The organism is Jannaschia rubra (assembly GCF_001403735.1).
Classification (GTDB): Bacteria; Pseudomonadota; Alphaproteobacteria; order Rhodobacterales; family Rhodobacteraceae; genus Jannaschia; species Jannaschia rubra.
On sequence record NZ_CXPG01000012.1, the window covers coordinates 55600 to 276734 of the forward strand.

The following is a 221135-nucleotide window of genomic DNA, read 5'->3' on the forward strand; positions in this document are numbered from 1 at the left end:
ATGAGCTCGCGGATCGAGTTCTCGCCGATCTCGGGGTCGCGCCCCTCCATCGCCGCCAGCGCCGATCCCTTCACCACCGGGATGTCGTCGCCCGGATAGTCGTAGCTCGACAGAAGCTCCCGGATCTCCATCTCGACAAGCTCCAGAAGCTCCTCGTCGTCAACCTGGTCGACCTTGTTCATGTAGACGACCATCGTCGGGATGCCGACCTGGCGGCCCAGCAGGATGTGCTCGCGCGTCTGCGGCATCGGGCCGTCGGCCGCGTTCACAACCAGGATCGCGCCGTCCATCTGCGCCGCACCCGTGATCATGTTCTTGACGTAGTCCGCGTGGCCGGGGCAATCGACGTGCGCATAGTGCCGCGCATCCGTCTCGTACTCCACATGCGCCGTCGAGATCGTGATCCCCCGAGCCTTCTCCTCCGGCGCGCCGTCGATCTGGTCGTAGGCCTTGAAATCGCCGAAGTACTTCGTGATCGCCGCCGTCAGCGTCGTCTTGCCATGGTCAACGTGACCGATCGTCCCGATGTTCACATGCGGTTTCGTGCGTTCGAACTTTGCCTTCGCCATGATGGGCCCCTGACTTGTGAGGGGACCGCGACGGCCCCCCGGAATTGCATCGCGCGCCGTCTAGCGTCGCTGGGGAGGCTTGGCAAGACCGGCCCTCGATTACTCCTTCGGCACGGACGGCTTGGGCCGGGCGGGCAGGCCGAACCATTCGGGATTGCGCAAGAGCCACGATTGCACCTTCTTGACCATGTTGCGCGACAGCGTGACGAGCTGTTCGTCCGCATCCTTCACCAGCCCCGACCCGACGAGCAGCGTATCCGCACCTTCGAAGGTCGTGATCTGCTCGGGCCCCGCCAGCTTCTTCTGGGGGTCCGCGGACCACAGGTTGGCCGAGACCACCATGATCGACTTCGGCGTCAGCACGACCGGGATCCCCGGAGGGGCCAGCGCATAGCCGTCGATGTTGATGGCGATGACATAGCCCTTGCCGCCCCGGTAGCGGCCGAAACGCCTTTCGACCTCGGCAGCCATCACCTCCTTCAGCTTCTCGGGCGTCGTGCTGCGGGAGGGAGGGATCTTCTTGGCATTCTCCGAGACGACGACGGTGAAGGCCAGTTCGAAGTCACCCATCGGAGGCAGATCCTCGCCCAGCGGATCGGGCACGGCGCAGGCGGACAGGCCCCCGGTCGCGGCCAGCGTCAGCCCCGCGAAGGTGCGTCGGTTCATCGTCGTGGTCATTCCCGTCCCCCGTTTTGTTTCCGGGGTTGCTAGCCATGCGATGACCGTCTGGCAATGTTCAACCGAAGCACCGTGTGCCGACCCGGATCAGGCGAAGCGGTTGTCCCGCGGAAAGCCGCGCGGCGCCATCCGCCCGGCCTGCGCCCGCGATCCGACCCATTCCGTCAGGTCCGTCTCGTGCCGGGTGCGTCCTGCGGGGTCAGACCATTTCAGCCCATCCGCCAGCGTGATGACCGCAACGTCCGACAGCCCGCCATCCTTGAACTTCTGCAACCGGACACCCTTGCCGCGCGGCATCTCGGGCAGGTCGGCAAGCGGGAACACCAGCATCTTGCGGTTGTCACCGATGCAGGCAACGTGATCGCCCTCGGCCACCACCGGCCGCAGCGCCGCAACCCCCGGACGGACGTTCAACACCTGCTTGCCGGCACGGCGCAGGGCGATCAATTCGTCCTCCGGCGCCACGAAGCCATCCCCCGCGCTCGACGCCAGCAGCAGCCTGCGGCCCGGCTGGTGGATCAGGATGTCGACGATCGCGGTCTCGTTCGGCAGGTCGATCATCAGGCGCAGCGGCTCGCCCATGCCGCGTCCGCCGGGCAGCGTGCTGGCCTGCAAGGTGAACGCCCGGCCGTCGCTGCCCCAGACGATCAGACGGTCCGTCGTCTCTGCGTGGAACATGAAGGCGGCGCCATCGCCGTCCTTGAACCTGATCTCCTTGTCGAGAGGTTGATGCCCCGACAACGCGCGGATCCATCCCATCTTCGAACAGACGACGGTGATCGGCTCCCGCTCGATCATGGCTTCCAGCGGCACCTCCGCGACCTCGACCGCCTCGGCGAAGTCGCTCCGGCGCCGGCCCAGGTCGGTAGCCTTTCCGAACTGCCGGCGCATCTCGCGCAGCTCGTCCGCGATGGTCTTCCATTGGACGTCGTCGCTTTCGAGCAGGTCGTGCAACCCGGCACGCTCCGCCATCAGCGCGTCGCGTTCGCGCAGCAGCGCAAGCTCCTCCAACCGGCGCAGGGCGCGCAGACGCATGTTGAGGATCGCCTCGGCCTGTACTTCGGTCAGCGTGGGCTGACGGTCCGTCGGCAGGGGCGAGCGATAGTCGTCCTCATCCTTCGCGCGCGCATGGCCATCCCCCCATGGCTCATGCATCAGCGCCTCCTTCGGCGCTTCGTCATAGCGGATGATGTCGATCACCCGGTCGAGGTTCAGATAGGCGATGATGAAGCCTTCGAGCACCTCCAGCCGGTGGTCGATCTTCTCCATCCGGTGCCGGGAGCGGCGCAGCAGCACGTCGCGGCGGTGGTTCAGGAACGCCTGCAACACCTCGCGCAGGCCGCAGACGCGGGGCGTGACGCCGTCGATCAGGACGTTCATGTTCAGGCTGAACCGCGTCTCCAGCTCCGACTGACGGAACAGCGTTCCCATCAGCACGTCCGGGTCCACGTTGCGCGACCGCGGCTCCAGAACGATGCGGATGTCATCGGCGCTCTCGTCGCGCACATCGGCCAGGATAGGCACCTTCTTGAGCTGGATCAGCTCGGCCAGCCTCTCGATCAGCTTGCCCTTCTGCACCTGATAGGGAATCTCGGTGACGACGATCTGCCACTGCCCCTTGCCCATATCCTCCACCTCGTGACGCGCTCGAAGGCGGAAGGCCCCGCGTCCCGTGCGGTAGGTCTCCAGGATCGACTCGCGCGGCTCGACGATGATGCCGCCGGTCGGAAAATCGGGGCCGGGAATGTGCTCAACCAGCGTCTCGTCGCGCGCATTGGGCGATTTGATCAGGTGCAGGCAGGCCGCGATCAACTCATCCAGGTTATGGGGCGGGATGTTGGTGGCCATGCCGACCGCGATGCCCGACGACCCGTTGGCCAGAAGGTTCGGATACGCCGCCGGCAGGACCACCGGTTCCCGTAGCGTCCCGTCATAGTTGTCGCGAAAATCGACGGCATCCTCGTCCAGCCCGGCCAGAAGCGCCTCGGCCGCGGCGGTCATCCGCGCCTCGGTGTACCGGGCGGCGGCCGGGTTGTCGCCGTCGATGTTGCCGAAGTTGCCCTGTCCGTCCACCAGTGGATAACGGACGTTGAAATCCTGCGCGAGACGGGCCATCGCGTCGTAGATCGCCGCGTCACCATGGGGGTGATAGTTCCCCATCACGTCGCCGGAAATCTTGGCCGACTTGCGGAACCCGCCCGTCGAGGACAGCCGCAGTTCCCGCATCGCATAGAGGATGCGCCGGTGAACCGGCTTCAGTCCGTCGCGGGCATCCGGAAGCGCGCGATGCATGATCGTGGACAGCGCATAGGTCAGGTAACGCTCGCCGATGGCACGGCTCAGCGGCTCGGAAACCGTGCCCTGGGGCCGGTCCCCTTTCATGTCGTGGCTGTCGTTCATGGCGGCGATCTATCCAGCCGGTCCCCCGCGCACAAGCGCGCGCATTAACGAAAGGATCACATTTGCACACTATGGCAGCGGTGCATCGCATGTTAATCTGATGCGCGAGCCGGGGAACCGCTGCCACGGGATCATCGTTCGCACTATTGGAAAGACGCCCATTCGTCCCGAGGGGGGACCCGAAATGTTCAAGCTGACCTTTATCCTGGCCGTGGCACTCTATGGCGGTTTCGTCGTCTGGGGCCAGGCGCCGGAACAGGACGTGCAGATCGCCGTCGACCGCCCGGCCGAGGTTCCCGTCTCCACTTCGGGTTCAGAGTTCGACCGCCCGGTGATCCTGGCATCCACGGATTCGACCGGCGCCGCCGTGACCCGCACGGCCGTCACTGAAACCATCGTGCCGGATGCGTCCCTGATCGCGGCATCCGCCCCCGCTCCCGGTGACGTCCTGGCCGAGCCGCGCCGCATCGGAGAACCCACCGTCGTCAGCCTGCTGACCCCGGAAAGCCGGCCCGCGACATCCGAGGCCGTGGCCGATACCGTCGGGATGCTGCGCGTCTCCGGCAGCCGTGTGAACATGCGGTCGGGTCCGTCGACCTCGGATGCGGTCGTGGACAGCCTCGCCGGTGGCACCTTGGCCGAGCCGTTGGGCGAACCCGTCGACGGCTGGATCCGCATCCGCGACGTGGCCACGGGGGCGACCGGATACATGTCGGCGCAGTTCCTCGACCCGGCCTGAGCCACGCTCTCGCGCCCGGTTTTCATCGCGCCGAACGGCTGCTAACGCGGGCGCATGACGCGTTCGATCCTCATCACCGGCTGTTCGACCGGCATTGGCCACCATGCGGCCCACGCGCTTTCGGCGCGCGGGTGGCAAGTGTTCGCGGCCTGCCGCAAGGCCGAAGATTGCGACAGGTTGCGGTCCGAGGGGTTGCTCTCGCCCCGCATCGACTACGAGGAGCCCAACACCATCGCCTCCGGCCTGACCGAGGTTCTGGAGGTCACCGGCGGCCGGCTCGACGCGCTGTTCAACAACGGTGCCTATGCCATTCCCGGCCTGGTCGAGGATTTGCCCACCGACGCCCTCCGCACCATCTTCGAGGCCAACTTCTTCGGCTGGCACGATCTGACGCGACGATGCCTGCCCGTCATGCGGGCTCAGGGGCATGGCCGCATCGTCCAGAACTCCAGCGTGCTCGGCTTCGCCGCCGCCCCATGGCGCGGCGCCTACAACGCCAGCAAGTTCGCCCTGGAGGGATTGACCGACACCCTGCGAATGGAGCTTCGCGGCACCGGGATCGCGGCCATCCTGATCGAGCCGGGCCCGATCACGTCGCGGTTCCGCGCCAACGCCCGCGACCAGTTCGAGAAATGGATCGACTGGAAGTCCTCCGCCCGGCGCGCCGATTACGAGAGGCTGATGGACCGTCTCTACAGTAACGCCACGGGCCGCTTCGAACGCGGACCGGAGGCCGTGACGCGTGCCCTGATCCACGCCGTCGAATCCTCCCGCCCCCGTGCACGGTACCGCGTAACGGTACCGACCACCCTTGCCATGGCGATGAAGCGCGCGCTGACGACCAAGGCCGCGGACCGCGTCGTCTCGAATTCCTGAACCGATGGCTTAGGTTCACATCGAACATTCAAGAAGGACCGCCGATGCGTGATGATCCCCTGTTCTATGTCGTGGCCGCCGCCTGTGTGGTGGTCCTGCTGATCCTCCTCACCGGGATCGGCGGCTTCGCCAAGGGCGGCGACTTCAACCGCAAACATGCGAACCGGATCATGCGCCTGCGTATCCTTGCGCAATTCGTCGCGGTGGTGTTGCTTGTGGGCTTCGTCTGGCTCCGCTCGAAAGGCTGACACGATGGTCGTACTCTCGAAGATCTATACCCGCACCGGCGACGGCGGCACCACGGCGCTCGGCGACGGATCGCGCGTCGCCAAGACCGACCCGCGGGTCGAGGCTTACGGCACGGTGGACGAAGCCAATTCGACCATCGGTCTCGCTCGACAGCATGCTCAGGGCGAGATGGACGACCGGCTGTCCATGATCCAGAATGACCTGTTCGACCTCGGCGCCGACCTCTGTCGTCCCGGCGTCGCCCGCGACAAGGAGGCGGAGCACCCCCCCTTGCGCGTCGCCGCGGCACAGGTCGACCGGCTCGAAGCGGAAATCGACGCCATGAACGAGGCGCTGGAACCCCTGCGGAGCTTCGTTCTTCCCGGCGGCAGCGCGCTTGCCGCGCATCTGCACCTCTGCCGGACCGTGACGCGACGCGCCGAACGGCTTGCGGTGGATCTTGCGGCAGGCGGCGACGTGAACGACGCGGCGGTGAAATACCTCAATCGCCTGTCGGACTGGTTCTTCGTCGCCTCGCGCATCGCCAATGACGACGGCCGCGGCGATGTCCTGTGGGTGCCCGGAGCCAACCGCGAATGACGCGGCCGTTGGACGGTGCGTCACGGCGCCGCCCGACCGCACATTCGGCCTGTCGCGGGCAAGCCCGATCCAGTAACAACACCTCAGCAAATCAGGGAGGAAATCCGAAATGAAAGTCCTCGTGCCCGTCAAGCGGGTCATCGATTACAACGTCAAGGTCCGCGTCAAGGCCGACGGATCGGGCGTCGATCTGGCCAACGTCAAGATGTCCATGAACCCGTTCGACGAAATCGCCGTCGAGGAAGCCATCCGCCTGAAGGAGGCCGGCAAGGCAGAGGAGGTCGTGGCCGTGTCGATCGGCGTCAAGCAGAGCCAGGAGACGCTGCGCACCGCCCTCGCCATGGGTGCGGACCGCGCCATCCTGATCGTGGCGACGGACGACGTGCACCAGGATATCGAGCCGCTGGCCGTGGCCAAGCTGCTCAAGGCGGTGATTGACGAAGAGAAGCCCGATCTGGTTCTCGCGGGAAAGCAGGCCATCGACAACGACATGAACGCAACCGGCCAGATGCTTTCGGCGCTGCTCGGCTGGTCGCAGGCGACTTTCGCCTCCGAAGTGTCGATCGAGGGGGATCATGCCGTCGTCACGCGTGAGGTCGATGGCGGCCTGCAGACGATCAAGGTCGCCATGCCCGCCATCGTGACGGTCGACCTGCGCCTGAACGAGCCGCGCTATGCATCGCTGCCCAACATCATGAAGGCCAAGAAGAAGCCGCTCGATGAAAAGACGCCCGCGGACTACGGCGTCGACGCCTCTGCGCGTCTCGAAATCGTCAAGACCGCCGAGCCCGAGGCGCGCAAGGCCGGCGAGATGGTGAAATCAGTCGATGAACTCGTGTCGAAACTCAAGGAAGCGGGGGCTGTCTGATGGCTGTTCTTCTGATTGGCGAAGTCACCAACGGTGAGCTGAACCTGGATGCGACCGGCAAGGCGCTGACGGCGGCGCGGCAACTGGGCGATGTCACGATCCTCTGCGCCGGTGCTTCTGCCGCCGATGCCGGGGCCGCCGCCGCGAAGCTTGAAGGCGTGACGAAGGTGCTCGTGGCTGAGGACCCATCGCTGGGCCATCGGCTCGCCGAACCGACCGCCGCGCTGGTCGTCGGGCTCGCGGGCGACTACAGCCACATCCTCGCGCCGTCGACGACGGACGCAAAGAACGTGATGCCGCGGATCGCCGCCCTTCTGGACGTGATGATCCTGTCCGACGTGACCGCCATCGTCGATGCCGACACGTTCGAGCGCCCGATCTATGCCGGAAACGCGGTGCAGACGGTTCGGACGGCGGACGCGACCAAGGTCCTGACGATCCGCACGTCCACATTCGATGTGACGGGCGAAGGCGGCGACGCCCCTGTCGAGACCATCGCAGCGGCCGAGAACCCTGGTCTGTCGGAGTGGATCGAGGACAAGGTGGCCGAGAGCGACCGTCCCGAACTCACCTCCGCCGGGATCGTGGTGTCGGGCGGACGCGGCGTCGGGTCGGAGGATGACTTCGCCATGATCGAGAAGCTGGCCGACAAGCTGGGCGCCGCCGTGGGTGCGTCCCGTGCGGCGGTCGACTCGGGCTATGCGCCGAACGATTGGCAGGTGGGCCAGACCGGCAAGGTCGTGGCACCCGACCTTTACATCGCGGTCGGCATCTCAGGGGCGATCCAGCACCTGGCCGGGATGAAGGATTCCAAGATCATCGTCGCCATCAACAAGGATGAGGAAGCACCCATCTTCCAGGTCGCCGATTACGGCCTCGTCGCCGACCTGTTCACGGCAGTGCCGGAACTGATCGAGAAGATCTGATCGCTGCATCTGCGGGTATCAAACGCGGCTCCGGAATACCGGGACCGCGTATTTCGTATCGGATCACGCCGGACCTCAGGCCGCCAACCCGCCCGACTTGCGAACCATCTTGGCGAGCGCTTCGGCCACATGGTCGTGGGCGGCCGGCGTCATCGCATGCAAGGCAACGGCGCGTTCCGTCTCTGGAAAGATCATCCGGTCCAGATGCGTCTCGCCCGTCAGGTCCGAGATGTCGCAGTGGACCACCTTGTCGATCAACCCTTCCAATTCCTGCAGCATGTCGACCGTCACGAAGGGCGGCTCCGAGCCGAGGCCGCGGTCCGTCCCATCCTCGATCCAGAGCATGATGCGCCGGCCCGGCACGCGCGACAGCAGCAGACGCATCCGCGCGACCCAGGCCACCGATAGCTCCTCGCGAAGGATGACGAAACGTTCCGGGCAGGTCTTCTGCAAGGTGATGAGCATGTGCCGCGTAAAGGTGAAGTCGCTGAAATCCACCTCGCGGTAGAGGCTGTTCATCAGGGCCGATTGCCGCAGAAACCGGTCGTTGCGCCGCGGATGCACCGTATAATAACGGTTCGACATGTTCTGGGCGCCCATCGCCTGAACCACGACGGCTTCGGCACCGGTGATGACGCGCATCAGGTCGTCGTCGAGGACGAAGGCGTCGACCCCCCCGTTCATCACTCCCAGATTGACCACCCGCCGCCCGGTTCGTTCGGCCAGCTGGTCCGTGAGTGGATCCTCGACGTACTTGCCATAGATCTCGGACCCGCCAACGACGACGGTATATGGTCGGTCGAGCGACACGCGCGGGCCGCGGAACACCGTCCGCGACGCCCCGTATCGACACGGATAGTAATCCAGCCCTGTCTTCCGCCCTTCGAAACTCATGTCCGGCCCGCCCGATTCGTCTATCTCCAGCGACACTCGCAGCCTTGGCTTACCGAAGGGTTGACCCCTGCATTCGCGGTGAATTGTCCCGATGCACGCGCCTTGCCCCGCCCCGCGCCCCTGCTATGGTCGCCTCGCACAGGCAGGAGAGCGGCATGGACATCGGCAGCATCGGCATCGTGGGCGCAGGTCAGATGGGCAACGGCATTGCCCATGTCTGCGCGCTCGCCGGATATGACGTGGTGCTTACCGACGTAAGCGACGATGCGCTGCAAAAGGCCGTCGCCCTGATCGAGAGCAACCTCGATCGACAGGTCAGCCGCGACAAGGTCTCGCAGGCCGATCGCGACGGCGCGCTGGACCGCATCCGCACCACCATGACGCTGACCGACCTCGGCGCCTGCGACCTCATCATCGAGGCCGCGACCGAGCGTGAGGACGTCAAACACGCGATCTTCAAGGAGTTGCTTCCGTCCCTGCGCCCCGAGACGATCCTGACCTCCAACACCTCGTCCATCTCGATCACGCGACTGGCCAGCCGGACCGACCGTCCCGAAAAATTCATGGGCTTCCATTTCATGAATCCGGTCCCCGTCATGCAACTGGTCGAACTGATCCGCGGCATCGCCACGGACGAGGCCACCTATCGGGCCTGCCAGACGGTCGTCGAACGGCTGGAGAAGCAGGCGGCAACGGCCGAGGATTTTCCCGCCTTCATCGTCAACAGGATCCTGATGCCGATGATAAACGAGGCGGTCTATGTGCTCTACGAAGGCGTGGGCACCGTGACATCGATCGACACCTCGTTGAAGCTGGGCGCGAACCATCCCATGGGCCCGCTGGAACTGGCGGATTTCATCGGGCTCGATACCTGCCTTGCCATCATGAACGTGCTGCATGACGGGCTGGCCGACACGAAATACCGCCCCTGCCCCCTCCTGACGAAATACGTCGAGGCGGGATGGCTGGGGCGCAAGACGCAGCGCGGCTTCTACGACTATCGCGGCGAAGGCGACCCCGTCCCGACACGTTGACCGGGCCGCGGCCCGCTACATCCCTTCGCCGAAGAAATCTCCGATCAGGTCGGCCAGCGCCTGCATCAGCGGCTCCGCCTCCGGGCCGGTCGTCTCGACGTCGATCTTCGTCCCCCGAGCGGCCGCGAGCATCAGAAGGCCCATGATGGAATCGCCCGCCGCCTGCAGGCCGTCGCGGCGCACGGTCGCCGCGGCATCGAACCGTTCGACCGTTTCCGCAAATTTGGCCGACGCCCGTGCGTGCAGCCCTTTTTCGTTCACGATTTCAAGCGTGCGCGTCGCCATGACACCCCCAGAACTGCACTGCGATCAGACCGATGGCCCCGGCGCGATGTCCATGTAGCGCGTCCCCGCCTCCTTCGCCAAGGCCAGCGCCTCGTGCAGCGGTTTTTCGCGGCTGCGTGCCAGCTTGATCAAGGCGGGCAGGTTGGCACCGTAGAAGATCATGCGATCCGACGTGGTACAGGCGCCCATGGACAGGTTCGAGGGCGACCCGCCGAAGATGTCGGTCACGATCACGACGCCATCGCCCACGTCGACTGCGTCCGCCGCTTCCCTGATCTCGGAGGCCTTGCCGGGCCGGTCGCAGGCTGCCGCGACCGATATGGCGCACAGCCCGTCCTGCGGGCCGATCACATGCTCGACGGCCCGACGATATTCTTCCGCCAGCCCCCCATGGGCGACGATGACGATGCCGATCATGCCGCGCCTTCCCCGTGGCCCGTTCCCCCCGGGCCTGCAGAAATCGGCACTGCGTCGCGCCGATCGATTTCCCGATGACGAATAGACACCTGCCAGCCCTGTTCGGCAAGGGCGGCAGCCAGCATTTCGGTGACGGCCACCGACCTGTGGCGGCCGCCGGTGCAGCCGAAACCGATGGCCAGATGCGCGCGCCCCTCCTCGCGGTAGGCCGGAAGCAGCGATGTGACCAGGCCCTGCATCCGGGCGTAGAAATCCGGGAAGCGGGGGTCGGCGGTCACATGATCGCGCACTGCCGGGTCCCGCCCCGTCCCGCCGCGCAATGCCGGCACCCAATGGGGGTTCGCCAGAAACCGGACGTCGAAAACCATGTCCAGCCCGCGCGGCACGCCGCGCTTGTAGCTGAAGGACTGGACCGAGACCGCAAGGCGCCGCGCATCGCCGCCGAACCAGTGCAGGACTTCGTCCTTCAGGTCGTGGACCGTCAAAGCCGTGGTGTCGATGACCACGTCGGCCTGGTCCGCAACGGGGCCGATGATCGACAACTCGCGGTCGATGCCGGTCTCGGTATCCTCCACGGGTGCGAGCGGATGGCGGCGCCGTGTCTCCGAAAAGCGCGCGAGGAGGGTGTCACGGTCACAATCCAGATAGAGCAGACGCGCCGTCTGCGCCGGGTCCGCGCGGAGCCGGGCGACGAGCGACAGCAGGGCATCCACGCTGAAGTCGCGGTTCCGGATATCGACACCCAAAGCCAGCGGCCGGTCGACCCCGGCCTCGAGCAGGCGCGCGGTCAGCGACAGCGGCAGGTTGTCGATCACCTCATAGCCCGCATCCTCCAGCACGCGGATAGCCGTCGTCCGCCCGGCGCCCGAGGGGCCGGTCACGAGGATGAGGTCGATGGGATCCGCGGTCTGCGTCATGGAAAGGTCGTCCTAACGCGTGCGATATATGCCGAAGCCGTGGCTTTTATAGGGCGCCGAGCTGCCGGTCGCTGAAAGGTGATGCAAGGTCATCGCCCGCGCAGCCACAGCATCGCCTTAGGTGCCAGGTCGGGCGCGGGCGGGTGACGCAGCAACGGCAGCACGTGACCGGCCAGGTCCAGATGCTCCGCCTCCGGCAGCCGTCCGGTTCCGGGACCAAGGAACAGGACAGCGGCGAGGGGGGTGGGAACGGCCGTGTCGACCCGTACGATTCCCAAGCCGCGCAACTCCATCTCCGGCGCGGAGCCTTCGGGACGCATGGCCAGGATTTCCCCGCCCCGCCCGTCGAGCAGGGTCAGGTCATCGGAAATCAGCGTGGCCCCGAGGCAGATCATCTGCGCCGCCACCCCGGATTTCCCCGACCCGGACGCGCCGAGCAACAGCAAGCCCTTGCCTCCCACGGCGATCGACGTGCCATGAATACAGAAACGTCCGTCACCGGTGGGCGACGGACGGGGGAGGTCGGGGAGCGGGTCCATGGCCTGCCGTCAGACCGGCAGACCGACCACGAAGCGCGCCCCGAGCGGTTCGGAGGTGATGTCGGCATCGGTGGGGCGGATGTTCTCCGCCCAGATGACCCCGCCGTGCGCCTCGACGATCTGCTTCGATATGGCGAGGCCGAGGCCGGAGTGGTTGCCGAACTGCTTTTCGGGCCGTTCCGAGTAGAAGCGGTTGAAGACCTTGGTCAGGGCGGCCTCGGGGATGCCTGGGCCGGTATCCTCGACCACCACGAGAACGCGATTGTCGCGCCGCCGCATCCAGACGCGGACGGCATCGCCATCCTCGCAGAAGGACAGGGCGTTCGTGATCAGGTTGACGAAGACCTGCGCCAGCCGCGCCTCCAGCCCCATGGTGACGATGGGCTCCTTCGGCAGGTCGGTGATGAATTCGATGTCCTCCGCTTCCGCCTGCTGTCCGTGATAGACGGCAAGATTGGAGATCATCTTGACCAGATCGAACGGCTCCTCTTCCTCCTTCACGAGCTCCGAGTCGAGCCGGGACGCGTTGGAGATGTCGGAGACCAGCCGGTCCAGGCGCCGTACGTCATGCTCGATCACCTCAAGAAGGCGGCCGCGCTGCTCGTCGTTCTTGGCGAGGCGCATGGTGCCCACTGCCGACCGGAGCGAGGCGAGGGGATTCTTGATCTCATGCGCGACGTCTGCGGCGAACTGCTCGTTGGAGTCGATGCGGTCGTACAACGCCGCGACCATCCCCCTGAGGGCGCCCGACAGGCGCCCGATTTCGTCGGGGCGCGCCGTCAGATCCGGAATTCGGATGCGCTGCGGCGACATCTTGCGCGCATGCCTGTCGCGGCCGAGCTCGGCCGCCGCCGACAGGTCGGACAAGGGGTTGGCGATCGTGGATGCGAGGACGAGGCTTAACCCGATCGATACCAGAAGGGCGATGACGAACATCTGCAGAAGCTGCTCGCGTTCGGCCCGGACCAGTGCGTCGATCTCGCCCGCGCGCGTGGTCACCGTGATCGTGCCGATGGGAGCGGCGGCGGTCGCGATGGGCGTGGCCACGGTGAATAGCCGTCCGTCCTCGCCGTTGTAGCCCCGGATCGCGGTGCCACCGGGGGCGGTTTCCGCGATGAGGGCCTGTGCCATGTCGAGCGGATTGGGCGAGGCACCCTGTGTCCGATGGAAGACGGCCGACAGAACCTCCCAGATGCCGTTCAGCGCCGCGGTGATGATGGTCGTCTTGCCACCGCTTTCCGCCAGACCGTCCACTTCGAGGATGGAAGCGTTGCCGATGGCCTTGGCGACCAGCGCGCCGTACGTATCGAAGACATGCACTTCGACGCCCTGCGGCAACTCGATCCCTTCCAGCAGGGTGGGAACGTCCACGCCGTCACCCGCGCCCAGCGATACCGGCAGACCCTGCGGCAGCGACGCCTGGAACACGTCGGCGATCAGACGCGCCTCCGTCACGAGACCACGCTCGCGCTGGACCAGCAGGCTGTCGCGCGACGGGTTCATGAACATCACCCCGGCCACCAGCATCAGGATGGCAAGCAGGTTGAACAGGATGATCTTCCGCGCCAGCGGCGAACGGTCGAGGGAGAACAAGCCGCGTCGGGCGCGTACGTCGCCCAACTCGGTCTCCGCAACGCTCGCGGGCCGTTCCCAATCCTCGCCCAGCAGGACCTCGCCGTCGCGGATCTCACCGGCTTTGCGACCGAACCTGCGCCGCCTGGGCGCATCGGGCGCCATGTCCATCTCGGTCACGGAAGCCATTCCAGCGCGGCCTATTCTTCGTTGTAGCGGTAACCGATGCCGTAGAGTGTCTCGATTGCCGAAAAGTCCGGGTCCGCCGAACGCATCTTCTTGCGCAGACGCTTGATGTGGCTGTCGATCGTGCGGTCGTCGACATAGACCTGATCGTCATAGGCCACGTCCATCAGCTGGTCGCGCGACTTGACGAAGCCGGGGCGTTGCGCAAGCGCCTGCAACAGCAGGAACTCGGTCACGGTCAGGGTGACGTCGCGACCCTTCCATTTCACCGCATGGCGCAGCGGGTCCATGGAGAGCTCGCCCCGCTGCATGATCTGCGTGTCCTCGGGGGCTTCCGTCTCGTCGGAGGCGATGGCCTCCTGCCGCCGCAGGATGGCGCGAATACGCTCCACCAGAAGGCGCTGGCTGAAGGGCTTGCGCACGTAGTCGTCGGCGCCCATCCGCAAACCCAGCACCTCGTCGATCTCATCGTCCTTCGACGTGAGGAAGATCACCGGAACCGACGACTTCTGGCGGACGCGCTGCAGCAGGTCCATTCCGTCCATGCGCGGCATCTTGATGTCGAAGACGCCGAGGTCGGGCATCTGCTTTGAAAAGGCGTCCAGGGCGCTTTGACCATCGTTGTAGATTTCGACCTCGAAGCCTTCGGCCTCCAAAGTCATGGAAACGGACGTCAGGATGTTCCTGTCGTCGTCGACGAGCGCGATCCGCGACATGTCAATATCCTTGTGGTTGCCTGTTATACTGTCGTTTTTTCGACAACGTCTCCGAGAAAGGGCCCCAAGATCAACACAATTCGCGATCCGGGTGATTCGCCTCTCCGACTGTGACCTCCATGCAATTAAGGGAGGGTTAAGGCCATGTCGCGTTTTCGCCACATGATTGCGCTAGCGGAACGGCATGGTGGCGCTAACTGCCCCTGCCGCGCGGAGGCACCGGATGGTAGCCTGCGCGCGGGGGACGACGCCGGCACGGCGTTCGGGATCCCGCAGACAGGAGCCAGACCCATGACCCATCGCGTGAACCCCGAGCACACGCTCGAAGCCCAAGGCATCACCGGATTGGGTCGGGTGTACTACAACCTGACGGAACCGGCGATCATCCAGGAGGCCCTGACCCGCGGCGAGGGCACGCTGGGCCAGGGCGGCGCGCTTCTGGTGACGACGGGCAAATTCACCGGCCGGTCGCCCAAGGACAAGCACGTTGTCCGGTCCGCCGCGACCGAACACACGATCTGGTGGGACAACAACGCCCCCATGACGCCGGAGGCCTACGGCCGGCTCCGCTCCGACATGCTGGCGCACATGAAGGGGCGCGACTATTTCGTGCAGGACCTGTTCGGCGGCGCCGACCCGGCGCACCGGCTGGACGTGCGGGTCGTCACCGAACTCGCCTGGCACAGCCTGTTCATCCGCCACATGCTGCGGCGCCCGGATGCGGACGAACTGGCGCATTTCGTGCCCGAATACACGGTCATCAACTGCCCCACCTTCAAGGCCGACCCCCAACGGCACGGCTGCCGCTCCGACGTGGTCATCGCGCTGAACCTCGACGCGGGCGAGATCCTGATCGGCGGCACCGAATACGCGGGCGAGAACAAGAAATCCGTCTTCACCCTCCTCAACTACATCCTGCCGGACAAAGGCGTCATGCCGATGCATTGCTCGGCCAACCACGCCCTCGGCCGGCCCACCGACGCGGCAGTGTTCTTCGGCCTGTCGGGCACGGGCAAGACCACGCTCTCGGCCTCGCCGGACCGCACGCTGATCGGCGACGACGAACACGGCTGGTCGGACCGGGGCATCTTCAACTTCGAGGGCGGCTGCTACGCAAAGACCATCAACCTCTCGGCCGAGGCCGAGCCCGAGATCCACGCGACCACCACCCGCTTCGCCACGGTGATCGAGAACATGGTCTTCGACCCCGACACGCTGGAACTCGACTTCACCGACGACAGCATCACGGCCAACATGCGCGCGGCCTATCCGCTCGAGTACATCTCGAACGCCAGTCCCTCCGCGCTTGGCGGGCATCCGAAGAACGTGGTGATGCTGACCTGCGACGCCTTCGGGGTGCTGCCGCCCATCGCACGGCTGACGCCGGCGCAGGCGATGTATCACTTCCTGTCGGGCTTCACCTCCAAGGTGGCCGGCACCGAGCGCGGCGTGACCGAGCCCGAACCCACCTTCTCGACCTGCTTCGGCGCGCCCTTCATGCCCCGCCGGCCGGAGGTCTACGGCAACCTCCTGCGCGACAAGATCGCGCGGCACGGGTCCGACTGCTGGCTCGTCAACACCGGCTGGACCGGCGGCGCCCACGGGACCGGCAGCCGCATGCCGATCAAGGCGACGCGCAACCTGCTGTCGGCGGCCCTCGGCGGGTCGCTGTCGCGGGGCGAGTTCCGCCGCGATCCGAACTTCGGCTTCGACGTTCCTGTCCATTGCGAAGGGGTGGCCGACCTCCTCCTCGATCCGCGCCGCACCTGGGCGGACAAGGACGCATACGACGCCCAGGCGCGCCGCCTGGTGGACATGTTCGCCGACAACTTCCAGAGGTACGTCGATCACATCGACGAGGACGTGAAGGCTTGCGCCATCGGCTGACATTCGCGGGGTTTCTCGCCCTGCTCGCCTGCGCGACCCCCGTGGCCGCGCAGGTCCGGCTGGTCGAGGCGGGCATCGTCTGCCCGGCCGCCGAGGAAGGCCAACTCATCGCGGCCCCCGGCACCCTCGCCGGCTTCATCCGCAGAATCGACGACATGGGCTTCGACATGCCGGGCCGCGTCGTGCCCGCGGTGTCGGGCGTCGCCTTCGGCATCCGGACCGAACTCAAGGGCGACGGGCCGCTCGACGTGCGCATGGTCACGCGCCACCCGCCGATGGGCGCCGACGGCATGACGGAACAGGTTCACGAGGTGACGCTTCTACCGAATGTGTCGAACCTGCGCGTCTATCGTTTCGACTTCGGCTATGAGATGGTTCCCGGTGCGTGGACCCTTGCGGTTGAGGCGGGGGGCGCCACCCTGCTGTCAGTGGATTTCGAGGTCACCGATGCGCCAGATCCGCGCCTTGCCGACATCTGCGGCCATCTTCTGCAAAGCTGAAGGAACTCCATGATCCTGAGCCGCGCCTTTCTGTCGCTCCTTCTGCTGTCGCCCGTTCCGGCGGCGGCCCAGGTCCGGCTGGTCGGCGCGGGGATCGTCTGCCCGCGCGAATCCCGCGGCGAACTGGTTCCCGCGCCCGGGACGGAAGCGGGTCACATCCGCCGGATCGAGGAGGGGCTGATCTTCGACCTGCCCGACCGGATCGTCCCCACGATGGACGACCTGAGCTTCGGCTTCCGCACGGCGCTGAAGCCCGGCACGCCCACCCAGACCGTGACCGTGGTCGTGACCCATCCCCCCATGGGGCCGCGCGGCGTGGAACGGGAAGAATGGACCGACGTGATCGAGCCGGGCACCCAGAGCCTCAACCTTTTCACCTTCGAAGAAGACTACGAGAAGGTCCCCGGACCCTGGACGTTCGCCATCGAACTGGACGGCGTGCCCCTGGTCGAGGTGCCTTTCGAGGTGACCGAGGCCGACGGACGCGGCCGCATCGAGCAGGTCTGCTTCCAGTTCCTGAGCTAACCCATGAGCCCCTTGCGGATCAGGTTCACCCCGGCCACCACCAAAACGATCAGCGTGGCCCGACGGAACACCGCCGCGTCCATCCTGTCCTGAAGCCGGAAACCGATGACCATGCCGGCCAGCGCCGCCGGCAACAACCCCGCCGAAAACCAGACCGTCTCCTGGTTCAGGATGCCCGACCGCAGATGCGCGAGGAAAAGGACGATGGACCCGGCGCCATAGATCACCCCCTGTACCACCATCTGCCGCGATTTCGGCGTGTCGATCGCCATGAGATACAGCACCGTCGTCGGGCCCCAGGTCCCGGCCAGACCGCCGAGGGCGCCCGAAACAAGGCCGATCCCCCATTCCGCTGCGGACCGGCGGGACGGCGGGACATGCAGGCGAAAGCCGCTCAGTTGCAGAAGCGACAGGCCCACCACCGGCACGCCGAGGATCAGATAGAAGGCATCGCGCGGGATCGTGGTGACCAGTTGCGCGGTGAGGAAGATCGACGCCATCACGATCGCCAGGTACCGCCAATGCAGCCGAGCGGCCTGGATGGCCGCGATCCGCCCCTGCCGGAACACCTGCACCCCGTTCGACACCAGCACCGAGACAAGGATACCGGCCAGCGCCAGCCGGGGGTCGAGAAAGCTCGACAGCCCCGATATCATGATGAGCGGCAGCGCGAACCCGATGGCGCCCTTGACCACCCCCGCGAACAGCGAGATGCCCAGTGCAAGGGCCCAGGCAGTTGGGGTCAGGCTTTCCATCGCAACTGGATAGGCTTCGTCGACGGCAGCCGCTAGCCCTGAGCAAAAGTCATAATATTGGCTTGAACACCCCCTCCTGCGGAATTAAGTTTCGCTGCAACTGCAAAATGAACGGACAGGAGCCCCCATGCCCCATGACGGCCAGACCATGCCCGACGACCGCGGCGCCGAGGCTCTCCTCCTGCCCGACCTTCTGGACCTGACGGCGCAAGCCTCGAGCACGCTCGACGCGTTTCTCGACCGGGCAAGGGCCTCCGTCGCGTCCCGCGTGACCGCGAACGGCCGCCTCGATCCCGACCTGATGGAGCGGGAACAGGCCGCGACCCACGGGCTCGCCTGGCTGGCCACCTATGCGCAGGCCCTGCGCCAGATGCAGGCCTGGGCCGAACGCCTGACGGATGCCGGCACCTTCGGCGAGATCGAGGCGCTGATCCACCAGATCGCCTTCGGCGAATACCTCTGGCAGGTCTACGGCGGCCTGCCGATGTCGCAGGGCGAAATCCTGCGCCCCCAGGACATGGGCCTGACGCAGGACGACCAGCGCGATCTGATGGCGCCTGCCGTGATGACGCTCTGCGATCGGGGCAACACCCCCGAGGCCCGCGCGCGGCTGGTCGAGCTGATGCGCGACCGGACGGCCAATGCCACCTTCGGCGCCACCGGCCTCGACGATGAACTCGAAATGATCCGCGACCAGTTCCGCCGCTGGTCCGACGACAAGGTCGCGCCCCACGCCCACGGCTGGCACCTGCGCGACGAGTTGATCCCGATGGCGGTCATCGACGAGATGGCCGAACTGGGCGTCTTCGGCCTGACCATCCCGGAGGAATACGGCGGCCTCGGGCTGCCAAAGGCGGCCATGTGCGTCGTCTCCGAAGAACTGTCGCGCGGCTATATCGGCGTGGGCTCCCTCGGCACACGGTCCGAAATCGCGGCCGAATTGATCCTGGGCGGCGGCACCGACGAGCAGAAGGCGAAATGGCTGCCCCGCCTCGCCTCGGGCGAAACGCTGCCCACCGCCGTCTTCACCGAACCCAACACGGGCTCCGACCTCGGCTCGCTCCGCACGCGGGCGCTGCCCGACGGCGACGATTGGCGCGTGACCGGCAACAAGACCTGGATCACCCATGCCGCGCGGACGCATATGATGACGCTGCTCGCCCGGACCGATCCTGACACGTCGAACTACGCCGGCCTGTCGATGTTCCTTGCCGAAAAGACGCCGGGCACGGACGCTGACCCCTTCCCGACCGACGGCATGACCGGGGGCGAGATCGAGGTGCTGGGCTACCGCGGCATGAAGGAATACGAACTCGCCTTCGACGGTTTCCACGTCGCGGGCGAGAACCTTCTGGGCGGCGTGACGGGTCAGGGCTTCAAGCAGTTGATGCAGACCTTCGAGTCGGCCCGCATCCAGACCGCCGCCCGCGCCATCGGCGTGGCGCAGGCCGCGCTCGACGCCGCGCTGGCCTATGCCGAGACGCGGCAGCAGTTCGGCAAGCCGCTGATCGCCTTCCCCCGCGTCTCCGACAAGCTCGCCATGATGGCGGTAGAGATCATGGTGACGCGGCAGCTCACCTATTTCTCGGCCGCCGAAAAGGACGACGGCCGCCGGTGCGACCTGGAGGCCGGGATGGCCAAGCTCCTCGGCGCCCGCACTGCCTGGGCCGCCGCCGACAACGGGCTGCAGATCCACGGCGGCAACGGCTTCGCGCTGGAATACCCGATCAGCCGCCTTCTCTGCGACGCTCGCATCCTGAACATCTTCGAGGGCGCGGCCGAGATCCAGGCCCAGGTCATCGCCCGCCGCCTGCTCGGCTGACCCCTTCCGCCCGGCGCCGGGACGGGGCAGAAGCGTGCCATGAAACGCGCGCTTCTCCTCCTGTCGCTGCTCGCAGCCTGTCGGGGCGACGAGACCATATCGGGCTATGCCGACCCGGCAACCGTCTGGCGCCTGACCGAACTCGACGGCGCGCCTTTCGATGCGCGCGCCACCCTGACGTTTCCCGCGCGGGGCAAGGTCGCGGGTCAGGCGCCCTGCAACACCTTCACGGCCGCGCAGGGCGTCCCGCTGCCCTGGATCGAAATCCGCGACATCGCGTCGACGCGCATGGCCTGTCCCGACCTCGCGCAGGAAATCCGTTTCCTCGACGCCCTCCGCGCCATGACCCTCGCCGAAGTGGTGGGCGATGTGCTGATCCTCGGCACCGACGAGGGGCATGCGATGGTGTTCCGCGCCGAACCGCGCGCCCCGCGCTAGACCTCCGCCCGCAGCGCCGCCAACAGCCGTTCCCGCGCCGGCGGCACGGGCCTGTCGCCGAAGGACGGCGCGACCTTCTGCTTCAGGAAGAACCCGGTCAGCTCCAGCGCCGCCACCACGCCGGCAATCGACGGCGCCCCCCCGACCAGCATCTCCGGCAGCGGCAGAAGGCGTGCGGCCCAGTCGCCTGCGCCCGACCGGCTGACCGCGCGGCCCGTACGTGGGCTGACGAAGGCCAAATCGTTCGCCCCACCCGACACCGCGCAGGCCGACAGGTCCAGCCGGAAGCCCGCGATGGCCAGCAGTTCCACCTCCCAGCCGACGTAGTCGGTAAGCCATCCCTCACCGTCCACGATGGCGTCGCACAGCGTCTCGGTCCGCGCCTGGAACGCCCCCATCGTCTCCCGCTCCGGCAGGACGAAGGAGCAGAGCGCGCAGACCGAGGTGAGCGCGGACAACCGCAGTGCGTCCGACAGGACCGCCGCCGCGCGGGAGCGTTTCAACTCCACCGACCAGCCGCCCATGTGGCTCTCCAGCCGTGCGCGCCAAGCGGCGTCGAGCTGGTTTCCGGGCTGCAGCATCGGCGCCTTGCGCCGGGACGTGCCGCCATGGACGATGCCCAGGTGGCGCCCGTGCTCGCGGGTGAACAATTCCAGGATGACCGAGGTTTCGCCATGCGGCCGCGCGGCGAGGACGATGCCTTCGTCGCGCCATTCCATCAGGCCAGCCCCTCCTGATCCAGCAGATGCCGCCCCTGCCTGTCCTCGACCTCCAGCACCCAGAGGTCGGGATCGAAGCCCCGTTGCCGGACGATGGCCGCGTCGCACTCGGCCTCCGCCCCTTCGGTCAGCACGACCCAGGCGCGCTCTCCGGTCATCAGATCGAAGCTGCGCTGGAACACCCGCGCCTGCCCGTCGAGCGTGTTGAGCTTGACCAGAACCGCGCCCCCCGTGTCGTCGCCGTGGCGCACCACGAAGCAGGGAATGTCATGCAACTCCAGCCGCTTGCGATAGGCCGAGACCCAGAAGGACGCCGTCAGCCTGCTCAAGAACCGCCATCCTTGAAGTCGAGCCCCATGGCATCGAACCGCTCCGCCTCCTCCAGCCAGTCGGGGCGGACCACGACGCGCAGGAACAGATGGACGCGGTGCCCGAGGAAGGCCTCCATCTCCTGCCGGGCGGCCTGCCCCACGGCCTTCGCCGTCTCGCCCTTGCGGCCCAGCACGATGCCCTTGTGTCCGTCGCGGATGACATAGATCACCTGGTCGATGCGGACCGAGCCGTCAGCGCGATCCTCCCATTTCTCGGTCTCGACCGTCATCTGATAGGGCAGCTCCTGATGCAGCCGCAGGGTCAGCTTCTCGCGCGTGATCTCGGCCGCGATCTGGCGCAATGGCAGGTCCGCGATCTGGTCCTCGGGGTATAGCCAAGGCCCCTCCGGCACCCGTGCGGCCAGATCGGCGCGCAGGTCGTCGACGCCGTGCCCCCGCTCCGCCGAAATCAGGAAGGTCGCATCGAAGGGGAACCGCGCGTTCATCTTCTCGGTCAACTTCAGCAGCACCTCGGCCCGCACCCGGTCGATCTTGTTGATGGCCAAGAGCACGGGCTGCCCCTCCACCCGCCGGTCCTCCAGCGCGCTCAGGATGGCCTCGACCCCCTCGGACAACCCCCGGTGCGCCTCGATCAGCAGGACGACGACATCCGCATCCGCCGCTCCGGTCCAGGCGGCGGCCACCATCGCCCGGTCCAGCCGCCGCTTCGGCCGGAACAGACCCGGCGTATCGACGAAGACCAGTTGCGACGCGCCTTCCATCGCCACGCCCCGAATGCGCGCCCGCGTCGTCTGAACCTTGTGCGTCACGATCGACACCTTCGCCCCCACCATCCGGTTGAGCAGCGTCGATTTGCCCGCGTTCGGCTCTCCGATCAGGGCGACGAACCCCGCGCGTGTCACTTCGTCAGCCATCGCCTACCTCCGTCAGCAGGGCCCGCGCCGCCGCCTGTTCCGCCGCACGCTTCGACGTAGCCTCGCCACCCGCGGTCCGGCCGTCCTCCAGCCGCGCGGTGATGACGAACATCGGCGCATGGTCCGGCCCCGTCCGCCCCGTCACCTCATAGACCGGCGGCTGCATTCCCCGCGCCTGTGCCCATTCCTGCAACGTCGTCTTCGGGTCGCGGGCATCGGCCTCGACCGTACGGATGCGGTCGCCCCAAAGCCGCAGGATCATCTCACGCGCGGCCTCCAGCCCTGCGTCCAGATAGACGGCGGCGATCAAGGCCTCCATCGCGTCGCCCAGCAGCGCCATCTTGCGCCGCCCGCCCGTCACCTGCTCCGACTTGCCGAGCTTCAGCACCGACCCGATGTCGACGGCGCGGGCCACGTCGGCGCAGGTCTCCTTGCGGACCAGGGCATTGTAGCGCGGCGCAAGCTGCCCCTCGACGGCGGCGCGGTCGCCCTCCATCAGGACCTGCGCGATCACCAGCCCCAACACACGGTCGCCCAGGAACTCCAGCCGCTGGTTGTCGGGCCGCGTGTCCGACGAGATCGAGCTGTGCGTCATCGCCCGCACCAGAAGGTCGGGCCGGGCGAAACGGTGCCCGATCCGGTGCTCGAACTCGGCCAGGTCACGCGACAGCTTCACACGATCTTCTCGAAGAAACGGTCCATCCGCCAGGTCCAGAAATACAGCATCCGGCTCCCGGCGGAGGAGAAGACCACCCGGTCCGCGCGGCCGATCAGGTTCTCGAAGGGTACGAAGCCCACGCCGCCGATGGAGCGCGGAAAGCGGCTGTCGCGGGAATTGTCGCGGTTGTCACCCATGAAGAAATACTGCCCCTCGGGCACGGTGAAGGCCGGCGTGTCATCCACGCTCGTCGTCTCGATGTTCAGGATGTGGTGGGGCTCGTCGGTGCCGGGCAACGTCTCCTCGAACCGCTCCTTCACGCAGCGTCCGCCCAGACCCACGGTCCCCGCATCGTTGGCGCAGCGCGGCGTCAGGCGCTGCGGGCCCTGCGGTTCGTTCACCTCGACGAAATCCTCGATCGGCTCGACCTTGGCGGCCACCCCGTTGATGTGGACGACCCCGTCCTTCATCTGCACCGTGTCGCCCGGCAGGCCGACCAGGCGCTTGATGAAGTCGGTGCCGTTGACGGGGTGGCGGAACACGATCACGTCGCCACGCTCGGGCTGCGAGCCGAAGATGCGACCCGAGATCGGGCACAGGGAGAACGGGCAGGAATGGCGCGAATAGCCATAGGCCATCTTGTTGACGAACAGGAAATCGCCGATCAGCAGCGTGTCCTTCATCGACCCCGACGGAATCCAGAACGGCTGGAAGAACAGCGTGCGGAAGATGCCCGCGATGAGCAGCGCCCAGAAGACGGTCTTCACCGTCTCGAACAACCCGTCCTTCTTTTCGGCCTTCGACGCCATGCTATCCGTCCTCGCTAGATGTGGGTTCCCCTGCCCCCTGCCCCGGCGGCTGTCAACCGGCGGGTGGGCAGGTCAGGCGAAGGGCCGCGCCTCGATCACGACATAGGCATGGGCCCAGGGGTGATCGTCGGTCAGCGACACGTGGATGATGGCCTCGTGGCCCTCGGGCGTCATCCGTGCCAGCCGCTCCTCGGCCCAGCCGGTGACGGTCATCACGGGCTGGCCGGTGTGCAGGTTGGCTACCGCCATGTCCTTCCAGGCGATCCCCATGCGAAGCCCGGTGCCCAACGCCTTGGAACAGGCTTCCTTGGCCGCCCACCGCTTGGCATAGGTCGCGGCCTCGCCCTGTCGGCTCGCGGCCCTGCGCTGCTCGCGCTCGGTGAAGACGCGGTTGCGGAAGCGGTCGCCGAACCGGTCGAGAACGCCCTGCACCCGCTCGATGTTGGCCAGGTCCGTGCCGATCCCCAGGATCACGCCGCGGGCCCGCCACTCATGCAAGGCCCCGCGCCGCGTCCATCAGCCGCCGCATCTCGGCCATGGCGTCGGGCAGGCCGCGGAACACCGCCTCGCCGATCAGGAAATGCCCGATGTTCAGCTCGACCGCCTGCGGGATGGCGGCCAGCGGCCCCACGCTGTCGTAGGTGATGCCGTGGCCCAGATGCACCTCCAGCCCCAGTCCGTCGGCCAGCGCCGCCGCGACCTTCAGGCGCGACAGCTCCTCCTCGGCGACGGCGCCCCGCCCCTCGGCCACCGCGTCGCAATATCGCCCGGTGTGCAACTCGACCACCGCCGCGCCCACCGTCGCCGCCGCCTCGACCTGCAGCGGATCGGGCGCCACGAACAGCGACACGCGCGCGCCCATCCGAGCCAGCGGCGCGATGTAGTCGGCCAGCCGCACCGCGTCGCCCGCCACGTCCAGCCCGCCCTCGGTCGTCCGCTCCTCGCGCCGCTCGGGCACCAGGCAGACGGCATGGGGCCGGACCTCGGTGGCGATGCGCGCCATCTCGGTCGTCGCGGCCATCTCGAAGTTCAGCGGGATGGCCACTGCCTTGCGGATGGCGGCCATGTCCGCGTCGCGGATATGGCGGCGATCCTCGCGCAGGTGGGCGGTGATGCCGTCGGCGCCCGTCGCCTCGGCCATCCGGGCGGCGCGGACGGGGTCGGGGTTGTCGCCGCCCCGCGCGTTGCGGATCGTGGCGACGTGGTCGATGTTGATGCCCAGCCTAAGCCTGTCCATGTCCCTGCTCCTTCGCCCTCGTCTCCGCCGCCCGTTCTGCGGCCTTGCGCCGGATGTCGTCCAGCTTCTTCTTCAGTACCCTGCGCCGCCGCTTCTGATACGCCTCGATCAGCGGCAGGCAGAGCGTATAGGCCGCCATGCCCGTGACGATGCCGGGAAAGATGCCGCCGACGAGCCACGGCAGGAACACGTCGTTCCAGAAGATCGCCGTCGCCGTCCAGTCAACGGGCGCACCCGAAAGGCTGTTCCAGCTGTTCCAGAACAGGTCCTTGCCCGCCCGCAGGAACTTGCCGAAGATGTTCTCGTCCACCGCGCCGCGCATTTCGGTACCCAGCATCCAGTGGCCGAGGTTCAGCGACACGACCGCGATGGGCACATAAGTCAGCGGATTGCCGAAGAACGTGCCCAGCAGCGCCGCCATCACATTGCCGCGCAGCACGAAGGCGAGCCCGGCGGCGACGAAGAAATGCAGCCCGTAGAAGGGTGTGAAGGTCGTGAACACGCCCGCCAGGATGCCGCGACTGATCTTGCGGGGGGTGTCGGGCAGGCGCCGCAGCCGGTGCTTGACATAGACGGCGGCGCGGCCCCAGCCGCCCTTGGGCCAGACCGCCTGATAGGCCATCTGCCAGAAGGGCAACCTGTCGCGCCGCTTGAACATCGCGCCCCTTCCCGGTCAGGCCGTGCGCGCCACGGGCGGCGCGTGGCCCTCCCCGCCGTCGCGGTGACGCAGGATCTGCGCGACGTCGTCGTCGGCATCGACCGTCATGACCAGCCCGTGCAGGTGATCGCTGTCGCGAACGTCCACGTCGATCAGCACGCGGAAGAAGTCGGGCTTGCGGTCGATGAACCGCAGGTCCGAGATATTGGCGTTCTGCTCCGCGATCAGGGTGCAGATGCGCCCCAGCACCCCCGGCGCGTTCGAGATCGTCAGGTCCAGCGTCACCGCGTTGCGGGCCGCGTGATGGCCCGGCGTCCAGCGCAGGTCGATCCAGCGGTCGGTCTGGTCCTCGAATTCGGCCAGGCGGGGGCAATCGATGGCGTGGACGACGACCCCGTGGCCGCGGTTGGTGATGCCCAGGATCCGCTCGCCCGGCACCGGCTGGCAACAGGGCGCGCGGTCGTAGTGCGCCTTGGGGTCCAGCCCCACGATGGCCCGCTCGGGCGACACGTCGGGCGCGGGCGGTGCCTGCGCGATTTCGGGATAGAGCGTGGCAACTACCACCCGCGCGCTGATCTCCGACGCGCCGATGGCCGCCAGCAGATCCTCGTCCGTCTCGTAGCCAAGGGCCTTGGCCGCCGTCTCCAGCGCCTTGTCGGTCGCCCGCTTGCCCATCTGCGCGAAGGCCGCGCGCGCCAGTTCCCGCCCCAGACGCCCATGGCCCAGCCGCCGTTCCGCCTTCAGCGCGCGGCGGATGGCGGACTTGGCGCGTCCCGTGGTGGCGATGTCGATCCAGCTCGCCTGCGGCGTCTGCGCCTCGGCGGTGACGATATCGACCGACTGCCCGTTCCGCAGCCGCGTCCACAGCGGCACGCGCATCCCGTCGACCTTGGCGGCCACGGTCCGGTGCCCGATCCGGGTGTGGATGGCATAGGCGAAATCGATGGGCGTCGCCCCCTTGGGCAGCTTGATCACGTCGCCCTTGGGCGTGAAGCAGAACACCTGGTCGGTGTACATCTCGAGCTTCACCGCCTCCAGGAATTCGGCGTGGTCCGCGGCCTCGTCGAAGCGTTCGGTCATCGACCGCAGCCATTCCGCCGGGTCGACGGCAAAGCGGTTCTCGGCCCGCACCCCGTCGCGATACGACCAATGCGCGGCGACGCCACGCTCCGCGACCTCATGCATCTCGCGCGTGCGGATCTGCACCTCGACGCGCTTTCCGTCGCGCCCCGACACCGTGGTGTGGATCGACCGGTATCCGTTCGACTTGGGCTGGCTGATGTAGTCCTTGAACCGCCCCGGCACCGACCGCCAGCGCTGGTGGATCACCCCCAGCGCGCGATAGCAGTCGGCCTCCGTCTCGACGATGATGCGGAACCCGTAGATGTCTGACAGGCGGGAGAACCCGATCTCCTTCTCCTCCATCTTGCGCCAGATGCTGAAGGGGCGCTTGGCGCGGCCCACGACGCTCGCCTCGATCCCGGCCTTCTCCAGCTCGATCTCGATATCGTCGGTGATGCGCCGGATGACGTCGCCCGACTCGCGTTGCAGCGTGACGAAGCGGCGCAGGATGGAGTTGCGCGCCTCGGGGTTCAGCACCGCGAAGGCCAGGTCCTCCAGCTCCTCCCGCATCCACTGCATCCCCATGCGCCCGGCCAGCGGCGCATAGATCTCCATCGTCTCATGCGCCTTCTGCGCCTGCTTGTGCGGCACCATGTGGCGGATGGTCCGCATGTTGTGCAGCCGGTCCGTCAGCTTGACCAGGATGACCCGCAGGTCCTTGGACATCGCCATGAACAGCTTGCGGAAGTTCTCGGCCTGCTTCGTCTCGGAGGAGGTGAGTTCCAGGTTGGTCAGCTTGGTGACGCCGTCCACCATCTCGGCGATCTCATGGCCGAAGCGGCGCTCGATCTCGGCATAGGTGGACCGCGTGTCCTCGATCGTGTCGTGCAGCAGCGCGGTCACGATGGTCGCATCGTCCAGCCGCTGCTCGGTCAGCAGGCCGGCGACCTCGACCGGATGACTGAAATACGATTCGCCCGACCGGCGCACCTGCCCCTCGTGCATCTCGGCACCGTAGGCATAGGCGTCGCGGATCAGGTCGGCGTCTGTTCGGGGATTGTAGGCGCGCACCAGCGCGATCAGGTCCTCGACCTCGATCATGTCGGGCGCGCCTTTCCTCGGATCAGGGCTGGCCTTGCGCCTCCATCAGCGCACGCAGCAGTTTTTCCTCCGACATGTCGTCCTGCGTCGGCATGTCCTTCTCGACGCCCATAAGCAGGGCCATCGAGTCCTCCTCCGGCTCGTCCACCTCGATCTGGGTCTGGTTCGACTCGATCAGGCGTTCGCGCAGGGCCTCGGCCGACTGCGTCTCCTCCGCGATCTCGCGCAGGGCGACGACGGGGTTCTTGTCGTTGTCGCGGTCGACGGTCACCGGGCTGCCGGTCGCGATCTCACGCGCGCGGTGCGCGGCGAGCATCACCAGCTCGAACCGGTTGGGAACCTTGTCGACGCAATCTTCGACTGTCACGCGGGCCATGAGTCGCACCTCTGTCAGGGGTCGGAGAGGCGTATCTACGCGCGCGTTTTTCCATTGACAACCCCGTGTTTGCCCCGAACGGGAACGCAGCCCCTGCGCGCCGCGACCGGCAGGGCCCGCGCCATCGCCCGGACCGTCCGCCCGGTCAGCGGATGCCGCCAGTCCGGCGCGACCTCGACCAGCGGCAGCAGGACGAAGGCCCGGTCCTGCATCCTCGGGTGCGGAAGGACCAATCCCTCCGGCGCGATGCGCGCCTGCGCTGCCGGCGCCAGATCCATCCAGTTCCGCACCAATGCCACGTCGGGCCGGACCAGCCCCCCCGACGCCAGCAGGTCGAGGTCCAGCACCCGTGCGCCCCACCGTGCCCGTCGCACGCGCCCCGCCCGCGCCTCGATCCCGTGCAGCGCCTCCAGCAATGCGCTCGGCGCCATCGGGCACCACAAGACCACGGCCGCGTTGGCGAAATCCGGTCCCGCGCCGGGTGGCCAGGCCGGCGTGCGCCAGATCCGCGACCTCCGCACGACGCGTCCCGGCAACTCGGCACAGGCGCGCGTCAGCCGACGGGCATTCGCCGCGAAGGACACGCCCGAATTCGCGCCCAGCGCGACGAGGTGTAGCGTCATTGCGGGCCCGGATATTGTTGCGCCATGATGAATTCCATATATGTGTCATTTGCCAAGCAGAAGCCGCCCGTGATCCTGCCTCTCGCGGAGCGCGCCGGTCCAAGGGAATTTGACATATGTTCTATCGCGACGAGCGTCTTGCGCTCTTTATCGACGGCGCCAACCTCTACGCCGCCGCCCGCGCCCTGTCGTTTGACATCGACTACAAGCTGCTGCGTCAGGAGTTCGTCCGGCGCGGCAAGTTGCTGCGTGCGTTCTATTACACCGCCCTTCTCGACACCGAGGAATATTCGCCCATCCGGCCGCTGGTGGATTGGCTGCAGTACAACGGCTTCACCATGGTCACGAAGCCCGCGAGGGAGTTCACCGACAGTCAGGGCCGCCGCAAGATCAAGGGCAACATGGACATCGACCTCGCGGTTCACGCGATGGAGACCGCCGCCCACGTCGATCACATCGTGCTGTTCACCGGTGACGGCGACTATCGCCCGCTCGTCGAGGCGTTGCAGCGTCAGGGCGTGCGCGTCTCGGTCTGCTCGACCATCCGCAGCCAGCCGCCGATGATCGCCGACGACCTGCGCCGCCAGGCCGACAACTTCATCGAACTGGACGAATTGCGCGACGTCATCGGCCGCCCGCCCCGCGAACGCAACGAGGACCGCACCGGCTATACCGTGCCGCCGTCGTCCGTCGACCAGGGCGCGCCCTCGCGCGACTGACCCGCTCAGGGGCGGGGCGGCCGCGCCCGGAACGACGGCAGCCGCCAGCCATAGCGGATCGACCCGCCCCGCAGCAGGAACGTCACCCCGGTGCAGGCCGCCAGCGGAACCAGGCCGGGCGCCACAGCCTCGCGTGCAACGATCGCCGCCCCCGCACCCGCCAGCGCGGCGGTGACGTAAAGCTCCCCCTGCTTCAGGACCAGCGGCACCTCGCCCACCACGACGTCGCGCAGCAGGCCGCCGAAGCAGCCCGTGACCACCCCCATCACCACCTGCACCCAGACCGGATGCCCCGACGCGGCGGCCACGGCCACGCCCGCGGCGACCGCGACCGACAGGGCCACGGCGTCCAGCCAGATGATGACCGCCATCCGCGACGCCAGCAGGTAATGCGTGAAGAACACCGCGATGGCCGCCCCCGCGGCGACCGCCACCGGCAGGGGGTCGGCCACCCAGAACACCGGCGTCCGCCCCAGCAGCAGGTCGCGCACGGTCCCGCCGCCCACCGCCGTCAGGCAGGCCACGAAGATGAACCCGATGGGGTCGAGCTGCGCCCGCGCCGCCACCAGCGCGCCCGTGACCGCGAAGACCAGCGCCGCGCCCAGGTCGAACCCGGCGCCGAAAGTCACTTTCCCGTGCCCTTGAACGGCGCCATGCCTGCGCGGGCCAACTCGTCCGCGCGTTCGTTCTTGGGGTGGCCCGCATGGCCCTTGACCCATTTCCACGTCACCGAATGGCGCGCCTGCGCGGCGTCGAGCCGCTTCCACAGGTCCTCGTTCTTCACCGGCTTTCGCGTGGAGGTCTTCCAGCCGTTGCGCTTCCACCCGTGCAGCCAGGCGGTGATGCCGCCCTTCACATAGGCGCTGTCTGTCACGACGGTCAGGGTGGAGGGCCGCTCCAGCGCCTCCAGCGCGTTGATCGCGGCCAGAAGCTCCATGCGGTTGTTCGTCGTGTCGGCCTCTCCGCCCTTCAGCTCCCGCTCCCGCAGGACGGCGCCGTCCTTCGACGCGACCAGCAGCGCGCCCCAGCCCCCCGGCCCCGGGTTGCCGGAACAGGCGCCGTCGGTATAGGCGACAAGCTCCATCAGAAGGCCACGGGAACCAGACAGGCCACGACACCCGCCGTCAGGATCAGCCGCAGCTTCATCCACCAGGCGGGCGCCAGCCCCTGCCGCCAGAACAGCCAGTCGAGGCCCAGCAGCCCCACGAACCCCGCCATGAGCGCGATGGCCGCCGACACCGGCCCCCCGCCCACCATGAAGAACGCCCAGAGCGCGGGCAGCACCGACAGGGCATAGCCCGTCGTCTCGACCGGGCCTTCGGCGCGTGTGGCAAAGCCCCAGAGCACCCCCGACATGAAGGCAAGGATCACGCTGCCGTAGAATAGGCCCACATATGGCCCCACGAATCGCGGCCCCACCGTCGCCATGGTCAGCGCCTGCGCCCCCTCCGACCACATCGTGACCACGCCCCAGGCGAAGGGCAGAAGGCCGGCAAGACCGAGGATCAGGGCGGAGAAGGGGATGCGCGGCTGGAACATGGCCGCCAGATGCCACGACGCCCCGCCGCGGGGAACCCGAAAGTTGCCCCTCAGGCGCGTTCCAGCGCCAGCCGTCCCGCCAGCGCCGCGAAGACCGCCGCGAACCCGCGGTTGAGCCAGGCCATCGCCCGCTCGCTCGCCAGCAGGCGGTCGCGGAACAGCCCCGCGAACAGGCCGTAACGACGAAGACGGCGAAGGTCATGGCCATGAACACCGCGCCCAGCGCCGCCATCTCGGTCGTGGCCGTCGCCGGATCGCCCGAGAGGAACGGCGGCAGCAGCGCCAGGAAAAAGATCGACAGCTTGGGATTCAGCACGTTGATGAGCGTCCCGCACCAGCCCACGCGGACCAGCGACCCCGTTCCCCGGTCCGCCCGCACGGCCAGGGCGCCGGTCTGGCGCAGCGCGCCCCACGCCATCCAGAGCAGATAGGCCACACCCGCGAACCGCACGATGTTGAACAGCAGCGCCGACGCATGGAGCACCGCCGCCACGCCCAGGATCGCGGCCAGAAGCGCCGGCACGATGCCGAAGGTGCAGCCGAGCGCCGCGGCCAGTGCCGCCCGCCTTCCGCGGCCGAGCCCCATGGCCAGCGTATAGACGACCCCGGTGCCCGGCGCGATGACGACGACGAAGGCCGTCAGAAGGAACTGGAGCGTGATCATGCCCCGCAGTCTGCCCGCATCCGCCCCATCCGGCAAGCACGGAAACGCGGCCAATTTCCGTTAAAATACCGTTAATTAACAATCACTTAAAAGACCGCGCGAGAAAACCCAACCCCTTGACCCCCTTGCCTGAATCGCCCGATTGCCAGTTGGCAATCGCGGCTCAGGCGGGTTGCCGCAACACGCGAGGAACCTTGAACTCGACGTTCTCCTCGGCCGTAACCACCATCTCGACCGTCACGTCATAGCGGTCGCGGAAGGCGTCCACGACCTCATCGATCAGCACTTCGGGCGCGCTCGCCCCCGCGGTGATGCCGACCGACCGGATGCCGTCCAGCGCGCGCCAGTCGATGTCGTCCGCCCGCTGCACGAGCTGCGCATAGGCGCACCCCGCCCGCGCCCCGACCTCGACCAGACGGCGGGAGTTCGACGAATTGGGCGCCCCGACCACCAGGATCGCGTCGCAGTCGGGCGCCATCGCCTTCACCGCCTCCTGCCGGTTGGTGGTGGCATAGCAGATGTCTTCCTTGTGCGGCCCGACGATGGCCGGGAACCGCGCCTTCAGCGCCGCGACGATGTCGGCGGTGTCGTCCACCGACAGCGTGGTCTGGGTGATGAAGGCCAGGCGCTCGGGGTCGCGCGGCATGAGGTCGGCCACGCCGTCGGCCGTCTCGACCAGCAGCACCTCGCCCGGCGGAAGCTGGCCCATGGTGCCGATGGTCTCGGGATGGCCGGCATGGCCGATCATCACCATCTGCAACCCGTTCTCGTGGTGCCGCGCCGCCTCGATGTGGACCTTGCTCACCAGCGGGCAGGTCGCGTCGACATAGATCATCTCGCGCGCCGCGGCTTCCGCCGGAACGGCGCGGGGCACGCCGTGGGCCGAGAAGATCACCGGGCGGTCCGGCGGACATTCGTCCAGCTCCTCGACGAAAACGGCGCCCTTGTCGCGCAATCCGTCCACGACGAAGCGGTTGTGCACGATCTCATGGCGCACATAGACAGGCCCGCCCCATTTCTCGATCGCCATCTCGACGATCTTGATGGCGCGGTCCACGCCCGCGCAGAACCCGCGCGGCGCGGCCAGATAGAGGGTCAGGGGCGGCCTGGTCATCGAAGTTCTCCTTCACGGCACCGACCTAGGGACACAGGCCCCCCGCGTCCAGTGCGGGTCTCACCGGCGCCAGTGCGTCGGTACGATGGCCAGCGCGCCGACCGATGCGAGGATGGCGTTCAGCCCCGGCGCACGGAACCCCAGCCCGAACATCAGCGTGACGAAATAGAACACGAAGGCCCCGCCCACGCAGATTACGATGCTCTGGACATAGCCGTTGCGGGTGAAGCCCATCCGCTCCGACGCGACGCCGACGATGCCCGCGATCACGACCGTTCCGATCAGGGTGGGAAACATCTCAGCCCTCCAGGGGGTCGCCGGGCGCCAGACGCGCGCCGTTGCGGAAATCCGCCCCGCTTATGGCACCCTTCCCGGCCGGTTGCACCTCCATGAGGTCCACCGCGCCGTTGCCCGCCGCCACGACCAGCCCCGGCCGGTCCAGCACCGTGCCCGGCGTCCCCTCCCCCTCCGTCGCGCGCGCGCGCAGCAGCTTGATCCGCGCGCCGTCGCGTTCGATCCAGGCGCCGGGAAAGGGCGAAAGGCCGTTGATGTGGCGCGCCAGCGTCTCCGCGCCCCAGGTCAGGTCGGCGCGCGCCTCGGCCTTGTCGATCTTGGCGGCATGGGTGACGCCCTCGGCGGACTGCGACACGGGCGACAGGCGGTCGATCTGCGCGACGGCCCGCACGGCCAGCCGCGCACCCATCTGCGACAGGCGGTCGTGCAGGTCCCCCGTGGTGTCGGTCGGCCCGATGGCCGTCTCGTCGCGCAAAAGCACGGGGCCGGTATCCAGCCCCGCCTCCATCGCCATGATGCAGACGCCGGTGCGCGCGTCGCCGGCCATGATCGCCCGGTGGATCGGCGCCGCCCCGCGCCATCGCGGCAGGAGCGAGGCGTGGACGTTGATGCAGCCGTGGACCGGCGCGTCCAGCACCGCCTGCGGCAGGATCAGGCCATAGGCCACGACCACGGCGATCTCGGCGCCGAGGTCGGCGAAGGCCGCCTGTTCGTCGGGCCGCTTCAGCGTTGCGGGCGTCCGCACCGTCAGGCCCAGCGCCTCGGCCCGCGCCTGCACCGGCGACAGGCGGTCCTTCTTGCCGCGCCCCGCCGGGCGGGGCGGCTGGGAATAGACGGCGACGATCTCGTGCCCGGCCAGGGCCAGCGCGTCCAGGACCGGCACCGCGAAATCGGGCGTCCCCATGAAGATCACGCGCATTTGCGGGCCTTTCGCAGCAGCATGTCGCGCTTCGTGCGCGACAGGCGGTCGACATACATCCGGCCGTCCAGATGGTCGATCTGATGCTGGACCGAGGTGGCGCGCAGCAGGACGAAGTCCTCCTCCCGCGCCGCGCCGTCTTCATCCAGATACGCCACCGTCACCGCTCGCGGCCGCCGGATGCGCGCCGACACGCCCGGCAGGTTGGGAGAGGCTTCGTCGTGCTCGCGCATCTCCGCGCTCGCATGGAGGATCACGGGGTTGGCCAGCCGCGTGACGCCGCGCCCGTCGCCCGCGTCGACCACCGCCAGACGGCGCATGATGCCCAGTTGCGGCGCGGCGAGGCCCACGCCGGGCATGGCGTGCATCGCCTCGACCATCTCGTTCCAGATGGCGCGGACGCCATCGTCCACTGCATCCACCGGCGCGGCGGGGGTCTTCAGACGGGGGTCGGGCCAGCGCAGGAACGCACGGTGGGTCATTCCGCCACCTCCGGCAGGTCGAGGATCAGCACGCCGTCCAGATGGTCGATCTCATGGCACAGACAGGCGGCGGCGAAACCGTCGAACGTCTCGCGCCGCCGTCCCTCGGGCGCGTCGAAGGCCACGGTCACGCGCGCGGGGCGGGCGATGCGGCGGGGCGTGTCCGGGATGCTGAGGCAGCCTTCGGTGTTCACCTGCCGCCCCTCGCGCGCCACGACCTGCGGGTTCACGAAGACGCGCGGGTCGGGCAGGCCCTCCTTCCAGCCGGTGTCCATCACGATGAGCCGCAGTGCCACGCCCACCTGCGGCGCGGCGAGGCCCCGCCCCGGCGCGGCATACATCGTGTCGAGCATGTCGCGCGCCAACACGACGCAATCGCCCGTCACGGGGTCGCAGACCCCCCGCAGCACGGGATCGGGATGCAGGACGACGAGCCGGATCACCGCGGCGTGCCCGCGTCACCCACGCGCCATCTCGCGCTTGAGCTTGACCATCTTGCGGGTGATCATCTGGCGGCGCATCGGGCCGATGTGGTCGATGAACAGGATGCCGTTCAGGTGGTCGATCTCGTGCTGGACGCAGGTGGACCAGAGCCCCTCCATGTCCTCCGTCCGCTCGGCCCCGGTCTCGTCGATCCAGCGCACGGTGACTTCGGCGGGGCGCGTGACCTCGGCGTATTGCTCGGGGATCGACAGGCAGCCTTCCTCGTAGGTGCTGCTGCGGTCGCCGGCGGCGATCACCTCGGGGTTGAACATCACCAGCGGGCGGGGCGGGGCGCCTTCCTCCTTGACGCAGTCGAGGACGATCAGGCGTTCCAGCACCCCGACCTGCGGCGCGGCCAGGCCGATGCCCGGCGCGTCGTACATCGTCTCGAGCATGTCGCGGGCCAGCGCGAGGCGGGTGTCCGACAGGTCGTCCACGGCGGCGGCCACCTGCTTGAGGCGCGGATCGGGGTGAATGAGGATCGGGCGTTTCATCGCGGACGATCTAGTCGGGCGGCAGGCGCCTTGCAACCGGCGGCGCACCGCGTAGGGTCGCCCCACATCCGAGGAGACACGACATGAACGCCGACCCCCGTTTCGACCAGATCATCGACCGCCGTGGGACGCATTGCACCAAGTGGGACATGATGCAGGCCGCCTATGGCGTGCCGGCGGACGAAGGGCTGGCGATGTGGGTGGCCGACATGGACTTCCGCCCGCCGCAATGCGTGCTCGACGCGGTGCAGGCGCAGGTGGACCACGGGATCATCGGCTACTACGGCGACGACAGGCCCTATCTGGACGCGATCCGGTGGTGGATGAAGACGCGCCACGGCTGGTCGGTGGATGCGGGCGCCGTCTTCACGACGCACGGGCTGGTGAACGGGACGGCGATGTGCGTCGACACCTGGACCGCGCCGGGCGACGGGGTGGTGCTGTTCACGCCCGTCTACCACGCCTTCGCGCGCGTCATCAAAGCCGCCGGGCGCCGCGTGATCGAATGCGAGCTGGCCTTCGACGGCACGACCTATTCCACCGACTTCGACGCCTGGGACGCCCAGGTCGAGGGGTCGGGCGCGAAGATGATGATCCTCTGCTCGCCCCACAACCCCAACGGCCGCGTCTGGACGCGCGAGGAGCTGGAAGGATACGCCGCCTTCGCAAGACGCCACGACCTGATCCTGGTCAGCGACGAGATCCATCACGACCTGGTCTATCCTGGCCAGACCCACATCCCGATGGCGAACATCGACGGCATCGACGACCGGCTGGTGATGATGACGGCCACGACCAAGACGTTCAACATCGCCGGCTGCCATTCGGGCAACGTGATCGTGCCCGACGACAGGCTGCGGGCGCAGTTCGCGGCACGGATGGCGGCGATGGGGATGTCGCCCAATTCCTTTGGCCTGTTCATGGCGACGGCGGCCTATTCGCCCGAGGGGGCGGCCTGGGTGGACGACCTCATGGTCTATCTCGACGGCAACCGCCGCGTGTTCGATACGGGCATCGATGCCATTCCCGGGGTGCGGTCGGTGCCGTTGCAGGCGACCTATCTGTCCTGGGTGGATTTCGCGGACACCGGCATGCCGCGGGATGAGTTCACCCGCCGGGTCGAGCAGGACGCCCGCATCGCCGCCAACCACGGCACCACCTTCGGCAAGGGGGGCGAGTCGTTCCTGCGGTTCAACCTCGCCACCCCGCGCAGCAACGTCGAAGCGGCGGTGGAGCGGATGCAGAAGGCCTTCGCCGATTTGCAATGAAGGGGGGATGGTACCACCGCCCCGGCTCGAACGGGGGACCTCCTGATCCACAATCAGGCGCTCTAACCAACTGAGCTACGGCGGCACTCGGGGCGCGTTTAGCGCCCGTGCGCGCGGCGCGCAAGTCGGTCGTCCCCGGATTCGGGGAGAAAGCGCCCCTCTGTCGGCCTTGCGCGGTGCGTGGGCGGGGGCTAGACGATCCGCATGGGTATCAACGACCAGTCCGACGCCGAGGCGAACCTGCAGATCGCGCCGACCGATCAGGGGATGGTGCGTCTTTTCGTCGAGAGCAACGGCGTCGAGATCCCCATGGATTTCGCGCCTGAGGACGCGCTGGAGATCGCCGAGGAAATCCGCGCCGCCGCCATGATGATCGGCACGCGCAAGCCCTGACCCCGTCAGGCGATGGACATGGGATCCCGCAGCACCTGAAGCCGCATCGCCGCCGCCCGCGCGAAGCGCAGCGTCAGCGCCTTGCGGCGTGCGGGGGCGAGGGGCGTCGCCTCGGGCATCCGCACGATGTCGGCGCCGAACGGATCGGCCAGGATCAGCCCCGTGTCGGGCGGCAGAAGATCGACCGGAAAGGCGGCGTCCACGGCCCAGAAGTAGCGGTCGGACCATTCGAGGTATCCCTGCCACTTGCAGTCGGAGGCGAAGTCGGCGCGGCTCGACTTGCATTCCACGATCCAGACCTCGCCCCTGGGACCCATCGCCATGACGTCCACGCGCTTGCCGCGTTCGGGCGAGAACTCCTCCAGGCACATGAAGTCGCGGTCGCGCAGGTGGCGGGCCACGCCGCGGGCGAGAAGCTGTCCGGGGGTGAGGGATGGGCTGTCGCTGGTCATCGCGCGGTCTGTGAATGAAAGGTGAACAAAAGTCCAGAGGCCGGGGTCTTGCCCGATGCATCGCCGACGCCTATCTGGGTCGAAGCGGTGCTTCTGTGCTTCCCGTCACCTGGGACATAATTCCAGTGGCCTTAAGCAATTCCGAGGGAGCTGGCTCTGATGCGGCCCTGGTCGCGTTACCTGGCGCCCACCTGTATATACAGGTCCTCGGGAATACATGTTCCGACGGTTGCCACGGTTCGCCGCAGGGCCCGGCCCCACAAGGGTCGGGCCCGCCTATTTCCAGAACGCCTCCAGCATTTCGGCCAACGCGGGCGCGTCGGTCATCGGGATCATGTGCCCCTGCCCCAGCCGCCGGATGCGCGCGCCGGCGAGACGGTCGGCGAGGCCCTTCGCGATGGCATCGGTGATGGCGGGCGGGTCCGTCCGCGTCACGATGAGGACGGGCGGCGGCGCGGCGGGCAGGCGCGACAGCAGGCCGTCCGCGTCGCCGGTGATGCCCGGTCCGCTGGCCGCGACCAGGTGGATGCGGTCGCGGATGGCGACGCGCTGGCGTTCGGGCATGGCGTCCCAGCCGCGCCCATCGCCCCACATGGCGGTGAAGCCGCGCGCCGCGTCGTCGCGTGCGCCCCGCGCCAGGTCGGCGTGGAACGGCGCGGTGCGGTCGCGTTCCGCCGCCTGAAGGGCGGGCGGGGCGGCGGCGAACATCACCGGCTCGATCAGGGTGAGGCTGCGGACACGGGCCGGATGGTCGGCCAGCAGGCGCAGGGCGAGACAGCCGCCGAAGCTGTGGCCCACGACGTCGAACCGCCCTGCGGGGGCCGCCGCCATGGCGAGGTCCAGCGCCTGATCCATGAAGTCGCCGCCGTCCCAGTCGGGCGCGCGCCCGTGGCCTGGCAGGTCGGGACAGGCGAGCCGCGCGTGGGGCAGCGCCGCCGCGACCCCGCGCCACGCCGCCCCGGAAGCCAGCATGCAGTGCAGCGCGAGGACGTCCCTCATGCCGAAAGGAACGCGTCCAGATCGTCGATCCGGTCCTGGCCCCAGAACCGCTCGCCCCCGGCGATGAAGAAGGGCGCCCCGAAGACGCCCGCCTGCACCGCCTGTTCGAGGTTGCGGGCGTATGTTTCCGCCCCCTCCATCATGCCGGCGTTGACCAGCGCGCGGTCGAACCCCGCGGCCCCGAGGCAGTCGGCGATGACCTCGTCCTGCGAGATGTCGCGCTCCTCGGCCCAGCAGGCGCGGGTGAGGCCCGCGACGAGCGCGGCGATGTCGCCCGAGCCGTCGCGCGCGGCGGCGATGATGGCATAGGACGAGGGGGCGGGGTTCACCGGCCAATGCGCCGGGCGGACGTTGATCGGCATCCCGAGCTTGTCGGCGGTGCGGCGCAACTCGATCAGGCGGTATTCCTTGCGGCTGTCGTGGCGGTCGGCGGGGGCGGTGCCGCCGGTGCGCGCGAAAAGCGCGAGGATGTCGAGCGGGCGATAGGTCAGCGTGGCCCCGTGGCGCGCCGCCACCTCGGCCGGGCGGGTGCCGGCGAGATAGGTGTAGGGCGAGATCGTGGCGAAGTAATAGTCGATGTTCATGGTCGGACCCCGGCGGATGGCTGCTGCCCCACCGGCGTAGCGGCCCCGCGGCACGGGCGCAACGGATCGCGGCGGACGGGCCAAGGCGCTTCCCCCGGGGGCGGGCACGGTGCTACGCCCCCCGCATCGCCCGAGACGATTCGCGAGGACCCCGATGCCCAGCCCCGATCCCAAGATCATCTCAGGCAATGCGAACAGATCGCTCGCCAAGGCCATCACCCGGCGGATGTCGATGCACCGGGGCGTGCGGACCAACCTGGTGGACGCGCGCGTCGAGCGGTTCAACGATCAGGAGATCTTCGTCGAGGTCTTCGAGAACGTGCGCGGCGAGGACATGTTCATCGTCCAGTCGACGTCGAACCCGGCGAACGACAACCTGATGGAACTGCTCATCATCTCGGACGCGCTGCGCCGGTCGTCGGCCAGCCGCATCACCGCCGTGATTCCTTATTTCGGCTATGCCCGGCAGGATCGCCGCACCAAGGCACGCACCCCGATCAGCGCCAAGCTGGTCGCCAACCTGATCGCCAATTCCGGCATCGAGCGGGTGCTGACGATGGACCTGCACGCCGCGCAGATCCAGGGGTTCTTCGACATCCCGGTGGACAACCTCTATGCCTCGCCCATCTTCGCGCTGGACATCATGCACCATTTCAGGGGGCAGATGGACGACGTGATGATCGTCTCGCCCGACGTGGGCGGCGTGGCCCGCGCGCGGGAGCTGGCGCAGCGGATCGACGCGCCCCTTTCGATCGTCGACAAGCGGCGCGAAAAGGCGGGCGAAGTGTCCGAGATGACCATCATCGGCGACGTCGCGGGCAAGAAGGTCATCATCGTGGACGACATCTGCGACACCGCCGGGACGCTGTGCAAGGCGGCCGAGGTGCTGGCCGAGGCGGGCGCGACCGAGGTTCACGCCTATATCACCCACGGCGTCCTGTCGGGCCCTGCGGTCGAGCGGATCACCAACTCGCGCCTCAAATCGCTGGTCATCACCGATTCCATCGAGCCGCCGCAGCCGGTGCAGGACTGCGCCAACATCCGCATCGTGCCCATCGCGCCCATGCTGACGCAGGCGATCCTGAACATCTGGAACGGCACCTCAGTCTCGTCGCTGTTCGACACCGCGACGCTGGAGCCGATCTACGAGCCGCTCTATCCCGGTCTGGCCTTCGCCTGACGGCGGCGGGCCGGCGATGGAGCGTTTCGAGATCTTCCTGACGTGCCCCCCGGGGCTGGAGCCCGCGCTGGCGGAGGAGGCCGCGGCGGCCGGCTTCGACGCGCCCTGCGCGGTGCCGGGCGGGGTGACGGTCGAAGGCGGCTGGCCCGAGGTCTGGCGCGCGAACCTGGTGCTGCGGGGGGCCACACGGGTGCTGGCGCGGATCGGGGAGTTCCGGGCGTTTCACCTCGCCCAGCTCGACAAGAGGGCGCGGAAGTTTCCCTGGGGCGAGGTGCTGCGGACGGATGTGCCGGTGCGCGTCGAGGTGGCGACGAACCGGAAGTCGAAGATCTATCACGCGGGTGCCGCGCAGCAGCGGATCGAGACCGCGCTGACCGAAGGCGCGGGGATTGCGGTGGCCGCCGATGCGCCCGTCACGCTGCGCGCGCGGATCGACGACAACCTCGTGGTGCTGTCGGTCGATACCTCGGGCGGAAGCCTGCACAAGCGCGGCCACAAGGAAGCCGTGGGCCGCGCCCCCCTGCGCGAGACCATGGCCGCGCTGTTCCTGCGGCAATGCCGGTTCGACGGGTCGGAGCCGGTGCTGGACCCGATGTGCGGATCGGGCACCTTCGTCATCGAGGCGGCGGAGATCGCGGCCGGGTTGATGCCGGGCCGCGACCGGGCCTTCGCCTTCGAGCGGCTGACGACGTTCGACGCGGAAGCCTGGGCCGCGATGCGGGCGGCGGCCCCCCGCCCCCTGCCCGACCTGCGGTTCCACGGGTCCGACCGCGACGCGGGCGCCTTCGGTGCCGCGCGCGCCAATGCCGAGCGCGCGGGCGTGGGCGCGCTGGTCGAGTTCCGCAAATGCGCGATCAGCGACATCGCGCGGCCCGCGGGGCCGCCGGGGCTGGTCATCGTGAACCCGCCCTATGGCACGCGGGTAGGCGCGAAGAAGCCGCTCTACGGTCTGCACGGCGCATTGGGGCAGGTGCTGCGGGAGCGGTTCGGCGGCTGGCGCGTGGGCCTGATCACGACGGAGGCCGATCTGGCCAAGGCGACCGGCCTGCCATGGCTGCCCCCCGGCCCGCCGGTCCCGCACGGGGGCCTGCGGGTGAAGCTCTGGCGGACGAACCCCCTGCGGTAACGCCGCCCTGCGTGACAAAGTCACCGACACCGGAAAGCCCCCTGCGCTAGGACCGTTCGACCACGTCCCCCCGAGCCGCAGGAGAGCGCCATGACCTATCCCATCGACATGTCGGTCCACCCCGACGTCTCGGCCCATTTCGACGAGGCCACCAATACCATCAGCTGTATCGTCAAGGATCCGGCGAGCGACCATTGCGCCGTCGTCGACAGCGTCATGGACATCGACTATGCCGCCGGGCGCATCACCTATGACCATGCCGACCGCCTGATCGCCGAGATCGAGGCGCGCGGCCTGACGCTGGACTGGATCATCGAGACCCATGTCCACGCCGACCACCTGAGCGCCGCGCCCTACATCCAGGAGCGGCTGGGCGGTCGGATCGGCGTGGGCGAGAAGATCATGGTGGTGCAGGAGACCTTCGGCAAGATCTTCAACGAGGGCACCGAGTTCCAGCGCGACGGCAGCCAGTTCGACGCGCTGTTCAAGGATGGAGACACCTACAAGGTGGGCGAGATGGCGTGCTTCGCGATCTACACCCCCGGCCACACCCCTGCCTGCATGGTGCATGTCATGGGCGACGCGGCTTTCGTGGGCGACACGCTGTTCATGCCCGACGGCGGCTCGGCGCGGGCGGATTTTCCCGGCGGCGATGCGGGCGAGCTTTACGACAGCATCCAGAAGGTGCTGGCCCTGCCCGACGAGATGCGGCTGTTCATGTGCCACGACTACGGCCCCGACGGGCGCGACATCGCCTGGGAAACGACGGTGGCCGAGGAAAGGGCCCACAACATCCATGTGGGCGGCGGCAAGACGCGGGAGGAGTTCATCCGCTTCCGCACCGATCGCGACGCGACGCTGGCAATGCCGAAGCTCATCATTCCGTCGCTTCAGGTGAACATGCGGGCGGGCGAACTGCCGCGCGACGCGGACGGCCGGCCGATGCTGAAGGTGCCGGTGAACGGTCTCTGAGCGAAGGATGAAAAACGCCATGGCCATCGAGCCGAGCAAGATATCGCCACGACTGTCCGTGGCAGGCCAGATCGCGGCGGAGGACGTCGCGGACCTGAAGGCGCGGGGCTTCCGGTCCATCGTCTGCAACCGGCCCGACGGCGAGGGCGCGGACCAGCCGACCTTCGCCGAGATCGCGCAGGCGGCCGGGGCGCAGGGGATCGAGGTGCGGAACATTCCTGTCGCGGGCGGCAAGGTCAGCGACGCCGACGCGGCCGCCTTCGGCGCGGCGCTCGACGAGTTGCCCGGCCCGGTGCTGGCCTATTGCCGCAGCGGCACGCGGTCGGCGACGCTCTGGTCGCTGAGCCAGGCCGACCGGCTGTCGCCGGCCGAGATCCTGGGTGCGACCAAGGCTGCGGGCTATGACATGAATGGCGTCGTCCGCCGCATCGCCAACGGCGGCCGCACGCCCACCGACGCGCCCGACGCGAGCCATGACATCGTGATCGTGGGCGGAGGCGCGGCGGGCATCGCCGTCGCCGCGAGCCTGACGGCCCGGCGCCGCGACCTCGACATCGCGATCATCGACCCGGCCGATGTGCACTACTACCAGCCCGGCTGGACCATGGTCGGCGGCGGCATCTTCGACCCGCAGGAGACCGCCAAGACCATGGCCGGGCTGATCCCCCACGGCGTCCGCTGGATCAAGGCCGCCGTCGCCGCCTTCGAGCCCGATCAGGACGCCGTCATCCTGGACGGCTGCCGGGTGGTAAAATACCGGCGGCTGATCGTCTGCCCGGGCCTCAAGCTCGACTGGGGGCGGGTCGAGGGGCTGATCGACACCCTGGGGCGCAACGGCGTCACCTCGAACTACCGCTACGACCTGGCACCCTATACCTGGAAGCTGGTGCAGGAGATGCGCGGCGGGCGCGCGATCTTCACCCAGCCGCCCATGCCGATCAAATGCGCGGGCGCGCCGCAGAAGGCGATGTACCTGTCCTGCGATGCCTGGTCGCGGCGCGGCGTGCTGGCCGACATCGACGTGCAGTTCAGCACCGCCGGCGGCGTGCTGTTCGGGGTGAAGGAATACGTCCCGGCCCTGATGGAGTATGTCGGGAAATACGGCGTCGGCCTCAACTTCTTCCACAACCTCGTGTCGGTGGACGGCCCGGCCAAGACCGCGGTCTTCGAGGTGAAGGCGCCCGACGCGGAGGTCCGCCGCATCGAGGTCGAGTTCGACATGATGCACGTCTGCCCGCCGCAGGCCGCGCCCGACTTCATCCGCGTCTCGCCGCTCGCCGACGCGGACGGTTGGGTCGACGTGGACCAGGCGACGCTGCGGCACCGGACGCATGACAACGTCTGGTCGCTGGGCGACGTGATGAACGCCCCCAACGCCAAGACCGCCGCCGCGGCGCGCGTGCAGGCCCCGACCGTGGCCGAGAACGTGATCGCCGACATCGACGGCAAGTCCGCCGTCGCGCAATACAACGGCTACGGCTCCTGCCCGCTGACGGTGGAGCGGGGCAAGATCGTGCTGGCGGAGTTCGGATACGGCGGCAAGCTGCTGCCCAGCTTTCCCAGGGCGCTGATCGACGGCACCCGTCCGTCGCGGGCGGCCTGGCTGCTGAAGGAACGGATCCTGCCGCCGATCTATTGGAAGGCGATGCTGCGGGGGCGCGAGTGGATGGCCAAACCCGAGCAGACCGACGCCCCGAGCAACTGAAGAAGCTGCAAGATGACCCGGATCGCCAGATATTTCCCCATCCTGACCTGGGGTCGCAGCTACGGCCGCGACACGTTTTCGGACGACCTGCTGGCGGCCGTGATCGTGACGATCATGCTGATCCCGCAATCCCTGGCCTATGCCCTCCTGGCGGGGATGCCGCCGGAGGCGGGGCTCTACGCGTCGATCGTTCCGATCCTGCTCTATGCGGTGTTCGGCACCAGCCGCGCGCTGGCCGTGGGGCCGGTTGCCATCGTGTCGCTGATGACGGCCGCCGCGCTGGGCCAGGTGGCCGAGCAGGGGACCGTGGGCTATGCCACCGCCGCGCTGACGCTCGCGGCGCTGTCGGGGGCCATCCTGCTGGCGATGGGGCTGTTCCGGCTGGGGTTTCTGGCGAACTTCCTGTCGCATCCGGTGATCGCGGGGTTCATCACCGCCTCGGGCATCATCATCGCCCTGGGGCAGCTGCGGCACATCCTGGGCATCGGCGGTGGCGGGGATACGGTGGTGGAGCTGCTGGAGGGGCTGGCGCGGAACCTGACGCAGACGAACCTGCCCACGCTCGTCATCGGCGCGGGGGCGACCGCCTTCCTGTTCTGGGTGCGCCGAGGGCTGAAGCCGATGCTGCGCCGCATGGGCCTCGGGCCACGGCTGGCCGATGTGGCGACCAAGGCCGGGCCGGTCGCGGCGGTGGTGGCGACGACGCTGGCCGTCTGGCTGCTGGACCTGACGGCGCGGGGCGTGGCGGTGGTGGGCGCGGTGCCGCAAAGCCTGCCGCCCCTGACCCTGCCCGACCTGTCGCCGGGCCTGATCGGGCAGCTGGCCCTGCCGGCGCTGCTCATCTCGGTCATCGGTTTCGTCGAGTCCATCTCGGTCGCGCAGACGCTGGCCGCGAAAAAGCGCGAGCGCGTGAACCCCGATCAGGAACTGATCGGGCTGGGCGCCGCGAACCTGGGCGCGGCCTTCACGGGCGGGTTTCCGGTGACGGGGGGCTTCTCGCGGTCGGTCGTCAACTTCGACGCGGGCGCGCGCACCCCGGCGGCGGGGGCCTATACGGCGGCCGGGCTCGCCATCGCGGCGCTGGCGCTGACGCCGCTGATCCATTTCCTGCCCACGGCCACGCTGGCCGCCACGATCATCGTCGCGGTGCTGAGCCTAGTCGACTTCGACATCCTGCGGCGTAGCTGGGCCTATTCGCGCGCCGATTTCACCGCCGTCGCGGCGACCATGGCGGTGACGCTGATCTTCGGGGTCGAGGCGGGCGTGTCGAGCGGCGTGGCCGTGTCGATCCTGCTTTACCTGTTCCGCACGTCGCGCCCCCATATCGCCGAGGTGGGCCGCGTGCCCGGCACCGAGCATTTCCGCAACATCCATCGGCACGCGGTCGAGACCGACCCCAGCATCGTCACCCTGCGCGTCGACGAGAGCCTGTATTTCGCCAACGCCCGGTTCCTGGAGGATCACATCCTCGACCGCGTGGCAGGCGACGAGGCGCTGCGCCATGTCATCCTGCAATGCACCGCGATCAATGAGATCGACCTGAGCGCGCTGGAGTCGCTGGAGGCGATCAACCGGCGCCTGGACGAGATGGGCACGAAGCTGCACCTGTCCGAGGTCAAGGGCCCGGTCATGGACCGTTTGAAGCGCGCGCATTTCCTCGATGACCTCACCGGGCAGGTCTTCCTGTCGCAACACGCCGCCGTATGCGCCCTGAGCGCCGCCGACGAGCCGCCCGCCCGATCCATCGCCTGAAGAAGGAGTGTCCACCATGCTGCCCGTCACACCCACCGATTTCACCCCCTGGCTGTCGCTGGGCGGCGGCGTTCTGATCGGGCTGTCCGCCGTCATGGTCATGGCGCTGTTCGGCCGGATCGCCGGGATCGTCGGCATCACCGCAGGCGCCGTCGCGCAGGGCGACCGGGGCTGGCGGATCGCCTTCATCGGCGGGCTGCTGGCCGCGCCGCTGGTCTGGCTGCTGGCCACCGGCGCCGCGCCGGTCCAGACCGTCAGCGACAATCTGGGCGGGATGGCGCTGGCCGGGCTGCTGGTCGGGGTGGGCACCTCGCTCGGGTCGGGGTGCACATCGGGGCACGGCGTCTGCGGCCTCGCGCGCCTGTCGGGCCGCTCGCTCGCCGCGGTCGTCACCTTCATGGTCTTCGCCGCGCTGGCGGTCTTCGTCCTGCGCCATCTGGTCGGGGGGGCAGTCTGATGCGGGTGCTGTTCGGTTTCGTCTCGGGCCTCGTCTTCGGGCTGGGCCTCATCCTTTCGGGCATGGGAAACCCGGCCAAGGTCTTGAACTTCCTCGACGTCTTCGGCGCCTGGGACCCGAGCCTCGCCTTCGTGATGGGGGGCGCGGCGCTGACGGCCTTCCTGGGCTACCGGCTGGCCTGGCGGCGTGAGCGGCCGGTGCTGATGGCGGATTTCGACATCCCGTCGGCCACGCGGATCGACCTGCCGCTTCTGTCCGGCGCGGCGGTCTTCGGCGTGGGCTGGGGCATCGGCGGCTTCTGCCCCGGCCCCGCCTGGACCGCCCTGCCCCTCGCGGCACCCGGCACGCTGATCTTCGTGCCTGCCATGCTGATCGGCGTTTTCGCGGGGCGGTGGCTCAAGTCGGCATCGGCTAAGAAGGCCGTGGCCTGACGCTTACGCCGACGTCCGCGGCGAGGGAGACGGGATTCCAGGGGAGGATCGTCGGATGCCGTGCGAAAGCGGTTCTCGCTCAGGGTGGTGGCCTTCTCGATCAGGCGCTGCTTGCGTTCGATGCCTGCGGGACCGTGGGTTCCGGGCGTAGCCAGGTGTTCCATCATGTCGCGCGGTGAGGCCGAGACGGGGTTTTTTCTACCTCCAGCGCGATGATCGGGGCTTCGAAAGAACGAGCGGCGTAGCACCCCGATATCCAAATAGGCACCCGGCCCGGCATGTTCCAAGCGCGTTCCCTCGTGCCCTCCGGACAGGCGGTTGGGCGGGTGAGAATAGAGTTGAAACCGGAGCCAAGCCGGAATTCGTCACCTGCCTGGATGTTCACCACCTCTCCGCGGTGTCGTCGGTCGGGCCGATCTGCTCCCTCGCCGAAGACGATCCGCCGGGGCGTCCGCGCACCGGAATCGAACAGGGCCTGAAGATGGGACATCCGCGTCTCGGGCGACTCAGGGACGAGAGCGGATGACGAAGTGCTTCGTCGTCGTCTCGACGACTTCCCAATAGCCACGGAACCCGTCGGGAATGAGAAAGCTGTCGCCGGCGTGGAAGTCCCGCGCAGTGCCGTTGTCGGAGATGAGGCGGCAGTGGCCCGCGAGGATCACGCAGAATTCCTCCCGCCCCTCGAAGGCACGCCATTTTCCCGGCGTACTCGTCCAGGTGCCGGCGGTCAGGCCGTCGTTGTCGTGGAACACATGGGTCACGTGCTCCGGATCTCCCGAGATCACACGGTCCGGCAGATCGCGCAGCCGGCGTTCCCGCGTCTGCGCAGGGGGGCCGGAGAAGTCGATGACGTGGTTCATGGCGTAGTCAAGCTCCCAGTATCTTGATGCCGACCAGGATGAAGGCCCCGATGAAGGCCGTTTCGGCCACGATAAGGACGATGGCCTGACCGCCGACGTCGAACATCGTGCGGAGCGAGGTTTTCATGCCCACGGCCGCGATCGCGATCAGCAGGGCCCAGCGGCTCAGGTCACCCATGAAGTTCGAGACGGCCGCGGGGATCAGACCGATCGAGTTGATCGCCGCGAAGGCGAGGAAACAGAGCACGAAAAACGGCACCAATGGGGGGCGCTTCGTCCCGGGATCGGCGTTCTCGACGAAATGACGAATGCCGAGCGACAGGACCAGGACGACCGGGGCCAGCATGGCGACGCGGATCAGCTTGACGAGCGTGGCCGTCTCGCCCGTCTGTTCGGACACGGAGAAGCCGGCCCCGACCACCTGCGCCACATCGTGGATGGTGCCGCCCAGGAATACGCCGCTGGAAAGGTCGTCGAGATCGAAAGCCTGCGCGATCAGCGGATAGGCGACCATTGCGATCGTGCTGAGCATGGTGACGGCCAGAACCGTGAAAATCAGGTTCCGCTCGGACTGCTCATTTCGCGGCAGGACGGCCGCGATTGCCATCGCCGCCGACGCGCCGCAGATCGCAACCGATCCGCCGGTCAGCAGCGCAAAGCGCCATCCGCGCCCGAGCAGCTTGGCCCCGAACCAGCCGAACAGAATGGTCAGGATGACCCCCGCCACGACCAGCCCGATCAGGTCGAGACCCAGCCCCATGAGAAGTTCGACGCTGATCCGTGCGCCGAGCAATCCGACGCCGATCCGAAGGACGGTGCGGGAGGTAAAGGCGATGCCTTCGACGCAGCGTCCCTCCTCGGCGAGGAAGTGGAATGCGATCCCCAGCAGAAGGGCCATGAGCATCGCCGGCACACCGTAATGATCCGAAAGGAACGCGGCCGAAACGGCGATCAGCACGGAAACGAAGAAGCCGGGCGCGAGGGACGACAGGAAGGCGCGGACGTCCGCACCCGATTTGTCGAACAGTGAAAAGGATAGCGCCATCTGAAATGCCCTGACTGTCGGCGTGAGGATCACGCGAACCCCGAACCGGGTAGCGGTCCGAGGCGGAAAAGGGGGCCGGCGTCTCCACCGGCCCCGTTCGATCAGCTGACCTGCTGGGGACGCATGTCGGCCTTGTCGATGCCGGCCACGGAAACCGGCTTCTTCATGGCGTCGCGGCGGAATGGCTCGCCCAGTTCCTGGTTGAGCACGACCTCGATGAATGTCGTGATGCCATCCTCCATCTGCTCCTTCACCGCGGTGCGCAGGGCCTCGGTCAGCTCTTCCATCCCGGTCACCTGCACGCCCTTCAGGCCGCAGCCTTCGGCGACCTTGGCGTAGTTCACGCCCTTGTTCAGCTCGGTGCCGACGAAGTTGTCGTCAAACCAGAGGGTCGTGTTCCGCTTTTCGGCCCCCCACTGGTAGTTCCGGAAGATGACCATGGTGATCGCCGGCCAGTCGCCGCGACCGCAGGCGGTCATCTCGTTCATCGAAATGCCGAAGGCGCCGTCGCCCGCAAAGCCGATCACCGGCACGTCGGGGCAGCCGATCTTGGCCCCCAGGATCGCGGGAAGACCGTATCCGCACGGGCCGAACAAGCCCGGTGCCAGATACTTCCGGCCCTTCTCGAAGCCCGGATAGGCGTTGCCGATGGCGCAGTTGTTGCCGATATCCGAGCTGATGATCGCATCGTCCGGCATGGCCGACATGATCGCACGCCAGGCTTGCCGCGGAGACATGCGGTCGGGCTCGCGCTCGCGGGCACGCTCGTTCCAGTCGACGCCTTCGTCGGTATCGTCCTCATGGTCCATCGAGCTGAGTTCCTGCGCCCAGCGGGATTTCGTCTGTCCGATCAGGTCGCGTCGCTCCTGCCGCCCGGCGTCGCCCGCATCGTCGGACAGATGCGCGAGGATGCCCTCGGCCACCTTCTTCGCATCGCCCTGGATCGCGACGTCGACCTTCTTGGTCAGGCCGATCCGGTCGGAATTGATATCGACCTGAATGATCTTGGCGTCCTTGGGCCAGTAGTCGATCCCGTACCCTGGCAAGGTCGAGAACGGGTTGAGGCGGTTGCCAAGGGCCAGAACCACGTCGGCCTTCTCGATCAACTGCATCGCAGCCTTGGAGCCGTTGTAGCCCAGCGGCCCGACGGCCAGCGGATGCGAGGCCGGGAAAGCGTCGTTGTGCTGATAGTTGCACGCCACCGGCGCATCCAGCCGTTCGGCGAGTTCGCGGCTCGCATCGATCGCGCCCGAGAGGATGACGCCCGCACCGTTCAGGATCACCGGGAACTTGGCCTCGCTCAGCAGCTTTGCAGCCGCCTTCACCGCATCCTGGCCGCCGGCGGGACGCTCCAGCCGGATGATCTGCGGCATCTCGATATCGATCACCTGGGTCCAGTAGTCGCGCGGGATGTTCATCTGCGCCGGGGCCGACAGGCGCCAGGCGTTCTCGATCACGCGGTTGAGGACCTCGGCGATCCGCGAGGGGTCGCGCAGCTCCTCCTGGTAGGCCACGCAGTCCTTGAAGAGCGCCATCTGCTCCATTTCCTGGAAGCCGCCCTGGCCGATCGACTTGTTGGCGGCCTGCGGCGTGACCAGAAGAAGCGGGGTGTGGTTCCAATAGGCGGTCTTGATGGGCGTGACGAAGTTCGTGATGCCGGGGCCGTTCTGGGCGATCGCCATGCTCATCTTGCCGGTGGCACGGGTATAACCATCCGCGATCATGCCGCCCGACGTCTCGTGCGCGCAGTCCCAGAAGGTGATGCCGGCATCCGGAAACAGGTCGGAAATCGGCATCATGGCCGAACCGATGATGCCGAAAGCATGCTCGATTCCGTGCATCTGCAGAACCTTGATGAAGGCTTCTTCAGTCGTCATTTTCATGTCGTATGTCCTTTTCCATTCAACATCTGACCGGACGGGTCAGGCTTTTCTGACTTCATCGTTGAACCAGTACCATCGGTACATCATCTGCTGCCCCAGCCGGCGGAACGGCGTCAGGACGCCATGGCTCGGCAGCTCGGAGGTGAAGATCGGCAGATCGAGATCCTTGCCTTCGCCGGCGACCATCTGCGCCATGCGCCGACCGGCCTGCGCGGAGTACATCACCCCGTTGCCGCCGTAGCCCATCGCATAGAAGATCGACTCGGACCGATCGGGCTGGAAGATGCGCGGCATCATGTCGTGGCTGACATCGACCCAACCCCACCAGGAGTAGTCGAGATCGATCCCCTCGAGCGCCGGGAACTTGCGCGCCAGGCCGGTACGAAGCAGGTCCAGATGCTTCGGGTTCTCCGCATCCTTCCCGGTGATCGCGCTTCGCCCTCCGATCTGCACCCGGTCGTCGGGAAGGAAGCGGTAATAGTGGCGCAGCGTCCGCGTGTCGGTGAGCGGCGATTTCGTCTGGAAGCCGCAGGCCTCCTTCTCGGCCGCGTCGAGCGGGCGGGTCACCATGGAGTTCGACAGGATCGGCATCAGCCTGTGGCTGGTGCGCTTGTCGAGGCCCGGCGGCGTATACCCGGCCGTTGCCAGGGCCACCGACCTGGCGCGCACGATCCCGCCGGGCGTGGTGAGGTGATACACGCCGTTGCGGTTCTTCCAGCCCAGAACGGGGCTGCCGGGATGGATCGTCGCGCCGGCCTTGCGGGCCAGCTTCATGTATCCGAAGGCCAGCTTGGCGGCATGGATGCAGACACCGTCCGGCTCCCACATGGCCCCGCCGGCTTCCTGATCCTTCACATGCTGTTCATGCAGTTCTTCGCGCGTGAACATCCTGGCGCGATAGCCGAACATGTTGTTCAGAAGGTCGCATTCCTGTTTCAGCTTCGGAAGCACGCCGGGCTTGTGGGCGATGTAGTAGTGCCCGCCTTCCTGAGGGTCGCAATCCACTTCGTCCGATGCGATCAATTCGCGAAAGACATCGAAACCCTCCATGATCTCGGCATGGAGCTTCTTCGCGGTGTCCTCGCCCCAGCGCTGGACCCACTGCGAGCGCTTGAGCCGCCCCGCCGAGAACTGAGCCTGCCCGCCGTTCCGGGTCGAGCATCCCCAGGCCACCGTATTCGCCTCCAGCACCGCGGTCCGCAGACCGTGGTCGCGCGCTGCATGAATCGCACAGGACAACCCGGTATAGCCCGACCCGATGATGGCCAGATCGACGTCTATGTCGTCCGAGATGGGGCCGTCATCTTCGGGCGGTGCCCCGGCCGTACCGATCCAGTAGGTCGGTGCATAGTCGCGGTTGTGACCGGGACCGCGGTCCACGATCGGGTCGTATTTCGGATCGTAGCTGGCCTTGGGCCAATGTTTGGGACGATAGGGCATGACAAATTCCCGATGATGGGTGACGCTCAGGCTTTGAAGGGAGGACGTGCTTTGCGAAGCGCCTGCTTCACGACGATCTTGCCGTCGCGAAGCGTGAAGAGATCCGCCCCTTCGGCTTCGACGCGCATGCCATCGGCCCCGGTGCCCGAGAACGTCCATTCCGAAACGGCACGGTTGCCATGAACGAAATGGCTGTGGTGATCCCAATGCGCGTCAGACATTCCGCCCCAGACCGCCGAGAAAGCCTTGGCGATATCTTCGGCCCCTTCGATCCGGGTGCCGTAGGCTTCGCTTCCGCCGACGGTGTAGAACACCGCGTCATCGGCGAAATGTTTCATCACGCCATCGATGTCGTGGCGATTGAAGGCATCGAACGTGTCCGACAGGTCCTGCGCGGTGAGCGAGGAAGTCATGGCAATTCTCCTGTAGTGAATTCAGACGGTTATGGCGTCTTTGGGTGAGGGACGATGAGGGTCGGGATGTTCGAGCGGCGCAGGACGCGCTTCGAGACGGTTCCAAGGAAGGTATGCGTGAAAGCGTGATCGTGCGCGCCCATGACGATCATGTCGCAGCCGAGTTCCTTTGCACGGCGCAGGATCACATCGGCCGGATTCCCTTCGATGACCTCCATCGAGGTGATCCGGTCCCGGACATGCTTGTCCTCCGCCTCGACCGCGTCCCAGAATTCGTCCTGCCGCTGGTTCAGAACCTGCTTTTGCATGTCCGCCCGCCGTTCGAGCGCCTGTTTGCGCGTACTCGAATTCAGGACGAACATTTCCAGCGTGACGCGCGCATCGTCCGAAAGCGGCTCGATCACATGCAGGACGTGGATCTCGGCGTTCGTCATCCGCGCCAATTCCGCAGCGTAGCACATCGCGAACTTCATGCTCGGCGACAGGCTCGTCGCGAAGAGAATGTTTGTGATCGAGACTTTCATGGCAGGATACCTCTTGCGGTCTAATAGCCAAACAGGCGTGGCAACCAGAGCGAGAGCTCCGGGAAGAACGCGATGACGAAGATGGCGATGGTGTTGACGGCCGCGAAGGGCAGCGCGCGAAGGGAGATCTCCTCGATCGAGATATTCGAGATCCCTGATGCGATGAACAGGTTCTCCCCCAATGGCGGGGTCTGGAACCCGATGCCGAGGGTGCAGATCATCACCACGCCGAAATGGATAGGATCGATACCGACGCTGTAGGCGACGGGCAGCATCACGGGCACCAGGATCAGAATGGCCGCCAGCGTCTCCATGAACATTCCGACAAAGAGCAGGAACACGATCAGAAGGCCCCAGATGAAGTAGATGTTGTCCGTAAGCGACAGCATCCCATCGGCGATGATCGCGGGGATCCGGTTCTCCACCAGCAGACGACCGAACACCGTCGCAGTGAACAGGATCAGCAGCACGCGTCCGGTCAGCCAGGTCGTCGTCTCCAGAGACCGGTTGAGCGATTCCCATGTGAGTTCGCGGTATATGAACGCGCCGACAACGAGCGTGTAGAAGATCGCGATGATCGCGGCCTCGGTCGGTGTGAAGAAGCCCGTGTAGATCCCGCCCAGGATGACGACCGGCGCCATGAGCGCGAAGAACCCCCGGTACAGTTCGCAGAAGATCTGACGTGCGGACCAGCCGTCCGCGGATCCCGTGTAGCCTCGCTTCTTGCTCATGAAGTAGTTCAGGATGAGAAGGCTGCCCGCGATGATGAAGGCCGGAATGAAGCCCGCGATGAAGAGCTTGGAGATCGAGACGGTCTGGAAGGTGCCGAACTTTTCGACGGCTTCCGGCGGAGCCGGCATGCCGAGGGCGGCGATGCCGAAGATGACCATCGGGATCGACGGGGGAATGACGATCCCCAGGCCACCCGCCGATGCGGTGACGGCCGAAGCATAGCCCCTGTCATAGCCGCGCTGGATCATCGCGGGGATCATCAACATGCCCACCGCGGCCGTCGTCGCCGGCCCGGAGCCGGAGATCGCGCCGAAAAAGAGACACGCCATCACCGTCGCGGCCGAGATACCGCCCGTGAAGGGACCCGCGAAACTTTCGGCCACGTTGATCAGGCGTCTCGATATTCCCGCGGCTTCCATGAGTGCGCCAGCCAGGATGAAAGCCGGAAGCGCCATCAGCGGAAATGAGGCGACCGAGGTGAAGGCGATCTGGACGATCTTGATCGGGTTGTCGCCAAGATAGATGATCGAGAGCAGCGATGCGACACCGAGTGCCACCGTGATCGGCGCCCCGATGAGCAGCAGCGCGATGAACGAGCCGAACAGGACGGAGACGATTGAAACTTCCATGATCTCTCCTCAGCCCACGCGACCATTCGGGTCGTCGTGGCCGCGCTGCATTTCATCGCGGATTTCGTCCAGGTCGATCTTGTCGGGATCGGTGACATCTTCGCCGACGACGATCCTGCGATAATTCACCTGAAGAATGCGGATCGTCATGAGCGTGAAGGCGATCGGCAAAGCGATGTAGACATAGCTCAGATGGAACCCCATCGTCTGCGACGACTGGAACCGGTTCATGCGGTTGAATATGAAGTCGATCGCCAGATAGATGAAATAGACGTTGAAACTGATCCAGAAGAGATCGGCGAAGGCCTCGATGTATCGGACGACCTTGGCCGGCAGCATCCTGAACTGAAACGTCACGCGGTTATGGGCGCCCATCTTCGCAGCATGGCTTGCGCCGAAGAAGACGAACCATACGAACATGTAGACCGAGAGTTCCTCGATCCAGGAAATGGAAAACCCGAAGACCTCGCGGGCAACGATCTGAGTGAAGAGAAGGCAGACGAAAGTCAGAAGCAGTGCCCGGCTGACAAAGCTCTCGATGTTGTTCACAACGTACCAGAAACCACGCATCGCATCCCCCCCAAGATGTCGGGAGGCGCGCAAGGCACGCCCCTCCCGGTTTCCATCAGATCATTCGACCGGATCGCGTCCCAGAATGGCCAGGACTTCGTTCATCTTCTCGATGCCGCCGATGCTGTCGTAGAACTGGGGCCAGACGGCCTCCGTGGCGAGGCTGATGAATTCCTCCTCGTTGTTGGCCGGCTGGGTGATTTCCATGCCGCCTTCAGTGGTGAGACGCTCCTTGATGGCCTCCTCTTGATCGCGCAGGAACTGGGCCGACACCAGCGTCGCCTCCTTGCCGGCCTCGATCAACATCTGCTGGTCCTCCTCGGAAAGGTCCTGAAAGACCTGCTCCGAGATCACCAGCGGCTCGAGCGAGAAGATGTACCGGATGTCCGTGATATAGGTCTGGACCTCGTCGAACTTCATCGCGTTGATGGTCAGATACGGATTGTCCTGCCCGTCCACGACGCCCTGCTGAAGCGCGGCGAAAGTCTCGGCCCAGGCCATCGGCGTCGGGTTGACGCCCCAGGCGTTGTAGGTCGCGATCATGATCTCGTTCTTCGGGACCCGGATGACCAACCCCTGAAGGTCTTCCACCGTCTCGACCGGCCGAACCGAGTTCGTCAGGCGGCGGAACCCCGTGTAGCTCCATCCAAGGATCCGGACACCGGCATCCTCGATCGTGTTCGCCGTCAACTCATCGCCGATAGCGCCCTGGGTCAGCGTCTCCGCCTCCTCCAGGCTCAGGATCACGTAGGGCAGCGTCAGGATGCCGACGGTGGGCGAGAACGGCGTGACGTTGTTGATCGCGAGGATCGACATGTCGAGCGTGCCCATGGCCGCTTCGTTCACCGTATCCTGCTCCGACCCGAGCTGGCCGTTCAGAAACAGATCCCCGGTATGCGCACCGCCGGACTTCTCCTCCAAGGCAGCGACGAAAGCCTTGCCAAGCGCTTCCTGCGCCGATCCGGCGCTGTCCCCGAGCGCGATCTTGAAGTTCTTCGCGTTGACGGCTCCGGTCGTCAAAAGCAGTGCAGCCGCGGCGCTGACTGCAAACGAGCCCAATCGAGTCCTGATGTTCATGTAAACCTCCCAGTTTAGTTTTGTGTCCACGCAAGTGTCCGGTGCCGTCGGCAAAACGGACGCTACGTAACTCTTAACGGTGTTAACGGATGGTTCGGGTCGAGCCTTAGGGCCACTTTAGACTTTGACTTAGACCAGATCGCAGGCGACGATCCTCTTTATGGCCAGCACGCGGATCCCCGCCGAGATCTTCTTTCTCGACCGAAACTCGCCGAGATCCTTGCAGGCGCAGATCCGGGAAGTCGTGGTAGGCTCGATCCTTTCGGGATTGATCCACACCGGCGCGCGGATGCCCTCCTCGCGTGGCCTGGCGAGACATCTCGGGATCGCACGAATGACCGTCACGCTGGCTTATCAGGAGCTTGTGGCGCAGGGCTATCTGAACGCCAAGGATCGGAGCGCCTATGTCGTGGCCGAGGTCGAGTCGGACCAGCTCGCCCGGAGCGCCGATGCATCGGCGAAGCCTGCCGGCACGGTCGACTGGAGCACCTTTCTAGCCCAGCCCCTCCGTGATCGCCGCGCGATCCGCAAGAGGACCGACTGGCGCAAGTTCAGGTATCCCTTCCTATACGGTCAGCTCGATACCAGGCTCTTCGATCGCAGGGCCTGGCGCGAATGCCTGCATCAGGCGACGGGTCACAGGGACTTCGACGACATGGCCGGGGATTTCGTCTCGGCGGACGATCCTCTGCTCGTCACCTACATCCGGACGCGCACCCTGCCGCGTCGCGGGATATCGGCGACTTCCGACGAGATCCTGGTGACTGTCGGTGCGCAGAACGCTCTCTGGCTCGTCGTCGAACTGCTGAGCAGGGGTCCGACGCCGCTCAGGGCGGTCTGCGAGAACCCGGGCTACCCCGATACGATCCACGCGCTGCGGTGGTGCGGCGCCGACGTCACGACGGTCGAGGTGGATGACAATGGCCTGCCACCACAGGACATCCCGCCGGGAACGCGCGCGGTTTTCGTCACCCCGAGCCACCAATCCCCGACCGGCGTCACGATGAGGACGACGCGACGCAAGGATCTCCTCCAGAAGGCGGCACGTGAGGACTTTGTGATCGTCGAAGACGACTATGACGCCGAAATGAGCTTTCTGGCGGCCCCGGGTCCGGCGCTCAAGTCATATGACCGCGCAGGCAGGGTGCTCTATGTCGGAAGCTTTTCGAAGGTGATGTTTCCGGGTCTGCGCCTGGGGTATCTCGTCGGTCCGGCAGAGATCATCGCGGAGGCCCGCGAACTGGCGTCCATGATCCTGCGCCATCCTCCGGGGCACTTGCAGCGCGCCGCCGCCTATTTTCTCTCGCTGGGTCACTATGATCGGCAGATACGGAACATGCGGTCGACCTACGCCGCGCGGCAGGCCGCGCTTCGGGCGGCCCTGGCCGGCACCAGCCTGAGCATCGTGGAGACGAACGTGTCCGGTGGCTCCTGTCTCTGGGTGCGGGGACCCGACGGGCTCGATTCCGACAGGCTGGCCAGGGCCCTGATCGAAGACAGCGTGCTGATCGAACCCGGTGGCCCGTTTTTCCACGGATCGGACGGGCCCACGGAATGGTTCCGGCTGGGCTATTCTTCGATCGAGCAGGATCGCATCGCCCCTGGGGTCGCCCTCATCGAAGAGAGGATCCAGGCGATGATGACCCGAGGGATAGGCCATTGAGGACTCTGTTGCCCGAAGCCTGTCCGGGATTCACATTGCGAGTCCGGTGTCATGGCCGGGTCGCATGTCCGAGCCTGTGCCGACCCGCTGCCGCACCCTGAACCGGCCGCTGACGAAGATCCGGATAGGCACCTGATTCCAGCGGCGACCTGCCCTTTCTTGCGTCAGGATGGCCCGCGAGGAGGCCCTCCCTTATTGCGTAGCCGATCGAGCGGTTCCCACCCCGTCAATGCCCCCCTGCCCGGACAGGGGGCCCATCATCACGCCGGCCGGCACCCAGCAGCCGCCCCTTCGGAACTATGAAATCACGATCATCGGGTCGTTGCATTGCTCTCCCATCTTCTTGAACGTCGCAGCCGCTCGGCCCCGGTCGCGTCCGATCCGCTCAGCAACGTGGACAGCCCGTAGCCCCGGCCAGCCCCATGCCGTCCGAAAGCCGCCGGAACAGGCTCCGCAACGCGCCAACCCCACCGACCGATGCCCTGTTGATACAAACAGGCTTCTTGCCCGACGACAGATCACCATTCATCGACGTATCGGTCCTGAACTGATTCCTTCGACGCAGACCATCCGTCGTTCCGGAACGATCCTCGCGGGGGTTGCCACCGCTCCGTTCTCAGCCGCCGTCGCGGGCGAGCGCGCCGATGCGGTGCACGCCGCGCGTGACGACACGGTGCACGTCCATCAGGTGCCGCTCCATCTCGCCCGCGGCGCCCGCCATGTCGCGCGCCGCGATGGTGTCGAACAGGCGCGCGTGCTGGTCGCCGAAGCGGGTCATGACCTCGGGCGAATGGCTTTCCTCCCGCACCATGCCCCAGGACGCCAGCTTGCGGACAGTGCGGATCGAATCGTAGACCTGCAGGAACAGCGGGTTCCGCGACGCGACGGCGATGCGGTAGTGGAACGCCTCGTCCGCCCGCTCATAGGCCGCGCGGTCCTTCAGGTCGCGGGTCGCGTCCGTCAGTTGCCGCAGCCGGTCCAGCTCCTCGTCGGTCGCACGGCTCGCGGCCAGCGCGGCCAGTGCCGGCTCGATCTCCAGCCGCACTTCCATGATGTCCTGCGGCGTCACCTCGCGCGCCAGCCGGTCCAGCCGCCCGCCCGACGTGACGGTGGGCGGCGCGGCGAAGGTGCCCTTGCCCTGCCTGCGATAGATGAGGCCCCCCGCCTCCAGCGCGTCGAGCGCGATCCGCAGCCGTGCGCGGCTCACGTCGAAGCGGGTCGACAACTCCCGCTCGGACGGCAGGCGGCCGTCGGTCAGGATGTCCCCCGCCGTGATGGCCCGCGCCAGGCGGGCGGCAAGCTCGTCCTCCCACCGCGCGACGCTCATGCCGAAACCGATGCGAACAGGTCGACGAACATGCGCCCCGAGGTGATGAGCAGGAACACCCCGAAGCTCAGCCGCAGGGCCCGGCGGGGGATGCGGTGCGCCAGCGCGACGCCGACGCGGGCGAAGGTCACGGTCAGCGGTATGATGATCGCCGCCGCGACCAGGTTCACATAACCCACCGAAAACGGTGGCAGACCGGCGGTTCCCAGCCCCGTGACCATGTAGGTGATGGCCCCCGGCAGTCCGATGATGAACCCGATGGCCGCCGACGTGCCCACCGCCCGGCGGATGTCGTAACCGAGGAAGTTCAGAAGCGGCACGCAGACGGTGCCGCCGCCGATGCCCATCATGGCCGAAATCGCTCCGGCCAACACCCCCAGCCCCGCCCAGACCGGGCGTGAAAAGCTGCGCGGCGCGTCGGTGCCCCCGCCCCCGCGCAGGATCATGTCCCCCGCCACCAGCAGCGCCACCGTGGCAAAGACCGCGATCAGCGCGAACCCCGAAACCAGCCCCCCGAGGATGCCACCCGCGACGACCCCGATCAGGATGGACGGCCCCCAGAGCCGCAACAGGCCCACGTCGATGGCCCCCTTGCGCCAATGCCCCAGCGCCGAACTGAGCGAGGTGAACACGATGGTCGCAAGCGACGTGCCCACCGCCACCTGCATCACCAGCGCCGGGTCCATCGCCGTGATCGACAGTGCGAAGTAGAGCGCGGGCACGATCACGATGCCCCCGCCGACCCCCAGAAGCCCGGCCAGCACGCCGCCCGCGATGCCCGCCGCGACCGCAGGCCCGGCGATCGTCCACAGCAGGTCGGCCGCGACGCCGTCCATGCCTCAGACCCCGCCCGGCCGGGCCAGCGACCGGCTTGCGCGCCCTGCCTCGCGGCGGCGGCGTTCGTCGGCGACGATGGCCGCATCGATGGGCGCGCGGTCTGTCGCGCCCGAGAAATCCTCCTCCGTCGGCAAGGCATCCACCAGATGCAGATACCGCTCCGCCGCGACGTCGAGCAATCGGTCCAGCTCCGACAACGGGTCGCCGTGGTCGTCCACCCGCAGGTCTAGATGGGCATAGGCCTGCCCCCGGTGGACCTTCAGCCCCGCCGCCTGTCGCCCACGGCGGTCGCCGCCCGCCGCCTCGCCCGCGCGCATGGCGGCCAGCAGTCGATGCGGCAGGTCCAGATCGTTCCGGTCGGCGAACGTCTCGAACGTCGCGTCGATCACCGCCTGCCCCACCAGCATATTGCCCGCGACCGAATGGTCCCCGCCGGTGCGATGCCCGGCCCAGTCAACGCAATCCGCGCCGGTATGCGCCGCGATCCGCCCCGTGGCATCCATCATGTGACATTGGCGGATCGCCTGCCCCCCGTCGCGCGCCACGAAGTCGGCCAGCACTTCGCCGGCCATCTCGCCCGCCTCCAGCCGCCGCAGCCCCTCGACCCCCCAGAGCGGGTTGACGAAGGCCTGCGTGGCCACCGCCGTGCGCGGCCCGACGTGGGGCACCAGCGCGCCGCAGGCAAAGAAGCGCGAGGCGACGGCCACGCCGATCTCGCCCGTGCGCCCGTCGCGGCCGATGATGGAATACGTCACCTCAGCGCCCCACCGCATAGGCCTGCATCAGGCGCGGCGTCGCCGCCGCCGACAGCACGCCATCCGCCTGCCGAAGCGCCGCCGTCAGGCGCCCGACGGTCCAGGGTTCGGCCACCGTGACCCTGTGCCCCCGCGCGCGCAGCCCGTCGATGGTGCCCGGGGTCACGTTCGGCTCGACCATCATCTCGCCCGTGGCGACCGCGCGGGGAAAGAACGACCCCTGGAAGTGCATCGAATGGAACAGCGGCGCGTCCATCCCCTGCTGCAGGTCCAGCCCGTGATGGACGAAGCGCAGGAACCATACCAGTTGCCACTGGTCCTGCTGGTCGCCGCCCGGTGTCCCGAAGACAAGCCGCGCGCCGTCCTTCTCGGCCAGTGTCGGCGTCAGCGTCGTGCGCGGCCGGCGTCCGGGCGCCAGCGACGTGGGCAGCCCCTCCTCCAGCCAGAACATCTGCGCCCGGCTGTTGAGCGGGAACCCCAGCCCCGGAATGATCGGGTTCGACTGAAGCCACCCGCCCGAAGGCGTGGCCGAGACGCAGTTGCCCCAGCGGTCGATCACGTCCAGATGCACCGTGTCGCCCTTGCGGTCGGTCAAATGCGCCATCGTCGGCTCCTGCGCGCCGACCTGCGCCACCTGGAAGTCGCGTGCCGCGCGGGCGACGTAGGCATCGGCCAGATGCTCGAACCCCGGCACCCGGCCGGGCCGCTGCTCCATCGATGCGTCCCGCCCGATCAGCGCCGCGCGGTCGGCGTTGTAGGCATCCGACAGCAGGTGCTCCGTGGGCACCTCGCTGTGGTCGGGGTCGCCATAATAGGCTTCGCGGTCGGCATAGGCCAACTTGATCGCCTCGATCACCGTGTGCACGAACTCCTCGCCCATCGGGTCCATCGCGGCCAGGTCGAAGTGCTTCAGGATCGCCAGCGCCTGCAACAGCACCGGCCCCTGCCCCCACGGTCCCGTCTTGTGAACGGTCCAGCCGTGGTAGTCATAGCTCAGCGGTGCCTCGAACGACGCGCGCCACCCGGCCATGTCCTCGGGCGCCAGAACACCCCTGTTCCGACGCTCCGACACGTCGTGAACCTCGGCGTCCTTCAGATAGTCGAAGATCGCTTGGGCCACGAACCCCTCGGCCCACTCGGACCGCGCCGCGTCGATCTGCGCAACCCGGTCCCCGCCCGCAGCCTCGCCCGCTTGGGTCAAACGGTCGTAGGTATCGGCGACACCCGGATTGCGGAACAAAGCGTGTGCCTCGGGCGCGGCACCCTCGGGCGTCCAGACCTCGGCGGAACTGGGCCATTCGTCGGCGAAATATCTGGCCAGCCCGGAAATCGTGTCGGCCACGCGCGGCAGCATCGGATGACCGTGCCGCGCATAGAAGACGGCAGGCTCCAGCGCCTCGCGCAGGGTGATCGTTCCATGGTCCCGCAGCATCAGCATCCAGCCGTCGAAGGCGCCGGGCACCACCGTGGACAGAAGCCCCGACCCGGGGATGAGCTCCAGCCCCAGCCCCCGGTAATGCTCGATCGTGGCCGCGGCGGGCGCGGGCCCCTGCGCCGCGATCACGCCATTGCCGGTCTTCACGCTGTGGAAGATCGCCGGAAGGTCGCCCGCCGGCCCGTTCAGATGCGGCTCGACCACTTGCAGCACCAGCCCCGTGGCCACCGCCGCGTCAAAGGCGTTGCCGCCCTTTTCCAGCACCGACATGCCGACGGAGGAGGCGATCCAGTGGGTCGAGGTGACGACCCCGAAGGTGCCGCGGATCTCGGGGCGGGTGGTGAAAGCGGTCATGCGGTTCTCCGACAGGTCATTGTTCGCGCGGGTCCAGCGCATCGCGCAGCCCGTCGCCCAGAAGGTTGAACCCCAGCACCACGAGGAAGATCGCGACACCGGGCCAGAGCGCCATCCACGGCGCCTGATTGAGGAAGTTCTTGGCCGTGTTCAGCATCGACCCCCAGCTCGGCGCCGGCGGCTGCTGCCCCAGCCCCAGGAACGACAGCGAGGCCTCCGCGATGATCGCGGTCGCGATGGTCAGCGTGGCCTGCACCAGGACAGGCGGCAGGATGTTGGGCAGGATGTAGCGCGTCAGGATCTTGCGCGTCGGCAACCCGATGGCCCGCGCCCCGTCGACGTAATCTTCCGCCGCGACCGACAGGACCTGTCCGCGCGTCAGGCGGATGAACAGCGGCGTGGCCGAGATGCCGATGGCGATCATCGCATTGGTCAGCGACGGCCCGAGGAACGCCGCCAGCGCAATCGCCAGGATCAGGAACGGCGCGGCCAGCAGCGCCTCGGTGCAGCGCGAGATCACCGCATCCGTCCAGCCGCCGAAATACCCCGCGACGATACCGAAGGGCACGCCCAGCGCGACCGCGATCAGCACCGACACCACACCCGCCAGCAGCGAGGCCTGCGCGCCCCAGATCATGCGCGACAGGACATCGCGGCCGATCTCGTCGGTGCCCAGCCAGTGTGCCGCCGACGGCGCCTGCCGGACCGCGCCCCAATCGGTCGCAGCCGGATCGGGAATGGGCAGGACAGGCGCCAGGATCGCCATGCCGACGAAGAACGCCACGAGAACCCCGCCCAGCATGGCGCTGCGATGGCTGCGGAACTTCTTCCAGACGCGGCTTTCGGGCTTCCGGTCCAGAACGGGATCGCGCGCGCTTATGGCATCGGCGGTGACGGGGGTGGCGGCCCGGCTCATGTCTGGCTCCTCAGTCGCGGGTTGAGCAGGACATAGGCGACATCCGCCAGCAGGTTCATCACGATGAACCCCACCGCCGTCACCAGCACGATCCCCTGCACCACGGCGTAGTCGCGGTTGAACACCGCATCGACGACCAGCTTGCCGAAGCCCGGAATGGTGAAGATCTGCTCGGTCAGCACCGCCCCCGCGATCAACTCGCCGAACAGCAGCGCCGACAGCGTGACGATGGGCGTCAGCGCGTTGCGGAACGCGTGTTTCAGGATGACCCGCCGCTCGCTCAGACCCTTGGCGCGCGCGGTGCGCACGTAATCCGACGTCAGCACCGTCAGCATGGCCGAGCGCGTATGCCGCATCAGCGTCGCCGCCAACGCCGTGCCCAGCACGAAGGCAGGCATCAGCATCACCTGAACCGACCGCCACGGATCGTCGGCAAAGGGCACGTATCCCGAGGCCGGCAACAACTGCCATTTCACCGACACCAGCAATATCAGCATGATGCCCAGCCAGAAGTTCGGGATCGACAGGCCCGACAACGCCACCACGTTCGCCACGTAATCCGTCACCGTGCCCTTGCGGACCGCCGACAGGATGCCCGCCGGAATGCCGATACCCATGGCGAAGATCATTGCCATCGTGGCCAGCTGGATCGTCACCGGCAGCTTTTCCCCGATCAGCTCCAGCACCGGCTGGTTGGTCCGCAGCGACATCCCCAGATCGCCCCGCACCGCGTTGCCGACCCAATGCGCGTATTGCACCGGGATCGGGTCGTTCAGGCGGTACTTCTCGCGCAGGAAGGCGATGACCTCGGGGTCCCGCTCCTCGCCCGCCATGGCGAGAACCGGATCGCCCGGCAGCAGCTTTTGCAGCGAGAAGACGAAGACCGAGATCAGCAGGATCGTCGGGATCGCGATCAGGATACGGCGCAGGATGAAGGACAGCATGGCGGCTCCGCAGGATGCGGGCCGCGCGGACATGCGCCGCGCGGCCCCCGGACGATCAGTCCGCGTTCAGGGTGACGCCTTCCAGCCGGATCATCCCGTCGGGATAGGGCACGAAGCCCTCGACCGACTTGTCCAGCCCGGTGATCCAGGTGTCGTGATAGAGGTACACGATGGGCGCCTCCTCCTGCAGGATCGCGCGCGCCTGGTCGTAGAGCGCCTTGCGCTCGCCCTCGTCCGCGAGGGTCCGCGCCTCGTTCAGCAGGCGGTCCACCTCCTCGTTGGAATAGCCTGCATCGTTCAGACCCGCGCCCGTGGTGACGAACTGATGGATGTTGCCGTCAGGGTCGATCCGGCCGGACCAGCCGACCTGGCTCGCCGTGAAGTCGCCCGCCGTCTGGTCGTTCAGCATGGTGGCGAACTCCTTGGAGGTCAGCGACACGTCGATCCCCGCTTCCGACGCCATCGACTGGATCACCTGCATCAGCTGCAGGTTCTCGGGCCGGTTGGGCACCTGCACCTCCAGCGCGACGCCGTCGCCGTATCCTGCCTCCTCCAGCAGGGCGCGCGCCGCCTCCACGTCGCGCTCGGGCAGCGGATAATCGGCGTCGTACCAGGGCGAGGTATCCGGGAAGGGCTGGTTGCCCGGCCGGAAGTTGCCGTCGAACACGACCTGATTGATGATGTCCCGCCCGATGGCCAGGCTCAACGCCCGCCGAAGGCGCGCGTCGTTGCCCCAGGGGTTGTCGCCCTTGTCGCCGTTGCCCACGTTGAACGTGATCCCCTGATATCCCAGCGACACCGCCTGTTCGATGTCGATGCTGTCCGACCCCTCCAGCTGCTTCAGGTCGGTGGCCGCGACGCGGTTGGCGATGTCGATGTCGCCCGATTGCAGGTTCGCCAGCCGCACCGTCGTATCCGTGATCGGCAGATAGGTGACGCTGTCGAGCGCGATCTCGTCCGCGTTCCAGTAGTCGTCGAACTTCTCCAGGACGATCCGGTCCTGCGCGACGCGCTCCTTGAACTTGAAGGGCCCGGAACAGACCGGATTCGCGCCGAAATCGGCCCCCGCCGCCTCGGCCGCGTCGGGCGACACCATCATGCCGGCACGGTCGGCCAGCTGCGCCAGAACCGTCGCGTCCGGCTCCTTCAGGTCGATGCGGATCTCGTGGTCGCCCAGCACCTCCGTCCCCGCGACCGACGCCAGCTCCGACTTGCGGCGGCTTTCTTCCAGCGTCAGGCTCCGGTCGATGTTGCGCGCCACCGCTTCGGCGTCGAACGGCGTCCCGTCATGGAACGTCACGCCCTCGCGCAGCTTCATGGTGATCGACGTGTTGTCGTCCGAAAAGCTCCACTCCGTCGCCAGTTGCGGCACGATCTTCAGATCGGGCGTCACGTCCACCAGCTTGTCGCAGAGCGCCGTATAGACGATGCGCCCCACGAAGGTGCGCGACTGGTCGGGGTCGAGCACGTCGGGGTCGGACTCCAGCCCGATCCGCAGGTCCTGCGCCTGCGCGCCCAGCGCCGTGGCGCCCAGCAGGGCGGCGGCGAGTGTCATGTGTCGAAGGGTCATGTCGTATCTCCCATGTTGGATTGTCGGGCCGCTTTCCCGCGGCTTCGGTGTTGGCCGCCCCCGATGGGGGACGGCAATGGGTCAGTCGGGTCCGGCGCGAGGCCGCACCTCCCGCCCGGCCAGCGCATCGGCATAGAGCGCGAACCGCTCCGCCGCGGCGGCGGGCCGGGCCGCCCCGCCGCGCGCGACGACGGCCGGTGTCTCGGCCGCGATCTCCTCGAAGAAATGGCAGGCCGCGCGGTGCCCGTCGCCCGCCTCGCGCAACGCCGGCACCTCCGTCTCGCACCGCTCGCGCGCGAAGGGACAGCGGGTGTGGAACCGGCATCCGGGCGGCGGGTCGATGGGGCTGGGCATCTCGCCCACAAGCTCGATCTGGGTGCGCTCCAGCCCGTGTTCCGCCTCCGGGATCGCGGACAGAAGCGCCATCGTATAGGGGTGGCGCGGGGCGGCGAAGATGGCGTCGCATGGCCCCTCCTCGACGACGCCGCCCAGATACATCACGGCCACCCGGTCGCTCATGTGCCGGATCACCGCCAGGTCGTGCGCGATGATGACCAGCGTCAGCCCCAGGTCGTCGCGCAGGTCGGCCAGCAGGTTGATGACCTGCGCCTGAACGCTCACGTCCAGCGCCGACACCGGCTCATCCCCGATGATGAGCTTGGGCCCCGACGCCAGCGCCCGTGCGATCCCGATGCGCTGCCGTTGCCCGCCCGAGAACTCGTGCGGATAGCGGTCGGCGTGTTCGGGGCGCAGCCCCACTTGCTCCAGCAACTCCGCCACCTTCGCGCGGCGGTCCTTCGCGGACAGGTCGGGGGCGTGGGTCTCGATGGGTTCTCCCACGATCCGGCCCACGCTCATGCGCGGGTTCAGCGACGAGAACGGATCCTGAAAGATGAACTGCATGTCCCGGCGCAGCGCCGACAGCTCGGCCCCGCGCAGCCCCTCGATCCGCCGCCCCTCGAACGACATTTCGCCCGCCGTGGGGTCGATCAGCCGCATCAGCATCCGCGCCAGCGTCGATTTCCCGCAGCCCGATTCACCCACGATGGCCAGCGTCTCGCCCCGCCGCACCGACAGCGACACATCCTCGACCGCGCGCAGGGTGTCGGGCCTGCGGAACATCGTGCCGCCCACCTTGAAGTGCCGCGTCAGGCCGGTGGCCTCCAGGATGACCTCGCTCATGCCGACCGCTCCAGCATCGTCTCCAGCGGCGCGAAATGACACAGCGCGCGATGCCCCGCGCCGAACTCCCGCTCGGGCGGGTCCGTGGCGCAGACGGGTCGCGCGAACGGGCAGCGGGTCGAGAACCGGCATCCGTCCGGCATGGTCTGCGGCGTGGGCACCGTGCCGGGCACCGTGGTCAGACGCTGGCGCGGCCCCGACAGACGCGGCACCGAGGACATCAGCCCGATGGTATAGGGATGCTGTGGGTCGTTGAAGATGCGCTCCACCGGCCCCGCTTCGACGATGGTGCCGGCATACATCACCGCCACGTCCGTCGCGATCTCGGCCACGACGCCCAGATCGTGCGTGATCATGATGGTGGCCATCCCCGTCTCGGCCTGAAGGTCGCGGATCAGGTCCAGGATTTGCGCCTGGATCGTGACGTCGAGCGCCGTCGTCGGCTCATCCGCGATCAGAAGCGCGGGGTCGTTGACCAGCGCCATGGCGATCATCACCCGCTGGCGCATCCCGCCCGACAACTGATGCGGATATTCGTTCAGCCGTTCCTCGGGCGCAGGGATGCCCACCTTGCGCAGCATGGCGACCGCGCGTTCGCGCGCCTCGGCCGGCGTGGCGCCCGAATGGGCCATGACGGCCTCCGCGATCTGGTCTCCGATGCGGAACGCGGGGTTGAGCGAGGTCATCGGCTCCTGAAAGATCATCGCCATCGACGCCCCGCGCAGCGACCGCAACCGCGCCTGATCGCCAAGATCCAAGGGTTCCCCGCAGAACCGCACATCGGCCGCGCCGATCTCGACCGCCGTGGGCGGCAGCAGCCCCATCAACGCCAGCGACGCGACGCTTTTCCCGCAGCCCGACTCGCCCACGATGCACAGCGTCTCGCCCGACCGCACCGAATACCGCAGCCCGCTCAGCAGATCGCGGTCGAACCCCCTGAACCGCAGGCTCAGGTCGCGCACATCCAGAACGGGGGCGGCGGCGTCGGGCTCAACCAATGTCTCAACCATTTGCATATTGGTTGCACGGTGGCCGAGCCGTCCGCCTCCGTCAAGCGTTTCCCCGACCCTTCGGCGGTGTTTTCTTCGGTGCGCCTCAGTTTCAGTCCGCGGTCACGTCATGATCGTAAAGCCACGCATATCCCCGCATCGGCGCGCTTGGGTTCACCCGGTCGGCCAGCCGCAGCGCCGCGTGACCCGCCGCGCGCCGCAACCCGGTCAGGTGGTAGTTCCGAGCATTGCCCGCCGCCGCCGCCAGGGCCCGCGTGACGCGCGGCCGCCGCGCGCGTTCCCAGCCGGCGGGGTCATCCAGCGACGCGGCCAGCGTCCAGGCATCCTCCAGCCCCAGGTTCGCACCCTGCGCCAGGAACGGCAGCGTCGGATGCGCCGCATCCCCGATCGCGGTGCAGGCCCCCCGCGTCCATCGCGGCGTCGCCCCGTGGTCCATCAGGCCCCAGAGGTTCACCCGCTCCACCCGGTCCAGCACGTCGCGGATGGGCCGCGCGAACCCGGCAAAGGCCCGGCGCAGGTTCGCGGGGTCGTCGTCCTGCGACCAGCCCTCCGCCACCCACGCCGTCCGTTCCTCGACCGCCACGATGTTGAGGGCGCGCCCGTCGCGCAGCGGATAACACACCAGATGCCGCCCCGGCCCGACATGCACCTGCGCCTCGGCCGGCCAGTCGTCCACCGGCACGATGGCGCGCCAGGCGACCTGTCCCGTGAACCGCGCGGGATGGTCCGGCGCGACAAAGGCCCGCGACGCCCCCCGCACGCCGTCGGCACCCACCAGCCGGCGAAACGCGATCCGCCTGCCGCCCTCCAGCCGCATCGCCGCGTCCTCGACCGCTGTCACGGGCGTGTCCAGACGGACGGGAATGTCCAGATCGCCCGCCCGCGCGGCCAGCGCCCCGATCAGGTCGGCCCGGTGGATCAGGCGGAACCCGGCGCCCAGCGGCATGCGGATCAGCCGCGCCCCCGAAGGGCCGTCGATCAGGTGAACCGCCTGGCTGTCGACCCCCGGCACCGACACGCCCAGCGCGTCCAGCACCCGTCCGCCATTCGGCGCGATCTGCAACCCCGCGCCCACCTCGGTCAGCGCGGGGGCCTGCTCGACCACCTCGACCGACAGGCCCCGCTGCGCGCAGGCGATGGCGCAGGCCAGCCCCGCGATCCCCGCGCCCAGGACGGTGACGTCGGGCGCGGCGTCGCGCGATGGATCAGTCGTCGCGATGGACCTTCTCGCGCCGCTCGTGCCGCTCCTGCGCCTCCACCGTCATGGTGGCGATGGGCCGCGCGTCCAGCCGCTTGAGAGAGATCGGATCGCCCGTCACCTCGCAATAGCCGTATTCCCCCTCGTCGATCCGCCGCAGCGCCGCGTCGATCTTGGAAATCAGCTTGCGCTGCCGGTCCCGCGTCCGCAGCTCCAGCGAGCGGTCGGTCTCCTCCGACGCGCGGTCGGCGATGTCGGGGATGGACCGGGCCGCCTGCTGCAGCCCCTCGATGGTCCGCTCTGTCTCCTCGATCAGGTCGTTCTTCCAGGCCTGAAGTTTGCGGCGGAAATACTCCATCTGCCGCTCGTTCATGAAGGGCTCGTCTTCGGCGGGGGTGTAATCGGCGGGTACGATGGTTTCGGCGTTCATGTGGTTGCTCCCTCACGCCGGCCTGCGGCTTTGTGTCGGATGCCCGAAAACGGTGCCGCCGGCCGGTATTTCTGCGGCGCGCTTACAGGACGCTTCAGGGGTTGTCACGCCCTTGCCGGCGCTGGTTGCGCTAGCGGCGGCGACTGTTACCCTGCCGCCCGATTCAGGCGGAATAATGGACATCGCGATGCGTTTCGACGGCACCGACAGCTATGTGGCAACCGACGACCTGCGGGTCGCGGTGAACGCCGCCATCACCCTCGAACGGCCGCTTCTAGTCAAGGGAGAGCCGGGGACCGGCAAGACCGAACTCGCCCGGCAGGTCGCCGCCGCCCTGGGGGTGCCGATGCTCGAATGGTCGGTGAAATCGACCACCCGCGCGCAGCAGGGGCTTTACGAATACGACGCCGTCTCCCGCCTGCGCGACAGCCAGCTCGGCGACGCGCGCGTCCACGACATTTCGAACTACATCCGCCGCGGCAAGCTCTGGCAGGCGTTCGAGGCCGGCGAGCGCGTCGTCCTCCTGATCGACGAGATCGACAAGGCCGACATCGAGTTTCCGAACGACCTGTTGCAGGAACTCGACCGGATGGAGTTTCATGTCTACGAGACCGGAGAGACCGTCCGCGCCGCGCACCGGCCCATCGTCATCATCACCTCCAACAACGAGAAGGAGCTCCCCGACGCTTTCCTGCGTCGCTGCTTCTTTCACTATATCCGCTTCCCCGACGCCGAGACGCTGGCGAAAATCGTCGAGGTCCACCACCCCGGCATCAAGCCCGCCCTGCTGACCGCCGCGCTGACGCAGTTCTTCGCGCTGCGCGACCAGCAAGGCCTCAAGAAGAAGCCCTCCACCTCCGAGATGCTCGACTGGCTCAAGCTCCTCCTGGCCGAGGATCTTAATGCCGAAGACCTGCGCGCCGATCCCGGCACCGCGCTGCCCCGCCTGCACGGCGCGCTTCTCAAGAACGAACAGGACGTGCACCTGTTCGAACGGCTCGCCTTCATGGCGCGCGGGGGCCGCTGACGGGCGTGCGCGCCGGCCTCGACGTCGCAGGGGCTGGTCCCCCGCCCCAATCCGGCCACATTACCCGCCTAGCGTCACGACAAAGCACGAAGATGCGGACGGGCAGACATGGCATACGAAACGATCGACCTGCGGGCCGTGACGGCCTGCGACCGCGCGGCGCGCTCCGCCTGATGCTGCGCCCCCTCGCCGCCTTCGCCGTCATGGCGCTCGCCGCCTGCGCGCCCCAGGGCACCGCGCCGCAGGCCAGCCGCGCGACCGTGGCCGGCGTGATCGACGCGCTGCCGCCCGCGCGGCGCTTCGCCGGGCCGCCCGCCATGGCCGTGCCGGTGCAATCGAACGCGCAGGTGGCGCGCGACTTCATGTCGCTGACGTTCCAGCTCGAAACCGGGCGGCAGCTTCCGGTCTTCACCCGCTACGAAGGCCCGATCACCGTCTCGGTGGAGAACGCCAGCGGCGCGCCCCTGCCGCCCTCGCTGCAACCGGACCTCGACGACCTGCTGGCGCGCCTGCGGTCCGAGGCGGGCATCGACATCGCCCGTGCCGGACCGGGCGAGATGGGGTCGATCACCGTGTCGGCCGTGCCCCGCGCCGCGCTGCAACGCCATGTCCCCGGCGCCGCCTGTTTCGTCGTTCCGCGCGTGACGGGCTGGCAGGAATACCTCTCCAGGCGCTTCGGTCCGGCGATCGACTGGACGACCCTGACCACGCGCACCCGCGCCAGCGTCTTCCTGCCCGCCGACGTCAGCCCGCAGGAGATCCGCGACTGCCTGCACGAGGAGATCGGTCAGGCGATCGGCCCCCTGAACGATCTCTATCGCCTGCCCTGGTCGGCCTTCAACGACGACAACATGCACGTCGTCCTGACGCCATACGACATGCTGCTGCTGCGCGCGACCTACGACCCCGCGCTCGCCTCCGGCATGACGCGGGAACAGGTCGCGGCGGCGCTTCCGGGCATCCTCGCCCGCATCAATCCGCGCGGCCGTACCCCCGACCGCGGCGCCGTGCCGGAGGCGACCACCGCCTGGACCGCCGCGCTGCAGGGCGCGCTCGACCCCCGCGGGTCCGATGCCTCCCGATTGGCGCAGGCCCGCAGCGCCGTGGCGCTGGCGCAGGCGGCGGGCTGGGGCGACGAACGGCTGGCCTATTCGCAACTGGCGCTGGGGCGCGCGGCGCTGTCGCTCGACGGCGACCTGGCGCTTGCGGCCTTCCTTCAGGCACATACGCTCTATCGGCGGATGACGGGCCGCGACAGCATCCATTCCGCGCAGGTCGGGTTGCAACTCGCGGCCTTCGCCCTCTCGACGGGGCAGGTGGACATGGCGCTCGACATCCTCGACGGCGCCATTCCCGCCGCCGATGCCGCGCAGAACGCCTCGCTCCTCGCCACGCTCCTCCTGTTGCGGGCCGAGGCTGCGCGGATGACCGGCGCCGATGCCGACGCCGCCCTCATCCGACGCGAGGGGCTGGCCTGGGGTCGCTACGCCTGGGGCGACCGCATCCTCGCCATCCGCGCGGCCGAGGTTGCGGGCCTGCGCCCCGCGGCGTAAGCAGCGCCCATGTTGCCGCTCGTCACCGCCATCCTGGGCGCCGTATTCGGTGCCCTCACCGCCCGCCGCCGCAAGGGCAACGGGTTCGACATGGCGCAATGGGCCGCGGTCTGGGCGATCATCGGGGGGCTTCTGGGCCTTCTCGCCCTGATCGTGCTGGCCCGGCTCTAGGTGTTCCTGCCCTTCTTCGACGCCCTTCGGCGCGCGGGCGTCCCCGTCTCGCTGCGCGAACACCTGGCCTTCCTCGACGGCATGGCGGCAGGCATCGTCACCTTCGATGTCGACGGCTTCTACTATCTCGCCCGCACCGCGCTGGTGAAGGACGAACGCCACATCGACCGCTTCGACCGGGCCTTCGCCCAGGCCTTCGGCGGACTCGAATCCCTCTCGACGCAGGACGTGCTGAACGCCCTCGACCTGCCCGCCGACTGGCTGGAGAAACAGGCCGAGAAGCACCTCACCCCCGAGGAACGCGCCGAGGTCGAGGCGCTCGGCGGCTTCGACAGGCTGATGCAGACGCTGCGCGAGCGGCTGAAGGAACAGCAGGGCCGCCACCAGGGCGGCTCGAAATGGATCGGCACGGCCGGCACCTCGCCCTTCGGCGCCTACGGCTACAACCCCGAGGGCGTCCGCATCGGCCAGGACGAAAGCCGCCACCGGCGCGCCGTCAAGGTCTGGGACAGGCGCGAGTTCCGCAACCTCGACGACGACGTCGAGCTGGGCACGCGCAACATCAAGGTGGCCCTCAAGCGCCTGCGCGCCTGGGCCCGCGACGGCGCGGCGGAGGAGTTGGACCTCGACGGCACGATCCGCTCCACCGCGCGGGCGGGCTACCTCGACGTGCGGACCCGGCCCGAGCGGCGCAACGCGGTGAAGGTGCTCCTCTTTCTCGACGTCGGCGGCAGCATGGACCCCCACGTCCGCGTGGTGGAGGAGCTGTTCTCCGCCGCCCGGGCCGAGTTCCGCACGCTGGAGCATTTCTACTTCCACAACTGCCTTTACGAAGGCGTCTGGAAGGACAACCGCCGCCGCTGGGACGCCGTGACCCCCACCACCGAGGTGCTCAACACCTACGGCCCCGACTATCGCGCGATCTTCGTGGGCGACGCCGCCATGTCCCCCTATGAGATCGCCTATGCCGGCGGCGCCAACGAACACTGGAATGCCGAGGCCGGGCAGGTCTGGCTGACCCGCGCGCGCGAGAAATGGGCCTCGAACCTCTGGATCAACCCCCTGCCGCGCAACCAGTGGGGCCACACCCATTCCGTCGCCATGATCCGCGAGATCTTCGAGGACCGCATGGTTCCCATGACGCTCGACGGGCTGACGCGGGGCATGAAGCTGCTGACCCGCTAGGCGTCCGGGCGCAGCGGCTCCGCATCCACGCGGGGCGTGTTCAGGTTGCCGGGCCGCACGCCGTCCAACAGATCGTCGTCGAGCGACTTGCCGTGCAGGACGCTCACGTCGCCCGTCGTCTCCAGCACCACGGCGCGCACCTCCGTTAGGTGAAGCACGTTCGCCTCGCGCAGCTTGGCCGACAGTTCCGACCGGGTGATATGGGCGCTCGCCATGTTCCCCTCCAGTACCTTGCCGTCCTTCATCAACAGGATCGGGTTGTTGTCGGTCAGTTCCTGCACCGCCGACCAGCGTTCGCGCATCAGGCCGATCACCCATTGCACCGCGAACAGCGACGCCATCGCCATCAGCCCGTGCCACAGCGCCGTGTCGGGGTTCAGCACCGTTCCCGCCAGCACCGACCCGAAGGACACCGTGACCGCGAAGTCATAGGACGACATCTTGGAAAACGCGCGCAGCCCCGCCAGCCGCACGCAGAGGATCATGAACGGCACCATGACCGCCGCGTCGATCAGATGTGTGGCCCAGCCCGGCATCGTCGGTCCTCCCTCGTTGCAGGCCAACGGGTCGCGGGCGATGCCTGTTCCCTTCCCCGGGCCCCGCCCCCATATTCATAGCCATGATAAAGCTGCCCATCCTCCTTCTCGCCATCGGCTACGGCCTCGTGATGTGGCTGTTCTCGGCATGGCGGCTGAAGCGCCAGATGGACGCGACCTCCACCCCTCTGTCCGACCCGGGGCTGGAGGCCGAGATGGCGCGCATGGCCGACGTCCTCGACCTCGACCGCATCCGCGTGAACGTGCACGAGGTGGAGCCTGTGAACGGCCTCGCCGCCCCCGACGGCCGCATCTTCATCACCCGCGGCTTCCTGCGGAAATACCAGTCGGGCGAGGTGACGGCCGCGGAACTCGCCAGCGTCGTCGCGCATGAACTGGGGCACGTGGCCCTTGGTCATTCGCGGCGGCGGCTGATCGACTTCTCGGGGCAGAACGCGATCCGCGTGGTGCTGATGGGCGTCCTGGGTCGCTTCATCCCGGGCATCGGCCCGCTGATCGCCAACGCCGTGGCAAGCGTGATTACCGCGCGCCTGTCCCGGCAGGACGAATACGAGGCCGACGCCTACGCCAGCGCCCTTCTTGTCAAGGCGGGCATCGGCACCGGGCCGCAGAAGTCCATGTTCACCAAGCTCGGGCGCCTTACCGGCGCAGGCGGGCAAGGCACGCCCGCCTGGCTCCTCAGCCATCCCCGCACCGAGGAACGCATCGCCGCGATCGAGGCGAACGAGGCGCGCTGGAAGCTCCCCGCCGATTAACCGACGCTTAACCGCTCCACCCGATACCCTGTCTTGCGCGCAACGGAGGCGATTCGCGGATGTGACGGTCCGCGGACCCGCCCCCATCACCGGAAAGATGGGCTGTCTGGCCCGCCGGCACCAACCTTCGGGGGCGACCCCGGGGGTCAGACGACCCCCCGCCCCCGGGGGGCAACCATCCGTTCTTCGGAACGCGGCCGATTTCCGGCTTCTTTACCCACCCGAGACCGACCGCCCCGGTCGCCCCCCTGACGCCGCCCCACTGGACGGCGCGCGGCGGCCGGGGCATGACCTGTGGCATGGCACATGCGACACCCGACATCCTCTGCATCGGTTCGGTCCTCTGGGACATCATCGGCCGGTCCTCCGTCCACATGGAACGCGGCTCCGACGTGGGCGGGCGCATCACCCGGCTGCCGGGGGGCGTCGCGCTCAACATCGCCATGGCGGCGCGCGCCTACGGCATGACGCCCGCGCTCCTGTCAGTCGTCGGCCGGGACGAGGAGGGCGACACCCTCGTCGCCGCACTCGACCGCCTGAACCTCATCACCGACACGCTCTACCGCTCCGAGGACCTGCCCACCGACGTCTACATGGCCGTCGAGGGCGCGAACGGCCTCATCGCCGCCATCGCCGACGCCCATTCGCTGGAACGTGTGGGCGACAAGATCCTCGCCCCCCTCGACGGCCCGCTGCGGGGCTTCGCCGGGCCGATCGCGCTCGACGGGAACCTCACGCGCGACCTGCTGGCGCGCATCGCGGGCGACGACCGCTTCGCCGGCGCCGACCTGCGCGTGGCGCCCGCCTCGCCGGGCAAGGCCGACCGGCTGATGCCCTTCCTCACCCACGCCTCCACCACGCTCTACGTCAACCTGGAGGAAGCGGGCCTCCTCCTCCATGCGCCGCAGCCCGACGCGCCCACGGCGGCGCAGGCGCTCCGCGCGCGGGGGCTGCACCGGGCGGTCGTCACCGACGGGCCCCGCCGCGCCGCCTGCGCCCATTCCGGCGGCATCGTCGCGCGCGACCCCCGGCCGGTGATGGTGACGCGCGTGACCGGCGCGGGCGACACCTTCATGGCCGCCCACATCGCGGCCGAGGTGGCGGGCGCGGGTCCGCAGGCCGCGCTCGACCGCGCGCTCGACGCGGCGGCGACCTATGTGTCGGGCGATACCTATTGACACCCCAAGGCGCTCCGCTTGTCCCGGCGTCGCGCGGCGACTATGTCGAAGCGAACCTGACGGGACCTGATCCATGAACCTTGGCGATGAAACGCCCCCGCGCCACAGCCGGCCCCGCCCGTTCGCGCGCCTGCGCAACAGCTTCCTCACCGGCCTCATCGTCATCGCGCCCATCGGCCTCACGTTCTGGCTGATCTGGTCGGTCATCGGCTGGATCGACAGCTGGGTCCTGCCCTTCGTCCCGGTCGCCTATCGCCCCGACATCCTGCTTCTGCGGCACTTCGACATCGACCTCGACATCCGGGGCATCGGGGTGGCGTTCTTCCTCGTCTTCACGCTGCTGGTGGGCTGGGCCGCCAAGGGGCTCATCGGCCGGTCGATCCTGCGCTATGCGGAAAACCTGGTGCAGACCATGCCGATCGTGCGGTCGGTCTACGGCGGCCTCAAGCAGATCGCCGAGACCATCCTCGCGCAGGACCAGTCGTCCTTCGAGCAGGCCTGCCTCGTGGAATACCCGCGCCGGGGCATCTGGGCCATCGGCTTCGTCTCGACCGCCGCGCGGGGCGAGATCGCGCGCCGGGCGGAGTCTCCGATGCTCTCGGTCTTTCTGCCCACCACGCCGAACCCCACCTCGGGGTTCCTGCTGTTCGTTCCCGCCGACGACGTGGTGATGCTCGACATGTCGGTCGAGGATGCGGCCAAGCTCGTGATCTCGGCAGGCCTCGTCTATCCGAACGGCAAGGGCCAGGGCGATCCCATCCCCGATCTCGCGCCCCCGGCCTAGGTCGCCGACGGGCGGCGGTATTCGCCGTCGTGGATGCCGGCCAGCCGATCCTGAAGGTCCTGCGGCAGCATGGCGGGGTCCACGATCACCTTGCCGTCGTGGGCCGAGACGATCTGCTCCGGCCCGATCTCCACGTCGCCGTAGCCTTCGAAATAGACGGTCAGAAGCCGGGGCGTCACCTCGCGGACGGCGCCGATGCCGACCTCGCCCTCGGCGGCGAAGACCTCGTCCTCGGTCTGGATCTCGGATAGGGGCATGGTCTCTCTCCTGATTGTCTCGCGCCTAAGATGACACGCGACGCCCCCGCGTCCAGCCCCGCCGTTCAGTCGAGCGCCGCGACCCGCGCGGCGAAATCGTCGCCCCGCCGCTCGAAGTTGTCGTATTGGTCGAAGCTCGCCGCAGCCGGGGCCAGCAGGACCGTCTCGCCCGGCCGCGCGTCCTCGGCCGCGCGCGCCACGGCGGTCGCCATGTCGGTGCAGACCTCGGCCTCCACCCCCGGCCCCAGCGCCAGCGCGAAGGCCTGCGCCTCGCGCCCGATGACATAGGCGCGGACCACGCGGCCCAGATGGGGGTGCAGGTCGCCCAGGCCCCCCTCCTTCTGCAACCCGCCGCAGATCCAGCGGATGCGGTCGAAGGCCTGCAACGCCTGCGCGGCGGCATCGACGTTGGTCGCCTTGCTGTCGTTGACGAAAACCACGCCACCCCTCTCGGCCACGCGCTGGCTGCGGTGCGGCAGGCCGGGATAGCTCCGCAACCCCGCCTCGATGTCGCGCGGCCCCAGGCCCAGCGCGCGCGCCGCGGCCCAGGCGGCGCAGGCGTTCTGATGGTTGTGCCGCCCCGGCAAGCCCGGCACGTCGCGCAGGTCGACCGACGCGATCTGGCGCCCCTTGCGCGTCTCGGCCAGCCAGCCCTTGCGCGCCGTCACCCGCCAGCCCGGCCCGTCCAGCCGCCCGGTCGACACGCGGATCACCCGGTCGTCGCCCGGCGCCTCCTGCATCTGATTGGCGAGGAACCGGCCCTCGTCCTCGTCCACGCCGATCACGGCACGGTCCGGCCCGCCTTCGGCGAACAACCGGCGCTTGGCGGCGAAATACCCGCCCTCGCCCGCGTGGCGGTCCAGATGGTCGGGCGACAGGTTGGTGAAGACGGCGATGTCCGGCGTCAGGCTGCGCGCAAGCTCGGTCTGATAGCTGCTCAGCTCCAGCACTACCACGTCGTCCGCCCCCATGGGGTCGAGGTCCAGCACCCCGCGCCCGATGTTGCCCGCCAGATGCGCGGACCGCCCCGCCTGCGTCAGGATGTGGTGGAGCAGCGCCGAGGTTGTCGACTTGCCGTTCGACCCGGTGATGCACACGGTGCGCGGCGCGTCCTCGCCCAGGGAACGGAAGAACAGGCCGATGTCGTTGTCCACGGCCACTCCCGCATCCCAGGCCGCGCGGATCGCAGGATGCGGCGCGGGGTAAAGGTGCGGGATCCCCGGCGACGTCACCAGTACGACAACGTCGTCCAGCGCGCCGGGCCCGGTCGGGTCGCGCACCTCGAACCCTTCGGCCGCCGCCGCCTCGCGGGCCGCCGCGCCGTCGTCCCAGACGATGACCAGCGCGCCGCCCGCGCGCAGGGCCCGCGCCGCCGTCAGCCCCGACCGCCCAAGGCCCAGGACCGCGACCCCGGCCCCCTCGTAGCCCCGGACGGGGATCATTCGCGCACCGCCATCTCGCGCCCCATCTGCCGCAGGACCTCCCACGCGGACGACGCCTCCACCGGCGCCCCCGGACCCTCGCGATACCCCTGCACCACCGGCACCGCCATGATGGCTAGTCCCACTGCCACGGCCACCGCCCCCCAGCGCGCGGCGCGGGTGCCGAGGGTGAGGGGGTGTTGGCGTTCAGGCATCGGGCGCCTCCGCCGCTGCGCGCAGGCGCAGCGTCTGCAATGCGCGGCCGGCATCGGCCTCGGGCACGAGGATGTGGTCGTGGCGATGCCCCGCCACGACGTTGCAGGCGATGCCTGCCTCCGCCAACGCCGTCGCCGCGGCCGCCGTCAGCCCGACGCCGTCCAGCGCGGAGTTCACAGTCAGCGTGAGCCATGCCATCGGCATCGTCACGTCCAGACCCGCATCCAGCGCCACGTCGACCGGCAGGAGGAGCGACATCCCCTCGTCCTCCCGCACGGTCGCCAGCGCCTCTCGCGCGAGCGACGGATCGTCCGACGTGGCGAAGACGAAGGTGCCGGAGCGACGGCGCGGGGCCATCCCGGCGATCATGTCAGAGGTGCCGCGAACCGCCATCACCGCACCTTCAACGTCGCCAGCCCGATCAGCGCCAGGATCAGGGCGATGATCCAGAAGCGGATGACGACCTGCGGTTCGGCCCAGCCCTTCTTCTCGAAGTGGTGGTGGATCGGGGCCATGAGGAAGACGCGTTTTCCGGTGCGCTTGAAATAGAGGACCTGGATGATGACCGACAGCGCCTCGACCACGAACAGGCCGCCGATGATGGCCCAGACCAGTTCGTGCTTGGTGGCCACCGCGATGGTGCCCAGTGCGCCGCCCAGCGCCAGCGACCCGGTGTCGCCCATGAAGACGGCCGCCGGCGGCGCGTTGTACCACAGGAAGCCCAAACCCCCGCCGATCAGGCCGGCGGCGAAGATCAGCAATTCCCCGGTGCCGGGGACGTAGTGCACCTCGAGATAGTCGGTGAAGTCGGTCCGTCCCACGGCATAGGCGATGACCCCCAGCGTGCCCGCCGCGATCATCACCGGCATGATCGCCAGCCCGTCCAGACCGTCGGTCAGGTTGACCGCATTGGCCGACCCCACGATCACGATCATCACGAAGGGGATGTAGAAATATCCCATGTTGAGCAGCACGTTCTTGAAGAAGGGAAAGGCCAGCTGCGCTTCGAGCCCCTGCGGCTGCACCCAGAGGATCACCCCCCCCGCGACCGCGGCGATCACGAACCCCAGCAGCAGGCGCACGCGGCCCGGGACGCCCTTGTGGTTGCCCGCGCTGATCTTGGCATAGTCGTCGACGAAGCCGATGGCCCCGAAGCTGATGGTGACGCCCAGCACCAGCCAGACGTAGGGGTTGTCGAGCCGCCCGAACAGAAGCGTCGCCACCGTCACCGCACCCAGGATCAGCACGCCGCCCATGGTGGGAGTGCCGGCCTTGGCGAAATGCGTCTCGGGCCCGTCGGAGCGGATCGGCTGCCCCCGGCCCTGGCTGCGGCGCAGCAGGTTGATGAGCGGCGGCCCGAACAGGAAGCCGAAGATCAGCGCGGTGAAGAACGCCCCCCCCGCCCGGACCGTAATGTAGGAAAACAGGTTGAAGACGTCGCCGCCGTCGGACAGTTTCGAGAGCCAGTAGAGCATTTGCGTTCCTATTCCGTCCGCCCGTTCGTCCCAAGGGCCCGCAGCCCCTCGACCAGCGTGGCCATCTTCATCGACAACGATCCCTTGACCAGCACCGCGTCGCCCGGCCGCACCATGTGCCGCAGATGGGGGGTCATGGCGGGCGCGTCTTCGGCGTGATGCCCGCGCCGGTCGGCGGGCAAGGCATCGTGCAGCGCGCGGGCCAGCGGCCCGACGGTATGCACGGTGTCGATGGCCTCCATTGCCGGATGCGCGGCCAGCGCGCGGTGCAGGTCGGGCGCCGTCGGCCCGAGTTCCTTCATGTCGCCGAGGACGGCGATGCGGCGCGCACGGCGCGGCACCGTGGTCGCCGCCAGCAGGTCGAGCGCGGCCCCCACCGAGGCGGGGTTCGCGTTGTAGGCATCGTCGATCAGGTCCACCGGTGCGCGGTCGGGGTCGAGCGTCACGGCTTGGCGCCGCCCGCGCCCCTCCGGCGGGCTCCACCCGCCCAGGGCCAGCGCCGCGCGCCCCACGTCGCCGCCCGCCGCATGGACAGCCGCCAGCACCGCCAGCGCGTTCATCGCAAAATGCGCGCCGGGGGCACCGACTCGGAACATGATCGGCCCCATGGGCGTCTCGGCGGAACAGACGGTGCAGCCATCGCCCGGCACCGCGCCGGTCAGGCGCCAGTCGGCGCCCGCGCCCTGACCGAAGGACAGCGTGCCGCGCTCGGCCAGGATGTCCGAGACGTCGAGGTCCGCGTTCCAGATCGCCGTGCCGCCGGGGCGCAGGCCCCCGAAGATCGCGGCCTTCTCGCGCGCGATGCCGGGCAGGCCGTCGGGGAAAGCCTCGAGGTGCACGGCCGCGACGGTCGTGACCATGGCCACGTCGGGGGCGGCCTGCGCGGCCAGGGGTGCGATCTCGCCGGGATGGTTCATCCCGATCTCGACCACGGCGAAGGCCGCATCGGGCGGAATGGCCGCCAGCGTCAGCGGCACGCCCCAATGGTTGTTGTAGGACTTGATCGCCGCGTGGGTCGGCCCCTGCGCGGACAGGACGTGGCGCAGCATCTCCTTGGTCGAGGTCTTGCCGACGCTGCCCGTGACCGCGATCACGCGGGCCGTCGTGCGCGCACGGCCTGCGCGGCCCAGCGCTTCCAGCGCGGTCTGCACGTCGTCCACGATCAGGAGCGGCGCGTCGGCGCAGCCTTCGGGCACATGGTCCACCAGCGCCGCGCCGGCGCCTGCGTCCAGCGCCGCGCGAACGAAATCGTGGCCGTCGCGGGCGGCGCGCAGGGCCACGAACATCTGGCCCGCCCCGATGGCGCGGCTGTCGATGCCGAGGCCGGTGACGGACCAGTCGCCCTGCGCCCGGCCCCCCATCGCCGCGGCGGCGTCGCTGGCGGACCAGAGCGTCATGCCTCGCGCCCTTCGAGGGCCGCGACCGACATCGACGCCTGCTCCACATCGTCGAAGGGCAGGATCATGTCGCCAACGACCTGACCGCTCTCGTGTCCCTTGCCCATCACCAGCAGCGCGTCGCCCGGCTGCAGCAGGCCCGCCCCGCGCAGGATGGCCTCGGCCCGGTCGCCGATCTCGATGGCGTCGGGCGCGCCCTGCAGGACGGCGGCGCGGATCGTGGCCGGGTCTTCGGTGCGGGGGTTGTCGTCGGTGACGATCACCACGTCGGCATGGTCCCGCGCCGCCTGGCCCATCAGGGCGCGTTTGCCCCGGTCGCGGTCGCCGCCCGCGCCCACGATGGCGACGATGCGGCCCATGACGTGCGGGCGCAGCGCCCGGAGCGCGGTGGCCACGGCGTCGGGCGTATGGGCGTAATCGACGAAGACCGCCGCCCCCCCGTCGCGGGTCGCGGCAAGCTGCATCCGGCCGCGCACGCCCGCAAGACGCGGCAGGGCGGCGAAGACGGCCTCCGGGTCCTCTCCCCCGCCGATGACGAGGCCGGCGGCCAGCAGGGCGTTCGCCGCCTGGAACCCGCCGATCAGGTCGAGGCGCGCGGTATGGCTGCGCCCCTGCCAGCGGAACAGCACGTCCTGCCCGGTCGCGTCGAACCGCTGGCCTGTCAGTTGCAGGCGCGCGGCATCGTTCCGGCCGACGCCGATCACCTCCTGCCCGCGGCTTTCGCAGGCGGCGGCGAGGTCGGGGCCGCGCGGGTCGTCGAGGTTCACGACCGCGATTCCGTCGCCCGGCAGCAGGCGGTCGAACAGCCCGGCCTTGGCGTCGAAATAGGCCTCCATCGTGCCATGATAGTCGAGATGGTCCTGCGTCAGGTTGGTGAAGCCCGCCGCGGCCAGGCGCACCGCCTCCAGCCGCCGCTGGTCGAGCCCGTGGGACGACGCCTCCATCGCCGCATGGGTGACGCCGAAGGCCGCCATCTCGGCCAGCAGGGCGTGCAGGGCTATGGGTTCCGGCGTGGTATGGCCGGCGGGGGCGTGAAACGCGCCTTCGACGCCCGTGGTGCCGATGTTGGCGGCGGTCAGTCCCAGCGCCTCCCACAGCTGGCGGGCGAAGGTGGCGACGCTGGTCTTGCCGTTGGTGCCGGTGACGGCGACCATGATCTCGGGCTGGGCGCCGGCCCAGAGCGCGGCGGCAAAGGCCAGCGCGGCGCGCGCGTCCTCGACCACCACGACGGGGGCGCCGGGGGGCAGCATCGCGGCGCCCGCCGGATCGGTCAGCACCGCCGCGGCACCACGGTCCAGCGCATCGGCGGCAAACCGCGCGCCGTGGGTCGCGGTGCCGGGAAGCGCCGCGAACAGGTCGCCGGGCCGCACCCGCCGGTTGTCGACGGCAAGGCCCGTCACGCAGGGGTCGGAGACCGGGGCCCCCGAGCCGCGCAGGCCCAGTTCGGAGAGTTTCTTCTGCATCGCCTTCACCGCATTCTGCCGCCGCAGGGTCGCGCCCGCCCTAGCGCGCAGCGCCGGTCGCGTCCATCGCCCGCCGTCAGTTGTCCGCCCCGGCCCGTGTCAGATAGGCCCCGAAGCTGTCGGCCGCCGGGTCGAAGTCGGGGCGCAAACCCAGGAGCGGCGCGATGCGGCGCACCGCCTCGGAGGCCACCGGAACGGCGGTCCAGCCGGCGGTCCGACGCTCCTCCCCCGCGGCCTGGATGCTCGGTTCGTCGAGCGAGACGACGAGGACATACTCCGGGTCTTGGGCAGGGAAGACGCCCGCGAAGGTGGTGATGACCTTGTCGCGATAGTAGCCGCCCGTCGGGCTGGGCTTGTCGGCGGTGCCGGTCTTGCCCGCGATCTGGTAGCCCTCCACCTCGGCCAGCGAGGCGGTGCCGCGCGTCACCACCTGCCGCAGCATGTGCCGCGCCTCGGCCGAGACGCGCTCCGACACGATGCGGGGGCCGGGTTCGGGCGGGGCGGCGCGCGCGAGCAGCGTGGGCGTGACCCGTGTGCCGCCGTTCAGGAGGGACGCATAGGCCGTCGCCAGATGCAGCGGCGAGGCAGAGAGACCGTGGCCATAGCTGATCGTCATGGTCGAGATGTCGGGCCAGCGGGCGGGCACCAGCGGCCGCGCGCCGGGCGCTTCGGTCAGCTCCACCGGGGTGGCCTCGAAGAAGCCGAGCGAGCGCAGGAACGCCTGCTGGCGGGTGCCGCCGATGTCGAGCGCCATGCGCGCCGTGCCGATGTTGGACGATTTGACGATGACATCCGTCACCGAAAGCTGGTTGCCGTAGTTGTGGAAGTCGCGGATGCGGAAGCGCCCCTGACGCAGCGGCCCGCGCGTGTCGATCATCGTGCCGGCGTTGGTCAGCCCCAGTTCCAGCGACTGCGCGGCGGCGAAGATCTTGAAGGTGGAGCCGAGTTCGTAGACGCCCTGCACCGCACGGTTGAACAGCGGATCGTCGCCCCGGTCGCCCTGCGTCAGGACCTGCGGCCGGTCGTTCGGGTCGAAGTCGGGCAGCGAGGCCATCGACACGATCTCGCCCGTGTGGATGTCCATCAGGATGGCGGCCGCGCCCTTGGCGTTCATCAGCTTCATGCCCGAGAGCAGCACCCGCTCCATCGCGGTCTGCACCGAGAGGTCGACGGACAGGCGCAGGGGCGCGCCCTCGCGGGCCGGGTCGCCAAGGTAGTCGTCGAACACCGCCTCGACCCCGGCGACGCCCTTGATCTCGGCCGCGCGCACGTCCTGTTCGCCGTAGCGCGCGCCGCCGAGGACGTGGCTGGCCAGCGGGCCGTTGGGATAGACGCGCATCTCGCGCTGGCCGAACAGCAGCCCCGGCTCGCCCAGGTCGTGGATCGCCTGCTGCTGCTCGGGCGAGATGTTTCCCTTGAGCCAGAAGAACTTGGACCCCGACTTGAAGCGGCGCTTCCAGGTCTCGGGGTTCATGTCGGGAAAGACGCGGGCCAGACCTTCGGCGGCGGCGTCCGAATCGACCATCAGATGCGGCTGGGCATAGAGCGCGGTGGCCGTGACGTTGGTGGCGAGCACGCGGCCCTGCCGGTCGATGATGTCCGCGCGTTCCGACACGATGCCGGCCCCGGCGAGGCCGCCGGTCGCAGGCTCCCGCGCCTCCGACGCCGAGATGGCGCCCATCTTGAGGCCGACGGCGGCGAAGCCCACGAGAAAGCAGGCGGCGGTGAACTTGAGGCGGCGTTCGGCGCGCAGGCGCAGCTTTTCGGGATTGGCGCGCGGCGCCGCCGGGGCCGCGTCGCGGGGGCGCGGCACGGTGGGGGTGACGGGGCGGAAGGGGTCGATGGCATGGGTGCGGCGACGGCGGAAGATCATGGCAACTGCTCCCCGTCGTCGGCCAGCGTGGGCGGGGCGATGACGCGCGATTCGGCCTCGGCGCCGAAGACGTGGTTCATGATGATGACGTCGCCGATCTGACGCTCCAGCACCTTGCCCGCGATGCGGTTGCGGGGCGGCTCGGGCGGCGGCGGCGGCGCGAAGCTGACCTGATCGGCCAGCGCGAAGTGGTCGGGCGCGAGGGGGACGAGGCCCAGGCTCTCGAAGTTCATCTCGGCCAGTTCGTGCAGGCGGTCGGGACGGTTGAGATAGGCCCATTCGGCCTTGAGCATCGACAGTTCCTGATGGCGGGCGCCGATGGTTCGTTCCAGCCGGGCGACGGCGCGTTCCGTCGCACGGGTGCGGTAGCCTTCGTCGTAGGCCCAGAAGGCCAGTGCCACGACGAGGCAGATCGACAGGGCGTAGAAGACGGTCCGCATCCGCTATCCCTCCAGCGTGACGGGGTCGGGCAGACCCAGGGTGCGGCGGTCCACCGGGCCGGCGGGCGCGTCGGTGCGGCGGGCGAGGCGCAGGCGGGCGGAGCGGGCGCGGGGATTCGCGGCGACCTCGGCCTCGGCGGGCGAGATGGCCCTGTGGGTAACGGTGAAGGCCGGGTCGCGGGTTTCGCGCGCGGGCGCATGGCGGCTGCCGCCGCCGCCGGTGTCGGCACGGTCGGCGAGGAAGCGTTTGACAGCGCGGTCCTCGGTCGAGTGGAAGGTGACGACGGCGAGCCAGCCGCCGGGGCGCAGCGCGCGTTCGGCGGCCTGAAGGCCCCCGACGAGTTCGCCGAATTCGTCGTTCACCGCGATGCGGATGGCCTGAAAGCTGCGCGTCGCGGGATGGCTTTGCCCCGGTTTCTGGCGCGGCAGGTTGGCGGCGACCGTGCCGGCGAGGTCGAGAGTGGTGGCGAAAGGCGCCTGTGCGCGACGGCGGACGATGGCGCGGGCAATGCGGCGGGCGGCGCGCTCCTCTCCGTAGCGGTGCAGGATGTCGGCCAGCGCGGCCTCCTCCAGCGTGTTCACGAGGTCGGCGGCGGTCGGGCCGCTGTCGCCCATCCGCATGTCGAGGGGGCCGTCGCGCATGAAGCTGAACCCCCGGTCGGGCACGTCGAGCTGCATCGAGCTGACGCCGAGGTCCAGCACAACGCCATCCACGCCGTCGGACGCGGGCGTCACCGCGTCCATGTTGGAAAACACGTCCTTCACCAGGATGACCCGCCCGTCCGCATATTCCCCTGCCCAGTCCTGCGCCATGCGGTGGGCCAGCGGATCGCGGTCGAGACCGATCACCCGGTCCGCGCCCGCCTCCAGAAGCCCCCGGGTGTATCCCCCGGCGCCCATGGTCCCATCCAACCACAAGCCCCTGACGGGGGCCACGTTTTCGAGGATCGGGGCCAGAAGAACGGGAACGTGTGGCGCGGCGGACTCAGTCACGGGCCCACCTCATTCCGGGGCACGGCGCTTCTTGGGCAGGAGCGAGGTGATCGGCATGCCTTCGGGCAGCTCGGAGAGGACCTGGCCCAGGCGGCTGGTCGCGGAAGTGGGGGCGTCGGGCGAATGGATGCGGAAGGTCTTGCCCTTGCCGCCGAAGACCGCCGCGTCGGTGATGCCGATGCGGTCGCGCAGCGCGGCGTTCAGGATCAGGCGGCCGCTGTCGTCGATGGTGACGGTGTCGGCGTTGAGGTAGAAATAATCCTCCAGCGCCTCGCGGGCGGGGTCGCCCTCGTCCATGTCGTCGATCATCTCGCCCATCTCAATGGCGCCCTGCATGGTGTAGATGGTGTAGTAGGGCACGCGGTCGTCGCCGAAACAGAGAACCATGCGGGGGTTCGTTCCGGCTTCGCGCGCGGGATCGCAGGCGTCGAGGACGCGGCGGAAGTCGGCGGGGATCGAGACCCTGCCCTTCGCGTCCACCTTGTGGGTGCTGGTGCCTCGGAAGCGCTGCTCCAAACCCGGTTTCCTGACTTTCGGACGCGCGGTGCGGCCGGTTTCGATTGCCGTCCCCCGGAACGGAAACGGGCGGATCGGGTGTCTGCCAATACCCGATCCGCCCTATGTTCCCGTCGCAGCGATCCCGTCATGTCGGGGGCTGTTTCGGGCGTCCTTGTCGCGCGGTCACCTGGGGGGATGCTGCTCGCTGCGCGCTTCGGACCTTCTTCATCCAGAGACGTCTTGTGGGGGGTGCCTGTATGTAACCTGCCTTCGTTTTAGGGGTCTGAGGTCTGCGCCTCTTGCCTCCCCGTGCTCTGTAGAAACTTGATGCCACGTCCACGGCGGTATGAGAAGCCACTTTGTGACACTCCATCCCACTTTTGTTATCCACAGGATGTGGGTAAGGCTGTGAGTTAAGGTATTTCACACAACATGTTGTGTACTGAGCAATATTTCAGACGATTTCTAGCTGCGTTTATTTCGGAGGTTTTCCGCCCGCTGGCACCAATCGTGACCCAAAGCCCACAGGCCGGGGCGGCAACGGCCACCGCGGCTTTTCCGGGTTTACAGGTCGAGAATCGGCCGATCCGAGACGATTGGCAAGCCGAACCCCTTGATTCAAAGGGTCGCAGGCTCGTCAGCGGAATTTTGCGAATCGGAAGCGGTGCGTGGCAGGGCGATTCTCGCCTGCCGTGTGGCATCCGGACCCGTGCCCGGACCCATGCGGTGGCATGAAATGCCGCGGAGTGGGGTCAGGCCCGGCCCGCGGCCACCAGATCGCGCGCGATGCGGGCATAGGCGTCGGCCATCGGCCCTTCGCCCGCCGCGACCGGCGTGCCCGCATCGCCGCCGAGCCGGGTGTCGAGGTCGATGGGCAGCGCGCCGAGGAACGGCAGGCCCAGCTTGCCCGCCTCGGCCCGGACGCCGCCGTGGCCGAAGATATGCGCTTCAAACCCGCAATTGGGACAGTGGAAGGTGGACATGTTCTCGATCAGGCCCAGCACCGGCGTCTTGAGCGTGGTGAACATGTCGAGCGCCTTGCGCGCATCGAGGAGCGCCACGTCCTGCGGGGTGCTGACGACGATGGCGCCGTCCACATGCGTCTTGGAGCAGAGCGTGAGCTGCACGTCACCGGTGCCCGGCGGCAGGTCGACGATCAGCACGTCGAGATCCTGACCGCCGGTGTGATGGGTCCAGACCACCTGCCCCAGCATCTGCTGGAGCGCGCCCATGAGCATGGGGCCGCGCCAGATGACGGCCTTGTCCTCCGCCAGCATGAGGCCGATGGACATGACGGTGACGCCATGGGCCTGCAACGGGTGGATCGTCTTGCCGTCGGGCGAGGCGGGGCGCTTGCTGAGGCCCATCATGCGCGGTTGGCTGGGGCCGTGGATGTCGGCATCGAGAAGGCCCACGCGCCGCCCCTGTCGCGCCAGCGCCACGGCGAGATTCGAGCTGACGGTGGATTTGCCCACGCCACCCTTGCCGGAAGCGATGGCAAGCACGCGGCGGACGCCCGGCACGGCGGTGGGCCCGGCCTGCGGCTTGGGGTGGCCGCCGATCTTGAGCGCGGGGGGCGCCTGTTCGGCGGTGAGCACGGCCTGCACCCGCGCGACGCCGGGAAGGGCCGCGACGGCGGCTTCGGCAGCGGCGCGCATCGGCTCCATCACGCGGGCGATCTCGACGGAGGGCGCCTCGATCACGAAGCGGACGTCGCCGCCGTCGATGACCAGCGCGCGCACCATGTCGGCGCCGATCAGGTCGCGGCCGTCCGGGATGCGGATGGCCGAGAGCGCGTGCTTCACGTCTTCGCGGTCGATGGTCATCGGATGCTCCCCCTCGGGTGGTCGGGGTCTAGGTGGACCTGCGGGCAGGGGATGGCAAGACCAGCGCCGCCGCGACGAGGGTGCCGCCGAGGCCCGACCAGAGCAGGACGGTGGAAAGGCCGAAGACGCCCGCGAGCAGGCCGATGGCGCCGGACCCCAGGGCCACCGCACCGATGCCCACGACGACCCAGAGCGACATGACGCGGCCGCGCAGGTGGTCGGACAGATCCTCCTGCACCGCGGCCTGAAGGCCCACGCCGCAGAAGGTCGAGGCGAAGCCCAGCACCGCCGTCCAGACCAGGGCCGCGTGCCAGGACGACGACAGGCCGAGGCAGGCGAGCGACGCGATGCCACCCAGAAGGACCGCGCGCGTGACCGGCGGGATGCCCCCCTGCCCCGCGCCTGCCGTCTTGGCCAGAGCGGCGGCGAGCGCGCCCGCCCCGGCGGCGGCGGTCAGAAGGCCCAGACCCGCCGCGCCCTTGTCGTGGACGCCCTCGGCCATGACGGGCAGGAGTTCGAGGTAGCCGCGCACCAGCACCGCGATGGCCGCCGTCAGCACCATGGCGTGACGCGCGACAGGAGTGGCGGCGAGATAGCGCAGCCCCTCGCCGATGCCCTGCATCAGCCCCGCGCGCGGCGCGGCAGGCAGGGGGCGCGGGTCCATCCAGCGGATCGCGGCGAGCATCGGCAGGTAGAGCGCGGCCGAGAGCCAGAGCGTCGTCACCGCGCCGAAGGCCGCGATCATCACGCCGGTCAGCACCGGGCCGACCATCCGCCCCATGTTGAAGTTGAGCGCCGAGAGCGCGACGACGTTCGGGACATCGGCGCGCGGCACGAGGCGCGGACCGAGCGACATGCGGACGGGATGATGCGCCGCAGTGATGAGGCCCACGGTGAAGGCCACCGCCGCAAGCCCCCAGCGGCCCAGCCCCGGCCCGCCCGCGACGAGCGCGGCCACCGCAAGCACCGCCGCCATGGAACCCGAGGTCATCATCAGCGCGCGACGGATGTCGGCGCGGTCGACCAGCACGCCGAAGACCGGCCCGGCGAAGATCGTGGGCAGAAGGCCGAGCGCCGCGATGAAGCCGACGAAGGCGGCGGAATGGGACACGTCCCACGCGAGCCAGCCCAGCGTCACCCGCTGCGCCCAGAGCGCCTGCACGACGGGGACGGCGGCGAAGAAATAGGCACGGAATCCGGAGTGGCTGAGGGCGCTCATCGGCCAAAGCTAGGCGCGGCGCGCGAAAGGGCCAACGAACGCGACGTCATCCATGCAGATGCTGCATAGCGGCATTGAGACAACCGGCCGTTGTGCAACTGCGGCGTTAGCGCCATCTATCACTCAACGAAACGGCGAAACGGCAATGGGGCCGTGACCCGATCAGAGGCAGAAAGCCTCTGGAACCAGAGGAACGAAAAACATGGCAAGCACCTTCTACGGCAACACTGCAACCTCCGCCACCCTGCGCGACCGAGTTGCGGCACGTCTCGACACCGCGCGTATCGGTCTCGGCAACTGGCGGACCTATCGCCGGACGCTGAACGAACTGTCGGCGCTGTCGAACCGCGACCTGGCCGATCTGGGCCTGAGCCGGTCGATGATCCGCGCGATCGCGTTGGAAGCGGCCTACGGCAAGTAAGAGATACCTGCAGTGCCCGGTCCTCCCCCGGGCATTGCGGGGACGCGGCGGCGATCTCCTCCCTGATCCGTCCGCCGCACCACATTCCCGGCCCTTTCCTCCCATCGGGCCGGGGACCGGTCCGGACCTCTCCTCCTCCCTTGAGGGCCGGACATCGTGAAGGAACCGGCGGCATCCTTTCCTCCCATCGGATGTCGTCGGGGCCTTTCACGGACAGATACGGAACCTTCGCCGCAGTGCGGCGTTCGGAACCGGAACTTCGACGGCGGGCGTCTCCTCCCGATTGGCCCGTCGCCCGAAGCCGGACGCTGCCCGACCTCCCTCGCGGCTGGCGTTCGACGCAGAAACGGCGGTGCCCATCCTCCCATGGGCGCCGCCGTTTTTTTGCGTCAGATGTCTGCGGCCCAGTCGATCGCCTCCGGGGCCGAGCCGAATGGAAAGATGCGGATGTCGAGCGTCGGGACGATCGGATCGAGACGCTCGAAGATGTAGCCGAGCCATGTCTTGTCCGTCAGGACGGCCAGGCGGCGGAACTGCATCAGGTTGCCCAGCAGCCCGAGCTCATGCCGGATGTCGGCCGCGACCGCATCGCGCGAAGCATCATTGAACCCCTCGAAATCGACGACCGCGCCGATGCTGCGCTGGCTTTTGAGCAGGCCGTCCAGATCGGCGTAGATCGCGTCGATGTCGGCGCGGTCGAGATCGCCCGACAGCCGGATCGCCCAGACGTTTTCGGGCGCGTCCAGTTTTTCGTACATCGCGGGTCTCCTGTGATTGGGTGCGGCGTCAGAACGGCACGTCGCCCGCCTGATCGGCGGGGACGAGGAAGCGGCCGACGAGTTTCTTCACGCCGGCCTTGTCGAAGGAGACCTCGAGCTTGTCGCCCTCCACCCCCGTCACCTCGCCGTAGCCGAACTTCTGGTGGAACACGCGGTCGCCTTCGGTGAAGGCGCTGACGGCGGTGGCGTCGATCGTCAGGTTCTTGGCCTCGGACGGCTGGCGCATGGGGCGGGTGGCGTTGGATTGGAGCCGCCGCCAGCCGGGGGAATTGTAGACGTCGGCGCGGGCGGCCTTGTCCTGCAGGTTGGATTCGACGCCGCCCGACATGGCGGCCTGCTGTGCTGCGGCCATGCCGGTCGCGCCGAAGCCGCCGCCGTAGAGGCCGGGCGGGGTCAGCACCTCGACGTGTTCGGTGGGCAATTCGTCGATGAAGCGCGACGGCAGGGCGGATTGCCACTGGCCGTAGAGGCGGCGGTTGGCCGCGAAGCTGATGGTGCAGATTTCCTCGGCCCGGGTGATGCCGACGTAAGCGAGGCGGCGTTCCTCCTCCAGCCCCTTCATGCCGCTTTCGTCCATCGAGCGCTGCGACGGGAACAGCCCGTCCTCCCACCCCGGCAGGAAGACGACCGGAAACTCCAGCCCCTTGGCGGCGTGGAGCGTCATCAGCGTGATCTGGGGTTCGGACTGCGACTGCTCGTTGTCCATGATGAGGCTGACGTGTTCGAGGAAACCCTGCAGGTTCTCGAACCCTTCCAGCGCCTTGACCAGTTCCTTGAGGTTTTCGAGCCGGCCCGGCGCCTCGGGCGTCTTTTCGTTTTGCCAGAAGGTCGTGTAGCCGGATTCGTCGAGGATTTCCTCGGCCAGCCGGATGTGGTCACGCCCGTCGAGCAGTTCCGCCCGCCAGCGCGCCAGACCATCGACCAGTTCGGCCAGCGCCTTGCCGCCCTTGCCGCCGATGGTCTTCGTGCGCACGCAGAGCCGCGCGCCCTCGACCAGCGACACGCCGTTCGACCGGGCCATGACCTGGATCGTCTGCTGCGCCTTGTCGCCGAGGCCCCGTTTGGGGGTGTTCACGATCCGCTCGAACGCGAGGTCGTCGTCGGGGCTGACGACGAGGCGGAAGTAGGCCATGGCGTCGCGAATCTCGAGCCGTTCGTAGAAGCGCGGGCCGCCGATCACGCGGTAAGGCAGGCCGATGGTGAGGAAGCGATCCTCGAAGGCGCGCATCTGGTGGGCGGCGCGGACGAGGATGGCCATGCTGTCGAGCGGGATCCGGTCGAGACCGCGGGTGCCGCGTTGCAGCGATTCCGCCTCCTCGCCGATCCAGCGGGCCTCCTCGTCGCCGTCCCAGTGGCCGATGAGGCGGACCTTCTCGCCCTCCTCTGCTTTCGTCCAGAGGGTCTTGCCGAGGCGGCCCTTGTTGCCCGCGATGACGGCGGAAGCGGCGGCGAGGATGTGGGGGGTGGAGCGGTAGTTCTGTTCCAGGCGGATGATCTGCGCGCCCTCGAAATCCTTTTCGAAGCGTAGGATGTTGCCGACCTCGGCGCCGCGCCAGCCGTAGATGGACTGGTCGTCGTCGCCCACGCAGCAGATGTTGCGGTGCCCGCCGGCCAGCAGGCGCAGCCAGAGGTACTGGGCGACGTTGGTGTCCTGGTATTCGTCCACGAGGATGTAGCGGAACCAGCGGCGGTATTGTGCGAGCACGTCGTCGTGGGTCTGGAAAATATGGATGACGTGCAGCAGCAGGTCGCCGAAATCGACGGCGTTCAGCGTGAGCAGCCGGTCCTGATAGGCGCGGTAGAGCGCGACGCCGTGGCCATCGAAGGCGCCGGCCTCGTTCGCGGGCACCTTGTCGGGCGTCCAGGCGCGGTTCTTCCAGTGATCGATGATCCCGGCCAGCATCCGGGGCGGCCAGCGCTTTTCGTCGATGTCGGCGGCCTGGATGAGCTGCTTCAGCAGGCGGTTCTGGTCGTCGGTATCGAGGATGGTGAAGTTCGAGCGCAGGTGAAGGTCGCGCGCCTCGCCCCCGACGCTCACCTTGCGGCCGACGAGTTCGGCGTGGCGGCGCAGAAGCTTGACGCAGACCGAATGGAAGGTGCCGAGCCAGGGCATCCCCTCCGCCGCCTGGCCCATCATGCGACCGAGGCGGTCCTTCATCTCGCGCGCGGCCTTGTTGGTGAAGGTGACCGCGAGGATCTCGTTCGGGCGGGCCTTGCCCTGCGCCATCAGGTGCGCGATGCGGGCCGTCAGGGCGCGGGTTTTGCCGGTGCCTGCCCCCGCGAGCATCAGAACCGGACCGTCGAGCGTCTGCACCGCCTGCAATTGCGCGGGATTGAGCCCGTCGAGATAGGGCGCCGGGCGCGCGGCCATGGCGCGGGCGGACAGGCTGGGGGCCTCGAAGGCGTCGGAATCGGTGCTATCGGTCATGGCTGCAAGGTAAGGCGGCAGCCGCGCCAAGGGAACCCCGCGTTCGCGCTATGTTCCCAAGGGTGCGAAAAAGGGCCGGGCCGCCACCAGGACGGCCCGGCGGGAACGCGTCAGCCGTCGCGGTCCATCATCATCTGCCGCTCGCCGGAGAACATGTTGTATTCGTCCTCGTCGAGCAGGTCGTTGTCGTCGGCATCGAAGCGATCGAAGTCGGCTTCGTAGAACTCGTCCTCCGAAATGTCGCCGCTGGCATCGATGTCGTAGGTGTCGGACCCGACCATCTCCTCCATGCCTTCACGGCCGGCGTCGAACTCGTCCGTCGTCACCATTCCGTCGCCATCCGCATCGTAGCCGGTGAAGCCCGCGCTCATGTCGCCGTCGCGGTACTCCTGCATGCTGAGCATGCCATCGCCGTCGGCGTCGTAGTCGGTCATCATCTTCATGTCGTCCTGCGCCAGCACGGGGCCGGCGGTCATCAGGATCGCTGTCGTAAGTGCAAGTGTCTTGCGCATGTCGTCTCTCCCTTTGTTTGCAGGTATGGGGAAACGTCCACCGCGGGCTGCGGTTCCCGCCGGAAACGGTTGCCGCATCGCAGCACGGCCGCTACCACTTCGGTCAACCGACGGGAGAGGCGAAGAATGGCCGAGTTCAGCAAGATCCTCATCGCGAACCGGGGCGAAATCGCCATCCGCGTGATGCGTGCCGCCAACGAGATGGGCAAGAAGACCGTCGCCGTCTATGCCGAGGAGGACAAATTGTCGCTCCACCGGTTCAAGGCCGACGAAGCCTATCGCGTGGGCGAGGGGCTGGGGCCGGTCGCGGCCTATCTGTCCATCCCCGAAATCATCCGCGTGGCGCGGGCGTCGGGGGCCGATGCGATCCACCCCGGATACGGCCTTCTGTCGGAGAACCCGGAATTCGTCGACGCCTGCACCGCCGCGGGCATCGCCTTCATCGGGCCCCGCGCCGAGACCATGCGGGCCCTGGGCGACAAGGCGTCGGCGCGGCAGGTGGCCATCGCAGCGGGGGTGCCGGTCATTCCGGCGACGGACGTTCTGGGCGACGACATGGCGGAAATCCGCAGGCAGGCGGAGGAGGTCGGCTATCCGCTGATGCTGAAGGCGTCCTGGGGCGGCGGGGGTCGGGGGATGCGGCCCATCGCGTCCGAGGAGGAGCTGGAGGAGAAGGTGCTGGAAGGCCGGCGCGAGGCGGAGGCCGCCTTCGGCAACGGCGAGGGATATCTGGAGCGGATGATCCCCCGCGCGCGCCACGTCGAGGTGCAGATCCTGGGCGACCGGCAGGGCAACATCTATCACCTGTACGAGCGGGACTGCTCCGTCCAGCGGCGCAACCAGAAGGTCGTGGAGCGGGCACCCGCCCCGTACCTTTCGGAAGCGCAGCGGGAACACATCTGTTCGCTGGGCAAGAAGATCTGCGAGCACGTGCAGTACGAATGCGCCGGCACCGTCGAGTTCCTGATGGACATGGATACCGGCGAGTTCTTCTTCATAGAGGTGAACCCCCGCGTGCAGGTCGAGCACACCGTCACCGAGGAGGTGACCGGCATCGACATCGTGCGCGCCCAGATCCTGATCGCGGAGGGCAAGTCGCTGATGGAGGCGACGGGGGTCGCGTCGCAATACGACGTCACGCTGGACGGCCACGCGGTGCAGTGCCGGGTCACGACCGAGGACCCGCAGAACAACTTCATCCCCGATTACGGCCGCATCACCACCTATCGGTCTGCGACGGGCATGGGCATCCGGCTGGACGGGGGCACGGCCTATTCGGGCGCGGTCATCACGCGGTATTACGACAGCCTGCTGACCAAGGTGACGGCCTGGGCGCGCACGCCGGAGGCCGCGATCAAGCGGATGGACCGGGCGCTCCGCGAGTTCCGCATCCGGGGCGTCAGCACCAACATCCCCTTCGTCATCAACCTGCTGCGGCACCCGAAGTTCCTGTCCTACGAGTATTCCACGCGCTTCATCGACGAGACGCCGGAGCTGTTCGACTTTCCCGTGCAGCGCGACCGGGCGACGCGCATCCTGACCTATGTGGCCGACATCTCGGTCAACGGGCACCCGGAGACGGAGGGTCGCCCCCGCCCCGCCGCCGACATCCGCGTGCCGCGCGCGCCCGACCTGATGGCGGATGTGCCGCCCGATGGGACGAAGCAGATCCTGGAGGCGAAGGGGCCGAAGGGGCTGGCCGACTGGATGCTGGGCCAGAGGCGGCTGCTGCTGACGGACACGACGATGCGCGACGGGCACCAGTCGCTGCTGGCGACGCGGATGCGGTCGATCGACATGGTACGCGCGGCGCCCGCCTATGCCGCGAACCTGCCGGAATTATTCAGCGTGGAATGCTGGGGCGGCGCCACCTTCGACGTGGCGTATCGGTTCCTGCAGGAGTGTCCGTGGCAACGGCTACGCGACCTGCGCGCGGCGATGCCGAACCTGCTGACGCAGATGCTGCTGCGGGCGTCGAACGGAGTGGGATACACCAACTATCCCGACAACGTGGTCCAGAGCTTCGTGCGGCAGGCCGCGGAGACGGGGATCGACGTGTTCCGCGTGTTCGACAGCCTCAACTGGGTCGAGAACATGCGCGTGGCCATGGATGCGGTGATCGACACCGGCCGCGTCTGCGAGGGGACACTGTGCTATACCGGCGACCTGCTGGACCCGGACCGCGCGAAATACGACCTGAAGTACTACGTCGGCATGGCCCGCGCGCTGGAGGATGCGGGGGCGCATGTGCTGGGCGTCAAGGACATGGCGGGGCTGCTGAAGCCCGCGGCGGCGCGCGCCCTGTTCGGCGCGTTGAAGGAGGAGGTGGGCATCCCCATCCACTTCCACACCCACGACACCGCCGGCATCGCCTGCGCCACCGTCCTTGCCGCGAGCGAGGCAGGCGTGGACGCGGCGGACGTGGCGATGGACGCGTTCTCGGGCAACACCTCGCAGGCGACCTTCGGCACGATCCTGGCCGCGCTGAAGGACGATCCGCGCGATCCGGGTCTGGACGAGGGCGCGGTGCGGCGGATGTCGGACTACTGGGAAGCCGTCCGCGCGCAGTACCTGGCCTTCGAAAGCGGGATGCAGGCGCCGTCGTCGGAGGTCTATCTGCACGAGATGCCGGGCGGGCAGTTCACCAACCTCAAGGCACAGGCGCGCAGCATGGGGCTGGAGGACCGCTGGCACGAGGTGGCGCAGATGTATGCCGACGTGAACCGCATGTTCGGCGACATCGTGAAGGTCACGCCGTCGTCCAAGGTGGTGGGCGACATGGCGTTGATGATGGTCGCGCAGGGTCTGACGGTGGAGCAGGTGACGGACCCCGACACCGACATCAGCTTTCCGGATTCGGTGATCGACATGATGAAGGGCAACCTGGGGCAGCCGCCGGGCGGATGGCCGAAAGCGTTGCAGAAGAAGGTCCTGAAGGGTGAGCCGCCGCTGACCGACCGGCCAGGCAAGCACCTGCCGCCGGTCGACCTGGAGGCGGTGCGCGCGGAGCTTTCTGCGCGGCTGGAGCAGGAGATCGACGACGAGGATCTGAACGGATACCTGATGTATCCCAAGGTCTTCACCGATTACGCCGAGCGGCACGCCGTCTATGGCCCGGTGCGCGCCCTGCCCACGCCCGTGTTCTTCTACGGGATGCAGTCGGGCGACGAGACCCATGCCGAGATCGACCCCGGCAAGACGCTGGAGATCCGCTGCGTCGCCCGCGGCGAGACCAACCCCGACGGCGAGGTGCGGGTATTCTTCGAGCTGAACGGCCAGCCGCGGACCATTCGCGTGGCCGACCGGAGCGTGATGGCCGCGGCGGCCCGGATGCCCAAGGCCACGCCGGGAAACCCGGACCATGTGGGCGCGCCCATGCCCGGCGTGGTCGCGTCGGTCGCGGTGACGGAGGGGGCGAAGGTCCGCAAGGGCGACCTGCTGCTGACCATCGAGGCGATGAAGATGGAGACGGGCCTGCACGCCGACCGCGACGCGACGGTCGCCGCCGTGCATGTGGCACCGGGTGCGCAGATCGACGCGAAGGATCTGCTGGTCGAATTGGGCTGACGGCGGGGGCGTTGCCGTGAATTGTACCGGAATGGCCGCAATCCGGACACGGAAACTGCGCGGGAAGGTCGGGAGCAGACATTAACCCTTCCGCAACATGTCCTGACACCGAGCATCTGCCATGCCCCTGCCCCTTGCCCCCCTTCGCCGCTTTCTGCGTGGGACCGACGGCGCGATCACCGTCGAATACGTCGTCCTGGCCGCCGGGATCACGGGCCTGTCCATCGGGGCCTACGGCGCGGTGACGGACGGGCTGGGTGCGCTGGCCGGCACGGTCGAAGGCGAGATCAACGGCACCGCGTCCGATGGAACCGTCGGCAAGACCTATATCGAAGGTTTCCGCAGTGGCGCGGACGGCTGGAGCGGTGCGGAGGCGACCGACATGATGGGCATCGGCGAGGTGCTGGGACCCATTGGCGGATCGGGCGGCGCGCCCACCGTGTCGCGGGATTTCGTCACCGATCCGGATGCGGCCAAGGCGACGTTCCAGTTCGACCTCTATGCGATGGACAGCCTGGACCGGGAATCGGGCGTCATCTACATCGACGGCAAGGAAGTGGGCCGCGTGACCCGCAATCACCTGAAGGGCACGACCTTCACCCCGGCGGAGGGCTTGGCGGAGCGTGGCATCATCGTGCGGGCCGAGATTGTCGACGACGACATCCAGCTGGGCGGATCGACGTCGTGGCGCGATGCGCTATCGGTCATCAGCATCAGCGTGAAGGACCCGGGCGACACTGTGAACTTCGGCTTCGGGTCCACCGCGGACCAGGGGGTCGGGGACGAAAGCTTCGCCATCGACAATTTCGTGGCGACGGGGCTTCGGGATCTTTGAGAGATTCGGGCCGGAATGGGGCGGTGCGATTGCGCGACAGGGGGTCTGGGCACATTGCGGGTGGCCAAGGTACAGCTTGCGGAAACGGAGCCGTCCTTTGTGTCGAATTGTTCGCCGAGACCGGCCTCGCCGCCGCAATCCGGCCCCGAAATCTCCGCCGATTTGCCTGGGAGAAAGGCTAAAACTGGACCTAACCCGAATTAGACCCGAGTTTTTGCCATGCGTCCGAACCTTGCGATCCTGAAGACATTCCTCCGCGATACCTGCGGGGCGGTGACTGTCGAGTACGTGATCCTCGCCGCCGCCGTCACGGGCATGGGCATCGCCTCGACCGACGTGATCCGCAACGGTATGGGCACGCTCGCCGGGACCGTCGACGGAGAATTGCGCGGAACCTCGACCGACGAAGTGGTCGGCCTGAGCTATGCCGACAGCTTCGACAACGGCGCGAACGGTTGGTCGGGTGCGATCGCCAGCGAGATGGAAGGCGTCGGCCACGTCCTGGGGCCCATCGGCGGGTCCGGCGGGCAGCCCAGCGTGTCGCGCACCTTCGACATCGACCCCAACGCGTCCAAGGCGACGTTCGAGTTCGACCTGCTGGCCATGGACAGCCTCGATAAGGAATCCGGCATCATCTACATCGGCGGGATCGAGGTCGGAAAGGTTACGGGAGACCACGGAACGCCGACCTTCACCGCCGCCGAAGGGCTGCCCGATGGGGTCATCATCCGCGCGACGACGCTCGACAAGGATGTGCAGCTTGGCGGCAGCGACCGCTATAACGACTCGATCACGGGCATCCAGATCTCCGTGGCGCAGGACAAGGATGCACCGCTGGGGCAGCTCACCTTCGGCTTCGGGTCGACGGCGAACCAGCACACCGACGACGAGAGCTTCGCAATCGACAACTTCCGTGCGACGGGACTGCGCGACCCAAACAAGTCCTGACGCGGTGCAGCCTTGTGGGGCGTCAGGCTGACGACGGGGTCCGTCCTTCGGGGGCGGACCCCGTTTCGCATGGGGGGAGAAATCCTTCGGATTTACACGTCGGAGAGCCGTTTTTTCGCTTGCGGAGCGACGGCGCTTTTCCTATCTGACCTTCACCGAAGAGGGCGGGCGTAGCTCAGGGGTAGAGCATAACCTTGCCAAGGTTAGGGTCGGGCGTTCGAATCGCCTCGCCCGCTCCAATTCGGAACAGAGAAAGACCCCCGGCCAGACGGCCGGGGGTCTTTCTGTTTTCGCCCTGTGCCTGTGGGTCAGGCGACGAGAAGCTGCGTCAGAGGCGTGCGGGACATGGGTCGGGCCGCAGGGCCATAGGCATCGGGATCGGCCCGCAGGTCGGGGCGCGCGGCGAACAGACGTTCGCGGGCGGTGGCCTCAACCCCTTTGAGACCGTAGGCGCCGGGCAGGAAGGTCTCGACCTCCGCCCCTTCAGCGAAGATGTGGTGACAGGGCGTCAGCAGGTGGAAATAGGCCACGAGACCCGGCGCCTCGGCCCGGATCCCTATGCCGTCGATCAGAGACAGGGCGGGGACGAGCACCTCCTCCTCACCGAACAGGACCTGGGCCTGCCAACCGCGCAGCAGCATCCGGTGCTGGGGCGAGACGCGCGGCGGCCGGTCGTTGCCGACGGTGCCCGCGTCGCCCGACAGGAGGTCGTCGCCGGAGCCGGCGAAGACCGTGTCGTTCCCCGCACCCGCGTCGATGTTGTCGGCATCGCCGTCGCTGGCGGTCACGTCGAAGTCAATGTCCGACAGGTGGATCGCCTGCTGCGTCGGGCTGCCGTTGTCGTAGGTGATGACGATGCGATCCACCGGACCGGCAATCGTCACCCTAACAGCGCCGTCCTGCTGGTCGGGTTTGTCGTAGTTGATCCGCGCGGTGATGGTGTTGCCCTTGGCGGAATCGTGGCCGAGCACGTCGAGATCGACCGCGACCTCGTTTGCGTCGACGTCATAGGCGCGGACCGTCACGATGTCCTGGAAGTCGTTGGCGCGGTCCTTCACGCCGTCGATGTCGTTGATGACGAAAAGGACGTTGTGGACCTCGGCGGAAGCGTCGGCGGCGCTTTCGAAGGTAAGGGTCGAGTCGGTGGCGTTGCCGTTTACAAAGAGCTTGGCGGAGGACTGTGTGGAAATGTTGCTGTCCCCGGGCGCATAGAAGGCGCCTTCCTTGGTCGAGGTGTCGGCGGCGAAAGTGGCGCCTGACGCCAGGTCGGTCGTGACCGAGACCTGAATGCCGCCGTGGGTCTGCGTGGCGCCGCCCGCCAGGTTCTGGTTGTCGGCGTATTGCGACCAGCGGAACGTCTGCTGCGTCGTGGCCGCGGTGTACTGGTCGTTCGCGTCGACGCGGTTGCCGTTCGGATCGCCGCCATAGCCGCGGTCGATCAGGTCGTCGCCCGAGATGCCCAAGACGATGCCTTCGTTGACGTCGCCGCAGCGGAACGCAACGCCCTCGCCCGCGGTGACGGAGGGGTCGTAGTCCATCGTCTCGTAGGTGCGGCCCCGCGCCAGCGGCGAGGAGGCGAGGGTCAGGCGCGCGGCGCGGTCGTTCACGCTGAACTGGACGACGCGGATGGTCCCGTCGGTGACGGTGTCGCGGATGAGCCAGGAGTCGTCGGACTCCACGTTGGTGCCGGAGGCCGAGAAGCTGCCGATGGTGACGTCGGCCGTCGCCGTCTCTCCGGCCTATTCGTCAGCCAGGTATCCGCGCCCGCGTCCGTCACGCGGGTCGTTCCTGTCGCGTCCGCGGGGCCGGTCCAGACGGACTGCTTGCCTTCCGTCCGCGTCGGGATGGAGCCCGGATTGACGGCATAAAGGCGGAATCGTGGGTGGGCGGATCCTTGGTCTTGGGGCGCAGGGAATTGCCGATCCCGGACGAGTTGCAGAGAAACGGGACGAAAGAGGGGCCGCTCCGTGGCGGCTGGGCAACGTTTCGGGTGATGATGCCCCATGCCCGACGCCCTTCCCCGCCGCGCCGTTGCGCGGTAAGGGAGCGCGACCGAAGCCACCGGGGGACGCTTGGATGCGCCAAGCCACGATCAGCCGCAAGACCGCCGAGACCGACATCTCGGTCACCGTCGATCTGGACGGGACCGGAACCTACGACAACCACACCGGCGTCGGGTTCTTCGATCACATGCTGGATCAGCTGTCGCGGCACGCGCTGATCGACCTGACGGTCCGGTGCGACGGTGACCTGCATATCGACGACCACCACACGGTCGAGGATGTCGGCATCGCGCTGGGTCAGGCTCTGAACGAGGCCATGGGCGACAAACGGGGCATCCGCCGCTACGGGGCTTGCCTGCTGCCGATGGACGATGCGCTGGTGCGGGCCGCGCTCGACCTGTCGGGGCGCCCCTGGCTGAGCTGGGAGGTCGCGATGACCGCGCCGCAGATCAAGGGTTTCGACACGGAGCTGGTGCGGGAGTTCTTCCAGGCCCTTGCCGTGCATGGCGGCATCACGCTGCATGTCGATACGCTTCGCGGCATCAATTCGCACCACATCGCGGAGGCGGCGTTCAAGGCGGTCGCGCGATCCCTGCGCGACGCGCTCGAGGTCGATCCACGCAAGGCGGATGCCATTCCGTCCACCAAGGGCAGTCTGTAAGCCTGTGCTGACGGTTCTGGTCGACTACGACAGCGGCAACCTTCATTCCGCGCAAAAGGCGTTCGAGAGGATGGCCCGAGAGACCGACGCAGGGCGGATCCTCGTATCGTCGCGGCCGGAGGATGTGGCCCGTGCCGACCGGATCGTCCTGCCAGGTGACGGAGCCTTTCCGGCATGCCGGCGCGGCCTGCAGTCTTTCGACGGGCTTGAGGAGGCGCTGCTGGAGGCGGTGGGGCCGCGCGCCCGGCCGTTCCTGGGTATTTGCGTCGGGATGCAGATGCTGGCCAGCGTCGGGCATGAGCACGAGGACATCGCGGGGTTCGACCTGATCCCCGGCGCGATCGAGCGGATCGTGCCGTCGGACACGCGGCTGAAGGTGCCCCATATGGGTTGGAACGACCTGATCGTCACCGGCGCACATCCGGTGCTGGCGGATATCGCGACGGGCGACCACGCCTATTTCGTCCATTCCTATCAGATGGCGGTGGACCGACCGGTCGATCGTCTGGCGCATGTGGACTACGGCGGCGAGGTGACGGCGATCGTCGCGCGCGGCACCGTCATCGGCACGCAGTTCCACCCCGAAAAGAGCCAGCGGACCGGCCTCCGCCTGATCGGCAACTTCCTGTCCTGGAAGCCCTAGCCCCGGCGTCAGGACGACGGCTCGTCCATCGGGATGTCCTCGCCGAAGATGATGTCCTCCGGCACGGGCTCCATCGGCGGGGCGTCGAAGCTCACGTGGGTCAGGTCGGAGGCGAGAACGGTCGAGATGTTCCCCGAGGCCGCGCCGACCCCCTGCCCCGTGACCCCAAAGGTCGCCAGGGCAAGGCCGACGCCAGCCGCCATGAGGATGACCATTTCCACTGTCGCCGTCCCCCTGTCGTCCTGTGCCAGAGCGATGCCCCGCTTGAAAACATGCATGTCCGGTTCCCTTCCTGCGACGCGCGCAATGCCGCGCGACGGGCGGGGAAGACGATGCGGAGCGTACGGCGACTGGGCGGGATCGGGGCCGAAAGACGACCTTTGCCACGAATTCGATTACAATTTTCTACGCCCCCGGACGGAACGCCCGGGGGACGCCCAGGATCAGCGGATCTTGACCCAGTTCTGGCGGGCGCAGATCAGCCCCCCGGCGATGCATCCCCGCAGCGCCATCTGATTGCCGTCGAGAGCGATCTTGCCCAGATAGACCTTGTCGTTCGACGGCCGCCAGACGCGACCCTCATAGGCGCCGCCGCCACGGGGCACCATCTGCTGCACGATCTGGCGGCCGAGGTTCGGCGACTGGTACTCTCCGGCGGTGTTGAAGGTCCGGCTGATGGTGCCGCAGAAGGCTTGGCCGCAGGGCGCGATGGTGACATGGGCATAGGAGCCGTCGTCGACCTGCGTCTGCCAGACGCCTTCGATCGGATCGGCCATCGCCATCCCGGCCAGGCCCGTGGCCGCCAGCAGCGTCAGGAAAAATCGTTTCATCGGTGTCCTCCCTAAAGACTGGCGGAAGGGTGACGCGCGGTCCGGCGATCTGGCAAGACTGACGTTTCGGCATGGGCTTCACCCTCGCCCCGGTTTGCGGCAGAACCGGCATGACGCAGACGACCCGAGGTGCCGCCATGATCCTCTATCCCGCCATCGACCTGAAGGACGGTCAGGCCGTCCGCCTGCTGCACGGCGAGATGTCGTCGGCCACGGTCTTCAGCGACGATCCGGCGGCGCAGGCGCGCGCGTTTCAGGAAGCGGGCTGCGAATGGGTGCATCTGGTCGACCTGAACGGGGCGTTCGCGGGCACGCCCGTCAACGCGGCGGCGGTCGAGGCGATCCTGGCCGCGCTGGACGTGCCAGCGCAACTGGGCGGCGGCATCCGCGACATGGAGACGATCGAGAGCTGGCTGTCGCGGGGGCTGGCGCGCGTGATCCTGGGCACGGTCGCGGTCGAGACGCCGTCGCTGGTGCGCGAGGCGGCCCATGCGTTCCCCGGCCAGATCGCCGTGGGGATCGACGCGCGCAAGGGGCGCGTGGCGACGCGCGGCTGGGCGGAGGAGACCGACGTGACCGCCACGGAACTGGCCCACCGGTTCGAGGACGCGGGCGTGGCGGCCATCATCTATACCGACATCGACCGCGACGGCGCCATGGGCGGGCCCAACATCGAGGCGACGGACGCGCTGGCGCGTGCGGTGTCGGTGCCGGTGATCGCCAGCGGCGGCGTGTCGTCGCTCGACGATCTTCGGGCGTTGAAGGCGCGGGGCACCATCGCGGGCGCGATCACGGGGCGCGCGCTCTACGATGGGGCGATCGACCTGAAGGCGGCGCTGGCGGCCTTGCGCTAGCCGCTATTCGACCGCCTTGCCGGTCAGGGTCTGCAATGCCCCCTTCATCTTTTCGACGTAGTCCGCGTCGTCGGGGATGGTCAGGTCGTCGAACATGTCGTCCATTTCGGGCCAGAGGACCTGGGTCTGCCCTTCGTCGTCGTAGACCAGTACCCGCAAAGGCAGCATGACGCCGGCGCGCAGATCGTCCTGCATCGCCCGGGTGCCGAGTTGCGGATTGCCGAAGATCAGAAGCTGCGCAGCGGGCAGCTCCATGTCCACCGAGGCCGCCCCTTCGGCGTGATCGACGCGCGCGAAGACGGTCGCCCCCGCGCCTTCGACGGCGGCGACGAGCGCATCCATGGTGTCCGCCACAGGCTTGTCCGAAGGGATCGACTGGAAATCGGCGGCGAGGACGGGGCTGGCGAGCGCCACGGCTGCGGTGGCGGCAAGGATGGTGCGGAACATGGGTGTCTCCTGTTTGCGGCTGTGGGAAACAGACGGACGGAGGGGCCGGTTCGTTCCGTCACAGCTCCGGCCCGGCAGGTTCCCGCCGGCTGGACGCGCCCCTTGCCACCTCGCGCAAAGCCCGCCAAACCGCATTCATGCTCAAGACTCGCATCATTCCCTGCCTCGATGTGGCCGATGGCCGCGTGGTCAAGGGCGTCAACTTCGTCGACCTGATCGACGCGGGCGACCCGGTGGAATCGGCCCGCGCCTATGACGCGGCGGGCGCGGACGAGCTTTGCTTCCTCGACATCCATGCGACGCATGAAAACCGTGGCACGATGTACGATCTCGCGACCCGGACGGCGGAGGCATGCTTCATGCCCCTGACCATCGGCGGCGGGGTGCGGACGGTGGACGACGTGCGGAACCTGCTTCTGGCGGGGGCCGACAAGGTCAGCTTCAACTCCGCCGCCGTAGCCGATCCCGATGTCCTGTCCCGCGCGGCCGACCGCTTCGGCAGCCAGTGCATCGTCTGCGCCATCGACGCGCGGACGGTGGAGGCCGGTCGATGGGAGATTTTTACCCACGGGGGGCGTCGCGCCACCGGCATCGACGCGGTGGAGTTCGCGCGATTGGCGGCGGAGCGGGGCGCGGGCGAGATCCTGCTGACGTCGATGGATCGCGACGGCACGAAGGCGGGGTTCAACCTCGCCCTGACGCGCGCCGTGTCCGATGCGGTGCCGGTGCCCGTCATCGCGTCGGGCGGTGTGGGAACGCTGGATCATCTGGTCGAGGGTGTGACCGAAGGCGGCGCATCGGCCGTGCTCGCCGCGTCGATCTTCCATTTCGGCACCTACACGATTGCCGAGGCCAAGGCTCATATGGCCGCGGCCGGCATCCCGATGCGATTGGAGTGACGATGGCCGACCGACACAGCATCGACCGCCTGTGGGAAACCATCGAGGCCCGGCGCGACGCCGACCCCGAGACGAGCTGGACCGCGCGGCTGTTGTCGCTGGGGCCGGAAAAATGCGCCACAAAGTTCGGCGAGGAAGCCATCGAGGCGGTGATCGAGGCGGTAAAGGGTGATTCGGAGGCTCTGGCGCGGGAGGGGGCGGATGTTCTCTATCATTTCTGCATCATGCTCGCCGCAGGGGGCGTCACGCTGGACGACGTGATGCGGGAGCTTGACCGAAGGGAAGGCACATCCGGGCTGGTCGAGAAGGCATCGCGCGGCGGGTAAGGCCCCTGCTGCAGTGCAATGTACTCTGACATCCTCATGTCGAGCCGTGGCAGGGCTCGTCCCGGCCGCGACGGCGGGAACCTGCAAACCGGCTTTCGATGAAAATGCCGCAAGACGACGCATCCGGTGCGGAACCGACACGCCGCCCTGCGGGTTGCCGCAATGACCAACCTGCAAACAGGTCACCGCGACAACATCAGGAGAATAAGATGAAAACGCTTTTCGCGTCTACCGCCATCGCGGTCTGCCTTGGACTGCCCGCCCTTGCCCAGACCGTAGTGGACAGCCCCTTCGTCGGGTCGATCGACACCCAGGCGCTGCGGGCATCGGACCTGATGGGCGCGCGGCTCTATGTGACGGAGGTGGAGGCCGACCCGTTCGGCGGTCTTCAGGACGACTGGAACGACGTGGGCGAGATTTCCGACATCATCGTCGGTGCCTCCGGCGGGATCGACGCCGTGCTGGCTGACATCGGAGGCTTCCTCGGTCTGGGTGAGCGGACCGTGGCCGTGAACATGGACGATCTGCAGTTCGTGTCTGACGGTGCCGAGGCGGACGAGTATTTCATCGTCCTGCAGGGCACCCAGGCTCAGCTTGAAGCAGCGCCCGAGTTCGACGACAGCTTCGAGCGGGGACGCCTCGGGCTGGAACGCGTGGATGCTCCGGCCGCTACGGTCGACGGGACTATCGTCGCAGGAACGACCACGGCCATGTCGGCCGCTCCCATGATCGAGCGGGAGGGCTATGCCCTGATCGAGCGTGACGCCCTGACGGCGGACGACGTGACCGGCGCCACCGTCTATGGCGTGGGCGACGATATCATCGGCGAAATCGGCGACCTCATCATGTCGGATGGCGGCCAAGTGGATCGCGCGATCGTCGATGTGGGCGGGTTCCTCGGCCTGGGCGAGAAGCACGTGGAGTTGCCCTTCGACAGCCTGAGCGTCATGCGCGGCGACGGCGATGTGCGCGTCTACATCGACGCCACGCAGGAGCAGCTCGAAGCCTTGCCCGAATACGAAGGGTGACCGCTCGCTCCGCCTGAAATCGGGCCCGTCGCACCCTGCGGCGGGCCCTTTCATGCGTCAGAGGCGGGCGCTGACGATGCCGGTGTTGAACCCGCCCATCCTGAGTTCCCCGAACAGGCGTTGATATTCGATCTTGGGGCAGCGGTCCTGGATGATGGTCACGCCCGCCGCATCGCACATCGCCTCAGCCTCCGGGCTGACGATGCCGATCTGAAGCCAGACGCAGGACAGGCCGGGCAGACGGCGCAGCCCTTCCTCGACGATGGGGGGCACGGCCTCGGGCCTGCGGAAGATGTCGAGCATGTCGACCGGCCCGGCGATGTCAGCCAGGCCCGCGACGACGGTTTCCCCGAACAGGACCGACCCGGCGTGGCCCGGATTGACGGGGATCACCCGAACCCCCTTTCGCGACAGATAGCGGCCAACGTAGTTGCTGGGCCGCACCGGATTGGGCGACACGCCCACGCAGGCGATCGTCTTGGTGCGGGTCAGCACGTCACGCAGCAGGGTGTCGGACGGAGTCGTGGTCATGCGCCGACCAGACGACAAAAAAAGGCCCGCGGCAAGAATGACGCGGGCCAAGGTGTGGAACGAGGGACAGTGAACAGAAGAGCGAGAGTTCCAACTCGCCTTCCTCAGACATGTAGGTAACGGTCGGGCGGAAAAGAAGTTCCCCTCACGAAGACGTTTTTCCCGCGTGAGCCTGGCGTCAGTCGAAAATGTCCTCGATCTCGTCCACGACATCCTCGATCAGGCGGCGCAGGAAGCCCTTGGACTTCTTCTTGCGCCCTTTTCCCGGTTTGGGCATGGGCCGCGGCACGGCGCCCGCGGGATGATCCGCCACCGCGCGTGCCTGCGCGGGACGCAGCGGCTTCATCGCCGTCAGGGGCGCACCGCAGGAGCCGCAGGCCAGCGCATGGTTCCGCACGCAGAGCGTCGTCCGCCGGCCGCAATAGCAGCAAGTGGCGATCCGCTCAGGCATTCCGCCCGTCCTGCAGCGCATAGAGCGCGACGGCGGCCGCGTTCGAGACGTTGAGCGACCCGAACGGCCCGGCCGGGTCGATCCGCACGATATTGTCGCAGAGCGCGCGCGTCCGGTCGCGCAGGCCCGGACCTTCGGCGCCCAGCACGATGGCGGTGGGCGTGGCGGTCAGGGCGGACGCGGCCTGCGACAGGGTGTCGGTCCCGTCGCCGTCCAATCCGATCAGCGTGTAGCCCAGCCCCTTCAGCCGCTCCATCGCGTCGCCGAGGTTGCCCACGCGCAGATAGGGCTGCCGCTCCAGCGCGCCCGAAGCCGTCTTGGCCAGCGCCCCGGTTTCGGGTGCGGAGTGGCGCGTGGGGGCGATGACGGCGCGGGCGCCGAACACTTCAGCCGACCGCAGGATGGCGCCTGCGTTGTGCGGGTCGGTCACGCGGTCGAGCAGTACCAGTAGCGGCGCTCCGCCCCCCGGCCGCGCAAGGTCGTCGAGCTTGCCCCAGTCGAGCGGCCTGACCTCCAGCGCGGCGCCCTGATGCACCGACCCGGGATCGAGAGGCGCGGAGAACTTGCGCGGGTCCACGATTTCGGGCGTCATGCCGGATGCCGGCACCACCTCGCCCAGCCGGTCGGCGGCATTCTTCGTCAGCACCAGCCGCAACCGGTCGCGCATCGGGTTCTGCAGCGCATCGCGCACCGCATGCAGGCCGAACAGCCAGACGGTCTCGCGCGCGGCGGCGCGGCGGTCCTGCTCCTTGGCCACGACCCATTTCGGCTTTTGCGCCATGTCACATCCCCGATGGTTCGTCCCGCTTATCGCGCGACGCGGCGGGGGTCACAACACCGCTTGACCCCACCCGGCCCCTTGGCTATCCGAGCCCCGTTGGGCGACAGGCCGCAAGGTGTGGCAGGGGACTGTAACTCCCTCGCGGAGACGCACGCCAGGTTCGATTCCTGGGTCGCCCACCACCGGCTCCTCCGCAAGGGAGATGCCGAAGGTTCCGTTGCACCGGCAAAGCGGCAGTCGCTTCGCAGAAGCGACGAGAGCTCTTTCTTCAAGTCATTTCGCCTTGAATGAGCCACCGGCTCTTCCGCAAGGAAGATGCCGAAGGCCCAGCAGCAGCGGCAGAGCGGCAGTCGCCGCCCCTCCCTCAGACATCCATCCCGGTCAACACATGCGCCAGGGCCGCGCCGTGCATGTCGCGGTCGCGTGCGCTGCCCTGCACCTGGGGGCGCGGCAAGCTCAGCTTGACGACATGCAGGTCGGGCAGGTCGAAGCGCCTCATCTCGGCCGCGCCCAGCCGCGTGGCGAAGGTTTCGGTCGGGATGGCCGCGACGCGGGCATAGGTGTCGGCCTCGCAGAAGATGTCCACCGTCATCCAGAACGGCCCGGCGTTCTTGGACCTGACGCGTGCCAGCGTGCCCAGTTCAGACATCCAGAACCTCCAGCCGGAACCCGTCCATCGGATCGTCGAGCGTGAGGACGTGATGCAGGACGAATTCGTATTGCGGCCCGAGGTCGATTTCCGGCGGGGAGAAGGGGAAGGCGAAGGTGGGCATCGGCTCCTCCGCCGTCAGGGGGTGGTGGAGGAGCAGCGGGTTCACCGTTTTGGCCACCTCGCGCGCGACGCCGGCGTCGGGGGCGATGACCTGCGCCATGACGCCGATCTCGTTCGGGGTGGCGGTGCCGGGCTCCAGCGCGCCGAGCGTCGCGTCGAGACCGATGCGGCGAAGCTCCAGGTCGTAGGGCACGTCGCCCATCCGGTCGGAAACCTTGGCTCGCGCCCGCGCCTCCAGCGAGGCGCACCAGTCGTCGATCTGCGCGACATACCGGGGGTCGCGCACCAGGACGAGCGACATGACCCCCTGCCCCGCGACGCGCGCGGCCTCCAGCTTGACGGTATGGGGCGCAATGACCCATTCGCTGCCCTCCACCCGGACGGAGCGGTCGTCGAGCGCGGCATAGGTCGCGGCCGACACGTCGAGGTGGCCGCCCGGTTCGTGCAACACGATGGGATCGGAGTTCTCATAGAGCAGATGCGCGGCGACGGTGCGGGGCGTGGCGCGCGACGCCTGCGACATCGGCGTGACGGTGAAGCCCGTGTCGTCGAAGACGATCTCGATCGTGCCGGTGTCGGGGTGCGTGCAGCAGAGCGCCCCGCATTCCCCCACCTTGGCCCCGTGCCATGCCGCGCCGGGGTGGCATCCGCGCGCCAACGGCAGGGCGGCGAGGATCGCCGTGTCGGTGGTGCGGCCGCAGATCACGATATCGGCCCCCGTGGCCAAGGCCGCCTGTACCTGCTCGGCCCCCGCCAGCGCCACGATGTTGGTGCAGGTCAGCATGTCCTCCCGCGCGACGGCGGGCGCACCGGACAGCGGGGTCACGCGGTCCCACGCCGCCATCAGGTCCTGCGGGTCGCGGTCGCAATAAAGGACGGCGATCTTCGCGTGGCTCCCCGTCTCGGCCAGGATCTCGCGCGTGATGTCCACGAGCCAATCGACCGCCGTGCCGGCGCCGCAGGTGCCCGCCGTTCCGATCACCAGCGGGCAATCGGCGCGGCGCGCGGCGTCGATCAGCGTCGCCCACTCCGCCTTGGTCTGTGCGCGGGAATACTTGCTGACCCCCCGCCCAAGATAGGCGGGGCCGCTGTCGGTGGAGCCGCCGTCGATGGCGATGAGGTCCGGCGCGCGGGACAGGCCCGTCTCCAGCGCCTCGGCCTCCCACCCGAGGCCGAGGGCACCGGCGGGAATCAGGATACGCACCATTCAGTCGGTCCTCTGCTTGGGCGGGGGGGTGCCCTCGTGTTCGCCCATGGCCTCCATCGGGGTGGCCGGGCGCTTGATGATGCGGCGCAGGAACAGCGGCGCGACGAAGCCCAGCACCGCCGCCGACCAGAGCGTGATCGAGATACCGGAGGAGAACAGATACTGCCATTCGCCGTTCGATAGCGTCATCGCCTGCCGCAGGTTGTTCTCCATCGCGTTGCCCAGAAGTATGCCCAGGATCACCGGCACCGTGGGAATGTCGAGCTTTCGAAACAGCCAGCCCATGACCCCGAATGCCACCATCAGAAGGAGGTCGAAATAGCTTCCCGTCAGGGAATAGATGCCCACGAAGCTGACCATCATCACGCCCGGCAGCAGCAGGTTCGCCGGCACCGACAGCACCTTGACGAAGATCTTGACCAGCGGGACGTTCATCAGGAGCAGGACGAAGTTCGCGATCAGGAGCGATGCGATCAGGCCCCAGACGACGTCGGGGCGGTTGGCGAACAGCGTGGGCCCCGGCGTGATGTTCAGCGTCATCAGCACCGCGAGCAGCACCGCCGTCGTGCCGGATCCGGGAACCCCGAGCGTCAGCATCGGCACCAGCGCCCCGCCGGCGGCCGAGTTGTTGCCCGCCTCGGGCGCAGCCACGCCCTTGACCACGCCCGTGCCGAAGCCGCCTTTCGGGCCGGCGATGGACTTCTCCATCATGTAGGTCAGGAAACTGCCGAGCGACGCGCCCGCGCCCGGCAGGACACCGGCAATGAAGCCCAGAACCGACGACCGCAGCATCGTCCAGCGCGTCACCCAGATGTCGCGCCAGGGGATCGTCACGCGGTCGAGCTTCACTCCGATGGCGCTGCCCTTGCCGTGGCTTTCGATGAAGACGAAGACCTCGGACACCGCGAACAGGCCGACGATGGCGACGAGGAAATCCACCCCGTCCGCCAGGTGCAGGTTGCCGCCGGTGAACCGCGGAAAGCCGCTGGAGTTGTCGAGGCCGATCATGGCGATGCCCAGCCCGATGGCCGAGGCCAGCGCCGCCTTGGCCTGGTTCTTCGATGCGATGCCGCCCAGCGTGGAGAAGGCCAACAGGTAGAGCGCGAAATACTCCGCCGGGCCGAACAGATAGGCCACCCGTGCCAGCATCGGCGCGACCAGCGCGAGCGCGATGGTGGCGAAGAGCGCGCCCACGAAGGAGGCGACGCCCGAGATGACCAGCGCATCCCCCGCCCGGCCCGCCCGCGCCATGGGATAGCCGTCGAGCGTGGTCATCATCGCAGGCTCGTCGCCCGGAATGTTGAGCAGGATCGAGGAGATGCGCCCGCCGTACATCGCGCCGTAGTAGACCGACGTCAGCAGCACCAGAGCCGCCGTGGCGTCGAGGCCCATGGAGAAGGTGATCGGGATGAGCAGCGCCACGCCGTTCGACGGCCCGAGCCCCGGCAGCGCGCCGACGATGGTGCCGATGAAGCATCCGATGACGGCCAGCATCAGCGTCCAGGGCGACAGCGCGATGGAGAAGCCCAAGGCCAGGTTCGACAGGATGTCCATGTCAGAGCCCCCTCGGCAGGCCGACGAGGCCGAGGCCCAGCACGAACCGGAACAGGACGAACAGGCCGATCGACAGGCCGATGCCCGCGAGCGCCGCGAACTTCGCCCGCGGTTCGATCAGGTAGCTGAGGATCGCGGCCGCGACGGTCGTCGGCAGCAGGAAGCCGAGAGGCTTGAGCATATAGGCATAGGCCACCAGCGTCAGCACCGCGACGGCCATCAGGCCCCAAGTGGCGCCGGAGGGAAACTTCGGGTCCGGGTCGGGCTTCAGCACCATCACCAGACCGCAGATCAGGCAGACCCCCGCCACGAGCAGGGGGAACGTCTTGGAACCGACCGGATCGGTCAGGAAACCCACCTGAAGGTTCAGCGCGGCATTGGCATAGGCCAGCGCACCCAGGACGACGACCACCCCGAACAGGCGGTCGCCCTTTCCTTTCGACAGGTTCACGCGGGTCGCCCCGCGCATACCCACGACGGATGCGGTGTCATTGGATGACGCCGATCTCGCGCGACAGTTCGGCCTGGCTCGCGATGCTCTCGTCCACGAAGGCCTGGAAGTCGTCAGCCACACGCGTGAAGGGGGCGAGGCCATTGGCAGCCATCGCAGCCTTCCACTCGTCGCTTTCGGCCACGGCGGTCAGCTTGTCGGCCCATTCCTGGAACCGCTCGTCCGAGATGTCCTTCGGCACATAGAGCCCGCGCCAGTTCACGCCGATCACGTCGACGCCCTGCTCCCTGGCGGTGGGGATGTCGAACCCTTCCACCCGGTCCTCGGACAGCACGGCAAGGGGGCGGACTTCGCCGGATTCGATGAACCCCACGATCTCGGACATGTCGCCCGTCATGCCTTGGGTAAAGCCTCCGACGGTCTGGGTGATCGCATCCGCGCCGCCGTCGACGCCGATGTACTTGATCGACCGCAGATCCTCGATGCCGTGGGCCTGCGCCAGTTGCAGCACCTTGAGATGGTCAAAGCCGCCCGCTGCGGATCCGCCTGCGAAGGCGATGGAGGACGGATCTTCCTTCATCGCGTCCAGAAGGTCGGTCAGCGTCTGATACGGGCTGTCGGCGGCCACGACGATGACGCCCGGATCGGCCCCGATGGCGCCGACGAAGCGCACCTGGTCGGCGCTGGCCCCACCATAGGCGTTCTGTGCCAGGCGGGTGACGGTGGCGACGGAGGCCGCGACCATCAGGTCCTCGTCGTCGGTCCGCTCGTTCACGACGGTCTGGAACGCGAGGCCACCGCCGGCGCCCGCCATGTTGGTGACCTGCACCGGCTGGTCGACTTCGCCGATGTCGTACATGATCTTGCCGATCTGGCGGCAGGTGAAATCCCAGCCGCCGCCGGGGTTCGCCGGAGCGATGCATTCGGCCGCCGAGGCCGCGCCGACGACGAGAAGGGCCGCGGCAAGGGTCGCCGCGCGAAGGGTATGGGTCATGAGGTCCTCCCAGACGTGGGGCCGGATGTTGTCCCGACCTTCCGTCCGGCAGGTTAGCGGCTCGGACCGCCGGATCAAGCCCGGATCGCGCCAGGACGCACCGCGCTCTCAGGCACGGGGCTTCGCCTGCGGCACGAAGCCTTCGGCATCGCCCAGGAACAGGCCGATCTTGTGCAGCCGGGGGATCGCGTCGCAGATGACCTTGATCACGATCAGCGCCGGCACCGCGACGACCATGCCCATGATCGACCAGATCCAGGCGAAGAAGGCGACCGACAGGAACACCATCACCACGTTCAGCCGAAGCCGCTGGCCGACCAGCGTCGGCGTGACGAACTGGCCCTCGAAGGCGGTCAGGCCATAGTACGTCAGGAGCACGCCGATCGCGGGCCAGGGATCGCCGAAGGTCACGAAGGCTATGATTCCGGCGATGAGCGCGCCGACCACCGCCCCCACGAAGGGAATGAAGTTGAGCGCCGTCGCCATGATCCCGATCAGCCAGGGCGACGGCAGGCCCCACCAGAACATCGCCGCGCCGATGCACAGGCCGAGCCCGATGTTGATGAGGGTGATCGCGCCCAGATAATTGCCCAGCCGCGCCTCGATCGTGCGGATGGTCGCCACGGTGGTCTTCTTGTCCTGGAAACGGTCGACGCTCTGGACGGCCTTCTGGATGAAAAGGTCGCCCGAGGCGACGAGGAAGTACATCAGGCAGATGGCGAAGACGATCTGACTGAGCAGGCCGGGCGCGAAGGCCGCGACGGAGGTGGCGAGCCCCACGTTGTCCACGACCTCGACCTGCATCGGGCCGGGTCCATCGCTGCCGATCGCTTCCTCGGTGACTTCCCTCGCCTCGTTCATGCTTTCGAGCAGGCCACCGGGGCCGGTCAGGGTCGCCGTCGCCTCGCGCAGGAGGGAGGGGATGTCGGACACGAATTCGTAGATCGACTCGCTCAGGGCCATCATGCCGACGAAGACCCCCGCGCCGATCAGCAGCGTGAAAAGCGCCGCCGACACCGGGGCAGGTATGCCCACCCGTTCCAGCAGGCGTCGGGGAGCGTTCAGGATGAAATAGCCGAAGATGGCACTGGTGACCGGGATCAGGAAGACCGACGCCACGATGAGGGCCTGCACCAATGCGAGGATGAACAGGCCGGTGACCGGGATGGCAAGAGGGTGGCGCGTCTTTGGCGTCTCCGTCGGCGGCGCGGGGTCGATCACGCCCGCCGAGCGGGCGGGCGGATCATCGCGCGGGGCCAAGGGTATCCGCCTTCGTCGCTTCGCGGAAGCCCATCGGCTCACGCGGGCCCGTGGTGGTATCGCGGGCGGTCTGCGCCTCGATCTCGGAATTGAGTTCGGCCCCCAGCAGGATCACGAAGGCCGAAAGCCACATCCACATCAGCAGGACGATGACGCCGGCGATGGACCCGAACGTCTCGTTGTAGCTGCCGAAGTTGCGGACGTAGATCGAGAAACCGATGGACGCGACGAGCCAGAGCGCACAGGCCGTCAGCACGCCGGGCGTCAGCCAGCGCCATTGTGCGGACGCCCGGTCCGGCCCGACACGGTAGAGAACCGCGACTCCGCCCACGAACAGGAGCGCCAGCGGAAGATAGCTGACAAGGCGGATCGCCAGTTCCATGCCCGGCGCGATGTCGAGGAAGGCCAGCGCAACAGGCAAGACCACGATTAGGACGGCCGCGATCAGGACGCCCACGATCATGGCAAGCGTCAGCCCGATCGTCATGAGCTTCAGCCAGATGAATCCGCGCGTCTCCTTTTCGTCGTAGGCCAGGTTCAGCCCCTCAATCAGGCTGCCCATGCCCTTTGACGACGACCATAGCGCGAGGACCAGACCCAGGATCAGGCCCAGCGTCAGGCCCCCCGTCTCGCTGCCGGTCACGGATTTCGCCTGTTCCAGAAGGATGCTGCTCACGTCAGACGGGACGATCCCCGACACCTTCTGGAACGCATCGACGATCTGCGACGGCTCGTAGATCAGCCCGGCGATGGACATCAGCGCGGTGATGGCGGGAAAGATCGCCAGCAGCGCGTAGAAGGCGATGCCGGCCGCGACCAGCGACACGTGGTCGGCAATGACCTCGTCCTTCACCCGGAAGGCGATGTCCTTCCAGCCCTTCGCAGGGATCTTCGTGGGACCGGATGCACCTCGACCGCGCCCCGGCTCCATCTGCACGGCCTCGGCACGGGTCATCTTGCGTCTGGTATCGCTCATCTCGTGGTAGTCCCCCTACCCGGTATCCGGGCGGTCATTCAACGCGCCCGGCGGCCGATTGTTCCCTGTCCTCACGCTCCAGATGCCGACGCAGGAGCGCGGTGTTCCGGCGGTTCGCCTTGAACGCCACGTCCAGCAGATCGCCCAGAAGCGGTACGGTACCGACGACGACATCCATCCCGATGTTGCCCGCCATCCGCAGCTTGAGGCCCGTGGGCGCGCCCATCCGATGTGCCTCCAGCAGAATGAACCCCGCCGGTCCCGCGGTCGCCACGTCGCCCAAGAAGGGCACCAGCCCCAGGATGGAATCCCAGCCGAAGCGGATACCGGTGCCCGGCACTCGGAAGTTGGCGTCCATCGTGCGCGCGACCTTCTCCAGCCGTTCCAGACGTCTCAGCTTGTCCGGTGTCATCGAACCTCCCCTGTTGCGAAACAGACGCCCGCTGTGCCTTGCGAGTTCCCTCGGCCGGGCGATAGCCTCCGCAGGAAAACCACTAGGAGGGCGAGGATGACACGGACGTTCGAGGAGCAGGTGGCCATCGTCACCGGCGGCGCGCAGGGGATCGGGCTGGCCGTCCTGCGCCGGCTGATCGCGGATGGCGCGCGGGTGGCGAGCTGGGACACGAATCCCGACCGCAACGAGGCGATGGCGGCAAGCGAAGGCGCGACGGCCATCGCCTGCGATGTGTCGGACGCAGCTTCCGTCGACGACGCGATGGCGCGCACCGTGGCGATGCTGGGCGCGCCCGCCATACTGGTGAACTCCGCCGGCATCGCGGGGCCGAACGCGCCGGTCGCCGATTATCCCTTGGACGATTGGACCCGCATCCTGGCCGTCAACCTGACGGGGACGTTCCTCGTGAACCGCGCGGTGGTGCCCCACATGCGCGACGCGGGTTACGGTCGCATCCTGAACGTCGCATCGATCGCGGGAAAGGAAGGCAACCCGAATGCCTGCGCCTATTCCGCGTCGAAGGCAGGGGTGATCGCATTCACCAAGAGCCTCGGCAAGGAACTGGCCGACATGGACATCGGGGTCAATTGCGTGACCCCCGCCGCCGCGCGTACCCCAATCTTCGAGCAGATGTCGCAGGAGCATGTGGACTGGATGCTGTCCAAGATCCCCCGCGCGCGGTTCCTCGAAGTGGAGGAGGCCGCGGCGACCATCGCCTTCGCCGTCTCGCCCGCCAACAGCTTCACCACCGGCGCGGTCTTCGACCTGTCGGGCGGCCGCGCGACCTATTGACCCCGCATCAGGCAGCCGGCGGATAGACCACCTTTCCGTCGCCTGTCGGCCGCGCGCCGGGCGTCATGCTGGCAGGGTCGATCCTCTTGCCGCCCATCAGGTGATCGACGGCATGCCCGTTGGCCAGCAGGTAGTCGGTGATGATCCGTCTGTGGCAACGCCACCACACGGCCTCCGAACACATCATCGCCAGCCGGGTCTGACCGCCCAGGGCCACGAGGTCTTCGAACGCCCTCCGGAACTCGTCGCCCAGGGCGTAGTCGGCGTAGTTGTGGAAGCTCCGCACCCGCCACAGCGCGTTCGTCGCCTCCTCCACTTCGGGCTGTTTGGCCCGCCGGCCGCCCAGTGCGGGCATGTGGCGATAGCCGATCTGCACGCCGGCGAGATCTTCCGGCAGCCGGTCGGTGTTGAAGTCCGGGTTGCTGCGCGACCTGGGGAAGGAGCGCACATCCACCACCAGGCCGACACGCGCGTGGCGGAGTATGTCGATGAACTCGTCCAGGGGACGGTTGGAATGACCGACGCTGGCGAACCGGACGGTCATCGGACGGTCGCTCCGAAGCCTTCGCCGACCCCTGTTGGGACGTCGATCCGATGCGTTGATGACTGGTCCACCATGGCGGTCTTCCTTCCGCAGAAGAACCCGCCGACAGGACGTCCGTTCCAGGGGTAAGGTCCGGATCTCGGTCGTCAGTTCACGGAAAAGCCCATGGTGCCCCCACACGGACTCGAACCGCGGACCTACTGATTACAAATCGAGACGAGCGCTATAATCATGGTACATTCTCGCCAATTCGGGGCGTACGAACCCATTTAAACAAGGCAATATTCGTCCTATCGGCTCACTCGGCATCACCCGAGCTGTGCCCAGAAACAGTGCTCAGGACGGTATTTATCAATGACAATATTCAAGTTCACAGAGGCGCGGGTTCGCGACCTCCCACTAGGCTCGGGCATCCACAGGGATACGGACGTGAAGGGCCTACTCTGCATCTGCCACAAGACGACGAAGACCTTCGCTGCCCAGGGCGATGTGAGGCGGAACAAGCGCCACGTCCGCACTGTGCGCGTCAAGATCGGGCGCACCGACCTGGTGCGTCTGGGCGAGGCGCGAAACGAGGCCAGAAAGCTGATGGCCACGATCCAGTCTGGTGTCGACCCGACCGCTGGACCCGAGGAGACGGGCATGACGCTGGAACAGGCCCTCACCACGCATCTGAAAGAACGGGACCTCTCGCCCGCGTCGGTCAAGAACTACCAGTATCACATGGATCAGTATCTCGGGCGTCTTCGACGTCGTGCGGTGGCAGACATATCACGCCAAGACTGCCGAGACCTCTTGGACACGCTGACGAAGCGACACGGACGGACCACGGGCGGATCGGTGATGCGCACGGTGCGAGCGATCATCAACACCGCCCGCAGGCACGACGAGACCATAGCGGCCAATCCCATAGACGCGATCCGTGTGCCTGCGACTGCCAGACGGCAGGTCGATGAATTGGATGTTGCGGCATTTTGGAGCGAGACCTCAGCGTCGTCGGGCGTAATGCGCGATCTGCACCGCACCTTCCTGTTGACTGGCGCTCGCCGCAGTTCGTTGCTCGGTGTGAAGCGGGCCGACTTCGATCCTGATCGGGGCATCCTCACTTTTACGCACATGAAGGTGGGCGGTGCATGGTCGTTCCCTACTGGCCGCTGGCTGACGGAGACGCTGCGGGCGAGATTGGCGGAGGACGAACCGCTCTCGTCTGAGTGGCTGTGGCCGTCGCCAACCTCTGCGACTGGTCGGATCGCCGAACCCAAGCGCAAGGGCATACCGTCGCCCCATGCCCTTCGTCACCATGCCCGGACGTTCATGATCGCCGCTGGTGTGCCCTACGCCGAGGGGGCTCTGCTTCTGGGCCAGAGGCTGCCGGGCGCATCGGGTGGCTATGTGCATCAGTCACATCTGGTCGAGGCCTTGAGACCGTACGCGCAAGCGCTTGAGGACTACATCCTGGCGCTCGCGAATGACGGTACGGTGGCTTAACTCGTTGGCATCAAATGCAAGTGCAGACTGATAACCTGACAGCATCGAGACCCATTTGGGTACATCTGGATGTAGAGGTTTATCACCATGACGACCGAAAGAACCGACACCCCGTGGATGACCAGCGAGCAGGCCGCAGGCTACCTCTCGGTCTCCAAGGGCACTATGCACAACTGGCGTAGCAAGGGCGCAGGCCCTCGCTACCGCACCGTCGGACGGATCGTCCGATACCACCGCGACGACCTCGACGCTTTTCTAATGGAGGGCGCGGCGTGAGCGATTGGACTGCGGCACGGCGGGCTGCGAGGATCGCGGAAGTTTCCGGCATAGAGGTCAAGAGGGCCGACGTGTCCCCCGCAGACAAGGACCGCATTGAGCTCGCCGTCATGCGGATTGGTGGACCTCGCCGAAACCAGGTTTTCTACCGCTCGCTGTCGGACGCCTGCGCCCAAGAGGGTTGGCCACTTGAACACCCCATGACGATCTGGACGGTCGCGATGTACGCGAACGTTTTCCCCGTGCAGCGCCTCAAGGGCGACGCTCGGGTTGTCGAAGGGCCGATACATTTCACGGGGCCGGACTTCGCGCTAACGAGCTCCAACCTCGACCTGTTCTGGGGAGACACCGTGCTGGTCGCCCTGGCGCTGAAACGCCGTGACGCGCCAGGCGTGGACAAGATGCTCTACCGCCGGGCTGGCGCAGGACCTTACCACCGCGCCTGACGGCCAGCGAAGGCCAGCCCCGCGCGAAGTGTTGGTATGCAGGTGCCAGCCACCACGGTATTGTTCTGTGAGAAGGAGCGGACTGCCGCCGCAAGGCAATCCGCTCTGAAAGAACCCGAACAGCAACAATCGAGTAGAAGGGACACGGCAATGTCCATGACTGAAAATACCACGCGTGAGGTTGACAGCACGCCATTGAAAGACCTCCTGACGACAAGGCAGGCCGCAACCCTGACAGGGCACCCACCAACAGTGCTGCAAGCCTTCCGCAACCGTCGCAACAACACCAAGTACAAGAACGCAGGACCCGACTACGTGAAGATCGGGACCGCAGTCTTCTACGAGCGATCCGTGATTGCAGCTTACGTCGAAAACCGGCGGGGCTGACATGACCAAAGACACTGATGCGTCGCAACTGGCGCCGCTGGTCGAAGCCGGATACCAGCTAATCCCGCTGCATAACTTCGCTTTTCAGGATGAGCATAAGGGTAAGCGCCGAAAGCGCGGCAAGAGCCCAGTCCATGGCAACTGGACCAAGAAGCCATATCGTTCATCCGATCAAGTCACGCACATGGAAGCTGGCGATAACGTCGGGGTTCGCCTCAAGGCAAGCGACCTCGTGATCGACGTGGACCCGCGCGCATTTCCAGACGGCGAGACCCTCGCGACCGATAACCCGTTCACCCGTCTCTGCGAGGCCGTTGGTTTTGACCCCGATAAGTATCCGACCGTGGCGACGGGCGGCGGTGGATTGCACATCTACATGACGAAGGGCACCGAGAGGTCTGTCAGGGACAGCCTGCCTGATTATCCGGGCGTCGAGTTCAAGGCCCTGGGACGTCAGGTCGTCGCGCCAGGTTCGATCCACCCAGACACCCTCAATGCCTATACATGGCTTCAAGGCAGGCCTCTTGACGACCTTTGGCTCGGCGCACCCGCCGCGCCCGATCTGCTCTTGGGCCTGATCGAAAGGCCAAAGGGTTCTGCTCCCAGCGGCGGCGGTGAGCACGATCAGGAAGAACTGGCGAAGATGCTGGACGGACTGGACCCCGAGAATTTCCGCGACCATGATATGTGGCTGACGCTGATGCAGGCTTGCCATCATGCCACTGCTGGTGATGGGCGCGAGGAATTCGTGGAGTGGTGCACCCGCGACCCGGACTATGCCGATCATGGCGGCGTCGTCGGCCTGCGATGGGACAGCCTTCACGCCGATAACGACGGGACGCGGGTCACGTACAAGACGCTCCACAAGATCATGCGCGACGCGGGCATCGGCGATCACATCCCGCAACCGCTAGCGCCTGACGACTTCGACGACCTCGATCCTGACGACCTGCCCGAGGGGGCGTTGACGGTGGAAAGGAAGCCAAAGCCAAAGATCAGGACCGGCGAAGGCAGGCTGATCGATATGACCGCCGCCGCGAAGAAGGCGCTTTTCGATGCTGCTGGCCATGAGGTCCTGCAACGCCATGGCCAGTTGATCCGTCCACTCCGCCTAGGACGATCGGCCGATGAGGATGGCGTCCGTCACCAGGCGGGCGCGACCGTCCTCCTGCCCGTGAATGAACACTGGCTTCAAAAGCGCATGGCACAGACCGCCAAATGGTACAGGCTGGCCGTCGAGAAGTCCTCGGACGAAGGCGGCAAGGGCAAGGTGAAGGAACATGACACCGATCCGCCGCTCAAGGTCGCGCGTCTGATCCTGAACGATCAGGGCGACTGGCCCTTCCATGCCATGACGGGAATGGTCGCATCGCCGACCGTGGACGTGACGACCGGACAGGTGGTTGACCGGCCAGGCATTGACCCACGCACGGGGCTGCTGGCCGTCTTCGAACCCGCCGACTTCCCGCGCATCGACCCAGACGTCGGCCATGACGGCGCAAAAGAGAGGCTGCGCCGCGTCGAACATGCCCTGTTCAGGGCGATGCCGTTCGTTGACGAAGGCAGTCGTGCGGTCGCCATGTCGGCACTGATAACCGCGCTCGTCAGGCCGACGCTCCGTGCGGCCCCGATGCACCTTTTCGATGCGGCCATGGCTGGCACAGGCAAATCCAAGATGGCCTCGGTGGTTGGCGTCTTGGCTACGGGCGTCGAACCGTCCGCATCTGCCTGGGCAAGCTCGGACGACGAGAACGAGAAGCGCATCGCCGCTCTCTACCGCAAGGGCAATCCGGTGATCCTGTTCGACAACGTAGACGCCAAGAAAGGCGACAGGCTGGACGGAAACATCTTGAACATCGTGCTCACGCAGGACCCCGCATCGATCCGCGTCCTGGGCAAGACCGAGGACGAGACCCTGAATACCAGACTGATGGTGCTCGCGACCGGCAACAACATCGTCGTTGCAGGCGACTGCTGCCGCCGCGCGGTCAAGTGTCGTCTTGACGCCAAATGCGCAGAGCCTGAACGCCGCGAATTCGACTTCGATCCAGTCCAGGTCGCCAGAGAAAATCGAGGGCGTCTCGTGACTGACCTGCTTGAAGCCCTCTCCGCCTACATCCATGCAGGCCGCCCGACCGATCCTGCCAAGCTAGGCTCCTTCGAGGACTGGACCTCAGTACGCGGGCTGCTGGTCTGGTGCGGACTGGCTGATCCCGCCGTCACAATCGCGGACATCAAGGCCACGGATCAGGATCGCGATGACCTCATGACCGCCCTTGAGAACTGGCGCCATGCCTTCGACGGTGATTGGGTCACAGGCGCAGACCTGGAGGCATTCGTGGCCGCATCCGCGGATGACCTTGATGAACGGCTGGGGCGTGAGATGCACGACGGCGCTGAGGCGATGGTGGAGGCCCTGTTCAACAACAAGACCGACAAGAACTGGATTGGGCGGTCGCTCAACTCGACCCAGGGGGTTGCGGCTGGCAACTTCTATCTGGAGGTCAAGCCGGGACGTTCTGCAAAGTTTCGGGTCCTGGATGCCGAGATTATGGACGGGCGCGCATGACCGATGATGCCAGTCATGTAAGGTCGCCGTTGCGCTCTAATGTTGCGAACGGATCTTTTCGGCGGGCGGACCAAGGGGCGGGCATATGCGCGCATTTCTATATACAGAGGCCGTATAGGCTACCTACCTCTTACAGCTCATAAAACGACTGGGTAGTGTAGGTAGGCTATTCGACTTCCGATTATAAGAATGCGCGCATATGTCCGCGCCCCTCGACAGTTTCACCGAGAAAAGGGTCCCAAAGGACCGTTCTGCCGAAAAGGCGTGCCGTCCTTCATCCTGGTTGAAGGGGTCTATTCGGTCGCCCCTCCATGCAACGCTGGTTTCCCGCAGTGGGTGAACACGACATCCTGTCCTGAGAGAGCGAGGACGCCTCGCGCACGTGACAAGCCGCCTCCGTTCTTCCTGCCAGAGCGCCGCCCCACTGACAATCGATCAGGGGGCGTTTTGATCGGAAGGATAACGGGATCAGGGGCTTGGCGCGTGGAGGGCATCCCGAGCACCGAAACTGACACCGCAAGAGGGCCTACGATTGAGCCGACTTTACCAAGACAGCGCACCAACGGCAGGATCAAAGGCCTCGACGGGGATGATGCATCCACATGCCAGCGAGCCGTCGCCTGAGTTCAAGCGCGCGTTCCTGGAACGCCTGGTCGAGGTTGGCAACGTGACGGTCGCCTGCGCCCAACTGGGACTGCCCAGGCCGAACGTCTATTACTGGAAGCACCGCGACGACGACTTCCGTCGTGGCTGGGACATCGCCATGGCCATCTTCCAGGACCAGTTGACCAACGACGTGATGGACACCGCCCGCGAGCTCGGCCTCGGCCGCTGGAAGCAGGCCACCGACGAGGACGGTGAGCCCGTGCTGAACGACGACTTCGAGCCGGTCCTGATCCTGGACGTCTCGCACGTCGACGCCCGCATCCTCTCGAAGCTGATCGACAAGCGGGTGCCGAACGTGGACGGCCCCGCCCAGACCAACCTCCAGGTTAACACGACCGTGAACAACAGGCTCCCTTCCAGGCCGAGGCTCGTGCAGCCCGAGAGGGCCGTACGGAGCTCCGTGGTGACCTCGGGGCGCCCGGGCGGTCGACACGGCGTCGAAGATGCCGAGTTCGTCCAGGGGTCACCACAGGAGACCGGGGGATACGCCGATGACTGACGATGCAATACAGGTCACGATCGTGAAGCCGGGAGGCACAGCGACGGTGAAGTTCGCTGAAGGGTACGAGACGATGCGGGTGGCCATCGGCTACCTGCACGATCCGAACGATGGCCTGATTGCTGAGATGCAGGCGGGGCGGGACGCAACGCCCTGGGCCTCCCGTGCCGTGAGGGATGACGCCACCTGGTCGATTGAGCTTCGAGGCGACCTGGACGACGCAACCCGCGGGCACCTCCTGGACTGGATCGCTAGCACCGCGTATTTTGAAGACGCATAACCGCCTGGAACTGCATCCCAACCTGACTTGACCGCTAGGAGCCCTAAAATTCAGATGCAGCGCTTTCCCCCAATGACTACTGTCCTTGCGCCATAAGTTCCCGCAACGACGTCTTACACTGTTTCGCTAACAAGTTTTTGAGAAGATTCGGCGGCAAAGCTGTAAAAGTCTTTCTTATGATGCCTTTCGAAACTTCTCATGAGATAGCTTTTAACTAGCTCATGAAGTGTATATTTTCCTTCTTCGGAAAGAGGCTTTTGTTGAATGGAATTCATGGCATCTTCTGTAAAGCCTTTTAAGCGTTCATCGCTAATATCTGGATCAAAGTTCTTGAAGAAAATGGCGATGTTGGATTGGGAGGTCGCCATTTGTAGGGTCGTGCGCGCTTCTACAGCGACTGCTTCAGACAATGATTGGATGACTGAAGGGCTGTTGAGCTTACTAATCTCACCCTGAGCGTTGGCGTAGGCCTTTAGGCCAACGATGACATGCTGGCTGGAAAAATCTGATAAGTCCGGCATGCCGTTTCTGCTAGTGGCTACCACACGCCCCAATGCTTCATCACTATCGTATCCTTGAGTGAATATATCTGTCAGAAAATACAGCGCATATCCGATGGACCAAAGCGGCTTATCTTTTGTCTTTGCTTTCTTCATTGCCCATCTAATCGCAAGAAATGCGATAAATATGATGATAATAGTGGTTAGCATATGTCGACTCCAATTGTGCCGTTTGCTGCGGGCTTACATTCTACTGATGCGGGCGTAGTGGCCGGAGAAGATATGTAACACGACTGGCTCAGCGACAGAACAGTCGGGAACGAAGACAAGGTTAAAAAAGCTCTGGTTGTGTCGCGGGGTCGAAGGCTTTGACGACGCCTGGTTACTACGTGACAGTCTGAGCTCACCAGCATGAATTGAGCGGCGTCCCTAACTTGTACGGTGCCCAGTCCTGTATTTTGCACCTTGGACCGCGAAATTGCCTTAAATATTAGCGCTTTAAAGGCCTACAGCCACTGACTGAATGTCAGTCGGGCGGCTCGCTGGCTTCTTTTCGGACGCCTCTGCGGCATTGTGCCTGCATCCCCGCACCGCCAGAGGAGAGCTGATGACCGAGCGCCCGAAACCGGTACTGCCGACGCTCCGCTACAAGAATGCTGAGCGAGCATTGCGTGATCTTTTCGAAGAGGCGGCTGCTGATGCACGGCTCGACCCAGAAGCCAGCATGCGCTCGAACGTCATCACACTCTTGGCTCACGCCTGGAATGTCAGCGGGACAATCCACTGGCAGCGAGGCTGGGTTCGCGAGGCGATGTTGGTCTTGGCAGCCGCGGGTTGCATCGTCCCAAGTGCCCAGATCATGCGGTGGTATCGGTCGCGGATCAGCGAGGCACCCGGCACGTTCAGGAACACCGCTCGCGCGCCAGTTGAGATACTGGAACAGATGGACCTAGCATTCCTTGACGCCAACAATTTGTTTTAGGTCCGCAACCCTCGAGTTCATAATCTGATAGGATGCGGAGCTAGTGGTCGAACCGCTGCAAGTTGTCACGCTCAGCGGCCATGGCTTCGGCCTTTGATCGCCAGGCAGGGTCAATCTGACTAGCCTCAAACAGACGCCCCGTTAGACGCCGGGCTACAATAAGTTTTTCACGACCGTTTGGCAAAGAGTCGAAGGTTGCCAAGTCGCCCGCTATGCCCCTCTGCCGTTTGTTGGGCAGCTTCATACCCTCTTTGGTGACGGCAACCCCGGTGATGATCCGGGGCTGTCCTGGGCGGAACAGCTTGGTCTTGTGGCCATACAGCCTGTAGGAGGCAAACACCTTCCTTGCCGCGTATATGAGACCCCTAGTCGCACCAGTTCCTGTGAACACGACATCATCGACATAAACGGTCATGATGCATCCGTTTACTTTGGCCAGCGCGGCCAAAGTCTCGAACATGTCCTCATAGGCAAAGTATGAAAGAATTGGGCTTGAACTGCTGCCCGTTGGCAGGTGCCCGTCAACTGTAAGTAATTTGGTCAATATGCCCGCGACGTCGCCAGTGCAAAGCATACGGTCTAGAAAGAAGTGATGTACTGCCTGTGATCTGACAGACGGATAGAATTTCCGGACGTCAATTTTCACACAGCCGGTGTCCACAGAATGCCCGCTGGCATTGGTGATGTAGGACCTCCCTTTGATCGCAGAATGGAGGTAATCTGGAGTATCAATTTTGGCTAAAAGCGCGGCCAGTCGCTTATGAATCTTATCTAGCTTTGGCTTAGGTTCCTGGATTGGTCGCCCGGTTCTCTTGTCCGTCCATCTTTTGTAATTGTCCGCGGCAGCGCAAAGTTCATTCAACTCATCAAGCGTCACCCGCAACCGATCCGCCAGCATTTGTGGGCTGGTGATCTTGTAGAAAATGGACTGGTTGCGGGGATAGCTCAACGCTCGGCGCTCCTGTAATCCGAAATGGTAGAAACCCAATCCAGCATCTTCACCGCCTTGTCGGCAACGAACACTCTGACATTCTCGGATTTTCCCGCCCCCTCAACCCTTTCAGCGAACAATAGTAGGGAAGACATAGGAATGTCGAAAGCGTCGGAATACTTCTGGAGTGTGGCCATGGAGACGTTCTTGTCGCCCTTCTCGATTTCCGACACGTAGGATTTTGACAGGCCCAAGCGCTCCGCGGCATCCACCTGTGATAGGTCATGATAGACCCTCACAAGGCGCAGGGCTTTATTTAGCATTTTCTCCCTCCAAACATTGAACACCTAGGGGCCGTCGAAGAAGAACCGCGCCAGTTTCACGATAGCTTTCACTATCCAAAACGCGGCCAGTAGTAGCGACCTGTTCCGAAGAACACGCCGATACCAACGACGGACCCGTTGCCCGGTGTTCAGGGGCTTCTTGGGATCATTTCCCATTTCAGCATCCTCCTGGGCATCACCACCGGACAACCCGGTGGCTGTGCGCCGACCCCAAGAGGCAAAGTGGGCAAACGGTAACCCCCAGGTATCCCCGTGCCGCAACGTGCGCTGCGGCCTTAAGTCGGAAGTCGTCGCCGATCGCATCTCTCGCTCGCGATCGCCGCTGCCCCCAAAGTGGGTAGAGACCGAAGCCTCCTCGACCGGCAAGCCGGTCAGCCTGTGGCGCTATCCTTCGCCTGAACATTGCATTCTGAATAGCAGGTCTGATCGCTTATGCAAGAAGAATGTTCGCGTACAGCGAATTTAATCCGCTCCGCTGCGTCGAAAACTACAACATGTAGTGAAGCATTGCACTTCGCCGGGGCGCTACTTCGCCAGCGTTCAGCGGCAGGTCCTCACTCGCTGGTCCCCCGCACCGCCCAAACGCGGCATCTTATACCAATGATGCGACTGTCAGGCATGGCGTCGTCGCATCTCGGGTGGCGCTCGGTCCTCCAACTGCCGGGCGCCACCAACCCAATTCCGACGCCAGTGAGAGGAGCCAACGAATGGCAGACGACCCGAATAAACGACTGGCGGAGCTGCGCGACGAGCGCGCACCCCTGGTCGAAGAACGCGAGAAGGCCCGCGCCGAGGCCACGCAGGACATGATCGCGGGCAAGAAACCCGCAGGGACCGCTGCGGCGCTGGCCGAACGCATCCAGATCGTGGACGACGCAATCGCTGAGTTGCGGGACCGATCTGCCCACGCCGCAGCGAGCCAGGACCGCGCCAAGCGGACCCGTCAGGTGCAGGGCGCGATCGATACGGCCAGCGACCGCCGCAAACTGGCCGAAGCCGTGGACAAGGCGCTGACCGACCTGGCGGCTAATTGGTCCGCCTACCGAGAGGCCGTGCGCAACGGCGTGGGCCAGACCGCTGCGGCGGGCGGCGATGTCGGTCCCATCGACCGGGTGCTGACTAACAACCGCGCCAGCGAGGCCCTTATCAAGGCCATGATCGCCGCGGGAGGCAGCGAGCTTTCCCGCGCCTTCGGCATCGATACTCCGATCAAGGTTCGCCATTCGATCAGCCTGACCGACGCCGAGCGCCGTGTCGCGGAGTCCCTGAACCTGGAACTGCTGCGGCTCAGGGCGGCGTCACCGCAGACGCACTTGGCGGCGCAAGCTGCCAAAGAACTGGAGGCACTGAAATGAGTAAAGAAGGCGAACGCCACGCGGCGGAACTGATCCGCCTGGAGGTCAAACGCAAGGAACTGGAAGACGCGCTTGGGCGCCTAGCGCGCGACGAGGCCGAGGCCCAGGAGGTCATGGACCTCGCACAGCACGTGCAACGACTGGAACAGGAGGTCGAGTCCGCTCGCGCCGCCGGACAGATGGAAAAGAAGGATGAAGACATGAACGATACGGTTACCAAGCGGGCAGTCCGCAACATGGCGAAGGTCGACGGGCAACTGGATGCCCTGGCCAAGTCGATGCAGGCCGACGGGGAGACCGTCGAGGCTGCGTACGTCCGGGCGCTCGGCAGCGACATGGGCAAGTCGATGCTCCGCACCCGCGAGGAGGCGTACGCCCTCGCGACCGGCGGCGTCACCGAGGCAGATGTGGCTGCGGCTCGCGCGGACCTCACCTGATCCGCCGACCCGACGGACACCTACAGAATTGGCCGCGCAGACAATCAGTCTGCGCGGCGTCTTTCGTTCTGGTGTGTCTCGCGGGCCACACCATTATTTGTGGGTGCGGTCCCAAACGTTGGTATGCGCGCTGCCCGCGTTCTGGGACTCTCCTCGAAGGCGAGCGCACCCGCGCCGTCGTATTGTAAGGAGCGAAAGCAATGAGCGAAGTCATCAACAGAGAAGTCACCGAGGATCAGGTCGTATACACCATGGAAGACGGTTCGTCCCATTCCATGCCGCGCGAGTTTTCCGAAAGGCTCGGTGAAGCCATCTCGTCCGGCATGGCGTTGCTTGAGGCCAAAGGCCGTAGCGATGACGAGGCTGCGGCCTGGATCAAGCAACATGTCGAGAGGATCATCCTCCGGCACGAAGCGGACGACGCAGCGGCTTAGGCGAGCGGCCCCGCCCGGCACGCTCCGGGCGGGGACGATAGGGCCCGTCGAGCGTAGCAATCTGTCATCGTCTCCCAGCTTACGCTGCGGCTCACTCGCGACAAAGTGGTCCCATCTGCCGGGCGATTGTCGCCCGCTGCATAGAAGGAGAATATACCATGACAAGAACAACATACTTCGCCTCCGCACCCGATGGGACCGAACTGACGCGCAAGACCGACCGTAAGTACACCCACGCCGTCCTGCTGGAAGGCGAAAATGGATGGCGCATTGCGGGCTTCTGCGGACGCCTCGACCTTGCGCACAAGAAGCAGACCGAGCACCCCGGCAGCATCGTGGTCGAGGCTCAGGTCCTAGGTGTCGTTTCGGCTGATGAGACCGCGTCCGAGGCCACCGAGGACGCCGAACCGACGGGCCATGAAGCGGTCGGGGCATCGGAGCGAGAGCAGAGCGTCGACGATAAGATCAGGAACGCGAAGATCACGGGTCCCGAGCGTCTGGGCACAATCGGTGAGCTAGTGCACGAGTTGCTGATGGACGTCGATAACACATACGTCGAGATTGTCGCCGAGGTGAAGCGCAGGTTCCCCGCCGCCAAGACTACCGCTCGCTCCGTAGCGTCAGTCGCGGCAGTCCTCCGCAAGAAGGGGGCGTCCGTCCCTGTTCGCCGAAAGGCCAAGGCCCCCTAAGCCCTTGATAGGGTGAGGGTCCTCCGCTAAGCTCAACCCGCAGTGGTGTCATTCTGCGGAGGACCCTGATTGGACAGTAAGAAAGGCAGCGGCGAGACGGCGAAACAGTTGATAAGGCTGGGCGCGCGCGACGACGAAGCACTTGAGCTCGTTTTGTTTCTGCACCCCGGTGCAAAGACGACCCCAACGACCATCCGGCACTACCGTTCTGAGATGCGGGCCGACTTCGAGGACGTGAAAATAGACGGTGAGGCTCCGGGCTTAGATCGGGCGCGACTCCGTGCACTGGTCTTGGGTTGGGGCGAGGTGCCGTCCACACCAGGCAGTAAACCCACCCAGTCGTATCGCGAAATTACCCGAGATAAGATACTACTATGGTGGACAAACCGGCAGGTGCTCGACGCCGTTTTGGCCGCTTGGCCCGACTGCGGGTACACGACGAACAACGTCAGCGACCTCCGGTCGAGGCTGCGAGCAAAGGACGAGCTTGTCCCAGACGATGACGCGGCGCGAAGGTGGCAAGAGGGTAGGCCGTGGGCGATCGATCCGAAACCACCTGCCGGTCTGAAGCCACCCGCGAAATCAGTCTAGGTTGGCCAGGGATGATTGCGCGTTCTCATGGCAAGTAAGCATCTGTTGGCTCCTGTTGGATGTGCTAAGCTGCCCCAAAGTACATTGGGGAGCTTTGGCATTTGGAATATCAAACCTACAAAGATCAGATCACCTCGGAAGTTGCATCGCAGATAGAGAAACTGGGTTGTCAGCCTGTACTTTTTCTGGGTTCGGGGATATCGCGCCGATATTTTAATGCACCAAATTGGGTTGAGCTTTTACAACAGTTGGCCGAGGAGTGCCCACTGATTGATAAGGACTACGCCTACTATGCTCAGTCATGCTCAAGCGCCCCTCAAATAGGAAGCATCTTCGCTGATAAGTACCGAGAGTGGGCTTGGGGGAGCGGCAAAAACCAGTTTCCAGTCTCTCTATTCGAGTCAGACGTTGCGCCAGATGCGTTCTTAAAACACGCGGCGGCAACGATATTGAAGGGCAAGTGTCCCGCGACTTTGGCGGGCGTCGATGCCACGTATTCAGACGAAATCGCGGCAATGCAGGCGATAAAGCCCCATGCGGTTTTGACTACAAATTACGACACCCTGCTTGAGAGCATATTTTCCGATCACGCCGTTGTAATTGGCCAATCCGCTTTGAAGGGCATGCCCTTCGCCGTAGGCGAAATATTCAAATTTCATGGATGCGTTAACGATATCGAGCAAATTATCCTGACTTCGGAAGACTACGAGACTTTCTACAAGAAAAAGAAATTTATCGCCGCACGATTGCTTTCGCTCTTCAACGAGCACCCAATGCTAATAGTCGGATATGGGGCAAACGACCCGAACGTTCAAGCGATCCTTTCGGACATTGACGAAGCGCTTGCCTTGCCTGGTTCACTAATCGAAAACATATACTTTGTTGAATATGATGCGGAGGCTGAGGCCAAAACTTCTTTGCCGATTGAGAAGCTGATCCAAATCGAAGACAACCGTAGCGTCCGGGTCAAACTCGTGGTCACCTCTGACCTCGAATGGGTATTCAAGGCCTTCAAATCACCCGATAACCTGAACTCCATTCCGCCAAGTATCATGCGCGCGATTCTCGCTAGGTCCTATGAGTTGGTAAGGTCTGATATCCCAAGAACCAAATTGGATGTTGATTTTGACTTCCTTGAGCGCAAGCTGGAAAACCAAGACGAGTTTGCGCAGCTTTTCGGCATAACAACCGTAAATGATGCATCCACAATTTCCGCCAAATTCCCTTACTCGATCACGGAGCTTGGTAAGAAACTTGGAGGAAATAGTTGGCATCTAGCAGATAAGCTGATGAAAATGATCAAGGCCGATACGGGCGTGGATATAAAAGAAAGTGACAGCCGCTTTCAACATATGGTCAAGGTCAACAATTCCAAGTTTCATAAATACTCAGACGACGCCTTCGATCTTCTGAAAAAAGTGCAAGCGGCTGGCCATTGTGAAACTGAATGGCTGGAAGACACCTGAACTAGGCAGACCCAGTTCTGTTACTCACGTCGAATGGCTAGCAATGGCTGACACAGCTTTTCCGTAGCTAAAGTCCGATTCCGTTCCGTCTTCAAAATGGACGTAAAAACAGGTCGTCACGGCGTGAATACCGCCCGGTCTCTCATCGTTGTTCTGTCGGCGGAAAGCATTCACAGCTGTCTTGTCCACCTCGTGACCGGGCGCGGCGACACAATAATCAGCGTAGAGAGCTAAGACATTACGAAGTTCACTGGCTTCAACAGGCGAACCCACCGCAGTGCCGTTCAACACTGCCTTGAAGTGCTCCTTGGCCTCCCCAACGCCGTCGAACATTAGGCCGGAACTGAGGACTACAGGTTTCTTTCGTGCTATTTTACCACTCCCTCTCTTGCCAGCTACGAACCGCTCTCCGCATATGGCGCTACTCTTGGGCTTTCCAGCGTCCTGTGACTATCAAGGTGTGCGGACTGATTAACAAGGGCTTAGGGCACAAGTTGGTCTGGTGTGCTACCAAACGTCTAAATGTGAAATCCGCCCTCGAAGTTCTAAGCTACTGAAAAGACGTGATGTTGAATGAAGGCCGTTCCCGACGCAAATTCGGTACTTATACTGTGTTTGACCGAAGCGGCAACGCTAGGTCAGACTCGGAAAAGGCCGTAACACATTGTTCTTATTGTAAAATTTTGGTGCCCCCACACGGACTCGAACCGCGGACCTACTGATTACAAATCAGTTGCTCTACCAGCTGAGCTATAGGGGCACGTCCGCGCTATCTAGACGCGTCCGCGCGGGCGAGCAAGAGGACGGCGATGAGGCCGACGCCGGTGATGACAAGCGCCGCGGGGGCGGCCTGCGCCAGCCGCTCCAGCGAGGCCTGATCGTGGACGCGCGTGGCGAGGGTGTTGAAGTTGAAGGGTCGAAGGAGGAGCGTCGCCGGAAGCTCCTTCATGGCGTCGACGAAGACCAGGAGCAGCGCCATGGCGACCGATCCGCGCATCAGCGGTAGATGCACCGCGCGCAGGACGCCGCCGGGCGTCCGGCCCAGCGAGCGCGCCGCCATCGGCAGGGACGGCGGGATGCGGCCCAATGCGGCATCGGCGGCCCCCTGCCCGATGGCGAAGAACCGCACCACATAGGCGAAGACCAGCGCGGCAGACGATCCGGTCAGGATCAGTCCCGGATCGTGGCCCGTCAGGGCAACGACCGCATCCGCTACCTGGTTGTCGAGCGCGGCGAGCGGGATCAGCACGCCCAGCCCCAGCACCGCCCCGGGGGCCGCATAGCCTACGGTCGTCACCGGCAGCAGGCGGCGCGGCAGCGTCCGGCCGGTCATCCGCACGCCGTAGGTCATGAACAGCGCCAGGCCGACCGTCACCACGGCCGCCGCGCCCGCGACGACCAGCGTGTTGACCAGCGCGCGGATCAGGCCGGGGGCCAGCCACCCCTCGGCCGAGACGACGGAATGCCAGGCCATCACCCCGGCCGGAAAGACGAAGCCCAGGATCACCGGCACGGCGCAGGCCAGCGTGGCGGTCCATCCGCGCGCGCCTCGCAGCGCGGTGCGGGCGACGGGCCGCTGCGACCGGGCCGCCTGCCAGAACCTGCGGCTGGCGCGGGATTGCCGCTCGACGAGGACGAGCCCGGCGATCAGCACAAGGATGACGCAGGCGATCTGCGCCGCGCCACCCGCGTTGCCGCCCGACAGCCAAGTCGAGAAGATGCCCGTCGTCAGGGTCTGCACGCCGAAGAAATCGACGACGCCGAAGTCGTTCACCGTCTCCATCATCGTCACGGCCACGCCCGCCGCCACGGCCGGCCGGGCCAGTGGCAGACCGACGCGCAGGAAGCGGCGCCATGGTCCGGCACCCAGGGCCCGCGCGACCTCGTAGCCCGCGCCCGATTGCTCCGAAAACGCCGCCCGGGCCAGCAGGTAGACGTAGGGATAGAGCGACAGCCCGATCACCAGCACGGCCGAAGGCAGCGACCGGATCGACGGGAAGACGTAATCGCCCGCCCCGGTCCACCCGAAGGTTGCCCGCAGCGCCGTTTGCACCGGCCCCGCGTAGTCCAGGAAATCGACCAGAGCATAGGCCCCGACATAGGCCGGGATGGCCAGCGGCATCAGCAGCGCCCAGGAAAGCCACGCGCGCCCCGGAAAGTCGTGCATCGCCACGAGCCAGGCCGTGCCGGTGCCGACCACCGCCGTGAGCAGTCCCACCCCGGTCATCAGGACGAGCGTGTTGCCCAGGTATCGCGGCAGGACCGTCGCGATCAGGTGCGGCCAGATGTTCTCGGACGGAAAGGCCGCCAGCCAGAACACCGCGACGATGGGCACGAGGACCAGCGCCGCGATCGCCAGCGCGCCAGCGGACCAGAGGTCGAGCCGCCGAATCCCCGGTGTCATAGTGTTTTCGTCGGACATGGGGCGCAGCGCTAGATCATTGCCGTTTGCCTGTCCAGCGGGGCGGGGCTATCGTGCCCTCCGCCAATTATCGACAGGGGCCGGGCATTTGGACATCGCGATCCACCTGGGTGCGCATTGCACCGACGAGGATCTGATCCTCAGGACATTGGGCGCGAACGCGGATCTGCTGCGGAACCGGTCGGTCTTCATCCCGCCGGGGGGGCGAGCGCGACCCGCCATCAGGAAGGCGCTGCAAGGCAGCGGCGACCTCGTGGCCGGGGGCGACGCGCTTTTGTCCGAGCTGCTGGGCGAGCGCACGGCCGAACGAATGGTGCTGAGCTACGAGGGGTTCCTGGGCGTCTATGCCAAGGTGTTGTCGGGCACGTCCATGTACATCGAGGCAGGGCAGCGCGCGCAGATGCTGCGCGACCTGTTTCCGGGCCACCGGGTCGAGTTCCTGATGGCGATCCGCAACCCGGCGACCTTCGTGCCCGCCCTGTTCGAGGCGTCGTCGATCAGCGATTTCGGTGATTTCCTCTCAGGGCACGACCTTACGCAGATCACCTGGGCCGAGCCGGTCGAGGCGATCCGCGAAGCCTGTCCCGAGGTGCCGCTGACGCTTTGGTGCAACGAGGACTTGCCCCTGATCTGGCCCGAGGTGCTGCGCACCGTCTCGGGCATCGACGAGCCGCTCAAGGGCGAGGACGCGATCCTGCGCCAGATCATGAGCGAGGACGGGCTGCGCCGGCTTCGCGCCTATCTCAACGACAACCCGCCCGATACAGCCGCCAACTGGCGCAAGGTCGTGACGGCCTATCTGGGCAAATACGCCGAGGACGCCCGGATCGAGCCCGACATCGACCTGCCCGGCTGGAGCGACGAGACGATCGAGGGGCTGACCGACATCTACGAACAGGATGTCGTCCGCCTGAAGGCGAGGGACGACATCATCTTCATCGCGCCGTAGTGCGCCTACGGGATCACAGCGCCGTGACGGACGCCACGGCCGCCGCGCCGTGACGGGCGCTTTCAGGTCATGCCGAGCGCTTCCTTGTACATGTCCAGGAGGGCCTCCTCCTCGGCCACGTCGTCGGCCTCGCGCTTGCGCAGCGCGATGATCTTGCGCATCACCTTGGTGTCATAGCCGCGGCCCTTGGCTTCGGCCATGACTTCCTTGATCTGCTCGGCGATGTCCTTCTTCTCCTGCTCCAGCCGCTCGACCCGTTCGATGAACCGGCGCAGCTCGTCGGCGGTGACGCGGTAGGTGTCGGCGGGTCCGTCTTCGACGACGTGTAGTTCGGCCATTTGTCCCTGCTCCTCTTGTCGGGGTCGGATGCCTTCGGTAGCGCCGGGGCGGGTCCGATGCAACAAAGGGAGCGGGACATGGCGGCATTGATCTGGATCGGCGCGGCGATGACGGTGGCGGGGCTTCTGGGCCTCGGCTGGTGCATCTTCGTCGCCCTTCGCGCCCGGCGTCAGGGGTTGGAGGGTGCGGCGATGGAGGCGCGCCTGCGCGGTCTGGTCGCGGTGAACCTGGGCGCGCTGGCGCTGTCGGCGATCGGGCTGATGCTGGTCGCGGCAGGCGTGATCCTCGGCTGACCCGCGGTCAGGGGGCGGGTGGCTGGCGTTCGCCGCGGTCGAACGCTTCCCATCCCTCGCCATCGAAGACGTCGCGTCCCAACTGTGCGAGGACATGCGGGAAATCGACCATCACCCAGTTGTCCACGATCCTGCCGTCGACCACCTTCCAGAAATCCATGTAGCGGATGGTGACACGCTTGCCCGTCGCAGGAATGCCCATGAAGGGGCCGTGGTGCGTCGCCTCCTGCCGCCCGAAGGCCGCCGCCCATTCGCCCATGTAGAGCCGCGCTTCGTCGATGCAGACCTTGTCACCGAACGCCGCCTGAAAGGGCTTCTGCCAGTTCTCCTGGAATTCGCGGATGCCGTCCTTGGTGCCGCAGCCGGTGTTGCCGCGCCAGCCGAAGCCTTCGGCAAAGAACTCGCCGATATCGGCGATGCGGTGGTCGTTCAGGCCGTCGACCATCCCCTCGATCACGGCGCGCGTGGCCTCGGTCTTCGACATGTCGGTGTCGCGGGTCAGGACGGCCTGTTCGGGGCGGCTGCCTTTCATCGTGTCTCTCCTGTCATGAACATGCGCCGCGGCACGGGGGGTCAGGCCAGACGTTCGCCCGTTGCGGTGTCGAACAGGTGGCAGATGTCGCGCGGAACATGCGCGGCGAAGGGCGCGCCGATCTTCGTGCGGAAATCCTTGGCCGCCTTCACCGCGACCAGCGCACCCCCGGCGCGCACGGTCACCATTGTCGAATCGCCCAGAAGCTCCATCGAATAGACCGGCGCCTTCACCTCGCCCGTGCCGTCGGGGGCGACCGCTGCATCCTCGGCCCGGAACCCGCAGACGACAGCGCCGTCCACGCCGGTGAACCCCGGGATCTCCACGCCGGCCGCCTGGAACGTGCCGTCGGTGATCCGGCCTTCCATCAGGTTCATGGCCGGGCTGCCGATGAAGCCCGCGACGAAGATGTTGGCCGGGTTGTCGTAGATATCGGTCGGTGTGCCCACCTGCTGCACCACGCCCGCCTTCATCACGACGACCCTGTCAGCCAGGGTCATCGCCTCCACCTGGTCGTGGGTGACGTAGATGGTCGTGACCTGCAACTCGTGGCTCAGGTTCTTGATCTGCGCCCGTGTGGATACGCGCAGCTTGGCGTCGAGGTTCGACAGCGGCTCGTCCATCAGGAACACCTTGGGCGTGCGCACGATGGCGCGGGCCAAGGCCACGCGCTGTCGCTGACCGCCGGACAACGCGGCGGGCTTGCGGTCGAGGAACGGGGTCAGCTCCACCATTTCAGCCGCACGGGCCACGCGGTCGGCGTGTTCCCCCTCCGGCACCTTGCGGACCTTCAGGGGGAAGCGGATGTTCTCCCATACGTTCATGTTGGGGTAGAGACCGTAGGACTGGAACACCATCGCGACGTCCCGGTCCTTGGGGTCCAGATCGTTGACCCGTTTTCCGTCGATCACGATGTCGCCCGAGGTCGGATCCTCCAGCCCCGCGATCATCCGCATCGTCGTGGTCTTGCCGCAGCCCGAGGGGCCGAGCAGGACCAGGAACTCCCGATCCGCGATTTCCAGGTCGAATTGGTGAACGCCGACGAAACTGCCCCAGCGTTTGGTCACGCCCTTCAGCTCGATCTCGGCCATGTCCCGTCTCCGCCTGTCCCGTCGCAAGCACCCTAGACAGGACCGCCCGCCTACAGCAAGCGTTTTGCAAGCGTATGCAACGGAGGTGCTCATGCGGTCCGATGGCGGCAACTTTCGACGGGGGGCGCTGGCTCTGCTGGAGCGGGCGGCCCTGGGTGGCGAGGGCATCGCGTGGGATGCTGTCGCCGAGGCGTCGCACGCCTTCGGCATGCTGAATACGGAGGGCTTGGCAAAGTTGTTCGCCGACCTGCGCCGCGTCCCGCCCGAGATGGAACGGCGCGACGACATCCCTCTGGTTGGCATGAACCGCCCAGACGCATGGGTTCCCGGCCCGCATCCCTCCCCCCCCCGTGGCGACGGTGGGGTGCTATCTGGGCACGTTCCGCGAACCCTTCGCCGTGACGTGCGGCGACGTGGCGCTGACGCACAACGGGGGCGATTACTGGGGTATCGCGGCCACCGGACGCAAGTTGCGGATGCGGGTGATGGATTTCTACCGCTTCGACGAGGCGGGAAGATTGTGGAAAACTGGCTGCCCGACGACACCATCGGTCTGATGGCGCTAATGGGCGTGGAAGTCATGGCGCGGATGCGGCATCTCACGGGTCAGCCGCGCCTTACCCTCTGAGCCGCAGGCCGAGGTCGATGAGTTCCGGCACCAGACGCCCGTATTCCGCCCCCTGCTCCGGGTTCGACGCATTGCCCGCCGCCGCGCGCGCACCTACCCCGGCCAGGATCGCGGCCAGCCGGTAAGCCGCCAGCACCGACCAGGCGGACCAATCGGCAACCTCCGCAATGGCGCGCCGTTCGCAGAACGCTGCGACATAGGCATCGTCGGATGGCAGGCCAGCGGCCTTCCGATCGACCCCGGCAAGCCCGCGCAGCGGCCCGTCGTGGCGCAGGCCCCATTGCATGCATTGGTAGGCCACATCGGCCGACGGATGGCCCAGCGTCGAAAGCTCCCAATCCAGCAGGCCGATGACGCGCGGCTCGGTCGGGTGAAAGATCATGTTGTCCAGCCGGAAGTCGCCGTGAACCAGCGCGGGCGGCGCCGGCGCGACCCGCTGGTCCGACAGCCAGTCGCCGAGCGCGACCATCCCGGGGTTCGGCGCCGCGACGCTCGCCGCATATTGCCGCGACCAGAGCCCGACCTGCCGGTCGAAGAATCCTTCCGCCCGGCCGAAATCGGCGAGGCCCACGCCCTCCGGGTCGAGACCGGCGAGAGCCACCAGAACGCCGTTCATCGCGTCGTAGATGGCGGCAGGGTCCGCGACATCCGGCAGGGCCGGGTCCCAGAAGATGCGACCGTCGAGATGCTCCATGACATAGAACGTCCGGCCCAGTGGGTTCTCTCCCTCCTCCAGCAGGATCATCCGGGGCACCGGCACGCCCGACCCTGCGAGCGCATCCATCACGCGGTATTCGCGTTCGACCATATGCGCCTTGGGCAGCAACTGGCCGGGCGGCTTGGCCCGCAGGACCATCGGACCCGCCTCCGTCCCCAGCCGCCAGGTCGGATTGGACTGCCCCGTGCCGAACCTTCGGGCGTCGGTCACGCGCGGGTGGCCGGGCAGGCGGTCAGACAGAAAAGCGAACATGTCGTCGGGCAAGGTATCCATCCACGCAGGGTTGCGCGCCCGGGCGCGACTGGCAAGAGTGCGCGGCAAAAGGGAGGGACCGAAGATGGACCTTGGACTGACCCCGCGCGGCCGGGAATTGCGCGATGCCGTAGCCACGATGGTGCGCGACCGGATCGCGCCGCTCGATGCCGAGTTCCACGCAGAAACCGGCGGCACCGGCAACCGCTGGGAACACACGCCCCGGCAGACCGAGATCCTCGAGACGCTGAAGGCCGAGGCGCGGGAGCGGGGGCTGTGGAACCTCTGGCGCACGCATCTGCCGGGTGGGCCGGGCATCACCACCGTCGACTACGCCTGGATCGCGGAGGAGATGGGACAAAGCTGGCTCGCCCCCGAGGTCTTCAACTGCAACGCCCCCGATACGGGCAACATGGAGGTCTTCGCCCGCTATGGCACCGACCCCATGAAGGACCGCTGGCTGGAGCCGCTGATGCGGGGCGAGATCCGGTCGGCCTACCTGATGACCGAGCCGGACGTGGCCTCCTCGGACGCCACGAACATCGCCATGGACTGCCGCCGCGATGGCGACGAATGGGTGCTGAACGGTGAAAAGTGGTGGTCCACCGGCGCGGGCGACCCCCGCTGCGTCGTGCATATCGTCATGTGCCGCACCGATCCGGACGGGCCGCGCCACGCATCGCACTCCATGGTCGTCGTGCCGCGCGACACGCCCGGCGTCACCGTCCTGCGCGGATTGCAGGTCTTCGGCGACGACGAGGCGCCGCATGGGCACATGCACATCCGTTACGAAAACGTCCGCGTGCCGCTCGACGCGATGCTGCTCGGAGAGGGGCGCGGCTTCGAGATCGCGCAGGGGCGCCTCGGGCCGGGGCGCATCCATCACTGCATGCGCGCCGTGGGGATGGCCGAGAAGTGCCTGACGCTGATGGTGGAGCGCGGCGCGGCGCGGCACGCCTTCGGCAGCGACCTGAACGCCCTCGGCGGCAACATGGAGCGCATCGCCGAAGCCCGGATCGGGATCGAGGGTGCGCGCCTTCTGTGCCTCAAGGCCGCCTGGGCGATGGACCAGGGCGACATGAAGGCGGCGGCGCCCCTCATCTCGCAGGTCAAGATCATGGCGCCCCGCGTGGCCCTGCGGGTCTGCGACGAGGCGATCCAGATGCACGGCGGCGCGGGCGTATCGCAGGACACTGACCTCGCGCGCACCTACGGACATCTGCGAACGCTGCGCCTCGTGGACGGGCCGGACGCCGTTCACCTGCGGACCGTGGCACGGGCGGAACTGCGGTCGCGCGGGTTGCGGTGACAGCGCCGGAACCCCGCGGCCCGATGCCGGTTGATCCTGCGTCAAGCATGAGGAGAGCGGGATGGCCAAGTACAACGTCGGCGACAAGGTGAAGTGGAACTGGGGGAACGGCACGGGCGAAGGCAAGGTGCAGAAGACCTATGACCACAAGATCACGCGCAAGTTGCAGGGATCGGAGGTGACGCGCGACGGGTCCGACGACGACCCGGCCCTCTACATCGAGCAGGAGGACGGAGACGGCGTTCTGAAGCTGTCGTCCGAGGTCGAGAAGGCCTGAACCTCAACCCCGCATCCGCCGTAGGCTGAACCGCAGGCCCGTGAACAGGGCGAGCCCTGCGAAAGCGAGGATCGGCCACCAGAATCCGAGGGCCGCGGCCTCGACGAAAGTCTCACGGCTCGCCGTGGCGACGGCGGTTTCGTTGGGTCCCAGCGTCGGGAAGAATAGCTGGCTGACTATGGCGATGCCCAGCACCGCCCCCGCTTGCTGAAACGCCTGCATGGCGCCCGACCCGGCACCCGCATCCGTGCCCGCGACGGTCGACAGCGTCGTCTCGAACAGCGCGGGAATCGCCGTGCCCATGCCGAGGCCACAGACGAACAGCGGCAATGCGAACCGGATCGCGCCCAGCGTGTCGCCCGTCGCGAGCACGGTCAGGTGCATCAGCGTCATCCCAACCGTCAGCGTTGCGGCCCCGATGAAGATACGCCGGTCGTGCCAGTGCCCCAGCAGCCGCCCCATCACGGTCGAGGCGATCATCACCCCGACCGGGAAAGGCACCGTCGCGAGCCCCGATTCCAGCGGGGTCAAGCCGAAGCCGCTCTGAAAGAAGATGGCCAGCATCAGGAACATCCCCGGCACGCCCGAGAAGAACAGCGTCACGAGCGCGACGTTCGACAGATAGGCCCCGTTCGACAGCAGCGACGCGGGCATCAGCGCGGACGCCCCCGAGCGGGACCGCAGATGCTCCCACCACAGGAACAGCGCGCCCACGGGTATGGCCGCGATCATGGCGGCGAAGGTCCACCAGGGCCAGTCGAAGGTCCGCCCCTCGATCAGGGGCAGGACGATCAAGGTGATCGCCACGCCGAACAGCGCCATCCCGAGCCAGTCCGGCGTCGCATCCTCCTGCCGCGGCAGGACCGGAAGAAGCCGCAGCGCCGCCACCAGCGCGATCCCGCCCAGTGGCAGGTTGATGAGGAAGATCGGACGCCAGTCGAGACCCCAGAAGTCCACAGCGATGATCGCCCCGCCCAGCACCGGCCCGGCCACGGCCCCCAGGCTGGTGATCGTGCCGACCATGCCGAAGACGCGGGCCTTCTCGTCCGCCCGGAAGATGACGTGCAGGATGGCCAGCACCTGCGGCACCATCATGGCGCCCGCGATCCCCTGAAGCGCACGCGCCGCGATGAGCGTGCCGATGTCCGGCGCGATGCCGCAGAGCGCCGAGCCCAGCGTGAAACCCGACAACCCCCAAAGGAACAGACGTCGTCGCCCGAAGATGTCGCCGAACCGCCCGAACGGCAGAAGCCCGACGGCAAAGGCCAGCACATAGGCGGCAGCGACCCATTCGAGCTGCGTTGCGGTGGCACCGGTGTCCTGCTGTATGCTGGGCAGCGCGACGTTCACGATGGTGACGTCGATCAGGTTCATGAAGTTCGCCAGCAGCAGGACCGTCAGCGCGGCCCATCGGCTGGGGTAATCGTCGGCCGGGATCTCTGCAGTGGTCATCCGGTGCCCCCTGCGCCGTGGATCGTCCGCAGGGACATAGCCCGCCCCGCCCCGCGTCAACGGGCCGCGCCCGCTGCCGTTAGCCGTAATGCGCCACCGGCGTCCCGGCCAGTGCCGAGATGTTGAGCAGGCCGCGCGCCGTGATCGAGGGCGTCACGATATGCGCCTTGTTGCCCATCCCCATCAGGATCGGCCCGACCTCCAGCCCGTTCGCGCGCATCTTGAGGATGTTGCGCGTGGCCCCCGCCGCGTCGGTCGAGGCGAAGACCAGCACGTTGGCCACCCCCTCCATTCGCGAGCAGGGCAGGAACCGGGCGCGCAACTCCGGGTCGAGCGCCGCGTCGACGTGCATCTCCCCCTCGTACTGGAAGTCGAGGTCCATCGCGTCGAGGACGGCGAGCGCGGCGCGCATCGTCTCACCACTGGCCGAATCGAGGTTCCCGAACTGCGACCCCGAACACAGCGCGATCTTCGGATCGACCCCGAAGCGGCGAACGTGGCGGGCGGCGGCGATCACCGTCTCGGCCACCTGGTCGGGGGTCGGGCAGGCGTGGACGTGGGTGTCGGCGATGAACAGCGGCCCGTCCTCCAGGATCATCAGGGACATGGCGCCCACCGGATGCAGCCCCCCCTGCCCCAGGATTTCCGTGATATAGCGCAGGTGCCAAAGGAACTGCCCGAAGGTGCCGCAGATCAGCGAGTCCGCCTCGCCCCGCTGCACCATCACCGCGCCGATGGCGGTGGTGTTGGTCCGCATCACCGCGCGGGCCAGGTCGGGCGCCATGCCGCGCCGCGCCATCAGCGAATGATACGTCTCCCAATAGTCCCGATACCGGGGGTCGGATTCGGGATTCACGATCTCCAGGTTGCGCCCCGGCTCCAGCGTGAGGCCGGCGCGGGCGATGCGGGTGGCGATGACCTCCGGCCGGCCGATCAGGACGGGGGTGTCCGTCGTCTCCTCCATCATGGCCTGGGCCGCGCGCAGCACCCGCTCGTCCTCGCCCTCGGCAAAGACGATGCGGCGCTCGGCCTGCGCGGCGGCGGCGAAGACGGGCCGCATGATCATAGACGACCGGAAGACCGACGCGTCGAGCCGCGCGCGATAGGCCGCCATGTCCTCGATCGGGCGGGCGGCCACGCCGCTGTCCATCGCTGCCTGCGCCACGGCGCTCGCCACCACGCCCATCAGGCGCGGATCGAAGGGCTTGGGGATCAGGTAGTCAGGGCCGAAGGTCAGTTGCTCGCCCTGATAGGCGGCGGCTGCCTCGGCGCTGGTGGTGGCGCGGGCCAGCGCGGCAATGCCCTCGACGCAGCCGACCTTCATCTCCTCGTTGATCTCGGTCGCGCCCACGTCGAGCGCCCCGCGGAAGATGAAGGGAAAGCAAAGCACGTTGTTGACCTGGTTGGGGTGGTCCGACCGTCCGGTGGCGATGATGGCGTCGGGCGCCTCGGCCTTGGCCAGGTCATAGGCGATTTCCGGGTTCGGGTTGGCCAGCGCAAAGATGATCGGCCGCGCCGCCATGCGGGCCACCATCTCGGGCTTCAGAACCCCCGGGCCCGACAGCCCGAGGAACATGTCCGCCCCGTCGATCACCTGCGCCAGATCGCGCGGCCCGCCCGGCTGGGCGAAGGCGGCCTTCTGCGGGGTCATGTCGACCTCCCGCCCCTCGTGGACCAGTCCGTGCAGGTCGCAGAGGAACACGTTCTCGCGCTTTACGCCCAGCGTCACCAGCATGTTGAGACAGGCGATCCCCGCCGCCCCGCCGCCGGTCGAGACGACCTTCACGTCCTCCCACTTCCGCCCGGTCAGACGCAGCGCGTTGAGCGCGGCGGCCCCGACAACGATGGCGGTGCCGTGCTGGTCGTCGTGGAAGACGGGAATGTTCATCCGTTCGCGGCACAGCTTCTCGACGATGAAGCAATCGGGGGCCTTGATGTCCTCCAGGTTTATGGCGCCGAAGGTCGGCTCCAGCGCGCAGACGATATCGGCCAGCCGCTCGGGGTCGTTCTCGTTCAATTCGATGTCGAAGCAGTCGATGCCCGCGAACTTCTTGAACAGGACGGCCTTGCCCTCCATCACCGGCTTCGAAGCCAGTGCCCCGATGTTACCCAGCCCCAGCACAGCGGTCCCGTTGGTGACGACGGCGACGAGGTTGCCCCGCGCGGTATAATCGGCGGCGGTCCTGGCATCGTCGCGGATGGCGAGGCAGGCTTCGGCCACGCCGGGCGAGTAGGCGCGCGCCAGATCGCGGCCATTGGCCAGCGGCTTGGTCGCCCGGATCTCCAGCTTGCCGGGCCGGGGCAGCCGGTGATAATCGAGCGCGGCCTGCCGCTGCGCGGCCTGATGATCGTCCTGGTTCTGGTCGCTCATGCTCAGGGCCTCCCTCCTGGTTCGGAATCGTTTAGCCCTAAACCATCGCCAGTCGCCAGAGGGCGCGTGCCGCGCGCAGGGGTCAAAACCGGCTGGAACCGACGGGCGATCGCGGCCGGATCAGATCGTGCAGCGGCGTGGTCAGACGCCGGCTTTCGACGATGCACAGCAGGATCTGGTTGCGGGTCAGGGCCGCACCCTCGATCTCGCGGAAATCATATGTCCGCGCAACGTAGCGGCCAACGGAGGCGACGACCTCGGTATCGCTCAGCGTCGCGGTCTCATGCAGGAACAAGGCGCGCACCTCGGCTTTGGGCCGGTGCAGCAGGCGGGCACGGTCGCGGACCCAGCCCTCGGGGCGGAGCGCCGCGTCGAACCCGGCGCGTACCGTCGCCCGGCGCAGTGAGTCCTCGACCTCGACTGCGGGCGTCCGCGTCGCCTGCGCCAGCGTCAGACCGAGCGCCAGAGCCAATCCCCCAAGGGCCGTGACCATGCAGCCCGTTTCATGGCGCTCGTCCCGCATTGCCCAGGCGACCGGGTGGAAGCGCAGGCGCGGCGAGCAAGCGGCCGGATGGGCGGACATGGTCATTGCGGCGGAACTCCGGTCGAATTGCGACGAAGGTAGAGCGCATTTGGAGCGTTATCGTGGCACGGCTCTCACCGCCCGGTCACGATGCGGCAACGGTCCGAGGCTGACACCGCGGCTGTGGCCAAGATGGAAACGCATTACCTCTGGCCCCGGCAACAGAGCCCATGCCAGATGCCCGAATGTCTCTCTGGGTCTTCGCCTCGCTCTTTGCCGCCTCCGTTCAGGCACTGCGCTTCCTTCTGCAGAAGAAGCTGGCCGTGTCGGGCCTGTCGCCCGCCGCCGCAACCTTCGCGCGCTTCGTCTATGCCCCCGCGATCATCGCCGCCGGGCTGGCGGGGTGGACGCTGGCGACCGCCGGCGTCCTGCCCCGCATCGCGCCCGGCTTCTGGACCTACGCCCTGTCCGGCGGGATCGCGCAGATCCTGGCGACCATGTGCGTCGTGGCCCTGTTCGCGCGGCGCAACTTCGCGGTGGGTATCGCCTTTTCGAAGGTCACCGTCCTGATGACGGTGGTCGCGGGCTTCCTCGTCCTGGGCGAATCAGTCACCCTCGCTGACCTGTCGGCCATGGGCGTGGGGCTGGTGGGCGTGCTGATCCTGTCGGTGCCGGCCGACGGCGGCTGGCAGGTGTTCAACCGCGCCTCGGCGCTCGGCCTCGCATCCGGCGCGTTCTTCTCGATATCGGCCGTGGGCTATCGCGGCGCGTCGCTTCTGGTCATGTCCGAGGCGCCCCTGTTGCGCGCGGCCGTGACGCTGTGCCTCGTCACGCTGCTCCAGACCCTCCTGCTGGGCGCCTGGCTTGGCTGGCGCGACCGCGCCGGGCTTCTGGCCGTCTTCCAGCGCTGGCGGGCGACCGCCCTGGTGGGGGCCACGTCGATGGCGGGGTCGATGGGGTGGTTCACGGCCTACACGCTCCAGACCGCAGCCTATGTGAACGCCGTGGGGCAGGTCGAGCTGATCCTCTCGATCCTGATTTCCTGGCTTGTGCTGGGCGAACGGTTCAGCCGGCGGGAACTGCTGGCCATCGCGCTCGTCACGGCCAGCGTGATTGCGCTGATCCTGTTGCAGGCCTGACCGTCAGAGACGGTGGAACACCGAGGTCTCGCCCGAATTGTCGAAGAACGGCGTGCCCGGCGCGTCGGTCCCCGCGGCGATGGCGGCCGTCTCGGCCAGCACGACCTCGGTGATGAACGGCATGTCCAGCGCCCGCGCCTCGGCCAGCGGAACCCAATGCAGGTGGCTCAGCTCGTCCTCGGCGCGGGTGAAATCGTCGGGGTCCGTGGTCAGCGTGTCGGCGGGCACGAGGAAGAACCGTGCGTCGAACCTCCGGGGCCGGCCCGGCGGGGTGATCGCGCGAAAGATGAACCTGAGCGGCGCGGCGTCCGGTAGCAGGCCCGCGAACCCCGGCCAGTCGCAGCGCAGCGTCGGGTCCGGACATGCCCGGGCGATGACCTGCCCCGTCTCCTCCGCCAGTTCGCGCAGAGCCGCGGCAGCCAGCGTATCGGGCGCCGTGGACGACCGCGCCGACAGCGCCACCCGCGTCTCGGCCTGCAACGGCCGGGCGAGCGGCTGCGAGGCGTCGCCCGCATCGACGGCGCCGCCGGGAAAGACGTATTTCGACGGCATGAAGACCGCCCCGGCCCCCCGCTGACCCATCAGGACGCGCGGTCCCCTCGTCCCGTCGGTCCGCAGCAGGACCACGGTCGCGGCATCGCGCAGGGGAACGTCAGTCACGTCCGCAGGTCCCGCTCCGACGCGCGCCGGCCGAACCCGCCCATGCGCGCCGCCCACTGGACGCCGACGATCACGCCCTTGAGACGCGGCAGGAAATAGAGCGACAGCGCCGCCGACGCGACCATGAAGATCGCCATGAAGGTGTAGGGGTCCGGCTCGAACGCGGTGAAATACCACAGCATCGCAGGGCCGATGATGTGCCCCACGACCAGCAGCGTCAGATAGGGCGGACCGTCGTCGGCGCGGTGATGATGCAGTTCCTCATTGCAGACGGGACAGGAGTCGCGCACCTTGAGATATCCGTTCAGCATCGGTCCCGAGCCGCAACTGGGACAGCGCCGCAGCCAGCCGCGGAGCATGGCGCGGGGCATCCCGCGGGGGATTTCTGTGGACTGGTCTTGTACGGCGTCTGTCATCGGCGTTCCTTCCGCGGCGACAGATATGCCGGCCCGACGGTCGAGAGAACCCCGCATGTCCGCTATGCGTCGGGATGTCGCCGGAACGCCGCGCTCTCAGGCCGACTCGGCCAGGCGGACCCGGTTGCGCCCGTCGTCCTTGGCGGAATAGAGCGCGCGGTCCACGCGGGCAAGAACCTCCGCTCCCGCGTCGTCGGCGTCGCGCAGCATCGCGGCCCCCAGCGACAACGTCACCGACAGTGTCCCGCCCCCCGGCAGCGGAACGGCCATGGCCTCCACCGCCGCGCGCAGCCGCTCGGCCACGGTGCGCACCTGCGCCAGGTCGGCATCGGGCAGGATGGCGAGGAACTCCTCGCCGCCGATGCGCGCCACCAGGTCCTCGGCCCGCAGGCTGTCGCGCAACACCTGTGCCACGCGCGCGAGGACGGCGTCGCCGACGGGATGGCCGTGGGTGTCGTTCACGCGCTTGAAATGGTCGATGTCCATCAGCAAAACGCCCGCCCGGATGCCCTGCGCCCGGCAGCGGGTGGCCACCATGTCAAGATGGTGCAGGCCATAGCGGCGGTTGTGCAGACCCGTCAGCGGATCGAACATCGCCATCTTAAGACCCGAGTCGATGGTGTCGCGCATCTTGTCGGCCCGCCGCTTGCGGGCAAGCTGGGTGCGGATCCGCATGGCGATCTCGGCCACCGGGAAGGGGTGATAGCTGACGTCGGCCGCGCCGAGATCCAGCGCGGTGGCCGCACGTTCGCTGTCGCCCTGCGGCAGCAGCACGATGAAAGCGGAATGGCGCGTCGCATTGCGCGAACGAAGCTCCGACATCAGGCGCAGGCCCTCGTTGCGGGTGCCCAGATCGGCGTCGATCAGGAACAGGTCGGGCGCGTTCGCCTCGGTCAGGGCCAGCGCCACGTCGCGGCCGATGATCGACACGGCTTCGCGGAACAGCGGGCGCAGGCGGTCGCGGTGGATCGGCAACCACTTGGCATCGGGCCCGCCGATCATCGCGATGCGCCCTTCGGCGAGGGCGGGATGGGCGGCGAAGGCGGCCTGCCCCACCGAATCGGACATGCCGGGAATGGCGTTGTGCGCCATTTCCAGCATCTCGCCGCCGCGGGCATGGAAGTCCCGCTCCTCCTCCCGCGTTCGCAGCAGGGACCGGACCCGCGCCAGCAGGGCCACTTCGTCCACGGGCTTCGACAGAAAATCGTCGGCGCCGGCCGACAGGCCCTCCATCCGCGCGTCGATGTCGTCGGAGGCAGTCACGAGGATCACGGGGATGGTGGCCGTCGCCGGGTCGGCGCGCAGCCGGCGACAGGCCTCGGCCCCCGTCATGCCGGGCATCATCATGTCCATGATGACGATGTCGATGCCCCCGCCGGCGGCGATCTCCAGCGCCTCGGCCCCGCTGGAGGCGGGCACGACGGCATAGCGCGCGGCTGACAGCTTGACCTTCATCACGATCCTGTTCGTGGCGACGTCATCGACAATGAGGATGCGGCCGGTCATGGCTGGGGTTCTCGCATGGATTCAGGACTTCGTCAGAAACATTATGATTGGATTAAAGTTAACAAAAGGTTTCCAACGTGGCGCGAATGCAACGGAGGGCAGCCGATGAAGCAGGATGACGCCGAGGTGATCGCGCTCAACGCGCTGGCCTGGATCGCCGGGGCCGACCTTCTGGACACCTTCCAGAGCAGCACGGGCGTCGACCGCGACACCATCCGGCAGGCGGCGCAGGACCCGGAGCTCCTGGGCGCCGTCCTCGACTTCGTGATGATGGACGACGATTGGGTGCAGGGCGTCTGCCGCGCGCAATCCCTGCGCCACGAGACGTTCCTCGCGGCCCGCGCCGCCCTGCCCGGCGGTCAGTCGCCGCACTGGACCTGACCCGCCTCAGTCCTCGATCCACCAGACGTCGGGCTGGAACCCGATGAAGTCGCCGTAGATCGGCAAACGGTCCGCGGGGTATTTCAGGTCGGCCCGATGCGCGATCCAGCTGACCGGGTTGTGCCAGACCGGGATGACATAGCGTCCCGCGGTCAACACCCGGTCGAGCGCCTTGACCGCGGCGGTGTAGTCCTCCTGGCTTTCGGCCGACAGCATGGCGTCGATCATCGCGCCGATGGCCGGATCGTCGGCCCCCATCCAGTTGCGGCTGCCCGGCTGGTCCACGCCATCGGGGCCCCAGTAGGCCAGCTGCTCGTTGCCGGGCGACAGCGACAGGCCGCGCGTGAACCAGGTCATGTCGAAGTCATAGGAATTCATGCGCTCGGTGTATTGCGCGCTGTCGATGGCCACGGCGCGCGCGTCGATGCCCAGCCGCTTCAACGCCTCGACGTAGATGTCCACGATCGTCTGCACTTCGGACGACCCGGTCTGCATCAGGATCTCGAAGGTGACGGGACCGGTGTCCCCCATCAGCACGCCGTTCTCGACGGTGTATCCGGCCTCGGCAAGCAGCTTCGCGGCCGTCCGAAGCCCGCGTCGGTTCGACAGCTTGCCGTCGCTTTCGGGCAGGGAATACCCCTCCAGCGTGCCGGGCAGCAGGTCCGCGGAAAGCGGCTCCAGCAACTCGGCCACCCGCCCCTCCGCGGGCCCATGGTCCATGGCCAGCGGCGAATTGGCGTAATAGCTGGTGATGCGTGGCTGGGCACCCGCGTTGACGACGTTGTTGACGTATTCGAAGTTGAACGCCTGGATCAGCGCCTCGCGCACGCGCCAGTCGTCGAAGAACGGCCGGCGTGTGTTCATCACCAGGCCCGTCATTCCCGTGGGCCGCTGATGCGGGATCTCGGACAGGACGACCTCACCCGACCGCACGGCCGGAAAATCGTAGTCGCGTGCCCAAGCGGTCGCGTTCGTCTCGCGCATGGACGACAGCTCGCCCGCCTTGAACGCCTCGAAATGGGCGGTGGCGTCGCCGAAGAATTCCATGCGGATGGTGTCGATCACGTTGGTTCCGCGCCGGAACGGCAGGTCCGCTCCCCAATAGTCCGGGTCGCGCTCCAGAACCACCGACCGTCCCGGATCGACATCCGTCACGACGTAGGGCGCGCTGGTGACGGGGATGTTCGACAGGCCCGACCGGAAGAACGCCGCCTCGTCATCCGCGTATTGCGCGGCCTTCATGATCGGGCGCAGGCCCAGCGTCATCAGAAGTTCCCGGTCCGGGGCGTGGATGGTGAACCGTATGCCGCGCTCTCCCACCGGCTCGACATCCTTCACCTTGGCGAAGGCGGGACGATAGCGGCCGTTGGCGCCCTGCTGCCCCAGGATGTTCCAGGACCAGATCACGTCGTCCACCGTGACCGGCGTGCCGTCCGAAAACCGCGCCTCTGGATTCAGGGTGAAGGTGATCTGCGTGTTGTCGTCGCTGACCTCCACGCTTTCCGCCAGCAGGCCATAGAGCGTGAAGGGTTCGTCATAGGCCCGACCCAACAGCGATTCATAGGCCAGGAAGCGCAGCTGCCAGGGAGTGTTTCCCTGCAGGATGTGGGGATTGAGGCTGTCGAAGGTGCCTACCTGCCCGTCCGAGAACGTGCCCCCCACCGGCGCGTCGGGGTTCGCCTGCGGCAGATGCTCGTAATCGGCAGGCAGTGCAGGCTCGCCGTAAAGCGCGATGCCATGGGTTGCGGCCGACACCGGAAGGGCGATTCCCGCCGTTGCCAGAACGGCCAAAATCACGACAGCGTGATGGCGAATTTGGGTGAAACGGTTGCTCATCATATTCCTGTCTGCCGGTAACATCCTGTTGATCTTGACGTTTATCCGAAACATTTCGCACCCGCCGCAAAAAGTTTCCCTTGGACTTTGTGGCATGAGGGTCTATAACAGGGGTACTGCTCGATAGGTTTCTTGCCTGTATGAAACCTGCCTCAATGACTTGACGCCCGCCTTGTGCGGGCGTTTTTTTTGGGGCAGATCGACGACTTCAATGTGTTTTCGATGTGCCTTTTCGGTAGCCCGCGCGCAAGTCCGTCGCGGCATCCGGGGACCGATTGGCCGGTCACCGCCGCCGAAGACGCTTTCCTTCGCGGGTCCGGGGGCTAAGGTGCGGCCGGACACGGAACATCGGGGAAAAGCCATCATGTCAGTCAAGGAAAAGACCGCCGTCATCACCGGATCGAACTCCGGCATCGGGCTCGGTATCGCGCACAGCCTCGCGCGCGGGGGCATGAACGTCGTCCTCAACTCCTTCACCGACCGCGAGGAGGATTATTCCCTGGCGGCCGACATGGCCCGCGAACACGGCGTCGATGTCCGCTACATCAAGGCGGACCTGTCGAACAGGGACGAGGCGCGCGCGCTGATCGAACAGGCCGGCACCTGCGACGTGCTCGTCAACAATGCAGGCATCCAGCATGTCGCCGCCATCGACGAGTTTCCGACCGACAAGTGGAACGCGATCATCGCGATCAACCTGACCTCCGCCTTCCATACCACCGCCGTGGCCCTGCCGATGATGCGCAAGGCGGAATGGGGCCGGGTCATCAACATCGCCTCGGCGCACGGCCTGACCGCGAGCCCCTACAAATCGGCCTATGTCGCCGCCAAGCACGGCATCGTCGGCCTGACCAAGGTCGTGGCGCTCGAGACGGCACAAGAACCCATTACCGCCAATGCCATCTGCCCCGGCTACGTCATGACCCCCATCGTTGAGGCGCAGATCCCCGACACGATGGAGAAATACGACATGGACCGGGAGACGGTGATCCGCGACGTCCTGCTCTCGCGCCAGCCATCCAAGGAATTCGCCACCACGGACCAGTTGGGAGGCACCGCGCTGTTCCTCTGCTCCGAACACGCCGAGCAGATCACCGGCACCACGATCAGTGTCGATGGCGGCTGGACGGCGCTGTGACGACCCGATGACACGCCACCGGATCAACCTGGCGCTTCAGGGCGGCGGCGCGCATGGCGCCTTCACCTGGGGCGCGCTCGACCGCATCCTCTCGGACGACCGGCTTGAAATCGCGGCCATCTCGGGCACCAGCGCGGGCGCGCTCAACGGGGCGGCGGTCAAATGCGGACTGGCTCGCGGATCGTCGGCCCTGGCGCGCGAGGCGCTGGAAGCGCTCTGGACCGACATCGGCGCCATCACGGACGAACGGCTGGATCCCTGGCTTCGGTCGTTCTCGCCCCTGGCCGTCAGCCAGTTCGTCGAGATGTCGCCCGGCTATACGTTCATCGACGGCTTCACCCGCGCGGTGTCCCCCTACATCACCGGGGGTATCGGCGAGAACGCTCTCGCGCGCATCGTGGACAGGATGGACATGGCGCTGATCTGTTCGCCCGACGGGCCCGACCTCCACGTCTGCGCGACCAATGTGCGGACCGGAAAGATCAAGCTGTTTACCCGCGATGCGATATCGGTCGCCTCCCTTCTCGCCTCCGCCTGCCTGCCCACGCTGTTCCCGGCGGTCGAAATCGACGGCGAACACTACTGGGATGGCGGATATACCGGCAATCCGGCGCTGTTTCCGCTGTTCGACCGGGCGTTGCCCCGCGACATCCTGATCGTGAACATCAACCCGCTGGAGCGTCCGGAGCTTCCGATCACCGCCCGCGATATCCAGAACCGCATCAACGAGATCAGCTTCAACACCTCGCTGTTCCGCGAGCTCCGCGCCATCGAGTTCGTCCAGCGCCTCGTGCGGAACGGCATCGTTCCCGAAGGCGCGATGAAGGACGTGCTGGTCCACATGATCTCGGACGACCCATTGATGCGGCAGCTTTCGGTCGCCACCAAATCCATCGCCAATCCCGTCGTGATGCATCAGCTTCGGCTTGCCGGCCACGCCGCCGCCGACACCTTCCTGGACCGCGATTTCGACCGGATCGGCACCAACTCGACCATCGACCTGGCCGAGATGTTCAACTGACGCGCCTGCCCGGCGGAACCCGCGCATCGCCGCCCGCGTTTTCCCCCGCAACCACCGGAGGACGGACATGAGCCGCAAGGATTTCGCCGAAGACTGGGTTCCCTACCGCGACGCGCTGCTGACGCGGTATCCGAAACTGACGGAAAAGGACCTGCAGGACGCCGACGGATCGTCCGCCGAACTGGCCCGCCTGATCGGCGCGCATCAGGGCATCACCGCAGGCGAGGCGCAGCAGGAACTGCACGAATTCCTGTCCGGTCCCATGCCTGCCGACGCCTACGCCGACCCCACGCACGACAATGCCGCGGTGATGGACAGCGGCGATTACGTCCCCGCGGGCGAGGATCCGCTGGCAGACGACCGCCGTTTCGGAGACGACAACGAGGTCGAGAACCCCGTGGGGCGCGACCGATGAGCCGCCGCATCGCCCGCAGGCTCGCCGCATTGGCGCTCGTTGCCGTTCCCATTGCCGGCTGCGCCGAGGCGCCCGCCCTCAACCTGACGGCCGGCCTGCCCGAAGGGCTGTGGTACGAGGCGCCGAACACCGTTCCCCCCGGCGATGGCCGGATGCGGATCGTCACGGCCGGCAGCGTCGCCGCCGCGCTGACCCCGAACCAGTGGTGGCATTATTCCCGCGCCTACGACCGTCACCTGGCGCAGCTGACGCTGCGCGGCCAGAACGTGATCGCCGCTCGGCCAACGGCGCAGCGTTACGCGATGGCGGACCTGATGCGGCGCTACCCCTCGCTCGCCGTGCCCGGTTTCGTGCTGGATCCGATCGAATACTGACCGTGGCGCGGCCGACCCCGCGCCACTGGCGGACAGGCAACAGACGACGATCCGGTCGCTCCCCGGCCGGGCCGTTGACTGCCACCTGCCCCGTGATAACGTCGCTTCGACCACAACCGAGGACGATGCGATGAAACGATCTCTCCTCATCCTGCCGCTGCTGGCGGCCTGCGCCCTGCCCACGGCGAACGGCCCCGTGCCGGACCCGCAGGCCTATGCCATCACCGATGCGCCGATCCCCTTTGCCGTCGGCCGGCTGCTGCCGCGCGGCATCACCGAACGCGACGTGCGCGTGGCCGAAAACTGCTACGGCTATGCCTATCAGGGGCAGATCTATCCGGTACTGATCCCCCGCGGGACGCAGTACTGCCTCTGACACCCCTCAGCCCAGGGCCTTCAGCCGCGCGATGAGGGCCGAGGTATCCCAGCGGGCGCCACCCATGGCCTGCACATCCTTGTAATACTGGTCGATCAGGGCCGTCCCCGGCAGGGGCGCGCCGATGTTCTCGGCCTCCGCCAGACAGATCGCCAGGTCCTTGCGCATCCAGTCCACCGCGAACCCGTGCTCGAACTCGCCGTCGAGCATGGTCTCGTGACGGTTGACCATCTGCCACGACCCGGCCGCGCCGCCCTGGATCACGTCGACCACCGCGCGCCCGTCCAGCCCGGCCTTTTGTGCGAACAGCAAGCCTTCGGACAGGCCCTGCACCAGGCCCGCGATGCAGATCTGGTTGACCATCTTCGTCAGTTGCCCCGCGCCCACCTCGCCCATGCGGCGCGACAGCTTGGCATAGGCCTCCATCACCGGCTCGGCCCGGTCGTAATCCTCCTGCGCGCCGCCGCACATGATGACGAGTTGCCCGTTCTCGGCCCCCGCCTGTCCGCCGCTGACCGGCGCGTCGACCCAGGCGATGCCCTTCTCCGCCGCCGCCTCCGCCAGCTCCCGCGTGACTTCGGCCGACACCGTGGTGTGATCGACGAACAGCGACCCCCGCGCCATTCCGGCGAAGGCCCCGTCCTCGCCCAGACAGACGGCCCGCAGGTCGTCGTCGTTACCCACGCAGGCCATCACGATGTCGCGACCCTCCGCCGCCGCGCGCGGGGTGTCGGCGGATGCGCCGCCGTTCGCCTCGACCCAGGCCTTCGCCTTGGCCCCGCTCCGGTTGTAGACGCAGACGTCGTGGCCCGCCTTGGCCAGATGCCCCGCCATCGGCGCACCCATCACACCCATCCCCAAAAACGCGACGTTCGCCATGACGACCTCCCTTTGCATCCAAGCTTCCCCGGGGTTAGAGCGGCCCCGGCCAACCGGGTCAACAGGGGGAAACATGGAGCGTCTGTTCCGCTGGACATTCCGCATCGTCGCGGGCGCGCTGATCCTGGCGGGTCTGGCGCTGGCCATGGTCTACTGGCTGGCGGGCCGCAGCCTGCCCGACTACGACGCCGCCGAGACGGTGGCGGGCTTGTCCGCGCCGGTCGAGATCGTCCGCAACACCCATGACGTCCCCCACATCTTCGGCCAGACCGACGCCGATGTCTTCTTCGGGCTGGGCTATGCCCATGCGCAGGACCGCCTCTGGCAGATGACGCTGCTGCGCCGCACAGCGCAGGGCAAGCTGTCGGAGCTGTTCGGCAGGCGCACCCTGCGGACCGACGAATTGATGCGCCGCCTCGGCCTCTACCGCGCCGCCACCGCATCCGTCACCGCACAGGATGCCGAGACGATGGAGATGCTGACCGCCTATGCCGCCGGCGTGAACGCCCGGATCGACGTCATCAACCGCGAGGCTTCGGGCCGCGGCGCGCCCGAGTTCTTCCTGTTCGAGCCCGAGATCGCCCCCTGGCAACCCGCCGACAGCATCGCCGTCGTCAAGCTCATGGCGCTGCAACTCTCCGGCCATGTGACCGAGGAAGTCCGCCGCGCCCGCGCCTCGCTGATCCTGCCCGACGAACGCCTGCGCGACCTGCACCCCGACATTCCGGGCGACGGCACCGTGGTTCTCGCGGGTGACCTGTTCCCGACGCTTTCGCCCACGCGCCATGCCTCCGCCGCGCCCCCCGCCCTCTGGCCCACCGCGCCCTCCGGCCTGTCGGGAGCGTCGAACGCCTTCGCCGTGGCGCCCGACCGCGCGGCGGCAGGCGGTGCGCTGCTGGCCAACGATCCGCACCTCGGGCTTCAGGCGCCGACGCTTTGGTACCTGGCGCGCCTCGACCTCGCGACCGGGGGCGCGATCGGGGCCACGATCCCCGGCATCCCCTTCATCCTCGCCGGCCGAACCGAACGCCTCGCCTGGGGTCTCACCTCCAGCTATCTCGACGACCAGGACGTGTTGATCGAGGAACTGAACCCCGACGACCCGACGCAATACCGCACCCCCGACGGCTGGGCCGCCTTCAAGACCGAACGCTCGATCCTTCGGATCAAGGACGCGCCCCCCGTCACCCTGACCCTGCGGCGCAGCGTGAATGGCCCCGTCCTGACCGGCAGCATGTTCGACCTCGGGACCGTCACGCCGCCAGGCCACGTCGCCGCCCTGTCGTGGACAGGTCTCTCGACCGAGGACACCTCGATGCGGACGGGGCTGGAGCTCATGCGCGCCGCCACGCTCGACGAGGGCCTCGCAGCCGCGCAGCACTTCATCGCGCCCAGCCAGAACCTGATGCTGACCGATGGCGACCGCATCGCCATGCAGATCATGGGGCGTCAGCCCGACCGCGACCCGCAGCACCAGTCCGAAGGCCGCATCCCCACCCCCGGCTGGATCCCCGCGAACCGCTGGAAGGGGACGAAACCCTTTGCCGACAATCCCGTCTGGGCCGACCCAGAAGGCGGCCTGCTGGGCAACACCAACAACAAGACCACGGACGCCCCCTTCCCCGACCACATCAGCCACTACTGGGGCGACAGTCAGCGCGTGCAGCGGATGCAGCGCCTGCTTCAGGCGCGCGACGTCCACACCCGCGAATCCATGATCGACGCGCAACTCGACACCGTTTCGACCGCCGCGCGCGCCCTGCTGCCGCTGGTGGGCCGCGACCTCTGGTTCACGGGCGAGGCCGCCCCCGCCGGCACGCCTGAGCGCCGTCGCCAGATCGCGCTGGAAATGCTCGCCGCCTGGAACGGCGAGATGTCCGAACACCTGCCCGAGCCGTTGATCTACGCCGCCTGGATGCGCGCCCTGCAACAGCGCCTGATCCGCGACGACCTCGGGCCTCTGGCCGACGACTACCCCCGGACCGAACCCCTGTTCATCGAACGCGTCTTCCGCGACACCGGTGGCGCCGCCGCCTGGTGCGATGTCATCCAGTCCACCCCGGTCGAGACCTGCACCGACGTCGCGCGCCAGTCCCTCGACGATGCGCTGCAGGATCTGGAGGAACGCTACGGTCCACGGGTCGAGGCGTGGCGATGGGGCGATGCGCACGAAACCCGCTCCGACCATCCGGTGCTGGGCGACATTCCGGGGCTGGGCCTCGTCGTCAACATCCGCCAGTCCACCTCGGGCGGCGACGACACGCTGCAACGCGGCCGCACGGCGGGCGACGGCCCCGACCCGTTCGCCAACGTCCACGCGGCGACCTATCGTGGCGTCTACGATTTCGCCGACCCCGAAAGCAGCGTCTTCATCACCTCGACCGGGCAATCGGGCCATCCGCTGTCGCGGCACTACGACGACCTGGGCGAACTCTGGCGGCGCGGCGAATACATCCCCATGACGCTCGACCCCGCGCTGGCCCGCGCCGGGGCCGTGGGGATCACCACGCTCCTGCCGGCCGCCGACTAGCTCGCCAGCGCCTTGCCCAGCCGCGGCAGCCGCGCGCGCTTCATCAGGGGGCGCAGCGGCTGATCCTCGCCCGACAGGCGCTCGGCCGTGGCGCGCACGCGCTCGACCACGGCGCCCACGGCCGCCGCGTCATGCAACCACAGGTCCATCAGGAAAGCGTCCGGGTTCGACAGCGCGATCCCCTCGGCCGCCACGTCCCGGCGCGGAAAGTCCCGCATGTTGAACGTCACCAGAACGTCCGCCCCCGCGTCCGACGCGGCGGCCAGCACATGAACGTCGTTCGGGTCGGGCAGGTACATCCGCGCCTCGGTCGCCTGCCCCGCCGCAACCTCCGACAGGGGATACGCCGTGCGCAGAACCGCGATCTCGCCCCGCGCCACCGCCTCGCCGCCCGGTATCTTCCGCGCCGCCCGTGCCCATTCCTCCAGCACGCGCGGCGACCAAACCGGACGGTACAATTCCGCGGCAGCGCAGCCGATCAGGACCTCGCGCAGGACGGTCGGGTAGAGAACGCAGGCATCGAGGAACGCCTTCAATCCAGAAGCCGGAACGTCAGCGCCTTGAGGTAGCCGCTCTCGGCCAGTTGCGGATGGACCGGGTGATCCGGCCCCGCAAACCCGGTATGGATCAGCTGCGCCTGCCGCCCCGCCCGCCCGATGCCGCGTACGCAGGAGGCGCGGAACTTCGGCAGGTCGGCCGCATGGCTGCACGAACACAGCGTCAGGTATCCCCCCGGCGCCACCAGCGGCACCGCCAGCCGCGCGACCCGTTCATAGGCGCGCAGTCCGGCGGTCAGCGCGGGCTTTGCGGGGGCGAAGGCAGGCGGATCGGCCACGACCACATCGAACCGCTCGCCCGCCTCGCCGAGGGCGGTCATCAGGTCGAAGGCATCGCCCCGGCGCGTGGCGTAATCACCGCTCCGTCCCATCAGCTCCGCGCCCCGCGCGGCCAGGTCCAGCGCCGGGGCGGAGCCGTCGACGGCCAGTGCCGTGGCCGCCCCGCCGGCCAGCGCGGCAAGCCCGAAGCCGCCCACATGGCTGAACACATCGAGTACCCGCGCCCCGCGCGCCAGCCCCGCGACGAAGGCGTGGTTCGGCCGTTGGTCGTAGAACAGCCCGGTCTTTTGCCCGCCCGTCAGGTCGGCCAGATAGGTCGCGCCGTTCATCGACACCTCGACCGGCGCCTCCAGTCCGCCGCGCAGCCATCGCGTCCCATCGCCGAGCCCCTCGGCCCCCCGCGCCCGCCCCGTTGCATTGAGCAGGACGTGCCGGATGCCCAACCCCTCCAGAGCGTCGGCGAAGTCCTCGGCCCGCGCGTCGGCCCAGGCCGCGTTGGGCTGCAGCACCGCCGCATCGCCGAAGCGGTCGATGACGACCCCCGGCAGGCCGTCCGCCTCCGCGTGGATCAGCCGGTGGAACGCCCCACCCGGCAGACGCGCACGATGGGCCGCCGCGGTGGCGATGCGCGCGGCGATCCAGGCACCGTCGATCGTGGCCTCCGGGTCCGCGTCCAGCACCCGCGCCGCGATGCGGGAGGCCATGTTGACGGTGACGGTTGCCAAGGCCGCGCGTTCGGCATCCTCCAGCACGGCGATGTCACCGGGGGCCAGGGCACGCGTGCGGCGGTCGGTCACCACGTCGTCGAGGTGAACCCAGGGGTATCCGTGGCGGATGCGGCGGGCGTCGGCCTTGGGGCGCAGACGGATGCGGGGGCGTTCGGTGTCCATGCGTCCGTCTATCGCTCCGCCCCGACATGCGAAAGGCCCCGCTGGGGGGCCTTGGGCATCACGGTCGCGCCGCGGTTCAGGCGGCGGCGTGGGCGGGTTTGCCGCTCCGCAGGCGGGCGAACATCGCGGACACGAGGCCGCGCAGATAGGCAGCGCGCATCGCGCGGGCCTTGAGTTCGAGGTTCACGAGATCGAGGTCGGTCGTCTGGGTCATGGTCTTGCTCCGGTCTGGTCCGGGGGATCGGCCCCCGAACGTCTTGACCTCCAGCTATGCCGCAGCGCGGCACTTTACCAATGCGCCTGCGGCAACACCCCCATGCGTGCGACGCAACTCCCCCTTAGGTCAGCGCCCTTATCCCCTCGCCCACGGCCCGCGCGCCCTGGATCATCCAGGCATGTTCGCTCGCGACAAAGAACATCGTGAATCCGTGGCCGCGCCATTTCCGCGCCGTCTCTACGTCAGGCACCCAGGTCACGAAGCACTTGCCCGCCCCTGCGCAAACCCTGCCGACGCCCTCCATCGCGGCAGGCAGATCGGGGTTGTCAAGCGAGCTGTGCCCGTAAGCCACGCTCAGGTCGGCGGGCCCGGTGAACAGTGCATCGATCCCCTCGACCGCGGCGATGGCCTCCGCCGCCTCAACCCCTTCCGGCTCCTCGATCTGCGCCAGCACGATCGTCTCGGCCCGGGACCGGGCCAGCAGGTCCGGCATGGTTGCGGCGGTATAGCCCGCCCAGCGGGTCGATCCGGCATAACCGCGTCCGCCGCGCCCGAAGCGGGCAGCGGCGGCGATGGCGCGTGCCTTTTCCACGCTGTCCACATGCGGCACGACGATGCCCGTGGCCCCCATGTCGAGGACGTCCAGCACGCGCGCCGGGCTGCCGTCGCCGATCCGCACCAGCACCGGAAAGTCCCGCGCCCGCGCCACCGCCATGCAGGCGTCCATGGCGGCCCGGTCGAAGGGCGCGTGCTCCGCGTCGATGCAGACGAAGTCGAGACCGCCCAGGATCAGGATCTCCAGCGTGATGTGGCTCGGCGTCTTCATGAAGGTGCCGGCCAGCAACTCGCCTGCCTGCATCCGCGCGCGCAGGCCCGTGGCCCCGCCGTCCGTCTCGGTGTCCATGCGATCCTCCCCCGTTGTCGCGCCAGAGGTTGCAGACGGCGCGGCCCGAGGCAAGGCCGCCCGTCAGGCGTGTTCCGGCAGGTCGGCCAGCTTGGCGGGGTCCGCCAGGTCGTCAAGCGTCGGCAGGTCCGGCAGGTCGCGCGTGGCCGGCACCCTCTCCGCCTTGCCGGGCGCGGCGGCGTCCGCTCCGCCCAGCCGGCCCGCGCCGAAGCCGTCGGCCACGCCCGCCTCCGCCGTCTCGCCCGGCAAGGCGGCGATCTTGACGGCCCGCGTGCCGTTCAACTGGCCCAGCCGTGCCGTCAGCGCCGCTCCGCGCGGCATCCGCTTGCGCCCCGCCATGGTCAGGCCCGATGCCCCGCCGTGCAGCGTGATCCGCGTCAGGGCCTGCGGGTCGAGGGGGATCAGATCGCCGACCTTCATGCCCAGAAGCCGCGACAGCGGGATCCGCATGGGCGGCAGCATCGCCTGCAACAGGACGGGCGAGTCCATCGCCGCCGTCCGCATCCCGCGCTTCCATTCCGCTTCCGGGTCGAGCGTCTTGCCCGCTTCCGGCACCGCGCCCCCGTCCACCGGCAGGACCAGCGACAGGCCCGCCTGCCGCGCGCCGTTGCCCAGGTCGATCGTCAGGTCCACGCGCAGGTAGTGCGGCGCCGTCAGGATGAGGGCCAGCGTATCGGGCCCCGCGACGAAGCTGCCGGGGCGCAACCCGCCGGGGCACGGCTCGCCGGTATCGACGGGCAGAAGGCGGCCCAATTGTTCCAGGATGGCGCGGGCGAAGGGCTGCGCCAGGGCGGCGTCGATGCGCGTGGGGCGGCGCGGCGGCCGGGCGGGGCCGTCCACGCGGCCGATGGTCTGCACCTCGACCAGCGCATCGACCAGTCCGGGGTCCAGCACGATCAGCCCGGTCAGGGCAGCCATCGTCTCGGGCGAATGGGCACGCACGGCCGCCGCATCCAGCCCCGGCGGGTCGAGCAGCAGGCACAGCACCTGCGCGTCGAACCCCGCGAAGGCCTCGGCCGCGGGCAGGCGTTTGGCCGTCCGCGCACCGGTGCCGAGCCCGAGGCCCGACATCGCATCGCCGACCCGCAGCGCCGCGGTCGACAGGGCACGCTCCAGCGCCGGTGCCTCGCCACGCGGCAGCGGCGGGACGGCGGCGTCACCGGCGGGGCGGGCCCCGGTCATCCGGCGGAGCGTTGAGAGAGGCTGATCGGCAGGCATGACATCCGGTTCGGGGGGAATCTGTGAACCCCTGTCTGCGCCATACGGGTTAACAAAATCTTGTCGCGGCGAAAGAACCTGCCCGCGCGGTCACTCCGCTGCCCGCGCCTCGGCCACCCTGCGCGGCAGGCGCACCCGGAACCGCGCGCCGTGCGGTCCGGGCAGATAGTCGATGCTGCCCCCCAGCCGCGCCACCACCTCGCGGCAGATGGCCAACCCGAGCCCCGCGCTGCCCGCCGCGGCCTGGTCGGTCAACCGCGCGAACTTCTCGAAGATCAGCGTCCGGTCGCCCGCCGCAATGCCGCTTCCGTTGTCGATGAAGTCGACGGCGATGCCGCGCCGTGACGGCGTGACCGCGATCCGCAACTCCGGCTCGGCCGCGTCGCAATACTTGGCCGCGTTGGTGATGAGGTTGATGAACACCTGCGCCAGCCGGTCGGGATCGGTCCGCAGGGCCACCGCCTCCGCCGCCGGGTCGCGCAGCAGGCGCAGCCCGGTGTCGCCCGACGCCACCACCGCCCGGTCGATCACCTGCCCCAGCATGACGTCGGCCGGGTGCAGCACCACCTGCCCCGATTCGAGGACGCTGAGGCTCAGCAGGTCGTCGAGCAGCCGCGTCAGGCGTTCGCTCTCCTCCTGGATGATGCCGATGTAGCGGGCGCGCTCCTTCGCCGGCAGGTCGCCGTCGGCGCGCAGGATCTCGGCGAAGGCCCGGATCGACGTCATGGGCGTCCGCAACTCGTGGCTCACCTGGCTCAGGAAGGCGTCGCGCTGGATGCCGAGCGCCGTGAGCTTGTCGTTCGCCTCGCGCAGCTCCCCCGCGGTGCGGGTCAGCTCGGCCGACTGGGCCTCCAGCCGGGCGGAGTAGTCCATGATCTGCGCCGTCTCGTCGGCCACGGCCAGCAGGTCCTCGACCGAAACGACGGCGTCGCCGGTGATGCCCGTCACCATGGCGTGCGCGGTCGCCGCGCCGACGGACCCCGCGAGGCGCTTCTCCAACCGCTCCAGCATGTCGGGCGTGGCCTCCGGAAGGTCCGACGGCCGGCCCTGCGCGCGCGCCTCTGCCGCGAACATCGCCTGCGCCGCCCGCGCGCCCAGGATGCGCTGCGCCATGACCAGAAGCTCCGCCGCCCCGGCCGTGCCCCGCCGGTGGCCCCGCGGCGCCGCCGCCCGGTCGAAGACCTGCACGAAGCGGGGGGCTTGCAGGCGTTCCATCGGCGTGGGCCGCGTCAACAGCGAGACGGTGCAGAAGACAAGCGTGTTGAACCCCAGCGACAGGATGACAGCCGACAGGAGCGGGTCGCCCGTCAGGCCGAACATCGCCTCCGGGCGCAGCCATCCGACGCCCGCGGGTCCAAGGGCCAGCAACTCCGGCCCCGCCAGCACCGGAACCAGCATCGTCCATCCCCAGATCGCGAAGCCCGTAAGGATGCCCGTCGCCGCGCCCAGCCGCGTGGCCCCCGTCCAGAACAGGCCGAACCCCAGCGCCGGCAGGACCTGCGCCATGCCGACGAAGGAAATGAGCCCGATGGACGCCAGCGACGATGTCCCCCCGGTGGCCAGGAAATACAGATACCCCATCACCAGCACGCCCAGGATCGACGCGCGCCGCGCCCGCAGGACGACGCGCCGCATGTCGCCCGCCCCCGTGACCCGCCCCCGCGTGGCCAGCCACAGCGGCATCACCACGTGGTTCGACAGCATCGTCGCCAGCGCGACCGAGGCCACGATCACCATGCTCGTCGCCGAGGAGAACCCCCCGAGGAACGCCAGCAGCGCAAGCCCCCCGCGCCCGTCAGCGAGCGGCAGCGTCAGGACGAACAGGTCGGGGTTCGCATGTCCGGGCATCAGCGCCAGCCCCGTGGCGGCGATGGGCACCACGAAGATGCACATGGCCAGCAGATAGGACGGAAAGGCCCAGCTCGCCGTGGCGAGATGGCGTTCGTCGGCGTTCTCGACCACCAGAACCTGGAACATGCGCGGCAGGCAGATGACGGCGGCCCCCGACACGAAGATCAGCCCCGCCCACCGCCCCGGCACCGCCGTCCAATCGGCGAGCGGCGATGCCGCGATGACCTCGCCCGTTCGCGCCAGCCCGCCGTTCAGACCCCAGACCACGAAGACCCCGATGGACATGAGCGCGATCAGCTTGACCACCGCCTCGACCGCGATGGCCGCGACGATGCCGTCGTGCCGCTCGTTCGCATCGAGGTTGCGGGTGCCGAACAGGATGGTGAACACGGCCAGCCCGCAGGCCACCCAGAGCGCCAGCCCCGCGGGGTCGGACGCATCGCTGCCGGGCGCGGCGAAGACCCCGAAGGACAGCGTGACCGATTGCAGTTGCAGCGCGATATATGGGGTCGTGCCCACGACGGCGAGCAGCGTGACAAGCACCGCGATCAGGTTCGACTTGCCGTATCGGCTCGACAGGATGTCGGCGATCGACGTGATCCGCTCCGCCCGCCCGATCCGCACCAGTTTTCGCAGGAACCACCACCAGCCGATGAAGACCAGCGTGGGGCCGAGATAGATCGTCATGAACTCCAGCCCCGACCGCGCCGCGTATCCGACCGCGCCGTAGAACGTCCAGGCGGTGCAGTAGATCGACAGCGACAGGGTATAGATGACCGGCCCGCGCAGCAGGCCGCTGCCCCGCGCCGCCTGACGCTCGCCCGCGAAGGCCACGAGGAACAGGAAGGCGACGTAAGCCAGGCACGCCGCGGCCAGCAGGTTGAACGTCAGCGTCACGCGCGGCGGTCCGGCGACATCGGCGGATCGCCTGCCGGATGGCCCGCCTCCCCTTCCCGCGCGAGCAGCCCGTCGAGCAGGGGCGGCGGCGACAGCAGCACGTCCGCCCGCGTCGCGCCGCGCTCGGGGTCGAGGATGCGCCGCGCATCCGCCATGGCCCGCCACAGGCGGCGGCGCACCTCCCGGTCACGCTCCACCGCCAGCCGCGCGCGCAATTCGGCCGCGAACCCGGCCCAGGCCGCGCGATGCCCCTCCGGCGTCATTCCCCGGCGCCGTCCGGCAGGTCGCGCAGATGCGCCTGCGCCAGCCACAGCGCCAGCCCGATCAGGATGAGCCAGGACGCGAACAGATAGCGCAGCCAGGGCAGCGTCGCCCCGCTCCCCCCGTCCGACAACACGAGGTCCGGTGCCACGAACAGCACCGCCCCGAGGAACGGCAGCATCCGCAGGGCATCGGCCCGCCGGGCACGCCCCTCGGCGCGGCGCTGCGGGGCGGACGCCGCGCCGTCCGTCATACCGGGTCCGGCGGCGCGGCCGATCCGGCCAGCACGCGCACCGCGTCGACCAGTTCCCGGTTCGAGAACGGCTTGGTCATGAAGCGGCTCGCCCCCAGGGCCTCGGCCCGCTCCCGGTCCTTGGTCTGGCCCTTGGCGGTCAGCATCAGCACCGGCAGGTCGGGCCGCGCTCCTGCCCGGATGCCGCCCAGCACGTCGAACCCCGACTTCCCCGGCAGCATCACGTCCAGCACGACGACGTCGGGCCGGTGCCGCTCCACCGCCGCCAGCGCGGTCGTCCCGTCGCCATGGGTCGAGACGCGCCATCCCTCACGCTGCAGGATGAAGGCGATGGCCGTGGCGATGTTCTGCTCGTCCTCGATCAGGAGGACCCGGCCGCCCGGCGGCTGCGATGACGTCTGCCTGTTCATGCCCGGCCTCCCCTCCGGTCACGTCTGCACCGGAGTTTCGGGGCAGCGCGCACCAATGTCCAGCACGGCCTTCCCTGCCGCGACGACAGGATCCGGGGCCGCACCCCGCTCAGCTTCCGCGCCCCGACAGGACCGAAGGCTCCCGCCGTGCCGCGCAACCCTCGCGCGGGCAGACGCGGCAGCCCGGCCCCACCGGGTCCGCCGCCCCCTGCATCCCCACGCGCGTCAGCAGCATCGTGGCGCGCATCACCGCCATGCCGCCGAAGGTCTGCGGCGCCAGGGGGGCCGCGACGGCATGGGCCCGCCACTGGGCGCCGTCGGGCGTCTCGACCGTCGTGGCGACGGGGCGGCCCGGCTGGCCCAGGGCCGCGAACACCGGCCAGAGCGGGCACCCCGCCCCCACCACCGGCAGCGCGAAGCCCGCCACCGGCTTGCGCCGCACCAGCGCGCCCGAAGCGTCGGCCACCACCAGTCCCCTCCCCGGATCGACGATGCCCATCCGCCGCAGGACCAGCGCCATGTCACCCCCGGCCGCCGCAATCAGGTCGTCCGGCTCCGTCGCCGCCAGAACGGCTGCGACGGGCAGGCGCGCGGCATCTTCCGCATCCCGGGCCAGCACCTCGGCCGCCATGGCGCGGGCCGCGGGGTCGTCGATCCCGGCCACCAGATCGGGGATGGCGGCTGGTCCGTTCGTCTCCAGCGCGTCGAACCTGTGGCCGTGGGCGTCGAGGAACCGCGACACCGCCTCGGACGGCAGCAAATGGTCGGCCCCCCGCGACGCCTGTCGGTCGAACAGCGCGACCATCGCCTCCGCGCCGTCGGCCAGGCGGCGGCTGTCGGCGTCGAGATTGGCGTGGAACCGGCCCAGCCAGTTGCGGTCGATGCCGGGCGTCTGCGCCAGGATCGACGCGGTGGACCGGACCACCGAGACCGTGGACAGAAGCTCGTGCATGGCATCGGCCAGCGTCGGGTCGTGCGACAGGCGGTCGGCCATCGCCTCGATGGTGCGGGCCTGCGCGGCCATCGCCTCCGCCTGCGCCGCGATCACCCGGCCCCATTCGGGGAACCGCCGCGCGAGGTCGCCCGCATCTTCCAGCGCGCGCGGCGCGATGCCCCGCGCGGCCCCCGCCGCCTCCACCGCCGCCACCAGCGCGGCGTCCCCGTCCTCCGCCAGCGCCGCCCGGTCGACGTCCAGCGCCTCGGCCAGCCGCGTCAGCAGGCCGCCGCCGATGGCCCGCCGGTTGTGCTCGATCAGGTTGAGGTAGCTGGGCGAGATGCCCGCTCGCGCCGCCAGGTCGGTCTGCTTGACCGACAGCGACAGGCGCCGCTCCCGGATGCGGCTGCCGGTGGGGACGTGACGGGTCATGCGGCCTCCCTGCCCCGGCGGCACCGCACTGTTGACGCGGGCCGCTGCCACCTTCTTTACAGAAAAAACCCGCCCCCTCCGGGCCTTGCGGCGGCGTTTGACCGGATCCTGCCCCGCCGGCGGCTTCCGCGTCAAGACCGCCGCACGACCCGCCGTCCTCCACCGGGACGGGGCGATTGCAGGGTTAGCCACGTGTTAACGCTGTCTGAATCTTGCCCCGGTATGACCGCGTTGCCGCCATGATGGCGGGACATCCTCATGCCGGGTGGGGGCTTCTTGCGAAGATGAGAGGTCCACGATGAGCCTTCTAGGTATCCTCGGACTATCCCCATGGCTCTCCGGAAAATCCGGCGGCATGGGCAACACCAGAGAACCGACCGGCGCGGCCTCCGCGTCGGGCGATACGTCACAGGCTGCCGGCGGCAGCGCGGCATCGGGCGGCGGTACCGCCGCGGGCGGCGGCGCCCCCGCGGAACAGGCGACCGCAGCTTCGCCCGCGGCGCAGGTACCCGCCGCGGCGGCGCCGCCCCGCGTGGCCGCCATCGTGCAGCCGGGCGCGGCACGTGCCGGCCAGACGGCGGCGGCGCTCCGGCCCGGTGGCGATGGCGGCGACACTGTCGTGCGCGCGCGCGAAAGCCTGGACGACGCGCAGCGGCTCGACCGCGCGCTGGCCGCAGAAGTGGCCACCGATGCCGACGAGGCACGGGCCCGCCGCTATGCCGAGGCCGCTCAGAACCGCCTGATCGCGCAGGAGCTGCTGTCGCGCCTGCCGGTCCCAGTGGAAGCCATGCCCAGCCTCGGCGCCGAGGTGGAGCGCGTAGTCGAAGCCCGCGCACCGCGGCAGCCCGCCGTCGACCGCGCCGCCTGACAACTTGCGGCGGGGCCGGGAAACCGGCCCCGCCCTTCGCGCACGGCGTCCGTTCCGGCGCGCGCAGGTGCTTCCCCTCCGGCCGTCAACGCGGTAAGCGCGGAAAAACACGCAGCGGAGATGGCAATGACCAACACCCACGACAGCGACGTCGCCTTCATCAGGGCACTGGCCGAGCTTCTGCGCGAGAACGACCTGACCGAACTCGAGGTCAGCCGCGAATACGGAGAGGACGACGCCCTGAACGTGCGCGTCGCCCGACAGCTGGTCGCGGCCCCCGCGCCCTCCGCCCCCGTCCAGGTCTCGGTCCCCGCGCCCAGCGCCCCCGCCGCCACGGCACCCTCCGCTCCGCAGGAAGACCCTGCGCAGGACCCCGGCGCCGTCAGCTCGCCCATGGTGGGCACGATCTACCTCGCCTCCGAACCCGGCGCGGCGCCTTTCGTGCAGGTGGGCGACAGCGTGGCCGAGGGCCAGACCCTCCTCATCGTCGAGGCGATGAAGACCATGAACCAGATCCCGTCCCCCCGCGCCGGCACCGTCAAGCGCATCCTCGTCGAGGACGGCGCCCCCGTCGAATACGGTGCCCCCCTCGTGATCCTGGGATAGGCGCGAGATGTTCAAGAAAATCCTCATCGCCAACCGCGGCGAGATCGCCCTGCGCGTCGTCCGTGCCGCGCGCGAGATGGGCGTGGCCACCGTTGCCGTCCATTCGACCGCCGACGCCGACGCGATGCACGTCCGCATGGCCGACGAATCGATCTGCATCGGCCCCGCGCCCAGCAGCCAGTCCTACCTGTCGATCCCCGCCATCGTCTCGGCCTGCGAGATCACGGGCGCCGAGGCGATCCATCCCGGCTACGGCTTCCTGTCGGAGAACGCGGCCTTCGTGCAGGTTCTCGAAGATCACAACATCACCTTCATCGGTCCCTCGGCGGAACACATCCGCGTCATGGGCGACAAGATCACCGCCAAGGACACCATGCAGAAGCTGGGCGTCCCCTGCGTGCCCGGCTCGGACGGCGGCGTGCCGACGCTGGAGGATGCGCAGCGCATCGGAGCCGAGATCGGCTATCCCGTCATCGTCAAGGCGACGGCCGGCGGGGGCGGCCGCGGCATGAAGTTGGCGAAGACCGCCGCCGAGATGGAGACCGCCTTCCGCACCGCCCGCGCCGAGGCCAAGGCCGCCTTCGGCAACGACGAGGTCTATCTGGAGAAATACCTCACCACCCCCCGCCATATCGAAGTTCAGGTCTTCGGCGACGGCAAGGGCCGCGCCGTCCATCTGGGCGAGCGCGACTGTTCCCTGCAACGCCGCCACCAGAAGGTGCTGGAGGAGGCGCCCGGCCCCTCCATCACGCCCGAGCAGCGCGCCGAGATCGGGCGTACCTGCGCCGAGGCCGTGGCGCGCATCGGCTACTCCGGCGCGGGCACGATCGAGTTCCTGTACGAGGACGGCGAGTTCTACTTCATCGAGATGAACACCCGCCTTCAGGTCGAACATCCCGTGACCGAGGCGATCTTCGGCGTCGACCTCGTGCGCGAGCAGATCCGCGTCGCCGCAGGCGAGGAAATGTCGTTCCGACAGGAAGATCTGCGCATCGAAGGCCACGCCATCGAGGTTCGGATCAACGCCGAGAAGCTTCCGTCCTTCTCCCCCTCGCCCGGCAGGATCACGCAGTATCACGCGCCTGGCGGGTTGGGCGTGCGGATGGATTCGGCGCTCTACGACGGATACCGCATCCCACCCTACTACGATTCGCTGATCGGCAAGCTCATCGTGCACGGCCCCGACCGCCCCGCCGCCCTGGCGCGCCTGCGTCGGTCGCTGGGCGAATTGATCATCGACGGTGTGGATACCACCATTCCGTTGTTCTTCGACCTGCTCGACAATCCGACGATCCAGGCGGGCGACTACAACATCCATTGGCTGGAAAAGTGGCTGGAGCGGAACCTCGGGTAAGAACCGGCGACGGGTTCGGACGTTTCAAAAACAGGCGCGAATGTGATAGGCTGACCTCATGACCGTGAAGCTGCGACTGCCGGGAATGCCCATGCCTGACCCGTTCCGCCATGCCCTGCGGTCGCTCGCGCTCTGCCTTTCCCTGGGTGCCGGTCCCTCCGCCGCGCAGGACGCGGATTGCCGGCTCGGGCCCGCGGATGTCGGCCAAATCTCCCTCGACACCGCCTGCGCGCTCGAACGCGCCGGCTGGGACGTTCCGCCGTACGATGCCCGGACGCAGCAGAACATCGTCATCGACGGCGCGGGAAACCGCATCGACGTAATCGGGGGCAGCTTCACCGTTTTCTGGAACGGCGACAGCAGGCGGGTGGACGGGCGCGGGCGCGACTGGAATCTGCTGGGCGTGATGCTGGGCGACCGGTCCGACACGGCCGCCGTCGCCGCTTTCGACCGCGCGGGCATCGTCCTCCCCGACCCGGTTACAAGCGACATGCCGCCCGCCCCCGCGACTTCGGGTGTCGAGACGGCGTTGAACGATATCCTCGCCGGCGATCCCGTCACGCTGGGCCAGGCGCAGATGGTCGCGGCACTGCATTGGGCGGGGGGCTTTTCGATGGGGTGCGGCGTCACGCCGCTCGATGGCCTTCGGCAAGTATCCGGCGCTTTCCGCACCGCCGCCATCGGCGGCCTGTCCGCGTTCGGCAGCGGCTTCGCGCCGCAGGCGTCCCGCGCGCTTTCGGAAGCGGATGCCGTGCTCCTGCCGCCCTGCAAGGGGAACGCCGTCCGTTACCTCAACACGCTCGACGAAAGCCTTGCCCTGACCTTTCGGGCAATGGCCGACACGCCCTTCATGCGCGGCTGCGATCTGGGCGCGGGCCGCTGCCGCTGCGCCTTCGCGGCGCTCTCGCTGTATCATGACGACCTCGCCACGCGGCCTTATGACCCCTCGCTGTTCGGACGTCGGGGCGGGGAGGACTCGTCGCGCGCGCTGGGCGTCTCCTCCTGCCGCTAGAGCACCCGCTTCCCCTCGCCCGCTCCCCCGCCTATCTTCGCCCCATGCCGCGCGACACGACCGAGATCACCTCCGACCTGCTGCTGAGCGCCTATGCCTCGGGCGTCTTTCCCATGGCCGAGCGGCGTGACGATCCTGACATCTTCTGGGTCGATCCCCGCCGCCGGGGCATCCTGCCGCTCGACGGGTTCCGCATGTCGCGCAGCCTGTCGCGGGTGATCGGGCGCGGGCGGTTCGGGGTGACGTTGAACGCCGACTTCGCGGGGGTCCTCGACGGTTGTGCGGATCGGGAGGAGACCTGGATCAACCCCGGGATCGCCGCGCTCTACGCCGATCTGCACGCGCGCGGCTTCGCCCATTCGCTCGAAATCTGGGATGGCGAGGTGCTTGCCGGCGGTGTCTACGGCGTCACGCTGGGGGCGGCATTCTTCGGCGAGTCCATGTTCTCGCGCCGCACCGACGCCTCCAAGGTGGCGCTGGCCTACATGGTCACGCTGCTGCGGCGGCAGGGGTTCATGTTGTTCGACACGCAGTTCCTGACCGATCACCTCGCCTCTCTGGGGGGCATCGAGATCACGCGCGCAGCCTATCACGACCGCCTGCGCGACGCGCTGGCGCGGACGGCGCGTCTGGAAGGACCCGTTCCCGATCAGTCTGCGGTCAGGCACCTCAGAAGCCAGACGTCATAGCGCCGGTTCTCCAGCGCGTTCAGCGCGGGCGACGATGCGACCATCCAGCCCGCGAACAGCTCCTTCACCTCGCGCGCGTTCACGACCTGGATCAGGCCGAAGGCGTCGCCTGTGGGGTTGTTCGCCGGATATCGGCATTCGTGCAGCGTCACCTGCAACGGCCCGTAAGCCATGGTCTGGCCCACCTCCATCTCGACGTCGATCACCTCGCCCGACGTCTTGTCGAGCGTCCGCAGCACGGCCCCGATGCCGTCGCCCGTCTGCACCGCCTGCGCGCCGGCGCCGGACGCAAGGCAGGCGAGCAGCGTTGCAAGGGCCGCGCGCATCACTCGGGCTTCCACGCCTCATAGTCGCGGGCGGGCTTCACGTCGGCCCGGCGCAGCGATCCCTTGCGGAAGAACGCCTCCTCCGTCCCGGTCATGTTGGGCTGATAGGGCTTTTCCCAGACCTGCCGGACCAGCGGGTCGCGCGTCGGCGGCAGGGCGAACGTATGGTGCAGCCAGCCGTGCCATTCGGGCGGCACCCGGCTTGCGTCGTTGTCGCCCACGTACCAGACCCAGCGGCGGCTGTCGTAGGCGTTGCGGTAGTAGACGTTGCCCAGCTCGTCCTCGCCCACCTTGTTGCCCTTGCGGCGGGTCCAGAGCGCGGTGCCATAGCTCTGCCCGTTCCACCATCCGAACATGCGTGTCAGAAATCCGGCCATGTCGTTCCTCCGCAGGTGTCCGGCCCCCGTCCTACACCCCCCGCGCGCGCGGTCAAGGTTGCGGCGGCGGCCGCCCCGTCAACCCGCCGATGCCTTCAGCCCTGCGACCCCGGCCACGATCAGCCCCGCCGACAGGGCCTTGGTCACGGTCATCGCCTCGCCCAGCCAAAGCCAGCCCAGCACGACGGTGCCCAGCGTGCCCACCGCCGTCCAGATCGGATAGGCCACCGACACGGGCAACCCCCGCATCGCCAGCGTCAGAAGACCCATGCCCAGCACGACGCTGACCACGGTGACGCCGCTGGCCAGGGGGCGCGTGAACCCCTCGGACAGCTTCATCGACATCGCGAAGGTCACCTCGAACACGGCGGCGAGGGCAAGATAGATCCAGGCCATGGGCACTCCTCTGCGCAGACGGCGGGACCCTGCCACGCTCTGGCGCGATTGCCCACTGGCCGTCGTGGCGCGGCGTCTGTATCCTGCCGCCGACCGCAGGGGAGGGACCGATGACCGGAACGCGTACACTAGGCTTCGAGACGCTGCAGATCCACGCGGGCGCCCGCCCGGATCCGGCGACGGGGGCGCGGCAGACGCCGATCTACCAGACCACGGCCTATGTCTTCCGCGACGCGGAACATGCGGCCGCCCTGTTCAACCTGCAGGAGGTCGGCTTCATCTACTCCCGCCTGACGAACCCCACCGTCGCCGTGCTTCAGGAACGCATCGCCACGCTGGAAGGCGGGGCCGGCGCGGTCTGCTGTTCCTCGGGGCACGCCGCACAGATCATGGCGCTGTTCCCGCTGATGCGGCCGGGATGCAACATCGTGGCCTCGACGCGCCTTTACGGCGGAACGGTCACGCAGTTCAGCCAGACCATCAAGCGCTTCGGCTGGTCCGCGCGCTTCGTCGACTTCGATGACCTCGACGCGGTCCGCGACGCCATCGACGACGACACCCGCGCGATCTTCGGCGAAGGCATCGCCAACCCCGGCGGCTGGGTGATGGACGTGCGCGCCGTGGCCGACGTGGCCGACGCCGCGGGCCTGCCACTCATCATAGACAACACGACCGCCACCCCCTACCTGATGCGCCCGATCGAGATGGGGGCCACGCTGGTCGTCCATTCGCTGACGAAATACCTGACCGGCAACGGCACCGTCACAGGCGGCTGCGTGGTCGACTCGGGCACCTTTGACTGGTCGGCCTCGGGCAAGTTCCCCTCCCTCTCGGAGCCGGAGCCGGCCTATCACGGCCTCAAGTTCCACGAGACCTTCGGCGCCTTGGCCTTCACCTTCCACGGCATCGCCGTGGGCCTGCGCGACCTCGGGATGACGCTGAACCCCCAGGCCGCGCATTACACCCTGATGGGGGTGGAAACCCTGTCGCTGCGGATGGACCGCCACGTCGCCAATGCCGAGAAGATCGCCGCCTGGCTCGAAAAACACCCCGCCGTCGCGCATGTGACCTATGCCGGCCTGCCTTCGTCGCCCTGGCACGACCGGGCGAAGGAGGTCTGCCCCAAGGGCGCGGGCGGCCTGTTCACCTTCGCGCTGAAGGACGGCTACGACGCCTGCGTCCGCTTCATCGACAGCGTCGAGATCTTCAGCCACGTCGCCAACCTGGGCGACACGCGCAGCCTCGTGATCCATCCCGCGTCCACCACCCACCGTCAGCTTTCGCCCGAGCAGCAGATCGCCGCGAACGCGGGCCCGGACATCGTGCGCGTCTCGGTCGGGATCGAGGATGCGGACGACCTGATCGCCGACCTGGATCAGGCGCTGACGCGCGCGGCGGGCAAGGCGGCGGCGGAATAGGCGGGTGCCTGCCCGGCCGCGCAACCCCGCCTTCGCGGGTGGGGTCCGCCACCTTTCCATGGGCGGCAAGCTGCCATAGACTCCGCTTCGACCCTACGTCCCGCTTCGGGGCGGCACACCCATGCTAGGCGGGCCGCATGACACCTCAGATCGCCCTTGATCTCTCCCTCGACGGCATCATCGTGCTGTCGCGCGCCCCCGACGGACCGGACCACGGCAAATGGTGGCGCGAAGGCATGGTGCGGCTCGACGCGCCCGACCTGCCCGACGCGCTGGCGCGGTTGCGCGACCGTTGCGTCGCCCGCGTGGGCGAGGATTTTGCGTCGATCCTGGTCCTGCCGGACAGCCAGCTCATGTTCACTTCGCTGGAGCGCGACGACCGCGACCCCAAGGTGACGATCCGGTCGCTCCTGCGCGGACGGACCCCTTACGACGTCGAGGATCTGAGCTTCGACTACGTCGAACGCGGCGACCGGTTGCAGGTGGCCGTGGTGGCGACCGAGACGCTGGCCGAGGCCGAGGCCTTCGCCGCCGATCACGGCTTCCGTCCCGTGGCCATTATCGGCAACCCCACGGACGCGATCTATCCGGGGATTCCCGATTTCGGCACGACCTCGCTGGCCCGCGACCTGCTGGGCGGGGCCCGCCTTGCGCTCGACCTGGGCGACGGCATCGCCGCCGTGCCCGCCCCCGACGTACCCGGTGCCGACGTGCCCGGTGCCGAAGCCAAGGTCCCGGTAGAAAAGCCCGAGGCCGAGCTCCAGGCCCCGCCCCCCGCGGACCCCGAACCGCAGGCGCCGGAACCCGAGCCCGAGCAGACCCCTGCCCCGACGGAACCGGACCCCCAACCACAGCCGGAGGGCGAGAAACCCGCCCTTCGCATCGTTCGCGACCCCGCGACGACCGCCGCCGACGTGACCCCCCCGGCCCGGTCGGTGGAGGAGCCGATGTTCGCCCGCCCCGCGCGGCCCGCGCCGCCCCCCGGCCCGCCCACGCCCGCCTTCAGCAGTCGGCGCAAAGGGTCGAACGGCGACCGGGCGGCGGACGATCCGAAGGTCACGCGGATCGCCCCGCGCCTGTCTGCCCCGGTCGTTCCTGTCGATGATCCCGAACCGCTGGACGACACCCCCCTGCCCGATCTCGACGCCCCCGTCGCGCCGCCGCGCCCGAAGCTCGCGCCGGTCGATGCGCTGGACGACATGGCGGCGGTAATGGGCGGGTCGCTGATGGGCGATGGCAAGCCGTCCGAGAAGCACAGGGGCGGCGGCACCCTCGCCGCACGCGCGTCGGGTTTCGGCCGACGGCTGGGCAGGCGCGAAGGAACGGCCCGGACCCCTCCGGCGGAGGACGACGCGATCGCCCTGGCTCTGCCGGGCCTCGCACGCGAACAGGCGTCGCAGGCCGGTCGGGGCGCTTCGCGGCGCTGGCTCTACGTCGTGGCGGCGCTTTTGCTGGTGCTGGGTGCCCTGGCGTTCTGGCTGCTGGGCGACAGGCCCGACGACGCCGCTCCCGCAGGCGTCGTCCCCGCCGAAACGGCGGCGCCCGAAGATACCGATACGACCCTTCTGCTGCCGGACAGCAGTCAGGCGGGTGCTCGGCGCGACACCGCCGATGCGGGGCAGGCGGATCCGCCCCTGCCTGTCGTGCCGCTGCCCGTCGTGCCGCTGTCCGATCCGCAGGCCGACGCTTTGCGGACCATCGCCGCCGCGCGCGACCGCGCGACGGGCGACGCGCCCGTCATCGGCACCGGCCCCGCGCCACAGGACATCGGCGACGTCTACGTCGCCTCCATCGACCCCGTGGTCTTCGACGGCGACGCCGTAGCGCTGCCCCGGATGCAGCCGCCCACCGACGCCTTCGCGCCCCAGACCGTCCCCGCCCCGGCGGGCACCGCGTTCGACACGAACGACGACGGCCTGGTCGTGGCGACGGAGGCCGGAACGCTCGCGCCCGGCGGATACCGCGTGGTGGCCGGACGGCCCGACATCCAGCCCCGTGTCCGGCCGGAGGAAGCGGGCACCGCCGAGACGGCCAGCCGCACCGCCGAGGACGAGGCGCGGCGCATCATCCTGTCGCGTGTGCGTCCCGCGCCCAGACCCGACGATGCCTCCGAACAGATCGAGCGCGCGGCCTTCAGCGGCCTGAGTCGCGCCGAGATCACCCGCACCCGTCCCGAGCAACGCCCCGACCGGGTTGTCGCCGCCGCAGCTGCCGCGCAAGCCGCATCGGACGCCGCTGCCCAGGCCGCATCGGAGGTCGCGGAGGAGGAAGCGCTCGCCGCCATCGAGGCCGCGACCGCCGCCGCCGCCGCGTCGCTCGCCAACGCTCCGCAGGTGCAGGTCGCGCCGGCCGGGCCGTCGTCCGGCCTTGCCCTCGCGCGGTCGGTCCGCCCGGGTGCCCGGCCCCGGGCGGTGGAGCAGGCCGCCGCCCGCTACGTCACCGCCCGGCGAGAGCAGGCCGCTGCCGCGGGCGCCAGCACGGCGAGCCAGCAACCCGCGGCGACCAGCGCCGACCAGGGCCGCCAGACCGTCCGGTCCGCCGGCGGCAGCGTCGCGCGCGCGGCCACCCAGTCGAACGCCTTGCGCATGCGCGAGATGAACCTGATCGGGGTCTACGGCCAGCCGCAGGCCCGGCGGGCGCTGGTGCGGATGCCGAACGGCCGCTACGTCAAGGTCAAGGTGGGCGACCAGCTCGACCGCGGGCGGGTGACGGGGATCGGGGAAAGCGAACTCAGCTATCAGCGGGGAGGGCGCAGCACGGTGCTGCGGATGCCCCAAGGCTGAATGTCAGAGGCCGAGCGTCGCCCGCGTCGCGGGTGTCCAGCCGAGGTGCAGGGTGCCGTCCGGCATCTCGACCACCGGCCGCTTCACCAAGGTCGGATGCGCGGCCATCAGGGTGACGGGGTCGGCGCGCCTTTCGTCCGCATCCAGACCGCGCCAGGTCGTCGAGCGGGTGTTGAGCAATGCGGGCCCGAGCGTGGCGCGCCAACGCGCGATCCCGGCGCGGTCGGGCGGGTCGTCGCGCAGGTCGCGCAGGCGGACGTCGTGGCCCGCCCCCTCGAGCGCGCGCAGGGCGCGGCGGCAGGTGTCGCAGGCGCGCAGGCCGTGCAGGGTGATCATCCATCGTCCTTTCGCCGGATTTTCACGTTGTGCCCGCGCCTCTTGACGTTTTCAACGCGGACGTTAGCTCGATTGTCGTGTTGGGCGGTCGGATGCGGACGGCAGACCCCGGGCCGCCCATGCGCCACGCCGCCGCGATGGTGCGGGCGGGACGAGAGTTGGGAGGCACGGGAATGGCGACCGGCACCGTGAAATGGTTCAACACGACGAAAGGGTTCGGCTTCATCGCGCCCGACGATGGTGGAAAGGACGTGTTCGTCCACATCTCCGCCGTCGAGCAGGCCGGGTTGACCGGGTTGCGCGACAACCAGAAGGTCCAGTTCGAGATGCGCGAAGGGCGGGACGGACGGGCATCGGCATCGGACCTGGTCGTCCTGGACTGACGACCGCCGAGCGGAATGAGACAGACGGGACGCCTGCGAAAGCGGGCGTCTTTTTCGTTGCGGGCAACGAAACGCGGGGCCGGTCGGACCATGCCGCCGGATGGCCCGGATGCTCGGGGTCGGGCGTCCTGTGCCCGATGGGAGGAAAACCGGCGCCGCGCCCGGATGGGCGGGCGGGTCCTGTCCGGGGTGCGCGCACTGCGATACGCGGCCCCGTCGTCCTGCCCCCGTGGTTGACCACGGGTTGCCGGGGATGTCCCGGCGATGCCGGCGGGCAAGTCGTGACCCGTCGTCGTCCAATCGCTAGCCCGGCCGTTCTGGGGCCGAGCAGTTAACGAAGGGTGAACCCCGTCAGCGGACGACGAAGACCGACATGGGCGCGTGCTGCGCGACATGGGCGGCGTTGCCCTTGAACCAGTTGTCGGCCATGCCCGGGACGTGGGTCGCCATGACCACCAGATCGACGTCGCGGTCCCTGGCCGCCTGCACGAGCTTGTCGCGCAGGTCGATGGAGGGATCGTGCGAGACGATGGTCTCGGAGTCGACCGGCAGGCCGTGGAGCGCATGCTGGCCGTCGGCGAAGGCGCGCAGGCGGGTGGCGAATTCCTCCGGGTTGCGGCCCGCGGGGCCGGGCACCGTCGGGGCCACGCCCACATAGATCAGCGTGGCGCCGTTCGGCTTGCCCAGCGTCACGGCCGTGTCCAGCGCACGGGTCAGCTTGTCGGCATGGGCGAGGTCCACCGGAACCAGGATGCGATCGTACATGGCCATCTCCTTGCTTTCGCGGCGATGGTAACGTGGCCGGCCCGGGGGGTGCAACCGGAGGGCCGCGTCAGCCCCATTCCCAGGGCCGGGTGTAATGCCCCATGACGGCGGCGACATCGGCATCGGTGGCCTCGCCCGTCCGCTCCAGCTGCGCGACGAGACCGCGCTTCTTGTCCTCGATCACGCGGGCCACGCGGGCATTCACCCCGGCCTCAGTCAGGGCCGCGTCATAGACGCGGGCGATGGCCAGGCGGCGCAGGTCGGGCTTGAAGACCTTGCCCACGGCGGTCTTGGGCAGTTCGTCCATGATCTCGATGTACTTGGGCCGGGCGGCGCGTTCGTGGACGTGGTCGCGGCAGTAGTCGATCAATTCCTCCGGGGTGGCCGTCGCCCCGGCGACCAGTTCGACGTAGGCGCAGGGCAATTCCCCCGCGAAGGCATCGGGCTGGCCGATGGCGCCCACGACGGCGACGGCGGGGTGGCCGGCCAGCGCCTCCTCGATCTCGGCGGGGTCGATGTTGTGGCCGCCGCGGATGATGAGGTCTTTGGCCCGCCCGGTAATCCAGAGATAGCCGTCGGCGTCGATCCGGCCCAGGTCGCCCGTCCGCAGGTAGCGGTCGTGGTGGAACAGGTCGTGGTTCTTGTCGACCTCGGTGTAGGTCGAGCCGGCATAGACGCCGGGGCTGGCCACGCAGATCTCTCCCACCTCGTCCACGGCACATTCGACGGGACCATCGCCCTTGGACCGCAGGATCTTCACCTCGGTGTGCATGAAGGGGATGCCGACCGAGCCGATCTTCTTCTCGCCGTCGGGCGGGTTGCAGGAGACGAGGCAGGTCGCCTCGGTCAGGCCGTAGCCTTCGACGACGGTGACGCCGGTGGTCTTCTCGAACCGCTTGAACAATTCGATCGGCAGGGGGGAGGAGCCGCAGAAGGCGGTCTTGACGGATTCGATATCGGCATCGACGGGACGCTGCATCATGGCGGACATGGCGGTGGGCACGGTGATGAGGAAGGTGATCTTCCACCGCTCGATCAGCTTCCAGATGTTGTCGAAGACGCCTTCCCCCCGATAGCCCTGCGGCGTCGGGAAGACGACATGCGCGCCCGAGGCCACGGCGGCCATCAGGATGACATGGCAGGCGAAGACGTGGAACAGCGGCAGCGGGCAGAGGATGTTGTCGCGTTCGGTGAACAGAAGGCGATGGCCGATCCAGCCGTTGTAGATCATCCCCGAATAGAGGTGCTGCGCCACCTTGGGCATGCCCGTCGTGCCGCCCGTGTGGAAATAGGCGCCGATCCGGTCGCCCGCGCTGTCGTCGAAGGTCAGGCGGTCGGCGGGCTGCCGGGCGAGTTCGGCGGTGAAATCCAGCACGCGGGCCTTGTGCTCCACCCGCACCTTCGGACGCATCAGCGGCACGACCAGACGCTTGATGCCGGTCAGGTAGCGGTGGAGATCGACCTCCAGCACTGTCTCGACGCCGGGGGCGAGGCGGACGGCCTCGGCCACCTTCTGCGCCACGTCGGTCTTGGGGAAGGCGCGCAGGGTGACGACGACGCGGGCCCGCGTCTCGCGCAGGATGGCGGCGATCTGCTCGGGGTCGAGCAGCGGATTGATGGGGTTGGCGATGCCCGCGACCATGCCGCCCAGAAGGACGGTCGCGCATTCGGTGCAGTTGGGCAGGACATAGGCCACGGTGTCCGTCTCGGAGACGCCCAGGCTTCGGAACAGGTTGGCGGCCTGCGTGACCTGGCCGTGGAACTGCGTCCAGGTCAGGGTCTCGGCCGGGTCGCCGGGACCGGAAAAGAGCTGGTAGCTGATCGCCGGGCGGTCGCCGTGGGCGTCCTTCGTCTTGCTCAGCAGGCCGTAGATCGTGGCCGCGGGCTGCGCCTTTTCCCAAGGCTCGGCGGCCGCGATGTCCAGGATGTCCTGCTTGGTGGCGAACGATGCCATGGTCCCCTCCCTCAAGGCCGGGGCTCCTCTCCCCGGTTCATTGGCGGCAGGATGCGCGACGGGGGGCTGCGACGCAAGGCGGACGCTGCGGGAGGGTGAACGCCTATTCCGCCGCCATGCCGTCGGTGAATTGCAGGCGGGCGAGGCGCGCGTAGAGGCCGCCTTGCGCCACCAGCTCGTCGTGGGTGCCCTGGGCCGCGATGGCGCCGTCCTGCATGACGACGATCCGGTCGGCCTGTTTCACCGTGGCCAGCCGGTGTGCCACGATGATCGTGGTGCGGCCCTTGGCCAGTCGCGACACGGCGTCCTGCACGGCGCGCTCGGATTCCGCGTCGAGGGCCGAGGTCGCCTCGTCCAGGAGCAGGACCGGGGCGTCGCGCAGGATGGCGCGGGCGATGGCGATGCGCTGCTTCTGCCCGCCCGAGAGCATGACGCCGCGTTCGCCCACGTAGGTGTCGTAGCCCTGCGGCAGCGCGGTCAGGAAATCGTGGGCGGCGGCGGCGCGGGCGGCGATCTCGACGGCCTCGTCGGTGGCGTCGGGATTGCCGAAGCGGATGTTGTCGCGGGCAGAGGCGGCGAAGATCACCGGGTCCTGCGGCACAAGCGCAATGCGGTGGCGCAGGTCGGTGCGGGCCAGGTCGCGCAGGTCGGTGCCGCCCAGCGAGACGGTGCCTTCGTCGGGGTCGTAGAAGCGTTCGAGAAGCTGGATCACGGTGGATTTGCCCGCCCCGGAGGGTCCGACGAGGGCCACCGTCTCGCCCGGTGCGACGGTCAGGGTGATGCCGTTCAGGGCCTTGACCTCGGGGCGGGTCGGATAGCGGAAGCTCACGTTGTCGAAGGCCACCGTCTCGCCCTTGGGCAGGGGCGCGGGGGTGGCGGGGTCGCGGACGTCGTCCTCCACCTCCAGAAGTTCGATGAGGCGTTCGGTGGCGCCGGCGGCGCGCTGAAGCTCGCCCCAGATCTCGGACAGGGCGGCGACGGAGCCTGCGACCATGATGGCATAGATGAGGAACTGGATCAGCTCGCCGATGGACATGACATCGGCCCGCACGTCCCGCGCCCCGATCCAGAGGACGCCGACCACGCCGCTGAACACCAGAAGGATCACGATGACGGTCATCACCGCGCGCACCCGGATGCGCTGTCGGGCCGAGTCGAAGGATTTCTCGGTCACGTCGTCGAAGCGGCGCGCGGCCTCGCCCTCGTAGGTGTAGGCCTGCACCGTCTGCGCCGAGAGGAGCCATTCGGAGGCCCGGCCGGAGGATTCGGCGATCCAGTCCTGGTTCTCGCGGCTGAGCTTGCGCAGGCGGCGGCCCAGAACGATGATCGGGACGATCACGGCGGGCACCAGAAGCAGCACCAGCCCCGACAGTTTCGGCGTGGTCCAGAGCATCAGCGCAAGGCCGCCCGCGAAGATCAGCACGTTGCGCAGCGCGACCGAGACCGAGGAGCCGATGACCGACAGCAGAAGCGTCGTGTCGGTGGTGATGCGCGACAGCACCTCGCCCGTCAGGATGCCGTCGTAGAAGTTGGGCGACATGGCGATCATGCGCGCGAAGACCGACTTGCGGATGTCGGCCACCACCCGTTCGCCCAGTCGCGTCACGAGGTAGTAGCGCAGCCCCGTGCCCACGGCGAGAAGCGCGGCGATGGCCAGCGCGCCGGCGAAATACTGGTCGAGAAGCTGCGTCTCGCCGGTCTGGAATCCATCGACCACGCGGCGCACGGCAAGCGGCAGGACAAGCGACACGCAAGCCGTCAGGATCAGCGCGCCGATGGCCGCGGCCACCATGCCCAGGTGTGGGCGGAAGAACGGAACCAGCGCGCGGAGGCTGCCGATCTGCTTCGACCGTTCGCGGTCGGCTGCGTTCGCGATGTCGGCCATGCGACCCCTCTTTCCGGCTCGGGCGGACAGGCGACGCCGGGCCCCTTTCGGGGGAACACCGGCCGGATGCCATCGCCGTGCCAGCACCATGGACCCGCCCCGACGAAGACGGGCGGCTCCGTCGGGGTGGGTCTATGCAAAGGGCCGCGCGACTACAAGGTTCGCGGCGCGGGCGCGTGGCGTCAGGTCGCGGGCCGGGCAGGGTCGAGGAAGAAGCGCACCATCTGGGCGCTCGCGTCCGGCCCGGCGGCGTCGGTATGGCTGCCGCCCGGGCGGCCGCCGGACCAGGCGTGGCCCAGCCCCTCGACCACCCAGTGTTCCGTGAGCGGCGTGCCGTCGGCATCCGCCGTGACGTTGCGGCGATAGCGTCGCCCGCCCGCCTGCCCCGCGTCGTCGGTCGAGACGGTCACGTCGGGCCCGTGCCGCCCGGCGCCCCGCGCGATGGCGGCGCCGTTCGACGGATGCACCGTGGTGTCGGCGGTTCCGTGGAAGACGATGGTCCGCAGGTCCGAGGTGCCGGATGGCGGCGTCTGCTCCGCACCCTGCCCCGACATCGCCGCGAAGGCGGAGGCCACGTCGCTGGCCGCGCCGAAGGGCAGGCCGGAGTGCGCGCCGACGGCGGCGAAGATGTCCGGGTAGGTCTCGCCGAGGATCACCGCCATGGCCGCGCCCGCCGACAGGCCAGCGACGAACGTCCGGTCGCGGGTGACGCCGTGTTCCGCCATGGCGGCGCGCGCCATGATGGCGAGAATCTCGGGCTCGCCCCGGTCGCGGCGCTGGTCGCCCTTGCTGAACCAGTTCCAGCAGGACTGCGCGTTCGCCCCCCGCGCCTGCGCCGGATAGACGACGACGAAGCGGTGGGTCTCGGCCAGGGCGTTCATGCCGGTGCCTTTGGCGAAGTCCTGCGGGTTCTGCGTGCAGCCGTGCAACATCATCACCACGCCGGTCACGCCCCGGGCGGCCGAGGCGGGGATGTAGGTCAGGCAATCGCGGCTGCCGCTCTGGCCCGTGAAGGTGTCGGTCCGCAGGACGGCGCCGTCGGGGATGGGATCGGCGGGCGCGGCCGGCGCGCCGCCCAGTCCCGCCTGTGCCAGGGCACGGGCGATGGTCCCCTGCACGTCGTGCGGGGCCTGGGGGGCCGCGCCCTCACCAGATGTTCCGGGCAGCAGGCCGTGCTGCGCTAGGGTCCGGCGGACGAGATCGCCCGCGGCGTCGAGGCGCGAGCCGCGCGTGTCGTCGGCCGGGCGCGGGGCGCCCGTGAAAAGATGGTCCATGTGGAATTTCCTTTGGGGGTGTCAGCCGATCCTGTCGGCAAGGGCGTTTCTGATTTCGGGGCTGGCCTGAAGGGCGCCCAGCACGGTGATCGAACCGATGGTCTGCAAGGCCAGTTCGGGGGTGACGTCCGACGCGATCCGGGCGAGGCCCACGACCTTCACGTGCAGCATCTCGCCCGCGTCGCGAAGGGCTTCGAGGTCGGCGCGGGTATAGTCGCGCAGGCCAAGCTCCATCGTGTGTCGCGCGACGGTCTGGCGCACCACCTCGCCCTGCGCGTCGATCTGGTTGCGGATGGCGGTACGGATGAAGTCGCTGCGGTTGGAGTAGAAGCCTTCCTGCACCAGCAGGTCGATGCGTCCCAGATCGACGAAGCCGAGATTGATCGTGATCTTTTCGTTTTCAGGCAGCTTGTCGTGAAGACGGGTAATCTTGCTCATGTGTTTCTCCATCCGTATGGATGGTATATGGATGGTAAAGGTCGGATGGCAAGGGGGAACCTGTCCGGAAGCCGGGCACGGTCCGAAGGGCCGGGGCGGCATTTCGCCGACGGCCGGGGGAAACCGGAACCCAATGCGCAGACCACGGGTTGATGGGGCAGAGCAAAACAAGGACCCCAAGGAGGTTTTTAATGGATCATTCCAAGCACATGCCGCTTCGCCCCGACGAGATGACCGAGGCGAACCTGAAAGGTGCCAACGTCTATGGCCCCGACGATCACGATATCGGGACGGTGTCCCACCTGCACGGTTCCGGCCAGACGGCCCGCGCGGTCGTGGACGTGGGCGGCTTCCTCGGGCTCGGCGCCAAGCCCGTCGCCCTGGATTCCTCGCGTTTGAATTTCATGCGTGACGAGAATGGCAAGGTCCACGCGACGACGATGATGACGAAGGACGAGTTGAAGAACCTGCCCGAGCATCACGACTGATCAGGGACCGCCCCGACGTGAACGCCCCCGGCGCCCCACGGTGCCGGGGGCGTTTTGCTGTCCGGCATGCCCTGTCGGGGTCAGTCCACCCCCGCCGTACGGCCATCTGCCAGCATTGCGCCCATGACGTCGCGCCAGCGTCGCGTGACGGAGGCGAGGCGGAAATCGTCCCGCATCCGCACCTCGGGCGGGGTCGCGCGCCAGGTCCGCACACGCTCCAGCAGGAGGTCGGTCCGGTGGCCGTCGACAAGCTGCGCCGGGCCGCTCGCCACCTCGTCGTTGGCGCCGAGACCGCGGTGGAGGAGCGCGGGCGTGCCGACGGCGTTCGCCTCGGCGATGACGAGGCCGAAGGTTTCGGCAAAGGTGGTCTGGGGGTAGAACAGGCAGAGCGACCGACGCATCTGCGCCAGCAGGGCCGGGTGATCCAGCCGCCCGAGGAACCGGACCCCCGCGGGCACAGGTCCGGTATCCCATTTCAGATACCCGGGATCGGCGACGTGGAGCACAAGGTCCGGAAGGTGGGTTCGCAGGGCGGCGAACTGGCCGAAGACCTGCTGCAGGCCCTTGTGAGGGGAACTGGCGAACAGCAGGCGGTTCGGATCGCGGGGCGTGGCGTCGGGGTGCAGGTCGTCGGCCACGGGGTTGTGGATATGCGCGAGGCGCGGCAGCGGGCCGGGCGACAGGAAGTCGCGGAAGCTGTCCGCATGGCTGCGCGAGACGCAGATCACGTCGATGCCCGCCTCGGTCAGCGCGGCTCCCATGCGCCGGTTGTGGCGGCCGGGGTGGACGTGCAGCCAGAGCGCGATGGGCCTGCCGGGGTGGAACCGGCGCAAGCGGCAGGCGACCTTCCACGAGTTGACGACGAGGAAGGCCGCGGCGGCATCCGGGGCGTAGGCTTCGGCCAACGGGTGCCGCGTCACATGAGCGACGCGGTCACTCTGCTCGCAGGGTTTCTGGAACAGGGCGAAGGCGTGGTCGGAAGACAGGGCCGCAACGATGCGGGCGACGGTCGCCTCGGTCCCGCCGATCCCGTCGGCGTCGTCGAAACCGGGCGCATAGGGCACGGCGCAGCAGGGATCGACGATGCCGATGGCCGCGCGGGGCGTCATCGCAATGCCCGCCTGGTCCGTGCGGCGCCCGAGGGGACGGCCACCCCGGCCGGATTGCCCTCCCGACGGGCTTGTCGAGACCGGCTGCCGTCCGAGTCAACAGTGTGACAGGTCATCACCGGCATCCCGAACCGCTCGGTAGGATGATCCTGCAGCACATGCGACCGAACGATTTCACCGATCATGCGGGGCGGTTCGTCGCGAGTGGCTGGATCGACCGGCCACTCTTGCGACCGCAGGGCCTCCGCCGGCACGCTCGCATCCTGATCGACGGAGTACGACCGGAAGTCCGAAAGCGGCCTGTCGTGGTGCGGTGGAAGGACGTTCCTGCCAGTCCCGAACACCGACGAAGGCACGAGGACAATCGAGGCGAACACGGCGGTGAAAAACGCAGGCAACAACATCGCTCCTCCCCAGGACGAGAACCTGCATCGAGCCGGACGAGATGTTCAAGGCGAACCGGCGCCTTGGGTCAGATCAAAACCCTGCCGGCATGTGGGGGTTCCGGCCATTCGAACAGCGGGGTCGAATCCTGCCGGAGGATGGGCCGCTGCTTGCCCGACCCTCGATTTCCAGGATGCTGGAGCGGGCGGCGGGAATCGAACCCGCGTCATCAGCTTGGAAGGCTGAGGTCTTACCACTACACAACGCCCGCGCTGCCATACCGATACCGTCCCTTGCGGGCCGGATGCAAGGGGGGCGCGGCGCGCGACGGCCGATATTGAACCCAGCGCCCCCCGCCTGTAGACGGCGGCCGACACTTTCCCCCGGAGGTCCCATGTCCATCGACAAGGAAACCGCGCGCCGCGTGGCCAAGCTGGCGCGGATCGCCGTGCCCGACGACCGGCTGGACGCGCTGGCCGGCGAGTTCAACGCCATCCTCGGCTTCGTCGAGCAGTTGCAGGAAGTGGACGTCGCGGGCGTGGAGCCCATGGTGTCGGTCACGCCCATGCGCCTGAAGCGGCGGGACGACGTGGTGACGGACGGCGGCCAGCCTCAGAAGATCCTCGCCAATGCGCCCGATGCGCGCGAAGGCTTTTTCGCCGTGCCGAAGGTGGTGGAATGAACGACCTGACCGATCTGACCATAGCCGATGCCCGCGACGCGCTGCGCCGGGGCGACACCACGGCCGCCGAACTGACCGACGCGCACCTGGAAGCCGTGGAGACGGCCGGCGCGCTCAACGCCTTCGTCCACCGCACGCCCGAGATCGCGCGCGAGCAGGCGCGCGCCGCCGATGCGCGGTTGAAGGGTGGCGACACGCCCGCGATGTGCGGCATCCCCATCGGGGTGAAGGACCTGTTCTGCACGCGGGGCGTGCCGTCGCAGGCCGGTTCGCGCATCCTCGAAGGCTTCCGGCCGGAATACGAATCCACCGTCACCACGCGCCTGTTCGAGGCGGGGTCGGTCATGCTGGGCAAGCTCAACATGGACGAATTCGCCATGGGGTCGTCAAACGAGACCTCGGTCTATGGCGACGCGGTCAACCCGTGGCGGGCCACGGGGTCGGACGCGCCGCTGACGCCGGGCGGATCGTCGGGCGGGTCGGCATCGGCGGTAGCGGCGCGGCTGTGCCTCGGCGCGCTTGGCACCGACACCGGCGGGTCGATCCGCCAGCCCGCGGCCTTCACCGGGACCGTGGGCATCAAGCCGACCTATGGCCGGGTCAGCCGGTGGGGCATCGTGGCCTTCGCGTCGAGCCTCGACCAGGCGGGGCCGATGACGCGGACGGTGCGGGACGCGGCGATCATGCTGGGCGCGATGGCCGGGCACGATCCAAAGGACTCGACCAGCGCCGACGTGGCCGTGCCGGATTTCGAGGCGATGCTGACCGGCGACATCCGTGGACAGGTCATAGGCATTCCCGGCGAATACCGCATGGAGGGGATGCCCGCCGAGATCGATACGCTGTGGCAGCAGGGCATCGAGATGCTGCGCGACGCGGGCGCCGAGACGCGCGACATCAGCCTGCCGCACACGAAATACGCGCTTCCCGCCTATTACGTCATCGCGCCGGCCGAGGCGTCGTCGAACCTTGCGCGCTATGACGGCGTGCGCTTCGGGCACCGTGCGAAGCTGGCGCCCGGCGACGGCATCACCGAGATGTACGAGAAGACCCGCGCCGAAGGCTTCGGCCCGGAGGTGCAGCGCCGCGTCATGGTGGGCACCTACGTCCTGTCGGCGGGGTTTTACGACGCCTATTACAACCGCGCCCGCCAGGTGCGCGCCCTGATCAAGCGCGACTTCGACGAGGCCTTCGCGGCGGGCGTCGACGCGATCCTGACGCCGGCGACACCCTCGGCCGCCTTCCCGCTCGGCGCGATGGCGGATGCGGACCCGATCAGGATGTATCTGAACGACGTGTTCACGGTGACGGTGAACCTGGCCGGGCTGCCGGGGGTGGCCGTGCCCGCGGGGCTGGACGACGACGGCCTGCCCCTGGGGCTGCAACTGATCGGGCGGCCGTGGGAGGAGGGCGCGTTGCTGAATGTCGCACGATGCCTTGAGGAGCGTGCAGGCTTCGTGGCGCGTCCGGAGAAGTGGTGGTAAGGTCACCGCAAGAACGACTGTGAGGCACCCGATGCGAGCGATCCGGATACTGAGCGTGACGACGGCCGCGGCCCTGCTGGCGGCCTGCGCGCCCCCGCTGCCCGACAGCGGCGTGCAGGGCACGGGGTTCGGCACGGCGGCCCAGCAGCGCGAGGCGCAGCTGAGCGGCCAGGCGCCCTTGCAGCCCGTGCCGACCGTCCTGCCCCCCGCCACGCCACTGGGCACCAGCACGTCCGGCGTGCAGGCGACGCCCATGCAGACCGAGGCGCAGGTGCTGGCCAGCCAGGCGCTGACCGCGCTCGGCCGGGGCGCTCCGCCGGCCCCCGCCGCGCCCGAGGGGGCGCCGGTGCCCGAACCGCTGCCGGATGCGGCCACCTCCACGACGACGCTTCCGGCGACTCCGCCCGCGACGACCCCGCCGGCCACCACGCCGCCGGTCGATCCGCAGGCCCTGAACCTCGACCGCGACAACCCGAACCTGAGCCGGGAGCAGGACTTCGCCGCCGTATCCGCCCAGCGCGACATCGATGCGGACGCCGAACGCCTGCGGATCGCGCGCGAGCAGTATCAGCAGATCCAGCCGCGCGAGATGGAGCGGCCCGAGACCTCGGGACCCAACGTCTTCGCCTATGCGCTGAACGAGGCGAAGCCGATCGGCTCGCAGACCTATCGCCGGGGGTTGGGGGCATCGGCCCGGCGCGCGGCGGAACGGTGCCAGGCCTTCCGCAGCGACGACATCGCGCAGGAGGAGTTCCTGGCCTCGGGCGGGCCGCAGCGCGACAAGCTGGGCGTCGACCCGGACGGCGACGGCAATGCCTGCGGCTGGGACCCGGCGGTCGTGCGGAACCTCGTCAACAGCCAGTGAAGGTCGTCGAGCGGCCGAGCCCGAACCACGGCCCCCGCCGTGACGGGATCGAGCGACCCGACCTGATCGTCCTGCATTACACGGCGATGAGAGGCGGGCCGGAGCCGGCCATCCGGCGGCTCTGTGACCCCGAGGCGCAGGTATCCTGCCACTATGTCATCGGCGAGGGCGGGGAGCTGTGCCGCCTCGTGCCCGACGACCGCCGCGCCTGGCACGCGGGCGCGGGGCGGTGGGGGCCATGGGACGACGTCAATTCGCGGTCACTGGGGATCGAACTGTCGAACGACAGTGCCTCGCCCTTCCCGGCCGCGCAGATGGACGCGCTGGACTGGCTGCTGCATGACCTGCTGGCCCGCCACGGGATCGCGCCGGAACGGGTGATCGGCCATTCCGACTGCGCCCCCGGCCGCAAGATCGACCCCGGCGCGCGGTTCGACTGGCGACGGCTCGCGCTGCGGGGCCTTGCGGTCGGGGCGGACGCCCGAAAGGCGGAACCTGCCACGTTCCGCGACGATGCGCGGACCTTCGGCTATACCTCGGACGTGGACGACGCGACGCTTCTCGCCGCGTTCCGGTTGCGGTTCCGACCCGGGGCGACCGGCCCGCTTGACGCCGTCGACGCCGGGATGGCCGCCGATCTGGCTGCCCGGTTTCCCGCCCCCTCCGCGGCAGCCATTGACGCGCCGGCCTGCCGGCCATAACTCGCCATCCGTGCGGGGGGCCGGACGGCCGCGGGGTCAGCCCCGAGGAAAGTCCGGACTCCACGAAGCGACGGTGCCGGGTAACGCCCGGGCGGGGACCGGCGGGGCAACCCACCGGGAACTCGACGGAAAGCGCCACAGAAAACAGACCGCCCTGCATGCAGGGTCAGGGTGAAACGGTGGGGTAAGAGCCCACCGGGGGGCTGGCAACAGCGCCCGCATGGCAAGCCCCACCGGGAGCAATGCCGAATAGGGACCCCAGGCCGCCCGCAGGGGCGGCAGAGGCGCTTCGCCTTCGGGGTCCGGGTTGGCAGCTTGAGGCCCGAAGCGATTCGCGGCCCAGATGAATGGTCGTCACCGGGGGCAACCCCGGCACAGAATCCGGCTTACAGGCCCCCCGCGCACATCGGATTCCGAAGTCGACAGGCGATTTTCGGCGGAAGCACCCCATATTGTCGCGGAATTGTGAACATTCTGCTTGCCACATTCCGACAGGCCCACCCATTCTCGCCGACGAGGCAGGACAATTTCGTTCAAAACCGGAGGTTGCGATGACGCAGACCGCCTTTCCTGCCTTGCCCTCGGATACGTCGCCGTCCGACCTTCCGGAGCGCGCCCTGGAGATGCTTTCGAGCGATGGCCGCCCCCGCGGGCTTCTGTTCGCCGACGGGCGGGTCGCGGCGCTCGGGCCCGCGATGCTGCGCGCCATGGGCTTTGCCGCGGACGACGACCTGCGCGGCCTGCCCTTCGACAGCTTCTGGCGGCACGGCGACCGCCCTGCCATCGGGGCTGCCCTGCGTGCCGCCCGGCGCGAGGGCCGGGCCAGCGTCGACCTGGATCTGGCCTATGTCGGCGCGCGGTCGGGGCATTCCACCGTGACGCTCAGCCCCGCGCCCGTCGGCGGTCTGCTGGTCGCGGTGCTGCACAGTCCGGACGCGATGTCCGCGTGACTTGACACCCCGCGCTCACCGGCTAGAAGGCAGCTTCCCCGACCCGTCGGGCCAGGATTTGCGGACAGCGCGGCAGCCGCGCGCCCGACCGTTGCAGGAGACACCAGATGGCGAAGCCCACCACGATCAAGATCCGGCTGAATTCCTCCGCCGGGACCGGCCACTTCTACGTCACGAAGAAGAACGCCCGGACCATGACCGAGAAGATGGTCGTGCGGAAGTTCGACCCGGTCGTCCGCAAGCACGTCGAATACAAGGAAGGCAAGATCAAGTAAGGTCCACCGGACCGACTTGACGCCAGATCGGGCCGCCGGACACGTTCCGCGCGGCCTTTTGCCGTTCAGGCCAGAAGGCCTGGGCTGGGCCCCATGTCGAGGTCGGGGAAGACGGTGGTCTCCAGCGCCGCGCGTTCCACCCCGAACAGGCCGTGAAGCGCCCAGGCCGCATGGGCGCGCACGTCGCGGGTGGGCATCACGTCGCGCCGGTCGAGAAGTTGCGATTCGGCAAGGCCCGGCCAGTCGCCCCAGACCTGCCCGCCCCGAAGCGCCCCGCCCCCGAGGATCATCGTGCCGCCGGTACCGTGATCGGTGCCCATGGTCCCGTTCTGAAAGGCCGTGCGGCCGAATTCGGTCATGGCGATCACCATTGTCCGATCCCAGTCGGCCCCGAGGTCTGCGCGCAGGCGCAAAAGGCCGCCGGCCAGCGCGTCGAGGCCGCGCGCGATCTGCCGGGGCTGACCGCGGTGGCTGTCCCATCCGCCGAGCGACAGCGCCGCGATGCGCGCGTCCTGTCGCAACTGTGCGGCGGCGAAGGCGAAGAGGGCGTCGGTCTTGCGTCCCTCGTCCTCGGCACTGGACCCCGCGAAGCCCAGCGCGGCCTCGGCGTTCTCGCGGAACAGGGGGTCGTCGTGATAGGCGTGCAGCAGCAGATCCGCCGTGGCGGGCGCAAGGTCGAGCCTGGCGTCGGGCGCCCAGCTGGAATGTGCCGCATTGCCGCGCAGGATCAGCATCTCGTCCCGGCCCACGGCGAAAGCGGTGCGCCCGGTGGCCCCCGGCAGAAGCGGCAGCAGGCGGTTCAGCCAGCCGTCGCGGTTGGTCAGCGGCGGCACCTCGCCCGCCGTGCCGGCCTCCAGGATATCCTGCCCGTCGAAATGGCTGCGCTTGTCGCGATAGGGCGTGCTGACCGCCTGGACGAAACCGAGATGCCCCGCCTGCCAGAGCGGGCGCAGGGGTGCCAGCGACGGATGCATGGCGTGGAACCCGGTCAGGTCGATGGCGCCCGCCGCGGGCCCCACGTCGAAATCGGGGCGCAGGCCGGCCAGGTCGGGGTCGCCATATGGTTGCAGTGCGTCGAGCCCGTCCATCGCGCCGCGCAGGATCACCACAACCAGCCGATTGTCGGAGGGCAGCGCGGCAAAGGACATGGGTGTCATCAGCGGGAAGGCCGCGGCGGAGCAGCCCAGAAGCGACAGGAAGCGGCGACGATCGAGCGTGGGGGACATAAGAGTCACCTTCTCTGGAACTCGGGCGAGGCGAGGATCAGGCCGATGCCTGCCGCGCGATCCTCGGCGGCGCCGGCGGCAAAGCGCACACGGTCGCCGGCCAGCGGACCGAGCGCCGTCTCGACCAGCAGGCGGGGGTCGAGCGCGGGTTTCTGGCGGCGCCCCAGGTCCATCGCCCAGCCCAGCCGCGCGGCCAGTCCCTGAGGCGTGATCCAGGCGGTGCCCTCCTCCGGCCAGCCGTCGGGGCCGGAGGGGCGCAGCCAGGGCTGCCCCATGAGGGTGAGCGGATCGGTCAGCCCTTCGCGCAGGGGGCGTATGCCGCGCGCCGCCTCCAGCTCCGACCCGGAGTCGGTTACGCGCAGCGCGGCCGCCATGAAGTCGAGCGGCCGGCGCACCTTGCGAAGCTCGGGCGCCCAGGCGGCGGGATGGTCGAGCATCGCGCCATAGACTGCCGGAAGCGACCCGTCGGTGTCGAGCCAGGTGCCGGTCATCGCCTCGATCAGGTCAGCAGGCGGGTCGTCGGCGATGAAGTGGCGCGCGATCTTGGCCGACAGGTGCCGGGCGGTCGCCGGATGCACGGCCAGGTCCGACAGGACGGCGGCGATGTCGTGACGGTTGGGCGTCTCGTCGCCGTAAGTCTCGCCCAGCACGGTCTCGGCCCCCGGCTCCACCATGTTGCGGACCCAGCGGAAGCGGCCGTCCCTCGTCACGCTCAGCCCGGTCAGGAGCTTGGCCAGCTCGCGTACGTCGGTCTGCGAATAGGGCGCGCCCGCGCCGAGCGTGTGAAGCTCCAGTACCTCGCGGGCGAGGTTCTCGTTCAAGCCGCCGCCGCGACGGCCGCGCGGCGAATTGGGGCCGATGGATTTCTCCTGGTCGAGATAGGTCAGCATCGCCGGATGCGTGACCGCTGCGAACAGCAGGTCGCCGAAGCGTCCCGCGACGTGGGGACGGATCGCCGCGTCGTGGTAGGCGGCGACGCTACGGCGCAGGTATCCGCCGCCGTCGGCCACGGCGAAATGACCCGCCCAGAACCACGTCAGCCGTTCGCGCAGCCCGTCACGCGTGACAATGGCGCGCATCATCGTCTGGCGCAGGTCCCGGTGATAGATGGTGTGGAGGCGGCGGTTGATCTTCTTGTATTCCTCGGCCGCGGCGGGGTCTTCGCGCCGCGCTCGGCGCAGGCGGCCGTGACGGCGGATCAGGTCCATCCGGGTGTTCCAGTCGGGCACCGGAAAACGCTCCGCCATCTCGTCGGGGCCGTCCAGACGCGCGAGCAGGTCGGCGGCGCCATCCGGCGGCGGAAGGTCGGGCGACAGGCCGGTGCCGAACCGGATCGCGGCGAGCGTCGGGATCATCGCGTCAAGATAGGGGCCCGCCCCCGGCTTGCACAGGGGACCGGCGGGGACGTGCCGATGCGAAGGTGCCGATCAGTCCTTCGGAATGACGCGCAGTCCCAGTTCCATCAACTGGCCACTGACAGGCTCGGACGGGGCGCCCATCATCAGGTCCTCGGCCCGCTGGTTCATGGGGAACAGGATGACCTCGCGAATGTTGGCTTCGTCCGCCAGCAGCATGACGATGCGGTCGATGCCCGCGGCACAGCCGCCGTGGGGCGGCGCGCCGTAGTGGAACGCCTTGACCATGCCGCCGAAGCGCTTGCGAACCTCCTCCTCGCCGTAGCCGGCAAGCTCGAACGCCCTGAACATGATCTCGGGGCGGTGGTTGCGGATGGCGCCCGAGATCAGCTCATAGCCGTTGCAGGCCAGGTCGTACTGATAGCCCAGCACGTCGAGCGGGTCGCCCGACAGCGCCTCCAGCCCGCCCTGCGGCATCGAGAAGGGGTTGTGGCTGAAGTCGATCCTGCCGTCGTCGTCGCGCTCGTACATCGGGAAATCGACGATCCAGGCGAAGGCGAAGCGGTCGGTTTCGGTCAGACCGAGTTCGTCGCCAATGACGGTGCGCGCACGGCCGGCGACGGCCTCGAAGTCCGACGCCTTGCCGCCAAGGAAGAACGCCGCATCGCCCATACCGAGGCCCAGTTGCTGACGGATGGCTTCGGTGCGCTCGGGCCCGATGTTCTTGGCGAGGGGGCCGGCGGCTTCGATATTTGTTCTGCCAAAGTACTCAGTTACTAGGCTATCTGCCTTCTTAAGATCAAAAGGATCCCCTGTCTGAATAAGATCAAAAATTTCTTTTGCATCCCTGAGAAAGTCCTCATCGAAAGTCTTTTTTATCCATTCTAGATCAGACGCATCTGCTTCCTTAGCTTTGATCCACTGTTTCAGTATCGGAAAAAGCTCTTTGTCATAGTAAAAGTTCTGAACTTCCCGCCAGAAGATATACCCCATCCCCGGCAGCCCCTGCTCTTGCGCGAACTTGTTCATCCGATCGCAGAACTTGCGCGATCCACCTGTGGGCGCGGGAATGGCGCGGATCTCGGTGCCTTCCTTTTCCAGAAGCGACGCGAAGATGGCGAAGCCGGAGCCGCGGAAGTGGTCGGACACGTCCTGCATCTCGATCGGATTGCGAAGGTCGGGCTTGTCGGTGCCGTATTTCAGCGCCGCGTCGCGGTAGGAGATGAGGGGCCAGTCGGTATCTACCTTGCGGCCGCCGCCGAACTCCTCGAACAGGCCCTGGATGACGGGCTGGATGGTGTCGAACACGTCCTGCTGCGTGACGAAACTCATCTCCATGTCGAGCTGGTAGAAGTCGGTGGGGCTGCGGTCGGCGCGCGGATCCTCGTCGCGGAAGCAGGGCGCGATCTGGAAATACTTGTCGAAGCCCGAGACCATCAGAAGCTGCTTGAACTGCTGGGGCGCCTGCGGAAGCGCATAGACCTTGCCGGGATGCAGGCGCGACGGCACGATGAAGTCGCGCGCGCCCTCCGGCGACGACGCGGTGATGATGGGCGTCTGGAACTCGTTGAAGCCCTTGTCCCACATCCGCTGGCGGATCGAACGCACGACGTCGGACCGCAGGATCATGTTGCGCTGCATCGCTTCGCGCCGCAGGTCGAGGAAGCGGTAGCGCAGGCGCGTTTCCTCAGGGTATTCCTGATCTCCGAAGACCATCAGCGGCAGCTCGTCCGCTGGGCCCAGCACCTCCATGTCGCGCACGAAGACCTCGATCTCGCCGGTGGGGATCTTCGGGTTCACCAGGCTTTCGTCGCGCGCCTTGACCGTGCCGTCGATGCGGATGCACCATTCGGAGCGGACCTTCTCCATCTGTGCGAACACCGGGCTGTCGGGATCGCAGAGCACCTGCGTCATGCCGTAGTGGTCGCGCAGATCCACGAACAGGATGCCGCCATGGTCGCGAATGCGGTGGACCCAGCCCGCCAGGCGGACCGTCTCGCCCACGTTCTCGCGGGTGAGGTCGGCGCAGGTGTGGGTGCGATAGGGGTGCATGGGAAGTCTCTCCGGGTGCGGCATGTCAGGCGTCGGCCCGATCAACACGCCCCCCCGGCGGCTGTCAACCGTGGACGGGCCGGGAACCGCCGGCACCGCAGGCGGTTTGACCCGTTCGATAGGGAATTCCGTTCCTGTCGGGCGACCGGGGGTTGCCATGGACGCCGCCGGCCCGTTTCCTGTGACCCGACAGGCGAAAGGGGGGTGAAGCCATGTGGCAAGCGATCGTCCTGAAGATGCTGGGGCGCGTGGTGCGGAAGGGGCGGTTGACCGCGATCATGCCCGACGGATCCCGCCACGTTTTCGGCGAGGGGGGGGACCCTGTCGTCACCGTCCGCCTAAGCGATGCGGAGCATCTGCGCGGGCTCGTCCGCGACCCGGAGCTTGCCCTGGGCGAGTCCTATATGGATGGGTCGCTGACCATCGAGGAAGGCGACCTGCGTCAGTTGCTGACGCTGTTCGCCGTGAACGGCGGGCGGGGCGTCATGCCGCCGATGATCGCCGCCGGATACCGCGCGCGGTTCCTGGCCCGCCGGTGGGTGCAGGCGAACGACCCGCGCAAGGCGCGCCGCAACGTCGCGCATCACTACGATCTGGGCGACGCGTTCTACGACCTGTTCCTGGACGAGGACCGGCAGTATTCCTGCGCCTATTTCCCCGACCCCGACATGACGCTGGAGGAGGCGCAGGCCGCCAAGAAGGCGCATATCGCCCGCAAGCTGTGCATCGAGCCCGGGATGCGCGTGCTGGATATCGGCTGCGGCTGGGGCGGCATGGCGCTGACGCTGGCGCGCGATTTCGATGCGCGGGTGACGGGCGTGACCCTGTCGGAGAACCAGCACCGCAAGGCCACGCAGCGCGCGCGGGAGGCGGGGCTGTCGGACCGCATCGAAATCAGGTTGCAGGACTACCGCGACCTGACGGGCCCCTTCGACCGCATCGTGTCCGTGGGGATGCTGGAGCATGTGGGCCAGCCGCAATATGTCACCTATTTCGACAAGGTGGCCGACCTTCTGTCCGACGACGGGGTGGCGCTGATCCATACCATCGGGCGCTGTGCGCCGCCGTCGACCACCTCGAGCTGGCTCGCGAAGTACATCTTTCCGGGCGGATACACACCGTCGCTGTCGGAGCTGCTGACGCCGATCGAGCGGACGGACCTGTGGCAGGCCGACATCGAGGTCTGGCGCGGACATTACGCCGAAACGCTGCGCCGCTGGCAGGAGCGGTTCGAGGCGAACGTCGACGAGGTGCGCGCCATGTACGACGACCGGTTCATCCGCATGTGGCGGTATTACCTGGTCGCGGCCGAGGTGGGCTTCGACGCGAACCGGCACGTCGTCTACCAGATGCAGCTTTCCAAGCGCAGAGAGACCGTGCCCAATTCGCGCGACTACCTGTATTCCAAAACGCCCGAAGCAGCGCCGGCGGCCGAACCGGCAACCGGCGTCGCGGCCCAGTGACGTCCCTGCCCTGACGCAGGCGCGGTGCGGAACCCGCCGCCGCGCCCTTGCCCTCCCCTCCGCCGCCCCCTAAACCCCGGCGAGTTTGCCAGACAGCGGAGGCTTCGATGCCCAAACGGACCGACATCCAGTCGATCATGATCATCGGCGCGGGGCCCATCGTCATCGGGCAAGCTTGCGAGTTCGACTATTCGGGCGCGCAGGCGTGCAAGGCGCTGCGCGAGGAAGGGTATCGCGTCATTCTGGTCAACTCGAACCCCGCGACCATCATGACCGACCCCGGCATGGCGGATGCGACCTATATCGAGCCGATCACACCCGACGTCGTCGCCCGGATCATCGAGAAGGAGCGGCCCGACGCCCTGCTGCCTACAATGGGCGGGCAGACGGGGCTGAACACGGCGCTGGCGCTCGACGACATGGGCGTGCTGGAGAAATTCGGGGTGGAGCTGATCGGCGCCCGCCGCGCCGCCATCGAGATGGCGGAGGATCGCAAGCTGTTCCGCGAGGCGATGGACCGGCTGGGCATCGAGAACCCCAAGGCCACCATCGTCGCGGCCCCGAAGAAGGAGAACGGCAAGTTCGACATCGCCGCCGGGCTTGCCGACGCCGTGGCCGCGCTGGAGCATGTGGGCCTGCCCGCGATCATCCGCCCGGCCTTCACGTTGGGCGGCACGGGGGGCGGCGTGGCCTACAACCGCGCCGATTACGAACGCATCTGCCGGTCGGGGCTGGAAGCGAGCCCCATGGCGCAGATCCTGGTGGACGAGAGCCTGCTGGGCTGGAAGGAATACGAGATGGAGGTTGTGCGCGACGCCGCCGACAACGCCATCATCGTCTGCGCCATCGAGAACGTGGACCCGATGGGCGTCCACACCGGCGACAGCATCACCGTGGCGCCCGCGCTGACGCTGACGGACCGCGAATACCAGATCATGCGGACGCGGAGCATCGACGTCCTGCGCGAGATCGGTGTCGAGACGGGCGGGTCCAACGTGCAATGGGCCGTGAACCCCGCCGACGGCCGCATGGTCGTGATCGAGATGAACCCCCGCGTGTCGCGGTCCTCGGCACTGGCGTCCAAGGCCACGGGGTTTCCCATCGCCAAGATCGCCGCAAAGCTCGCGGTGGGATACACGCTGGACGAGCTCGACAACGACATCACCCGCGTGACGCCCGCGTCCTTCGAGCCGTCGATCGACTATGTCGTCACCAAGATCCCCCGCTTCGCCTTCGAAAAGTTCCCCGGCGCCGAGCCGCTCCTGACCACCGCGATGAAGTCGGTGGGCGAGGTCATGGCCATCGGCCGCAGCTTCCATGAAAGCCTGCAGAAGGCGCTGGCGTCGATGGAGACGGGGCTGACGGGGCTCGACGAGATCTCGCTGCCCTCCGACCCGGCGGCCGTCAAGGCCGCTCTGGGCCGCCAGACCCCCGACCGCATCCGCGTGATCGCGCAGGCCATGCGTCAGGGCCTGTCGGACGACGACATCAACACGGTCACGAAGTTCGACCCCTGGTTCCTGGCCCGCATCCGCGAGATCGTGGATCTGGAGGCCGAGGTGCGCCGGGACGGACTGCCCGTCACCGAGGAGGGGCTGCGGCGCCTCAAGACCTTCGGTTTCACCGATGCGCGCCTTGCCACGCTCACGGGCCGGACCGAGGACAACGTGCGCCGCGCCCGCCTGAACCTGGGCGTGGTCGCGCAGTTCAAGCGCATCGACACCTGCGCCGCCGAGTTCGAGGCGCAGACGCCCTACATGTATTCCACCTACGAGACACCCGCGATGGGCGAGGCCGAATGCGAGTCGCGCCCCACCGACGCGAAGAAGGTGGTCATCCTGGGTGGCGGGCCGAACCGGATCGGTCAGGGGATCGAGTTCGACTATTGTTGCTGCCACGCCTGTTTCGCCCTGTCGGATCAGGGGTATGAAACTATCATGGTGAACTGCAACCCGGAGACGGTCTCGACCGACTATGACACCTCGGACCGTCTCTATTTCGAGCCGCTGACCTTTGAACACGTCATGGAGATCCTGCGGATCGAGCAGGAGAACGGCACCCTGCACGGCGTCATCGTGCAGTTCGGCGGGCAGACGCCGCTGAAGCTCGCCAATGCGCTGCACGATGCGGGCATCCCGATCCTCGGCACGACGCCGGACGCCATCGACCTGGCCGAGGATCGGGAGCGGTTCTCGGCCCTCGTCGAGCAACTGGGGCTGAAGCAGCCGATCAATGCCATCGCCCATTCCGATGCCGAAGCGCGGCTGATCGCCGAGGATCTGGGCTATCCGCTGGTGATCCGCCCGTCCTATGTGCTGGGTGGCCGGGCCATGGAGATCGTGCGCGATACCGCGCAGCTGGAGCGTTACATTCGCGATGCGGTGGTGGTTTCGGGCGACAGCCCGGTCCTTCTGGACGGCTATCTGTCGGGCGCGATCGAGGTGGATGTCGATGCCCTGTCCGACGGCGAGGCGGTGCATGTCGCGGGCATCATGCAGCACATCGAGGAGGCGGGCGTGCATTCGGGCGACAGCGCCTGCTCCCTGCCGCCGCACACCCTGCCCCAGTCGGTCATCGACACGATCCGCGAGCAGACCGTGGCGCTTGCCCGGGCACTGCGGGTCGTGGGACTGATGAACGTGCAGTTCGCGGTGAAGGACGGCGAGGTCTATCTGATCGAGGTGAACCCCCGCGCGTCGCGCACGGTGCCCTTCGTCGCAAAGGCCGTGGATTCGGCCATCGCCAGCATCGCCGCGCGCCTTATGGCGGGCGAGCCCCTCTCGAACTTTCCGCTGCGCGACCCCTACCCCGCCGACGCGACCATCGACCACGTGCCCATGGGCGACGTGATGTCGCTGGCCCATGCCGACACGCCCTGGTTCTCGGTCAAGGAGGCGGTGCTGCCCTTCGCGCGCTTCCCGGGCGTCGACACCCTGCTCGGGCCCGAAATGCGCTCCACCGGCGAGGTCATGGGATGGGACCGCAGTTTCGCCCGCGCCTTCCTCAAGGCGCAGATGGGGGCGGGCGTCGTGCTGCCCGAGGACGGGACCGTGTTCCTGTCGATCAAGGACAGCGACAAGACCGATCAGCTGATCGAGACGGCGGAGGTGCTGACCGCCATGGGGTTCACCATCCTGGCCACCTCCGGCACCGCCGCCTTCCTGGCGCGTCACGACATCGCGTCGCGTCACGTCAACAAGGCCTACGAGGGCGGGCGCACGATCATCGACGCGATGAAGGACGGGGAGGTCGCGCTGGTGATGAACACCACCGAAGGTGCGCAGACCGTCGAGGACAGCCGGTCCATGCGGAACGTGGCATTGATGGACCGCATCCCGTATTTCACCACCCTTGCCGGCGCCCATGCCGCCGCGCTCGCCATGCGCGCCCGCGCCGAGGGTCCGGTCGAGGTGCGGCCGTTGCAGTAGGGCAAACCGTTTGTTGCTGCGAAACGAAGGACCTGTTGGTGAATCGCCCCTAATCTCCCTCGACCCGATCGACGTAAGGTTTCCCCTACGTCACTACAGGGAGGATGCGACGATGCAGTCAGATGAACCGATTACGCGCCGGACGGCGTTTCTGGCAACCGCGGCTTTGGCCATGACCATGGGTTCGGCAGCGGTCGCCCAAGGGAACGACGCGCTGTCGGTGGCGATGCTCATTCCCGGTCAGATCGACGACAACGGGTTCATGGAAGCCGGCTATGACGGCCTGATGGCCATCGAGCGGGAACTGGGCGCCACGACCGCCTATATCGACGGGGTGAAGCCGAAGCCCGAGCTTCTGATGGAAGCATTGCGAACATTGGCCGCCGAAGGCCCGGACCTCGTGATTGCGCATGGCGGACAGAACAACGAGGCGGCGCAGACCGTCGCGCCGGAGTTTCCAGCTGTGAAGTTCGTCGTGGTCCAGGGCGACGTGACCGGCGCCAACCTGTCGAGCTATGACATCCTGCAAGAGGAGAGCGCGTGGCTGGCGGGGGCCGCCGCAGGGCTGATGACGGAAACGGACGTCGTGGGACACATTTCCGGCATCCGCGTCACGCCCGGCTTGAAGGGGCGGGGCGGGTTCTACAACGGGCTGATGCACACCAATCCGGAGGCGACGTTCCTGACGATCTTCGCGGGCGATCAGGACGACAACGACCTGTCGTACAGGGTGGCGAACGAGGAAATCGACGGCGGTGCCGACATCATCTTCACCATGCTGAACGCCGGGCGCACGGGAGCCATCAACGCCATGCGCGAAAAGGGCGTGCGGCAGATCGGCAACGTGGGAGACTGGACGCAGGAGGAGCCGGAGGTGTTCGTCGCATCCGCCATCGCGGATGTGAGCCAGGCCGGCCTGATGGCCGCACGGGATGTAGCGGAGGGAGGGTGGAAGCCGGATACCATCGTCAGGATCGGCCTTTCCAATCCCGAGGCCGTCTCGCTCAGCCTTGCGCCGGATGTTCCCGATGACGTGAGAGCCGAAGTGGACCGTCTGCGCGACGAGATCGTCGCCGGAAACATCGAGGTCTCGACCGACTATGAGGGCGCCGAACTGACGCCGTGAGGAAAGGGCGTTTGCGAGCATCCGGTGCTGTGTCCGGATGCCCGCCGTCCATCGCATCCGGAGCGTGCCACCCCCAATCGCGCCTCGCTGCCGTCCCGCGACCGTCGGATTGGCGCGATCATCTGCTGTCCAGCCGCTGATTTTGCGCTGAATCCGGCCGAGTTTCGGCCTCGGGTGGGTCAGGATGCAACGATTCCGGCATCTGGCGTGTTTGCAGGCATAACTTCACAGACGAGGAACGCGCCATGCATCGCAACGTCACAGCAATCTACCGAACCCACGCCGTCGCGGATCAGGTCCGACGAGAGCTGACCGAAGCCGGTCTCTTGGGTACTCACGTCAAGGTCGTGCCCGACCGCGACGATGCTCTGGCCGCCGGAACCCATAGGGACGAGGCATCCTATCGCACCGACCTCGACCATCTTGGCCTGCCCGAGGATGACCAGCACACCTACGAACAGGCCGTCCGTCGCGGTGACTACATTGTGTCGGCGCGGGTCGACGACGATGACGACACCAGCAACCTTGACCGCGTGAAGGAGATCATGCGCCACCCCGAAGCGCAGTCGTTCGATACGCTCAACGATGAATTCGTCGATACTCCGCGCAGCCGCCACATGGCCGAAACCAACGTGGTGCGCGGCCGCCGGGACACCGAATACGACTACGGCGACGAGTCTGTGCGCGGCTATCGCTATGACAAGCCCTACAACCCTTAAACCGCGTCAGGATTACGCCTGACCTCCAACCGGGGCGATAGCGTCCCATCGACCCCCAAGGGCGGAGTTCACGCCTCGGCATATCCGTCCCGACCGGAAATCATTTCAAGGAGCAACCTTCATGGCCCAGAACGACCCCAAGTATCGCGACCCCAAGGTCACCACGACCTCCACCGCCGGCGGGGGGTCTTCCTCCTGGCTCAAATGGCTTTTGATCGCAATCGCCGTCATCGTCGTGCTCTGGCTGCTGTTCACGTTTTTCCTGAACACTGACGAAGTCGAGACCGAGGTACCCGCCGAGCCGGCGGCAGTCGTCGTCGAGGATCCCGTGGTCGAGGACCCCGTGGTCGTCGAGGACCCCGCCGTCGTCGTCGACGAAGACGTGGAAACGGGGACCGTCCCGCTCGTCGAGGAACCGCTCCTGGACGAAGAAGATGCCACCGTCGTTCCCGTCACGCCGACCGAATGACCGGCCTTCGCCGTCGCACTGGCGGCTGACATGGACGCCGATGCCGGACCCTGCCTTGACGGCAGGGTCCGGTTTCCGTTCGTCCTGACATTGCGCGTCGCTCTTGACCTCGACTTTTGTCGCGTCCATCCCCGACGGTAATGGGGAGAGCCGCATGAACAACGTCGCCGTCACCGGATCGGGCGTCTTCACGCCCCGCCAGGTCATAACCAATGACGAGCTGGTCGCGGCATTCAACGCCTATGCGGACCGGCGCAACGCCGAAGGCGCCGACCCTTCGATCCCCCATTCCAGCTCCGAATTCATACGCTCCGCCAGCGGGATCGAGCAGCGGTTCGTCCTCGACAAGTCCGGCGTGCTGGATCCGGACCGCATGTATCCGCGCCTGCCCGCCCGCCCCGACGACGCGCCGTCGCAGATGGCCGAGATGGGGGTTGCGGCGGCCACCGATGCTCTGGCGCAGGCAGGAGTTGACGCGGGCGCCGTCGACGCGGTGATCTGCGCCGCCTCGAACCACGAACGCGCCTATCCCGCCATCGCCATCGAGATACAGGAGCTTCTGGGCACCGGCGGCTTCGGCTTCGACATGAACGTGGCCTGTTCGTCGGCGACCTTCGGCATCCAGGCGGCCGCCGACATGATCCGTGCGGGGTCGATCGACCGCGCGCTGGTCGTGAACCCCGAGATCTGCTCGGCGCATCTCGAATGGCGCGACCGGGACTGCCACTTCATCTTCGGCGACGTCTGCACCGCTCTGGTGCTGGAGCGGGAGGATTTGTCCCGGGGCGACCGCTTCGTGATCGAAAGCACCCGCTGCGCGACGCAGTTTTCCAACAATATCCGCAACAACGACGGCTTCCTGCGCCGCACGCGCGATGCCATGGACGACCGCCGCGACATGCAGTTCATGCAGAACGGCCGCAAGGTGTTCAAGGAGGTCCTGCCGATGGTCGCGTCGCATATCGCGGACCATATGGCAGCCGAGGGGTGGCAGGCGGACGACTTGAAGCGGATGTGGCTGCACCAGGCGAACAAGTCGATGAACGACTTCATCGGGCGCAAGGTGCTGGGCCGGGTGCCGACGCCCGAGGAACAGCCGAATATCCTGCAGGATTACGCCAACACATCGTCGGCCGGGTCGATCATCGCCTTCGCGCAGCACTCGGCCGACCTGCAGCCCGGCGACCGGGGGCTGATCTGCTCCTTCGGTGCCGGCTATTCCGTGGGGTCCGTCCTTCTGAAGCGGGTCTGAGGGCGCGCCATGGCCAAGCTCTACTTCCATTATTCGACGATGAACGCGGGCAAGAGCACGCTGCTTTTGCAGGCGTCTTACAACTACATCGAGCGTGGGATGCAGACCTATCTGCTGACCGCGAACTTCGATGACCGGGCGGGCAAGGGGCGGATCGCCAGCCGGATCGGGATCGAGGCCGAAGCCGACACCTGGGCCGCGGACACCGACCTTTTCGCAATGATCGAGGCGCGGCTGGCGCAGGGGCCCTGCGCCTGCGTGCTGGTGGACGAGGCGCAGTGGCTGTCGCGCGAACAGGTCTGGCAGCTGGCGCGCGTGGCCGACGATCTGGACATGCCGGTCATGGCCTACGGCCTTCGCGTCGATTTCCGGGGCGAACTGTTCCCCGGCTCGGCCGCGATGCTGGCGCTGGCCGATGTCCTGCGCGAGGTGCGGACCATCTGCCACTGCGGACGCAAGGCCACCATGGTCATCCGCATGGGCCCCGACGGTCGCGCCCTGACCGAAGGCGCGCAGGTCGAGGTGGGCGGCAACGACCGCTACGTCAGCCTGTGTCGCCGCCATTTCCGCGAGGCGACGGGCGACCGGGTGCCCCCCGAAGCGCCCGTCTGACGGGGCGCCGCGCGTCAGGCCATAAGGTCGGCGAGCAGGCGTTCCGCACGGCGGATCAATCGCGGCAGGTCGATGGTCATCAGATGCCCGTCGCGCACGACCTGCCGCCCTTCGACGAACAGGTCGCGCACCTTCCGCGGCCCGGCCAGAAGCAGGGCGGAGCGGTCCCAGTTTCCCGCGGCCTCGACCCCGTTCATGTCCCATATGGCAATGTCGGCGCGGAACCCCGGCGCGATCCGGCCACAGTCGTCGCGGCCAAGCACTTCCGCACCGCCGCGCGTGGAGAGACGCAGCGCCTCCGCCCCCGACATCGCATCCGCCCCGCGCGACACGCGGGCGAGCAACATGGCCTGCCGCGCCTCGTCCACCAGCGAGGCCGCGTCGTTCGAGGCCGACCCGTCCACGCCGATCCCCACCCGCACGCCAGCGTCGACCATGGCGCGCACCGGCGCGATACCCGACCCGAGGCGGCAGTTGGAGCAGGGGCAGTGCGCGACGCCGGTGCCGGTGCGGGCAAAGAGCGCGATCTCGTCCGCGTCCAGCTTGACGCAATGGGCGTGCCAGACGTCATCGCCGGTCCAGCCGAGATCCTCCGCGTATTGACCGGGGCGGCAGCCGAAGCGTTCGAGCGAGAAGGCCACGTCCTCGTCGTTCTCGGCCAGGTGGGTGTGCAGGCGCACCCCCTTGTCACGGGCGAGGATGGCGGCGTCGCGCATCAACTCGCGGCTGACGGAAAAGGGCGAACAGGGAGCCACGCCGACCCGGCACATCGAGCCCGGCGCGGCGTCGTGGAAGGCGTCGATCACGCGGATCGCATCCTCAAGGATTGTGGTCTCGTCCTCGACCAGGGCGTCGGGCGGCAGGCCACCGGCGGATTCGCCGATGGACATGGCGCCCCGCGTCGGGTGGAACCGCAGGCCGACCTCGGCCGCCGCGTGGATCGTGTCGTCGAGCCGCACCCCGTTCGGAAACAAATAGAGATGGTCCGATGACATGGAGCAGCCAGACAGCGCCAGTTCCGCCAGCCCGAGCTGCGTCGCCACCGCGACATGGTCCGGCGTGAACCGCGCCCAGATCGGATAGAGCGTCCGCAGCCAGCCGAACAGGAGCGCGTCCTGCCCCGCCGGTACCGCGCGCGTCAGCGTCTGGTAGAGGTGATGGTGCGTGTTGACGAGGCCCGGCGTCACGAGGCAGCCCTGCGCCGCGATCACCTGCCCCTGCGTCGTCTGCCCCTGCCCCACCGCCGCGATCACCCCGTCGCGGATCAGGACGTCGTTACCGGCCGCCCCGTCGTCCATGGTGGCGACATGGGCCGCGCCGCGGATCAGCGTCTCAGCCATTCAGGACCTCCAGCGCGGCGCGGTGCAGGGCGGGGTTCGCGGCGGCGATGACGCGGCCGCCGTGGTGGGCCGGCCCGCCGGTCCAACCGGTCACGATGCCGCCCGCCGCGCGGATGACGGCCATGGGCGCGGCGATGTCATGGGGTTGCAGCCCCGCCTCGACCACCAGATCGACGTGGCCGGCGGCAAGCAGGGCATAGGCATAGCAGTCCAGCCCATAGCGCGTCAGGCGGCAGCGAGCGGCGAGACGGTGGAAGGCCCCGCCCTCCTCCGCCGTGCCGACCTCGGGGAAGGTGCTGAGGATGGTGGCCCGATCCAGCCGCTCGGTCACGCTGACGGTCAAGGCGCGGCGGTCGTCGCCTCGCGTCCAGGTGGCACCGTCCGGTGCGCCCTCGAACCGTTCGCCGGTGAAGGGTTGATCGACGACGCCGAAGAACGGCCCGTCCGCGTCCTGAACCGCGATCAGCACGCCCCAGGTCGGCGACCCAGAGATGAAGGCGCGCGTGCCGTCGATGGGGTCCAGCACCCAGGTCAGGTCGCTCGTGCCGGGGGTCGCGCCCATCTCCTCGCCCAGGATCCCGTCGTGCGGGCGGCGGGCGGCGAGGATGTCGCGCATCGTCCGCTCGGCCTCGCGATCGGCGATGGTGACGGGGTCGAAATCGTCCCGCTTGCTGTCGACGGTCATGGGGCGGCGAAAGTGGCGCAGGGTGACGCCCCGCGCGGCGTCGGCCAGCGCATGTGCCGTGGCGCGGATGGCGGGCAGGTCGGCGGTTCGGTCCATGGCACGGGGGTCGCACCGGGGGGCGCGCCGGTCAACGCCTTTCGTCTTGCGTCCCCGCACCACCGCGGGCCACATCGGCCGAAACCGAAGGGAGAGACCTCCATGCGTGCCTATCAGGTCACCGGCCCCGGAACCGCCGGCCTCGTCCACGACCTTGACCGGCCGACCCCCGGCGCAGGGCAAGTCGCCCTGGAGATCGAGGCGGCGGCGCTCAACTTCGCCGACCTTCTCATGATCGAAGGCAGCTATCAGGACACGCCGTCCCTCCCCTTCGTTCCGGGGATGGAGGTCTGCGGAACCGTCAGTGCCCACGGACCGGACGTGACCGGGCCCGCTATCGGCACTCGTGTCGCAGTCTTCGGCGGACATGGCGGGCTGGCCCAATACGGGTGCTTTCCGGCGGATCGGGCCGTGCCCGTGCCGGACGACATGCCGTCCGACGTCGCCGCCGCCTTCATCGTCGCCTGGTCCACGAGCCATGTGGCGCTGACGCATCGCGCGCGGTTGCAGGCGGGCGAGCGGTTGCTGGTGCTGGGGGCCGCGGGCGGCGTGGGCCTTACGGCGGTGGACCTGGGCGCCCGGATGGGGGCCGAGGTGGTTGCCATGGCGCGCGGCGCCGACAAGCTCGCCATCGCGGGGCAGCACGGTGCGGCACATCTGATCGACGCGGAGACGCCCGATCTGCGCGGCGCGCTGAAGGCGCTCGGAGGGGTGGACGTGGTCTATGACGCGGTGGGAGGCGACGCGGCGCAGGCCGCCTTCCGCGCGATACGGCCGGGGGGGCGATACCTTGTCATCGGCTTCGCCAGCGGCACGGTGCCGACGTTTCCGGCCAATCACCTGATGGTCAAGAACGTGGACCTGATCGGTTTCTACTGGGGCGGCACGCTGACCTTTGCGCCGAAGGTCATCACCGACAGCATCGCCGCGCTGTTCGGGATGTATGCCGCCGGCGACATCCGCCCGCACATCAGCCACAGCCTGCCGCTCGAACGGGTGGAGGAGGCGCTCGGCCTGCTGCGCGACCGCAAGGCGACGGGCAAGGTGGTCGTCACGATCTGATCCGCGCCAGCCCGCCGGACGCCGCGACCAAGGGACGGCGCGTTGCGGGGGCGAGTGCGCCATAGACGTCGCGCAGGATCTCCAGCAGGCGGTCGCGCGTGGGGTCGCGCCCGGTATCCGCGGACAGAAGCATGATGCCCACGTCGCCCATGTCAGGCAGCGCGCCGCCATGGGGCACGGGCGCGGTTTCCGGCGTGTCGAAGCCGTCGATGACCACGTGGCAGGCCAGATCGGCGCTGACGCTGGCGTCGACGGCGCGGCTCGATTCGGCACTGATGGCCACATCCCAGGGGATGCCGGCAGCATCGAGCGCATCCTGCGCGCGGGTGCGGAAGACGCAGGCGTTCTCGAAGGCCAGGGGAAGGGGCCGCCGCGTCCAGGCCGTGCCCTGCTCCGCCCCGACCCAGACGAGCGGCAGACGCACGAGTTCGGTGCCGCCGGCGGGTGGCGCGGCCTCGGTCGTGAGGATGACGTCGCAGCGGCCTTCCGCGAACATCTGGTGCAACGTGGTCGTGACGCTCGACAGCAGGCTGATGCGGACGCGCGGATAATCGGCGGCAAAGGCCCGCAGGACGGCGGGGATGCAGCGCGACACGATGTCATGCGGCACGCCCAGCCGGATCTCGCCTTCGGGCGCCACGTCACGCATCCGGTCGAGCAATTCGTCGTTCAGGGTCAGCATCCGGCGGGCATGGGCCAGCGCCTTTTCCCCGTCGGGCGTCAGGCGCACGCCGCGGGCGGTCCGGTCCAGCAGGCGGGCGTCGAGCATCTGCTCCAGCCGGATGACCTGCATCGACACGGCGGACTGCGTCAGGTGCAGCAGAGCCGCCGCGCGGGTCACGCTGCCAGTGGCGGCGACGGTGGTGAACGCCCGCAGGGCGGTCAGGTCGAGGTTCCGGGCCATGGTGTTCCTTTCGGAGGCGACGATAGCAGCCCGTCGGTCATGACGGAAATCGAATGGGGAGATGGGTGACATCACGACCTGCAATGGCCTGACCATTGAGGCAGAACACCTGCGCCATAGCGAATATCAATCAAAGTCACGAAAACGCCTTGAATTGACAGCTTGAAAACCGTCGCCTCGCGCCCGATATTGACCGGCGAGGGGTTCCATTCCGGCGCCCCACCCCATGCATCCTTCTGGAGGAGCCACATGGCACAATTCGACGCCCTGCGGACCGGCTCGGTTTCCGGCGCCCGCGCTGCGGAGATCGATCAGGGCCTCCGCGCCCACATGAATAAGGTCTACGGCACGATGTCCGTGGGCATGCTCATCACGTTCGCGGCGGCTTGGGCCCTGTCGGGCCTGGCCACGACGACCGATCCGTCGCTGGCCGTGGCGCAGATGGGCAACGGCACGATGATCACGTCCTTCGGCGAGGCGCTGTATTTCTCGCCGCTGCGCTGGCTCGTCATGTTCGCACCGCTGATCTTCGTCTTCGGCTTCTCGGCCATGATCAACCGCATGTCCGCGGCCACGGCGCAGATCGTCTTCTATGCCTTCGCGGCGGTCATGGGGATGTCGCTCAGCTCGATCTTCATCGTCTTCACGGGCGTATCCATCGCGCAGACCTTCCTGATCACGGCGATCGCCTTCGCGGGCCTGTCGCTCTACGGCTACACCACCAAGAAGGACCTGTCCGGCATCGGCACGTTCCTCATCATGGGGGTGATCGGCCTGATCGTGGCGATGGTCGTCAACCTGTTCCTGCAGTCGGGGCCGCTGGCCATGGCGATCTCGGCCATCGGTGTGCTGATCTTCGCGGCGCTGACCGCCTATGACACGCAGAAGATCAAGAACGACTACATCGCGCACGCCGTGCACGGCGACGCCGAATGGCTGGGGAAGGCCGCGATCATGGGCGCGCTGAGCCTGTATCTCGACTTCATCAACATGTTCATGTTCCTGCTGCAGTTCCTCGGCAACCGCGAGTGACCGCAGGCAGATGACACGGGATGGGGCCGCCCTTCGGGGCGGCCCTTTTCGTCTGCGAAAGCGTCAGGTCAACGTCGGAACAGCTGCCCTTCCCCCTGCGCGCGCGGGCGGTGGACATGGGCCGACTGGACGATGCCGAAGGCCAGCATCAGGACCAGCATGGCCGATCCGCCGTAGCTGACCAGCGGCAGGGGCACGCCGACGACTGGGGCCATGCCCATGACCATCGACATGTTGACTGCGAAGAACAGGAAAAAGGCCACTGCAATGCCCAGCGTGACCAGCGAGGCGAAGCGGTCCTTCATCCGCAGGGCCGAGACGACGCAGAACGCGATGATGAGGAGATAGAGCGCCAGAAGCGACATCCCCCCAATCAGGCCGAATTCCTCCGCCAGGGTCGTGAAGATGAAGTCGGTGTGCTTTTCGGGCAGGAAGTTCAGCCTGGCCTGCGTGCCCTGCATGAACCCCTTTCCCGTCCATCCGCCGGACCCGAGCGCGATCTTCGACTGGGTGATGTGATAGCCTGCGCCGAGAGGGTCGCTGTCGGGGTCGAGGAAGGTATCGATGCGGCGGAACTGGTAATCCTTGATGAGTTGCCACGCCGTCCCGCGCGATTTGATGACCAGCGTGACGAGGCCCACGGCCGCGCCGATCACCGTTGCGAAATAGGCCCAGTGAACCCCTGCCAGGAACATCACCGCCCCGCCGCCGGCCAGAAGCAGGATTGCGGTGCCGAGGTCGGGCTGTTTCAACACCAGCGCCGTGGGCAGCAGGATGAGAAGGATGGGCACGATGACCCATTGCGGCCGGCTGACCCTGTTGGCGGGAAGCCAGTCGTAATAGGCCGCGAGCATCAGGACCAGCGCCACCTTCATCAGCTCCGAAGGCTGAAGGCGCATGAACCCGAGCTCGATCCACCGCTGCGCGCCGCCGCCGGTCGCACCGATCAGCTCGACCGCCACGAGAAGCAACAGCGTGACGCCGTAAATCGCGGGCGAGACGTTGCGCCAGAACCAGATCGGCACCATCGCCACCGCGAACATGAGACCGAGACCCAGGACGAAGCGCTGCATCTGCGGTTCGGCCCAGCGCCAGTTTCCACCGGCCACGGAATAGAGAACCATGAAGCCGATGCAGGCGACCGCCGTGATCAGCAGCACCAGACCCCAGTTGAGCGCCAGCAGCTTGCCCGGACCGGCCGGGACACGGGCGACGTTGTATTCAAGATAGCTCATGGCGGGGTCAGACCTCGGACTTGACGCGACCGCGCACGACCGTGGGGTTCAGCCGGAGGCTCGACAGCACCTCGTCGGCCTTCTCACGCTCGGCAGCCGGATAGGCCCCGAGCGGCGGAAGACCCCCGTTCAGCGCATACATGATGGCGTCACGCGCGATCGGGCCGGCGACGGACGACCCGCCGCCGCCGTGCTCGACCACGACGGCCACGGAATACTTCGGGGCGTCATAGGGCGCATACCCCACGAACAGCGCATGGTCGCGGCGGCCCCAGGGCAAGTCTTCGTTGCGGACGACGCCACGGGCCCGTTCGGCCGCCGTGATGTTGCGGACCTGGCTGGTGCCGGACTTCCCCGCCCATTTCATCCCCGCCATGTCGAACTTTGACCGGCTGCCGGTTCCACCGACGGCGTTGATGACCTGATACATCCCGTTGCGCGCGCCATCGAGATGGCTACGCGGAATATCCAGCGGACCCTGCACGCCGGATGGCCGCGCGACGCCGTCGACCGACCGGACGAGACGGGGATTGACCTCGAGCCCCGATGCGATGCGCCCGGTCATCACGGCCAGTTGCAGGGGCGAGGCCAGAACGAAACCCTGCCCGATCGAGGCGTTCAAGCTGTCGCCGATCACCCACTCCTCGCCCCGGCGCTCGCGTTTCCAGGCGCGGTCGGGAACCAGCCCCTCGCTCACGCTGGTCATCTCAAGGTCGAAGGCCGTGCCGAGACCCAGCTTGCGCGCCATGGCTGCGATGCGGTCGATGCCCGTGCGCTGCGCCAGTTCGTAATAGAACACATCGCAACTTTCGCGCAGGGACTTGGCGATATCGACCCAGCCGTGTCCGCCCCGTTTCCAGCAGTGGAACCGGCGATTTGCCACCTTGGTGTAGCCGCCGCAATAGAACCTGTCGCCGCCGCCGATCTCGCCCGCCTCCAGCCCGGCCATGAGGGTGACCATCTTGAAGGTCGATCCGGGCGGGTAGAGGCCCTGCACGATCTTGTTGTGCAGCGGCCGGTGATCATTGTCGCGCAGGCCGGCGTAGTCGGGCACGCTGATGCCCGAGACGAACAGGTTGGGGTCGTAGCTGGGTGCGCTGACGGCGGCCAGGACGTCGCCGTTGCGAACGTCCATCACCACCGCCGCGGCGCTCTCCTGACCCAGCCGCGCCTGGATGAAGTTCTGCAATCCCGCGTCGATGGTCAGCTGCACGTCCTGGCCCGACCGACCCTCGGTCCGGCCCAGTTCCCGCATGATGCGGCCGGCGGCGTTCTGCTCGACACGGCGGGCCCCGGCCTTTCCGCGCAGCGCCCCTTCCAGCTGCTTCTCGGCGCCGATCTTGCCGATCTGGAACTGCGGGGTCTGGAGCAGCGGATCGGGGTCCTCCGCCTCGGCGATGTCGCGCTCGGAGACGCGGCCGACATAGCCGATGACGTGGGCGTAGTCGTGGCCCAGCGGATAGACCCGGCTCAGCCCCACTTCGGGGGTGATCCCCGGCAGCGCGGGCACGTTGACGGCGATGACCGAAAGATCCTCCCACGACAGCCGGTCGGCCAAGGTGACCGACTGATGCGGACGACGGTCCATCTCGCGCAGGGCGCGCTGAAGCGTCTCCTCGTCGAGCTTCACCAGACCGCGCAGATGCGCGATGACGGCGTCCACGTCGTCAGCATCTTCGCGGATCATGCTGACGCGGTAGATCTGTTCGTTTCCGGCCAGCACAACACCATTGCGGTCGTAGACCAACCCGCGCGCGGGGGCGATCAGCCGGACCTTGATGCGGTTTTCCTCGGCCAGCAGAAGGAACTCGTCGGCCTGATCGACCTGAAGATGCCGCATCCGCCCAAGAAGCAACGCACCGAACCCGAGCTGCATCCCACCCATGACGAGGGCGCGCCGGGTGATCCGTCGGGAAGACAGGGCCTGATCCTGGATGTTGCGCTTCATGGCATCTCCGGAAGATGAAAAGGGTCGGACCGTCTCAGGCGCGGGTGCCGAGGCTGTCGAGTTCGCCGGGAGCGAGCCGCCTGACCCCGATCATCCGCGAGAATACGATTGTTGCGGGGTAAAACACAATCGTTGCCAGAGCATGCAACCCCTGCCCTGCGAGGGGCGGTGTCTCGGCGAGAAGCAGCATGAGAGCGACGTGATCGGCCAGAACGGCGGCCACGACGCAGGCCGAGACCATCGCCACCTCCGACCAGAACGTGAGCACTTCGCCGTGATCGACGCGGCGGCGGAGGTATTCGGACACCAGAAGCACGATCAGGGCCCAAAGCCCAAGCGGACGCATCAGCAGGAAATCCGCCACCAGAAGGACGAGCAGCAAAAGCCAGAATGGCACGTAGTCGGGGCGCCGCAGGATCCAGGCCGCCGTCAGACAGAAGATGAGGTCGGGGCCGGGCAGGCCGCCCTCTCCCGCCCCGAAGGGCAGAAGCGCGAAGAACAGGTAGACCGCGGAGAGACCCACGAAGACCGCGCGATAGGTCCAGACCGACCGCATCCCCATGTCAGGGGCCCTCGGGCGGGGGCGGTGGGCCCTGCATCGGCGCGGGCGCGGGCAGCAGCAAGGCGCCCGTGGTGTCGATGCGCGGCGATTCGCGTGTGCGCAGGACGCGCAGGAACTCCAGCCGTCCGGTGTCGGCCGATAGGCGCACCCGCAGCCGGCCGTCGGGCGCGCGCACGACCTGCCCCACGCTGAGGTCCGGCGGGAAGACGCCGCCGTCGCCCGACGTCACGATCCGGTCGCCCGCGCGCACGTCATCGGGGTTTTCGACGAAATCCAGCACCGGCGCCGCCGTCGTGTCGCCTGCGAGGATGGCGCGCTTGCCGGAGGGCTGGATCGTCACGGGGACGCGGCTGTTGCCGTCGGTCAGCAGAAGAACCCGCGCCGTCCGGTCGCCCACCCCCGAGATGCGCCCCACCAGCCCCAGCCCGTCCATCGCCGCCCAACCGTCGCGAATGCCGTCATCGGCCCCGATGTTAAGCAGGACCGAACGACGGAACGGGCTGCCGCTGTCGGTCAGCACGACGCCGGTGACATAGGTCAGTTCGGGCGACAGGCGCACCTTGTTGAGGTCGAGAAGGCGCGCGTTCTCCTGTTCCAGCTGGATCGCGGCCTCGCGCCAGGCCTTCATCTGCTGCAACTCTCGGCGCAGTTCCTGGTTCTGGTCGTAGACGCGGGCATAGCCCTCGAAATCCTCGATCAGGCGTCCGGCCCAGGTGACGGGCGCCAGCGCCCATTCGAAGCTCGGCACGATCCGGTCGACCATCGCGGCGCGCAGGCGTTCGGCGCGCGGGTTGTCGATCCGCCAGAGCAGGATCAACGCGATCAGCACGACGACGACGATTCCAAGAAGCAGCCGGCGCAGCGGCCGGTGATAGATGTCCTCGCCCGGTCGCGTCCGCGCCATGGCGCGCCTCAGCTGTCGTAGTCGATGACGTGGGTCAACTGACGCTCGTATTCCAGCGCCTTGCCGGTGCCGAGCGCCACGCAGTTCAGACATTCGTCCGCGACCGAGATGTTCAGACCCGTCTGCTCGCGCAGCGCAAGGTCCAGATCGCCCAGCAGCGCGCCGCCGCCCGTGAGCATCACGCCCCGGTCGACGATGTCGGCCGCGAGATCGGGCGGCGTCGATTCGAGCGCGGTCATCACCGCTTCGCAGATCTGCTGCACAGGTTCTGCCAATGCCTCGGCGACCTGGGCCTGGCTGATCTCGGTCTCCTTCGGGACACCGTTCAGAAGATCGCGTCCCCGGATCCGCATGACTTCGCCGCGGCCGTTCTCGGGCATGCGGGCGGTGCCGATCTCCTTCTTGATGCGCTCGGCCGTGGCCTCGCCCACCAGAAGGTTCTGATGGCGCCGCAGATAGCTGATGAGCGCCTCGTCCATCCGGTCGCCGCCCACGCGGACCGACCGCGCATAGACGATGTCGGCAAGGCTCAGTACCGCGACCTCGGTGGTGCCGCCGCCGATGTCCACGACCATCGACCCCGTGGGATCGGTGATCGGCATGCCCGCCCCGATGGCGGCCGCGATGGGCTCCGCGATCAGGCCGGCCTTGCGCGCGCCGGCGCCCAGCACGGATTGGCGGATGGCACGTTTTTCGACCGGGGTGGCGCCATGTGGCACGCAGACGATGATCTTGGGCTTGCTGAAGGTGGACCGCTTGTGAACCTTGCGGATGAAGTGCTTGATCATCTCCTCCGCGGTGTCGAAGTCGGCAATGACGCCTTCGCGCATGGGGCGGATCGCCTCGATCGAGCCGGGAGTCCGGCCCAGCATCAGCTTGGCGTCCTCGCCCACGGCCAGGACTTCCTTGCGGCCGTTCTTCATGTGATAGGCCACGACCGAGGGTTCGTTCAGGACGATCCCCTTGCCCTTGACATAGACGAGCGTGTTCGCCGTGCCGAGGTCGATGGCCATATCGCTGCTGAAGAGCGACCTGAAGATAGACATGTCTCGTCCCCCGTACCCATAGCCCCTATGCGCGCCGGACACGCGGGGGTTCGCGTGCGTCTAACGGGTTCGGTGGGGTGGGGTCCAGTGGTGGATTGCCGCCGGTTGCGCGAGGTTCTGCCGTTTTCGCGGCGACCGCCGGGGGCGGACGACCCCGACCGCCCGCGCTCCGCCTCAGCCGACGTCCTTGTAGCTGATCTCCCGCCCGTCGGTGCCACCCTTTTCGCGGCGGACCATCAGGCGGTTGAGGGCGTTCACATAGGCACGAACGCTTGCGACCACCGTGTCCGTGTCGGCGGACTGGCCCGAGACGATGCGCCCGTCCTCCTCCATCCGCACGGTGACGGTCGCCTGCGCGTCGGTGCCCTCGGTCACGGCCGAGACCTGATAGAGCTGCAGCCGGGCATGATGCTCCACCAGCGCCTTCACGGCGTTGAACGCGGCGTCCACGGGCCCGTCGCCGGTGGCCTCCGACGCCTTGACCTCACCGTCGATCACCAGCCGCAGGGATGCCTCCTGCGGCCCTTCGGTGCCGCAGACGACGCGCAGGTAATCGACCTTGATGCGGTCCTCGGACTGCCGCTCCTCGTCCTGCATCAGGGCGATCAGGTCCTCGTCGAAGACCTCCTTCTTGCGGTCGGCCAGTGCCTTGAAGCGCACGAAGACGTCCACCAGCTGATTGTCGGCCAGGTCGTAGCCCAATTCCTTCATCTTGGATCGCAGCGCCGCGCGGCCCGAGTGTTTCCCCATCACCAGCGACGTGGCGTTCAGCCCCACGTCCTCCGGGCGCATGATCTCGAAGGTCTCGGCGTTCTTGAGCATCCCGTCCTGGTGGATGCCGGATTCGTGCGCGAAGGCGTTCTTGCCGACGATGGCCTTGTTGAATTGCACCGGAAAGCCGCTGACCGACGCCACCCGCCGTGAAATCGCCATGAGCTTCGTCGAATCGACGCCGGTGGTGAAGGGCATGATGTCGTGGCGCACCTTGAGCGCCATCACCACCTCCTCCAGCGCCGTATTGCCCGCGCGTTCGCCCAGACCGTTGATCGTGCATTCGATCTGCCGCGCACCGCCCTCCACGGCGGCCAGCGCGTTGGCCGTGGCGAGCCCCAGGTCGTTGTGGCAATGGGTGGCGAACACGACGTCACTGGCGCCCGGCACCTCGGCGATCAGGCGGCGGATCAGTTCGGCGGATTCGTTGGGCGCGGTGTAGCCGACCGTATCGGGAATGTTGATCGTCGTGGCGCCAGCCTTGATGGCGATTTCGACCACGCGCGCCAGATAGTCCCATTCCGTCCGCGTCGCATCCATCGGCGACCACTGCACGTCGTCGCACAGGTTGCGGGCGTGGGTGACGGTCTCGTGGATGCGCTCGGCCATCTGATCCCGGGTCAGGTTCGGGATGGCGCGGTGCAGGGGCGAGGTGCCGATGAAGGTGTGGATGCGCGGCTGCCGGGCATGCTTCACAGCCTCCCAGCAGCGGTCGATGTCCTTGAGGTTGGCCCGCGCCAGCCCGCAGATGACCGCCCGGTCCGCGTTCCGGGCAATGTCCGAGACGGCAGCGAAATCACCGTCGGAGGCGATGGGAAACCCCGCCTCGATCACGTCGACGCCCATCTCGTCCAGCATGGTGGCGATCTCGAGCTTTTCGTCGTGCGTCATCGTGGCACCGGGCGACTGTTCGCCGTCGCGCAGCGTGGTGTCGAAGATGACGATCTTTTCGGAGGGCTTGGTCATGGTCTGATCCTGTCTGGTGTCCTGTTTCTCCGGCGCTGCGTCCCCTCCCGAGCGGTCGCGCCGAATGGCACGCTCAGGAGCGGATAAGAAGCAGGTCCAGGACGGGGCGGATCTTCGTCATGGCAGCAAGATACAAATTGACGCGCGGAAGGAAAGCGTTTTGTGCGCTTTGCGCCGGAAGCGCCCTGACCGCCCGTCGGGCTGGACAAGAGCGGCCGCCCCGCGCGACGTTGCGTGTGACCCGAACCCGGAGCTAGGCGATGCGCGTCCTGATCCTCCTCCTCTGCCTGCTCGGTGCTCCGGCAATGGCCTGCGGACCTGACAGCGACTGCGCGGTGGAGAACGGCACCTATCGCATCCGCCTGCCCGACGCGCCGCCGCAGGGGGCCATCCTTTTCGCCCACGGCTATCGCGGCACGGCAGAGGGGATCATGGGCAATGCCGCGCTGGAACGGATGGCGCGCGATCTGGGTGTGGTGCTGGTGGCGTTGCAGAGCGCGGGCGAGGACTGGGCGATCCCCGATGCCCCCTCCGAAGGCCGCCGTCCCGCGCGGGACGAGGTGGCCTACGTTCAGGCGGTCAAGGCCGACGTGGTGGACCGCTTCGGCATGGATCCGGAGCGTTTCATGCTGGCCGGGTTCTCGGCCGGCGGCATGATGGTGTGGAACGCCGCCTGCAAGGCAGGCGATGCCTTCGCCGTCTTCGTGCCCCTGTCGGGAACCTTCTGGAAGGGACCCCCCGCCACCTGCCCCACCGGCGCCGTCATCTGGCATTTCCACGGCACCGCCGACGCCGTCGTGCCCGTCGCGGGCCGCCAGATCGGACCCGCGCGGCAGGGCGACGTCAACGCCGTTCTGGCCATGTACCGCAACGACCGATCCTTGCACGACGCGGTTCCGGCGCCCGTGGATGACCTCGACTGCGCCCGGGGGGAGGGGGCGGATGCCATGCTGCAATACTGTCTGCATCCGGGCGGACACACCTTCGACGCCGGCTGGCTGGCCCGCGTCTGGCGCGCGACCTTCGACGGTTGACCGCGCCTCGCACCCCGCTAGCTGCCCCGTCATGGAGATCGAAACGAGAACCGCGCTCGTCACCGGCGCGGGCGGCCTTATCGGAGCGGATTGCGTCGCGCACCTTCTGGCGCAGGGCTGGCGGGTCGCCGCACTCGACCGCGATCGTGCGGCGTTGGAGCGGCTGGGCGCGCCGGCGGGGGGCGACCTGCTGCGGCTGGAGGCCGATGTGGCGGACGAATCCGCCGTCGCCCGCGCGCTGGCCGAACTGGACGACTGGGCCGGGCAACTGGACCTTCTGGTGAACAACGCGGGCATCGCCGACCCCGTCAGCGGCGCGATCGAGGATCTGTCGCTCGACGACTGGAACCGGCGCATCGCCGTCAACCTGACCGGCCCGTTCCTGATGACGAAGCACTGCGTGCCCCTGCTGCGTGCGGCAAAGGGTTCCATCGTCAACGTCGCCTCCACCCGCGCCATCATGTCCGAGCCGCAGACGGAGGCCTATGCCGCCGCCAAGGGCGGCCTCGTCGCGCTGACCCATGCCACGGCGATCAGCCTCGGACCGGATATCCGTGTCAACGCCGTCGCGCCCGGCTGGATCTCGGATGCGGACGACCTGTCCCCCGCCGACCATGTTCAGCACCCCGCAGGCCGCGTCGGCACCCCCCGCGACGTGGCCGAGGCGGTGGCCTACCTGGCAGGCGCGGGCTTCGTCACCGGCGCGGTGCTGGTCCTGGACGGGGGGATGACGCGGAAGATGATCTATGCCGACTGACCGCGCCCTCGTCGTCGGCGCGTCGGGCGGCATCGGCGCGGCCTTGGCAAACCGCTTGGACGACAGCCACGACGTAACCCGTCTCAGCCGCAGCAGCGACGGACTGGACGTGACAGACGCAGCCTCCGTCGCGCGGATCATCGGCCCGCTGGAGGGGCCGTTCGACCTCGTGTTCGTCGCCACCGGCATCCTCGCGCCCGACGGCGCCGCCCCGGAAAAGACACTCGACGCCGTGGACGCCGAGGTCATGGCCCGCACCTTCGCGGTCAACGCCATCGGTCCGGCGCTGGTCCTGCGGGCCATCGTTCCCAAGCTGGCGGATGCGGGCAGGATCGGCGTTCTGACGGCGCGGGTGGGGTCGATCGGCGACAACCGGATGGGCGGGTGGTATTCCTATCGCGCCGCAAAGGCCGCCGCGAACCAGATCGTCCACGGCGCCGCCATCGAGATCGGCCGCCGCAACAAGGGGTCCATCGTCGTGGCCCTGCACCCGGGCACGGTCGAGACGCCCTTCACCGAAGGTTACAAGGCCCCCAAGGTCAGCGCCGGGGAGGCTGCGGCGAACCTGATCGACGTGCTGACCGGGCTCGACCCGGCGCAGTCGGGCGGGTTCTTCGACTATGCGGGCGACCGGATCGAATGGTAAGCCGGCCGCGCCTGATCCTGGTGCTGGGTGACCAGCTTTCCGACGACCTGTCGGCGCTGCGCGAAGCCGACAAAGACCGCGACATCGTCGTCATGGCCGAGGTGCAGGTCGAAACCGATTACGTTCCGCACCACCCCAGGAAGATCGCCTTCCTGTTCGCCGCCATGCGAAAGCACGCGGCCCACCTGCGCGACGCGGGCTGGACTGTGCGCTATACCCTGCTCGACGATCCCGAGAATACGCACTCCATTCCGGGCGAGTTGCTGCGCGCCGCAGACGCGACCGGCGCTCAGGAAGCCATCGGGACCGAACCGGGCGAGTTCCGCCTGATCGCCGCGCTGGAGGACGGGCCGATCCCCGTGCACCTGTTCCCCGACGACCGCTTCCTGTGCAGCCACGCGGAATTCGAGGACTGGGCCGAGGGCCGCAAGGAACTGCGGATGGAATGGTTCTACCGCGAGATGCGCCGCAAGACCGGCCTCCTGATGGAGGACGGGGAACCAGCGGGCGGCAAGTGGAACTACGACAAGGAAAACCGAAAGCCGCCGCCCAAGGGCCTGACGTCGCCGGGACCGCTGCGGCATGAGCCGGACGCTGCGACGCGCGATGTGCTGACGCTCGTGCGCGGCAGGTTCGGCAACCGCTACGGCACGCTCGACGGGTTCTGGTTCGCCACCGACCGCGCGGGCGCGCTGGCGGCGCTCGACCACTTCATCGCCAAAAGCCTGCCGTCCTTCGGAGACTATCAGGACGCCATGGTCATGGGGCAGCCGTTCCTGCACCACGCGATCCTGTCGGTCTACCTCAACGCGGGCCTTCTGGGCTGGCGCGAGATCTGCGAAGCGGCGGAGGCGGCTCATGATGCAGGCGACGCGCCGCTGAACGCGGTGGAAGGCTTCATCCGGCAGATCATCGGCTGGCGCGAATTCATCCGCGGCGTCTATTTTCGCGAGGGGCCGGATTATACGGCGCGCAACGAACTGGGCGCGTCGCGCGACCTGCCGGAGTTCTACTGGTCGGGCGATACCGACATGGCATGCCTGCGCGAATGCATCACGACGACCATGGCCGAGGCCTATGCCCACCACATCCAGCGCCTGATGGTGACGGGCAATTTCGCCTTGCTGGCCGGGCTCGACCCCCATCAGGTCCATGAATGGTATCTGGTCGTTTATGCCGACGCCTACGAATGGGTGGAATCGCCCAACGTCATCGGCATGTCGCAATTCGCAGACGGCGGCGTGGTGGCGTCGAAGCCCTATGTGTCGGGCGGAAACTACATCAACCGGATGTCGGATTACTGCAAATCCTGCACCTATGCGGTGACGAAGAAGGTCGGCGAAAACGCCTGTCCGTTCAACATGCTCTACTGGGACTTCCTCGACCGTCACCGCGACCGCTTCGACGGCAATCCCCGCATGGCGCAAATGTACCGGACCTGGGACAGGATGGACGC

At 67.8% G+C, this 221135-nt stretch carries 232 protein-coding genes, 5 tRNA genes, 1 other RNA gene and 1 pseudogene (2 of these 239 only partly in view); 99 read left to right on the plus strand and 140 right to left on the minus strand.

Features of this window, described 5'->3' with window-relative positions; genetic code table 11:
* The 3 genes from tuf to JAN5088_RS03340 all read right to left on the minus strand — a co-directional run.
* Positions 1–569, minus strand: the 5' end (the start) of a protein-coding gene (gene tuf, locus JAN5088_RS03330) for an elongation factor Tu (protein ID WP_055681396.1). Its footprint begins 607 nt before the window's first position; only the first 569 of its 1176 coding nucleotides appear in the window; the start codon lies at positions 567–569; its stop codon lies beyond the left edge, outside the window.
* Between the two features lie 99 nt (positions 570–668).
* The gene (locus tag JAN5088_RS03335) at positions 669–1247 is read right to left on the minus strand and encodes a hypothetical protein (RefSeq protein ID WP_082429795.1); all 579 of its coding nucleotides are present in this window, start codon (positions 1245–1247) and stop codon (positions 669–671) included.
* Positions 1248–1334: 87 nt separating this feature from the next.
* Positions 1335–3647 carry a DNA topoisomerase IV subunit A gene (locus tag JAN5088_RS03340; protein WP_055681397.1) on the minus strand — a complete coding sequence of 771 codons (2313 nt, stop codon included), beginning with the start codon at positions 3645–3647 and terminating at the stop codon, positions 1335–1337.
* 184 nt (positions 3648–3831) lie between these two features.
* On the opposite strand from JAN5088_RS03340, the gene JAN5088_RS03345 reads away from it, so the two are divergent.
* The 6 genes from JAN5088_RS03345 (at position 3832) to JAN5088_RS03370 (ending at position 7884) form a co-directional block, all read left to right on the plus strand.
* Positions 3832–4386 (plus strand): SH3 domain-containing protein, encoded by a 555-nt coding sequence (locus JAN5088_RS03345; protein WP_055681398.1) that lies wholly within the window; start codon positions 3832–3834, stop codon positions 4384–4386.
* 54 nt (positions 4387–4440) lie between these two features.
* On the plus strand, positions 4441–5262 hold the full coding sequence (locus JAN5088_RS03350; protein WP_055681399.1) for an SDR family NAD(P)-dependent oxidoreductase: 822 nt from the start codon (positions 4441–4443) through the stop codon (positions 5260–5262).
* Positions 5263–5306: 44 nt separating this feature from the next.
* On the plus strand, positions 5307–5510 hold the full coding sequence (locus tag JAN5088_RS03355) for a twin transmembrane helix small protein (protein ID WP_055681400.1): 204 nt from the start codon (positions 5307–5309) through the stop codon (positions 5508–5510).
* A gap of 4 nt (positions 5511–5514) precedes the next feature.
* The gene (locus JAN5088_RS03360; protein WP_055681401.1) at positions 5515–6090 is read left to right on the plus strand and encodes a cob(I)yrinic acid a,c-diamide adenosyltransferase; all 576 of its coding nucleotides are present in this window, start codon (positions 5515–5517) and stop codon (positions 6088–6090) included.
* Between the two features lie 109 nt (positions 6091–6199).
* Positions 6200–6958, plus strand: a complete 759-nt coding sequence (locus JAN5088_RS03365) for an electron transfer flavoprotein subunit beta/FixA family protein (protein ID WP_055681402.1) — start codon at positions 6200–6202, stop codon at positions 6956–6958.
* Complete coding sequence (locus JAN5088_RS03370) at positions 6958–7884, plus strand: electron transfer flavoprotein subunit alpha/FixB family protein (protein ID WP_055681403.1); 927 nt, start codon at positions 6958–6960, stop codon at positions 7882–7884. The genes JAN5088_RS03365 and JAN5088_RS03370 overlap by 1 nt, the downstream gene beginning before the upstream one ends.
* Positions 7885–7959: 75 nt before the next feature.
* Here the strand turns inward: JAN5088_RS03370 and JAN5088_RS03375 are convergent, their stop codons facing one another.
* Positions 7960–8814, minus strand: a complete 855-nt coding sequence (locus tag JAN5088_RS03375) for a DUF6473 family protein (protein WP_083427874.1) — start codon at positions 8812–8814, stop codon at positions 7960–7962.
* Between the two features lie 119 nt (positions 8815–8933).
* Between JAN5088_RS03375 and JAN5088_RS03380 the strand changes: the two genes are divergently transcribed.
* Entirely contained in the window at positions 8934–9812 is an 879-nt protein-coding gene (locus tag JAN5088_RS03380; protein ID WP_055681405.1) for a 3-hydroxybutyryl-CoA dehydrogenase, read from the plus strand.
* A 15-nt stretch (positions 9813–9827) separates the two neighbouring features.
* On the opposite strand, the gene JAN5088_RS03385 is transcribed toward JAN5088_RS03380, so the two are convergent.
* The 6 genes from JAN5088_RS03385 to JAN5088_RS03410 all read right to left on the minus strand — a co-directional run bounded on the left by JAN5088_RS03385 (position 9828) and on the right by JAN5088_RS03410 (position 14444).
* On the minus strand, positions 9828–10097 hold the full coding sequence (locus tag JAN5088_RS03385; protein ID WP_055681406.1) for an HPr family phosphocarrier protein: 270 nt from the start codon (positions 10095–10097) through the stop codon (positions 9828–9830).
* Between the two features lie 24 nt (positions 10098–10121).
* Positions 10122–10514: a PTS sugar transporter subunit IIA gene (locus JAN5088_RS03390; protein WP_055681407.1), complete on the minus strand. Its 393-nt coding sequence runs from the start codon at positions 10512–10514 to the stop codon at positions 10122–10124.
* Positions 10511–11431, minus strand: a complete 921-nt coding sequence (gene rapZ, locus JAN5088_RS03395) for an RNase adapter RapZ (protein ID WP_055681408.1) — start codon at positions 11429–11431, stop codon at positions 10511–10513. The genes JAN5088_RS03390 and rapZ overlap by 4 nt, the downstream gene beginning before the upstream one ends.
* 89 nt (positions 11432–11520) lie before the next feature.
* Positions 11521–11877, minus strand: a complete 357-nt coding sequence (locus JAN5088_RS03400; protein WP_158448463.1) for an HPr kinase/phosphorylase — start codon at positions 11875–11877, stop codon at positions 11521–11523.
* 102 nt (positions 11878–11979) lie between these two features.
* The gene (locus JAN5088_RS03405) at positions 11980–13713 is read right to left on the minus strand and encodes a sensor N-terminal transmembrane domain-containing protein (protein ID WP_442354555.1); all 1734 of its coding nucleotides are present in this window, start codon (positions 13711–13713) and stop codon (positions 11980–11982) included.
* Positions 13714–13742: 29 nt separating this feature from the next.
* Positions 13743–14444, minus strand: coding sequence for a response regulator transcription factor (locus JAN5088_RS03410; protein ID WP_055681410.1), 702 nt, complete (start codon positions 14442–14444; stop codon positions 13743–13745).
* Between the two features lie 291 nt (positions 14445–14735).
* Here JAN5088_RS03410 and JAN5088_RS03415 point away from each other — a divergent pair, with 291 nt between their 5' ends.
* From JAN5088_RS03415 to JAN5088_RS03425, 3 genes are read left to right on the plus strand one after another with little or no spacing between them, the layout of a single operon-like run.
* Positions 14736–16331 (plus strand): phosphoenolpyruvate carboxykinase, encoded by a 1596-nt coding sequence (locus JAN5088_RS03415; protein WP_055681411.1) that lies wholly within the window; start codon positions 14736–14738, stop codon positions 16329–16331.
* Positions 16316–16831 (plus strand): DUF3859 domain-containing protein, encoded by a 516-nt coding sequence (locus JAN5088_RS03420; RefSeq protein ID WP_055681412.1) that lies wholly within the window; start codon positions 16316–16318, stop codon positions 16829–16831. Before JAN5088_RS03415 ends, JAN5088_RS03420 begins: the two co-directional genes overlap by 16 nt.
* 9 nt (positions 16832–16840) lie before the next feature.
* Positions 16841–17356: a DUF3859 domain-containing protein gene (locus JAN5088_RS03425; protein ID WP_055681413.1), complete on the plus strand. Its 516-nt coding sequence runs from the start codon at positions 16841–16843 to the stop codon at positions 17354–17356.
* Here JAN5088_RS03425 and JAN5088_RS03430 read toward each other — a convergent pair.
* Positions 17353–18111, minus strand: a complete 759-nt coding sequence (locus tag JAN5088_RS03430; protein WP_055681414.1) for a sulfite exporter TauE/SafE family protein — start codon at positions 18109–18111, stop codon at positions 17353–17355. The genes JAN5088_RS03425 and JAN5088_RS03430 overlap by 4 nt on opposite strands.
* Before the next feature lie 127 nt (positions 18112–18238).
* Between JAN5088_RS03430 and JAN5088_RS03435 the strand changes: the two genes are divergently transcribed.
* Positions 18239–19933: an acyl-CoA dehydrogenase family protein gene (locus tag JAN5088_RS03435; protein WP_055681415.1), complete on the plus strand. Its 1695-nt coding sequence runs from the start codon at positions 18239–18241 to the stop codon at positions 19931–19933.
* Positions 19934–19972: 39 nt separating this feature from the next.
* Positions 19973–20371 (plus strand): META domain-containing protein, encoded by a 399-nt coding sequence (locus JAN5088_RS03440; RefSeq protein WP_055681416.1) that lies wholly within the window; start codon positions 19973–19975, stop codon positions 20369–20371.
* Here JAN5088_RS03440 and recO read toward each other — a convergent pair.
* The 11 genes from recO to folK form a co-directional block, all read right to left on the minus strand.
* Positions 20368–21090, minus strand: a complete 723-nt coding sequence (recO, locus tag JAN5088_RS03445) for a DNA repair protein RecO (RefSeq protein ID WP_055681417.1) — start codon at positions 21088–21090, stop codon at positions 20368–20370. The genes JAN5088_RS03440 and recO overlap by 4 nt on opposite strands.
* Positions 21090–21419, minus strand: coding sequence for a DUF1491 family protein (locus JAN5088_RS03450; protein WP_055681418.1), 330 nt, complete (start codon positions 21417–21419; stop codon positions 21090–21092). The genes recO and JAN5088_RS03450 overlap by 1 nt, the downstream gene beginning before the upstream one ends.
* A complete protein-coding gene (gene era / locus JAN5088_RS03455) occupies positions 21416–22336 on the minus strand; it encodes a GTPase Era (protein WP_055681419.1) in 921 nt (306 codons plus the stop codon). The genes JAN5088_RS03450 and era overlap by 4 nt, the downstream gene beginning before the upstream one ends.
* Positions 22329–23012: a ribonuclease III gene (gene rnc / locus JAN5088_RS03460; RefSeq protein ID WP_055681420.1), complete on the minus strand. Its 684-nt coding sequence runs from the start codon at positions 23010–23012 to the stop codon at positions 22329–22331. Before rnc ends, era begins: the two co-directional genes overlap by 8 nt.
* Positions 23009–23803, minus strand: coding sequence for a signal peptidase I (gene lepB, locus JAN5088_RS03465; protein ID WP_055681421.1), 795 nt, complete (start codon positions 23801–23803; stop codon positions 23009–23011). The genes rnc and lepB overlap by 4 nt, the downstream gene beginning before the upstream one ends.
* Before the next feature lie 72 nt (positions 23804–23875).
* Positions 23876–24277 carry a holo-ACP synthase gene (acpS, locus tag JAN5088_RS03470; RefSeq protein ID WP_055681422.1) on the minus strand — a complete coding sequence of 134 codons (402 nt, stop codon included), beginning with the start codon at positions 24275–24277 and terminating at the stop codon, positions 23876–23878.
* Between the two features lie 16 nt (positions 24278–24293).
* On the minus strand, positions 24294–25040 hold the full coding sequence (locus JAN5088_RS03475; RefSeq protein WP_055681423.1) for a pyridoxine 5'-phosphate synthase: 747 nt from the start codon (positions 25038–25040) through the stop codon (positions 24294–24296).
* Entirely contained in the window at positions 25027–25698 is a 672-nt protein-coding gene (locus JAN5088_RS03480) for a DUF2062 domain-containing protein (protein WP_055681424.1), read from the minus strand. Before JAN5088_RS03480 ends, JAN5088_RS03475 begins: the two co-directional genes overlap by 14 nt.
* A gap of 15 nt (positions 25699–25713) precedes the next feature.
* The gene (locus JAN5088_RS03485) at positions 25714–27861 is read right to left on the minus strand and encodes a RelA/SpoT family protein (protein ID WP_055681425.1); all 2148 of its coding nucleotides are present in this window, start codon (positions 27859–27861) and stop codon (positions 25714–25716) included.
* A 22-nt stretch (positions 27862–27883) separates the two neighbouring features.
* Positions 27884–28237: a DNA-directed RNA polymerase subunit omega gene (gene rpoZ / locus JAN5088_RS03490; protein ID WP_055681426.1), complete on the minus strand. Its 354-nt coding sequence runs from the start codon at positions 28235–28237 to the stop codon at positions 27884–27886.
* Positions 28238–28272: 35 nt separating this feature from the next.
* Positions 28273–28860, minus strand: coding sequence for a 2-amino-4-hydroxy-6-hydroxymethyldihydropteridine diphosphokinase (gene folK, locus JAN5088_RS03495; protein WP_055681427.1), 588 nt, complete (start codon positions 28858–28860; stop codon positions 28273–28275).
* Between the two features lie 116 nt (positions 28861–28976).
* Here folK and JAN5088_RS03500 point away from each other — a divergent pair, with 116 nt between their 5' ends.
* Positions 28977–29579 carry a LabA-like NYN domain-containing protein gene (locus tag JAN5088_RS03500; protein ID WP_055681428.1) on the plus strand — a complete coding sequence of 201 codons (603 nt, stop codon included), beginning with the start codon at positions 28977–28979 and terminating at the stop codon, positions 29577–29579.
* A 5-nt stretch (positions 29580–29584) separates the two neighbouring features.
* On the opposite strand, the gene JAN5088_RS03505 is transcribed toward JAN5088_RS03500, so the two are convergent.
* From JAN5088_RS03505 to def (JAN5088_RS03550), 10 genes and pseudogenes are all read right to left on the minus strand, one after another.
* Positions 29585–30208 (minus strand): trimeric intracellular cation channel family protein, encoded by a 624-nt coding sequence (locus JAN5088_RS03505; protein WP_055681429.1) that lies wholly within the window; start codon positions 30206–30208, stop codon positions 29585–29587.
* Complete coding sequence (rnhA, locus tag JAN5088_RS03510; RefSeq protein WP_055681671.1) at positions 30205–30666, minus strand: ribonuclease HI; 462 nt, start codon at positions 30664–30666, stop codon at positions 30205–30207. The genes JAN5088_RS03505 and rnhA overlap by 4 nt, the downstream gene beginning before the upstream one ends.
* Positions 30663–31118, minus strand: a complete 456-nt coding sequence (locus JAN5088_RS03515; protein WP_055681430.1) for a DUF3429 domain-containing protein — start codon at positions 31116–31118, stop codon at positions 30663–30665. The genes rnhA and JAN5088_RS03515 overlap by 4 nt, the downstream gene beginning before the upstream one ends.
* A 50-nt stretch (positions 31119–31168) precedes the next feature.
* Positions 31169–31782 (minus strand): annotated as a pseudogene (locus JAN5088_RS18135) (LysE family translocator).
* A 163-nt stretch (positions 31783–31945) separates the two neighbouring features.
* The gene (ispH, locus tag JAN5088_RS03525) at positions 31946–32896 is read right to left on the minus strand and encodes a 4-hydroxy-3-methylbut-2-enyl diphosphate reductase (RefSeq protein WP_055681432.1); all 951 of its coding nucleotides are present in this window, start codon (positions 32894–32896) and stop codon (positions 31946–31948) included.
* Between the two features lie 60 nt (positions 32897–32956).
* A complete protein-coding gene (locus JAN5088_RS03530) occupies positions 32957–33193 on the minus strand; it encodes a hypothetical protein (RefSeq protein WP_055681433.1) in 237 nt (78 codons plus the stop codon).
* Position 33194: 1 nt separating this feature from the next.
* Complete coding sequence (fmt, locus tag JAN5088_RS03535; RefSeq protein ID WP_055681434.1) at positions 33195–34109, minus strand: methionyl-tRNA formyltransferase; 915 nt, start codon at positions 34107–34109, stop codon at positions 33195–33197.
* On the minus strand, positions 34100–34591 hold the full coding sequence (gene def, locus JAN5088_RS03540; protein ID WP_055681435.1) for a peptide deformylase: 492 nt from the start codon (positions 34589–34591) through the stop codon (positions 34100–34102). Before def (JAN5088_RS03540) ends, fmt begins: the two co-directional genes overlap by 10 nt.
* Positions 34588–35034, minus strand: coding sequence for a peptide deformylase (locus tag JAN5088_RS03545; RefSeq protein WP_055681436.1), 447 nt, complete (start codon positions 35032–35034; stop codon positions 34588–34590). The genes def (JAN5088_RS03540) and JAN5088_RS03545 overlap by 4 nt, the downstream gene beginning before the upstream one ends.
* 15 nt (positions 35035–35049) lie before the next feature.
* Entirely contained in the window at positions 35050–35568 is a 519-nt protein-coding gene (gene def / locus JAN5088_RS03550; protein ID WP_055681437.1) for a peptide deformylase, read from the minus strand.
* Between the two features lie 83 nt (positions 35569–35651).
* Between def (JAN5088_RS03550) and JAN5088_RS03555 the strand changes: the two genes are divergently transcribed.
* On the plus strand, positions 35652–36836 hold the full coding sequence (locus JAN5088_RS03555; RefSeq protein WP_055681438.1) for a MalY/PatB family protein: 1185 nt from the start codon (positions 35652–35654) through the stop codon (positions 36834–36836).
* Between the two features lie 8 nt (positions 36837–36844).
* On the opposite strand, the gene JAN5088_RS03560 is transcribed toward JAN5088_RS03555, so the two are convergent.
* Positions 36845–36921 (minus strand) — tRNA-His (locus JAN5088_RS03560).
* Positions 36922–37040: 119 nt separating this feature from the next.
* Between JAN5088_RS03560 and JAN5088_RS03565 the strand changes: the two genes are divergently transcribed.
* Positions 37041–37229: a DUF6324 family protein gene (locus tag JAN5088_RS03565; RefSeq protein ID WP_055681439.1), complete on the plus strand. Its 189-nt coding sequence runs from the start codon at positions 37041–37043 to the stop codon at positions 37227–37229.
* Positions 37230–37234: 5 nt separating this feature from the next.
* Here JAN5088_RS03565 and JAN5088_RS03570 read toward each other — a convergent pair whose 3' ends face one another.
* From JAN5088_RS03570 to JAN5088_RS03580, 3 genes are all read right to left on the minus strand, one after another.
* Entirely contained in the window at positions 37235–37681 is a 447-nt protein-coding gene (locus JAN5088_RS03570) for an MmcB family DNA repair protein (RefSeq protein ID WP_055681440.1), read from the minus strand.
* 276 nt (positions 37682–37957) lie between these two features.
* Entirely contained in the window at positions 37958–38680 is a 723-nt protein-coding gene (locus tag JAN5088_RS03575; RefSeq protein ID WP_055681441.1) for an alpha/beta fold hydrolase, read from the minus strand.
* Complete coding sequence (locus JAN5088_RS03580; RefSeq protein ID WP_055681442.1) at positions 38677–39264, minus strand: 2-hydroxychromene-2-carboxylate isomerase; 588 nt, start codon at positions 39262–39264, stop codon at positions 38677–38679. The genes JAN5088_RS03575 and JAN5088_RS03580 overlap by 4 nt, the downstream gene beginning before the upstream one ends.
* A 154-nt stretch (positions 39265–39418) precedes the next feature.
* On the opposite strand from JAN5088_RS03580, the gene JAN5088_RS03585 reads away from it, so the two are divergent.
* The 7 genes from JAN5088_RS03585 (at position 39419) to JAN5088_RS03615 (ending at position 46887) form a co-directional block, all read left to right on the plus strand.
* Complete coding sequence (locus JAN5088_RS03585; protein ID WP_055681443.1) at positions 39419–40444, plus strand: ribose-phosphate pyrophosphokinase; 1026 nt, start codon at positions 39419–39421, stop codon at positions 40442–40444.
* Positions 40445–40460: 16 nt separating this feature from the next.
* Positions 40461–41570 carry a THUMP domain-containing class I SAM-dependent RNA methyltransferase gene (locus tag JAN5088_RS03590; protein ID WP_055681444.1) on the plus strand — a complete coding sequence of 370 codons (1110 nt, stop codon included), beginning with the start codon at positions 40461–40463 and terminating at the stop codon, positions 41568–41570.
* Between the two features lie 90 nt (positions 41571–41660).
* Positions 41661–42542 carry an MBL fold metallo-hydrolase gene (locus tag JAN5088_RS03595; RefSeq protein WP_074962603.1) on the plus strand — a complete coding sequence of 294 codons (882 nt, stop codon included), beginning with the start codon at positions 41661–41663 and terminating at the stop codon, positions 42540–42542.
* 19 nt (positions 42543–42561) lie between these two features.
* Complete coding sequence (locus JAN5088_RS03600; RefSeq protein WP_370736403.1) at positions 42562–44247, plus strand: bifunctional protein tyrosine phosphatase family protein/NAD(P)/FAD-dependent oxidoreductase; 1686 nt, start codon at positions 42562–42564, stop codon at positions 44245–44247.
* A gap of 12 nt (positions 44248–44259) precedes the next feature.
* The gene (locus JAN5088_RS03605; RefSeq protein ID WP_055681445.1) at positions 44260–45999 is read left to right on the plus strand and encodes a SulP family inorganic anion transporter; all 1740 of its coding nucleotides are present in this window, start codon (positions 44260–44262) and stop codon (positions 45997–45999) included.
* Positions 46000–46015: 16 nt separating this feature from the next.
* Positions 46016–46456 carry a YeeE/YedE family protein gene (locus tag JAN5088_RS03610; RefSeq protein WP_055681446.1) on the plus strand — a complete coding sequence of 147 codons (441 nt, stop codon included), beginning with the start codon at positions 46016–46018 and terminating at the stop codon, positions 46454–46456.
* Positions 46456–46887 (plus strand): DUF6691 family protein, encoded by a 432-nt coding sequence (locus JAN5088_RS03615; RefSeq protein ID WP_055681447.1) that lies wholly within the window; start codon positions 46456–46458, stop codon positions 46885–46887. Before JAN5088_RS03610 ends, JAN5088_RS03615 begins: the two co-directional genes overlap by 1 nt.
* A gap of 506 nt (positions 46888–47393) precedes the next feature.
* Here the strand turns inward: JAN5088_RS03615 and JAN5088_RS03620 are convergent.
* From JAN5088_RS03620 to JAN5088_RS03660, 9 genes are all read right to left on the minus strand, one after another.
* Positions 47394–47747 (minus strand): cupin domain-containing protein, encoded by a 354-nt coding sequence (locus tag JAN5088_RS03620; RefSeq protein ID WP_055681448.1) that lies wholly within the window; start codon positions 47745–47747, stop codon positions 47394–47396.
* Positions 47748–47754: 7 nt separating this feature from the next.
* Positions 47755–48792: a YeiH family protein gene (locus JAN5088_RS03625; protein ID WP_055681449.1), complete on the minus strand. Its 1038-nt coding sequence runs from the start codon at positions 48790–48792 to the stop codon at positions 47755–47757.
* A 101-nt stretch (positions 48793–48893) separates the two neighbouring features.
* Positions 48894–50675: a sulfoacetaldehyde acetyltransferase gene (gene xsc / locus JAN5088_RS03630; protein ID WP_055681450.1), complete on the minus strand. Its 1782-nt coding sequence runs from the start codon at positions 50673–50675 to the stop codon at positions 48894–48896.
* Positions 50676–50714: 39 nt separating this feature from the next.
* A complete protein-coding gene (locus JAN5088_RS03635; protein ID WP_055681451.1) occupies positions 50715–52115 on the minus strand; it encodes an NAD(P)/FAD-dependent oxidoreductase in 1401 nt (466 codons plus the stop codon).
* 26 nt (positions 52116–52141) lie between these two features.
* Complete coding sequence (locus JAN5088_RS03640; RefSeq protein ID WP_055681452.1) at positions 52142–52528, minus strand: nuclear transport factor 2 family protein; 387 nt, start codon at positions 52526–52528, stop codon at positions 52142–52144.
* Positions 52529–52557: 29 nt separating this feature from the next.
* Positions 52558–53052, minus strand: coding sequence for a universal stress protein (locus JAN5088_RS03645; RefSeq protein ID WP_055681453.1), 495 nt, complete (start codon positions 53050–53052; stop codon positions 52558–52560).
* 20 nt (positions 53053–53072) lie between these two features.
* Complete coding sequence (locus JAN5088_RS03650) at positions 53073–54413, minus strand: TRAP transporter large permease (RefSeq protein WP_055681454.1); 1341 nt, start codon at positions 54411–54413, stop codon at positions 53073–53075.
* A gap of 9 nt (positions 54414–54422) precedes the next feature.
* The gene (locus tag JAN5088_RS03655; protein WP_055681455.1) at positions 54423–54983 is read right to left on the minus strand and encodes a TRAP transporter small permease; all 561 of its coding nucleotides are present in this window, start codon (positions 54981–54983) and stop codon (positions 54423–54425) included.
* A gap of 60 nt (positions 54984–55043) precedes the next feature.
* Complete coding sequence (locus JAN5088_RS03660) at positions 55044–56060, minus strand: TRAP transporter substrate-binding protein (protein WP_055681456.1); 1017 nt, start codon at positions 56058–56060, stop codon at positions 55044–55046.
* A gap of 160 nt (positions 56061–56220) precedes the next feature.
* Here JAN5088_RS03660 and JAN5088_RS03665 point away from each other — a divergent pair, with 160 nt between their 5' ends.
* A complete protein-coding gene (locus tag JAN5088_RS03665; RefSeq protein WP_055681457.1) occupies positions 56221–57723 on the plus strand; it encodes an aminotransferase-like domain-containing protein in 1503 nt (500 codons plus the stop codon).
* A gap of 616 nt (positions 57724–58339) precedes the next feature.
* On the opposite strand, the gene JAN5088_RS03670 is transcribed toward JAN5088_RS03665, so the two are convergent.
* The 11 genes from JAN5088_RS03670 to dksA form a co-directional block, all read right to left on the minus strand.
* Positions 58340–59050: a FadR/GntR family transcriptional regulator gene (locus JAN5088_RS03670; protein ID WP_055681458.1), complete on the minus strand. Its 711-nt coding sequence runs from the start codon at positions 59048–59050 to the stop codon at positions 58340–58342.
* Positions 59047–59886 (minus strand): sulfite exporter TauE/SafE family protein, encoded by an 840-nt coding sequence (locus tag JAN5088_RS03675; protein WP_055681459.1) that lies wholly within the window; start codon positions 59884–59886, stop codon positions 59047–59049. Before JAN5088_RS03675 ends, JAN5088_RS03670 begins: the two co-directional genes overlap by 4 nt.
* A gap of 3 nt (positions 59887–59889) precedes the next feature.
* The gene (locus JAN5088_RS03680) at positions 59890–60642 is read right to left on the minus strand and encodes a DUF1028 domain-containing protein (RefSeq protein ID WP_055681674.1); all 753 of its coding nucleotides are present in this window, start codon (positions 60640–60642) and stop codon (positions 59890–59892) included.
* Position 60643: 1 nt separating this feature from the next.
* The gene (locus JAN5088_RS03685) at positions 60644–62431 is read right to left on the minus strand and encodes a gamma-glutamyltransferase family protein (protein WP_055681675.1); all 1788 of its coding nucleotides are present in this window, start codon (positions 62429–62431) and stop codon (positions 60644–60646) included.
* 16 nt (positions 62432–62447) lie between these two features.
* Entirely contained in the window at positions 62448–63347 is a 900-nt protein-coding gene (locus JAN5088_RS03690; protein WP_082429803.1) for an ABC transporter permease, read from the minus strand.
* Positions 63344–64291, minus strand: a complete 948-nt coding sequence (locus tag JAN5088_RS03695; protein ID WP_055681460.1) for an ABC transporter permease — start codon at positions 64289–64291, stop codon at positions 63344–63346. The genes JAN5088_RS03690 and JAN5088_RS03695 overlap by 4 nt, the downstream gene beginning before the upstream one ends.
* A 55-nt stretch (positions 64292–64346) precedes the next feature.
* Positions 64347–65861, minus strand: coding sequence for an ABC transporter substrate-binding protein (locus JAN5088_RS03700; RefSeq protein WP_055681461.1), 1515 nt, complete (start codon positions 65859–65861; stop codon positions 64347–64349).
* A gap of 81 nt (positions 65862–65942) precedes the next feature.
* On the minus strand, positions 65943–67043 hold the full coding sequence (locus JAN5088_RS03705) for an ABC transporter ATP-binding protein (RefSeq protein ID WP_055681462.1): 1101 nt from the start codon (positions 67041–67043) through the stop codon (positions 65943–65945).
* The gene (locus tag JAN5088_RS03710; protein ID WP_055681677.1) at positions 67040–68053 is read right to left on the minus strand and encodes an ABC transporter ATP-binding protein; all 1014 of its coding nucleotides are present in this window, start codon (positions 68051–68053) and stop codon (positions 67040–67042) included. The genes JAN5088_RS03705 and JAN5088_RS03710 overlap by 4 nt, the downstream gene beginning before the upstream one ends.
* A 91-nt stretch (positions 68054–68144) precedes the next feature.
* The gene (locus tag JAN5088_RS03715; protein ID WP_055681463.1) at positions 68145–69272 is read right to left on the minus strand and encodes an FAD-dependent oxidoreductase; all 1128 of its coding nucleotides are present in this window, start codon (positions 69270–69272) and stop codon (positions 68145–68147) included.
* Positions 69259–69681 carry an RNA polymerase-binding protein DksA gene (dksA, locus tag JAN5088_RS03720; protein WP_055681464.1) on the minus strand — a complete coding sequence of 141 codons (423 nt, stop codon included), beginning with the start codon at positions 69679–69681 and terminating at the stop codon, positions 69259–69261. The genes JAN5088_RS03715 and dksA overlap by 14 nt, the downstream gene beginning before the upstream one ends.
* Before the next feature lie 187 nt (positions 69682–69868).
* Between dksA and JAN5088_RS03725 the strand changes: the two genes are divergently transcribed.
* From JAN5088_RS03725 to JAN5088_RS03735, 4 genes are all read left to right on the plus strand, one after another.
* Entirely contained in the window at positions 69869–70708 is an 840-nt protein-coding gene (locus JAN5088_RS03725; protein WP_055681678.1) for an AAA family ATPase, read from the plus strand.
* A 173-nt stretch (positions 70709–70881) separates the two neighbouring features.
* Entirely contained in the window at positions 70882–72261 is a 1380-nt protein-coding gene (locus tag JAN5088_RS03730; protein ID WP_055681465.1) for a DUF2927 domain-containing protein, read from the plus strand.
* A 9-nt stretch (positions 72262–72270) separates the two neighbouring features.
* Complete coding sequence (locus JAN5088_RS19040; protein WP_177220067.1) at positions 72271–72432, plus strand: hypothetical protein; 162 nt, start codon at positions 72271–72273, stop codon at positions 72430–72432.
* Positions 72433–73617 carry a vWA domain-containing protein gene (locus JAN5088_RS03735; protein ID WP_055681466.1) on the plus strand — a complete coding sequence of 395 codons (1185 nt, stop codon included), beginning with the start codon at positions 72433–72435 and terminating at the stop codon, positions 73615–73617. It begins immediately after the preceding gene.
* On the opposite strand, the gene JAN5088_RS03740 is transcribed toward JAN5088_RS03735, so the two are convergent.
* Positions 73614–74153, minus strand: a complete 540-nt coding sequence (locus tag JAN5088_RS03740; RefSeq protein ID WP_055681467.1) for a DUF421 domain-containing protein — start codon at positions 74151–74153, stop codon at positions 73614–73616. The genes JAN5088_RS03735 and JAN5088_RS03740 overlap by 4 nt on opposite strands.
* Positions 74154–74236: 83 nt before the next feature.
* On the opposite strand from JAN5088_RS03740, the gene JAN5088_RS03745 reads away from it, so the two are divergent.
* The 3 genes from JAN5088_RS03745 (at position 74237) to JAN5088_RS03755 (ending at position 76891) form a co-directional block, all read left to right on the plus strand.
* On the plus strand, positions 74237–74929 hold the full coding sequence (locus JAN5088_RS03745; RefSeq protein WP_055681468.1) for a M48 family metallopeptidase: 693 nt from the start codon (positions 74237–74239) through the stop codon (positions 74927–74929).
* Between the two features lie 299 nt (positions 74930–75228).
* The gene (locus tag JAN5088_RS03750) at positions 75229–76107 is read left to right on the plus strand and encodes a PfkB family carbohydrate kinase (RefSeq protein WP_233489708.1); all 879 of its coding nucleotides are present in this window, start codon (positions 75229–75231) and stop codon (positions 76105–76107) included.
* A 73-nt stretch (positions 76108–76180) separates the two neighbouring features.
* Positions 76181–76891 carry a DUF502 domain-containing protein gene (locus JAN5088_RS03755; protein WP_055681470.1) on the plus strand — a complete coding sequence of 237 codons (711 nt, stop codon included), beginning with the start codon at positions 76181–76183 and terminating at the stop codon, positions 76889–76891.
* Here the strand turns inward: JAN5088_RS03755 and JAN5088_RS03760 are convergent.
* From JAN5088_RS03760 to JAN5088_RS03820, 13 genes are all read right to left on the minus strand, one after another.
* Positions 76888–77148 (minus strand): hypothetical protein, encoded by a 261-nt coding sequence (locus JAN5088_RS03760; RefSeq protein ID WP_055681471.1) that lies wholly within the window; start codon positions 77146–77148, stop codon positions 76888–76890. The two genes, JAN5088_RS03755 and JAN5088_RS03760, sit on opposite strands and share 4 nt — an antisense overlap.
* 65 nt (positions 77149–77213) lie before the next feature.
* Complete coding sequence (murD, locus tag JAN5088_RS03765) at positions 77214–78590, minus strand: UDP-N-acetylmuramoyl-L-alanine--D-glutamate ligase (protein ID WP_055681472.1); 1377 nt, start codon at positions 78588–78590, stop codon at positions 77214–77216.
* Complete coding sequence (locus tag JAN5088_RS03770) at positions 78587–78784, minus strand: hypothetical protein (protein ID WP_055681473.1); 198 nt, start codon at positions 78782–78784, stop codon at positions 78587–78589. Before JAN5088_RS03770 ends, murD begins: the two co-directional genes overlap by 4 nt.
* Positions 78777–79178 carry an ACT domain-containing protein gene (locus JAN5088_RS03775; RefSeq protein WP_055681474.1) on the minus strand — a complete coding sequence of 134 codons (402 nt, stop codon included), beginning with the start codon at positions 79176–79178 and terminating at the stop codon, positions 78777–78779. The genes JAN5088_RS03770 and JAN5088_RS03775 overlap by 8 nt, the downstream gene beginning before the upstream one ends.
* Entirely contained in the window at positions 79178–80260 is a 1083-nt protein-coding gene (gene mraY / locus JAN5088_RS03780) for a phospho-N-acetylmuramoyl-pentapeptide-transferase (protein WP_055681475.1), read from the minus strand. The genes JAN5088_RS03775 and mraY overlap by 1 nt, the downstream gene beginning before the upstream one ends.
* A gap of 8 nt (positions 80261–80268) precedes the next feature.
* Positions 80269–81657 carry a UDP-N-acetylmuramoyl-tripeptide--D-alanyl-D-alanine ligase gene (locus tag JAN5088_RS03785; RefSeq protein ID WP_055681476.1) on the minus strand — a complete coding sequence of 463 codons (1389 nt, stop codon included), beginning with the start codon at positions 81655–81657 and terminating at the stop codon, positions 80269–80271.
* Positions 81654–83120, minus strand: coding sequence for a UDP-N-acetylmuramoyl-L-alanyl-D-glutamate--2,6-diaminopimelate ligase (locus JAN5088_RS03790; RefSeq protein WP_055681679.1), 1467 nt, complete (start codon positions 83118–83120; stop codon positions 81654–81656). Before JAN5088_RS03790 ends, JAN5088_RS03785 begins: the two co-directional genes overlap by 4 nt.
* Positions 83121–83196: 76 nt before the next feature.
* Complete coding sequence (locus tag JAN5088_RS03795) at positions 83197–84993, minus strand: peptidoglycan D,D-transpeptidase FtsI family protein (RefSeq protein ID WP_055681477.1); 1797 nt, start codon at positions 84991–84993, stop codon at positions 83197–83199.
* On the minus strand, positions 84990–85433 hold the full coding sequence (ftsL, locus tag JAN5088_RS03800) for a cell division protein FtsL (RefSeq protein WP_074962601.1): 444 nt from the start codon (positions 85431–85433) through the stop codon (positions 84990–84992). The genes JAN5088_RS03795 and ftsL overlap by 4 nt, the downstream gene beginning before the upstream one ends.
* Positions 85434–85436: 3 nt before the next feature.
* Positions 85437–86426 carry a 16S rRNA (cytosine(1402)-N(4))-methyltransferase RsmH gene (gene rsmH / locus JAN5088_RS03805; RefSeq protein WP_055681478.1) on the minus strand — a complete coding sequence of 330 codons (990 nt, stop codon included), beginning with the start codon at positions 86424–86426 and terminating at the stop codon, positions 85437–85439.
* Positions 86427–86435: 9 nt separating this feature from the next.
* The gene (locus tag JAN5088_RS03810) at positions 86436–86942 is read right to left on the minus strand and encodes a division/cell wall cluster transcriptional repressor MraZ (protein WP_055681479.1); all 507 of its coding nucleotides are present in this window, start codon (positions 86940–86942) and stop codon (positions 86436–86438) included.
* A 734-nt stretch (positions 86943–87676) separates the two neighbouring features.
* Positions 87677–88750, minus strand: coding sequence for an Mrp/NBP35 family ATP-binding protein (locus tag JAN5088_RS03815; RefSeq protein ID WP_055681480.1), 1074 nt, complete (start codon positions 88748–88750; stop codon positions 87677–87679).
* A 28-nt stretch (positions 88751–88778) separates the two neighbouring features.
* The gene (locus tag JAN5088_RS03820) at positions 88779–89969 is read right to left on the minus strand and encodes an MFS transporter (protein ID WP_055681481.1); all 1191 of its coding nucleotides are present in this window, start codon (positions 89967–89969) and stop codon (positions 88779–88781) included.
* A 202-nt stretch (positions 89970–90171) separates the two neighbouring features.
* Here JAN5088_RS03820 and JAN5088_RS03825 point away from each other — a divergent pair, with 202 nt between their 5' ends.
* The gene (locus JAN5088_RS03825) at positions 90172–90390 is read left to right on the plus strand and encodes a DUF1127 domain-containing protein (protein WP_055681482.1); all 219 of its coding nucleotides are present in this window, start codon (positions 90172–90174) and stop codon (positions 90388–90390) included.
* 389 nt (positions 90391–90779) lie between these two features.
* Here the strand turns inward: JAN5088_RS03825 and JAN5088_RS03830 are convergent, their stop codons facing one another.
* From JAN5088_RS03830 to JAN5088_RS03840, 3 genes are all read right to left on the minus strand, one after another.
* Positions 90780–91148, minus strand: a complete 369-nt coding sequence (locus JAN5088_RS03830) for a SpoIIAA family protein (RefSeq protein ID WP_055681483.1) — start codon at positions 91146–91148, stop codon at positions 90780–90782.
* A 28-nt stretch (positions 91149–91176) separates the two neighbouring features.
* Positions 91177–93597, minus strand: a complete 2421-nt coding sequence (locus tag JAN5088_RS03835) for an ATP-dependent helicase (protein ID WP_055681680.1) — start codon at positions 93595–93597, stop codon at positions 91177–91179.
* A gap of 110 nt (positions 93598–93707) precedes the next feature.
* Positions 93708–94109, minus strand: a complete 402-nt coding sequence (locus tag JAN5088_RS03840; protein WP_055681484.1) for an EF-hand domain-containing protein — start codon at positions 94107–94109, stop codon at positions 93708–93710.
* Positions 94110–94235: 126 nt separating this feature from the next.
* Here JAN5088_RS03840 and JAN5088_RS03845 point away from each other — a divergent pair, with 126 nt between their 5' ends.
* The 4 genes from JAN5088_RS03845 to JAN5088_RS03860 all read left to right on the plus strand — a co-directional run bounded on the left by JAN5088_RS03845 (position 94236) and on the right by JAN5088_RS03860 (position 99698).
* Entirely contained in the window at positions 94236–97676 is a 3441-nt protein-coding gene (locus JAN5088_RS03845; protein WP_055681485.1) for a pyruvate carboxylase, read from the plus strand.
* A 121-nt stretch (positions 97677–97797) separates the two neighbouring features.
* Positions 97798–98511, plus strand: a complete 714-nt coding sequence (locus JAN5088_RS03850) for a Flp family type IVb pilin (RefSeq protein WP_055681486.1) — start codon at positions 97798–97800, stop codon at positions 98509–98511.
* 219 nt (positions 98512–98730) lie between these two features.
* Positions 98731–99459, plus strand: a complete 729-nt coding sequence (locus tag JAN5088_RS03855; protein ID WP_055681487.1) for a Flp family type IVb pilin — start codon at positions 98731–98733, stop codon at positions 99457–99459.
* Between the two features lie 164 nt (positions 99460–99623).
* Positions 99624–99698 (plus strand) — tRNA-Gly (locus JAN5088_RS03860).
* 69 nt (positions 99699–99767) lie between these two features.
* Here the strand turns inward: JAN5088_RS03860 and JAN5088_RS03865 are convergent.
* A complete protein-coding gene (locus JAN5088_RS03865) occupies positions 99768–101138 on the minus strand; it encodes a Hint domain-containing protein (RefSeq protein ID WP_055681488.1) in 1371 nt (456 codons plus the stop codon).
* 397 nt (positions 101139–101535) lie between these two features.
* On the opposite strand from JAN5088_RS03865, the gene hisB reads away from it, so the two are divergent.
* Both hisB and hisH read left to right on the plus strand, forming a co-directional pair.
* Positions 101536–102123, plus strand: a complete 588-nt coding sequence (gene hisB / locus JAN5088_RS03870) for an imidazoleglycerol-phosphate dehydratase HisB (protein ID WP_055681489.1) — start codon at positions 101536–101538, stop codon at positions 102121–102123.
* A 4-nt stretch (positions 102124–102127) separates the two neighbouring features.
* Positions 102128–102766, plus strand: a complete 639-nt coding sequence (hisH, locus tag JAN5088_RS03875) for an imidazole glycerol phosphate synthase subunit HisH (protein ID WP_055681490.1) — start codon at positions 102128–102130, stop codon at positions 102764–102766.
* An 8-nt stretch (positions 102767–102774) separates the two neighbouring features.
* Here hisH and JAN5088_RS03880 read toward each other — a convergent pair whose 3' ends face one another.
* Together JAN5088_RS03880 and JAN5088_RS03885 are read right to left on the minus strand one after the other, a co-directional pair.
* Positions 102775–103044 (minus strand): hypothetical protein, encoded by a 270-nt coding sequence (locus JAN5088_RS03880; RefSeq protein ID WP_055681491.1) that lies wholly within the window; start codon positions 103042–103044, stop codon positions 102775–102777.
* A 165-nt stretch (positions 103045–103209) separates the two neighbouring features.
* Positions 103210–103596: a DUF2147 domain-containing protein gene (locus JAN5088_RS03885; protein ID WP_055681492.1), complete on the minus strand. Its 387-nt coding sequence runs from the start codon at positions 103594–103596 to the stop codon at positions 103210–103212.
* Positions 103597–103733: 137 nt separating this feature from the next.
* Between JAN5088_RS03885 and hisA the strand changes: the two genes are divergently transcribed.
* Positions 103734–104450, plus strand: coding sequence for a 1-(5-phosphoribosyl)-5-[(5-phosphoribosylamino)methylideneamino]imidazole-4-carboxamide isomerase (gene hisA, locus JAN5088_RS03890; RefSeq protein ID WP_055681681.1), 717 nt, complete (start codon positions 103734–103736; stop codon positions 104448–104450).
* 3 nt (positions 104451–104453) lie between these two features.
* Here the strand turns inward: hisA and JAN5088_RS03895 are convergent, their stop codons facing one another.
* Positions 104454–104897, minus strand: coding sequence for a DUF302 domain-containing protein (locus JAN5088_RS03895; protein ID WP_055681493.1), 444 nt, complete (start codon positions 104895–104897; stop codon positions 104454–104456).
* Positions 104898–105034: 137 nt separating this feature from the next.
* Here JAN5088_RS03895 and hisF point away from each other — a divergent pair, with 137 nt between their 5' ends.
* The 3 genes from hisF to JAN5088_RS03910 all read left to right on the plus strand — a co-directional run bounded on the left by hisF (position 105035) and on the right by JAN5088_RS03910 (position 107150).
* Positions 105035–105796, plus strand: a complete 762-nt coding sequence (hisF, locus tag JAN5088_RS03900) for an imidazole glycerol phosphate synthase subunit HisF (RefSeq protein ID WP_055681494.1) — start codon at positions 105035–105037, stop codon at positions 105794–105796.
* A gap of 2 nt (positions 105797–105798) precedes the next feature.
* Positions 105799–106122: a phosphoribosyl-ATP diphosphatase gene (locus tag JAN5088_RS03905; protein WP_055681495.1), complete on the plus strand. Its 324-nt coding sequence runs from the start codon at positions 105799–105801 to the stop codon at positions 106120–106122.
* 209 nt (positions 106123–106331) lie between these two features.
* The gene (locus JAN5088_RS03910; protein ID WP_055681496.1) at positions 106332–107150 is read left to right on the plus strand and encodes a PRC-barrel domain-containing protein; all 819 of its coding nucleotides are present in this window, start codon (positions 106332–106334) and stop codon (positions 107148–107150) included.
* Positions 107151–107207: 57 nt separating this feature from the next.
* On the opposite strand, the gene JAN5088_RS03915 is transcribed toward JAN5088_RS03910, so the two are convergent.
* The 3 genes from JAN5088_RS03915 to rlmB all read right to left on the minus strand — a co-directional run bounded on the left by JAN5088_RS03915 (position 107208) and on the right by rlmB (position 108913).
* Positions 107208–107681, minus strand: coding sequence for a CoA-binding protein (locus tag JAN5088_RS03915; RefSeq protein WP_055681497.1), 474 nt, complete (start codon positions 107679–107681; stop codon positions 107208–107210).
* A gap of 178 nt (positions 107682–107859) precedes the next feature.
* On the minus strand, positions 107860–108132 hold the full coding sequence (locus JAN5088_RS03920) for a hypothetical protein (RefSeq protein ID WP_055681498.1): 273 nt from the start codon (positions 108130–108132) through the stop codon (positions 107860–107862).
* Positions 108125–108913 (minus strand): 23S rRNA (guanosine(2251)-2'-O)-methyltransferase RlmB, encoded by a 789-nt coding sequence (gene rlmB, locus JAN5088_RS03925; protein ID WP_055681499.1) that lies wholly within the window; start codon positions 108911–108913, stop codon positions 108125–108127. Before rlmB ends, JAN5088_RS03920 begins: the two co-directional genes overlap by 8 nt.
* Before the next feature lie 98 nt (positions 108914–109011).
* Between rlmB and JAN5088_RS18770 the strand changes: the two genes are divergently transcribed.
* A tRNA-Tyr gene (locus JAN5088_RS18770) sits at positions 109012–109095 on the plus strand.
* A 182-nt stretch (positions 109096–109277) separates the two neighbouring features.
* On the opposite strand, the gene JAN5088_RS03930 is transcribed toward JAN5088_RS18770, so the two are convergent.
* The 8 genes from JAN5088_RS03930 to JAN5088_RS03965 all read right to left on the minus strand — a co-directional run bounded on the left by JAN5088_RS03930 (position 109278) and on the right by JAN5088_RS03965 (position 116539).
* The gene (locus JAN5088_RS03930; protein WP_055681500.1) at positions 109278–109562 is read right to left on the minus strand and encodes a DUF4387 family protein; all 285 of its coding nucleotides are present in this window, start codon (positions 109560–109562) and stop codon (positions 109278–109280) included.
* Positions 109555–110892: an acyclic terpene utilization AtuA family protein gene (locus tag JAN5088_RS03935; protein ID WP_055681501.1), complete on the minus strand. Its 1338-nt coding sequence runs from the start codon at positions 110890–110892 to the stop codon at positions 109555–109557. Before JAN5088_RS03935 ends, JAN5088_RS03930 begins: the two co-directional genes overlap by 8 nt.
* Positions 110893–112446, minus strand: coding sequence for a tripartite tricarboxylate transporter permease (locus tag JAN5088_RS03940; RefSeq protein ID WP_055681502.1), 1554 nt, complete (start codon positions 112444–112446; stop codon positions 110893–110895). It abuts the gene before it with no gap.
* Between the two features lies 1 nt (position 112447).
* Positions 112448–112897 (minus strand): tripartite tricarboxylate transporter TctB family protein, encoded by a 450-nt coding sequence (locus tag JAN5088_RS03945; protein WP_233489709.1) that lies wholly within the window; start codon positions 112895–112897, stop codon positions 112448–112450.
* A 37-nt stretch (positions 112898–112934) separates the two neighbouring features.
* On the minus strand, positions 112935–113891 hold the full coding sequence (locus JAN5088_RS03950; RefSeq protein WP_055681504.1) for a Bug family tripartite tricarboxylate transporter substrate binding protein: 957 nt from the start codon (positions 113889–113891) through the stop codon (positions 112935–112937).
* Positions 113892–113999: 108 nt separating this feature from the next.
* Positions 114000–115151 (minus strand): AI-2E family transporter, encoded by a 1152-nt coding sequence (locus tag JAN5088_RS03955; RefSeq protein ID WP_233489710.1) that lies wholly within the window; start codon positions 115149–115151, stop codon positions 114000–114002.
* Positions 115135–116127 (minus strand): YihY/virulence factor BrkB family protein, encoded by a 993-nt coding sequence (locus tag JAN5088_RS03960; protein WP_233489711.1) that lies wholly within the window; start codon positions 116125–116127, stop codon positions 115135–115137. Before JAN5088_RS03960 ends, JAN5088_RS03955 begins: the two co-directional genes overlap by 17 nt.
* 34 nt (positions 116128–116161) lie before the next feature.
* On the minus strand, positions 116162–116539 hold the full coding sequence (locus JAN5088_RS03965; RefSeq protein ID WP_055681505.1) for a DUF4112 domain-containing protein: 378 nt from the start codon (positions 116537–116539) through the stop codon (positions 116162–116164).
* A gap of 96 nt (positions 116540–116635) precedes the next feature.
* Here JAN5088_RS03965 and JAN5088_RS03970 point away from each other — a divergent pair, with 96 nt between their 5' ends.
* Positions 116636–117373, plus strand: a complete 738-nt coding sequence (locus tag JAN5088_RS03970; RefSeq protein ID WP_055681506.1) for an SDR family NAD(P)-dependent oxidoreductase — start codon at positions 116636–116638, stop codon at positions 117371–117373.
* Between the two features lie 7 nt (positions 117374–117380).
* Here the strand turns inward: JAN5088_RS03970 and JAN5088_RS03975 are convergent, their stop codons facing one another.
* Positions 117381–117917 carry a DUF488 domain-containing protein gene (locus tag JAN5088_RS03975; RefSeq protein WP_055681507.1) on the minus strand — a complete coding sequence of 179 codons (537 nt, stop codon included), beginning with the start codon at positions 117915–117917 and terminating at the stop codon, positions 117381–117383.
* Between the two features lie 354 nt (positions 117918–118271).
* Between JAN5088_RS03975 and JAN5088_RS03980 the strand changes: the two genes are divergently transcribed.
* The 7 genes from JAN5088_RS03980 (at position 118272) to JAN5088_RS04005 (ending at position 124528) form a co-directional block, all read left to right on the plus strand.
* Entirely contained in the window at positions 118272–119405 is a 1134-nt protein-coding gene (locus tag JAN5088_RS03980; RefSeq protein ID WP_055681508.1) for a site-specific integrase, read from the plus strand.
* Positions 119406–119492: 87 nt separating this feature from the next.
* Positions 119493–119681 carry a helix-turn-helix domain-containing protein gene (locus tag JAN5088_RS03985; protein ID WP_055681509.1) on the plus strand — a complete coding sequence of 63 codons (189 nt, stop codon included), beginning with the start codon at positions 119493–119495 and terminating at the stop codon, positions 119679–119681.
* Entirely contained in the window at positions 119678–120127 is a 450-nt protein-coding gene (locus tag JAN5088_RS03990; protein WP_055681510.1) for a hypothetical protein, read from the plus strand. Before JAN5088_RS03985 ends, JAN5088_RS03990 begins: the two co-directional genes overlap by 4 nt.
* A gap of 150 nt (positions 120128–120277) precedes the next feature.
* Entirely contained in the window at positions 120278–120514 is a 237-nt protein-coding gene (locus tag JAN5088_RS18520; protein ID WP_144431846.1) for a hypothetical protein, read from the plus strand.
* A 1-nt stretch (position 120515) separates the two neighbouring features.
* Positions 120516–123083, plus strand: coding sequence for a bifunctional DNA primase/polymerase (locus JAN5088_RS03995; RefSeq protein ID WP_074962597.1), 2568 nt, complete (start codon positions 120516–120518; stop codon positions 123081–123083).
* Positions 123084–123672: 589 nt separating this feature from the next.
* Positions 123673–124248, plus strand: coding sequence for a hypothetical protein (locus JAN5088_RS04000; RefSeq protein ID WP_055681512.1), 576 nt, complete (start codon positions 123673–123675; stop codon positions 124246–124248).
* Complete coding sequence (locus JAN5088_RS04005) at positions 124241–124528, plus strand: hypothetical protein (protein ID WP_055681513.1); 288 nt, start codon at positions 124241–124243, stop codon at positions 124526–124528. The genes JAN5088_RS04000 and JAN5088_RS04005 overlap by 8 nt, the downstream gene beginning before the upstream one ends.
* Before the next feature lie 113 nt (positions 124529–124641).
* On the opposite strand, the gene JAN5088_RS18525 is transcribed toward JAN5088_RS04005, so the two are convergent.
* Complete coding sequence (locus tag JAN5088_RS18525; protein WP_143114789.1) at positions 124642–125238, minus strand: hypothetical protein; 597 nt, start codon at positions 125236–125238, stop codon at positions 124642–124644.
* Between the two features lie 397 nt (positions 125239–125635).
* Here JAN5088_RS18525 and JAN5088_RS04010 point away from each other — a divergent pair, with 397 nt between their 5' ends.
* On the plus strand, positions 125636–126010 hold the full coding sequence (locus JAN5088_RS04010) for a hypothetical protein (protein ID WP_055681514.1): 375 nt from the start codon (positions 125636–125638) through the stop codon (positions 126008–126010).
* Positions 126011–126050: 40 nt separating this feature from the next.
* Here JAN5088_RS04010 and JAN5088_RS18140 read toward each other — a convergent pair whose 3' ends face one another.
* Positions 126051–126959, minus strand: a complete 909-nt coding sequence (locus JAN5088_RS18140) for a reverse transcriptase family protein (protein ID WP_074962594.1) — start codon at positions 126957–126959, stop codon at positions 126051–126053.
* Positions 126956–127264 carry a helix-turn-helix domain-containing protein gene (locus JAN5088_RS04020; RefSeq protein WP_055681516.1) on the minus strand — a complete coding sequence of 103 codons (309 nt, stop codon included), beginning with the start codon at positions 127262–127264 and terminating at the stop codon, positions 126956–126958. The genes JAN5088_RS18140 and JAN5088_RS04020 overlap by 4 nt, the downstream gene beginning before the upstream one ends.
* Positions 127265–127992: 728 nt before the next feature.
* On the opposite strand from JAN5088_RS04020, the gene JAN5088_RS04025 reads away from it, so the two are divergent.
* The 6 genes from JAN5088_RS04025 (at position 127993) to JAN5088_RS04045 (ending at position 132257) form a co-directional block, all read left to right on the plus strand.
* Positions 127993–128640, plus strand: coding sequence for a hypothetical protein (locus JAN5088_RS04025; RefSeq protein ID WP_055681517.1), 648 nt, complete (start codon positions 127993–127995; stop codon positions 128638–128640).
* The gene (locus tag JAN5088_RS04030) at positions 128637–129077 is read left to right on the plus strand and encodes a hypothetical protein (protein ID WP_055681518.1); all 441 of its coding nucleotides are present in this window, start codon (positions 128637–128639) and stop codon (positions 129075–129077) included. The genes JAN5088_RS04025 and JAN5088_RS04030 overlap by 4 nt, the downstream gene beginning before the upstream one ends.
* 200 nt (positions 129078–129277) lie before the next feature.
* Positions 129278–129511 carry a hypothetical protein gene (locus JAN5088_RS04035; RefSeq protein WP_055681519.1) on the plus strand — a complete coding sequence of 78 codons (234 nt, stop codon included), beginning with the start codon at positions 129278–129280 and terminating at the stop codon, positions 129509–129511.
* Between the two features lie 158 nt (positions 129512–129669).
* Positions 129670–130200 (plus strand): hypothetical protein, encoded by a 531-nt coding sequence (locus JAN5088_RS04040; protein ID WP_055681520.1) that lies wholly within the window; start codon positions 129670–129672, stop codon positions 130198–130200.
* Positions 130201–130269: 69 nt separating this feature from the next.
* The gene (locus JAN5088_RS18530; RefSeq protein ID WP_143114786.1) at positions 130270–130791 is read left to right on the plus strand and encodes a hypothetical protein; all 522 of its coding nucleotides are present in this window, start codon (positions 130270–130272) and stop codon (positions 130789–130791) included.
* 101 nt (positions 130792–130892) lie between these two features.
* Positions 130893–132257 (plus strand): SIR2 family protein, encoded by a 1365-nt coding sequence (locus tag JAN5088_RS04045; protein ID WP_074962591.1) that lies wholly within the window; start codon positions 130893–130895, stop codon positions 132255–132257.
* 24 nt (positions 132258–132281) lie between these two features.
* Here the strand turns inward: JAN5088_RS04045 and JAN5088_RS18145 are convergent, their stop codons facing one another.
* The 3 genes from JAN5088_RS18145 to JAN5088_RS04055 all read right to left on the minus strand — a co-directional run bounded on the left by JAN5088_RS18145 (position 132282) and on the right by JAN5088_RS04055 (position 134661).
* Entirely contained in the window at positions 132282–132590 is a 309-nt protein-coding gene (locus JAN5088_RS18145) for a DUF3223 domain-containing protein (RefSeq protein ID WP_074962589.1), read from the minus strand.
* Between the two features lie 351 nt (positions 132591–132941).
* Positions 132942–133017: transfer RNA gene (locus JAN5088_RS04050), tRNA-Thr, on the minus strand.
* Positions 133018–133026: 9 nt separating this feature from the next.
* Entirely contained in the window at positions 133027–134661 is a 1635-nt protein-coding gene (locus tag JAN5088_RS04055; protein ID WP_233489713.1) for an ABC transporter permease, read from the minus strand.
* Between the two features lie 106 nt (positions 134662–134767).
* Between JAN5088_RS04055 and JAN5088_RS04060 the strand changes: the two genes are divergently transcribed.
* The gene (locus tag JAN5088_RS04060; RefSeq protein WP_055681523.1) at positions 134768–135628 is read left to right on the plus strand and encodes a hypothetical protein; all 861 of its coding nucleotides are present in this window, start codon (positions 134768–134770) and stop codon (positions 135626–135628) included.
* 62 nt (positions 135629–135690) lie between these two features.
* Here the strand turns inward: JAN5088_RS04060 and JAN5088_RS04065 are convergent, their stop codons facing one another.
* Entirely contained in the window at positions 135691–135966 is a 276-nt protein-coding gene (locus JAN5088_RS04065; protein WP_055681524.1) for a DUF2312 domain-containing protein, read from the minus strand.
* A 78-nt stretch (positions 135967–136044) separates the two neighbouring features.
* On the opposite strand from JAN5088_RS04065, the gene JAN5088_RS04070 reads away from it, so the two are divergent.
* Positions 136045–136260: a hypothetical protein gene (locus JAN5088_RS04070; protein WP_055681525.1), complete on the plus strand. Its 216-nt coding sequence runs from the start codon at positions 136045–136047 to the stop codon at positions 136258–136260.
* Between the two features lie 7 nt (positions 136261–136267).
* Here the strand turns inward: JAN5088_RS04070 and JAN5088_RS04075 are convergent, their stop codons facing one another.
* Positions 136268–136792: an ester cyclase gene (locus tag JAN5088_RS04075; RefSeq protein ID WP_055681526.1), complete on the minus strand. Its 525-nt coding sequence runs from the start codon at positions 136790–136792 to the stop codon at positions 136268–136270.
* A 41-nt stretch (positions 136793–136833) separates the two neighbouring features.
* Complete coding sequence (locus JAN5088_RS04080; RefSeq protein WP_055681527.1) at positions 136834–137883, minus strand: ABC transporter ATP-binding protein; 1050 nt, start codon at positions 137881–137883, stop codon at positions 136834–136836.
* 359 nt (positions 137884–138242) lie between these two features.
* Between JAN5088_RS04080 and JAN5088_RS18535 the strand changes: the two genes are divergently transcribed.
* Positions 138243–138440: a nuclear transport factor 2 family protein gene (locus JAN5088_RS18535; RefSeq protein WP_144431847.1), complete on the plus strand. Its 198-nt coding sequence runs from the start codon at positions 138243–138245 to the stop codon at positions 138438–138440.
* 60 nt (positions 138441–138500) lie between these two features.
* On the opposite strand, the gene JAN5088_RS04090 is transcribed toward JAN5088_RS18535, so the two are convergent.
* Positions 138501–139493, minus strand: a complete 993-nt coding sequence (locus tag JAN5088_RS04090; protein ID WP_158448464.1) for a phosphotransferase family protein — start codon at positions 139491–139493, stop codon at positions 138501–138503.
* A 73-nt stretch (positions 139494–139566) separates the two neighbouring features.
* Between JAN5088_RS04090 and JAN5088_RS04095 the strand changes: the two genes are divergently transcribed.
* Complete coding sequence (locus JAN5088_RS04095) at positions 139567–140790, plus strand: acyl-CoA dehydrogenase family protein (protein WP_055681530.1); 1224 nt, start codon at positions 139567–139569, stop codon at positions 140788–140790.
* A gap of 61 nt (positions 140791–140851) precedes the next feature.
* Positions 140852–141067, plus strand: coding sequence for a hypervirulence associated TUDOR domain-containing protein (locus JAN5088_RS04100; protein ID WP_055681531.1), 216 nt, complete (start codon positions 140852–140854; stop codon positions 141065–141067).
* Between the two features lie 3 nt (positions 141068–141070).
* On the opposite strand, the gene JAN5088_RS04105 is transcribed toward JAN5088_RS04100, so the two are convergent.
* The 3 genes from JAN5088_RS04105 to JAN5088_RS04115 all read right to left on the minus strand — a co-directional run bounded on the left by JAN5088_RS04105 (position 141071) and on the right by JAN5088_RS04115 (position 145479).
* Positions 141071–142579 (minus strand): MFS transporter, encoded by a 1509-nt coding sequence (locus JAN5088_RS04105; protein WP_267885360.1) that lies wholly within the window; start codon positions 142577–142579, stop codon positions 141071–141073.
* A 19-nt stretch (positions 142580–142598) separates the two neighbouring features.
* Entirely contained in the window at positions 142599–144890 is a 2292-nt protein-coding gene (locus tag JAN5088_RS04110; RefSeq protein ID WP_055681533.1) for an NADP-dependent malic enzyme, read from the minus strand.
* An 82-nt stretch (positions 144891–144972) separates the two neighbouring features.
* Complete coding sequence (locus tag JAN5088_RS04115; protein ID WP_055681534.1) at positions 144973–145479, minus strand: hypothetical protein; 507 nt, start codon at positions 145477–145479, stop codon at positions 144973–144975.
* A gap of 179 nt (positions 145480–145658) precedes the next feature.
* On the opposite strand from JAN5088_RS04115, the gene JAN5088_RS04120 reads away from it, so the two are divergent.
* Positions 145659–146552: an EamA family transporter gene (locus JAN5088_RS04120; protein ID WP_055681535.1), complete on the plus strand. Its 894-nt coding sequence runs from the start codon at positions 145659–145661 to the stop codon at positions 146550–146552.
* A gap of 3 nt (positions 146553–146555) precedes the next feature.
* Here the strand turns inward: JAN5088_RS04120 and JAN5088_RS04125 are convergent, their stop codons facing one another.
* The 3 genes from JAN5088_RS04125 to JAN5088_RS04135 all read right to left on the minus strand — a co-directional run bounded on the left by JAN5088_RS04125 (position 146556) and on the right by JAN5088_RS04135 (position 149134).
* A complete protein-coding gene (locus JAN5088_RS04125; RefSeq protein WP_055681536.1) occupies positions 146556–147212 on the minus strand; it encodes an NUDIX domain-containing protein in 657 nt (218 codons plus the stop codon).
* Entirely contained in the window at positions 147209–147628 is a 420-nt protein-coding gene (locus tag JAN5088_RS04130) for a DUF983 domain-containing protein (protein ID WP_055681537.1), read from the minus strand. The genes JAN5088_RS04125 and JAN5088_RS04130 overlap by 4 nt, the downstream gene beginning before the upstream one ends.
* 96 nt (positions 147629–147724) lie before the next feature.
* Entirely contained in the window at positions 147725–149134 is a 1410-nt protein-coding gene (locus tag JAN5088_RS04135; protein WP_055681538.1) for a diguanylate cyclase, read from the minus strand.
* Positions 149135–149239: 105 nt separating this feature from the next.
* On the opposite strand from JAN5088_RS04135, the gene JAN5088_RS04140 reads away from it, so the two are divergent.
* Complete coding sequence (locus JAN5088_RS04140; RefSeq protein ID WP_055681539.1) at positions 149240–149515, plus strand: DUF3572 domain-containing protein; 276 nt, start codon at positions 149240–149242, stop codon at positions 149513–149515.
* 6 nt (positions 149516–149521) lie between these two features.
* Here the strand turns inward: JAN5088_RS04140 and JAN5088_RS04145 are convergent, their stop codons facing one another.
* The gene (locus tag JAN5088_RS04145; protein WP_055681540.1) at positions 149522–151354 is read right to left on the minus strand and encodes an extracellular solute-binding protein; all 1833 of its coding nucleotides are present in this window, start codon (positions 151352–151354) and stop codon (positions 149522–149524) included.
* Positions 151355–151715: 361 nt separating this feature from the next.
* Between JAN5088_RS04145 and JAN5088_RS04150 the strand changes: the two genes are divergently transcribed.
* The 5 genes from JAN5088_RS04150 to JAN5088_RS04170 all read left to right on the plus strand — a co-directional run bounded on the left by JAN5088_RS04150 (position 151716) and on the right by JAN5088_RS04170 (position 154675).
* On the plus strand, positions 151716–152489 hold the full coding sequence (locus tag JAN5088_RS04150; RefSeq protein ID WP_055681541.1) for a 3-hydroxybutyrate dehydrogenase: 774 nt from the start codon (positions 151716–151718) through the stop codon (positions 152487–152489).
* 7 nt (positions 152490–152496) lie between these two features.
* Positions 152497–153510, plus strand: a complete 1014-nt coding sequence (locus JAN5088_RS04155) for a patatin-like phospholipase family protein (protein ID WP_055681684.1) — start codon at positions 152497–152499, stop codon at positions 153508–153510.
* 67 nt (positions 153511–153577) lie between these two features.
* On the plus strand, positions 153578–153925 hold the full coding sequence (locus JAN5088_RS04160) for a hypothetical protein (protein WP_055681542.1): 348 nt from the start codon (positions 153578–153580) through the stop codon (positions 153923–153925).
* Positions 153922–154299 carry a hypothetical protein gene (locus JAN5088_RS04165; protein ID WP_055681543.1) on the plus strand — a complete coding sequence of 126 codons (378 nt, stop codon included), beginning with the start codon at positions 153922–153924 and terminating at the stop codon, positions 154297–154299. The genes JAN5088_RS04160 and JAN5088_RS04165 overlap by 4 nt, the downstream gene beginning before the upstream one ends.
* Positions 154300–154429: 130 nt before the next feature.
* Entirely contained in the window at positions 154430–154675 is a 246-nt protein-coding gene (locus tag JAN5088_RS04170) for a hypothetical protein (RefSeq protein ID WP_055681544.1), read from the plus strand.
* A gap of 6 nt (positions 154676–154681) precedes the next feature.
* Here the strand turns inward: JAN5088_RS04170 and JAN5088_RS04175 are convergent, their stop codons facing one another.
* On the minus strand, positions 154682–155554 hold the full coding sequence (locus JAN5088_RS04175; protein ID WP_055681545.1) for an NAD(P)-dependent oxidoreductase: 873 nt from the start codon (positions 155552–155554) through the stop codon (positions 154682–154684).
* A 73-nt stretch (positions 155555–155627) separates the two neighbouring features.
* On the opposite strand from JAN5088_RS04175, the gene JAN5088_RS04180 reads away from it, so the two are divergent.
* Positions 155628–158084: a penicillin acylase family protein gene (locus JAN5088_RS04180; protein ID WP_055681546.1), complete on the plus strand. Its 2457-nt coding sequence runs from the start codon at positions 155628–155630 to the stop codon at positions 158082–158084.
* Here JAN5088_RS04180 and JAN5088_RS04185 read toward each other — a convergent pair.
* From JAN5088_RS04185 to JAN5088_RS19395, 10 genes are all read right to left on the minus strand, one after another.
* Positions 158081–158620, minus strand: a complete 540-nt coding sequence (locus tag JAN5088_RS04185; protein ID WP_055681547.1) for an RSP_2648 family PIN domain-containing protein — start codon at positions 158618–158620, stop codon at positions 158081–158083. The genes JAN5088_RS04180 and JAN5088_RS04185 overlap by 4 nt on opposite strands.
* Positions 158617–159810, minus strand: coding sequence for an RSP_2647 family RNA methyltransferase (locus JAN5088_RS04190; protein ID WP_055681548.1), 1194 nt, complete (start codon positions 159808–159810; stop codon positions 158617–158619). The genes JAN5088_RS04185 and JAN5088_RS04190 overlap by 4 nt, the downstream gene beginning before the upstream one ends.
* A 76-nt stretch (positions 159811–159886) precedes the next feature.
* Positions 159887–160024, minus strand: a complete 138-nt coding sequence (locus tag JAN5088_RS18840) for an RSP_7527 family protein (protein WP_158448465.1) — start codon at positions 160022–160024, stop codon at positions 159887–159889.
* Between the two features lie 124 nt (positions 160025–160148).
* Entirely contained in the window at positions 160149–160931 is a 783-nt protein-coding gene (locus JAN5088_RS04195; RefSeq protein WP_082429807.1) for an HpcH/HpaI aldolase family protein, read from the minus strand.
* Between the two features lie 63 nt (positions 160932–160994).
* Positions 160995–162113: a flagellar motor switch protein FliM gene (locus tag JAN5088_RS04200; protein WP_158448466.1), complete on the minus strand. Its 1119-nt coding sequence runs from the start codon at positions 162111–162113 to the stop codon at positions 160995–160997.
* A gap of 126 nt (positions 162114–162239) precedes the next feature.
* On the minus strand, positions 162240–164891 hold the full coding sequence (locus JAN5088_RS04205; RefSeq protein ID WP_055681686.1) for an ATP-binding protein: 2652 nt from the start codon (positions 164889–164891) through the stop codon (positions 162240–162242).
* 2 nt (positions 164892–164893) lie between these two features.
* Complete coding sequence (locus JAN5088_RS18540; RefSeq protein WP_055681550.1) at positions 164894–165160, minus strand: hypothetical protein; 267 nt, start codon at positions 165158–165160, stop codon at positions 164894–164896.
* Positions 165157–165411, minus strand: a complete 255-nt coding sequence (locus JAN5088_RS04215) for a hypothetical protein (protein ID WP_055681551.1) — start codon at positions 165409–165411, stop codon at positions 165157–165159. The genes JAN5088_RS18540 and JAN5088_RS04215 overlap by 4 nt, the downstream gene beginning before the upstream one ends.
* Positions 165408–165821: a response regulator transcription factor gene (locus JAN5088_RS04220; RefSeq protein ID WP_055681552.1), complete on the minus strand. Its 414-nt coding sequence runs from the start codon at positions 165819–165821 to the stop codon at positions 165408–165410. Before JAN5088_RS04220 ends, JAN5088_RS04215 begins: the two co-directional genes overlap by 4 nt.
* A gap of 109 nt (positions 165822–165930) precedes the next feature.
* Positions 165931–167187 carry a helix-turn-helix transcriptional regulator gene (locus JAN5088_RS19395; protein WP_055681553.1) on the minus strand — a complete coding sequence of 419 codons (1257 nt, stop codon included), beginning with the start codon at positions 167185–167187 and terminating at the stop codon, positions 165931–165933.
* A gap of 355 nt (positions 167188–167542) precedes the next feature.
* On the opposite strand from JAN5088_RS19395, the gene JAN5088_RS04230 reads away from it, so the two are divergent.
* The 5 genes from JAN5088_RS04230 to aat all read left to right on the plus strand — a co-directional run bounded on the left by JAN5088_RS04230 (position 167543) and on the right by aat (position 171716).
* Positions 167543–168055 carry a hypothetical protein gene (locus tag JAN5088_RS04230; protein WP_055681554.1) on the plus strand — a complete coding sequence of 171 codons (513 nt, stop codon included), beginning with the start codon at positions 167543–167545 and terminating at the stop codon, positions 168053–168055.
* Positions 168056–168181: 126 nt separating this feature from the next.
* Positions 168182–168661: an acetyl-CoA carboxylase biotin carboxyl carrier protein gene (accB, locus tag JAN5088_RS04235; protein ID WP_055681555.1), complete on the plus strand. Its 480-nt coding sequence runs from the start codon at positions 168182–168184 to the stop codon at positions 168659–168661.
* Positions 168662–168668: 7 nt separating this feature from the next.
* Positions 168669–170015: an acetyl-CoA carboxylase biotin carboxylase subunit gene (gene accC / locus JAN5088_RS04240; protein WP_055681556.1), complete on the plus strand. Its 1347-nt coding sequence runs from the start codon at positions 168669–168671 to the stop codon at positions 170013–170015.
* 58 nt (positions 170016–170073) lie between these two features.
* Positions 170074–171027, plus strand: coding sequence for a hypothetical protein (locus tag JAN5088_RS04245; RefSeq protein ID WP_055681557.1), 954 nt, complete (start codon positions 170074–170076; stop codon positions 171025–171027).
* 44 nt (positions 171028–171071) lie between these two features.
* On the plus strand, positions 171072–171716 hold the full coding sequence (aat, locus tag JAN5088_RS04250; protein WP_055681558.1) for a leucyl/phenylalanyl-tRNA--protein transferase: 645 nt from the start codon (positions 171072–171074) through the stop codon (positions 171714–171716).
* Here aat and JAN5088_RS04255 read toward each other — a convergent pair.
* The 3 genes from JAN5088_RS04255 to JAN5088_RS04265 all read right to left on the minus strand — a co-directional run bounded on the left by JAN5088_RS04255 (position 171677) and on the right by JAN5088_RS04265 (position 172815).
* Positions 171677–172042 carry a DUF2155 domain-containing protein gene (locus tag JAN5088_RS04255; RefSeq protein WP_055681559.1) on the minus strand — a complete coding sequence of 122 codons (366 nt, stop codon included), beginning with the start codon at positions 172040–172042 and terminating at the stop codon, positions 171677–171679. The two genes, aat and JAN5088_RS04255, sit on opposite strands and share 40 nt — an antisense overlap.
* Positions 172042–172419, minus strand: a complete 378-nt coding sequence (locus tag JAN5088_RS04260) for an NADH:ubiquinone oxidoreductase subunit NDUFA12 (RefSeq protein ID WP_055681560.1) — start codon at positions 172417–172419, stop codon at positions 172042–172044. The genes JAN5088_RS04255 and JAN5088_RS04260 overlap by 1 nt, the downstream gene beginning before the upstream one ends.
* 78 nt (positions 172420–172497) lie before the next feature.
* Positions 172498–172815 (minus strand): DMT family transporter, encoded by a 318-nt coding sequence (locus JAN5088_RS04265; RefSeq protein WP_055681561.1) that lies wholly within the window; start codon positions 172813–172815, stop codon positions 172498–172500.
* Between the two features lie 110 nt (positions 172816–172925).
* On the opposite strand from JAN5088_RS04265, the gene JAN5088_RS04270 reads away from it, so the two are divergent.
* Both JAN5088_RS04270 and JAN5088_RS04275 read left to right on the plus strand, forming a co-directional pair.
* Positions 172926–174233 carry an O-acetylhomoserine aminocarboxypropyltransferase/cysteine synthase family protein gene (locus JAN5088_RS04270; protein WP_055681562.1) on the plus strand — a complete coding sequence of 436 codons (1308 nt, stop codon included), beginning with the start codon at positions 172926–172928 and terminating at the stop codon, positions 174231–174233.
* A gap of 137 nt (positions 174234–174370) precedes the next feature.
* Positions 174371–177016, plus strand: coding sequence for a hypothetical protein (locus JAN5088_RS04275; protein WP_055681563.1), 2646 nt, complete (start codon positions 174371–174373; stop codon positions 177014–177016).
* Between the two features lie 3 nt (positions 177017–177019).
* Here JAN5088_RS04275 and JAN5088_RS04280 read toward each other — a convergent pair whose 3' ends face one another.
* Positions 177020–177352 (minus strand): arsenate reductase family protein, encoded by a 333-nt coding sequence (locus JAN5088_RS04280; RefSeq protein ID WP_055681564.1) that lies wholly within the window; start codon positions 177350–177352, stop codon positions 177020–177022.
* Between the two features lie 173 nt (positions 177353–177525).
* Here JAN5088_RS04280 and JAN5088_RS04285 point away from each other — a divergent pair, with 173 nt between their 5' ends.
* A complete protein-coding gene (locus JAN5088_RS04285) occupies positions 177526–177735 on the plus strand; it encodes a cold-shock protein (RefSeq protein ID WP_055681565.1) in 210 nt (69 codons plus the stop codon).
* Between the two features lie 351 nt (positions 177736–178086).
* Here the strand turns inward: JAN5088_RS04285 and JAN5088_RS04290 are convergent, their stop codons facing one another.
* From JAN5088_RS04290 to JAN5088_RS04310, 5 genes are all read right to left on the minus strand, one after another.
* The gene (locus tag JAN5088_RS04290; protein WP_055681566.1) at positions 178087–178500 is read right to left on the minus strand and encodes a universal stress protein; all 414 of its coding nucleotides are present in this window, start codon (positions 178498–178500) and stop codon (positions 178087–178089) included.
* A gap of 67 nt (positions 178501–178567) precedes the next feature.
* Positions 178568–180454: an acyl-CoA synthetase gene (locus JAN5088_RS04295; RefSeq protein WP_055681567.1), complete on the minus strand. Its 1887-nt coding sequence runs from the start codon at positions 180452–180454 to the stop codon at positions 178568–178570.
* A 103-nt stretch (positions 180455–180557) separates the two neighbouring features.
* On the minus strand, positions 180558–182339 hold the full coding sequence (locus tag JAN5088_RS04300; RefSeq protein ID WP_055681568.1) for an ABC transporter transmembrane domain-containing protein: 1782 nt from the start codon (positions 182337–182339) through the stop codon (positions 180558–180560).
* Positions 182340–182521: 182 nt separating this feature from the next.
* A complete protein-coding gene (locus JAN5088_RS04305; protein ID WP_055681569.1) occupies positions 182522–183613 on the minus strand; it encodes an extracellular catalytic domain type 1 short-chain-length polyhydroxyalkanoate depolymerase in 1092 nt (363 codons plus the stop codon).
* A gap of 21 nt (positions 183614–183634) precedes the next feature.
* A complete protein-coding gene (locus JAN5088_RS04310) occupies positions 183635–184051 on the minus strand; it encodes a ribbon-helix-helix domain-containing protein (protein ID WP_055681570.1) in 417 nt (138 codons plus the stop codon).
* Positions 184052–184242: 191 nt separating this feature from the next.
* Between JAN5088_RS04310 and JAN5088_RS04315 the strand changes: the two genes are divergently transcribed.
* Complete coding sequence (locus JAN5088_RS04315) at positions 184243–184539, plus strand: PRC-barrel domain-containing protein (protein WP_055681571.1); 297 nt, start codon at positions 184243–184245, stop codon at positions 184537–184539.
* A gap of 80 nt (positions 184540–184619) precedes the next feature.
* Here JAN5088_RS04315 and JAN5088_RS04320 read toward each other — a convergent pair whose 3' ends face one another.
* Positions 184620–185648, minus strand: a complete 1029-nt coding sequence (locus JAN5088_RS04320) for a glycosyltransferase (RefSeq protein ID WP_055681572.1) — start codon at positions 185646–185648, stop codon at positions 184620–184622.
* A gap of 581 nt (positions 185649–186229) precedes the next feature.
* Positions 186230–186303, minus strand: a tRNA-Gly gene (locus JAN5088_RS04330).
* A gap of 123 nt (positions 186304–186426) precedes the next feature.
* Here JAN5088_RS04330 and gatC point away from each other — a divergent pair.
* From gatC to rpmG, 7 genes are all read left to right on the plus strand, one after another.
* Entirely contained in the window at positions 186427–186714 is a 288-nt protein-coding gene (gene gatC / locus JAN5088_RS04335; RefSeq protein WP_055681574.1) for an Asp-tRNA(Asn)/Glu-tRNA(Gln) amidotransferase subunit GatC, read from the plus strand.
* Entirely contained in the window at positions 186711–188198 is a 1488-nt protein-coding gene (gatA, locus tag JAN5088_RS04340; protein WP_055681575.1) for an Asp-tRNA(Asn)/Glu-tRNA(Gln) amidotransferase subunit GatA, read from the plus strand. Before gatC ends, gatA begins: the two co-directional genes overlap by 4 nt.
* Before the next feature lie 55 nt (positions 188199–188253).
* Positions 188254–189063, plus strand: coding sequence for a hypothetical protein (locus tag JAN5088_RS04345; protein ID WP_143114780.1), 810 nt, complete (start codon positions 188254–188256; stop codon positions 189061–189063).
* On the plus strand, positions 189060–189764 hold the full coding sequence (locus tag JAN5088_RS04350) for an N-acetylmuramoyl-L-alanine amidase (protein WP_233489714.1): 705 nt from the start codon (positions 189060–189062) through the stop codon (positions 189762–189764). Before JAN5088_RS04345 ends, JAN5088_RS04350 begins: the two co-directional genes overlap by 4 nt.
* A gap of 12 nt (positions 189765–189776) precedes the next feature.
* An RNA gene (gene rnpB, locus JAN5088_RS04850) (RNase P RNA component class A) lies at positions 189777–190169 on the plus strand.
* 146 nt (positions 190170–190315) lie between these two features.
* Complete coding sequence (locus tag JAN5088_RS04355; protein WP_055681577.1) at positions 190316–190714, plus strand: PAS domain-containing protein; 399 nt, start codon at positions 190316–190318, stop codon at positions 190712–190714.
* 107 nt (positions 190715–190821) lie between these two features.
* Positions 190822–190989: a 50S ribosomal protein L33 gene (gene rpmG / locus JAN5088_RS04360; RefSeq protein ID WP_055681578.1), complete on the plus strand. Its 168-nt coding sequence runs from the start codon at positions 190822–190824 to the stop codon at positions 190987–190989.
* 65 nt (positions 190990–191054) lie between these two features.
* Here the strand turns inward: rpmG and JAN5088_RS04365 are convergent, their stop codons facing one another.
* From JAN5088_RS04365 to aspS, 3 genes are all read right to left on the minus strand, one after another.
* Complete coding sequence (locus JAN5088_RS04365) at positions 191055–192215, minus strand: DUF1501 domain-containing protein (protein ID WP_055681579.1); 1161 nt, start codon at positions 192213–192215, stop codon at positions 191055–191057.
* A gap of 5 nt (positions 192216–192220) precedes the next feature.
* Positions 192221–193570, minus strand: coding sequence for a DUF1800 domain-containing protein (locus JAN5088_RS04370; protein WP_055681580.1), 1350 nt, complete (start codon positions 193568–193570; stop codon positions 192221–192223).
* A gap of 72 nt (positions 193571–193642) precedes the next feature.
* Positions 193643–195622, minus strand: a complete 1980-nt coding sequence (aspS, locus tag JAN5088_RS04375) for an aspartate--tRNA ligase (RefSeq protein ID WP_055681581.1) — start codon at positions 195620–195622, stop codon at positions 193643–193645.
* Between the two features lie 212 nt (positions 195623–195834).
* Between aspS and JAN5088_RS04380 the strand changes: the two genes are divergently transcribed.
* From JAN5088_RS04380 to JAN5088_RS04410, 7 genes are all read left to right on the plus strand, one after another.
* Positions 195835–197085: an SAM-dependent methyltransferase gene (locus JAN5088_RS04380; protein ID WP_055681582.1), complete on the plus strand. Its 1251-nt coding sequence runs from the start codon at positions 195835–195837 to the stop codon at positions 197083–197085.
* A 107-nt stretch (positions 197086–197192) separates the two neighbouring features.
* Complete coding sequence (gene carB / locus JAN5088_RS04385) at positions 197193–200513, plus strand: carbamoyl-phosphate synthase large subunit (protein WP_055681583.1); 3321 nt, start codon at positions 197193–197195, stop codon at positions 200511–200513.
* A gap of 112 nt (positions 200514–200625) precedes the next feature.
* Positions 200626–201639, plus strand: a complete 1014-nt coding sequence (locus tag JAN5088_RS04390; RefSeq protein WP_055681584.1) for a BMP family protein — start codon at positions 200626–200628, stop codon at positions 201637–201639.
* A gap of 245 nt (positions 201640–201884) precedes the next feature.
* Positions 201885–202358, plus strand: a complete 474-nt coding sequence (locus JAN5088_RS04395) for a hypothetical protein (RefSeq protein ID WP_055681585.1) — start codon at positions 201885–201887, stop codon at positions 202356–202358.
* 121 nt (positions 202359–202479) lie between these two features.
* The gene (locus JAN5088_RS18845; RefSeq protein WP_055681586.1) at positions 202480–202827 is read left to right on the plus strand and encodes a tripartite tricarboxylate transporter TctB family protein; all 348 of its coding nucleotides are present in this window, start codon (positions 202480–202482) and stop codon (positions 202825–202827) included.
* Positions 202828–202981: 154 nt separating this feature from the next.
* Positions 202982–204079 (plus strand): beta-ketoacyl-ACP synthase III, encoded by a 1098-nt coding sequence (locus JAN5088_RS04405; protein ID WP_055681587.1) that lies wholly within the window; start codon positions 202982–202984, stop codon positions 204077–204079.
* A gap of 9 nt (positions 204080–204088) precedes the next feature.
* Positions 204089–204691, plus strand: coding sequence for a thymidine kinase (locus tag JAN5088_RS04410; protein WP_055681588.1), 603 nt, complete (start codon positions 204089–204091; stop codon positions 204689–204691).
* A 14-nt stretch (positions 204692–204705) separates the two neighbouring features.
* On the opposite strand, the gene JAN5088_RS04415 is transcribed toward JAN5088_RS04410, so the two are convergent.
* Both JAN5088_RS04415 and hisN read right to left on the minus strand, forming a co-directional pair.
* Positions 204706–206031, minus strand: coding sequence for an 8-oxoguanine deaminase (locus JAN5088_RS04415; RefSeq protein WP_055681589.1), 1326 nt, complete (start codon positions 206029–206031; stop codon positions 204706–204708).
* Positions 206024–206812 (minus strand): histidinol-phosphatase, encoded by a 789-nt coding sequence (gene hisN, locus JAN5088_RS04420; RefSeq protein ID WP_055681688.1) that lies wholly within the window; start codon positions 206810–206812, stop codon positions 206024–206026. Before hisN ends, JAN5088_RS04415 begins: the two co-directional genes overlap by 8 nt.
* Positions 206813–206914: 102 nt before the next feature.
* Here hisN and JAN5088_RS04425 point away from each other — a divergent pair, with 102 nt between their 5' ends.
* Positions 206915–207874: an NADPH:quinone oxidoreductase family protein gene (locus JAN5088_RS04425; RefSeq protein WP_055681590.1), complete on the plus strand. Its 960-nt coding sequence runs from the start codon at positions 206915–206917 to the stop codon at positions 207872–207874.
* Here the strand turns inward: JAN5088_RS04425 and JAN5088_RS04430 are convergent.
* Positions 207864–208778, minus strand: coding sequence for a LysR family transcriptional regulator (locus JAN5088_RS04430; protein ID WP_055681591.1), 915 nt, complete (start codon positions 208776–208778; stop codon positions 207864–207866). The two genes, JAN5088_RS04425 and JAN5088_RS04430, sit on opposite strands and share 11 nt — an antisense overlap.
* A gap of 249 nt (positions 208779–209027) precedes the next feature.
* On the opposite strand from JAN5088_RS04430, the gene JAN5088_RS04435 reads away from it, so the two are divergent.
* A complete protein-coding gene (locus JAN5088_RS04435; RefSeq protein ID WP_055681592.1) occupies positions 209028–209810 on the plus strand; it encodes a Bax inhibitor-1/YccA family protein in 783 nt (260 codons plus the stop codon).
* Positions 209811–209878: 68 nt separating this feature from the next.
* Here the strand turns inward: JAN5088_RS04435 and rodA are convergent, their stop codons facing one another.
* The 6 genes from rodA to JAN5088_RS04465 form a co-directional block, all read right to left on the minus strand.
* Complete coding sequence (gene rodA, locus JAN5088_RS04440; protein WP_055681593.1) at positions 209879–211045, minus strand: rod shape-determining protein RodA; 1167 nt, start codon at positions 211043–211045, stop codon at positions 209879–209881.
* 7 nt (positions 211046–211052) lie between these two features.
* The gene (mrdA, locus tag JAN5088_RS04445) at positions 211053–212993 is read right to left on the minus strand and encodes a penicillin-binding protein 2 (RefSeq protein WP_055681594.1); all 1941 of its coding nucleotides are present in this window, start codon (positions 212991–212993) and stop codon (positions 211053–211055) included.
* A gap of 34 nt (positions 212994–213027) precedes the next feature.
* Positions 213028–213555 carry a hypothetical protein gene (locus tag JAN5088_RS04450; RefSeq protein WP_055681595.1) on the minus strand — a complete coding sequence of 176 codons (528 nt, stop codon included), beginning with the start codon at positions 213553–213555 and terminating at the stop codon, positions 213028–213030.
* 1 nt (position 213556) lies between these two features.
* On the minus strand, positions 213557–214459 hold the full coding sequence (mreC, locus tag JAN5088_RS04455) for a rod shape-determining protein MreC (RefSeq protein WP_055681596.1): 903 nt from the start codon (positions 214457–214459) through the stop codon (positions 213557–213559).
* Positions 214460–214467: 8 nt separating this feature from the next.
* Positions 214468–215505, minus strand: coding sequence for a rod shape-determining protein (locus JAN5088_RS04460; RefSeq protein ID WP_055681597.1), 1038 nt, complete (start codon positions 215503–215505; stop codon positions 214468–214470).
* Positions 215506–215679: 174 nt separating this feature from the next.
* Entirely contained in the window at positions 215680–217242 is a 1563-nt protein-coding gene (locus tag JAN5088_RS04465; RefSeq protein ID WP_055681598.1) for a 2-isopropylmalate synthase, read from the minus strand.
* A 260-nt stretch (positions 217243–217502) separates the two neighbouring features.
* On the opposite strand from JAN5088_RS04465, the gene JAN5088_RS04470 reads away from it, so the two are divergent.
* The 4 genes in view from JAN5088_RS04470 to JAN5088_RS04485 are tightly spaced (at most 31 nt apart) and all read left to right on the plus strand, a layout consistent with a single transcriptional unit that may run on beyond the window.
* Positions 217503–218276, plus strand: a complete 774-nt coding sequence (locus JAN5088_RS04470; RefSeq protein WP_055681599.1) for a CE1 family esterase — start codon at positions 217503–217505, stop codon at positions 218274–218276.
* A 31-nt stretch (positions 218277–218307) separates the two neighbouring features.
* Complete coding sequence (locus JAN5088_RS04475; protein ID WP_055681600.1) at positions 218308–219033, plus strand: SDR family oxidoreductase; 726 nt, start codon at positions 218308–218310, stop codon at positions 219031–219033.
* Positions 219023–219679, plus strand: a complete 657-nt coding sequence (locus tag JAN5088_RS04480) for an SDR family NAD(P)-dependent oxidoreductase (protein WP_055681601.1) — start codon at positions 219023–219025, stop codon at positions 219677–219679. Before JAN5088_RS04475 ends, JAN5088_RS04480 begins: the two co-directional genes overlap by 11 nt.
* A protein-coding gene (locus tag JAN5088_RS04485) for a cryptochrome/photolyase family protein (RefSeq protein WP_055681602.1) crosses the window boundary here: on the plus strand, positions 219673–221135 show its 5' portion. 73 nt of this gene lie beyond the right edge of the window; only the first 1463 of its 1536 coding nucleotides appear in the window; it begins with the start codon at positions 219673–219675; its stop codon lies beyond the right edge, outside the window. The genes JAN5088_RS04480 and JAN5088_RS04485 overlap by 7 nt, the downstream gene beginning before the upstream one ends.

What these genes read in the sequence shown, in the direction of transcription:
- JAN5088_RS03335 (WP_082429795.1), bottom strand. Translation starts at nt 1,247, where the DNA reads ATGACCACGACGATGAACCGACGCACCTTCGCGGGGCTGACGCTGGCC.
- JAN5088_RS03340 (WP_055681397.1), bottom strand. Translation starts at nt 3,647, where the DNA reads ATGAACGACAGCCACGACATGAAAGGGGACCGGCCCCAGGGCACGGTT.
- JAN5088_RS03345 (WP_055681398.1), top strand. Translation starts at nt 3,832, where the DNA reads ATGTTCAAGCTGACCTTTATCCTGGCCGTGGCACTCTATGGCGGTTTC.
- JAN5088_RS03350 (WP_055681399.1), top strand. Translation starts at nt 4,441, where the DNA reads ATGACGCGTTCGATCCTCATCACCGGCTGTTCGACCGGCATTGGCCAC.
- JAN5088_RS03355 (WP_055681400.1), top strand. Translation starts at nt 5,307, where the DNA reads ATGCGTGATGATCCCCTGTTCTATGTCGTGGCCGCCGCCTGTGTGGTG.
- JAN5088_RS03360 (WP_055681401.1), top strand. Translation starts at nt 5,515, where the DNA reads ATGGTCGTACTCTCGAAGATCTATACCCGCACCGGCGACGGCGGCACC.
- JAN5088_RS03365 (WP_055681402.1), top strand. Translation starts at nt 6,200, where the DNA reads ATGAAAGTCCTCGTGCCCGTCAAGCGGGTCATCGATTACAACGTCAAG.
- JAN5088_RS03370 (WP_055681403.1), top strand. Translation starts at nt 6,958, where the DNA reads ATGGCTGTTCTTCTGATTGGCGAAGTCACCAACGGTGAGCTGAACCTG.
- JAN5088_RS03380 (WP_055681405.1), top strand. Translation starts at nt 8,934, where the DNA reads ATGGACATCGGCAGCATCGGCATCGTGGGCGCAGGTCAGATGGGCAAC.
- JAN5088_RS03385 (WP_055681406.1), bottom strand. Translation starts at nt 10,097, where the DNA reads ATGGCGACGCGCACGCTTGAAATCGTGAACGAAAAAGGGCTGCACGCA.
- JAN5088_RS03390 (WP_055681407.1), bottom strand. Translation starts at nt 10,514, where the DNA reads ATGATCGGCATCGTCATCGTCGCCCATGGGGGGCTGGCGGAAGAATAT.
- rapZ (WP_055681408.1), bottom strand. Translation starts at nt 11,431, where the DNA reads ATGACGCAGACCGCGGATCCCATCGACCTCATCCTCGTGACCGGCCCC.
- JAN5088_RS03405 (WP_442354555.1), bottom strand. Translation starts at nt 13,713, where the DNA reads ATGGACATGGCGCCCGATGCGCCCAGGCGGCGCAGGTTCGGTCGCAAA.
- JAN5088_RS03410 (WP_055681410.1), bottom strand. Translation starts at nt 14,444, where the DNA reads ATGTCGCGGATCGCGCTCGTCGACGACGACAGGAACATCCTGACGTCC.
- JAN5088_RS03415 (WP_055681411.1), top strand. Translation starts at nt 14,736, where the DNA reads ATGACCCATCGCGTGAACCCCGAGCACACGCTCGAAGCCCAAGGCATC.
- JAN5088_RS03425 (WP_055681413.1), top strand. Translation starts at nt 16,841, where the DNA reads ATGATCCTGAGCCGCGCCTTTCTGTCGCTCCTTCTGCTGTCGCCCGTT.
- JAN5088_RS03430 (WP_055681414.1), bottom strand. Translation starts at nt 18,111, where the DNA reads ATGGAAAGCCTGACCCCAACTGCCTGGGCCCTTGCACTGGGCATCTCG.
- JAN5088_RS03435 (WP_055681415.1), top strand. Translation starts at nt 18,239, where the DNA reads ATGCCCCATGACGGCCAGACCATGCCCGACGACCGCGGCGCCGAGGCT.
- JAN5088_RS03440 (WP_055681416.1), top strand. Translation starts at nt 19,973, where the DNA reads ATGAAACGCGCGCTTCTCCTCCTGTCGCTGCTCGCAGCCTGTCGGGGC.
- recO (WP_055681417.1), bottom strand. Translation starts at nt 21,090, where the DNA reads ATGGAATGGCGCGACGAAGGCATCGTCCTCGCCGCGCGGCCGCATGGC.
- era (WP_055681419.1), bottom strand. Translation starts at nt 22,336, where the DNA reads ATGGCTGACGAAGTGACACGCGCGGGGTTCGTCGCCCTGATCGGAGAG.
- lepB (WP_055681421.1), bottom strand. Translation starts at nt 23,803, where the DNA reads ATGGCGTCGAAGGCCGAAAAGAAGGACGGGTTGTTCGAGACGGTGAAG.
- JAN5088_RS03475 (WP_055681423.1), bottom strand. Translation starts at nt 25,040, where the DNA reads ATGGACAGGCTTAGGCTGGGCATCAACATCGACCACGTCGCCACGATC.
- JAN5088_RS03480 (WP_055681424.1), bottom strand. Translation starts at nt 25,698, where the DNA reads ATGTTCAAGCGGCGCGACAGGTTGCCCTTCTGGCAGATGGCCTATCAG.
- JAN5088_RS03485 (WP_055681425.1), bottom strand. Translation starts at nt 27,861, where the DNA reads ATGATCGAGGTCGAGGACCTGATCGCGCTGGTGCGCGCCTACAATCCC.
- rpoZ (WP_055681426.1), bottom strand. Translation starts at nt 28,237, where the DNA reads ATGGCCCGCGTGACAGTCGAAGATTGCGTCGACAAGGTTCCCAACCGG.
- folK (WP_055681427.1), bottom strand. Translation starts at nt 28,860, where the DNA reads ATGACGCTACACCTCGTCGCGCTGGGCGCGAATTCGGGCGTGTCCTTC.
- JAN5088_RS03500 (WP_055681428.1), top strand. Translation starts at nt 28,977, where the DNA reads ATGTTCTATCGCGACGAGCGTCTTGCGCTCTTTATCGACGGCGCCAAC.
- JAN5088_RS03515 (WP_055681430.1), bottom strand. Translation starts at nt 31,118, where the DNA reads ATGTTCCAGCCGCGCATCCCCTTCTCCGCCCTGATCCTCGGTCTTGCC.
- ispH (WP_055681432.1), bottom strand. Translation starts at nt 32,896, where the DNA reads ATGACCAGGCCGCCCCTGACCCTCTATCTGGCCGCGCCGCGCGGGTTC.
- JAN5088_RS03530 (WP_055681433.1), bottom strand. Translation starts at nt 33,193, where the DNA reads ATGTTTCCCACCCTGATCGGAACGGTCGTGATCGCGGGCATCGTCGGC.
- fmt (WP_055681434.1), bottom strand. Translation starts at nt 34,109, where the DNA reads ATGCGCGTGATCTTCATGGGGACGCCCGATTTCGCGGTGCCGGTCCTG.
- def (WP_055681435.1), bottom strand. Translation starts at nt 34,591, where the DNA reads ATGACCCACCGTGCGTTCCTGCGCTGGCCCGACCCCCGTCTGAAGACC.
- def (WP_055681437.1), bottom strand. Translation starts at nt 35,568, where the DNA reads ATGAAACGCCCGATCCTCATTCACCCCGATCCGCGCCTCAAGCAGGTG.
- JAN5088_RS03555 (WP_055681438.1), top strand. Translation starts at nt 35,652, where the DNA reads ATGAACGCCGACCCCCGTTTCGACCAGATCATCGACCGCCGTGGGACG.
- JAN5088_RS03565 (WP_055681439.1), top strand. Translation starts at nt 37,041, where the DNA reads ATGGGTATCAACGACCAGTCCGACGCCGAGGCGAACCTGCAGATCGCG.
- JAN5088_RS03570 (WP_055681440.1), bottom strand. Translation starts at nt 37,681, where the DNA reads ATGACCAGCGACAGCCCATCCCTCACCCCCGGACAGCTTCTCGCCCGC.
- JAN5088_RS03575 (WP_055681441.1), bottom strand. Translation starts at nt 38,680, where the DNA reads ATGAGGGACGTCCTCGCGCTGCACTGCATGCTGGCTTCCGGGGCGGCG.
- JAN5088_RS03580 (WP_055681442.1), bottom strand. Translation starts at nt 39,264, where the DNA reads ATGAACATCGACTATTACTTCGCCACGATCTCGCCCTACACCTATCTC.
- JAN5088_RS03585 (WP_055681443.1), top strand. Translation starts at nt 39,419, where the DNA reads ATGCCCAGCCCCGATCCCAAGATCATCTCAGGCAATGCGAACAGATCG.
- JAN5088_RS03590 (WP_055681444.1), top strand. Translation starts at nt 40,461, where the DNA reads ATGGAGCGTTTCGAGATCTTCCTGACGTGCCCCCCGGGGCTGGAGCCC.
- JAN5088_RS03595 (WP_074962603.1), top strand. Translation starts at nt 41,661, where the DNA reads ATGACCTATCCCATCGACATGTCGGTCCACCCCGACGTCTCGGCCCAT.
- JAN5088_RS03600 (WP_370736403.1), top strand. Translation starts at nt 42,562, where the DNA reads ATGGCCATCGAGCCGAGCAAGATATCGCCACGACTGTCCGTGGCAGGC.
- JAN5088_RS03605 (WP_055681445.1), top strand. Translation starts at nt 44,260, where the DNA reads ATGACCCGGATCGCCAGATATTTCCCCATCCTGACCTGGGGTCGCAGC.
- JAN5088_RS03610 (WP_055681446.1), top strand. Translation starts at nt 46,016, where the DNA reads ATGCTGCCCGTCACACCCACCGATTTCACCCCCTGGCTGTCGCTGGGC.
- JAN5088_RS03615 (WP_055681447.1), top strand. Translation starts at nt 46,456, where the DNA reads ATGCGGGTGCTGTTCGGTTTCGTCTCGGGCCTCGTCTTCGGGCTGGGC.
- JAN5088_RS03620 (WP_055681448.1), bottom strand. Translation starts at nt 47,747, where the DNA reads ATGAACCACGTCATCGACTTCTCCGGCCCCCCTGCGCAGACGCGGGAA.
- JAN5088_RS03625 (WP_055681449.1), bottom strand. Translation starts at nt 48,792, where the DNA reads ATGGCGCTATCCTTTTCACTGTTCGACAAATCGGGTGCGGACGTCCGC.
- xsc (WP_055681450.1), bottom strand. Translation starts at nt 50,675, where the DNA reads ATGAAAATGACGACTGAAGAAGCCTTCATCAAGGTTCTGCAGATGCAC.
- JAN5088_RS03635 (WP_055681451.1), bottom strand. Translation starts at nt 52,115, where the DNA reads ATGCCCTATCGTCCCAAACATTGGCCCAAGGCCAGCTACGATCCGAAA.
- JAN5088_RS03640 (WP_055681452.1), bottom strand. Translation starts at nt 52,528, where the DNA reads ATGACTTCCTCGCTCACCGCGCAGGACCTGTCGGACACGTTCGATGCC.
- JAN5088_RS03645 (WP_055681453.1), bottom strand. Translation starts at nt 53,052, where the DNA reads ATGAAAGTCTCGATCACAAACATTCTCTTCGCGACGAGCCTGTCGCCG.
- JAN5088_RS03650 (WP_055681454.1), bottom strand. Translation starts at nt 54,413, where the DNA reads ATGGAAGTTTCAATCGTCTCCGTCCTGTTCGGCTCGTTCATCGCGCTG.
- JAN5088_RS03655 (WP_055681455.1), bottom strand. Translation starts at nt 54,983, where the DNA reads ATGCGTGGTTTCTGGTACGTTGTGAACAACATCGAGAGCTTTGTCAGC.
- JAN5088_RS03660 (WP_055681456.1), bottom strand. Translation starts at nt 56,060, where the DNA reads ATGAACATCAGGACTCGATTGGGCTCGTTTGCAGTCAGCGCCGCGGCT.
- JAN5088_RS03665 (WP_055681457.1), top strand. Translation starts at nt 56,221, where the DNA reads ATGGCCAGCACGCGGATCCCCGCCGAGATCTTCTTTCTCGACCGAAAC.
- JAN5088_RS03670 (WP_055681458.1), bottom strand. Translation starts at nt 59,050, where the DNA reads ATGAGCGTCGCGCGGTGGGAGGACGAGCTTGCCGCCCGCCTGGCGCGG.
- JAN5088_RS03675 (WP_055681459.1), bottom strand. Translation starts at nt 59,886, where the DNA reads ATGGACGGCGTCGCGGCCGACCTGCTGTGGACGATCGCCGGGCCTGCG.
- JAN5088_RS03685 (WP_055681675.1), bottom strand. Translation starts at nt 62,431, where the DNA reads ATGACCGCTTTCACCACCCGCCCCGAGATCCGCGGCACCTTCGGGGTC.
- JAN5088_RS03690 (WP_082429803.1), bottom strand. Translation starts at nt 63,347, where the DNA reads ATGAGCCGGGCCGCCACCCCCGTCACCGCCGATGCCATAAGCGCGCGC.
- JAN5088_RS03695 (WP_055681460.1), bottom strand. Translation starts at nt 64,291, where the DNA reads ATGCTGTCCTTCATCCTGCGCCGTATCCTGATCGCGATCCCGACGATC.
- JAN5088_RS03700 (WP_055681461.1), bottom strand. Translation starts at nt 65,861, where the DNA reads ATGACCCTTCGACACATGACACTCGCCGCCGCCCTGCTGGGCGCCACG.
- JAN5088_RS03705 (WP_055681462.1), bottom strand. Translation starts at nt 67,043, where the DNA reads ATGAGCGAGGTCATCCTGGAGGCCACCGGCCTGACGCGGCACTTCAAG.
- JAN5088_RS03710 (WP_055681677.1), bottom strand. Translation starts at nt 68,053, where the DNA reads ATGGTTGAGACATTGGTTGAGCCCGACGCCGCCGCCCCCGTTCTGGAT.
- dksA (WP_055681464.1), bottom strand. Translation starts at nt 69,681, where the DNA reads ATGAACGCCGAAACCATCGTACCCGCCGATTACACCCCCGCCGAAGAC.
- JAN5088_RS03725 (WP_055681678.1), top strand. Translation starts at nt 69,869, where the DNA reads ATGCGTTTCGACGGCACCGACAGCTATGTGGCAACCGACGACCTGCGG.
- JAN5088_RS03730 (WP_055681465.1), top strand. Translation starts at nt 70,882, where the DNA reads ATGCTGCGCCCCCTCGCCGCCTTCGCCGTCATGGCGCTCGCCGCCTGC.
- JAN5088_RS19040 (WP_177220067.1), top strand. Translation starts at nt 72,271, where the DNA reads ATGTTGCCGCTCGTCACCGCCATCCTGGGCGCCGTATTCGGTGCCCTC.
- JAN5088_RS03740 (WP_055681467.1), bottom strand. Translation starts at nt 74,153, where the DNA reads ATGCCGGGCTGGGCCACACATCTGATCGACGCGGCGGTCATGGTGCCG.
- JAN5088_RS03745 (WP_055681468.1), top strand. Translation starts at nt 74,237, where the DNA reads ATGATAAAGCTGCCCATCCTCCTTCTCGCCATCGGCTACGGCCTCGTG.
- JAN5088_RS03750 (WP_233489708.1), top strand. Translation starts at nt 75,229, where the DNA reads ATGGCACATGCGACACCCGACATCCTCTGCATCGGTTCGGTCCTCTGG.
- JAN5088_RS03755 (WP_055681470.1), top strand. Translation starts at nt 76,181, where the DNA reads ATGAACCTTGGCGATGAAACGCCCCCGCGCCACAGCCGGCCCCGCCCG.
- JAN5088_RS03760 (WP_055681471.1), bottom strand. Translation starts at nt 77,148, where the DNA reads ATGCCCCTATCCGAGATCCAGACCGAGGACGAGGTCTTCGCCGCCGAG.
- murD (WP_055681472.1), bottom strand. Translation starts at nt 78,590, where the DNA reads ATGATCCCCGTCCGGGGCTACGAGGGGGCCGGGGTCGCGGTCCTGGGC.
- JAN5088_RS03770 (WP_055681473.1), bottom strand. Translation starts at nt 78,784, where the DNA reads ATGCCTGAACGCCAACACCCCCTCACCCTCGGCACCCGCGCCGCGCGC.
- JAN5088_RS03775 (WP_055681474.1), bottom strand. Translation starts at nt 79,178, where the DNA reads ATGGCGGTTCGCGGCACCTCTGACATGATCGCCGGGATGGCCCCGCGC.
- mraY (WP_055681475.1), bottom strand. Translation starts at nt 80,260, where the DNA reads ATGCTCTACTGGCTCTCGAAACTGTCCGACGGCGGCGACGTCTTCAAC.
- JAN5088_RS03785 (WP_055681476.1), bottom strand. Translation starts at nt 81,657, where the DNA reads ATGACGCTCTGGTCCGCCAGCGACGCCGCCGCGGCGATGGGGGGCCGG.
- JAN5088_RS03790 (WP_055681679.1), bottom strand. Translation starts at nt 83,120, where the DNA reads ATGCAGAAGAAACTCTCCGAACTGGGCCTGCGCGGCTCGGGGGCCCCG.
- JAN5088_RS03795 (WP_055681477.1), bottom strand. Translation starts at nt 84,993, where the DNA reads ATGATCTTCCGCCGTCGCCGCACCCATGCCATCGACCCCTTCCGCCCC.
- ftsL (WP_074962601.1), bottom strand. Translation starts at nt 85,433, where the DNA reads ATGCGGACCGTCTTCTACGCCCTGTCGATCTGCCTCGTCGTGGCACTG.
- JAN5088_RS03815 (WP_055681480.1), bottom strand. Translation starts at nt 88,750, where the DNA reads ATGACCATCGACCGCGAAGACGTGAAGCACGCGCTCTCGGCCATCCGC.
- JAN5088_RS03820 (WP_055681481.1), bottom strand. Translation starts at nt 89,969, where the DNA reads ATGAGCGCCCTCAGCCACTCCGGATTCCGTGCCTATTTCTTCGCCGCC.
- JAN5088_RS03825 (WP_055681482.1), top strand. Translation starts at nt 90,172, where the DNA reads ATGGCAAGCACCTTCTACGGCAACACTGCAACCTCCGCCACCCTGCGC.
- JAN5088_RS03830 (WP_055681483.1), bottom strand. Translation starts at nt 91,148, where the DNA reads ATGTACGAAAAACTGGACGCGCCCGAAAACGTCTGGGCGATCCGGCTG.
- JAN5088_RS03835 (WP_055681680.1), bottom strand. Translation starts at nt 93,597, where the DNA reads ATGACCGATAGCACCGATTCCGACGCCTTCGAGGCCCCCAGCCTGTCC.
- JAN5088_RS03840 (WP_055681484.1), bottom strand. Translation starts at nt 94,109, where the DNA reads ATGCGCAAGACACTTGCACTTACGACAGCGATCCTGATGACCGCCGGC.
- JAN5088_RS03845 (WP_055681485.1), top strand. Translation starts at nt 94,236, where the DNA reads ATGGCCGAGTTCAGCAAGATCCTCATCGCGAACCGGGGCGAAATCGCC.
- JAN5088_RS03850 (WP_055681486.1), top strand. Translation starts at nt 97,798, where the DNA reads ATGCCCCTGCCCCTTGCCCCCCTTCGCCGCTTTCTGCGTGGGACCGAC.
- JAN5088_RS03855 (WP_055681487.1), top strand. Translation starts at nt 98,731, where the DNA reads ATGCGTCCGAACCTTGCGATCCTGAAGACATTCCTCCGCGATACCTGC.
- hisB (WP_055681489.1), top strand. Translation starts at nt 101,536, where the DNA reads ATGCGCCAAGCCACGATCAGCCGCAAGACCGCCGAGACCGACATCTCG.
- JAN5088_RS03880 (WP_055681491.1), bottom strand. Translation starts at nt 103,044, where the DNA reads ATGCATGTTTTCAAGCGGGGCATCGCTCTGGCACAGGACGACAGGGGG.
- JAN5088_RS03885 (WP_055681492.1), bottom strand. Translation starts at nt 103,596, where the DNA reads ATGAAACGATTTTTCCTGACGCTGCTGGCGGCCACGGGCCTGGCCGGG.
- hisA (WP_055681681.1), top strand. Translation starts at nt 103,734, where the DNA reads ATGATCCTCTATCCCGCCATCGACCTGAAGGACGGTCAGGCCGTCCGC.
- JAN5088_RS03895 (WP_055681493.1), bottom strand. Translation starts at nt 104,897, where the DNA reads ATGTTCCGCACCATCCTTGCCGCCACCGCAGCCGTGGCGCTCGCCAGC.
- hisF (WP_055681494.1), top strand. Translation starts at nt 105,035, where the DNA reads ATGCTCAAGACTCGCATCATTCCCTGCCTCGATGTGGCCGATGGCCGC.
- JAN5088_RS03905 (WP_055681495.1), top strand. Translation starts at nt 105,799, where the DNA reads ATGGCCGACCGACACAGCATCGACCGCCTGTGGGAAACCATCGAGGCC.
- JAN5088_RS03910 (WP_055681496.1), top strand. Translation starts at nt 106,332, where the DNA reads ATGAAAACGCTTTTCGCGTCTACCGCCATCGCGGTCTGCCTTGGACTG.
- JAN5088_RS03915 (WP_055681497.1), bottom strand. Translation starts at nt 107,681, where the DNA reads ATGACCACGACTCCGTCCGACACCCTGCTGCGTGACGTGCTGACCCGC.
- JAN5088_RS03920 (WP_055681498.1), bottom strand. Translation starts at nt 108,132, where the DNA reads ATGCCTGAGCGGATCGCCACTTGCTGCTATTGCGGCCGGCGGACGACG.
- rlmB (WP_055681499.1), bottom strand. Translation starts at nt 108,913, where the DNA reads ATGGCGCAAAAGCCGAAATGGGTCGTGGCCAAGGAGCAGGACCGCCGC.
- JAN5088_RS03930 (WP_055681500.1), bottom strand. Translation starts at nt 109,562, where the DNA reads ATGTCTGAACTGGGCACGCTGGCACGCGTCAGGTCCAAGAACGCCGGG.
- JAN5088_RS03935 (WP_055681501.1), bottom strand. Translation starts at nt 110,892, where the DNA reads ATGGTGCGTATCCTGATTCCCGCCGGTGCCCTCGGCCTCGGGTGGGAG.
- JAN5088_RS03940 (WP_055681502.1), bottom strand. Translation starts at nt 112,446, where the DNA reads ATGGACATCCTGTCGAACCTGGCCTTGGGCTTCTCCATCGCGCTGTCG.
- JAN5088_RS03950 (WP_055681504.1), bottom strand. Translation starts at nt 113,891, where the DNA reads ATGACCCATACCCTTCGCGCGGCGACCCTTGCCGCGGCCCTTCTCGTC.
- JAN5088_RS03960 (WP_233489711.1), bottom strand. Translation starts at nt 116,127, where the DNA reads ATGAGCGATACCAGACGCAAGATGACCCGTGCCGAGGCCGTGCAGATG.
- JAN5088_RS03965 (WP_055681505.1), bottom strand. Translation starts at nt 116,539, where the DNA reads ATGACACCGGACAAGCTGAGACGTCTGGAACGGCTGGAGAAGGTCGCG.
- JAN5088_RS03970 (WP_055681506.1), top strand. Translation starts at nt 116,636, where the DNA reads ATGACACGGACGTTCGAGGAGCAGGTGGCCATCGTCACCGGCGGCGCG.
- JAN5088_RS03975 (WP_055681507.1), bottom strand. Translation starts at nt 117,917, where the DNA reads ATGACCGTCCGGTTCGCCAGCGTCGGTCATTCCAACCGTCCCCTGGAC.
- JAN5088_RS03980 (WP_055681508.1), top strand. Translation starts at nt 118,272, where the DNA reads ATGACAATATTCAAGTTCACAGAGGCGCGGGTTCGCGACCTCCCACTA.
- JAN5088_RS03985 (WP_055681509.1), top strand. Translation starts at nt 119,493, where the DNA reads ATGACGACCGAAAGAACCGACACCCCGTGGATGACCAGCGAGCAGGCC.
- JAN5088_RS18520 (WP_144431846.1), top strand. Translation starts at nt 120,278, where the DNA reads ATGTCCATGACTGAAAATACCACGCGTGAGGTTGACAGCACGCCATTG.
- JAN5088_RS03995 (WP_074962597.1), top strand. Translation starts at nt 120,516, where the DNA reads ATGACCAAAGACACTGATGCGTCGCAACTGGCGCCGCTGGTCGAAGCC.
- JAN5088_RS04000 (WP_055681512.1), top strand. Translation starts at nt 123,673, where the DNA reads ATGATGCATCCACATGCCAGCGAGCCGTCGCCTGAGTTCAAGCGCGCG.
- JAN5088_RS04005 (WP_055681513.1), top strand. Translation starts at nt 124,241, where the DNA reads ATGACTGACGATGCAATACAGGTCACGATCGTGAAGCCGGGAGGCACA.
- JAN5088_RS18525 (WP_143114789.1), bottom strand. Translation starts at nt 125,238, where the DNA reads ATGCTAACCACTATTATCATCATATTTATCGCATTTCTTGCGATTAGA.
- JAN5088_RS04010 (WP_055681514.1), top strand. Translation starts at nt 125,636, where the DNA reads ATGACCGAGCGCCCGAAACCGGTACTGCCGACGCTCCGCTACAAGAAT.
- JAN5088_RS04020 (WP_055681516.1), bottom strand. Translation starts at nt 127,264, where the DNA reads ATGCTAAATAAAGCCCTGCGCCTTGTGAGGGTCTATCATGACCTATCA.
- JAN5088_RS04025 (WP_055681517.1), top strand. Translation starts at nt 127,993, where the DNA reads ATGGCAGACGACCCGAATAAACGACTGGCGGAGCTGCGCGACGAGCGC.
- JAN5088_RS04030 (WP_055681518.1), top strand. Translation starts at nt 128,637, where the DNA reads ATGAGTAAAGAAGGCGAACGCCACGCGGCGGAACTGATCCGCCTGGAG.
- JAN5088_RS04035 (WP_055681519.1), top strand. Translation starts at nt 129,278, where the DNA reads ATGAGCGAAGTCATCAACAGAGAAGTCACCGAGGATCAGGTCGTATAC.
- JAN5088_RS04040 (WP_055681520.1), top strand. Translation starts at nt 129,670, where the DNA reads ATGACAAGAACAACATACTTCGCCTCCGCACCCGATGGGACCGAACTG.
- JAN5088_RS18145 (WP_074962589.1), bottom strand. Translation starts at nt 132,590, where the DNA reads ATGTTCGACGGCGTTGGGGAGGCCAAGGAGCACTTCAAGGCAGTGTTG.
- JAN5088_RS04055 (WP_233489713.1), bottom strand. Translation starts at nt 134,661, where the DNA reads ATGACACCGGGGATTCGGCGGCTCGACCTCTGGTCCGCTGGCGCGCTG.
- JAN5088_RS04065 (WP_055681524.1), bottom strand. Translation starts at nt 135,966, where the DNA reads ATGGCCGAACTACACGTCGTCGAAGACGGACCCGCCGACACCTACCGC.
- JAN5088_RS04070 (WP_055681525.1), top strand. Translation starts at nt 136,045, where the DNA reads ATGGCGGCATTGATCTGGATCGGCGCGGCGATGACGGTGGCGGGGCTT.
- JAN5088_RS04075 (WP_055681526.1), bottom strand. Translation starts at nt 136,792, where the DNA reads ATGAAAGGCAGCCGCCCCGAACAGGCCGTCCTGACCCGCGACACCGAC.
- JAN5088_RS04080 (WP_055681527.1), bottom strand. Translation starts at nt 137,883, where the DNA reads ATGGCCGAGATCGAGCTGAAGGGCGTGACCAAACGCTGGGGCAGTTTC.
- JAN5088_RS04095 (WP_055681530.1), top strand. Translation starts at nt 139,567, where the DNA reads ATGGACCTTGGACTGACCCCGCGCGGCCGGGAATTGCGCGATGCCGTA.
- JAN5088_RS04100 (WP_055681531.1), top strand. Translation starts at nt 140,852, where the DNA reads ATGGCCAAGTACAACGTCGGCGACAAGGTGAAGTGGAACTGGGGGAAC.
- JAN5088_RS04110 (WP_055681533.1), bottom strand. Translation starts at nt 144,890, where the DNA reads ATGAGCGACCAGAACCAGGACGATCATCAGGCCGCGCAGCGGCAGGCC.
- JAN5088_RS04115 (WP_055681534.1), bottom strand. Translation starts at nt 145,479, where the DNA reads ATGACCATGTCCGCCCATCCGGCCGCTTGCTCGCCGCGCCTGCGCTTC.
- JAN5088_RS04120 (WP_055681535.1), top strand. Translation starts at nt 145,659, where the DNA reads ATGTCTCTCTGGGTCTTCGCCTCGCTCTTTGCCGCCTCCGTTCAGGCA.
- JAN5088_RS04130 (WP_055681537.1), bottom strand. Translation starts at nt 147,628, where the DNA reads ATGACAGACGCCGTACAAGACCAGTCCACAGAAATCCCCCGCGGGATG.
- JAN5088_RS04135 (WP_055681538.1), bottom strand. Translation starts at nt 149,134, where the DNA reads ATGACCGGCCGCATCCTCATTGTCGATGACGTCGCCACGAACAGGATC.
- JAN5088_RS04140 (WP_055681539.1), top strand. Translation starts at nt 149,240, where the DNA reads ATGAAGCAGGATGACGCCGAGGTGATCGCGCTCAACGCGCTGGCCTGG.
- JAN5088_RS04145 (WP_055681540.1), bottom strand. Translation starts at nt 151,354, where the DNA reads ATGATGAGCAACCGTTTCACCCAAATTCGCCATCACGCTGTCGTGATT.
- JAN5088_RS04150 (WP_055681541.1), top strand. Translation starts at nt 151,716, where the DNA reads ATGTCAGTCAAGGAAAAGACCGCCGTCATCACCGGATCGAACTCCGGC.
- JAN5088_RS04155 (WP_055681684.1), top strand. Translation starts at nt 152,497, where the DNA reads ATGACACGCCACCGGATCAACCTGGCGCTTCAGGGCGGCGGCGCGCAT.
- JAN5088_RS04160 (WP_055681542.1), top strand. Translation starts at nt 153,578, where the DNA reads ATGAGCCGCAAGGATTTCGCCGAAGACTGGGTTCCCTACCGCGACGCG.
- JAN5088_RS04165 (WP_055681543.1), top strand. Translation starts at nt 153,922, where the DNA reads ATGAGCCGCCGCATCGCCCGCAGGCTCGCCGCATTGGCGCTCGTTGCC.
- JAN5088_RS04170 (WP_055681544.1), top strand. Translation starts at nt 154,430, where the DNA reads ATGAAACGATCTCTCCTCATCCTGCCGCTGCTGGCGGCCTGCGCCCTG.
- JAN5088_RS04175 (WP_055681545.1), bottom strand. Translation starts at nt 155,554, where the DNA reads ATGGCGAACGTCGCGTTTTTGGGGATGGGTGTGATGGGTGCGCCGATG.
- JAN5088_RS04180 (WP_055681546.1), top strand. Translation starts at nt 155,628, where the DNA reads ATGGAGCGTCTGTTCCGCTGGACATTCCGCATCGTCGCGGGCGCGCTG.
- JAN5088_RS04190 (WP_055681548.1), bottom strand. Translation starts at nt 159,810, where the DNA reads ATGGACACCGAACGCCCCCGCATCCGTCTGCGCCCCAAGGCCGACGCC.
- JAN5088_RS18840 (WP_158448465.1), bottom strand. Translation starts at nt 160,024, where the DNA reads ATGACCCAGACGACCGACCTCGATCTCGTGAACCTCGAACTCAAGGCC.
- JAN5088_RS04195 (WP_082429807.1), bottom strand. Translation starts at nt 160,931, where the DNA reads ATGGACACCGAGACGGACGGCGGGGCCACGGGCCTGCGCGCGCGGATG.
- JAN5088_RS04200 (WP_158448466.1), bottom strand. Translation starts at nt 162,113, where the DNA reads ATGACCGGGGCCCGCCCCGCCGGTGACGCCGCCGTCCCGCCGCTGCCG.
- JAN5088_RS18540 (WP_055681550.1), bottom strand. Translation starts at nt 165,160, where the DNA reads ATGACGCCGGAGGGGCATCGCGCGGCCTGGGCCGGGTTCGCGGCCGAA.
- JAN5088_RS04215 (WP_055681551.1), bottom strand. Translation starts at nt 165,411, where the DNA reads ATGACGGACGGCGCGGCGTCCGCCCCGCAGCGCCGCGCCGAGGGGCGT.
- JAN5088_RS04220 (WP_055681552.1), bottom strand. Translation starts at nt 165,821, where the DNA reads ATGAACAGGCAGACGTCATCGCAGCCGCCGGGCGGCCGGGTCCTCCTG.
- JAN5088_RS19395 (WP_055681553.1), bottom strand. Translation starts at nt 167,187, where the DNA reads ATGACCCGTCACGTCCCCACCGGCAGCCGCATCCGGGAGCGGCGCCTG.
- JAN5088_RS04230 (WP_055681554.1), top strand. Translation starts at nt 167,543, where the DNA reads ATGGGCAACACCAGAGAACCGACCGGCGCGGCCTCCGCGTCGGGCGAT.
- accB (WP_055681555.1), top strand. Translation starts at nt 168,182, where the DNA reads ATGACCAACACCCACGACAGCGACGTCGCCTTCATCAGGGCACTGGCC.
- accC (WP_055681556.1), top strand. Translation starts at nt 168,669, where the DNA reads ATGTTCAAGAAAATCCTCATCGCCAACCGCGGCGAGATCGCCCTGCGC.
- JAN5088_RS04245 (WP_055681557.1), top strand. Translation starts at nt 170,074, where the DNA reads ATGACCGTGAAGCTGCGACTGCCGGGAATGCCCATGCCTGACCCGTTC.
- aat (WP_055681558.1), top strand. Translation starts at nt 171,072, where the DNA reads ATGCCGCGCGACACGACCGAGATCACCTCCGACCTGCTGCTGAGCGCC.
- JAN5088_RS04255 (WP_055681559.1), bottom strand. Translation starts at nt 172,042, where the DNA reads ATGCGCGCGGCCCTTGCAACGCTGCTCGCCTGCCTTGCGTCCGGCGCC.
- JAN5088_RS04260 (WP_055681560.1), bottom strand. Translation starts at nt 172,419, where the DNA reads ATGGCCGGATTTCTGACACGCATGTTCGGATGGTGGAACGGGCAGAGC.
- JAN5088_RS04265 (WP_055681561.1), bottom strand. Translation starts at nt 172,815, where the DNA reads ATGGCCTGGATCTATCTTGCCCTCGCCGCCGTGTTCGAGGTGACCTTC.
- JAN5088_RS04270 (WP_055681562.1), top strand. Translation starts at nt 172,926, where the DNA reads ATGACCGGAACGCGTACACTAGGCTTCGAGACGCTGCAGATCCACGCG.
- JAN5088_RS04275 (WP_055681563.1), top strand. Translation starts at nt 174,371, where the DNA reads ATGACACCTCAGATCGCCCTTGATCTCTCCCTCGACGGCATCATCGTG.
- JAN5088_RS04280 (WP_055681564.1), bottom strand. Translation starts at nt 177,352, where the DNA reads ATGATCACCCTGCACGGCCTGCGCGCCTGCGACACCTGCCGCCGCGCC.
- JAN5088_RS04285 (WP_055681565.1), top strand. Translation starts at nt 177,526, where the DNA reads ATGGCGACCGGCACCGTGAAATGGTTCAACACGACGAAAGGGTTCGGC.
- JAN5088_RS04290 (WP_055681566.1), bottom strand. Translation starts at nt 178,500, where the DNA reads ATGTACGATCGCATCCTGGTTCCGGTGGACCTCGCCCATGCCGACAAG.
- JAN5088_RS04295 (WP_055681567.1), bottom strand. Translation starts at nt 180,454, where the DNA reads ATGGCATCGTTCGCCACCAAGCAGGACATCCTGGACATCGCGGCCGCC.
- JAN5088_RS04300 (WP_055681568.1), bottom strand. Translation starts at nt 182,339, where the DNA reads ATGGCCGACATCGCGAACGCAGCCGACCGCGAACGGTCGAAGCAGATC.
- JAN5088_RS04305 (WP_055681569.1), bottom strand. Translation starts at nt 183,613, where the DNA reads ATGGACCATCTTTTCACGGGCGCCCCGCGCCCGGCCGACGACACGCGC.
- JAN5088_RS04310 (WP_055681570.1), bottom strand. Translation starts at nt 184,051, where the DNA reads ATGAGCAAGATTACCCGTCTTCACGACAAGCTGCCTGAAAACGAAAAG.
- JAN5088_RS04315 (WP_055681571.1), top strand. Translation starts at nt 184,243, where the DNA reads ATGGATCATTCCAAGCACATGCCGCTTCGCCCCGACGAGATGACCGAG.
- JAN5088_RS04320 (WP_055681572.1), bottom strand. Translation starts at nt 185,648, where the DNA reads ATGACGCCCCGCGCGGCCATCGGCATCGTCGATCCCTGCTGCGCCGTG.
- gatC (WP_055681574.1), top strand. Translation starts at nt 186,427, where the DNA reads ATGTCCATCGACAAGGAAACCGCGCGCCGCGTGGCCAAGCTGGCGCGG.
- gatA (WP_055681575.1), top strand. Translation starts at nt 186,711, where the DNA reads ATGAACGACCTGACCGATCTGACCATAGCCGATGCCCGCGACGCGCTG.
- JAN5088_RS04355 (WP_055681577.1), top strand. Translation starts at nt 190,316, where the DNA reads ATGACGCAGACCGCCTTTCCTGCCTTGCCCTCGGATACGTCGCCGTCC.
- rpmG (WP_055681578.1), top strand. Translation starts at nt 190,822, where the DNA reads ATGGCGAAGCCCACCACGATCAAGATCCGGCTGAATTCCTCCGCCGGG.
- JAN5088_RS04365 (WP_055681579.1), bottom strand. Translation starts at nt 192,215, where the DNA reads ATGTCCCCCACGCTCGATCGTCGCCGCTTCCTGTCGCTTCTGGGCTGC.
- JAN5088_RS04370 (WP_055681580.1), bottom strand. Translation starts at nt 193,570, where the DNA reads ATGATCCCGACGCTCGCCGCGATCCGGTTCGGCACCGGCCTGTCGCCC.
- aspS (WP_055681581.1), bottom strand. Translation starts at nt 195,622, where the DNA reads ATGCACCCCTATCGCACCCACACCTGCGCCGACCTCACCCGCGAGAAC.
- JAN5088_RS04380 (WP_055681582.1), top strand. Translation starts at nt 195,835, where the DNA reads ATGTGGCAAGCGATCGTCCTGAAGATGCTGGGGCGCGTGGTGCGGAAG.
- carB (WP_055681583.1), top strand. Translation starts at nt 197,193, where the DNA reads ATGCCCAAACGGACCGACATCCAGTCGATCATGATCATCGGCGCGGGG.
- JAN5088_RS04390 (WP_055681584.1), top strand. Translation starts at nt 200,626, where the DNA reads ATGCAGTCAGATGAACCGATTACGCGCCGGACGGCGTTTCTGGCAACC.
- JAN5088_RS04395 (WP_055681585.1), top strand. Translation starts at nt 201,885, where the DNA reads ATGCATCGCAACGTCACAGCAATCTACCGAACCCACGCCGTCGCGGAT.
- JAN5088_RS18845 (WP_055681586.1), top strand. Translation starts at nt 202,480, where the DNA reads ATGGCCCAGAACGACCCCAAGTATCGCGACCCCAAGGTCACCACGACC.
- JAN5088_RS04405 (WP_055681587.1), top strand. Translation starts at nt 202,982, where the DNA reads ATGAACAACGTCGCCGTCACCGGATCGGGCGTCTTCACGCCCCGCCAG.
- JAN5088_RS04410 (WP_055681588.1), top strand. Translation starts at nt 204,089, where the DNA reads ATGGCCAAGCTCTACTTCCATTATTCGACGATGAACGCGGGCAAGAGC.
- JAN5088_RS04415 (WP_055681589.1), bottom strand. Translation starts at nt 206,031, where the DNA reads ATGGCTGAGACGCTGATCCGCGGCGCGGCCCATGTCGCCACCATGGAC.
- hisN (WP_055681688.1), bottom strand. Translation starts at nt 206,812, where the DNA reads ATGGACCGAACCGCCGACCTGCCCGCCATCCGCGCCACGGCACATGCG.
- JAN5088_RS04425 (WP_055681590.1), top strand. Translation starts at nt 206,915, where the DNA reads ATGCGTGCCTATCAGGTCACCGGCCCCGGAACCGCCGGCCTCGTCCAC.
- JAN5088_RS04430 (WP_055681591.1), bottom strand. Translation starts at nt 208,778, where the DNA reads ATGGCCCGGAACCTCGACCTGACCGCCCTGCGGGCGTTCACCACCGTC.
- JAN5088_RS04435 (WP_055681592.1), top strand. Translation starts at nt 209,028, where the DNA reads ATGGCACAATTCGACGCCCTGCGGACCGGCTCGGTTTCCGGCGCCCGC.
- rodA (WP_055681593.1), bottom strand. Translation starts at nt 211,045, where the DNA reads ATGAGCTATCTTGAATACAACGTCGCCCGTGTCCCGGCCGGTCCGGGC.
- mrdA (WP_055681594.1), bottom strand. Translation starts at nt 212,993, where the DNA reads ATGAAGCGCAACATCCAGGATCAGGCCCTGTCTTCCCGACGGATCACC.
- JAN5088_RS04450 (WP_055681595.1), bottom strand. Translation starts at nt 213,555, where the DNA reads ATGGGGATGCGGTCGGTCTGGACCTATCGCGCGGTCTTCGTGGGTCTC.
- mreC (WP_055681596.1), bottom strand. Translation starts at nt 214,459, where the DNA reads ATGGCGCGGACGCGACCGGGCGAGGACATCTATCACCGGCCGCTGCGC.
- JAN5088_RS04460 (WP_055681597.1), bottom strand. Translation starts at nt 215,505, where the DNA reads ATGTCTATCTTCAGGTCGCTCTTCAGCAGCGATATGGCCATCGACCTC.
- JAN5088_RS04465 (WP_055681598.1), bottom strand. Translation starts at nt 217,242, where the DNA reads ATGACCAAGCCCTCCGAAAAGATCGTCATCTTCGACACCACGCTGCGC.
- JAN5088_RS04470 (WP_055681599.1), top strand. Translation starts at nt 217,503, where the DNA reads ATGCGCGTCCTGATCCTCCTCCTCTGCCTGCTCGGTGCTCCGGCAATG.
- JAN5088_RS04475 (WP_055681600.1), top strand. Translation starts at nt 218,308, where the DNA reads ATGGAGATCGAAACGAGAACCGCGCTCGTCACCGGCGCGGGCGGCCTT.
- JAN5088_RS04480 (WP_055681601.1), top strand. Translation starts at nt 219,023, where the DNA reads ATGCCGACTGACCGCGCCCTCGTCGTCGGCGCGTCGGGCGGCATCGGC.